At 65.8% G+C, this 226870-nt stretch carries 221 protein-coding genes, 2 tRNA genes, 7 pseudogenes and 2 riboswitches (2 of these 232 running past the window's edge); of the genes and pseudogenes, 104 read left to right on the forward strand and 126 right to left on the reverse strand.

The window, feature by feature from the left end; all coding sequences use genetic code 11:
- The 3 genes from E9229_RS01405 to E9229_RS01415 all read left to right on the forward strand — a co-directional run.
- Positions 1–336, forward strand: the 3' portion of a protein-coding gene (locus tag E9229_RS01405) for an IS1634 family transposase (RefSeq protein WP_183511802.1). It extends 1371 nt beyond the left edge of the window; 336 of the gene's 1707 nt are visible here — the last part of the coding sequence; its start codon lies beyond the left edge, outside the window; the stop codon is at positions 334–336.
- A gap of 112 nt (positions 337–448) precedes the next feature.
- Complete coding sequence (locus tag E9229_RS01410) at positions 449–883, forward strand: hypothetical protein (protein WP_183509467.1); 435 nt, start codon at positions 449–451, stop codon at positions 881–883.
- Positions 884–890: 7 nt separating this feature from the next.
- Entirely contained in the window at positions 891–1370 is a 480-nt protein-coding gene (locus E9229_RS01415) for an HIT family protein (protein WP_183509468.1), read from the forward strand.
- A 47-nt stretch (positions 1371–1417) separates the two neighbouring features.
- On the opposite strand, the gene E9229_RS01420 is transcribed toward E9229_RS01415, so the two are convergent.
- Together E9229_RS01420 and E9229_RS01425 are read right to left on the reverse strand one after the other, a co-directional pair.
- Positions 1418–2515: a polyprenyl synthetase family protein gene (locus tag E9229_RS01420; protein WP_183509469.1), complete on the reverse strand. Its 1098-nt coding sequence runs from the start codon at positions 2513–2515 to the stop codon at positions 1418–1420.
- A gap of 154 nt (positions 2516–2669) precedes the next feature.
- Positions 2670–3365, reverse strand: a complete 696-nt coding sequence (locus E9229_RS01425; protein WP_183509470.1) for a demethylmenaquinone methyltransferase — start codon at positions 3363–3365, stop codon at positions 2670–2672.
- 141 nt (positions 3366–3506) lie between these two features.
- On the opposite strand from E9229_RS01425, the gene E9229_RS01430 reads away from it, so the two are divergent.
- The 4 genes from E9229_RS01430 to E9229_RS01445 all read left to right on the forward strand — a co-directional run bounded on the left by E9229_RS01430 (position 3507) and on the right by E9229_RS01445 (position 7486).
- On the forward strand, positions 3507–4844 hold the full coding sequence (locus E9229_RS01430; protein WP_183509471.1) for an isochorismate synthase: 1338 nt from the start codon (positions 3507–3509) through the stop codon (positions 4842–4844).
- A gap of 153 nt (positions 4845–4997) precedes the next feature.
- Positions 4998–5792 carry an ABC transporter substrate-binding protein gene (locus tag E9229_RS01435; protein ID WP_183509472.1) on the forward strand — a complete coding sequence of 265 codons (795 nt, stop codon included), beginning with the start codon at positions 4998–5000 and terminating at the stop codon, positions 5790–5792.
- Between the two features lie 94 nt (positions 5793–5886).
- Positions 5887–6681 (forward strand): amino acid ABC transporter permease, encoded by a 795-nt coding sequence (locus E9229_RS01440; RefSeq protein WP_183509473.1) that lies wholly within the window; start codon positions 5887–5889, stop codon positions 6679–6681.
- A 13-nt stretch (positions 6682–6694) separates the two neighbouring features.
- Positions 6695–7486 (forward strand): amino acid ABC transporter ATP-binding protein, encoded by a 792-nt coding sequence (locus tag E9229_RS01445; RefSeq protein ID WP_183509474.1) that lies wholly within the window; start codon positions 6695–6697, stop codon positions 7484–7486.
- A 78-nt stretch (positions 7487–7564) separates the two neighbouring features.
- On the opposite strand, the gene menD is transcribed toward E9229_RS01445, so the two are convergent.
- Together menD and E9229_RS01455 are read right to left on the reverse strand one after the other, a co-directional pair.
- Complete coding sequence (gene menD / locus E9229_RS01450) at positions 7565–9307, reverse strand: 2-succinyl-5-enolpyruvyl-6-hydroxy-3-cyclohexene-1-carboxylic-acid synthase (protein ID WP_183509475.1); 1743 nt, start codon at positions 9305–9307, stop codon at positions 7565–7567.
- A gap of 120 nt (positions 9308–9427) precedes the next feature.
- Positions 9428–10420 carry a tetratricopeptide repeat protein gene (locus tag E9229_RS01455; protein WP_183509477.1) on the reverse strand — a complete coding sequence of 331 codons (993 nt, stop codon included), beginning with the start codon at positions 10418–10420 and terminating at the stop codon, positions 9428–9430.
- Positions 10421–10665: 245 nt separating this feature from the next.
- On the opposite strand from E9229_RS01455, the gene E9229_RS01460 reads away from it, so the two are divergent.
- The gene (locus tag E9229_RS01460; protein ID WP_183509478.1) at positions 10666–10821 is read left to right on the forward strand and encodes a hypothetical protein; all 156 of its coding nucleotides are present in this window, start codon (positions 10666–10668) and stop codon (positions 10819–10821) included.
- Positions 10822–11021: 200 nt separating this feature from the next.
- On the opposite strand, the gene E9229_RS01465 is transcribed toward E9229_RS01460, so the two are convergent.
- From E9229_RS01465 to E9229_RS01475, 3 genes are all read right to left on the reverse strand, one after another.
- On the reverse strand, positions 11022–12488 hold the full coding sequence (locus tag E9229_RS01465; protein ID WP_183509479.1) for a putative bifunctional diguanylate cyclase/phosphodiesterase: 1467 nt from the start codon (positions 12486–12488) through the stop codon (positions 11022–11024).
- A gap of 70 nt (positions 12489–12558) precedes the next feature.
- Positions 12559–13029 carry a hypothetical protein gene (locus tag E9229_RS01470; protein ID WP_183509481.1) on the reverse strand — a complete coding sequence of 157 codons (471 nt, stop codon included), beginning with the start codon at positions 13027–13029 and terminating at the stop codon, positions 12559–12561.
- The gene (locus E9229_RS01475) at positions 13019–15049 is read right to left on the reverse strand and encodes a glycosyltransferase family 2 protein (protein ID WP_246380515.1); all 2031 of its coding nucleotides are present in this window, start codon (positions 15047–15049) and stop codon (positions 13019–13021) included. The genes E9229_RS01470 and E9229_RS01475 overlap by 11 nt, the downstream gene beginning before the upstream one ends.
- 577 nt (positions 15050–15626) lie before the next feature.
- Between E9229_RS01475 and E9229_RS01480 the strand changes: the two genes are divergently transcribed.
- Positions 15627–17204 (forward strand): chitinase, encoded by a 1578-nt coding sequence (locus tag E9229_RS01480; RefSeq protein ID WP_183509482.1) that lies wholly within the window; start codon positions 15627–15629, stop codon positions 17202–17204.
- Positions 17205–17526: 322 nt separating this feature from the next.
- On the opposite strand, the gene E9229_RS01485 is transcribed toward E9229_RS01480, so the two are convergent.
- Both E9229_RS01485 and E9229_RS01490 read right to left on the reverse strand, forming a co-directional pair.
- On the reverse strand, positions 17527–17868 hold the full coding sequence (locus E9229_RS01485) for an SdpI family protein (RefSeq protein WP_183509484.1): 342 nt from the start codon (positions 17866–17868) through the stop codon (positions 17527–17529).
- Positions 17869–17909: 41 nt separating this feature from the next.
- Positions 17910–18902, reverse strand: a complete 993-nt coding sequence (locus E9229_RS01490) for an o-succinylbenzoate synthase (RefSeq protein ID WP_407671314.1) — start codon at positions 18900–18902, stop codon at positions 17910–17912.
- 63 nt (positions 18903–18965) lie between these two features.
- Between E9229_RS01490 and E9229_RS01495 the strand changes: the two genes are divergently transcribed.
- Positions 18966–19934 (forward strand): phosphatase PAP2 family protein, encoded by a 969-nt coding sequence (locus E9229_RS01495; RefSeq protein ID WP_183509485.1) that lies wholly within the window; start codon positions 18966–18968, stop codon positions 19932–19934.
- On the opposite strand, the pseudogene E9229_RS01500 reads toward E9229_RS01495, so the two are convergent.
- The 8 genes and pseudogenes from E9229_RS01500 to pdhA all read right to left on the reverse strand — a co-directional run bounded on the left by E9229_RS01500 (position 19904) and on the right by pdhA (position 27287).
- Positions 19904–21090: pseudogene (locus E9229_RS01500) on the reverse strand (MFS transporter). The gene E9229_RS01495 and the pseudogene E9229_RS01500 overlap by 31 nt on opposite strands.
- Positions 21091–21125: 35 nt before the next feature.
- On the reverse strand, positions 21126–21821 hold the full coding sequence (locus tag E9229_RS01505) for an SRPBCC family protein (protein WP_183509486.1): 696 nt from the start codon (positions 21819–21821) through the stop codon (positions 21126–21128).
- Entirely contained in the window at positions 21818–22282 is a 465-nt protein-coding gene (locus tag E9229_RS01510) for a helix-turn-helix transcriptional regulator (RefSeq protein WP_183509488.1), read from the reverse strand. Before E9229_RS01510 ends, E9229_RS01505 begins: the two co-directional genes overlap by 4 nt.
- Before the next feature lie 35 nt (positions 22283–22317).
- Positions 22318–23187 carry an MBL fold metallo-hydrolase gene (locus E9229_RS01515; protein WP_246380304.1) on the reverse strand — a complete coding sequence of 290 codons (870 nt, stop codon included), beginning with the start codon at positions 23185–23187 and terminating at the stop codon, positions 22318–22320.
- 122 nt (positions 23188–23309) lie between these two features.
- Positions 23310–23498: a hypothetical protein gene (locus E9229_RS01520; RefSeq protein WP_183509489.1), complete on the reverse strand. Its 189-nt coding sequence runs from the start codon at positions 23496–23498 to the stop codon at positions 23310–23312.
- A 107-nt stretch (positions 23499–23605) separates the two neighbouring features.
- A complete protein-coding gene (locus E9229_RS01525; RefSeq protein ID WP_183509490.1) occupies positions 23606–25027 on the reverse strand; it encodes a dihydrolipoamide acetyltransferase family protein in 1422 nt (473 codons plus the stop codon).
- Entirely contained in the window at positions 25024–26121 is a 1098-nt protein-coding gene (locus E9229_RS01530; protein WP_183509491.1) for an alpha-ketoacid dehydrogenase subunit beta, read from the reverse strand. Before E9229_RS01530 ends, E9229_RS01525 begins: the two co-directional genes overlap by 4 nt.
- Positions 26118–27287 carry a pyruvate dehydrogenase (acetyl-transferring) E1 component subunit alpha gene (pdhA, locus tag E9229_RS01535; protein WP_312855568.1) on the reverse strand — a complete coding sequence of 390 codons (1170 nt, stop codon included), beginning with the start codon at positions 27285–27287 and terminating at the stop codon, positions 26118–26120. Before pdhA ends, E9229_RS01530 begins: the two co-directional genes overlap by 4 nt.
- A 221-nt stretch (positions 27288–27508) precedes the next feature.
- Between pdhA and E9229_RS01540 the strand changes: the two genes are divergently transcribed.
- The gene (locus E9229_RS01540; RefSeq protein WP_183509493.1) at positions 27509–27958 is read left to right on the forward strand and encodes an Lrp/AsnC family transcriptional regulator; all 450 of its coding nucleotides are present in this window, start codon (positions 27509–27511) and stop codon (positions 27956–27958) included.
- A 476-nt stretch (positions 27959–28434) separates the two neighbouring features.
- Here the strand turns inward: E9229_RS01540 and E9229_RS01545 are convergent, their stop codons facing one another.
- The 6 genes from E9229_RS01545 to paaA form a co-directional block, all read right to left on the reverse strand.
- Entirely contained in the window at positions 28435–29214 is a 780-nt protein-coding gene (locus E9229_RS01545) for an enoyl-CoA hydratase/isomerase family protein (protein ID WP_183509494.1), read from the reverse strand.
- Between the two features lie 76 nt (positions 29215–29290).
- A complete protein-coding gene (gene paaE / locus E9229_RS01550; RefSeq protein WP_183509495.1) occupies positions 29291–30487 on the reverse strand; it encodes a 1,2-phenylacetyl-CoA epoxidase subunit PaaE in 1197 nt (398 codons plus the stop codon).
- Positions 30484–30969 carry a 1,2-phenylacetyl-CoA epoxidase subunit PaaD gene (paaD, locus tag E9229_RS01555; protein ID WP_183509496.1) on the reverse strand — a complete coding sequence of 162 codons (486 nt, stop codon included), beginning with the start codon at positions 30967–30969 and terminating at the stop codon, positions 30484–30486. The genes paaE and paaD overlap by 4 nt, the downstream gene beginning before the upstream one ends.
- A 19-nt stretch (positions 30970–30988) precedes the next feature.
- Positions 30989–31843: a 1,2-phenylacetyl-CoA epoxidase subunit PaaC gene (paaC, locus tag E9229_RS01560; protein ID WP_183509498.1), complete on the reverse strand. Its 855-nt coding sequence runs from the start codon at positions 31841–31843 to the stop codon at positions 30989–30991.
- The gene (gene paaB / locus E9229_RS01565) at positions 31840–32133 is read right to left on the reverse strand and encodes a 1,2-phenylacetyl-CoA epoxidase subunit PaaB (protein ID WP_183509499.1); all 294 of its coding nucleotides are present in this window, start codon (positions 32131–32133) and stop codon (positions 31840–31842) included. The genes paaC and paaB overlap by 4 nt, the downstream gene beginning before the upstream one ends.
- A 3-nt stretch (positions 32134–32136) precedes the next feature.
- The gene (gene paaA, locus E9229_RS01570) at positions 32137–33126 is read right to left on the reverse strand and encodes a 1,2-phenylacetyl-CoA epoxidase subunit PaaA (RefSeq protein ID WP_183509500.1); all 990 of its coding nucleotides are present in this window, start codon (positions 33124–33126) and stop codon (positions 32137–32139) included.
- Between the two features lie 148 nt (positions 33127–33274).
- On the opposite strand from paaA, the gene E9229_RS01575 reads away from it, so the two are divergent.
- From E9229_RS01575 to E9229_RS01585, 3 genes are all read left to right on the forward strand, one after another.
- Complete coding sequence (locus E9229_RS01575) at positions 33275–33640, forward strand: PadR family transcriptional regulator (RefSeq protein ID WP_183509501.1); 366 nt, start codon at positions 33275–33277, stop codon at positions 33638–33640.
- A 2-nt stretch (positions 33641–33642) separates the two neighbouring features.
- Positions 33643–34353, forward strand: coding sequence for a hypothetical protein (locus E9229_RS01580; RefSeq protein WP_183509502.1), 711 nt, complete (start codon positions 33643–33645; stop codon positions 34351–34353).
- A gap of 259 nt (positions 34354–34612) precedes the next feature.
- Entirely contained in the window at positions 34613–36775 is a 2163-nt protein-coding gene (locus E9229_RS01585; RefSeq protein ID WP_183509503.1) for a S9 family peptidase, read from the forward strand.
- A gap of 105 nt (positions 36776–36880) precedes the next feature.
- On the opposite strand, the gene E9229_RS01590 is transcribed toward E9229_RS01585, so the two are convergent.
- Entirely contained in the window at positions 36881–37246 is a 366-nt protein-coding gene (locus E9229_RS01590) for a hypothetical protein (protein WP_183509504.1), read from the reverse strand.
- A gap of 126 nt (positions 37247–37372) precedes the next feature.
- Positions 37373–38359 (reverse strand): hypothetical protein, encoded by a 987-nt coding sequence (locus E9229_RS01595; RefSeq protein ID WP_183509505.1) that lies wholly within the window; start codon positions 38357–38359, stop codon positions 37373–37375.
- Between the two features lie 297 nt (positions 38360–38656).
- Here E9229_RS01595 and E9229_RS01600 point away from each other — a divergent pair, with 297 nt between their 5' ends.
- From E9229_RS01600 to E9229_RS01625, 6 genes are all read left to right on the forward strand, one after another.
- Complete coding sequence (locus E9229_RS01600) at positions 38657–39577, forward strand: ketopantoate reductase family protein (RefSeq protein WP_183509506.1); 921 nt, start codon at positions 38657–38659, stop codon at positions 39575–39577.
- Positions 39578–39730: 153 nt separating this feature from the next.
- Positions 39731–40543, forward strand: a complete 813-nt coding sequence (locus tag E9229_RS01605) for a hypothetical protein (protein WP_183509507.1) — start codon at positions 39731–39733, stop codon at positions 40541–40543.
- A 137-nt stretch (positions 40544–40680) separates the two neighbouring features.
- Positions 40681–41163, forward strand: coding sequence for a hotdog fold thioesterase (locus tag E9229_RS01610; protein ID WP_183509509.1), 483 nt, complete (start codon positions 40681–40683; stop codon positions 41161–41163).
- Between the two features lie 45 nt (positions 41164–41208).
- Complete coding sequence (locus E9229_RS01615) at positions 41209–42528, forward strand: phenylacetate--CoA ligase family protein (protein WP_183509510.1); 1320 nt, start codon at positions 41209–41211, stop codon at positions 42526–42528.
- Between the two features lie 87 nt (positions 42529–42615).
- A complete protein-coding gene (locus E9229_RS01620) occupies positions 42616–43233 on the forward strand; it encodes a TetR/AcrR family transcriptional regulator (RefSeq protein WP_183509511.1) in 618 nt (205 codons plus the stop codon).
- Between the two features lie 82 nt (positions 43234–43315).
- The gene (locus E9229_RS01625) at positions 43316–44011 is read left to right on the forward strand and encodes a nicotinamide mononucleotide transporter (protein ID WP_183509513.1); all 696 of its coding nucleotides are present in this window, start codon (positions 43316–43318) and stop codon (positions 44009–44011) included.
- Between the two features lie 101 nt (positions 44012–44112).
- On the opposite strand, the gene E9229_RS01630 is transcribed toward E9229_RS01625, so the two are convergent.
- From E9229_RS01630 to E9229_RS01645, 4 genes are all read right to left on the reverse strand, one after another.
- A complete protein-coding gene (locus E9229_RS01630; RefSeq protein WP_183509514.1) occupies positions 44113–44565 on the reverse strand; it encodes a DUF6924 domain-containing protein in 453 nt (150 codons plus the stop codon).
- 393 nt (positions 44566–44958) lie between these two features.
- On the reverse strand, positions 44959–45198 hold the full coding sequence (locus E9229_RS01635; protein WP_183509515.1) for a P-loop NTPase family protein: 240 nt from the start codon (positions 45196–45198) through the stop codon (positions 44959–44961).
- 132 nt (positions 45199–45330) lie between these two features.
- Complete coding sequence (locus E9229_RS01640) at positions 45331–46350, reverse strand: succinylglutamate desuccinylase/aspartoacylase family protein (protein WP_183509516.1); 1020 nt, start codon at positions 46348–46350, stop codon at positions 45331–45333.
- Between the two features lie 511 nt (positions 46351–46861).
- Positions 46862–48052 carry an acyl-CoA dehydrogenase family protein gene (locus E9229_RS01645; protein ID WP_183509517.1) on the reverse strand — a complete coding sequence of 397 codons (1191 nt, stop codon included), beginning with the start codon at positions 48050–48052 and terminating at the stop codon, positions 46862–46864.
- A gap of 345 nt (positions 48053–48397) precedes the next feature.
- On the opposite strand from E9229_RS01645, the pseudogene E9229_RS19620 reads away from it, so the two are divergent.
- The 3 genes and pseudogenes from E9229_RS19620 to E9229_RS19180 all read left to right on the forward strand — a co-directional run.
- Positions 48398–48577 (forward strand): annotated as a pseudogene (locus tag E9229_RS19620) (cytosine permease); the annotation flags it as partial.
- A gap of 73 nt (positions 48578–48650) precedes the next feature.
- Positions 48651–48806 (forward strand): annotated as a pseudogene (locus E9229_RS19625) (cytosine permease); the annotation flags it as partial.
- A gap of 106 nt (positions 48807–48912) precedes the next feature.
- Entirely contained in the window at positions 48913–49302 is a 390-nt protein-coding gene (locus E9229_RS19180) for a hypothetical protein (protein ID WP_246380757.1), read from the forward strand.
- On the opposite strand, the gene E9229_RS19185 is transcribed toward E9229_RS19180, so the two are convergent.
- Positions 49299–49814, reverse strand: a complete 516-nt coding sequence (locus E9229_RS19185) for a hypothetical protein (protein ID WP_246380305.1) — start codon at positions 49812–49814, stop codon at positions 49299–49301. The genes E9229_RS19180 and E9229_RS19185 overlap by 4 nt on opposite strands.
- A gap of 313 nt (positions 49815–50127) precedes the next feature.
- Positions 50128–50970: an IclR family transcriptional regulator gene (locus tag E9229_RS01655; RefSeq protein ID WP_183509518.1), complete on the reverse strand. Its 843-nt coding sequence runs from the start codon at positions 50968–50970 to the stop codon at positions 50128–50130.
- Positions 50971–51112: 142 nt separating this feature from the next.
- Between E9229_RS01655 and E9229_RS01660 the strand changes: the two genes are divergently transcribed.
- Positions 51113–52318 (forward strand): CaiB/BaiF CoA transferase family protein, encoded by a 1206-nt coding sequence (locus E9229_RS01660; protein WP_183509519.1) that lies wholly within the window; start codon positions 51113–51115, stop codon positions 52316–52318.
- A 356-nt stretch (positions 52319–52674) separates the two neighbouring features.
- On the forward strand, positions 52675–54354 hold the full coding sequence (locus E9229_RS01665) for a thiamine pyrophosphate-dependent enzyme (RefSeq protein WP_183509520.1): 1680 nt from the start codon (positions 52675–52677) through the stop codon (positions 54352–54354).
- 68 nt (positions 54355–54422) lie between these two features.
- On the opposite strand, the gene E9229_RS01670 is transcribed toward E9229_RS01665, so the two are convergent.
- The 3 genes from E9229_RS01670 to E9229_RS01680 form a co-directional block, all read right to left on the reverse strand.
- Positions 54423–55178 (reverse strand): SGNH/GDSL hydrolase family protein, encoded by a 756-nt coding sequence (locus E9229_RS01670; protein ID WP_183509522.1) that lies wholly within the window; start codon positions 55176–55178, stop codon positions 54423–54425.
- Positions 55179–55286: 108 nt separating this feature from the next.
- Positions 55287–56114: a VOC family protein gene (locus E9229_RS01675; protein WP_183509523.1), complete on the reverse strand. Its 828-nt coding sequence runs from the start codon at positions 56112–56114 to the stop codon at positions 55287–55289.
- 476 nt (positions 56115–56590) lie between these two features.
- On the reverse strand, positions 56591–57808 hold the full coding sequence (locus E9229_RS01680; RefSeq protein WP_221184338.1) for a phosphotransferase: 1218 nt from the start codon (positions 57806–57808) through the stop codon (positions 56591–56593).
- Positions 57809–57906: 98 nt separating this feature from the next.
- On the opposite strand from E9229_RS01680, the gene E9229_RS01685 reads away from it, so the two are divergent.
- A complete protein-coding gene (locus E9229_RS01685; RefSeq protein ID WP_183509526.1) occupies positions 57907–58491 on the forward strand; it encodes a hypothetical protein in 585 nt (194 codons plus the stop codon).
- A gap of 111 nt (positions 58492–58602) precedes the next feature.
- On the opposite strand, the gene paaZ is transcribed toward E9229_RS01685, so the two are convergent.
- Complete coding sequence (gene paaZ / locus E9229_RS01690; RefSeq protein ID WP_183509527.1) at positions 58603–60729, reverse strand: phenylacetic acid degradation bifunctional protein PaaZ; 2127 nt, start codon at positions 60727–60729, stop codon at positions 58603–58605.
- A 112-nt stretch (positions 60730–60841) separates the two neighbouring features.
- Here paaZ and E9229_RS01695 point away from each other — a divergent pair, with 112 nt between their 5' ends.
- From E9229_RS01695 to E9229_RS01705, 3 genes are all read left to right on the forward strand, one after another.
- Positions 60842–61282, forward strand: coding sequence for a PaaI family thioesterase (locus tag E9229_RS01695; RefSeq protein ID WP_183509528.1), 441 nt, complete (start codon positions 60842–60844; stop codon positions 61280–61282).
- Positions 61283–61415: 133 nt separating this feature from the next.
- Positions 61416–61829 carry a hypothetical protein gene (locus tag E9229_RS01700; protein WP_183509530.1) on the forward strand — a complete coding sequence of 138 codons (414 nt, stop codon included), beginning with the start codon at positions 61416–61418 and terminating at the stop codon, positions 61827–61829.
- A 391-nt stretch (positions 61830–62220) separates the two neighbouring features.
- On the forward strand, positions 62221–62565 hold the full coding sequence (locus E9229_RS01705) for a hypothetical protein (RefSeq protein ID WP_183509532.1): 345 nt from the start codon (positions 62221–62223) through the stop codon (positions 62563–62565).
- 18 nt (positions 62566–62583) lie between these two features.
- Here E9229_RS01705 and E9229_RS01710 read toward each other — a convergent pair whose 3' ends face one another.
- The 7 genes from E9229_RS01710 to E9229_RS01740 form a co-directional block, all read right to left on the reverse strand.
- Entirely contained in the window at positions 62584–63096 is a 513-nt protein-coding gene (locus E9229_RS01710) for an ASCH domain-containing protein (protein ID WP_246380306.1), read from the reverse strand.
- 34 nt (positions 63097–63130) lie between these two features.
- Entirely contained in the window at positions 63131–63613 is a 483-nt protein-coding gene (locus E9229_RS01715) for a glutathione peroxidase (RefSeq protein WP_183509533.1), read from the reverse strand.
- A gap of 28 nt (positions 63614–63641) precedes the next feature.
- Positions 63642–64319, reverse strand: coding sequence for a hypothetical protein (locus E9229_RS01720; RefSeq protein ID WP_183509534.1), 678 nt, complete (start codon positions 64317–64319; stop codon positions 63642–63644).
- A 3-nt stretch (positions 64320–64322) separates the two neighbouring features.
- Complete coding sequence (locus tag E9229_RS01725) at positions 64323–64679, reverse strand: VOC family protein (protein ID WP_183509535.1); 357 nt, start codon at positions 64677–64679, stop codon at positions 64323–64325.
- Positions 64680–64692: 13 nt separating this feature from the next.
- Entirely contained in the window at positions 64693–64926 is a 234-nt protein-coding gene (locus tag E9229_RS01730; protein WP_312855692.1) for a helix-turn-helix domain-containing protein, read from the reverse strand.
- Positions 64927–65595: 669 nt separating this feature from the next.
- Positions 65596–66015 carry a hypothetical protein gene (locus E9229_RS01735; RefSeq protein WP_183509537.1) on the reverse strand — a complete coding sequence of 140 codons (420 nt, stop codon included), beginning with the start codon at positions 66013–66015 and terminating at the stop codon, positions 65596–65598.
- A 129-nt stretch (positions 66016–66144) separates the two neighbouring features.
- On the reverse strand, positions 66145–66792 hold the full coding sequence (locus E9229_RS01740; RefSeq protein ID WP_183509538.1) for a class I SAM-dependent DNA methyltransferase: 648 nt from the start codon (positions 66790–66792) through the stop codon (positions 66145–66147).
- A 193-nt stretch (positions 66793–66985) separates the two neighbouring features.
- Here E9229_RS01740 and E9229_RS01745 point away from each other — a divergent pair, with 193 nt between their 5' ends.
- The 3 genes and pseudogenes from E9229_RS01745 to E9229_RS01755 all read left to right on the forward strand — a co-directional run.
- Complete coding sequence (locus E9229_RS01745) at positions 66986–67873, forward strand: serine protein kinase RIO (RefSeq protein WP_246380308.1); 888 nt, start codon at positions 66986–66988, stop codon at positions 67871–67873.
- 87 nt (positions 67874–67960) lie between these two features.
- Positions 67961–68356 (forward strand): hypothetical protein, encoded by a 396-nt coding sequence (locus E9229_RS01750; protein ID WP_183509539.1) that lies wholly within the window; start codon positions 67961–67963, stop codon positions 68354–68356.
- 35 nt (positions 68357–68391) lie between these two features.
- Positions 68392–68577, forward strand: a pseudogene (locus E9229_RS01755) (IS1380 family transposase); the annotation flags it as partial.
- An 88-nt stretch (positions 68578–68665) separates the two neighbouring features.
- Here E9229_RS01755 and E9229_RS01760 read toward each other — a convergent pair.
- Complete coding sequence (locus E9229_RS01760) at positions 68666–69958, reverse strand: IS256 family transposase (protein ID WP_407671347.1); 1293 nt, start codon at positions 69956–69958, stop codon at positions 68666–68668.
- A gap of 141 nt (positions 69959–70099) precedes the next feature.
- Between E9229_RS01760 and E9229_RS01765 the strand changes: the two are divergent.
- The 4 genes and pseudogenes from E9229_RS01765 to E9229_RS01780 all read left to right on the forward strand — a co-directional run.
- Positions 70100–71317: pseudogene (locus E9229_RS01765) on the forward strand (IS1380 family transposase); the annotation flags it as partial.
- Between the two features lie 361 nt (positions 71318–71678).
- Entirely contained in the window at positions 71679–72218 is a 540-nt protein-coding gene (locus E9229_RS01770) for a hypothetical protein (RefSeq protein WP_183509544.1), read from the forward strand.
- Between the two features lie 37 nt (positions 72219–72255).
- Positions 72256–72837: a hypothetical protein gene (locus E9229_RS01775; RefSeq protein WP_183509545.1), complete on the forward strand. Its 582-nt coding sequence runs from the start codon at positions 72256–72258 to the stop codon at positions 72835–72837.
- A complete protein-coding gene (locus E9229_RS01780; protein ID WP_183509546.1) occupies positions 72834–73769 on the forward strand; it encodes a hypothetical protein in 936 nt (311 codons plus the stop codon). The genes E9229_RS01775 and E9229_RS01780 overlap by 4 nt, the downstream gene beginning before the upstream one ends.
- Positions 73770–73776: 7 nt before the next feature.
- On the opposite strand, the gene E9229_RS01785 is transcribed toward E9229_RS01780, so the two are convergent.
- Together E9229_RS01785 and E9229_RS01790 are read right to left on the reverse strand one after the other, a co-directional pair.
- A complete protein-coding gene (locus E9229_RS01785; protein WP_183509547.1) occupies positions 73777–74373 on the reverse strand; it encodes a GNAT family N-acetyltransferase in 597 nt (198 codons plus the stop codon).
- Between the two features lie 81 nt (positions 74374–74454).
- On the reverse strand, positions 74455–75141 hold the full coding sequence (locus E9229_RS01790) for a tyrosine-protein phosphatase (RefSeq protein ID WP_183509548.1): 687 nt from the start codon (positions 75139–75141) through the stop codon (positions 74455–74457).
- Positions 75142–75248: 107 nt separating this feature from the next.
- Between E9229_RS01790 and E9229_RS01795 the strand changes: the two genes are divergently transcribed.
- The 7 genes and pseudogenes from E9229_RS01795 to E9229_RS19960 all read left to right on the forward strand — a co-directional run.
- The gene (locus tag E9229_RS01795) at positions 75249–75953 is read left to right on the forward strand and encodes a FadR/GntR family transcriptional regulator (RefSeq protein ID WP_183509549.1); all 705 of its coding nucleotides are present in this window, start codon (positions 75249–75251) and stop codon (positions 75951–75953) included.
- Between the two features lie 116 nt (positions 75954–76069).
- On the forward strand, positions 76070–77548 hold the full coding sequence (locus tag E9229_RS01800) for a four-carbon acid sugar kinase family protein (protein ID WP_312855569.1): 1479 nt from the start codon (positions 76070–76072) through the stop codon (positions 77546–77548).
- A 52-nt stretch (positions 77549–77600) separates the two neighbouring features.
- Positions 77601–78503 (forward strand): NAD(P)-dependent oxidoreductase, encoded by a 903-nt coding sequence (locus E9229_RS01805; RefSeq protein WP_183509550.1) that lies wholly within the window; start codon positions 77601–77603, stop codon positions 78501–78503.
- A gap of 56 nt (positions 78504–78559) precedes the next feature.
- The gene (locus tag E9229_RS01810) at positions 78560–80002 is read left to right on the forward strand and encodes a GntP family transporter (protein WP_183509551.1); all 1443 of its coding nucleotides are present in this window, start codon (positions 78560–78562) and stop codon (positions 80000–80002) included.
- A gap of 10 nt (positions 80003–80012) precedes the next feature.
- Positions 80013–80870: a class II fructose-bisphosphate aldolase gene (locus E9229_RS01815; protein WP_183509552.1), complete on the forward strand. Its 858-nt coding sequence runs from the start codon at positions 80013–80015 to the stop codon at positions 80868–80870.
- Between the two features lie 193 nt (positions 80871–81063).
- A complete protein-coding gene (locus E9229_RS01820) occupies positions 81064–82839 on the forward strand; it encodes an HNH endonuclease signature motif containing protein (RefSeq protein WP_183509554.1) in 1776 nt (591 codons plus the stop codon).
- Between the two features lie 66 nt (positions 82840–82905).
- Positions 82906–83001: pseudogene (locus E9229_RS19960) on the forward strand (NAD-dependent epimerase/dehydratase family protein); the annotation flags it as partial.
- Positions 83002–83105: 104 nt separating this feature from the next.
- On the opposite strand, the gene E9229_RS01825 reads toward E9229_RS19960, so the two are convergent.
- From E9229_RS01825 to E9229_RS01845, 5 genes are all read right to left on the reverse strand, one after another.
- Positions 83106–83693, reverse strand: a complete 588-nt coding sequence (locus E9229_RS01825; protein WP_183509555.1) for a hypothetical protein — start codon at positions 83691–83693, stop codon at positions 83106–83108.
- Between the two features lie 242 nt (positions 83694–83935).
- A complete protein-coding gene (locus tag E9229_RS01830; RefSeq protein ID WP_183509556.1) occupies positions 83936–84799 on the reverse strand; it encodes a 3-hydroxyacyl-CoA dehydrogenase family protein in 864 nt (287 codons plus the stop codon).
- A gap of 2 nt (positions 84800–84801) precedes the next feature.
- Complete coding sequence (locus E9229_RS01835) at positions 84802–85599, reverse strand: enoyl-CoA hydratase/isomerase family protein (RefSeq protein WP_183509557.1); 798 nt, start codon at positions 85597–85599, stop codon at positions 84802–84804.
- Positions 85600–85602: 3 nt separating this feature from the next.
- A complete protein-coding gene (locus E9229_RS01840; RefSeq protein WP_183509558.1) occupies positions 85603–86823 on the reverse strand; it encodes a thiolase family protein in 1221 nt (406 codons plus the stop codon).
- Positions 86824–87059: 236 nt separating this feature from the next.
- Positions 87060–87506, reverse strand: coding sequence for an SRPBCC family protein (locus tag E9229_RS01845; RefSeq protein WP_183509559.1), 447 nt, complete (start codon positions 87504–87506; stop codon positions 87060–87062).
- Between the two features lie 33 nt (positions 87507–87539).
- Between E9229_RS01845 and E9229_RS01850 the strand changes: the two genes are divergently transcribed.
- The 5 genes from E9229_RS01850 to E9229_RS01870 all read left to right on the forward strand — a co-directional run bounded on the left by E9229_RS01850 (position 87540) and on the right by E9229_RS01870 (position 92046).
- Positions 87540–88037, forward strand: coding sequence for a PaaI family thioesterase (locus E9229_RS01850; protein WP_183509560.1), 498 nt, complete (start codon positions 87540–87542; stop codon positions 88035–88037).
- Between the two features lie 459 nt (positions 88038–88496).
- A complete protein-coding gene (locus E9229_RS01855; protein WP_312855570.1) occupies positions 88497–88838 on the forward strand; it encodes a VOC family protein in 342 nt (113 codons plus the stop codon).
- Positions 88839–88902: 64 nt separating this feature from the next.
- Entirely contained in the window at positions 88903–89856 is a 954-nt protein-coding gene (locus E9229_RS01860; protein ID WP_183511812.1) for a 1,4-dihydroxy-2-naphthoyl-CoA synthase, read from the forward strand.
- Positions 89857–89941: 85 nt separating this feature from the next.
- Entirely contained in the window at positions 89942–91078 is a 1137-nt protein-coding gene (gene menE / locus E9229_RS01865; RefSeq protein ID WP_183509561.1) for an o-succinylbenzoate--CoA ligase, read from the forward strand.
- A gap of 74 nt (positions 91079–91152) precedes the next feature.
- Complete coding sequence (locus tag E9229_RS01870) at positions 91153–92046, forward strand: 1,4-dihydroxy-2-naphthoate polyprenyltransferase (RefSeq protein WP_183509562.1); 894 nt, start codon at positions 91153–91155, stop codon at positions 92044–92046.
- A 30-nt stretch (positions 92047–92076) separates the two neighbouring features.
- Here the strand turns inward: E9229_RS01870 and E9229_RS01875 are convergent, their stop codons facing one another.
- Positions 92077–92319, reverse strand: coding sequence for a DUF4229 domain-containing protein (locus tag E9229_RS01875; protein ID WP_312855571.1), 243 nt, complete (start codon positions 92317–92319; stop codon positions 92077–92079).
- 72 nt (positions 92320–92391) lie between these two features.
- Here E9229_RS01875 and E9229_RS01880 point away from each other — a divergent pair, with 72 nt between their 5' ends.
- Positions 92392–92817 (forward strand): PLD nuclease N-terminal domain-containing protein, encoded by a 426-nt coding sequence (locus tag E9229_RS01880; protein ID WP_183509566.1) that lies wholly within the window; start codon positions 92392–92394, stop codon positions 92815–92817.
- 101 nt (positions 92818–92918) lie between these two features.
- Here E9229_RS01880 and E9229_RS01885 read toward each other — a convergent pair whose 3' ends face one another.
- Entirely contained in the window at positions 92919–94085 is a 1167-nt protein-coding gene (locus E9229_RS01885) for an RtcB family protein (RefSeq protein ID WP_183509567.1), read from the reverse strand.
- 652 nt (positions 94086–94737) lie between these two features.
- Here E9229_RS01885 and E9229_RS01890 point away from each other — a divergent pair.
- On the forward strand, positions 94738–95097 hold the full coding sequence (locus E9229_RS01890) for an FBP domain-containing protein (RefSeq protein ID WP_312855572.1): 360 nt from the start codon (positions 94738–94740) through the stop codon (positions 95095–95097).
- Positions 95098–95321: 224 nt separating this feature from the next.
- On the opposite strand, the gene ccsB is transcribed toward E9229_RS01890, so the two are convergent.
- The 5 genes from ccsB to E9229_RS01915 are packed head-to-tail and all read right to left on the reverse strand — an operon-like array spanning position 95322 to position 100079.
- Positions 95322–96359 (reverse strand): c-type cytochrome biogenesis protein CcsB, encoded by a 1038-nt coding sequence (gene ccsB, locus E9229_RS01895; RefSeq protein ID WP_183509568.1) that lies wholly within the window; start codon positions 96357–96359, stop codon positions 95322–95324.
- A 15-nt stretch (positions 96360–96374) separates the two neighbouring features.
- Complete coding sequence (gene resB, locus E9229_RS01900) at positions 96375–97979, reverse strand: cytochrome c biogenesis protein ResB (protein ID WP_246380309.1); 1605 nt, start codon at positions 97977–97979, stop codon at positions 96375–96377.
- Between the two features lie 15 nt (positions 97980–97994).
- Positions 97995–98789: a cytochrome c biogenesis CcdA family protein gene (locus E9229_RS01905; protein WP_183509570.1), complete on the reverse strand. Its 795-nt coding sequence runs from the start codon at positions 98787–98789 to the stop codon at positions 97995–97997.
- Positions 98786–99412 (reverse strand): TlpA family protein disulfide reductase, encoded by a 627-nt coding sequence (locus tag E9229_RS01910; protein ID WP_183509571.1) that lies wholly within the window; start codon positions 99410–99412, stop codon positions 98786–98788. The genes E9229_RS01905 and E9229_RS01910 overlap by 4 nt, the downstream gene beginning before the upstream one ends.
- Positions 99413–99416: 4 nt before the next feature.
- On the reverse strand, positions 99417–100079 hold the full coding sequence (locus E9229_RS01915; RefSeq protein WP_183509572.1) for a histidine phosphatase family protein: 663 nt from the start codon (positions 100077–100079) through the stop codon (positions 99417–99419).
- A gap of 202 nt (positions 100080–100281) precedes the next feature.
- Here E9229_RS01915 and E9229_RS01920 point away from each other — a divergent pair, with 202 nt between their 5' ends.
- On the forward strand, positions 100282–100998 hold the full coding sequence (locus E9229_RS01920) for a single stranded DNA-binding domain-containing protein (protein ID WP_183509573.1): 717 nt from the start codon (positions 100282–100284) through the stop codon (positions 100996–100998).
- 88 nt (positions 100999–101086) lie between these two features.
- Here the strand turns inward: E9229_RS01920 and E9229_RS01925 are convergent, their stop codons facing one another.
- Both E9229_RS01925 and E9229_RS01930 read right to left on the reverse strand, forming a co-directional pair.
- The gene (locus tag E9229_RS01925; RefSeq protein WP_407671348.1) at positions 101087–101794 is read right to left on the reverse strand and encodes a redox-sensing transcriptional repressor Rex; all 708 of its coding nucleotides are present in this window, start codon (positions 101792–101794) and stop codon (positions 101087–101089) included.
- Between the two features lie 128 nt (positions 101795–101922).
- The gene (locus E9229_RS01930; protein WP_183509574.1) at positions 101923–102177 is read right to left on the reverse strand and encodes a glutaredoxin family protein; all 255 of its coding nucleotides are present in this window, start codon (positions 102175–102177) and stop codon (positions 101923–101925) included.
- A gap of 50 nt (positions 102178–102227) precedes the next feature.
- On the opposite strand from E9229_RS01930, the gene E9229_RS01935 reads away from it, so the two are divergent.
- Positions 102228–103040 carry an HAD family hydrolase gene (locus E9229_RS01935; protein ID WP_183509575.1) on the forward strand — a complete coding sequence of 271 codons (813 nt, stop codon included), beginning with the start codon at positions 102228–102230 and terminating at the stop codon, positions 103038–103040.
- 107 nt (positions 103041–103147) lie between these two features.
- Here E9229_RS01935 and E9229_RS01940 read toward each other — a convergent pair whose 3' ends face one another.
- From E9229_RS01940 to E9229_RS01965, 6 genes are all read right to left on the reverse strand, one after another.
- Complete coding sequence (locus E9229_RS01940) at positions 103148–103246, reverse strand: 30S ribosomal protein bS22 (protein ID WP_003792170.1); 99 nt, start codon at positions 103244–103246, stop codon at positions 103148–103150.
- A 131-nt stretch (positions 103247–103377) separates the two neighbouring features.
- Entirely contained in the window at positions 103378–103590 is a 213-nt protein-coding gene (locus E9229_RS01945) for a helix-turn-helix domain-containing protein (RefSeq protein ID WP_183509577.1), read from the reverse strand.
- A 177-nt stretch (positions 103591–103767) separates the two neighbouring features.
- The gene (locus E9229_RS01950) at positions 103768–104877 is read right to left on the reverse strand and encodes a 3-deoxy-7-phosphoheptulonate synthase (protein ID WP_183509578.1); all 1110 of its coding nucleotides are present in this window, start codon (positions 104875–104877) and stop codon (positions 103768–103770) included.
- Positions 104878–105238: 361 nt separating this feature from the next.
- Positions 105239–106579 (reverse strand): NADP-specific glutamate dehydrogenase, encoded by a 1341-nt coding sequence (gene gdhA / locus E9229_RS01955; RefSeq protein ID WP_183509579.1) that lies wholly within the window; start codon positions 106577–106579, stop codon positions 105239–105241.
- A gap of 169 nt (positions 106580–106748) precedes the next feature.
- On the reverse strand, positions 106749–107285 hold the full coding sequence (locus E9229_RS01960) for an ArsR/SmtB family transcription factor (RefSeq protein WP_183509580.1): 537 nt from the start codon (positions 107283–107285) through the stop codon (positions 106749–106751).
- Positions 107286–107332: 47 nt separating this feature from the next.
- Positions 107333–108481 (reverse strand): acetoin utilization protein AcuC, encoded by a 1149-nt coding sequence (locus tag E9229_RS01965; protein WP_183509581.1) that lies wholly within the window; start codon positions 108479–108481, stop codon positions 107333–107335.
- Positions 108482–108697: 216 nt separating this feature from the next.
- Here E9229_RS01965 and E9229_RS01970 point away from each other — a divergent pair, with 216 nt between their 5' ends.
- Together E9229_RS01970 and E9229_RS01975 are read left to right on the forward strand one after the other, a co-directional pair.
- On the forward strand, positions 108698–110116 hold the full coding sequence (locus E9229_RS01970; RefSeq protein ID WP_183509582.1) for a TrkH family potassium uptake protein: 1419 nt from the start codon (positions 108698–108700) through the stop codon (positions 110114–110116).
- A 25-nt stretch (positions 110117–110141) separates the two neighbouring features.
- Entirely contained in the window at positions 110142–110780 is a 639-nt protein-coding gene (locus E9229_RS01975; protein ID WP_183511814.1) for a potassium channel family protein, read from the forward strand.
- Between the two features lie 69 nt (positions 110781–110849).
- Here the strand turns inward: E9229_RS01975 and proC are convergent, their stop codons facing one another.
- The 6 genes from proC to E9229_RS02005 form a co-directional block, all read right to left on the reverse strand.
- A complete protein-coding gene (proC, locus tag E9229_RS01980; RefSeq protein ID WP_407671315.1) occupies positions 110850–111725 on the reverse strand; it encodes a pyrroline-5-carboxylate reductase in 876 nt (291 codons plus the stop codon).
- Between the two features lie 71 nt (positions 111726–111796).
- Entirely contained in the window at positions 111797–112621 is an 825-nt protein-coding gene (locus tag E9229_RS01985) for a sugar phosphate isomerase/epimerase family protein (protein ID WP_183509584.1), read from the reverse strand.
- A gap of 36 nt (positions 112622–112657) precedes the next feature.
- Positions 112658–113674 carry a Ppx/GppA phosphatase family protein gene (locus E9229_RS01990; protein WP_183509585.1) on the reverse strand — a complete coding sequence of 339 codons (1017 nt, stop codon included), beginning with the start codon at positions 113672–113674 and terminating at the stop codon, positions 112658–112660.
- Between the two features lie 14 nt (positions 113675–113688).
- Positions 113689–116472 carry a type I DNA topoisomerase gene (gene topA / locus E9229_RS01995; RefSeq protein ID WP_183509586.1) on the reverse strand — a complete coding sequence of 928 codons (2784 nt, stop codon included), beginning with the start codon at positions 116470–116472 and terminating at the stop codon, positions 113689–113691.
- A gap of 144 nt (positions 116473–116616) precedes the next feature.
- Positions 116617–117249 (reverse strand): ArsR/SmtB family transcription factor, encoded by a 633-nt coding sequence (locus tag E9229_RS02000; RefSeq protein ID WP_183509587.1) that lies wholly within the window; start codon positions 117247–117249, stop codon positions 116617–116619.
- 11 nt (positions 117250–117260) lie between these two features.
- Positions 117261–118901, reverse strand: a complete 1641-nt coding sequence (locus tag E9229_RS02005; protein ID WP_183509588.1) for a DUF7059 domain-containing protein — start codon at positions 118899–118901, stop codon at positions 117261–117263.
- A 59-nt stretch (positions 118902–118960) separates the two neighbouring features.
- Here E9229_RS02005 and E9229_RS02010 point away from each other — a divergent pair, with 59 nt between their 5' ends.
- Positions 118961–119533 (forward strand): GNAT family N-acetyltransferase, encoded by a 573-nt coding sequence (locus E9229_RS02010; protein WP_183509590.1) that lies wholly within the window; start codon positions 118961–118963, stop codon positions 119531–119533.
- A gap of 65 nt (positions 119534–119598) precedes the next feature.
- On the opposite strand, the gene E9229_RS02015 is transcribed toward E9229_RS02010, so the two are convergent.
- From E9229_RS02015 to E9229_RS02035, 5 genes are all read right to left on the reverse strand, one after another.
- The gene (locus E9229_RS02015) at positions 119599–120360 is read right to left on the reverse strand and encodes an ABC transporter permease (RefSeq protein WP_183509591.1); all 762 of its coding nucleotides are present in this window, start codon (positions 120358–120360) and stop codon (positions 119599–119601) included.
- Positions 120361–120369: 9 nt separating this feature from the next.
- Positions 120370–121200: an ABC transporter ATP-binding protein gene (locus E9229_RS02020; protein ID WP_183509592.1), complete on the reverse strand. Its 831-nt coding sequence runs from the start codon at positions 121198–121200 to the stop codon at positions 120370–120372.
- 18 nt (positions 121201–121218) lie between these two features.
- Positions 121219–121590: a DUF1048 domain-containing protein gene (locus tag E9229_RS02025; protein WP_183509593.1), complete on the reverse strand. Its 372-nt coding sequence runs from the start codon at positions 121588–121590 to the stop codon at positions 121219–121221.
- Positions 121587–121922 carry a PadR family transcriptional regulator gene (locus tag E9229_RS02030; RefSeq protein ID WP_183509594.1) on the reverse strand — a complete coding sequence of 112 codons (336 nt, stop codon included), beginning with the start codon at positions 121920–121922 and terminating at the stop codon, positions 121587–121589. The genes E9229_RS02025 and E9229_RS02030 overlap by 4 nt, the downstream gene beginning before the upstream one ends.
- Positions 121923–122038: 116 nt before the next feature.
- Entirely contained in the window at positions 122039–122401 is a 363-nt protein-coding gene (locus E9229_RS02035; protein ID WP_183509595.1) for a helix-turn-helix transcriptional regulator, read from the reverse strand.
- A 212-nt stretch (positions 122402–122613) separates the two neighbouring features.
- Between E9229_RS02035 and E9229_RS02040 the strand changes: the two genes are divergently transcribed.
- Positions 122614–122853, forward strand: coding sequence for a hypothetical protein (locus tag E9229_RS02040; RefSeq protein WP_183509596.1), 240 nt, complete (start codon positions 122614–122616; stop codon positions 122851–122853).
- Positions 122854–122954: 101 nt separating this feature from the next.
- Positions 122955–123767: a hypothetical protein gene (locus E9229_RS02045; protein ID WP_183509597.1), complete on the forward strand. Its 813-nt coding sequence runs from the start codon at positions 122955–122957 to the stop codon at positions 123765–123767.
- 52 nt (positions 123768–123819) lie between these two features.
- Here E9229_RS02045 and trhO read toward each other — a convergent pair whose 3' ends face one another.
- Positions 123820–124719: an oxygen-dependent tRNA uridine(34) hydroxylase TrhO gene (gene trhO / locus E9229_RS02050; RefSeq protein WP_183509598.1), complete on the reverse strand. Its 900-nt coding sequence runs from the start codon at positions 124717–124719 to the stop codon at positions 123820–123822.
- A 138-nt stretch (positions 124720–124857) separates the two neighbouring features.
- Between trhO and E9229_RS02055 the strand changes: the two genes are divergently transcribed.
- The 4 genes from E9229_RS02055 (at position 124858) to E9229_RS02070 (ending at position 130220) form a co-directional block, all read left to right on the forward strand.
- Positions 124858–125523 (forward strand): GNAT family N-acetyltransferase, encoded by a 666-nt coding sequence (locus tag E9229_RS02055; protein WP_183509600.1) that lies wholly within the window; start codon positions 124858–124860, stop codon positions 125521–125523.
- 112 nt (positions 125524–125635) lie between these two features.
- Positions 125636–127963, forward strand: coding sequence for a DEAD/DEAH box helicase (locus tag E9229_RS02060; RefSeq protein WP_183509602.1), 2328 nt, complete (start codon positions 125636–125638; stop codon positions 127961–127963).
- Between the two features lie 137 nt (positions 127964–128100).
- Complete coding sequence (locus E9229_RS02065) at positions 128101–128979, forward strand: ABC transporter ATP-binding protein (RefSeq protein ID WP_183511815.1); 879 nt, start codon at positions 128101–128103, stop codon at positions 128977–128979.
- Positions 128979–130220: an ABC transporter permease gene (locus E9229_RS02070; RefSeq protein WP_183509603.1), complete on the forward strand. Its 1242-nt coding sequence runs from the start codon at positions 128979–128981 to the stop codon at positions 130218–130220. Before E9229_RS02065 ends, E9229_RS02070 begins: the two co-directional genes overlap by 1 nt.
- A gap of 474 nt (positions 130221–130694) precedes the next feature.
- Here E9229_RS02070 and E9229_RS02075 read toward each other — a convergent pair whose 3' ends face one another.
- From E9229_RS02075 to E9229_RS02100, 6 genes are all read right to left on the reverse strand, one after another.
- Positions 130695–131120 carry an Rv3654c family TadE-like protein gene (locus E9229_RS02075; RefSeq protein ID WP_183509604.1) on the reverse strand — a complete coding sequence of 142 codons (426 nt, stop codon included), beginning with the start codon at positions 131118–131120 and terminating at the stop codon, positions 130695–130697.
- A 3-nt stretch (positions 131121–131123) separates the two neighbouring features.
- Positions 131124–131465, reverse strand: coding sequence for a TadE family type IV pilus minor pilin (locus E9229_RS02080; RefSeq protein WP_183509605.1), 342 nt, complete (start codon positions 131463–131465; stop codon positions 131124–131126).
- A gap of 10 nt (positions 131466–131475) precedes the next feature.
- Positions 131476–131703 carry a DUF4244 domain-containing protein gene (locus E9229_RS02085; RefSeq protein WP_183509606.1) on the reverse strand — a complete coding sequence of 76 codons (228 nt, stop codon included), beginning with the start codon at positions 131701–131703 and terminating at the stop codon, positions 131476–131478.
- A 190-nt stretch (positions 131704–131893) separates the two neighbouring features.
- A complete protein-coding gene (locus tag E9229_RS02090; protein WP_183509607.1) occupies positions 131894–132445 on the reverse strand; it encodes a type II secretion system F family protein in 552 nt (183 codons plus the stop codon).
- Entirely contained in the window at positions 132442–133197 is a 756-nt protein-coding gene (locus E9229_RS02095) for a type II secretion system F family protein (protein WP_183509608.1), read from the reverse strand. The genes E9229_RS02090 and E9229_RS02095 overlap by 4 nt, the downstream gene beginning before the upstream one ends.
- Positions 133185–133367 carry a hypothetical protein gene (locus tag E9229_RS02100; protein ID WP_183509609.1) on the reverse strand — a complete coding sequence of 61 codons (183 nt, stop codon included), beginning with the start codon at positions 133365–133367 and terminating at the stop codon, positions 133185–133187. The genes E9229_RS02095 and E9229_RS02100 overlap by 13 nt, the downstream gene beginning before the upstream one ends.
- Between E9229_RS02100 and E9229_RS02105 the strand changes: the two genes are divergently transcribed.
- Positions 133321–133441, forward strand: a tRNA-OTHER gene (locus tag E9229_RS02105). The genes E9229_RS02100 and E9229_RS02105 overlap by 47 nt on opposite strands.
- On the opposite strand, the pseudogene E9229_RS19965 reads toward E9229_RS02105, so the two are convergent.
- A pseudogene (locus E9229_RS19965) lies at positions 133404–134396 on the reverse strand (CpaF family protein); the annotation flags it as partial. The gene E9229_RS02105 and the pseudogene E9229_RS19965 overlap by 38 nt on opposite strands.
- Positions 134393–135583 (reverse strand): hypothetical protein, encoded by a 1191-nt coding sequence (locus tag E9229_RS02115; protein ID WP_183509611.1) that lies wholly within the window; start codon positions 135581–135583, stop codon positions 134393–134395. The gene E9229_RS02115 and the pseudogene E9229_RS19965, both read right to left, overlap by 4 nt.
- A gap of 207 nt (positions 135584–135790) precedes the next feature.
- On the opposite strand from E9229_RS02115, the gene E9229_RS02120 reads away from it, so the two are divergent.
- Positions 135791–137497 carry a bifunctional 3'-5' exonuclease/DNA polymerase gene (locus E9229_RS02120; RefSeq protein ID WP_183509612.1) on the forward strand — a complete coding sequence of 569 codons (1707 nt, stop codon included), beginning with the start codon at positions 135791–135793 and terminating at the stop codon, positions 137495–137497.
- Positions 137498–137529: 32 nt separating this feature from the next.
- Complete coding sequence (locus tag E9229_RS02125; protein WP_312855573.1) at positions 137530–137763, forward strand: hypothetical protein; 234 nt, start codon at positions 137530–137532, stop codon at positions 137761–137763.
- A gap of 43 nt (positions 137764–137806) precedes the next feature.
- On the opposite strand, the gene E9229_RS02130 is transcribed toward E9229_RS02125, so the two are convergent.
- The 3 genes from E9229_RS02130 to E9229_RS02140 are packed head-to-tail and all read right to left on the reverse strand — an operon-like array spanning position 137807 to position 140740.
- Complete coding sequence (locus tag E9229_RS02130; protein ID WP_183509613.1) at positions 137807–138547, reverse strand: NUDIX hydrolase; 741 nt, start codon at positions 138545–138547, stop codon at positions 137807–137809.
- Entirely contained in the window at positions 138544–139329 is a 786-nt protein-coding gene (nth, locus tag E9229_RS02135) for an endonuclease III (protein WP_407671316.1), read from the reverse strand. Before nth ends, E9229_RS02130 begins: the two co-directional genes overlap by 4 nt.
- Entirely contained in the window at positions 139322–140740 is a 1419-nt protein-coding gene (locus E9229_RS02140) for a hypothetical protein (protein ID WP_183509616.1), read from the reverse strand. Before E9229_RS02140 ends, nth begins: the two co-directional genes overlap by 8 nt.
- A gap of 293 nt (positions 140741–141033) precedes the next feature.
- On the opposite strand from E9229_RS02140, the gene acs reads away from it, so the two are divergent.
- Positions 141034–143019 (forward strand): acetate--CoA ligase, encoded by a 1986-nt coding sequence (gene acs, locus E9229_RS02145; protein ID WP_183509617.1) that lies wholly within the window; start codon positions 141034–141036, stop codon positions 143017–143019.
- A gap of 128 nt (positions 143020–143147) precedes the next feature.
- The gene (gene aroQ / locus E9229_RS02150) at positions 143148–143597 is read left to right on the forward strand and encodes a type II 3-dehydroquinate dehydratase (RefSeq protein ID WP_183509618.1); all 450 of its coding nucleotides are present in this window, start codon (positions 143148–143150) and stop codon (positions 143595–143597) included.
- Between the two features lie 662 nt (positions 143598–144259).
- On the opposite strand, the gene E9229_RS02155 is transcribed toward aroQ, so the two are convergent.
- The 4 genes from E9229_RS02155 to E9229_RS02170 all read right to left on the reverse strand — a co-directional run bounded on the left by E9229_RS02155 (position 144260) and on the right by E9229_RS02170 (position 150325).
- Complete coding sequence (locus tag E9229_RS02155) at positions 144260–144994, reverse strand: phosphatase PAP2 family protein (RefSeq protein WP_183509620.1); 735 nt, start codon at positions 144992–144994, stop codon at positions 144260–144262.
- Positions 144995–145127: 133 nt separating this feature from the next.
- Positions 145128–147677, reverse strand: coding sequence for a DUF2156 domain-containing protein (locus tag E9229_RS02160; RefSeq protein WP_183509621.1), 2550 nt, complete (start codon positions 147675–147677; stop codon positions 145128–145130).
- Positions 147678–147705: 28 nt separating this feature from the next.
- Positions 147706–149016 carry an alpha/beta hydrolase gene (locus tag E9229_RS02165; protein WP_183509623.1) on the reverse strand — a complete coding sequence of 437 codons (1311 nt, stop codon included), beginning with the start codon at positions 149014–149016 and terminating at the stop codon, positions 147706–147708.
- A gap of 121 nt (positions 149017–149137) precedes the next feature.
- Positions 149138–150325: a MarP family serine protease gene (locus E9229_RS02170; RefSeq protein ID WP_183509624.1), complete on the reverse strand. Its 1188-nt coding sequence runs from the start codon at positions 150323–150325 to the stop codon at positions 149138–149140.
- A 250-nt stretch (positions 150326–150575) separates the two neighbouring features.
- On the opposite strand from E9229_RS02170, the gene E9229_RS02175 reads away from it, so the two are divergent.
- The gene (locus tag E9229_RS02175; RefSeq protein WP_183509625.1) at positions 150576–151253 is read left to right on the forward strand and encodes a Crp/Fnr family transcriptional regulator; all 678 of its coding nucleotides are present in this window, start codon (positions 150576–150578) and stop codon (positions 151251–151253) included.
- A gap of 106 nt (positions 151254–151359) precedes the next feature.
- Here E9229_RS02175 and E9229_RS02180 read toward each other — a convergent pair whose 3' ends face one another.
- The 3 genes from E9229_RS02180 to E9229_RS02190 all read right to left on the reverse strand — a co-directional run bounded on the left by E9229_RS02180 (position 151360) and on the right by E9229_RS02190 (position 152986).
- On the reverse strand, positions 151360–152265 hold the full coding sequence (locus E9229_RS02180; protein WP_183511816.1) for an NUDIX hydrolase: 906 nt from the start codon (positions 152263–152265) through the stop codon (positions 151360–151362).
- A gap of 67 nt (positions 152266–152332) precedes the next feature.
- Positions 152333–152809, reverse strand: a complete 477-nt coding sequence (locus E9229_RS02185; protein WP_312855575.1) for a RidA family protein — start codon at positions 152807–152809, stop codon at positions 152333–152335.
- Positions 152810–152830: 21 nt separating this feature from the next.
- Positions 152831–152986, reverse strand: a complete 156-nt coding sequence (locus tag E9229_RS02190) for a hypothetical protein (protein WP_183509628.1) — start codon at positions 152984–152986, stop codon at positions 152831–152833.
- 37 nt (positions 152987–153023) lie between these two features.
- Between E9229_RS02190 and E9229_RS02195 the strand changes: the two genes are divergently transcribed.
- The 5 genes from E9229_RS02195 (at position 153024) to E9229_RS02215 (ending at position 161438) form a co-directional block, all read left to right on the forward strand.
- The gene (locus E9229_RS02195; protein ID WP_246380312.1) at positions 153024–155393 is read left to right on the forward strand and encodes a transglycosylase domain-containing protein; all 2370 of its coding nucleotides are present in this window, start codon (positions 153024–153026) and stop codon (positions 155391–155393) included.
- A gap of 4 nt (positions 155394–155397) precedes the next feature.
- A complete protein-coding gene (locus tag E9229_RS02200; protein WP_183509631.1) occupies positions 155398–156351 on the forward strand; it encodes a metallophosphoesterase in 954 nt (317 codons plus the stop codon).
- 73 nt (positions 156352–156424) lie between these two features.
- Positions 156425–158257, forward strand: coding sequence for an ABC transporter ATP-binding protein (locus tag E9229_RS02205; RefSeq protein WP_183509633.1), 1833 nt, complete (start codon positions 156425–156427; stop codon positions 158255–158257).
- The gene (locus E9229_RS02210; RefSeq protein ID WP_183509634.1) at positions 158254–160062 is read left to right on the forward strand and encodes an ABC transporter ATP-binding protein; all 1809 of its coding nucleotides are present in this window, start codon (positions 158254–158256) and stop codon (positions 160060–160062) included. Before E9229_RS02205 ends, E9229_RS02210 begins: the two co-directional genes overlap by 4 nt.
- Before the next feature lie 137 nt (positions 160063–160199).
- Positions 160200–161438 carry a helix-turn-helix domain-containing protein gene (locus E9229_RS02215; RefSeq protein ID WP_183509635.1) on the forward strand — a complete coding sequence of 413 codons (1239 nt, stop codon included), beginning with the start codon at positions 160200–160202 and terminating at the stop codon, positions 161436–161438.
- A gap of 75 nt (positions 161439–161513) precedes the next feature.
- Here E9229_RS02215 and E9229_RS02220 read toward each other — a convergent pair whose 3' ends face one another.
- Positions 161514–162416: a phosphoribosylaminoimidazolesuccinocarboxamide synthase gene (locus E9229_RS02220; RefSeq protein ID WP_183509636.1), complete on the reverse strand. Its 903-nt coding sequence runs from the start codon at positions 162414–162416 to the stop codon at positions 161514–161516.
- Complete coding sequence (gene purD / locus E9229_RS02225; RefSeq protein ID WP_183509638.1) at positions 162416–163702, reverse strand: phosphoribosylamine--glycine ligase; 1287 nt, start codon at positions 163700–163702, stop codon at positions 162416–162418. Before purD ends, E9229_RS02220 begins: the two co-directional genes overlap by 1 nt.
- 73 nt (positions 163703–163775) lie before the next feature.
- On the opposite strand from purD, the gene E9229_RS02230 reads away from it, so the two are divergent.
- From E9229_RS02230 to purM, 6 genes are all read left to right on the forward strand, one after another.
- Complete coding sequence (locus E9229_RS02230) at positions 163776–164390, forward strand: class I SAM-dependent methyltransferase (protein WP_183509639.1); 615 nt, start codon at positions 163776–163778, stop codon at positions 164388–164390.
- A 5-nt stretch (positions 164391–164395) separates the two neighbouring features.
- Positions 164396–165403, forward strand: coding sequence for an asparaginase (locus E9229_RS02235; RefSeq protein WP_183509640.1), 1008 nt, complete (start codon positions 164396–164398; stop codon positions 165401–165403).
- Positions 165404–165405: 2 nt separating this feature from the next.
- Positions 165406–165795: a sterol carrier family protein gene (locus E9229_RS02240; RefSeq protein WP_183509641.1), complete on the forward strand. Its 390-nt coding sequence runs from the start codon at positions 165406–165408 to the stop codon at positions 165793–165795.
- 3 nt (positions 165796–165798) lie between these two features.
- On the forward strand, positions 165799–166113 hold the full coding sequence (locus tag E9229_RS02245) for a hypothetical protein (protein WP_183509643.1): 315 nt from the start codon (positions 165799–165801) through the stop codon (positions 166111–166113).
- Between the two features lie 62 nt (positions 166114–166175).
- Positions 166176–167717 (forward strand): amidophosphoribosyltransferase, encoded by a 1542-nt coding sequence (purF, locus tag E9229_RS02250; protein ID WP_183509644.1) that lies wholly within the window; start codon positions 166176–166178, stop codon positions 167715–167717.
- A gap of 18 nt (positions 167718–167735) precedes the next feature.
- Positions 167736–168881, forward strand: a complete 1146-nt coding sequence (gene purM / locus E9229_RS02255) for a phosphoribosylformylglycinamidine cyclo-ligase (RefSeq protein WP_183509645.1) — start codon at positions 167736–167738, stop codon at positions 168879–168881.
- Between the two features lie 84 nt (positions 168882–168965).
- Here purM and E9229_RS02260 read toward each other — a convergent pair whose 3' ends face one another.
- Both E9229_RS02260 and E9229_RS02265 read right to left on the reverse strand, forming a co-directional pair.
- Positions 168966–169919: a Sir2 family NAD-dependent protein deacetylase gene (locus tag E9229_RS02260; RefSeq protein ID WP_407671349.1), complete on the reverse strand. Its 954-nt coding sequence runs from the start codon at positions 169917–169919 to the stop codon at positions 168966–168968.
- A gap of 141 nt (positions 169920–170060) precedes the next feature.
- Positions 170061–170285, reverse strand: a complete 225-nt coding sequence (locus E9229_RS02265; protein WP_183509646.1) for a DUF3073 domain-containing protein — start codon at positions 170283–170285, stop codon at positions 170061–170063.
- A 192-nt stretch (positions 170286–170477) separates the two neighbouring features.
- Here E9229_RS02265 and E9229_RS02270 point away from each other — a divergent pair, with 192 nt between their 5' ends.
- A complete protein-coding gene (locus E9229_RS02270; RefSeq protein WP_183509648.1) occupies positions 170478–171077 on the forward strand; it encodes a septum formation family protein in 600 nt (199 codons plus the stop codon).
- Between the two features lie 45 nt (positions 171078–171122).
- On the opposite strand, the gene clpB is transcribed toward E9229_RS02270, so the two are convergent.
- From clpB to E9229_RS02285, 3 genes are all read right to left on the reverse strand, one after another.
- Positions 171123–173717, reverse strand: coding sequence for an ATP-dependent chaperone ClpB (gene clpB, locus E9229_RS02275; RefSeq protein WP_183509649.1), 2595 nt, complete (start codon positions 173715–173717; stop codon positions 171123–171125).
- Positions 173718–173831: 114 nt separating this feature from the next.
- Complete coding sequence (locus tag E9229_RS02280) at positions 173832–174299, reverse strand: VOC family protein (protein ID WP_183509650.1); 468 nt, start codon at positions 174297–174299, stop codon at positions 173832–173834.
- 87 nt (positions 174300–174386) lie between these two features.
- The gene (locus E9229_RS02285) at positions 174387–174785 is read right to left on the reverse strand and encodes a YccF domain-containing protein (protein WP_183511818.1); all 399 of its coding nucleotides are present in this window, start codon (positions 174783–174785) and stop codon (positions 174387–174389) included.
- 159 nt (positions 174786–174944) lie between these two features.
- On the opposite strand from E9229_RS02285, the gene E9229_RS02290 reads away from it, so the two are divergent.
- Positions 174945–176459, forward strand: coding sequence for a polysaccharide deacetylase family protein (locus E9229_RS02290; RefSeq protein WP_183509651.1), 1515 nt, complete (start codon positions 174945–174947; stop codon positions 176457–176459).
- Between the two features lie 9 nt (positions 176460–176468).
- Entirely contained in the window at positions 176469–177323 is an 855-nt protein-coding gene (trmB, locus tag E9229_RS02295) for a tRNA (guanosine(46)-N7)-methyltransferase TrmB (protein WP_183509652.1), read from the forward strand.
- On the opposite strand, the gene E9229_RS02300 is transcribed toward trmB, so the two are convergent.
- From E9229_RS02300 to E9229_RS02330, 7 genes are all read right to left on the reverse strand, one after another.
- Positions 177320–178198, reverse strand: a complete 879-nt coding sequence (locus E9229_RS02300; protein WP_183509653.1) for an alpha/beta hydrolase — start codon at positions 178196–178198, stop codon at positions 177320–177322. The genes trmB and E9229_RS02300 overlap by 4 nt on opposite strands.
- Positions 178199–178203: 5 nt before the next feature.
- The gene (locus E9229_RS02305) at positions 178204–178632 is read right to left on the reverse strand and encodes a heat shock protein transcriptional repressor HspR (RefSeq protein ID WP_183509654.1); all 429 of its coding nucleotides are present in this window, start codon (positions 178630–178632) and stop codon (positions 178204–178206) included.
- A 64-nt stretch (positions 178633–178696) separates the two neighbouring features.
- On the reverse strand, positions 178697–179665 hold the full coding sequence (locus tag E9229_RS02310; RefSeq protein ID WP_183509655.1) for a DnaJ C-terminal domain-containing protein: 969 nt from the start codon (positions 179663–179665) through the stop codon (positions 178697–178699).
- A 154-nt stretch (positions 179666–179819) separates the two neighbouring features.
- A complete protein-coding gene (locus E9229_RS02315) occupies positions 179820–180383 on the reverse strand; it encodes a nucleotide exchange factor GrpE (protein ID WP_183509656.1) in 564 nt (187 codons plus the stop codon).
- An 11-nt stretch (positions 180384–180394) separates the two neighbouring features.
- On the reverse strand, positions 180395–182239 hold the full coding sequence (gene dnaK, locus E9229_RS02320; protein ID WP_183509657.1) for a molecular chaperone DnaK: 1845 nt from the start codon (positions 182237–182239) through the stop codon (positions 180395–180397).
- A gap of 331 nt (positions 182240–182570) precedes the next feature.
- The gene (locus E9229_RS02325) at positions 182571–184319 is read right to left on the reverse strand and encodes a DEAD/DEAH box helicase (protein WP_183509659.1); all 1749 of its coding nucleotides are present in this window, start codon (positions 184317–184319) and stop codon (positions 182571–182573) included.
- Positions 184320–184571: 252 nt separating this feature from the next.
- Positions 184572–186677, reverse strand: coding sequence for an MMPL family transporter (locus E9229_RS02330; protein WP_183509660.1), 2106 nt, complete (start codon positions 186675–186677; stop codon positions 184572–184574).
- A 95-nt stretch (positions 186678–186772) separates the two neighbouring features.
- On the opposite strand from E9229_RS02330, the gene E9229_RS02335 reads away from it, so the two are divergent.
- The 4 genes from E9229_RS02335 (at position 186773) to E9229_RS02350 (ending at position 190526) form a co-directional block, all read left to right on the forward strand.
- Complete coding sequence (locus tag E9229_RS02335) at positions 186773–187240, forward strand: MarR family winged helix-turn-helix transcriptional regulator (protein WP_183509661.1); 468 nt, start codon at positions 186773–186775, stop codon at positions 187238–187240.
- A 41-nt stretch (positions 187241–187281) separates the two neighbouring features.
- Positions 187282–187902, forward strand: a complete 621-nt coding sequence (locus E9229_RS02340; RefSeq protein WP_183509662.1) for a LysE family transporter — start codon at positions 187282–187284, stop codon at positions 187900–187902.
- Between the two features lie 88 nt (positions 187903–187990).
- Positions 187991–188485 (forward strand): low molecular weight protein-tyrosine-phosphatase, encoded by a 495-nt coding sequence (locus E9229_RS02345; protein WP_312855576.1) that lies wholly within the window; start codon positions 187991–187993, stop codon positions 188483–188485.
- Positions 188475–190526, forward strand: a complete 2052-nt coding sequence (locus E9229_RS02350) for a chorismate-binding protein (protein WP_183509664.1) — start codon at positions 188475–188477, stop codon at positions 190524–190526. Before E9229_RS02345 ends, E9229_RS02350 begins: the two co-directional genes overlap by 11 nt.
- An 18-nt stretch (positions 190527–190544) precedes the next feature.
- Here E9229_RS02350 and cls read toward each other — a convergent pair whose 3' ends face one another.
- On the reverse strand, positions 190545–192029 hold the full coding sequence (gene cls, locus E9229_RS02355) for a cardiolipin synthase (protein WP_183511819.1): 1485 nt from the start codon (positions 192027–192029) through the stop codon (positions 190545–190547).
- 221 nt (positions 192030–192250) lie between these two features.
- On the opposite strand from cls, the gene E9229_RS02360 reads away from it, so the two are divergent.
- The 3 genes from E9229_RS02360 (at position 192251) to E9229_RS02370 (ending at position 196188) form a co-directional block, all read left to right on the forward strand.
- Complete coding sequence (locus tag E9229_RS02360; protein WP_183509665.1) at positions 192251–193126, forward strand: aminodeoxychorismate lyase; 876 nt, start codon at positions 192251–192253, stop codon at positions 193124–193126.
- A 733-nt stretch (positions 193127–193859) separates the two neighbouring features.
- A complete protein-coding gene (locus tag E9229_RS02365; protein WP_183509666.1) occupies positions 193860–194816 on the forward strand; it encodes a hypothetical protein in 957 nt (318 codons plus the stop codon).
- 16 nt (positions 194817–194832) lie between these two features.
- Positions 194833–196188 carry an HNH endonuclease gene (locus tag E9229_RS02370; RefSeq protein ID WP_183509667.1) on the forward strand — a complete coding sequence of 452 codons (1356 nt, stop codon included), beginning with the start codon at positions 194833–194835 and terminating at the stop codon, positions 196186–196188.
- Positions 196189–196279: 91 nt separating this feature from the next.
- Here the strand turns inward: E9229_RS02370 and E9229_RS02375 are convergent, their stop codons facing one another.
- Entirely contained in the window at positions 196280–198649 is a 2370-nt protein-coding gene (locus E9229_RS02375; RefSeq protein ID WP_407671317.1) for an ATP-binding cassette domain-containing protein, read from the reverse strand.
- A gap of 9 nt (positions 198650–198658) precedes the next feature.
- Positions 198659–199285 carry an ECF transporter S component gene (locus tag E9229_RS02380; protein WP_183509669.1) on the reverse strand — a complete coding sequence of 209 codons (627 nt, stop codon included), beginning with the start codon at positions 199283–199285 and terminating at the stop codon, positions 198659–198661.
- Between the two features lie 51 nt (positions 199286–199336).
- Positions 199337–199458, reverse strand: a riboswitch (TPP riboswitch).
- Positions 199459–199528: 70 nt separating this feature from the next.
- Here E9229_RS02380 and E9229_RS02385 point away from each other — a divergent pair.
- The gene (locus E9229_RS02385) at positions 199529–199786 is read left to right on the forward strand and encodes a DUF4235 domain-containing protein (protein WP_246380319.1); all 258 of its coding nucleotides are present in this window, start codon (positions 199529–199531) and stop codon (positions 199784–199786) included.
- A gap of 53 nt (positions 199787–199839) precedes the next feature.
- On the opposite strand, the gene mnhG is transcribed toward E9229_RS02385, so the two are convergent.
- From mnhG to E9229_RS02415, 6 genes are read right to left on the reverse strand one after another with little or no spacing between them, the layout of a single operon-like run.
- Positions 199840–200226 carry a monovalent cation/H(+) antiporter subunit G gene (gene mnhG / locus E9229_RS02390; RefSeq protein WP_183509670.1) on the reverse strand — a complete coding sequence of 129 codons (387 nt, stop codon included), beginning with the start codon at positions 200224–200226 and terminating at the stop codon, positions 199840–199842.
- Entirely contained in the window at positions 200226–200492 is a 267-nt protein-coding gene (locus E9229_RS02395; protein WP_183509671.1) for a monovalent cation/H+ antiporter complex subunit F, read from the reverse strand. The genes mnhG and E9229_RS02395 overlap by 1 nt, the downstream gene beginning before the upstream one ends.
- Positions 200489–201076 (reverse strand): Na+/H+ antiporter subunit E, encoded by a 588-nt coding sequence (locus E9229_RS02400; RefSeq protein WP_183509672.1) that lies wholly within the window; start codon positions 201074–201076, stop codon positions 200489–200491. Before E9229_RS02400 ends, E9229_RS02395 begins: the two co-directional genes overlap by 4 nt.
- Complete coding sequence (locus E9229_RS02405; RefSeq protein WP_407671318.1) at positions 201073–202698, reverse strand: Na+/H+ antiporter subunit D; 1626 nt, start codon at positions 202696–202698, stop codon at positions 201073–201075. Before E9229_RS02405 ends, E9229_RS02400 begins: the two co-directional genes overlap by 4 nt.
- Complete coding sequence (locus tag E9229_RS02410; protein WP_183509673.1) at positions 202695–203210, reverse strand: Na(+)/H(+) antiporter subunit C; 516 nt, start codon at positions 203208–203210, stop codon at positions 202695–202697. The genes E9229_RS02405 and E9229_RS02410 overlap by 4 nt, the downstream gene beginning before the upstream one ends.
- Positions 203207–206194: a Na+/H+ antiporter subunit A gene (locus E9229_RS02415; protein ID WP_183509674.1), complete on the reverse strand. Its 2988-nt coding sequence runs from the start codon at positions 206192–206194 to the stop codon at positions 203207–203209. The genes E9229_RS02410 and E9229_RS02415 overlap by 4 nt, the downstream gene beginning before the upstream one ends.
- Before the next feature lie 143 nt (positions 206195–206337).
- Between E9229_RS02415 and E9229_RS02420 the strand changes: the two genes are divergently transcribed.
- Entirely contained in the window at positions 206338–207648 is a 1311-nt protein-coding gene (locus tag E9229_RS02420; protein WP_183509675.1) for an MFS transporter, read from the forward strand.
- Between the two features lie 61 nt (positions 207649–207709).
- The gene (locus E9229_RS02425) at positions 207710–208744 is read left to right on the forward strand and encodes a malate dehydrogenase (RefSeq protein ID WP_183509676.1); all 1035 of its coding nucleotides are present in this window, start codon (positions 207710–207712) and stop codon (positions 208742–208744) included.
- Here the strand turns inward: E9229_RS02425 and dcd are convergent.
- Positions 208741–209322, reverse strand: a complete 582-nt coding sequence (gene dcd / locus E9229_RS02430) for a dCTP deaminase (RefSeq protein WP_183509677.1) — start codon at positions 209320–209322, stop codon at positions 208741–208743. The genes E9229_RS02425 and dcd overlap by 4 nt on opposite strands.
- Before the next feature lie 128 nt (positions 209323–209450).
- Here dcd and E9229_RS02435 point away from each other — a divergent pair, with 128 nt between their 5' ends.
- Together E9229_RS02435 and E9229_RS02440 are read left to right on the forward strand one after the other, a co-directional pair.
- On the forward strand, positions 209451–210311 hold the full coding sequence (locus E9229_RS02435; RefSeq protein ID WP_183509678.1) for a M15 family metallopeptidase: 861 nt from the start codon (positions 209451–209453) through the stop codon (positions 210309–210311).
- Positions 210312–210362: 51 nt separating this feature from the next.
- A complete protein-coding gene (locus tag E9229_RS02440) occupies positions 210363–210986 on the forward strand; it encodes a phosphoribosylanthranilate isomerase (RefSeq protein ID WP_183509679.1) in 624 nt (207 codons plus the stop codon).
- Positions 210987–211115: 129 nt separating this feature from the next.
- On the opposite strand, the gene E9229_RS02445 is transcribed toward E9229_RS02440, so the two are convergent.
- On the reverse strand, positions 211116–212822 hold the full coding sequence (locus E9229_RS02445) for a fumarate hydratase (protein WP_183509680.1): 1707 nt from the start codon (positions 212820–212822) through the stop codon (positions 211116–211118).
- Positions 212823–212932: 110 nt separating this feature from the next.
- Between E9229_RS02445 and E9229_RS02450 the strand changes: the two genes are divergently transcribed.
- From E9229_RS02450 to E9229_RS02490, 9 genes are all read left to right on the forward strand, one after another.
- Positions 212933–213430, forward strand: a complete 498-nt coding sequence (locus tag E9229_RS02450) for an SseB family protein (RefSeq protein WP_183509682.1) — start codon at positions 212933–212935, stop codon at positions 213428–213430.
- A gap of 45 nt (positions 213431–213475) precedes the next feature.
- The gene (locus E9229_RS02455; RefSeq protein WP_183509683.1) at positions 213476–213958 is read left to right on the forward strand and encodes a cation:proton antiporter regulatory subunit; all 483 of its coding nucleotides are present in this window, start codon (positions 213476–213478) and stop codon (positions 213956–213958) included.
- Positions 213959–213974: 16 nt separating this feature from the next.
- A complete protein-coding gene (locus E9229_RS02460; RefSeq protein ID WP_183509684.1) occupies positions 213975–215168 on the forward strand; it encodes a cation:proton antiporter in 1194 nt (397 codons plus the stop codon).
- A gap of 101 nt (positions 215169–215269) precedes the next feature.
- Positions 215270–215343, forward strand: a tRNA-Gly gene (locus E9229_RS02465).
- 144 nt (positions 215344–215487) lie between these two features.
- Positions 215488–216414, forward strand: coding sequence for an AEC family transporter (locus E9229_RS02470; RefSeq protein WP_183509685.1), 927 nt, complete (start codon positions 215488–215490; stop codon positions 216412–216414).
- 57 nt (positions 216415–216471) lie between these two features.
- A riboswitch (SAM riboswitch) is annotated at positions 216472–216579 on the forward strand.
- Positions 216580–216592: 13 nt separating this feature from the next.
- Positions 216593–217822, forward strand: a complete 1230-nt coding sequence (locus tag E9229_RS02475) for a cobalamin-independent methionine synthase II family protein (RefSeq protein ID WP_183509686.1) — start codon at positions 216593–216595, stop codon at positions 217820–217822.
- Positions 217823–217994: 172 nt separating this feature from the next.
- Positions 217995–218813 (forward strand): amino acid ABC transporter substrate-binding protein, encoded by an 819-nt coding sequence (locus E9229_RS02480; protein ID WP_183509687.1) that lies wholly within the window; start codon positions 217995–217997, stop codon positions 218811–218813.
- A 41-nt stretch (positions 218814–218854) separates the two neighbouring features.
- Positions 218855–219514, forward strand: a complete 660-nt coding sequence (locus E9229_RS02485; RefSeq protein WP_183509688.1) for an amino acid ABC transporter permease — start codon at positions 218855–218857, stop codon at positions 219512–219514.
- Positions 219501–220280: an amino acid ABC transporter ATP-binding protein gene (locus tag E9229_RS02490; RefSeq protein ID WP_281369441.1), complete on the forward strand. Its 780-nt coding sequence runs from the start codon at positions 219501–219503 to the stop codon at positions 220278–220280. The genes E9229_RS02485 and E9229_RS02490 overlap by 14 nt, the downstream gene beginning before the upstream one ends.
- Positions 220281–220313: 33 nt before the next feature.
- On the opposite strand, the gene E9229_RS02495 is transcribed toward E9229_RS02490, so the two are convergent.
- From E9229_RS02495 to E9229_RS02510, 4 genes are all read right to left on the reverse strand, one after another.
- A complete protein-coding gene (locus E9229_RS02495) occupies positions 220314–221606 on the reverse strand; it encodes an ABC transporter permease (protein WP_183509689.1) in 1293 nt (430 codons plus the stop codon).
- A 2-nt stretch (positions 221607–221608) separates the two neighbouring features.
- A complete protein-coding gene (locus E9229_RS02500) occupies positions 221609–222304 on the reverse strand; it encodes an ABC transporter ATP-binding protein (RefSeq protein ID WP_183509690.1) in 696 nt (231 codons plus the stop codon).
- Between the two features lie 300 nt (positions 222305–222604).
- Positions 222605–222793, reverse strand: coding sequence for a hypothetical protein (locus tag E9229_RS02505; protein WP_183509692.1), 189 nt, complete (start codon positions 222791–222793; stop codon positions 222605–222607).
- Between the two features lie 52 nt (positions 222794–222845).
- On the reverse strand, positions 222846–223325 hold the full coding sequence (locus E9229_RS02510; protein ID WP_221184346.1) for a TetR/AcrR family transcriptional regulator: 480 nt from the start codon (positions 223323–223325) through the stop codon (positions 222846–222848).
- Between the two features lie 164 nt (positions 223326–223489).
- On the opposite strand from E9229_RS02510, the gene E9229_RS02515 reads away from it, so the two are divergent.
- Entirely contained in the window at positions 223490–225175 is a 1686-nt protein-coding gene (locus tag E9229_RS02515; protein WP_183509694.1) for a helicase HerA-like domain-containing protein, read from the forward strand.
- 82 nt (positions 225176–225257) lie between these two features.
- Complete coding sequence (locus tag E9229_RS02520; RefSeq protein WP_183509695.1) at positions 225258–226253, forward strand: hypothetical protein; 996 nt, start codon at positions 225258–225260, stop codon at positions 226251–226253.
- Here E9229_RS02520 and E9229_RS02525 read toward each other — a convergent pair.
- Positions 226169–226549: a hypothetical protein gene (locus E9229_RS02525; protein WP_221184347.1), complete on the reverse strand. Its 381-nt coding sequence runs from the start codon at positions 226547–226549 to the stop codon at positions 226169–226171. The two genes, E9229_RS02520 and E9229_RS02525, sit on opposite strands and share 85 nt — an antisense overlap.
- Before the next feature lie 33 nt (positions 226550–226582).
- Positions 226583–226870, reverse strand: the end of a protein-coding gene (locus E9229_RS02530) for an MFS transporter (protein ID WP_183509697.1). It continues 990 nt past the right edge of the window; the window shows 288 of its 1278 coding nt (coding positions 991–1278); its start codon lies beyond the right edge, outside the window; the stop codon is at positions 226583–226585.

The raw sequence follows: 226870 nt of genomic DNA on the forward strand, positions 1-226870 counted from the left end.
GCGGAATTCGGGTTCCGGCAGCTCAAGGACCCCCACGTGGTCTCGTTCTCACCCATGAACCACTGGACCGAACACAACATCCGCATCCACACCTTCACCTGCGTCCTGGCCCTGCAGATCGCCCACCTCATGCGCCGCGACGTCGAACAGGCCGGCGAACACCACTCCGTACGAGAACTGCTCGAACGACTGGCCAGCATCGGCGAAACCGTGATGATCTACCCCTCCACCGGAGGCCGCCCCAAGGCCCGGCGCATGCTCACCGAAGAAATCGACACCCACGCCAACCTTGCCGAAATCTTCAACCTCGCCAAGCTGGCCCCGAAGAAAAGTTAGGTCATACATTTCCGGTCACTAAAAACCGACACTGACTAGGTGTGACATGACTATCGGAGTGATTAGCTAGGAAACTCCCGCTAGGCCCCGGACACCGGCTAGGATTTGTTGCATGGCTGATATGTTCCTTGAGAAGTTCCAATCCCTGGTTCCGCGCTATCTCGAGGACGAGTGGCAGCCCGAAGACGGGCTGCCCGCCGACATCCTCACCGAGGAGCTGGACACCGCGGGCGTCGACATCCCGCTGGTACTGCGCGAGTTCTACCTGGCCCTGGGTGGCTGCGAAGACCTCATGGAGGCCTACTACTACTTCTTCGACCCCGACGAGCTGGCCATCGAAGACGGCTACCTCCTGTTCCTCGAGGACGAGGAGGAGGAATACGTCTGGGGCATCCGCGCCGACCAGCTCGACGTCCCGGACCCGATGGTCTTCCGCCGGCTCAACGCCCGCGGCACCTGGAAGAGCGAGGAAGGCACCTTCAGCGAATACGTGCTCGACATGTTCGCATGGGTCTTCGAAGAGCTCGAGCCCGAGCTCGAAAACTAGGACCGCGATGGGGCCAGAATTCACCTCGCACGCCCCGGCCGGATACAGCTGCCCGTTCTGTGAGCTGTTGGCCGGCGGCCCACTTTCCGAGGGAAACCTCTGTGCTCCGACGGATCTGGTCCACAGCGACGAACTGGTCGCCGTCATCATGGCCTGCGACGGCTTCGGCCCCTACGGCGGGCACGCCATGGTGATCCCGCGCGCCCACCACGAGTCGCTCTACGGGCTGCCCGACGATGTCGCCACGGCGATCATGCTGGCCACCCGCGCTACCGCCGTGGCTATGAAACGGGCGTGGAATCCGGAGGGTACCTCCACCCGGCAGCACAACGAGCCCGCCGGGAACCAGCACGTTTGGCACTACCACCAGCATGTGTTCCCGCGCTATGGCGATGACAACCTCTACCGGCACCTGCGCCACCGTGTCCCGGTCGAGGTCCGAGCCGCCAAGGCCAACGAACTACGGGCCGCCCTGCGGGCGGGATGACCGGGCCGCCGGCGGCCCGGAATCCTTGAGTAAAACCTATGCCGGGACTAGACCTCGCGGGTGACCACGGCATCGGCGAACGCCGTGAGCGAGGCCTTGACCGGCCCCTCGGGCAGTGGCTCCAGGGCAGTGGCCGCGTCATCGGCCCACTGCCGGGCCACCGCCCAGGCCGCCGCAGTGGCCGCGTGGCCGGAGACGGCTTTAACCGCCTCAGCCAGTGCATCGTCGCTGGTCAGGTCACCATCGACGAGTTCGAGTACGGCTACCGCATGGGCGTCGCCCGCGGCTGCCGCATCGCGCATGAGCAGGATCGGGAGCGTCGGAACACCCTCGCGCAGGTCGGTGCCCGGGGTCTTGCCCGAACGGATCTGCGCGCCGGTCACGTCAATGACGTCATCAGCGAGCTGGAAGGCCACTCCGACCTTCTCGCCGTAGTCGCGCATGACCTCCTTGAACTGCGGTGCGGCACCGAAGATCGCACCGAAGACACCCGAGGCGGCCAGCAGCGATGCAGTCTTGTCGGCGATGACGCTCAGGTGGTGCTGAACCGGGTCGTCGCCCTCGCGCGGGCCGACCGATTCATGCAGCTGGCCCAGGCACAGGCGCTCGAACGTGCGGGCCTGGAGGGAAACTGCCTCCGGGCCCAGCTCGGCGCCGAGGATCGAGGCACGGGCGAAGATCAGGTCGCCGGTGAGGATGGCCACCGAGTTGCCCCAGACCTCGTGGGCCGTGGGGGCGCCGCGGCGCACCGGGGCCGAGTCCATGACGTCGTCGTGGTAGAGCGTGGCCAAGTGCGTGAGCTCCACGATGGCGGCGGCCTTGATGACCTCGTCGGTGACGCCCTCGCCGAGCAGCGATGCCAGCACCACCAGCAACGGGCGGATGCGCTTGCCCCCGGCCTCGACTAGGTGCCGGCTCGTGGCATCGATCAACGGGTCTGAGTTAGCGATGGCATCGCGCAACAGCTTTTCGACCTTGGCCATGCCGGTGGCGATGGCCGGGCCGAACCCGGGGTCCTGGGCGATGGCTGCGAAGCCCGCCGGCAGGCTCATCGCGGCGGCCAGGGCCGAGGTCTCGGGATTGAGGTCAAGCGATGCGGGGACACCATGCCCGGCGGCGGTCCAGTTGGTCTGGGAATCAGTCACTGTTCTAAGACTTACTATCTGTCGGGGCGGTCGGGTTTCCGGTGCCCGCTCGCGCGTCGCACCGGGGCGCTGGCGGATGGGACCAGCTGTTCAAGCACACTGATCACTCTATCCCCAAACGCGCGGGCGTCCGGCTGGCCGTGATCCGGCGCCGTTAGAGCGGTTTGGTGGCGCGGTGGACGGCCACGATTCCGCCGGTGAGGTTGCGGTACTGGCAGCCTTCCCATCCGGCCTCGGCGATCCAGGCGGCCAGGCCGTCCTGGTTCGGCCAGTCGCGGATCGATTCGGCGAGGTACACGTAGGCACTGGGGTTCGAGGAGACCTTCGAAGCCAGTTCCGGAAGCGCCCGCATCAGGTACTCGGTGTAGATCTTGCGGAACGGCGGGAAGGTCGGGTGCGAGAACTCGGCCACCACGAGCTTGCCGCCGGGCTTGGTCACGCGCAGCATCTCCGCCAGGCCGACCTTGGGCTCGTTGACGTTGCGCAACCCGAAGCTGATGGTTGCGGCATCGAACGTGTTGTCGGCGAACGGCAGGTTCATCGCGTCGCCGGCAACGAAGTCGATATCGGGGCGGCGGCGTTTACCGACCTCCAGCATGCCCTGGGAGAAGTCGCACGCGACAACGGAGATCCCGGCGTCGGCGTAGGGCTCCGAGGAGGTGCCGGTTCCGGCGGCCAGGTCAAGCACGCGCTGCCCGCGTTGGGCACCGACCGCCTCGACCACGGTCCTACGCCAGCGGCGGGTCTGACCCAACGACGCAATGTCGTTTGTCAGGTCGTAGCGCGCAGCTACTCCATCAAACATGGCTTGGACTTCTTCGGGGCGCTTTTCCAGCGATGCACGGCTCACTCTCCCATTGTCGCAAAGTTCCGGGCGCAGGGGAAAAGGGCGCGCTGACCGGGTCCTGGACCGCCCCCGGCGAACCCGCCGGGTGACCCCGCCCACGTGCGCGGATTCCCTTGCCCGCTGCGGCGGTAGGCTTGGAACATCATGACAATTCCTCCCCGGGGCCAGCAGGAAGCCGTTGCTTCCCCGGCCATCCCCCTGTTGCGCAGCCTGACCGTCGAGCGACCGCCGATGAGCGATCACGGATTGCTGGATTACGTGGTGCGCGACGATTCCCTCCTCTGGGGTCGACGCGGCGACGGAATGATCGGCTTCGGCGAAAGCGTCCGCTTCGAATCCACCGGCTCGGAGCGGTTTGCCTTGGCCCGCGACTGGTGGAACTCCGTCATCGCCGCCGCCAAGGTGGAGAACCCGATGGAGCTTCCGGGCACGGGTCCGCTGGCCTTTGCCTCCTTCTCGTTCTCCTACACCAGCACCTACGCCTCGCGGATGATCGTCCCGGAGATCATCGTGGGCCGCACCGGAGACCGCAGCTGGATCACTTACACCCCCGCCGACCCGCTCGCCGAGTTGAGCATCAATGCGGCCGAGGCCCGGCTGGCGGAACTGCTCGAGGAGGTCTCCGAGGAACGCGAATTGTCCCGTGGCGATGACCGGCTGGTTGCCGGCACCGTGTCCGAGGACGGCTACCTTGAGTCCGTTGCCAAGGGCGTAGCAGCCATCGAGGCGGGCCGGCTGACAAAGCTGGTGCTGGCCCGAGATGCGGTGGCAGAGCTGGCTTCCCCGATCGCCGTGGCCCAGGTGCTGCGCCAACTCGCTCTGCGCTATGCCGATTGCTGGACCTACTCGGTGGATGGGCTGATCGGCACTACTCCGGAAATGCTGGTCGAAGTCAAGGGCCAGGTGGCCCGGGCCCGCGTGCTCGCCGGGACCCTGGACCGGGCGACGGCCCCGGCAAACGACCCGGACTACGCACACCGGATGCTCTCCGGGGACGAGAAGCAGCGCCATGAGCACCAACTGGCCATCGACTCTCTGACCGAGGAACTCGGGCCGCTGGTCTCGGGCATGGACTCGCCGGCCGAACCCTTCGTCCTGCAGCTACCCAATGTCTGGCACCTGGCCTCCGACGTCGAGGCCCGACTGCGCGAGCGCGCCGACGGCTCGACGCCCACCGCACTGGACCTCGTCGAGGTCCTGCACCCCACGGCTGCGGTCTGCGGAACCCCCACGAAGATCGCCGGCGAGGTGATTCGCGAGCTCGAGGGCATGGACCGCGGACCGTACGCCGGCCCCGTCGGCTGGGTGGATGCCGCCGGCAATGGCGAATTCGGCATAGCCCTACGCGGCGGGGTCATTGAATCCCCATGCCGGGTCCGACTGTTTGCCGGCTGTGGCATCGTTGCGGCATCGCTTCCGGAGGCCGAATTGGCAGAATCTTGGGCAAAAATGCGACCAATGCGCGAGGCGCTGAATATCTGAAGGGCCAAATAACCGCTCTACGGCGCGAATTGTTGACAATAAGTAATCAGGTGTAGCCTGTGATGCATATCTCATTGCGCTGGAACTCAGGCTAGAATCAGCTTGATCCACCGGTCTGCCTCAGACTCACTATCGCGAAGGACGAATCACCCCATGCGGATTTCTCGTAACATTGCCAAGACGCTGGCCATTGCCGCCATCGGCGCGCTTTCCCTGACCGCCTGCGGCAGCAGCAGCGACACCCCGGCCGCTCCGGCAGACCCGAACGCGGTGAAGCTCATCAATGCCGGAAAGTTCACCGTATGCTCCGACATCCCGTACGAGCCGTTCGAATTCGTCGACAAGGACGGCAAGAACGTCGGATTCGACATGGACATCGCCGGGGAAATCGCCAAGGACCTCGACGTGGAACTGAACGTCATCGTCGCGAGCTTCGACTCCATCCAGTCCGGGCTCTTCAAGACCCAGTGCGATGCGGCCATCTCTTCGGTCTCCATTACGGAGAAGCGTAAGGGGAACATGGACTTCTCCACCCCCTACATGGATGATGACCTGACCCTGGTGGCCAAGGAAGGTTCGGGCATCACCGATATCGAATCCGCCAAGGGCCAGAAGGTCGGCGTGCAGTCTGCCACCACCGGTGCAGATTTCGCCAAGGAGAACGGGCTCGTCCCGGTCGAATACGACACCGGGAACGATCAGGTCATGTCCCTGAAGGCCGGCCAGACCGTGGCTTCACTGGGCAACCAGTCGATCCTGGGCTACGCGATCAAGAACGAACCGACGCTCAAGCGCGTGCAGGACTTCAAGTCCGGAGAGCAGCTGGGCATCGCGGTGGGCAAGGGCAACACTGCGCTCTTGGAAAAGATCAACGGCACGCTCAAGCGCCTTGAAGGCGACGGCTCCATGGCCAAGTTCAAGGACACCTGGTTCGGTTCCATTAACTAACCTTTCCTGATAAACAAGTATTTTTACCCAGGCGAGGCCCAGGCTCCCAAGCGGAACCGGGGCCTCGCCCACTTTCACGGAAGGCTTACACCCCATGGCCATGACTCCTCGTCGACGAGCCCGGATAAGCAAAATAGTTCAAATCGTCATCTTCGTCGGTGCGATCCTGGCATTCCTGATCAGCATCGACTGGAAAGTGCTGGGTGAGACGTTCTTCAACTTCGAGAAGATCGCCCCCATGTTCCCCGGCATCATTACCATCGGCCTGAAGAACACCCTTTACTACACGGTCATTTCCTTCGCCTTCGGCCTGACGCTCGGATTGATCCTGGCCTTGATGAAGACCGCAGCCTTTGCCCCCTACCGCTGGCTCGCCACCGGTTTCATTGAATTCTTCCGCGGGGTCCCGGCAATCCTGGTACTGATCACCCTCGGCTTTGGCATCCCCACGGCGTTCCCCGGGGTCCTCTGGCCACAACCGGTGGTCGTCATGACCGCGCTGGGACTGGTCTCCTCCGCCTATATTGCCGAGACGCTACGTGCAGGGTTGCAGGCTGTGCCCAAGGGACAAATGGAAGCGGCCCGTTCGCTGGGCATGCCCGCCTGGCGCGCGATGGTCACTATCGTGATCCCCCAGGCCTTCAAGATCGTGCTCCCCCCGCTGACCAACGAGGTCATCCTGCTGACCAAGGACTCCTCGCTTGCCTTCATCCTCGGGGCCATGGCTACGCAGTTCGAGTTGACCAAGTTCGGCCGTGACGGGGTGATCAGCCTCGGTGCGGGCATTACCCCGCTGATCGTTGCCGGCGGCATGTACCTGGTGATCACGATCCCCTTGAGCCTGGTAGCACGCAAGTTCGAATCCCGCACCGCACGTGCGAACCGATAGGCAGGGACCTCTCATGAATGAAAAAAACGACCCGCAGCCGGCCTTCAAGGCCGCCGGCGTCTCCATTGTCGGGTTGCACAAGTCCTATGGATCCAACGAGGTACTCAAGGGCATCGACCTTGATGTCAAACCCGGTGAGGTGGTCTGCCTGATTGGGCCCTCCGGCTCGGGCAAATCGACGTTGCTGCGCTGCGTGAACCTGCTGGAACAGCCCAACAAGGGCACCATCCACGTCGGCGGCTTCGAGACGACCGATCCCGATGTCGACCTGGATAAAATGCGCCAGAAGGTCGGCATGGTGTTCCAGCAGTTCAACCTGTTCCCGCACCTGACCGTGCTGCAAAACTGCACCGTCGCCCAGGTCAAAGTCCTCAAACGCTCCAAGGCCACGGCTTCGGCGGCGGCACTTGAGCACCTGACGAAGGTCGGGCTGGGCGAGTTCGGAGCCCGCTACCCGGATGAACTCTCCGGTGGCCAACAGCAGCGCGTGGCCATCGCCCGGGCGCTGTCCATGGATCCCACGTTGATGCTCTTCGACGAGCCGACATCGGCACTGGATCCGGAAACGGTCGGCGAAGTGCTGGCCATCATGCGTAATTTGGCCCAGGACGGCATGACCATGTTGGTGGTGACCCACGAGATGGGCTTCGCCAAGGAGGTCGCAGACCGGGTGATCTTCATGGACGGTGGAGTCGTCGTCGAGCAGGGTCCGGCTCAGGACCTCATCGGCAATCCGCAGCAGCCGCGCACCAAGGATTTCCTCAAGCGCGTGCTCGACCCCACCCATGTTGACTTGCAGGACTGATCGACACCGAGTGCCAACCGAAATGGTTGGAGGCAATGCCCTCGCATTGCCTCCGGCCGTTTCTTTTCTTGTGCGGGGTCAGCGTTGTTGTTCCGATATGGCCTTCTTCACCGCACGGGAGATCGCTGCATGCAACTGCCGCAGATCAGAACTGTCGATGGAGACATCGATGATCCGCCGGCCCCTGGCTTCGACCCGCAGCGCCGCGCGCAGCCCGGCCACATCGCCCACAGCCACATAGCCCAGCTTGTAGGCGACGGCTAGCGAACTCAGGTCAACGTTCTGTGGCGTGCCGAAAAGCCGCTGGACGGTGTGGCCATAGCGTCCGGCGGCGGCGACACCGCCGTGTTCGAGGGTGGAGAAGATCGCCCCGCCGGCGTCGTTGAGCACCACGATATCCAGCTCGGGCTCCGGTTCACCCGCTCCCAGCAGCAACCCGCCCACGTCGTGAAGGAACGTCACGTCACCCACCAGCACCGTGGTGCGCCCGCCCGTGCCAGCCAGCGCCACCCCCGTGGCGGTGGCCAGCGTGCCGTCGATGCCGGCAAGACCCCGGTTGGCATAGACCGGGCCAAAGGGCATGGCGCCCGGCACGGCACAGAGGTCGGCGTCCCGGATCGCATTCGATGAACCAATCACCAGCGGGCCCTTCGCCGCGTCCCACACCTCGCGCGCGAGCTCGGGCCCGGTCAGTCCCTCATGGTCCTCGAGTACCGTCCCGATCGCTCTGGCTGCATTCTGCCCTGCCCGCTGCCATTGATCCAGCCAGCCCCGTGGTCCGCGACGGGCGAACAGCGAAAGTTCGGACGCCTCGGTGATGACGACCTCGGCTCGACGCCCGGGTTCGAACCAGGCGACCGGGGTCGGAATGTACAGCGCGGCGGGAAGTCCGGGACGGTTCAACAGCCGTGCCACCGGCCGGCTCAGGGTCGGGCGTCCGAAAACCACCACGCGTTCGATCCGTTCCGAGAAGAAATCAATCAGCAGCCGGTAGGGGGCAATGGCGGTGGGACCAAAGCGGGCATTGGAGCTGGGTTCGGCCAGCAGCGGCAGTCCATGCTCCCGGGCAAAGCGCTCGGCCGCCAGGCCGGCACCATGGCCGGCAACCACCACTGTGCGGCTTTCCGCCAGCTCGCCCGGATTCGCCGCGACAGCTTCCGGCGTATCACTCGATGCCTCATTGCAGGACACCCTGCAGCCAGCCGTGGCCGTGGCCAGAGAATCACCGGGACCTGGCACCAGTGGGTCCCGGAAGCCGATGTTCAGTTGGACCGGCCCGGGAACGCCGGGCCTGGGGCAGGCAGCGTGCGCGCCGACCGGCACGCCGGCCGCATCGAGTCCCCGGCAAATCAGTACACCGGCCTCTACCTCGCGGCACGGGTCGATGCCCGCCTCGATGTCGGCGCAGTGGCGCACATGGGAGGAAAAGAGCCCGAGCTGTCGGGTCGTTTGATTGGCCCCCGTGCCGTGTAGTTCCTCGGGCCGGTCGGCGGAAAGCACCAGCAGCGGGATCCCCGCGTGGTTGGCCTCCATGACAGCTGGCAAAAGCTCTCCCACCGCAGTGCCCGAGGTGGTGACGATCGCCGCGGGCAGCCCGGTGGCAAGCCCCAAGCCCAGCGCGGTAAAGCCGGCATCCCGCTCGTCGATGCGTACGTGGAGCGTCACCTCGCCGCGGGCCTCGGCCTCCGCAAGCGCATAGGCCAGCGGTGCACTGCGTGACCCGGGGCAGATGATGACATGCTCCACTCCCCCTTCCAGCAGACTCGCCACCGCATGCCGGGCGGCAACCATCGAGGACAGGGAGCGCGGGTGGGGACTCATCCTTCAATCTTAGGTCCGTGCTCGAGCCGAGCGTGACACGGCTGGCCTAGTCATACCGATCAAGTGATAGGGACTCGTTCAGGTGGGCGCCCACAGTGATCAGAACCTCGGAACCCTCGGCTAATTGCGGCCCAATGCGGCTAGTCCTTGAATTCTCTCGGCTTCACTACGCTGATGCCGTGCCTGCTCATGCCGTTCAAGCCCGGTCAAGATCTCGGCCCAGAGCAAATGAACCGATACGTGCTCGGAGTCTTCGCTGCCGGTGCGCACGTCCAGGACCTTCCTCAATGTCTCGGAGGCTTCGAGCAGGTTTCCGGTGGCCATGTTCCAGCGTGCGCGCGTGGCTGCCAGGCCAATACGTTCGGATTCGGTGCCCCCGATGACGTCATAAGCTATCTGGGACCGATCGATGCAATGCAGGGTGTGGGCATCGGTGATCCCGGCCTGGATCCGGACATCGGCCACACCCTTGTTGAAGCGGGCCCAAGCATGGATGTCGTTAACGGCAGCAAGGAGTTCGGCGGCAAGCTCGTGGTGCGCCGTTCCCTGCTCATGTTCACCATAGGCAAACGCCACATTACCTAGGGTCCAATGCCCTTGACTGGCCGCCGCGGTATTGGAGACCCGTTCCAGTACCTTGGTCAGCGGATCGCGCAGGGCCCAGGCATCATCAATCCGATCAGCCTCCACGAGGCACGCAATCAGTCCTTGATAGGCGTCGGAACAGATCTGGGGATTCGCAGAAGGAACGTCCAAGAGAGCCAGCGCCTCACGGGCGCTAGCTATGGCCCGCTCATGCTGGGATTTATTACGCAGTGCCGCCGCGCGGAGTATCAACGAGCGGACCTTCAAGGTGACATCACCCTCAGTCGCCGCGCACTGCATCATGTGCGATACGGTTCGCAGTGCCGCGGAGTATGTCCCCAAAAGAATCTGCGCCTTGGCTACGAGATAGTAGTAGTCCCATTCCTTGGTTGCATCGCCCAGTTGGCTATAGGCGCTGGCACATTTCTCGGCAGCGATGGCCATTTGCTGTGGGTCGCCAACGGCTTCGACCTTTCGATATTGCGCCTCATAGCGCAAGGCATCGACCAACTGTAGAGAAGAGAGCATTGAACAATTATCGTTCATCGGTGCCCAAGAAACGACTAGGGGATGCTTGGGAGGCATCCGTCTTCGGCAAAAGTTTGACAGACAATTTTTCAAATTGTAGACAATGGTTATTTGACCTGCGTCAACACGTCAATTAGGGAGCCGGTAGGGATAGGATTCTATCTCGGGGTGGCCGGTCAAAAACTTGTCCGGCATGGTGGGTACGACCCCGAATATGTCCCACACAGCAAATGAAAAGAGTCATCTTGAAAAAGTTCTTGGGTCTTACCTTGGCAACCATGGTGCTCGCCGGTGGCGTGTTCTTCGGAAGCGCAGCAAACCAGGCACCGGGCAGCAACACGACAGTGACGCCGGGCGGCGGCATCAGCCAGCTTTCCGGAAACAACAACTGGCCGCTCTAAGCGTCTGACAGTCAGCCGCGGACCGGCGCCTTGAGTGTTTGCCCCGGTCTCGGCTGCCTGTTGTTTTTCGACGTTGTTATGCATCGCTCGATTCTTATCCGATCAGCAGCGCCCGGCACTGCGTCACATCGATCAGCCACACTTCGTTGGCAAAGAAAAGAACTACCAGGCGTTCAGCCGCTGGGCATTGGGCAATAGATCTATTCTTCACTCATCGTCTGGGACTGGAAGCCTGCGGTGAAGTCGGCGGCGGACATTGGCTTGCCAAAAAGATAACCTTGCGCATATTTGAATCCGATGTCTTTGAGCATCTGGGCCTGTTCGGGCGTCTCGATTCCCTCGACCACGCAGTCCAGGCCGCAAGCGGAAACCAAGCTGTAAACTGCGCGCACCAAGTCAGCTTGTTGCGGGTCCGTGGCAACGTCGTCCACCAGCTTCTTATCAATTTTTACGCCAGCTACGGCCAGTTCGCGCAAGTACCCGATAGACGAATACCCGGTACCAAAGTCATCGATGTGCACTTCGACCCCCATCGCCCGAAATGCCTTGAGCGTGTATTGGTGCAAGTGGTCGGCGCTCATGAGCTTATCCTCGGTAATTTCCAAGGCCAGCACGCTGGTGGGAAGCCCATAGCGCAATAACGCTGTCCGGACCATGTCCGGGAAGCCCAGCAAGTGCAGCTCACGCGAGTTGACGTTGACATGGACCTTGAACTCGGGGCCGACCAAACCACGCTCCCTCCACTCGGATAGCTCCCGCAGTGCCTCATCCAAGATGTACTCGGTGATCGCACCCATCATGCCGGCTTCCTCTGCGGCAACCAGAAATGCCGCAGGGGATAAGAGCCCATGGCCCGGGCGTTGCCATCTGACCAGAACCTCTGCGCCGACGATTTCCTGATCCTCAAGCCTAAAAAGACCCTGATAGACGGGCATCATTTCGCCCAGGCTCAAAGCCACACGGAGGTCATTGACCAGTGCCGCCTTTTCCTGCCGTTCAAGAAGCATGTAGGGCTCGAACTCGTGGACCTTGCAAGCCGAGGAATGCTTGGCCACGTACATCGCAGTATCGGCCTCAAGCATTAAGCGTTCGGCGTCGTGATCAGCGAGCGCTACGGCGATACCCACACTCGCGCCTGGCATGAGGCTGATCCCATCTACCATCATTTCCTGGTTAATCGACTCGAGAATCCGCAGCCCCAGGGCATGTGCTCCCGTTTCTTGGGATCGCAAGAGAATAGCGAATTCGTCACCGCCCAAGCGCGCAATGAGGTCGCCTTCACGGACATCGATACGCAGCCGCTCGGCGAGCTGGCACAGCACCTTGTCGCCTATGGCATGACCGTGGGTATCGTTGACGATCTTGAAAGCGTCCAAGTCAAGGAAGAGAAGGCTGGGTGCTGCAGCGCCCGCACGGAATTCCTCTAAGCATTCCTCGATGGCCCGCATCAGCGCAGACCGGTTAGACAGCCCGGTCAGGGGATCGCTGTAGGCCAGGGTTTCCATTTGTCGCCGCGCCTGTTCAAGCTGATGCGTGCGTTGGGCAACCCGATCGTCGAGGTCCTGGTAGACCGATTCCAATTCCCCGGCCATGGCATTGATGCCAACGATGATTGCATCAATTTCGTCCCGTTGTGGGCTTGGTCGGAGCAGGAGTTCGAAGTCCATGTCCGCAATCCTCAGGATCGCGGAAACGATCTGATCGATCCGGGGGTCCACCCCCGCGGAGTGAGAACTTTCAGGCATGTGTCAACACATGCTCCCGGGCCGCGGAGAAACGTTCAAAATATGCGCAACTATGATCTCTTAACAGCTTGCGTATGAAGAATCGCGCCAAAACCCGGTCGGCAGGACCTGAACCCAGGATTGCCACGCGGTTTTTCGAAACGACCTTGCTGAAGTATTCGGCCACCCCCACAGCGACACCGTCCAGTCCTGAGATATCGATGATCAGGTGCGCGTCTAATTCGCTGGTCCTGGAGAAATATTGCTCCTGCATGTGCATAAAGGTAGCAACTGTCAGCGTCGTCCCCGGCGAGAAACCGACTTCCAGCACGTTGTCTTCCGAGAACGTCATACGGGAGAAAGGAGCAGTCCAGGTCCAGAGCTGGGCAGCTGCCGTCTCGGGATCAGAAACATGGGTCAAGGATGCTGATTTCTCCTCGTGCCCACTGACCTCGTACTGCCGGGGTGCAACGTCATTTGACACCGATACGCCTCCGTCGATCATCGCCCCCACGCAAGTCCCGGTCCAGCCGCCGATCGCCCTGGTACAACAAGGTGGACCAATCGGTGTTTTCCGGGGTCGCCACTGGGTATGGAACAGGCTTGGGTTTCGCCGTGCGCGGAGACACGTACATCCAATCCATCACGCCTAGCGCCATGTCGACGGCGGAATTCTTGAAGCCGATGTATGCGCGGATAGCGAAGGTAGCCAAGATCGCGTTGAACCCGGCAAAGGCGACGTTGCCCCAATTCGATTCCTGGAAATCCCGCCAGAGCGTGAAGAGCGAGAAGGCCACAATGAGGTACGGAATCGCGACGTACAACCCCGGAGCAGCCGTGCGGTCCCGAACCTTTGGAGTCCTTACGAAGGGAATCTTTTCGCCGGTGAAGGCCTGCTCCACTGATTTGAGGACACCGGCGATATTCACTGGCAACAGCACCAAGTTGAACCCGTAGATCCTGAAAATATCGCTGAACCGATGCCCGCAGGTCCTGAGGTCGTTACCCATGGCCAGGAAATATGGCAGCGCCGCGATGAAGATCAAGGGGCTGAGCAGGCGCCCGTCGTAGGGATAGACGAGCAAGAAAACGAGTCCGGCACTAGCCCACGCGATCGAGGCCATGTAGTTGGTTCGCAAAAGTACTTCACGCAGCCCTACGCGTTCCCGACGTTGGCGGCGTTCGCTTATTTGGCGCCAGAATTTCGGCAGGATCAGCAAACCACCATTGGCCCAGCGACGTCGCTGGACGACCAGCGAGCCAAAGTCGGGAGGAGTGGCGCTGTAGCTCAGCCGTTCCGGATAGTTGGCAAGACCCCACCCATGATTGCCTAGGTCAATGCTGGATTCGGTATCTTCGATCACCGTACGGTCTTGGATATAGGTTTGAATCTCGTATCCGCCCACCATATTGGTCTCGCTGATATCCAATATTGCCCGCTTGAGGATGATCGCGTTAGCCCCCACCCAGAACGTTGCGCCGTAGTGGGTCATGCCCTGATGCAGGATGTGCTGGATATCGGTCGTTGCGCCAGCCACACGTTCAATGCGTGTCGGGGCTCCACGGAATGAGGAATAAGGCGTCTGCGTCACGGCAATATGCGAATTTTCTTCGGCTTCCAGGAAGTAGACCAGACGCAGGCAGTAATCACGCAGCAGCAACGAGTCTGCGTCCAGGGTCAACAGATACTTTGAGTCCGGAACGTCGAGAACCTGCGCCCCCTCACCGAGAACATCGTCTTCGCCCACCTTACGGAGGATGTCGACATCACCTCGCGGATCGGTGACCCAGCGCGAACCCATCAACGAGATATATGAGTTGAGGTTCATGGCCTTGTTCGACTCACGCGAGAGGTTCGCATAACGTTTGCGTTCAAAACTCGAAAGCTGGCAGGCGAAAATTCGGACCAGCCGCAAGTAAAGTTCTTCAAGCCGGTCCAAGTCAGGGGATTCATTCTGGGATTGTGCCGCGTTGAGCGCCAGAAGCGTCAAACGCAGTTCACGTGCCAGGCCCATGATCACCGAATCAACGAAGAACTCATCGACATGGTCGTTTATCGGTTCTGAGGCAGCCATGGATTCAAGCCAACAGGCCGCCTCGGAGTAGGCCTCACAGACCTTGGGCAGCAGCTCTGCGGGAGTCGCTCCCCCGGCACGGCCCTCAACGAAGACCCTGAATGCGGCCTGCGCGGCACCATGTGGTGCCTTGAGTTCCTGCTCGATGTCGATGACCAGTTTCCTCGTCGCGTCAAGCCGTGCAGCGACTACGGGATCGGTGGGGTACGGGTTGTCGTCAATCAGTAAGACCACGCGGAGCGAGGAGAATTCCTGAAGTGCCGCCGACCAAAGGGTCTGGCGGACCACACCCGGCTCTTCGGCATAACTGGGGACCAACGCAGTGATCGACCCGGAATAGGACCGGAAGTGACGGTCGAGTTCCCCACGTGGCGCACGCCGATGAGCAGCAAAGCGATGAAGTGCCGCCTGCCGGGCAGTGAGGTACATGAGTGCGGAGAAAGTCAGGAAACTGACAACCGTCAGGTACATAACCGCTTCGAATTGGAACCTGAACCCGACGTCCGGGTTATTGGCCAGCTGGCGGAAGATTGTCGAAATAACGTATGAAACCCAAGCGAGGATGGTGACCACGATGCCGATACGTCCCCATGCGATCTTCCGCCGCGATGGAGCGGGGTGCACGATCGAGAGCGGCTCTGATCGCTTCTCCGAACCCCATTGGCGCTTGCGAACCGGCTCAGTTGGAGATTGCTCAACTGGAAGCGATGCTGAGTCAGTGGGCTCACGGAGCTCAGGATCCTGACGGTGGTCTTTCAAGAAACTTCTCCCCCACGTGAAATCAAATGCGCCGACAACTGAATAAAGTCAAAATACGGCCGAAGTGGTCTGAGCCTACATCATTGTCCTATGCTTGCTGAGCTGGCCATATCGGACTTTCGGAGCTGTCATTTTCTCGGATTAATTCGAGTTCACTGAATCGGCGCAGGGGCCCGCTACAGCGCTGGAGTTTGTTGTGCATGCAGGGTCCCTGTGATGCAGTCTTTTGTTACGTCAAGGGGAAACAATGTCTCGTCGCATGGATGGCCGACGCCTCTCATGGGTTCGGTTACTGCTAGTTGTCGGCCTTCTGGCTGCCCTGGTCTTGGTCGGAATGTCGTCTTGGACGTCAAACCGCGATGCGGCACGGGCCGCCGAGTCTGGCCAATGGTTCGGCTCATACGTCGATGCCACGTCGACTCCGTTCTATCCACTCGCGGAAAACATCGGCGAAGGCCAGCGAGTCGTGTTGGCCTTCGCCGTAGCGGATCCAAAAGAGCCCTGCCGACCGTCGTGGGGCGGCTACTACACGATGGATCAAGCGAACGAGACCTTCGACCTGGACCGTCAAATAGCACGCTTGAAGGAGCAGGGTGGCTCCGTGGTCGTTTCCACCGGCGGGTTGCTCAACGACGAATTGGCGACCGCGTGTAAGGACGTACCAAAAATCGTCGAAGGCTACGAACAGTTGCTGGAGCGATACGACTCGACCGTCCTTGACCTCGATGTCGAGGGCGACGATTTGGAAGACGTGGACTCCGGAGCTCGCAGGGCTGACGCTGTTGCCTCCGTTCAGGAACATGCGGCCAAGGCAGGGAAACCGGTTCAGGTATGGGTCACTCTCCCGGTGGATACCCGCGGATTGACCGCCAGCGGACTCTCGGAGGTGCAGCGCTTGCTCGATGGCGGCGTGGACCTCACCGGGGTCAACCTGATGACGATGAATTTCGGTGAAACACGGGCAGCTGGCCAAAGCATGGCTGATGCCTCCGAGCAGGCAGCCAACAGCACCCATGCCCAGCTCAAAGAGCTCTACCGACAAATGGGCCTCGACATCGGGGACCAGACCCTCTGGTCGAAAATTGGGCTGACCCCGATGATTGGGCAGAACGATTTGCTCGGAGAGGTCTTCACCCTCGATGATGCCGCTGCATTGAATTCCTTTGCCGTGGCCAACCGCGTTGGTCGGGTTTCCATGTGGTCAGCCAACCGCGATCAGGATTGCGGGCCGAATAACCCGGATCCCCAACGAGTCTCGAACAATTGCAGCGGCACACCTCAACAGGACGGGTCCTTCGCTGTAGCACTTTCAGCAAATCTCGACGCGACTAAAGTGATCGCCCTTCCAGATCCGTCGCCGATGCCTGCACCGGTCGAGACGGCGATCGTGGACGACCCAGCCAAGAGCCCTTACCCGATATGGAATGTCCAAGCCGCCTACCCCAAGGCGGAACGAATTGTGTGGCGCGGCAACGTCTATGAGGCCAAGTGGTGGACCCAGGGAGACGCACCCGACGCACCGGTCGCCGAGGCGGCGTCCACCCCATGGCTACTGATCGGTCCGGTACTTCCCGGCGACAAGCCGGCCGCACTACCGGCCATACCCAAGGGCCTATACCCCGCTTGGTCCCCGACCATCGTCTATCAGAAGGCTGACCGGGTCGTACTTGAGGGACGCATCTTTGAAGCGAAGTGGTGGACTCAGGCCAATAGTCCCCAGGCGGCGCTTCAGGGCGCACCCGATTCGCCTTGGGTGCAGCTAACCGATGCTCAGGTGCGCCTTCTGGTGGATCAGGCCGAGGAGAAGGCCAGCAGCAGTAAATAGGTTCGGTCCGGATGGCGGAACGCTTCCGGACCACCTCGGGCAGTGGAGGGGCAGGCTTCTTTCCCGCTGGCATGCCAGTCGGAGAGGGGCCTGCTACCGTCCCTGCGAAGCTGCGACCGGGCCCATCAGCAGTCGATCAGCCGAGCATGATGCAGTGTGTGCCCGTGTGGTGGTTGGAAGCCCCCTCTGCTCGATACCCCACCCTTGGCTGCACATCGCTCCAGCGTGCTAATAAACGAGGGCCCCAGTGCACGAGAGTTCTCTGCGGCACGTCACTGGATGCTCCTCCTGAAGCACTGATCGGGCCGCCGGCCGAAGTCCCCTATGGGGATAGGACCGCTCGTGCGGCCTTGTCGCCGGCGATAGCACCGTAGATGACCCCTGCCAGCATCGATGCAGTGGACAGTCCCAACGCCACGGCCTGCGGCACTTCCGCAGGGAGTAAAAAGGCCGGAAGTGCACAGGCAATGGCAATATACGCACCGATGACTGTGGGACGTTCGGCAGCTCGATGTGCCGCGGTCCAGGTCGCCGGGCTGGACATGGTCGTTGTGGTGCGGATGCCCACCAGCGAATTAACGCCGATACGTCCGTCAGCGCAGCGACGTGCCACCACCATGAGCACGAGGTAACAGGCCAGCATGAGTATCACGGCAAAGATCATGTAATCCAGCCTAGCTCGGCACCTAGCTGTTGCGGATTGCCCTATCGGGCCTCTAGCCGGGCATAAGCCAGCCGGAGGCGCCGCATCCACCAGTCCACACGTTCGGCAAGCGCAGCATGCCGCTCTAGCAGTTCGGGATCGGCAATGACCTCCCGCAGGTCCAGTTCCCCGTCGACGGCGGTGTAGGGATCCGTGGTGACGTCCGCTGCCAACAGCGAACCGGTGCCCAGCCCGCACGCGAACGGAAGTTCGGGGAGGGCAGCAGCCAGCGCGGCGCCCATGCGCAAACCCACCGAGGAGTCCAATGCCGAGCTGACCACCGCCGGCAATCCGGCACGCGTGACGATATCAAGGGCCCGGCGGACCCCACCGAGCGGCTGAGCCTTGACGACGATCAGGTCTGCCGCATCCTGGCGGGCCACGGCGATCGGATCGGATTCCTTACGCACGGATTCATCGGCCGCTATCAGCACACCCAGCCCACGACGGGCCACCTCGAGCCGCAGCCGGCGCAGGCCCCCGATGCCCGCAACCGGTTGTTCGGCATACTGCAGGCAGTAGGGGGCCAGTGCTTCGAGCGCGGCCAGTGCCTGCTCATGGTTCCAGCCCTCGTTGGCATCGATGCGAATCGCAGCATCGGGCAACAGCCGGCGGACTTCGGCTACGCGGGCCACATCGGCGGCGAGGTCCTGACCACGTTCGGCGACCTTCACCTTAACCGTGTGTGTCGCGTCGTAGTTGGCAAGCACGGAGTGGACCCCGTCCACGGAAACCGCGGGAACCGTCGCGTTAACCGGCACGGCATCGCGCACCGGTTCCGGGAAGCCCTCCCAGCCGGCCTCAATGGCTGCAGCTAGCCAGGCGGACGCCTCGTCCGGGCCGTATTCCAGAAAAGGCGAAAACTCTGAAAACCCGACCGGCCCCTCGAAAATCATGACCTCTCGCTCCAGCACACCACGGAATTTCACTCGCATCGGCAGTGAAACCACGTGGGCCCGGGCGATCATTTCTTCCAGCGGGGGCAGCGTCATCATACCTTCGAGCATATCCTCCGATCCCGGTGGCAGAGGAAGTTCAGAGGAAGTTCAGAGGAGACTATGGCACCCTTAAAGGCAATGGATGACCTGATGGCGAACCGGCACCGCGGTCTACGAAGCACACGTCCCAGCCTCGCCCTGTCCCGCTCCTGGTTCGGATTCTGCGCGGGGCTTGGCATCGTGTTCTGCGGCGTCTACGCACTCTTCGTCTTATCCCGCAAGGGCCAGCGGATCGACGATGCTGCCCTCGTCAGCGCATTGCACTTCATGAATGCCAATGCAATACGACAGCCGGCCATGGACTTCATGAATGCGATGCCAGCTGTCTGTGCCGTTATTGCAGTCCTTGCCCTGATACTGGCTTTTGTTCGCGGACGGCTCGTTGCGCCCCCCGCCATAGCCGCTATGTCATTTGCTGCTGCTGTGCTGAGTACCCAGGTCTTGAAACACGGGATCCTCGTGCGTCCCAACCACGGAATTTCCGAGGCCACCATGAACTCGTTCCCCTCGGGGCACACCACCACCGCCGCGTCTGCCCTGTTCACCGTCCTGCTGCTCACCCCACCGGCTTTCCGCACGTGGGTATCGGTTGTTGGAGGTGGCTTTGCTGCCATTGCCGGCGCCGCGACGCTGCTGCTCGGCTGGCACCGGCCCTCGGACGTGCTGGCCGCCTACCTCGTCGCCGCCTTCTGGGCCGTACTGGGGGCCGCGGGGCTTGCCATCTGGTCGGCCCGCCCCGGCAACTGCCATGCGCTCTCCTTAACAACACACGAAAGGATCGGGTTCGTTCCCCGTCTACTTTTCGCCTTGGGCGTCCTGGGAACCTGCATCGGCTCGACCCTCTGGCTGTTGGTATCTGCCTCCGGTTCCGTGGCCGCAAACCAGTCCCGATACCTGTTGGTGCTGTCGGCTACCTTGTTGTTGATCCTGTCCCTGGCGATGGTGCTGACCGTGGGCATGCAATGGATACTGGCCCACTATCGGGTCGATGCCGCAGGTCACCGCGGTCGCGACCTCGGAATGAAGTAGCCAAAGAGCACTGCGCCGAGCAGCGAGATGCCAGCGACAGCCCAGATGCCGACTGCCAGCGAAAGGGTCGCTGCCAGGGCGGAAAGCAGGACGGGGCCGGCCATGACACCACCATCGGCCATCAGACGCCACAGCCCCAGAAACTGCGGGCGTCCATGCTCGGGCGAGTGGTCGGCACCCAGTGTCATGACAATGCCCGAACCGATGCCGTTGCCCAAGCCCAGCAACATGGCCGCCAGCAAGAGCGTCGTGCCCCCGGAAGCCAACGGCATCAGGCCCAGTGCAACTGCCATGATGAGCATGCACGGCACGGCAACCCAGACCCGTCCGCGCCGGTCCATGACCTTGCCTGCCGGGTAGAAGACCAGCATGTCGATCGCCCCGGACAGCCCGTAGATCAGCGATGCAGTGGTGGCATCCAGGCCCAGATTGTCCGCCCAGAGCGGGATCACCACCTGGCGCGAAGCCCGCACGGCGGCGATGCAGAACACCCCGAGCCCTACTGTGGCTAGCGGGCGCCAGTGGTTTCTCGCGATCCCCGCCATGGTGATCTTCCGCGTGGTGCCGTCGGCTGCTCGAGGGGGCGACCGCACTTCGAGGTCCGGTATGCGCAGGCTGATCACCATGGCGGCGATCAGGGCGCCCAGACCCACCCAGTAGGCCCCGGTGATCCCGATCAGGCTCATCACGCCGGCAGCGGCAAAAGGGCCGATGAATACGCCGATGCGCGCCACCCCGCCGAGTGTGGACATGGCCCGGGCCCGGAATTCGGGTGGGACGGCCTCGGCCAGATAGCTCTGTCGGGCCAGGTTGAAGACCGATCCGGCCATGCCGATCATCAGCACGCCGATGGCGAAGATGCCGAGCTGCGAATCGAAAATGCCCAGCCCCATGCCGAGCGCGGCCCAGGCAGCTGCGGCCGTCATCGCCTTGCGTTCGCCCCACTTGGCGGTCATCAGCGCGGGGGAACGTTGGAGAGCAGCGATCCGACGCCGACCAGCGTGATGACCAGGGCGGCGGCGGCAATGGACGCGCCGCGTTCCCTGGCCGAGAGCGCGATCACCGGCATGACGGCACCGAGGCCGACCGAGTACAGCAGCGAAGGGGCATAGACCTTCAGGGCCGTGGCGCGCAGGCTGAAGGGGGGTTCGCTCATCCCCCCACCCTATGCCCGGGGCGCGGAGCCCCGGCTCAGGCAGTCGGGGCAGCAAAGACGGATTCCAGGTATCCGTTCCAGGCTCCGCTGGTTGCCGCCGCATCGGCTCCCGGAGCGAAGTCGTGCACCGTCAGACCGACCCGGGCGCCGAAGGCATTACGTCCGAAGATCCGCACCATGGCATCATCGGTGCGCAGGCCCAGGAAGTTCTCGTTCCCGAAGTCCACCACGGCATCCACCCGTCCGAGCCCGGGAAGCTGGAGGTTCACGTCCTGCCCGGCCACCACGTCCGCGAGGCCCAAGGCGGCGAGCAAGGTGTCCAGCGCTCCGGGTGCCACAGCCGCCGCGGGTCCCTGAACCTCGCAGAAGACGACCGGTCGGCCATCGAAGTGCAACAGGTACTGGCCCAGGGTGTGCAGGTAGAAGGCGGTGTGCTTCGAGGCGGCATCGTACTGTTGATCCCAGTCGTCGACGAAGATGCCGCTGTGGACATAATGAAGCGCCGTTCCTTGATCGCCCGGGGTGAGCACGTGTTCAAGCTGGTTGTACCAGCCGTCCGGTCCCTCCATCCGTGTGACCAGATGTGTGGGGTGTTCCTCCACCGTGCGCGCGACGGGCCACTGATCGGTCGGGAACATCCAGGCCGGAGTGCCCGCGGTGACGGCTTCCCAGATGCGCTCCGGCGTCGCCGGAAGCACCGAATCGTGAATGATTTCGAATTCCCTGCTCATGACTGCTTCTCCTTGGGTTTCGGGTGCAGCGCCACGAGGACGCGGTGGTTGCGCCCCTTCGGTGCCGTTCCGTCGTGGTATTTTTCGACTAGGCCGGCCATCGTGGTCCCCAGTTCGGCGCTGAATGCGGTGCGCGCCCGGGCATCGGCGAAGATGATCTCGGCGTCAATGGCAAAGACCGGTAGTTGCTGTTTGGAAGCGGTGGCACCGGCGATCAGCCGGCCCAGCTCGCGCACCAGCCGGGCGGCCAGCGCCAGCATCCACCAGGCCGATGCCTGATCGCGTAGTCGTCCCGGGTCCGGCGCCAGTTCGGGCAGGGCCTCGGGTGAAATGACAAGGGCCGTGGCGGTGGCCCGGACGAGCCGCTCGGTCAGGTTCTCCCGGCGCCGCGTTTCAACCAGCTCCACCAGTCCGTGTTCCTCGAGCATCTTCAGGTGGTAGCCGAGCTTCTGCCGAGGCAACCCCTACCTGCCACCAGGGGTCCCTAGCTGTACGCCTAGCGAAGCTGCGCCCGGGTGGCATTGACCCGGTTCAGCAGGTGTCGGGACTGAATCGGTCCGTAGGGAAGCACCGGGATGGCCTTGGTGAAGTCATCCGCCTGCTCCTGAATCGCTCCGGTACAGGTCAGGATCGCCTGACGGAGCTTGTGGAACTCGGTGCGCACGAAGGCCAGGTCCACCGGGTCCCCGTGCCCGGGGACGATCACCGTGTACAGGTCGTCTATCGCTATTAGTTTGCCGAGCACCTTCTGCCATTCCATCGGGAAGGAATCCTCGAAGCTCGGCGGAGCGCCCTGTTCAAGCAAATCACCGGCGAACAGCACGGATCCCGCGGAGACAAGCAGGTCGCCATCGGTGTGGCCGCGGCCAAGGTGGAAGAGCGTCACCACGTGGTTGCCCAGATCGATGTCCACGGGGTGATCGCGCACCAGCGAATCGGGGAGCACGATCTCCGTGTAGTCTCCCCGCCCCGCAGCCATCTCGGGTTCTGTATCGACAACCAATGCGCGCTGGGACTCGCCGTTGAGGGCGATTTCCTCCGCCGCCCGCAGGTGCGCCCAGATCCCGTCAATCCCCTTGGCCCGGAAGTAGTCGTTGCCGAAGAAGTGGTCCCCGTGGGCATGGGTGTTGATCAGCGTCAGTGGCAGGTTGGTCACGGCCCTGACGGCGGCGTAGGTGGGGGCCGCCTCGCGGGGGCCTGCTCCCGGGTCGATGACCAGGGCGCGCTCGTCGCCGACGATCAACCCGGTGTTCATGGTGAACCCCGCATGGACCAGCACCCAGCTGCGTTCACCGATGTACTCCCAACCAGCAGCCTCGGCAGCGGTTTTCAGTTCCTGTGTTGGTTCGGTTTCCTGCATTCCCATGGGTGCGCCCTTCGTGAGTCCGGTTCTCACCCAAAAATACCCCGCACGGGACCGCATAAGCGCGAAAAAGCAGCCGGTGACGCCGAATGCGTCAACCCCGGCCGCTTCGAACAGCCCCACGCTCAGCCGTGGTTGGCTATCCGCACCTCGCCAAAGGGTACGTGCTCATCGACCACGGCCTGTTCCGAGTGCGTACCGAGACCCCGGATCAGGACCCCGTTCTCACCCTCGGCAACGGACTCGCGGAAGATGGGCAGCAGCGTCGCCGCAAGGTGCTCATCCAAACCGGCAAGGAATTCCTGGTAGGCCACTGGTAGATCCTTCATGGCAAAAGGATAGGCGGCTTCGGCCGCAAATGGCAGAGGCCCGCGCGCCCCCTGTTGCCAGGGGCCGCACGGGCCCGAAGATGCCGGTTCGCTTACAAGTCCGCGAGCACGGACATCGGGTTCTCGATGGCGTCCGCGACAAAGCGCAGGAAGCCGCCGGCGGTTCCGCCGTCGCAGACCCGGTGGTCGAAGGTCAGCGTCAGTTCGGTGACCTTGCGGACGGCCAGTTCACCGTCGACGACCCAGGCGCGGTCGATGATGCGACCGACGCCGAGGATCGCCGCCTCGGGGTAGTTGATGATGGCGGCCGAACCGTCAACACCGAAGACCCCGTAGTTGTTCAGCGTGAAGGTGCCGCTGGTCAGCTCCTGCGGGGTGGCCTTGCCCGAACGCGCGACAGCTGTCAGGCGCTTGAGCTCGGCATCGATCCCGCGGGCGCTGAGCTTGTCCGCGTTCTGGATGCTGGGCACCATCAGGCCGCGGTCGGTCTGGGCGGCGAAGCCCAAGTTCACGCCGTTGAACGAGAGGATCTCTTCCCCGCCGTCCGCGGCGGGCTGGATCCGGGTGTTCAGCTCCGGGTACTTGGCCAGGCCGGCCAGGGTGAAGCGGGCAATGAGGGCCAGCAGGCCCGGGGTGGTCTCCGGGTTCGATGCCTTCATCGAGGCGCGCAGCTCGAGCAATGCCGTGGCATCCACGTCGACCCACACCGTGGCCTCGGGGATTTCGCTGCGCGACCGCGACATGGCGGCGGCAATGGTCTTGCGCACGCCCTTCATCGGGGTGCGTGCTGCAATGCCCAGACCCGAGCGGGCGTCCTGGTCGCCGGTGACTGCGATCGGTGCCGCTGCCGCCGGAGCCGCAACGGGAGCCGGAACGGCAACGGGTGCCAGTGGCGCGGCAACCGGCGCCGAGGCGCCACCGGAGATGGCCGCCTCGACGTCGGAACGAACGATCAGTCCGCCGATACCGGATCCACGCAGCGATGCCACGTCGATGCCGTTTTCGCGGGCCATGCGGCGCACGATCGGGGAAATCACCAACGGGGCCGGAACACCCGCCGAGGCCGCCGCCGGAGCGGTCGACACTGCCGTGGCCGCGTTGCGCGGACGACGGGTGCGGGTCTTATTACCCAGGCCGCCCGGGGTACCGTAGCCGATCAGGACGTTGCCGGAACCGGCTTCTTCTTCGGGCTCCACGACACCGGCACGCTCCTCCTCGCGGTAGGTCAGCGCACCCTCGGTGGCCGGGGCTGCAGCAGCCGCGGGAGCGGCAACGCCGTCCTCCACCGAGATCAGCGGCTTGCCGACGTCCATCGTCTCGCCGGCTGCGCCGTGCAGCTGGTGCACGGTCCCGGCGTAGGGGCTGGGCACCTCCACCATCGATTTGGCTGTTTCAACCTCGGCGATCGGCTGGTCGATGACCACCGTGTCGCCGACCTTGACCAGCCAGGTGACCAGGTCGGCCTCGGTCAGGCCCTCTCCCAGGTCCGGGAGCAGGAAAGTCCGGATGCTCATGCGTTTTCCTCCCACTGCAGCTGGTCCACCGTGTCAAGGATCCTATCGACGCTGGGCAGGTAGTACTTCTCAAGTTTCGGTGCCGGGAACGGCACGTCGAAGCCGGTCACGCGCAGCACGGGTGCCGCCAGCGAGTGGAAGCACCTCTCCTGCACGCGGGCAACGATTTCGCTGGCAACCGAGGCAAAGCCCTGAGCCTCGGCGATGACCACTGCACGGCCGGTACGGCGCACCGAGGCGCAGATGGTTTCGTCGTCGAACGGCACGATGGAGCGCACGTCGATGACCTCCAGGCTGCGCCCCTCGGCCGCAGCAGCCTCGGCGGCAGCCATGGCGGTGGAGACAGAGGGGCCGTAGGCGATCAGCGTCGCGTCGGTGCCGGGGCGGGCGATGGCCGCCTTGCCCTCCATCGACGGGGTGGCCTTGTTCTCGTGCTCCAGGCGCAGTGCCTCGAGATCGACAGTGTCCTTGGACCAGTAGAGCTTCTTCGGCTCGAGGAAGACGACCGGATCCGGGGAGTCGATGGCCTCGCGCAGCATCCGGTATGCGTCGGTGACGGTAGCCGGGGTGTAGACCTTCAGGCCGGGCGTGTGCGCGTAGTAGGCCTCGGAAGAGTCGCAGTGGTGCTCCACGCCGCCGATGCCGCCGGCGTACGGGATGCGGATGACCATCGGCAGCGGCAGCTTGCCCTTGGTGCGGTTGTGCATCTTGGCCACGTGCGAGGCGACCTGCTCGAACGCCGGGTAGGCGAACGCGTCGAACTGCATTTCGATGACCGGGCGCATGCCGTTCATGGCCATGCCCAGCGCCATGCCCACAATGCCGGATTCGGCCAGGGGCGTGTCGAAGCAGCGGGACTTGCCGAACTCGGCGGTCAGGCCGTCGGTGATGCGGAAGACGCCACCGAGGACTCCGACGTCCTCGCCGAAGATGGTGACTGCGTTGTCCTGGTTCATGGCGTCGCGCAGGGCGGTGTTCAGCGCCTTGGCGAAGGTCACCGGCTGCGGCGCCGAAGCGGCGGCGCTGGCCGCCGCGCGGGCGGTTGCGGCGCTGACGTTTCCATTGGCTTCGGACGAGGTGGTCACGATGCTCATTTTCCGTCCTCCTCACGGGAGAGTTCGTCGGCCAGCATGGCGGACTGTTCGATCAATTGCGGGGTGGGTGTGGCGTATACCCAGCGGAAGAGGTCCTGCGGATCCGGCGTCTCTTCGCTGTTCATGCCATCGCGCAGGTAGCTTGCCGTTTCCTCGGCGCGGGCGGCAATGCGCTCCTCGTCGGCCTCGGTGAGCAGGCCCTGACCCTTCAGGAAGCCACGCATCCGGTTGACCGGATCCTTGGCCATCCATGCTTTGACCTCGTCGTCTTCGCGGTAGCGGGTCGCGTCATCGGCGTTGGTGTGCGCCTGCATGCGGTAGGTGTGCGCCTCGATCAACAGCGGGCCATTGCCCTCGCGGGCCAGCTTCACCGCGCGGTCGAGCACAGACATCAACGCAACCAGGTCGTTGCCGTCGACGCGTTCGCCGGCCATGCCGTAGCCGACCGCCTTGTGGGCCAACGACGGGGCAACTGTCTGCGAGGACAACGGAACCGAGATCGCGTACTTGTTGTTCTGTACGAAGAAGATCACCGGAAGGTTGAATACGGCGGCGAAGTTCAGCGCCTCGTGGAAATCGCCCTCCGAGGTGGCGCCGTCGCCGCACATGGCCAACACGACGGTGTCCTCACCGCGCAGCTTTGCCGCGTGGGCAACGCCGACCGCGTGCAGCAGCTGCGTGGTCAGCGGGGTGGACTGGATGCCGACCTTGTACTGCGTCGGGTCGTAGCCACCGTGCCAATCACCGCGGAAGATCGTCATGACCTCCATCGGGTCGACGCCCTTGGCCATGACGGCGACGGAGTCGCGGTAGGTGGGGAACATCCAGTCGCCCTCGCCCAGGCACAGGGCGGCTGCCACCTGGCAGGCCTCCTGGCCGTGGCTGGAGGGGTAGACGGCCATGCGACCCTGACGCACGAGGGCCGAGTTCTGGTCGTTGACGCGACGGCCGATGACCAGCTGCTCGTAGCCGCGCTGCAGTTCCTCGGCGCCCGGGATCGGGTACGCGTGGCCCGGCTCGGTGCCCTGTTCGGCGGCCGGGCGCAGCGCGCCGTTGTCGTCGATCATCTGGATCTGGTCGCGGGCCGGAAGCATGTAGTCCTCGACGCTGATGCCGAACTTGCTGCTCACCTCGTCGCTCAGGTGCCGTTGCTCTGATTGGGTCACGGTGTTCCCCTTTCCACTTCGTTGGAATGGCGCTCGAAATCCAGTGCCGCGTAAGGACAACGGATTCCACTTCTTGTCTCTAGTATGAGTATTGCTGACGTTCCGTATCCAGTAGCTCTAAATAATATGGAATAGTGGTATCAGAACAGTTGATTTCGTGGACGAATTGTAGACGTGACACGGACAACATGGTTTCCCGTAGACAAAGAAGGTTAAGGCCCATGGATAGCCCATCCGTACGCTTGGACGACGTCGACCGCCGCATCCTCGACGAGCTCACCCGCGACGGCCGTCAGTCGGTGACGACGGTGGCCCAAAAGGTCCACGTTTCCCGAGCACATGCCTACTCCAGGATCAACCGGCTTCAGGACGAGGGAGTGATTTCCCGCTACTCCGCCGTGGTCGATCCGCTGCGCGCAGGACTGCGCGCCTCGGCCTACGTGACGCTGAAACTGCGCCAGCACTCGTGGCGCGAAATGCGTGACCGCCTCTCGGCGATCCCCGAGGTCCACCACATCGGATTGGTCGGCGGAAACTACGACGTCATCCTGCTGGTGCGCGCCCTGGACAACGTGGACCTGCGCCGGGTGGTCTTCGACGTACTGCAGTCGATCCCGGGCATCCTGGACACCCAGACGACACTGATCTTCGAGGACCTCGACACCAGGTAGTCCCCCGGGCCGGAACGAGGTCGACAGCCAGGGGGACAACGCATTGGCGTTCATGCCGCCATTTTGCCCGGCGATGAACCCGGAGACAAGACCTCGGACATGACCCGGCCGGGCATTCCGCAGCCGGTAGCGTCCGGGCCCTGTCCGTCGGCGATGCCTGGCTGGTGGACCCGAACGAAACGGAGGCCCACCGTGGCCGATGACGACGCCCGGCGCGGGCCGGCCGAGCGGCCGACATGGAACCAGCCGGGGGAAACTGGTCCGGGAAGCCGCCGTGCACGGGCGATCAGCTGATGGCGTTCCCGGGCCGAAACGGTAAGTACCGGAGGAAGAATGCGCCACGGTCTTCGGATAACTGGCGCGACAACCTTTGCCTCCAAGGCGGAGCCTTTCCCTCACCATGAAAAACGGCAGGGGCCTACAGGTCCGATCACAACGATCGGTCCGGCGGGTCCCTGCCGTTTGGAGTGTTGCAATCAGCCCTTGAAGACCGGCTTGCGCTTTTCTTGGAAGGCCTTGAAACCCTCGGCGTAGTCCTCGGTGGCGCAGAGGTCGGCCTGGGCCTGGTTCTCCGAGGCCATCGACTCCCACAGCCCGATGCGCTGGTCGCGGATGGTCGCGACCAGGTCCTTGGAGGCCCGGAACGCGTGGGTGGCGCCGTTGGCGACCTTGGCGACGATGGCGCGGGTGTTATCCAGCAGCTCGTCGGCCGGCATGGCGCGGCTGAACAGGCCCGAGGCAACGGCGTCGGCGCCGCTGATCAGCTCGGCCGTGTAGATCATGTCCAGCGTGCGGTGGGCACCGAGCCGCTCGGTGAAGAGCCAGTGTCCTCCGGAGTCCAGCGTCGCGCCCAAGTTGGCGAACGGGGAACCGATCTTGGCGTTCTCCGCCACGTAGACCACGTCGGTGGCGATGGCCAGGCCGAGTCCGACACCCAGGCAGGCGCCCTGCACGGCGGCGAACGTCGGGGCCGGGAAGGAAGCCATCTTCTGCAGCAGCGGCTGGACCTTCTCGCCCAGGTATCCCAGCACGTCATCATCTGCCGGGGTGACGGCCGAGATGTCACGGCCGGCGCAGAAACCGCGGCCTTCGCCGTGCAGCAGCAGTGCTCGCACCTCTCCGGTGCCGGCCGCCTCGGCTGCCTGGTCGTAGGCCGCCTCGAGCTCGGCCAGTGCAGCCTCGTCCAGCGAGTTCATCTTTTGCGGGGCGTTGAGCACGATTTCGGCAACGCCGTCGGTGATGGTCAATTCGATCATGGTGAGGTCCTTTCGATTGGCAGAAGGCCCGCCCTCCCGAATTCCGGGCGGCGGGCCTTCCATCGTCATGCAATGATCAGGCGTCGTAGTCGACCAGGACGCTGTCACTGGTCGGGCGCGACTGGCAGGTCAGGACGTAGCCCTTCGCCACCTCGTCCGGCTCCAGCGCGTAGTTCTCGTCCATCTTGACGGTCCCGGTGACGACCTTGGCGCGGCAGGTGCCGCAGACGCCGCCAGCACAGGCGAACGGTACGTCCGGACGAACGCGCAATGCGGCGTTCAGGATCGTCTCGTTGGCCTTGACCGGGCTCTTGACCTCGCCCTGCAGGCCGTCGAGCTTGAAGGAGATGTCGAAGGTCTCATCGGTGTCCTCGATGACGACAGGGCGGCCGATGTTTCCCTCGGGACGGTTCGAATCGCCTGTGGTGAACAGCTCGAAGCGGACCTTCTCGGCAGGAACTCCCTGGGCGGCGAGGTTGTCGCGCACCAGCTGGACGAGTTCGAACGGTCCGCAGAGGAACCATTCGTCGACCTGGTCGGTGCGGATGACCGAGCCGAGCAGCGTGCTCAGCTTCTGGGCATCGATGCGGCCCGAGAGCAGCGGCGAAATGCGCTGTTCACGCGAGAGCACGTGGTGCAGGGCGAAGCGCGCCGGGTAACGGTCCTTCAGATCAGCCAATTCCTCGAGGAACATGACGTCCATGGCTGCCTTGTTGGCATACACGAGATCGAAGTTCACGTGTTCGTTGGCTGCCAGCACCGTGCGGGCGATGGCCATCACCGGGGTGATGCCGGATCCGGCAGCCACCGCAACGAAGGTGTCCTCGTTCTCGGTGTCGATGGACTCGGGATGGTTCATCCCGGTCATCTGGTGCTTGGAGATGAAGCCACCGGTTGGACTCATGACGTCCATGGTGTCCCCGGCCTCAAGCGAGCTGTTCGCCCAAGTGGAGAAGATGCCGCCGATGTCGCGCTTGATGGCGACGCGGATCTCGCCCGGGACCGGCTCGGCGCAAATCGAGTAGCTGCGGCGCAGTTCGAACGAGTTGCCTTCGGCATCCTCGAGTTCCTTGCGCAGTGCCACGTACTGGCCCGGCAGGTAGTCGTACTGCTCCTGCAGATCAGCGGGGATCTCGAAGGTCACCTCGATCGCGTCGGCGGTGAGCTTGCGCACCTCGGCCACGGTCAGCGTGTGGAACGTGGTCCGGCGGCGGCCCGGAATTGCGGGGTCGATGCCCTCGGCGTCGGGAAGGGAGGCTGTCGTTTCTGTCATGAGAGCACCTTGAAGTAGTCGAACGGCTCCAGGCAGTCCTTGCATTGGTACATGGACTTGCAGGACGTGGAGCCGAATCGGGAGAGTTCTTGAGTATTCAGCGAATGGCATTGCGGGCACTTCACTGCCATGCCCAGGGTGACACGGCCGCGGTGACCGGTGCCGGTGGGCGGGGCGATGCCGTAGGCCTCGAGCTTGACCTTGCCGGATTCGGTCATCCAGTCGGTGCTCCAGGCCGGGGCGAGGACCAGGTCGACGCGGACGCTGGAGAATCCGGCTTCGGCGAAGACGGTGCCCAGGTCCTCACGGATGGCATCCATCGCCGGGCATCCGGAATACGTGGGGGTGATCGTGATAACCACGGTCTCCCCCTGCATTTCGACGTTCCGCAGGATCCCCAGGTCCTCGATGGTGAGTACGGGGATTTCGGGGTCGGTGACGCGGGACGCGATCTCCCGGAGCTCGGCGATGGAGGCAATCATGTGTTTCGTTTTCCTTCGGTTACCAGGTGGCGCCCGGGTGCTTGCGCGCCAGGACCTGCATCTCGGCCAGGATGAAGCCCAAGTGCTCCGAGTGCTCGCCACGGCGGCCGCGGGCCATGGCGTAGGGAACTGTCGGCACGGAGAGTTCGGCGTCGGCCAGGACGGCACCGAATTCCTCGTCCCAGGCTGCACGCAGCGTCGACGGGGCGACGCCGGCGTCGCCGAGCTCGGCGTGCAGTGCCTCGTCCTCGAAGATCTCGCCGACGTAAGGCCACAGGTTATCCAGGGCGTCGCGCATGCGGCGCGCCGATTCCTCGGTGCCCAGGCCCAGACGCAGGGTCCACATGATGGCGTGGTCGCGGTGGTAGTCGACCTCCTTGACTGCCTTGGCGCTGATCGCTGCGATGGTCTCATCGCTGGATTCGAGCAGTGCCGTGTAGAGCAGGTGCTGGTAGATCGAGATGACCAGCTGGCGCACGATGGTCGCGGCGAAGTCGCCGTTGGGCTGCTCAACCATGTGCAGCGAACGGAATTCCTCTTCCTCGCGGAAGTAGGCCAAATCGTCCTCGGTCTTATCCCACGCCAGGGCGGCGTAGCTGAGGAACGAGCGGGCGTGGCCCAGTTGGTCCAGGGCGATGTTGCCCAGGGCAATGTCCTCCTCGAGCTCCGGTCCGCGCGAGATCCAGTGCGAGAGGCGCTGGGCGAGGATCAGGGCATCGTCACCGAGGCGCACCGCATAGCGGGCTACGGCGTCGTTAGGCTTCTCCTGCTGGATCGCGATATCTTCCGGGCGCAACGCGTTGCCGGGGGTGACCCGGGTCGCCGATGCCGTGGCATCGCCGAAGCTGTCCAATGAGTGATCGACCGCGCTCACAGGTGCTTCACGCCTTCGCTCTTGGTGTAGTACGTCGCGTGGCGGTAGTCCTTGCCCTGCGGGGACTCGAAGAACGCGCCTTTCGCATCGGGATCCGAGGCGATGATGTCCGTGCTCTTGACGATCCACAGCGAGATTCCCTCGTTGCGGCGGGTATAGAGGTCACGGGCGTTGCGCAGTGCCATTTCAGCATCCGGTGCGTGCAACGAACCGGCGTGCACGTGCGAAAGTCCGCGCGATGAACGGACGAATACTTCCCAGAGCGGCCAGGAGCCTTCATGTGCGGTCATAACCTAAGCAACCTCAGTCTTTCGAGCCATCTTTGCCGCGTATGCCGCGGCAGCTTCGCGCACCCAGGCGCCTTCGTTGTGTGCATCACGGCGGCGCTGCAGGCGCTGCGAGTTGCAGGGTCCGCTGCCGGCGATGACTGCCTTGAACTCGGTCCAGTCCAGTTCCTTGTGGAGCCAGGTGCCGGTTTCCTCGTCGAAACGCAGTTCGTCATCCGGAAGAGTCAGGCCAAGGATCTTGACCTGTTCCACGATCATGCCGACGAAGCGCTGGCGCAGTTCGTCGTTCGAGAAGCGCTTGATCTTCCAGGCGGTCGACTGCACCGAGTTCGGTGAATCGCCATCCGGCGGGCCGAACATCATCAGGGACGGGGCGTAGAAGTTGTTGACGGCATCCTGCGCCATCTTCTTCTGCGCCGCGGTGCCGTTGGCCAGCTCAAGCAGGATCTCGAAGCCCTGGCGCTGGTGGAAGGATTCTTCCTTGCAGATGCGCACCATCGCACGGCCATACGGGCCGTAGGAGGCACGGCACAGCGGGACCTGGTTGGCAATGGCTGCGCCGTCGACCAGCCAGCCAATGGCGCCCATGTCTGCCCAGGAGCGTGCCGGGTAGTTGAAGATCGAGGAGTACTTCGCCTTGCCTGACATCAGCTGGTCGTTGAGCACGTCACGCGGCGTACCGAGGGTTTCGGTGCCCGAGTACAGGTACAGGCCATGACCGGCCTCGTCCTGGACCTTGGCCATCAGGATGGCCTTGCGCTTCAGCGACGGGGCGCGGGTAATCCAGTTCGCTTCCGGCTGCATCCCGATGATCTCGGAGTGCGCGTGCTGCGACATCTGGCGCGTCAGCGTCTTGCGGTACGCTTCCGGCATCCAATCGCGGGGCTCGATGCGGGAATCCTCGGCGATGAGCGCGTTGAAGCGCTCCTCGCCTGCCTGCTCCTCAGGCGACAAAACCGCGGACAAATGCCCTCCGGCGTCGTTCTGTGTAGCCATAGTGCTCACCTCACTGTGGACGAATGTTTATTTACTGACCGTTCGTTCAGGATATGCGGGAAATCACGAATCCGTCAATCGACAACACGCTGTTACATGCCGGGAGTCAATGATTGACACGCTTACTAGCTAGAGACACAATCTAGTTATGCAGGCAAAACAAGAACCCGTCGACTGGCCCAGCGACTGGCTGCGCGCGACGTTGGGCATGTGCGCACTCAGGGCACTGGAATCCGGACCGTCGTATGGATACGCGATCATCTCGGCGCTGGCCGGCGCCGGGTTGGGCACCATCAAGGGCGGCACGCTCTATCCCCTGCTGACCCGCTTCGAGGCAGCTGGCTGGGTAGCCACCGAATGGCGTCCGGGCGAGGGTGGCCCGGGTCGGAAATACTTTTCACTTACGGCCGACGGACGCCGGACACTTGCCGAACAACGTGAAGCCTGGCGGAATTTCACGCACACCACGACGGGTTTCCTGAACTCGCCAGAACACGCCGGACAAGGAGCATGAGCATGGGCACGAAGAACAACATGACCGAGCAGTGGATCGATGCGTTCATCCTCGAGCTCAGGCTGAGCGACGTCGGTGGCCGGGCCATCGGGGATGCCGTTGCCCAGGTGCGGGAGTTCCTAGCAGACAGCGGGCAGGAACCGACCGAGGCATTCGGTGAGCCGAGGGACCATGTCTCCCGGCTCGGGCTCCCAGCGGGAGACGGATCTTCGGGGATCATGTCCATCGTCATGGCCGCGGGCTTGAGCACCCTCGCACTGACCGTTTACATCCCGGCCATCGGCGCCTTCATCTCCGGGGAGCTCGTGGAATTCGCTGCAGCACAACTGGCCCTACTGAGCATTCCAGTCCTAGCCATCGTGCTGCTGCCGCTCTACTTCACCACCTTGGTGCGGCACAGGTGGGCACTCATCTCCATCGTCGCCATCACCATCGGCAGCGCCATGACCGCCGGCTTCCTTGGACGGTCGGCAGCGGGCACCGAGTGGCTGGTGCTCGATGCCGGCCCCCTCGCCCTGGCGATGGCCGCCCTGCTGCTGATCGGTGCGGTGTGGAGCTTCGTCGAACTCCGGCGCACGCCGGCGGACCACATCGTCGAACCCCTCTCACGGCAACCCGCCTCCCGGAAGAGCCCCTGGGTCGACCTGCTGCCTTCGGTACTGTTCATTGCCGTGGCCGCCGTGGCCACCCTCGTCGTCTGGTTGGTGAACTAAGCATCCGGGTGACCCCGGAACCACGAGGGACCGCACCTGCTCAGGCACGGTCGCAGTCTGCTGCTGAGCCCGCGGCCGCCGTCCTGGCCGCTGTTCTGAAAAGTCCCATGTCCGTAGCACTTCCTCGGGATCCTCGGCTGTCCCGACAGCTTGGGGTGGGCGAACAGGGAGCAAATATGACGGGCACGCGGAACCCTCCTTTTGTCCGCGCTGGGCGAAGGAACCACACAGCGGGGTCCGGATCGGATTAGATGGTTCCATGAGCCCAACGAATGCCGCCCCGACCCCTCCGGTCACGGCGAAAATACCCACCGAACGCACCCACCACGGGGATACGTTCGTGGATGACTACGAATGGTTGCGCGAGAAGGAGAGCCCGCAGGTCGTCGAGCACCTGAAGGCCGAAAACGCCTACGCCGAGGCGGTCACCGAACACCAGGCGCCGCTGCGCGATGCGATCTTCACCGAGATCAAGGAACGCACCGAGGAAACCGACCTCTCCGTTCCGGCGCGCAAGCGCGGCTGGTGGTACTTCGCACGCACCGCAGAGGGCAGCCAGTACGCCATCCACTGCCGCGTCGCCGCCACCGACTCCGGTGATCCGGTCGCCGATTGGACCCCGCCGGTCATCGAGGCCGGTGTCGCCATCAATGGCGAACAGGTGCTGCTGGACGGCAACGCCGAAGCCGAGGGCAAGCCCTTCTTCGCCCTGGGCGGCCTGTCCGTCAGCGAGGACGGAAATCTGCTGGCTTACGCGCAGGACAACGCCGGTGACGAGCGCTTCACGCTGCGGATCAAGGACCTGCGCACCGGCGAGCTGTTCCCCGACGTGATCGAGAACGTCTTCTATGGTCTGGCCTTCTCCCCCGACGCGACCCGCGTCTACTACACGGTGGTCGACGATTCCTGGCGCCCGCACCAGATCAAGGCGCACGTGCTGGGAACCGATCCAGCCACCGACACGGTGATCATCCAAGAGGACGACCCGGGCATGTGGATGGGCTTCGATCTGTCCCAGGACCGCTGCGAACTGCTGATCGGGATCGGCAATTCCGAATACTCCGAGACCCGCTCGCTGGACCTGACCGACGCCGCGGCCGAGCCGCGCATGTTGCTGTCCCGCGCCGAGCACATCCTGCACTCGATGGACCCGGTGGTGCTTGACGGAGCGCGCGGCTACCTGATCACCCACGACCGCGATGCACCGAACAACATGGTCTCGCTGCTTCCGGCTGCACAGGTAGCGCTGCCCTACGCGCAGCAGCAGTGGATCACCATCGTCGGGCACGACGAGGCGGTGAAGGTCGAGGGCACGGCAGTGACGGCGACGCACCTGATGCTCTCGGTCCGAAAGGACACCACCGAACGCGTGCAGATCATGCCGCTGGCCGGGCTCGGCACGCCCACGCAGGGCGAGGCCGTGGAGCCGGGCTTCGACGAGGAGCTCTACACCTGCGCGCTGGCCAACGCCGAACTCGATTCCCCCCTCATCCGGCTGACCTACACCAGTGACTTCACCCCGCCGCGGGTGTACGACTATGCGCTTGCCGACGGGACGCTGACGCTGCGCAAGCAGACCCCGGTACACGGCGGCTATGACCCGGCGAACTACCTGGCCACCCGCGAATGGGCTGTCGCGGCCGATGGCGCCCGGATCCCGGTCACCGTCATGCGCCGCCGCGAGCTCCAGCCGGATTCGACGAACCCCGTGCTGGTCTACGGCTACGGAAGCTACGAGGCGAGCATGGACCCGGCGTTCTCCATCGCCCGGCTGAGCCTGCTGGACCGCGGCGTCGTCTTTGCCGTCGCGCACGTGCGCGGCGGCGGCGAGGTGGGCCGCTCCTGGTACGAAAACGGGAAGAAGCTGGCCAAGAAGAACACCTTCACCGACTTCGTACGGGTCACCGAGCACCTGATCGAGGCTGGCTGGGCCGACCCGGCACGGATCGCAGCACTCGGCGGGTCCGCCGGTGGCCTGCTCATGGGCGCGGTGGCCAACCTGGCCCCGGCGCTCTATGCGGGCATCGTCGCCCAGGTCCCGTTCGTCGATGCGCTGACCTCGATCCTGGATCCGGAGCTGCCGCTCTCGGCCCTGGAATGGGAGGAGTGGGGCAACCCGATAGAGGACTCCGAGGTCTACGCGTATATGAAGTCATACTCCCCCTATGAGAACATCACCGCCGTCGACTACCCGAAGATCGCCGCCGTTACCTCGCTGAACGACACCCGCGTCCTGTACGTGGAGCCAGCCAAATGGGTGGCTAGGCTGCGCGAGTTCAGCACGGGATCCGAACCGATTGTGATGAAGATCGAGATGGACGGAGGACACGGCGGCGCCTCGGGCCGCTACGAGGGCTGGAAGACCCGGGCCTGGGACTACGCGTTCATCCTCGACACGCTCGGTGCCACGGCGCGCATCTAGCGCCACGGGCAGTGCCCGGATTCGAAAAGGGGCCCCGGCTCGGTACCGCGCCGCCAAGGGCGGCCGAAGTACCGACCCGGGGCCCCTTTCATGGGCCGGGGTCGTTCAGGTCCGGCGCATCTCGAAATAGTGGTCATGCGAGGCGTTGATGCTCGGCCGCATGGCCAGCGCCGTCACCACCAGTGACACTCCGCCGGCAGCCCATGCTGTGATGGCCGGGACGTTAGCGCCAGCGAAGCCGCCGAGCCCCGGAATGATGATCGCCACGACGGAGGCCAGCAGCGCTCCGATCTCGATCCCGTAGAGGTTCGGTCCGCCCAGGTTCACCAGGCCCACTAGCACTAGCAGCGAGCCGGAGGTGATCATCATCGGGACCGAACTGCCCAGGTGCGCCGCCCAAATCGGCGTCAGGGCCATGACCAAGCCCATGGCCACGACCGTCCAGTCTTCCCAACGCTTCCAAGTACGCATGAAAAACACCTCCATACCGGGTTTTCGCCACACAGGGCGGCTCTTAGATCCCAGTCTGGACCGCGGCCAACCGGACCGGTAGGGGCTTTCGTCCCGGCCGGCCCGGAGTGTGCCCGGAGCATCCGGTCAGTAGCCGAATCCCAGCCTTCTCATCACGCCCGACACGCGGTCGCCGACCTCGCGCCCTATCAGCAGACTTCCAACACCCCAGAGAAGGGCCAGCCCGAAGACCAGCATGTGCAGGTGGGCCTCGAACCAGGCGAACAGTCCGATCCTGGCGGCCATGCTCACGGGTATCAGCTGACCCGCGTCATGCGGGTCAACGACGACCTTCACCGCGTCCCCCAGCTCTTGGCCCTCTCCCGAAACCAGGTCGTAGGCCAGCTCCGTGCGGGTGTTCTGGTAGCGAACTATCGGCGGAAAGTCATCGTTTGCGTACTCGAGAAGCGCCACATCGACGGGCTGCCCTGAGCGCACGATGGCCCGGTCCGTACTCATTTCCCGGCTTGTACCCACGGAGGTCGAAACCACGATCCAGAAGACAGCGATGACTACCAAGCTCATCAGCGAACCACGCAGGCGGATATCCGACTCGGCGAAGCGCTCCAGGCGGTGTCCCACAGACGCCTTGAACCCCTCCCATCCGGCCTCGGCATCCACCAGGAAGGACTCGTCCCGATCCGGACCGGCACGGCAGGGTAACCCGTCGGCCAGTGTCCGCGGTTTGACCGGCCCGCCGGCACTGGGCGCATCACGCCGAAGCAGGCCCCGATACCCGCCGGCCAGGGCTGCAAGGCCCAGTCCCAGCCCCAAGGCAACGCCGAGGGCCCGGTCCACGGCATCGGGCTCGAACCACCCCTCCCCGGCAACCACTACGAGGAACCGTGCCGGCTCGGCCGGATCGCGGGCCACCCACACGGTATCACCGGACGCGAAGGAGGACGGCCCGCAGGAGGTCACAGCCTCATGCTCGGACCCGGCGAGCTCGATGAGCGCCCCGCAGCCGGAGGCATCCTCCCTGAGCATCGTGGCCTGTACGACGGGTCGAGTGGAGCTGACCAGTGCATCATGCGCATCGCCATCCAAGACGGCAGTGGAAATGAGGATCACCAAGGCCGCTTCCAAGCGTCATGACTGCTACGGCCGCTTTGCGGCGGTAGCTTTTGATACCGTGGATTTTCCGGTCTATTGCCTCGGCGGAGCATTCCCGCCTTCCCCGGCATGGCGCCCGGACCGATCAGCTCCCACGTACATCCCGTCGATTTCAATACCGTGGTTTTCCCCCTACCAGAAGACCGGAGGGGTGGCGGCGAACCCGGGGTTCCCAGCACGAGTCAGCGCCCCTATCCTCGGGGTATGTCCGCACGATGGCATGTGGGCCACTTTTGAGGGCATGGGACGGAGGGCTTCATGCGTGTTCTGGTTTTCGGGGCTGGAGTCATCGGGAGGATCTATGCCGCACGACTGGCGGCAACCGGTCACCAGGTATCGATCTTGGCCCGCGGAGCAAAAGCCGAACAGCTGCGGGAATCCGGCATCACCCTGCAGCGGGGCCATACGGCAGCCGAGGCGATATACCCGGCAGTCCTCGAAACCCCGCAGGAAGCCGGGGAGTTCGATGTCGCATTCGTGGCGATCCGCCGAGATCAGGTAGGGGACGCACTTGCTGATATCGCCACCGTCCGGGCCCGCATCATCGTCAGCCTCGTCAACCTTCCCCTCGGGCTCGCCGGGTTCGGCGCCGCCGTCGGGTCGGAACGCTTCATCCCGGGGTTCCCGGGCGTCGCCGGCTCCCTGGACCGGAAGGGAACGCTGCATTATCTGGAGCTCGCCCAGCAACCGACCATTCTCGGCAACGTCGGTGGCCCTGCCGGAGGCGTCGAAGAAGTCGGCGGGCTGCTGCGATCAGCCGGGATGAAATTCCGCACCGCAGAAGACATGGCCACCTGGATGCAGTCCCATGCCGTGTTCATTTCGGCCTTCGAATCGGCCATCGTTGCCACGCCCGGCGGGGTGGTGTCCCTTGCCGCCGACCGTAAAGCGACACGCAACGCAGTGGCAGCGGTCCGGGAGGGCCTGCGTGCCCTCGAGGCGCGCGGCACCAGGGCGGCTCCGGCTGCGGTGCGGCTTATTTTCCTGAGCCTGCCGTTGTGGTTCGCAACCGCCTATTGGCGCCGCCAGCTGGCCGGAGATTTGGGGCGCCTGGGCCTCGAGCCACATGCTGTAGCCACGCGCCACACGGAACTGACCCAACTACAGGACGACGTGCTCCAACTGATGGCCGGCACGCCGACGCCGCGGCTCGACGCACTCTTCAATGCCGCACGCTAGGCAATTCGCCGGCACACGACGAGACCGCCGCGTCGGGCATAGGATCAGATGGGAAAACCGTTACCGCAGTGGTGACACCCGTCGACGTCGAACCATCAGGAGTGCTCCATCGCCAACGGATACGGCCAGCCCAGAACGAACCCACTGTGGGCTGTGTTCGCGCTCGTCGCAGGAATCGGCGCGCTGCTGCTCGCGCGTTTCGGCATCCTGGCCAACGCCTTCCGTCCGGGGCAGGGCAAGGACCCCGGCGAGGGCTGCCTCTACACGCCCTGCATTCCAGCGACCACGGCCGAGCAGGCTGCGCAGCTGCCCTGGGTGCGGCAGTTCTTCTCCCCGGACAGATCCACCGGGGGCCTGCTGCGCACTGCTCCCGCCGAGCAGCTCACCGAGATGGAGTGGATCCTCCCCCTTGGTTTGGCTCTGTTCCTCTTGGGCTTTGCCGGGCTTGTCGTCATGGCGCTGCGGCCCGGCGGCCGGGAGACCACTTTCGGTTTTGTCGCTGGCGCGAAGATCGGCCGCCGGCAGGGTGCAGGGTGGGCGGTGGCCCTTGGCGGGCTCTGGTCGCTGACACCCTCGATCGGTGTGTTTGTTGCCATAGGCCGGTGGGAGGCGGCACTTGGCTATTCCGGCTCGTTGCTCCTCGGCACCCTAGGCATTCTCCTTCTCGTTGAATTCCGGCCTCCGGGTTTCGGCACGGCGTGGGCGACGCGGGCCTTTGCACTGAACCTTGCCGCAAGCGCCGTCCTTGCAGCACTGCTCGCCTACCCGGGGCTCGAGCTGGTCCCGATGCTCGGGCTGATGTTTGCTTTCCCGCCGTTCCTTGCCACTGTCCCGGCCTTCGTGCTCGCCGGGCTCCTGGCCTGGAGGTACCGTGCCCGGGTTACAGCACGTCTTCTTGCCGAGCCGATGGAGGGGGCCGGCGGCCCTTCGGACGATGGCCGAGACCCCTCACGGGAGCCCCTGTAGACACAAGCCTTCGAAAAGGCAAGAATCAGGCCGTCACGGCGGCTGGATGACGCTCTTTGGCCCCGTCCCGTCTTGACATATTCGTGGATTCGGGATTACCTAATGAACATTCGGTAAATAACGGTGAGAGGTATCACATGAGCGAAACCAACGTCGACGCGGCCCACGCGGGCACCGGGTCCGAAGCAACCCCGACCCCGGAAAAGGCCTTGGCCCACCCGATTCTGGCCAACGATCCAGCCTCCGAATGGATGGGCATCGAAGTCATCCAAGTCGACGACGGCCACGCCACCATCACCATGAAGCTGCGTCCCGAAATGCTCAACGGTTTCGGCATCGCCCACGGCGGCATGCTCTTCGCCTTCGCCGACACTGCCTTCGCGCTGGCCTGCAACCCGCACACCGGCTCGGAAGACACCATCACCGTCGCCTCCGGTGTCGACATCAACTTCATGCGCCCGGGTATCCCCGGCCGCCTGCTCACCGCCGTGGCCGACCGCCGCGCCCAGACCGGGCGCAGCGGCATCTTCGACATCCAGGTGCTGCAAACCGTTCCCGGCGCCCCGGACGAGGTCCTTGCCGAATTCCGCGGCCGTTCCCGCACCATTCCCAAGCGCTAACGACTCCTCCCCCACCACCTCCCAAACACACAGTAAGGCCCACAAATGAGCGAAAACTCGTCCAACGTCGAGCTTCCGAATCCGTTGGATCCAGAAGAAACCATGAGCCGCGACCAGATCGAATCGATCCAGCTCGCGCGCCTGCAGGAAACGCTGGCCTACGCCTACGACCGAGTTCCGCTCTACAAGGAGAAGTACGATACCGCCGGTGTGCACCCGAGCGACCTGAAAGAACTCCCCGACCTGGCGAAGTTCCCCTTCACGGAGAAGGAGGACCTGCGCAAGACCTACCCGTTCGGCATGTTTGCCGTGCCGCAGCACGAGGTCGCCCGCATCCACGCTTCCTCCGGCACCACCGGCCGCGCCACCGTCGTCGGCTACACCCAGTCCGACCTGGACGACTGGGCCAAGCTCGGCGCCCGCTGCCTACGCCTCTCCGGCGTCAAGCCCGGCTGGAAGGTCCACAACGCCTACGGCTACGGCCTGTTCACTGGCGGACTCGGTGCCCACGCGGCTGCCGAGCGCCTGGGCACCACTGTCATTCCGATGTCCGGCGGCCAGACCGACAAGCAAATCACGCTGATCCAGGACTTCGCGCCCCACGCCATCCTGTGTACCCCGACCTATCTGCTGACCATCGGCGATGCCATGCAGAAGCGCGGCATCGACCCGGCGTCCACCTCCTTGAAGGTCGCCGTGCTGGGTGCCGAGCCGTGGACCGAGGAAATGCGCCACGAACTGGAAACCATGTTCCAGATCGACGCCTGCGACATCTACGGCCTGTCCGAGGTCATGGGCCCGGGAGTCGCCGGCGAATCCAACGTCACCAAGGACGGCAGCCACATCTGGGAGGACCACTTCCGCCCGGAGATCGTCGACGCGTTCGACGAGACCAAGGTACTAGGCGACGGCGAACCGGGCGAACTCGTGTTCACCTCGCTGACCAAGAAGGCCCTGCCCATCATCCGCTACCGCACGCACGACCTGACCCGGCTGCTTCCGGGTACGGCCCGGCCCGGCCACCGCCGCATGGGCAGGATCACCGGACGCAGCGATGACATGATCATCATGCGCGGCGTGAACCTGTTCCCGTCGCAGATCGAGGAAATCGCCCTGCGCGTGCCCGGCCTGTCCCCGCACTTCCGCCTCGAGATCACCCGGCCGGGCCGCATGGACCAGCTGGCGGTGCTCATCGAACGCCGCGAGGATTGCACCTCCGACCGTGCCGATGCAGCGGCCCGCGAACTGCAGCGTGAAATCAAGATCCATGTCGGTTCGTCCTGCGAGATCCGGGTCGTGGATCCGGGCTCGCTTGAGCGTTCCTCCGGCAAGCTCAAGCGCATCTACGACCTGCGCAACAAGTAAGGGCCAACGCCCCGCTGCTGCCCAGTGGCCCCTTCCCGCATCAGGAACGGCCATCGGGCAGCACCGTTTGTGAAAGAATCAAGAACTATGCCCACTAGCACTGCCAAGTCCCCCGCCACCAAGCGCGGACGCCCCGGTTACGACCAGGAATCCGTCTTGAGCATTGCCGTCTCCGTTTTCAACAAGCACGGATACGACGCCACCTCGATGGGGACCCTGGCCGAGAACCTGGGCATCAGCAAATCGGCGATCTACCATCACGTCCCCTCCAAGGGCGACCTGCTGCGCCTGGCCCTGGACGAGGCCCTCATCCCGCTCGAAGCCATCGTCGAAGACGAACGCGCCACCATCGGCACCGCCGAACAACGCCTCGAGTTCTTCCTGCGCTCCACCATCCAGGTCCTGGTCAAACGCCAACAGTACGTCACGCTGCTGCTGCGCCTGCGTGGCAACACCGAGATCGAACGCGATGCACTGGACCGGCGGCGCGCCGTGGACCGCCGCGTCTCCGACCTGGTCGTCGAGGCCCAACAGGAGGGCTCGCTGCGCGCCGACATCGATCCGCGTACGGCGACCCGTCTGCTTTTCGGCACCATCAACTCCCTGGTCGAATGGTTCCGGGAGGGTGGTCCTGTTTCGGCCGAACAGGTCGAGGAACACGCCATCACGATGATGTTCGACGGGTTGCACGGCGGCAAGCGATAGGGCCCTTCGTACCCCCACCGGCTAGGATCGAGATGGCTCTCGCACCGCCATTCCGCCCCACTGTTTGATAGGCACATTTTTCGTGGACGAACTCTTTTTCAATCTCTTCGGCCAGCCGTTGGGCACCGATACCGGCACGCAGGTCTCCCTGTATGCCGTCTCAACGCTACTGACCTGTTTTGCCCTGCTGCTACTGGCACGGCGCAACGACCTGGGCTGGTGGGCCCAGATCCTCGCTGTCTTCGCCGGCCCGCTGGCCATCGCCCTGCAGTACGACTACGCCATGCTGCTGCTGGCAGCCCCCGCCATGGGCACCGCTGCCTTCGGACTCTGGAAGTTCAGCAAGTCCCCCAACGTCGGCCGCTTCGGCCGCGCCGTTCCGGTCCACGGCTTTTCCGTGAAGTCGCTGATCTGGGGTGCTGTGCTGACTCTCGTGTTCACTGCGCTGAAGCTGGGTCCGATGCTCACCACCGGGTTCGCCTTCTCGCAGAACGTGCTGAACATCTGGATTCTTGCGGCGCTCGAGGCAGTCGTACTCGCTGCCCTGATCGGCATCGCGAACGGGCTGCGCTGGGCCTGGCTGGCCATCACCATCTCGGCCGTTGCCTACGTGGCAATCCTGTTCACCAACGCCCCTGCCCTGGCCACACTGGGCCTGCTGGTCTTCCAGTTCCTGGCATCGCTTTACGGCTGGTTCTGTTGGCGCCAGTCCCCTGCCGACGCCGAGCCGGCCGAAGCCGAGTCGAACGAATACCCGCCGAGCCCCTACAACGCGTAGGTCGGTTCGAATTGCTCCCCTGCTACTTCGGCCGGGGAGCAATTTTGCTTCACGGGCGGACTGTGGTCCGCAGGCACTGTGAACCATCGTGAGGTCCAGCCCTAACCCAAGCAGCTGGTTCGCGTACCCGAAAAATCCCTCTTACTCGAACCCACGGAGGACCCCGGCGGCCCCGGCGTTCTCGGAGAAAGCTTCCCAGTCCATGTTTGCGATGTTGAGGTTTTTCCCACCGCCCACAGCTCGGAGACTGCGCAACGGAACGCAGTGGGGTCCTCCCCCAGCGCGATCACGATGACCGGGCTCCCTTCCTCTGTCAGCGTGCGCAGGTCGGCGGCGAAGAGCACCGAAGCCCCATATTCATTGGTGGGAACAGCTGCCCGCAAACGTGGGGCCGCAGCGTCGATGAATGCCGGATCGTCGATCATGTCGAGATGGGCCATGCAACCGTCCTCGTTTTCAGCTTCTGCCTCGACCGCCAGGAGCTGCCAGGCCGCCTGGTCGGAGAAATCGGTGCGAACCAAGAGTGACTGACCGGATTTCGGAAGCATTTTCATGGTCCCCGCATGGCATGGGCTCCGACGGCAGGCCGCTTGACACGCCCCGGGCGAGCATCCCGAGGCTATTTCGGTGGGATCCGCCACCGGTGGGGAAGGCAGGGCGTGTTGGCCGGCAACCGACCGAGCTGTTAGGAGGAGAGTTCACATGCTGGCAGGCCTTGGCCACGGCGATGCCCCCTCCCCAGTCGGGGCCATCGATCCGGCCTGCTAGCAGCCTCGACGCCGGCTTGCTGCGGAAGCCTGCCCCCGCCGTATCGCTGGCGTCCAGGCCGCCTTGGTTGCGCTTGTTGGCCCCCCAGTTCGCCATCCAGAGGCCGCCCCGGCCGAGCTGCCACAACAGCAATCCGGATCCAGGATCAAGTAGGAGCCCAGCACCAGGAACGCTACCGCTCAAGCCAGCGCACAGGGGCCAACCGCTGTTCCCACGACGTCCCGGTCCAGCGTTGTCACTCGGTGGTTGGCCAACGAGGAATTGCCCGAGCCCGACCGGCCCATGGCCGCTGCGAATTCGCCAGCGTCCATGTACAGGCCGACCGCGCGCAGCGCGGCAACGGCCGTTTGGCCGGTGCCAATGACCTTGGAAATCACATTGAGTTTCAGGATCTGGCAACCCGGGAATCCGCCACTCATGCGCGGGCGCCCCGTCCGGCCTTGGCCTCAGGGAACGATACCGTCTGGGCGAGGCAAGGCAAATTTCACCCACAGGATGCCTCGGAGCAAACCCTCGCTATCAGCATCTACCAGAAACCGCGGCCTACGGCGCTAGATGGCCGAAATGTCCAGCATCGGCGCGATATGCATCAGGTGCGCGCCCACGTCCACGAGCGTGGGTCGGCGCATGATCGCCACGACCCCATCAACCCGGGCAGCATATGTGCGAGGTTCGCGGTCCAGCTCGTCAATGAAATGCACTTGGGCCACCGGGTCGCCGGCCGTCACCCAGTCGCCCAGATCAACCAGTGGCTCGAAGAGTCCCACAGCGGTTGAGGTCACCGGGGATTCACCGGTGAGCTCAATCCATACCGGCTCTACTGGTTCCGGATCCGCAGGACCACCGGCCTCCGGCCCGGAGCGAAGCACGCCAAGGCTCCGCAACAACTCATCGACACCACGGCGCATGTTCTTCAGCGTGCGACGGTCCATGGTGCCCGAACCGGCAAGCTCGGTCGAAATCGTCGGAATTCCTGCTCGATCAGCGGCATTGCTAATGGAACCGATCTCCAGCAATGGGGCGGCAACCATGGCGTACGGCAAGCCCAAGGCTCGGACCGCCGCGAGCTTTGCCTTCCACCGCTCCGCATCAGGTCCACGGGAGATGGAGGTGATGGGCAGATAGGTCGAATTCACCCCGCCAGAATGCATGTCAATGACGAAGTCCGCACGCGGTAGAAGCGACCCGGCGATCATATCCGCCACCTGTTCGGTGGGGCCTCCCCGGGCGTCGCCCGGATAGGATCGGTTCAGGTTTCCGCCGTCGATTGGCGAGACCCTCATTCCGGCACGCACTGCCGCCGAGTTCGCCGCGGGCACGATGATCAACGTTCCGGCCAGGTCCTCCGGTTCGATGATGCGGATGAGCTCATGGAGCAGGACCTGCCCCTCGTATTCGTCACCGTGTGTCCCCGCGACGAGCAGGGTGGTGGGGCCCGGCCCCGATGAGATGACGGCAATCGGCACCGGAATCACCGATCCGTCATGCACCTGGTCGGAATGCACCACGTGCCCGTACCCGATCTGCTTACCCGTGGACTCGAAGTCGATGCCGCTGAAGACCGCGCTCATCGAACCGACTCCCGCATGGCGGTGCACCCATGTTCAGGGGAGACTCCATAGGGCCATTCCGCCACGCGCCAGATATTCAATTCCTGCCTCATCTTCAAGTGGACCGCCTTGGATTAGAGCCACCGCATTCAGCGATGAACCGAGGGGCAATGATTCCGCTTGCCCTCAGTCACATTTAACCATTGAACGCCGAGGGCCGCGGGCGCCGGTAAATAGGAGGGCCTGGACAATAAACCCCGCCGCGGGCCTTCGCTGATGCCTGGATCCCAAATCGGCAGCGGCCATTCCCGGAAGACACTTCCACCGGGACAGCCACCGGCACTCACGTGGCGGACCACGCCCATGCTCAGGAGGAGCATCAGCGCCGCCATCTGCCAAATCCTGCCGGTCTACGTAGTGCAACACGCTGACCGGTTCAGACAGGAAGACTCCCACCCTTTGCCAAGGAGCCCCCTGGGCAACGTCTCAGCTGCACGGGCACTTGGCCCGCTTCACTTCGGAAATATCCCGGTTAGACGAAAGCCGCAATGCCCGTAATCGCTCGGCCGGCCACCAATGTGTTGATTTCATAAGTGCCCTCATAGGTGTAGATGGCTTCCGCGTCGCAGAAGATCTTGGCCATCTCGTAGTCCACGTGGACCCCGTTACCGCCGAGGATGCCGCGTCCCATCGCCACCGTCTCACGCATGCATTTGGTGACAAAGGCCTTGGCCAAGGCCGAGTGCTCGTTGCGGCTGGTTCCGGCATCCTCCATCTGGGCCAGGCGGACCATCATGCCCATGGACGCCTGGGCATTGGAAAGCATGGTGACCAGTTGTTCCTGAATGAGCTGGAAGCTGGCGATCGGCTTACCGAACTGATGGCGCTCTACGGCATATTTTCTTGCTACGTCGAAGGCCGCCATCTGCATCCCGACGGCCTGCCAGCCCACCGTGGCACGCGTGGTCTTCAGGACTTTGTTGGTATCGCGGAAGCTGTTCGCCCCGGCCAGCTTGTGCGAATCCGGGACCACCAGGTTGGTCATGACGATGTCGGCATTCTGCACGGCACGCAGTGAGATGCGGTTTTCGATCAGCGTTGCATGGAAGCCCGGGCTGGAGGTCTCCACGAGGAAGCCCTTGACCTGGCTGTCCTCGACGTCCTTGGCCCAGACAAGCACGTAATCGGAGAAGGTGGAGTTTCCGATCCAACGCTTTTCGCCATTGAGGACCCAGTTGTCGCCGTCACGCACCGCCGTGGTGGTCGTGCCGCCGGCAACATCGGATCCGGCCAGCGGCTCGGTGATGGCAAAGACCCCGGTCTTCTTCAGCGCATAGATGTCGGGAAGCCACATCGCCTTCTGCTCCTCGGAGGCGAGCAGTTCAATGGATCCGGTAAACAGGCCGTCATGGCCGCTGAAGAAGGTGCCGAAGGATGCGTCAACTCGGTGAACGGCGGCCGTGACCATGCCCGCAAAGAGGTGCGACCTGCCCTGACGGCGGACCGGGCTGATCATGTCCAGCTCGGCGACTTTCGGAATCAGGTGTTTAGGAAATTCGCTGCGATTCCAGAAATCTCGCGAGATAGGGCGGACCTCGGCTTCCATCCAATCGCGGATGACATTGAGCCGCTCCAGCTCCTCGGCCGGCAACAGGCTTTCAAAATGGAAGAAGTCACCGTCCAGATAGGGCAGGGTGGTCGCGGAAACTGTGTGGTCGCTCATGGAAACCTTCTCTCATGGGGCGCGCATACTGGTGCGCGAGTTCTAAGCTGGGATGTCGAAAACTCCCTGTGGAGTCCCCAGGCCGCGCCTTCCGACTCCTGAGGGGCAGGATCCCCGGGCTATTCCGAACATAGCCCGACATCCACTCAGGAATAGCCCAGATCACTGAAATTTCATCAACATCTGTAATCCCAGACAGCACTAGTGACAAGCGTCATATTTATGACGGTTCAATGGACTCGGATGAATACATTGAAATTTGAACGCCTTGCTCATTCACCAAACGGGTAAGGCGTTCATGTCCCCTTGGGGGAATGCCTGCCAGAAACAGAAGCAGCAAATAACGTGGCACCACTGTTTGAGCGTAGATCCATCGATTTTCTCCCGCACAACGAGCGTCAGGGCAAGCCCTTTGGCCAGTTCACCCTTCGGCTCGGAGAAAACATTCAGGTCACGGCTATCGTGACCGGCTCATTTGCCGTCCTCTTCAAAGCAAACGCGTCCTGGGGAATGTTCGGCTTCTTCCTAGGAGACCTTCTCGCTCACACAGTCATGGCATTACACACCGCTCAGGGTCCCCGATCGGGGCTTTCCGCAAATGATCTCCAGCCGCGCTCAGGTCGGCGTATACGGCGCCGCGCTGTTCCTGGTCATGGCGGTCCAGATGTTTTTGGGCTTCGCCGCAACCGGTGCCGTGCTGGCTGGACAGGCGGTTGACCAGATCATCCCTACCGGTAACCCGACCGAGGGCGTTGTTGTCTTCGGCGCCCTGATGATCCTCGTGGCGGCCATGGGGTACAAGTACATCCATATTCTGGGCCGGGCTTCCACCATTGTGGGCGCTCTAGGATTCTCTTACCTTGGTATCCGACGGCTCCTATCAGGAAGACCTTGCTTCCGCCCTCGGCACGGAGGGGTGTACCCTGCCGACGTTCCTCTTGTCCATCTCGCTGAGCGCCGGGTGGCAGATGCCATATGGTCCGTATGGCGCCGACTATTCCCGCTATCTTCTCGCTGACACACCGGAGCGCAGGACCTTCTTCGCTTGCTTTTGCGGCTCGGTCACCGGTGCACAGTGGGCCATGACCCTTGGAGCCCTTTTTGCCGCCATCGCCATGCCGGCAGGCCAGTCGTTCCTCGAAAACCAGGTCGGGTTCGTCGGAAATCTGGCTGACCGAGGCGCCCTCGCCATCCTGACGTACATCGTGATCATGGTCCGCGAGCTCACCGTAAACACGCTGAATTCCTAAGCTAGCAACATGACGATCCTGACGCCGGTCAGTGGCTTCACCAACCAGGTGTGCGTTGTGCCTACCTCATGGGATTCATTACGGGTCCAGTCATCATCGCCCTTGTCGCAACCGAGAACTTCCTCGCCGACTTCAAGAACTTCGCCTTGCGGCTGCCGATGGTCTCCATCCCGTGGAGCTCCATCAACCTCATGGGCTGCTACCTCATCTCCAAGGAAAAAGTTGATATTCCGGCACTGCACGACCCCAAGAGACGCTATGGCGCCTGGAATGTTCCTACGCTGCCCACCTACCTTGATAGGCGTCTCGTGCAGATCCCCTTCCTCGCCCAAACCATATACACCGGGCCGATGACCGCGCTCCCGGATGGTGCCGACATTTCTTGGATCGTGGGCCCGATTGTCACCGCGTTCGCCTACTACCCAGTGGCGAAGCGGTTCCAGAACCCGCCGTCGGAAATGATCTACCCGGTGGACCTGCAGGCCACCCGCCCGCACAACCTGGGTGCTCACCACAAGCCCCTAAGCCTGGGTACCGCCAACACCCGGGCAAGATGGCGGCGGCCGGCTGGCCGACAATCATGGGATCACGCGCCGCGTGAAGTGCCGTTCCTCCTGGGAACCCTGTTTGGACACGCCCCATGCGCGCCCAAACAGGGTTTCATTTCTTGCCTGGATCGCGGGGATGAAAATCCCACAACCGCCTTCCTCGTGTGCCCGGGCCATCACCGGGCAGGGAGCTGCTGCGTTCACTCCCGAAGCCGGAAAGCCATCCCTTCAACTCAACGTGGATGGAAGCATCCGAAGTTGATGCCCGCCGTAGGGGCTAGTCCGACGGGCTCAGCCGCCGGGAGATCTCGGCCGCACACCGCGTCACATCCGGAAGCCACCGCTCGGCAAGCTCGTCCACACCGATCGCGCGCGCTGGAGCGGACCCCTGCCGGGCATTGCCCATGGCCGCAGCCGGCGTCACCACCTTTCGGTTCGAAACGGTGAGCGTCACGCTTGCCACGGCGTAACCGCTGCGATCCAGCACCGGCACGGCCAGGCTGGAGAACCCCTCGGAGATCTCGTCCTGTTCCCAGGAAAACCCCCTGGCCCGGACCCGTTCCAGCAGTCCGTTCAGCGCCGGGGCCGAATGGACGCCCTGTTCGAACCGGGCAGGAAAAGCCTCGGGGCCCGGATAGAGCGACGCCACCTGGGCGGCGGTCATCGATGCCAGCATGGCCCGCCCGCTGGCAGTCAAATGGGCGGGCAACCGGACCCCTGGTTTCGTGACCAGCTCGGTCTGCCGCTTTGCCTGTTCCTCGATCACGTAGACAACCTCCCTGCCGTGCATGACCGCCAAGTGCGCCGTACGCATGGTCCTGGCGACGAGCCGCGAGATCGGAAACTTGGCGATTCGTTGCAACGGCGCCTGACGTGAATACCCCGTACCGAGCTCGTGAGCAGTGACTCCCAAGGCGTATTTGCGCTCTTCGGCAAGGTGCAGGACGAATCCGTCTTCGACGAGGGCCGTCAGCAGGTGATATGTGGTCGAGCGAGGCAGCCCGACGTCACGGGCAATTGCTGCGGCGCCCACCGGGCCAGCCTGCATGGCCACGTAGCGCAGGACCGACAACACGTTCTTGGCTGCAGGAACCTGAGGAGCAATGCGTGATGCATTCATGCGTACACCCTATCGATCTAATGTCTGCCATCACAGACTGTTACTTCGAAGAAGGCTTCGTTCATCAGCTGTCCGATGGTGTGATGGATTGCATAGCTCCGCATCGACATAGCAAGACCTCCAGCTCGAAGGAAAACCAACCATGTCATCCAAGATCCAGTACGAGAACGATTCATCGGGTACCGGCATTGGCCGCGCCGGCTCCCTCGAAGGTCTGCGCGTCTTGGACCTGTCCCGGGTCTTGGCAGGACCGTTCTGCGCCATGATCCTGGCCGATCTCGGTGCCGAAGTCATCAAGGTCGAAAGCCCGGAGGGTGACGACTCCCGCCAATTCGGCCCGTGGTTCAACGGCGACTCGGCCTACTACCGCTTGTTCAACCGCAGCAAGTACGGCGTCACCATGGACCTGAAGATCGAGGAGGAGCGCGACAACCTGCTCGAGCTGGTCCGCCGCTCCGACGTTGTGATCGAGAACTTCCGCCCGGGCGTCATGGCCCGGTTGGGACTATCCGCCCAGCGCCTCCTGGAAGAGAACCCCCGTCTGATCATCGTCAGCATCTCCGGCTTTGGGCAGGAAGGCCCGCTACAACAAGCCCCTGCCTACGACCTGATCGCCCAGGCCATGAGTGGACTGATGTCAGTGACCGGCTGGCCCGGGGGCCAGCCGACCCGCGTTGGCATCAGCCTCGGAGACCTTGTCCCCGGCCTATACGGTGCCATCGCCGCCCTGGCTGCCCTCAACGAGCGCCACCACACCGGTCTGGGTCAGCATATCGACGTATCGATGCTGGACAGCCTGACCTCGGTCCTGGAGTCCGTGGGGATGCGGGCCCTGCATGGCGAAAACCCAGTCGCGTGTGGAAACGACCATGCAATGTCCACCCCGTTCAGCACCTATCAGACCGGCAACGGTGCCATCGCCATAGCGATCGCCGGAGACCGCCTTTTCCCGAGGCTGACCGATGCCCTCGACCGGCCCGAGTGGCTGGCGGATGAGCGTTTCAACGAGCAGGCCCGCCGAAACGAGTTCCCCGTTGAATTCCGGGCTGCGTTGGAGGAGGCATTGCGGCCCTTCAACGCCGAGCAGGCCATCGAGCTCCTGTCCAAGCACCAGGTCCCCACTTCCAAGGTCTACTCAGTGAACGAGGCGCTGACCAGCGAACACGCAATCCACCGTGGCCTGGTGGCCACGGAGGCCGACGGCTTCAAGACCCTCGCCTCGCCACTGCGGCTCACCGGTTCCGTTGCGCCGGAACCGGCGCCGAAGCTCGGCCAACACAACAGCCTCATGTCCGAGTGGCTCGCCGGACCGGTCCGTTCAGGAGCTGCTCCGGTACACGCCTCATAGGACGGGCGCAGCAATGCCGCGGCGGGCATAGCACCCGTCGCGGCACTCCTGCTGCCCGGGCAATCGGGCATTCCTCCGAGCCGGAAGGATCCTGCCGGGTATCCCTTGTTCACCCCGCTCCATGTATCGATGCGGGAAATGGCCTCGGATTCCGAACCCGCAATGTTCAACATTTCTCCAAAGGCAAGTCAATGTGACCATTGACGCATTCATTACCGAGGCATTTCGCCAGAGACTTCTCGAAAACAGGGAAACTCATGTACGTTTGCTCGAAATACACTGCCGGAATTCATGCAATCGCACCATAGGCCGGCCCCTAGACACTTTCAATGGCGAAAGAGACAAGGAATCACTCCATGACCCTCCTGGACACCACACCACTGGAATCGGCCCCTGCGGCACCAGCGCTGAAGTCGGCCGGACACATCATCGTCGACGCGCTCGTGGCGCACGGCGTCGAGCGCACCTACGTGATCCCGGGCGAAAGCTACCTCGAAGTCCTCGACGGGCTGCACAACTCCCCCATCGAGACGATCGTCTGCCGCCATGAGGGCGGCGCCGCCTACATGGCCGAGGCCGATGGCAAGATGCACCAGCGCCCCGGCATCGCCATGGTCACCCGTGGACCGGGTGCGGCAAACGCCCATGTCGGCCTGCACACCGCTTGGCAGGACTCGACCCCGATGGTGCTCTTCGTCGGGCTGATCCCCTTCGCCCACCGCGACCGCGAGGCCTTCCAGGAATTCGACATCAAGGCCTGGTTCGACACCGGCGCCAAGCGCGTGATGGTCCTGGACCACCCCGAGCGCGCCTCAGAAATCGTCGCCGAGGCCATGTTCGCCGCCATGAGCGGACGGCCGGGCCCGGTCGTGGTCGGCCTGCCCGAAGACATCATCCGCGAGATGGTCGACGCCACCGCGCACCCGATCATCCCGGTCGCCGACGGCGGCATGACTGTCACCGATTGGAAGGCGCTGCAGTCCGCACTGAAGGCCTCCGAGAAGCCGCTGTTCGTCGTGGGCGGCAACGACTGGACTCAAGAAGGCGCCACCGCGCTGACCGTCTGGCTCGAAGAGCACCAGATCCCCGCCGCTGTGGAATGGCGGTGCGAGGGCACCATCCCGTTCAGCTCGCCCTCCTACGTCGGTCCCATCGGCTATGGCCGCCCCAAGCCGACCTACGACCTGCTCGAGGAGACCGATCTGCTGGTCTTCGTCGGCACGGTCCCCGGCGACGTCATCACCGACGGCTTCCTGGTCCGCCAGGACTGGGACAAGAAGAACTTCCTGGTCACCATCGACCCGTCGCTGCGCGGCCGCTCCGGCGCCGTTTCGCACCAGATCGTCTCCAAGCCCGATGTCTTCGTGCGTGACCTGATCATGATGGATCTTGCGGTGCGTCCCGCATGGCAGTCATGGACCGAGCGCATGCGCGGTGAACAGCTGAAGTTCGCTGCCCTTCCCTCTGCCACCCCGTCGGCGGGTCCGGCCCGCATGGACACCATGATGGCCAACCTCTGCGCCGGGCTGCCGCAGGACGCCATGATCACCCTCGGCGCCGGCGAGCACACCAACTGGGCCCACCGCTACTTCCCCACCGAGCGCTATGCCTCGATGGTCAGCGCCCGCAATGGCTCCATGGGCTACTCCGTACCCTCCGCCATCGCCGCCTCGCTGAACTTCCCGGGCCGCCGCGTGGTGACCATCGCCGGCGACGGCGAGTTCCTGATGAACGGCCAGGAACTGGCCACGGCGGCCCAGTACGGTGCGACCCCGCTGGTCATCGTGATGGACAACCAGGAATACGGCACGATCCGCACACACCAGGAGCGTCACTACCCGCAGCGCATCTCCGGCACCCAGCTGAAGAACCCGGACTTCGCCCTGATGGCCCAGGCCTTCGGTGGATTCGGCATTCGCGTCGAAAACGACGCCGATGTCCCCGCTGCACTCGAGGCGGCGCTGGAAGCCATCGACGAGCAGGGCCAGTTCGCCCTGATCCACCTGATCGTCGAACAGCGCGTCAAGGCCTACTAACAGCCACCGACATGCACCGGGCTGGTGCCGGTTCCATTCCAGGGGATGGAACCGGCACCAGCTTGTCGTTAATGCCGATCGCGTTCCAGCTCATCGAGCAGGAAGGACGCCCAGTGACCGTATCCGGCGACCGAGGGATGGAAGTGGTCGGAGGCATAGAAATCATCGCCCAATGGAGGGTCCCCGGCGAATCCCACGAACCCGATGCCCAACTCGGCGCAGATCCGTGCCGAAACCGCATCCAGGCGCCGGGCCCGGCGTTCGAGGAATTCATTCAGCGGCACCGGCAGCGCCGGGAAGTTCCGGAACGGAGGCACGCCGGCGACCACGATTTCCCGGGACCGAACCGGTTCGATGAAGACGTCGATCACCAAGCGCAGGTCCCTGCCCCAGTGTCCCGGCAGCCGGCCGATCATGGCATCGTTTGCACCGGCGGCCAAAAAGACGATATCCGGGTCGTGCTCCTGTATCAGGCCCAGCACTTCGCGCCTGATGCGCTCCATGGTGGCGCCGTTGGAGCCCTCGGCCTCCCAGGCCACGGGGCGGCTCCGGCGGGTCGACAGTCCCATGGCCAATTGCCCGGTCAACGCGACATCGTGGGTCGGGGCCCCGGTCCCCGCAACGGTGGATTCCCCGATCACCAGCAGCCGCAGCGGCACCCCGCCCGTTCCAGCGGCATCGGCCACGCCGCGCTTGGGTCCGGCAGCCTCGCCGAGCAAGGGGACCACCTTCTTGACATGCCGGCCCTGAAAATAAGCGGGTGCTGCCTGCACCGCATCCAGCCAGCCGTTGCGCATCATCTCGGTGGTCGGGAATGTCGTCATCGCCGGGCCTCTCCCCATTATGCTTTCCCTTTGCCGGCCTGCACCTTCGTCACCTATGCGGTTCCGGTGGGGCCCACCCTTTCAGGCTCGACCCATCTGCGGCCACTGTCAACGCATCGATGCAGCCAGCGTCGCGGCAACCTCAAACCGCGGTTCGCCCTCCGCACGAATGAGCAGCGTCGTGGCTGCCGGGTCCGGTACGCCGGGGAAACTGACCTGCAGCACGTCATCCAGTGGCGGGAGGGCCCATTGGGCGACCGGGATGCCGAAGTCGGTGCCCCGACCGTCATCCAGCCGCAATACGGGCTGCCTCCCGCCCCGCCAGAAACCGGCCGCCTCCGGAACCCGGAAGCGCAACGTCGTATGGCCCCGGTCAATGTCGATGAGGTTCAACAAGAGGGGTTGCTCGATGCCGATGTCGATTTCCAGCGACAGCGGGATCATCCGCGCCGCGTCCGGGCCGGGCTTGACGCTGGCGGCCAACCGGGCGATGCCAGCGCTGTTGATGGTCTCCACGGTGAAACCGAGCTCGGGAACGGAGTCGAAGTAGGCGTAGGCCACCCCGGCGCCCACGGCTGAATCCCCCGCCTGCGCCACCGCCATGCCCTGGTCCGCCAGTTCCAGCATGGCGGCGGTCTGGTCTTCGACTTGGAAGCGCAGGTGGTGGATGCCCTCGCCGCGCTGCTGCAGGAAGTCATCCCAGACGTTCTCGCTGCCCAACGGGGCAATGAACTGAAGTTCGATGCCGAAGTGGCTGTAGACCAGCGACTCCATCGCCGTGTCGACGATTTCCCCGCGGTAGCTGACTCCCTCGTAGTTGTTCACGGAGGTCGCCGTGGGCAGGATGCCGAAGATCGCCTCCATGGATTCGCGGACCCTCTCCAGGTGCCGCACGACGATCCCGATCTGGTCCAGGGCCCCGAAATTCCGATTCATGCTCAGCTCCGTCTCCTCCACGGCTCCCATCGTGGATTCCGCCGGTTCAAGCCTACCCACCGGCGCACGACCCGTTGGTTCCAGCCCCCCCCATTCTTAACCCGAAGTGCTCCGTGGGGCCACCCGGGTCCCCGATCGCCGGGTGGCCCCGGGAGAATCTACTTCTCAGCTGCGGCCCGTCTGCGCTGAACATAATGTTCTCCCTGGGCCCGGTCAGGACTCGACGCATCGCAGTGGCGCTGACGGTCCTCCTGGTGCCGGCGGCCGGAGTCACTTGGATGATTCGGCAAGCGGCCACCCCGCCCTCCGTGGATCTGGGCCCGGGTATCGTGCTTGGCAAAGGGCCCCTCACCCCCGTTCCCACACCGCCCGGCGCCGGTGAAGCCACTGCCTCGGCGGGTCCTTTGCTGGTGCCTATCCATACCCAGCAGGGAGGTTCCAGGTGAAACAACGAGGAGAGCCCGACGGGAAGGCTCTCATGCTCGGCGCAGCAGCTCCTCGGCAATGACAATCCGGTCCAAGGCCAGGGTTTCCCAGTCGGGGTCCTCCTCGTCCCGGGCCCCGGCCACGAGCGAGAGCACCACTGCGGCGGACCGCGCGTAGAAGCCGGCCGGATCGGTGTCCCGGCGTTCCAGTTCGGAGGCAAAAGCCCGCGCGTAGTCGTTCAGGTACCCGTCGACATCGACATAGCGGCCGTCGATTCCGGGCAGCACTGCTAGATGCCCGATGAAACAGGCCAGGTCGTCCACCAGGTATCCGGGGCCGGCCGAATCGATGTCCAGCAGCCCGGTGATCTTCCCCCCGGCCACGAAGATGTTCGCCTCATAGAAATCACCGTGGCTGGGAACCAGCGGTCCTCGGCGCGCCGAATCCAGTACGACGTCAATCCTGCTGCCCAGAGCGCGGATCCTTTGCTCGGCGGCGGGCAGGGCGGTGACTGCCGCCAGCACGTACCATTCGAGCCTGTCGCTCCAGGATTCACGCACCGGAACATCCATGAGACCCTGCGGCAGCGAGTCGAGCAGGGCAACGATGCGTTCGGGTGAAAGCGGCAGCACACCGGAATGCATCAGGTCCTCAGCCAGCGGCATTCCCGCAACCCGGCGCAGGGCCAGCACCTCCGCAACGGGGAGACCCGCCGGCACCGGAGCCGGAATGCCCACCGCCAGCAGCATCTCGTGCTTGGCGTGCATGACAGCGGCATCCCTGCGCAACACCTTCAGGAAGAGCTCTTCCCCGTCGTCGAAACGCGCCAGCATCACGGCCCGCCGCAGCGGTCGATAGGTCAGGGTCCGCAGGTCCTCGAGCCGGCGCCCGCCACCCCAGGTTTCGCCGACGGCCTCCGGGGTGGTGGCCAGGCCGAGCCCCGGCAGCATCGGATCCGCCGGATGCAGCCAGACCACAACGCGTCCGTTGGGGCCTTCCAGCGTGACGGTTCCCTCCGGTACCCGGGGCAGCTTCTCCGCCGTGGCCCCAAGATAGATGGTTTCGGCGTCCCCCACGACCTCGAAGACGCCGGAAACCCCCGCGCCTGGACGGTGGTGGACCTCCACGAGGCTCACATCGGGATCGCCCCCGATCACACCCGAGGACACCTCCGACAACAACGCGAGGAGCTCACCGGAGGAGAAGAAGTCCAGTTGTTCACGTTCGGACCAGCCGACGACGCTCTCAGCAGCTGCGGATTCAGGCAAGGGGCTCATGCCGTTCAGTATTACAGCTTCCCCCCCCCATGACCCGTTGCATGTCCCCCATTGGTCGAGTATCGGTGCAGATGGGTTAGCGTTTCCTTATGAACAAGCCCGACCCGCCAACGCCCCACGACCACCAGCCCGATGGTGATTCGTTGGCTGGACGGTATGGAAGCAGGCCGGTTCCCGGGCACTTCCGCGTGACTTTCGGGCTGTTTGCCTTCGCCAAGGGCTGGGCGGTCACCTACATCGCCTGGGCCGCCCTGACCCTGCTGATCAGCATCGCCAGCTCGCTGGCCGCGGGCGACGACTCGGCGGTGGACTTCTGGGGCCTGGTGCTGGCGTTCAGCTTGTTCATTGCCGTCTTCATCGGCACCCCGGTGGCCCTGGTCTTCGGCCTGCTGCTGCGCGTGGTCCGCCGCCAATGGGTACATGTCGCTGCCTTCTTCTTCGGGTTTGCCATCCTGACCTTCGCCGTCATGCAACTGACCATTCCCTGGACCTCGCTGCGCATGCCCTTCCTTTATGCGGTGTCGGTCGGGTTCTGCGCGGCCGTGGGGCGGGCTTCGGTGATCAAGGACGTGAACGTGCATCCGGTTCCGGACCTGCACCTGCCCGGGCCACCGCCGGCAACCGGACAGATCGGCAAGACCCGGCAACCCCGCCAGGGACCGCTCCCCCACTGACTGGGCGATCCCCGCTCCAATCACCCCCGAGAACGACAAGGCGTCGGCCGCTGCACCCTTTCGGGAGCTGCTGCCGACGCCTTCTCTGGGGACGAACCAGAACCTGAAGGACTACTTCCAGTTCTTGTAGGTCACGTCTTCCTTTTCCACCAGGGTCAGCACATCGTAGGTTGCCACGATTTCGCCGTCCTGGTTGTTGATGACAGCATCCCAGGCAACCTCTCCGTATTCGTCCGTCACGCGCGGGGTGATCTTCTTCGCCGTCAGCGTGACGCGGATCGAATCGCCGGCAGGGACCGGGGTGATGAAGCGCAGGTTCTCCAGGCCGTAGTTGGCCAGGACCGGGCCCGGGGCCGGCTGGACGAAGAGTCCGGCGGCCCAGGAGACCAGCAGGTAGCCGTGCGCGACGATGCCCGGGAAGAACGGGTTGGCTTCCGCTGCCGCATTGTCGACGTGCGCGTAGAAGGTATCACCGGTTTCGTGGGCGAAGGCAGTGATTTCCTCCAGCGAGACCCGGCGCAGCGGCGAGGCGAAGGCATCGCCGATGTTCAGCTCGGCCAGCGACTTGCGGAACGGGTGGATCGCACCTTCCACTGCCCCGAATTCGGCAGCACCGGCGATGACGCGGTCCGCGCCGGTGTGCCAGACGCCGGTCACGGCCGTCAGCAGGTTCGGGGAACCCTGGATGGCCGTACGCTGCATGTGGTGCTTCACGGCGCGGATGCCTCCCAGCTCTTCGCCGCCGCCGGCGCGGCCCGGTCCACCGTGGACCAGGTGCGGAACCGGGGAGCCGTGGCCCGTGGAGGAACGCGCGGTTTCGCGGTTGAGCATGTGCACGCGACCGTGGTGGGCTGCGATGCCGGTGGTCAGCACGCGGGCGGTTTCGCCGTCGTTGGTGCAGACAGTGGCCACCAGCGAGCCGGAGCCCATGGCCGCCAGTTCGATGGCCTCATCCAGGTCGGCGTAACCGATCACGGAACTGACCGGGCCGAAGGCCTCGAGCCCGTGTACCGCCTGGTTGCGGACATCGTCCCAGGTGAGTAGCAACGGGGACATGAAGGCACCGGCGTCGACCACGGAATCCTCGCCCGAAGTGCTGCGCACCACCGGTGCATCAAGTGTGCCGTAAGCCAGCTCGCCGCCGGCGGCGATCATCTCTTCCACCGCGCCGCGCACGTCGCGCAGCTGCTCCAGGGAGGCCAGGGCTCCCATGGTGACGCCCTCGGCGCGCGGGTCGCCCACCACGATGCGCGCATCCAGGCGGGCGCCGACTGCTGCGACCACATCCGGGACCATGCCCTGCGGCACGATGGCCCGGCGGATGGCGGTGCACTTCTGGCCGGCCTTGACCGTCATCTCGGTGACCATCGACTTGACGAAGGCGTCGAACTCGGGGGTGCCGGGGACGGCATCCGGGCCGAGGATCGCGGCGTTCAGCGAGTCGGTTTCGCAAGTGAAGCGCACGCCGCCCTCGACGACGTTCACGTGGGCCTTCAGCGAGTTGGCCGTGGAGGCCGAACCGGTGAACGCGAGCACGTCGCGGTAGTCCAGTTCGTCCAGCAGGGTGCGGGCCGAGCCGGAGATCAGCTGCAGCGAGCCCTCGGGCAGCAACCCGGATTCGACCATCAGGCGCACGGCCGCCTCGGCGACGTAGCCGGTCGGGGTGGCGGGCTTGGCGATGGTCGGAACGCCGGCGATGAAGGCCGGGGCGAACTTCTCCAGCATGCCCCACACCGGGAAGTTGAAGGCGTTGATCTGGGCGGCGACGCCCGGGATGCGGGTGTAGATGTGCTCGCCGGCGAACGAACCGTCCTTGGAGAGCACCTCCATCGGCCCGTCGAGGATGACGTTCGAGTTCGGCAGTTCGCGGCGTCCCTTGGAGGAGTATGTGAACAGCACGCCAATGCCGCCGTCGATGTCGACCATCGAGTCGATCTTCGTGGCACCTGTCTGGAAGGACAGCGCGTAGAGCTCCTCGCGGCGGGCGTTGAGGTACTGGGCCAGTTCCTTCAGCACCAGGGCACGCTCGTGCAGGCTCAGCTTGCCAAGCTCACGCTGGCCGACGGTGCGGCCGTAGTTGACCATGCCGGCCAGGTCCAGTCCGTCCGAATTAACGCGGGCGAGCAGTTCGCCGGTGTTGGCATCGAGCACCTGGGTGCCTGCGGGATCGCCCGCAGGGGTCCACCATTGCCCTTGTGCATAGCTGGGAACTAGCTGGGCCATTGGAGAAGTCGTCATCGACGGGTCCTTCCTGAACGATCGGTCAGTATTAGCATCCACAGTACAGTATGGGGCAGTACCAGTCACCGGCCCGGGACCCGTTAGCCCCGGATGACAAGGAGTATGACGCATGAGCGAGCAGCGCCCGACAGCCCCCACGCCCGAGTCGATGACCGACGGGACATGGATGATCGCCCTGGGCGAACTGGACCTCAAGATGGGCATCAAAATCGTCGAAGAATCGGTGCAAAAGGTCGTTGCCACCATGCCGGTCGAGGGGAACCGGCAGTCCTTCGGGCTGTTGCACGGCGGCGCATCGCTGGCGGTCGGTGAGGCCGTCGGCTCCTGGGCGGCAGTCAAGCACGCCTCCACCATGGGCAAGTCCGCCGTCGGAGTCGATGTCTCGGCCACCCACCACAAGGGCGCCCGCGAGGGGACGATCACCATCACTGCCACCCCGATCAGCCTGGGCCGGCGCATGACCAGCCACCAGGTAGTGCTTCAGAACGAGGCCGGCGAGCGCCTATGCACGATGCGGATCACCAACCTGGTCATCGACATCAGGAAGTAGGCCGACCGCGTTGTCCTACAGCGGCCGGGGAGCCCACGTGAAACGCCGCCCGGTGCGCCACGCCTCGACATGCATCGTTTTCGTGGGAGCCTATGAACACCTTGGTACGATGCCGACGCGGAACGGATGACTCATGGCTTGGGGTAAAAGCGAGGAACAGAAGGCAGAAGAACAAGCGGCAAGAAATGCCCGCGAAACGGAGCAGCGAGAAGCCGAAGAGGCCGCCGAATTCGCGGCAAGTCCCCTGGGACTTGCGATTGCCGCCCACACGAACGGCGACGCCTTCTTTCAAGTTCAAATCGAAGTGAGCTCCCTGACGGGAACAGCCTCGTTTTTTGGATCCTCCGAAAACGATGTGCATCACTCGGGGAAATCAACTGACACCTTGGGCCAGATCGAAAAAGTAGGTTGGCGGCTGGAACATGTCGGATACGTTTTCATCGAAACCGGGTCAACCTCAACGAACCGGGTGATGTCCACCGGTCAGGGAGTGGTGACGAGGGGAAACGTCACGGGCATCTACCTGTTCCGCAGAACGTCCGGGTGATTCCCCGACAGCAGGGGCCGTTTTCCTCTGTCGGCAGCGTGACCGCCGGCCCGTCGCCTGGGGGTCTGTCCAGCCGACCGGGGTGCGGTTGGATCATGAGATCCAGGAGATGGCATCAGGGCATCGGCTGACGCATGCCCGATGCGGATCACCAACCTGGTCATCGACATCAGGAAGTAGGCCGCCGCAGCCCCCCGCCCGGCACCGACCAGCAGCTAAGACGCCCTTCCCCCGTCGGGTGTTCCACGATAGCCTCCCGGAAACGGACGATGGCTCCGATAAGGATGCTGGACAAGGGGGAACGATGAAAATTGGACGGGCATCGGCACTGGGCGCGACACTGTTGGCACTGGGCCTGCTGTCCACCGGCTGCAACTAGTCGGCGTCCGGCATGGCCATCATGGACACCGCGGCCTCCGCCATCGCACCGCCGTCGGTACTGACCCAGAACGAGTCCCTGGCCGCCGACTCGATCCGCTCGCTCGGTGAGTTCGATGGCCTGCAGTACTTCGTGGCGAAGTCCGCCGAATCCTCCGGCTATTGCCTTGCCCAATACGAAACAGCCGAGCAGACGTCTTCCATCGGCTGCGGTGCTGGCGCCATCGGCAGCATCGTGGAGCTTTATGTGGCACCAAATCCAGTGGTCGCCCTGACCCAAGACGGCCACACGATGGCACCCGATGAGCAGGGCGAGTGGGTCAAACTGACCGGGAACCTCTGGAAGCACGCCGGCTAGGACCGGCACGCCTCCTGCCTACGCGTCGGCGTACTCCGGCGGCCACACAACGGTGAAGCGCTCGAAGACGATCTCCTCGTCCTGCCTCCATTTGGCACCCCGTGCAGCGCACCCCCGCTGCCAGTACCTGCGGTGCTCGGTCCGCCAGCGTTCCAGGGACCTATCGTCCTCGCCCTCGTCGTAGGCAAAGGCGGCATCGGCCGAGGCGAAGTCGCCGAGCCGTAGTTCGATGCTGCGCAACACCACCGTCGGCACCCCGGCGCCGTCGCAGGCGATCCAGTGCGACCCGACGCGGGGAATCGATTCGCCGGCGGCCAGGTATTCGGCCGCCAGCTCGGAAGTGGCGCGCTTGAGCCCATGGGTGACCGCATGCAGCAGCTGATCGGCGAGCGCAGCTGAATCCCCGAAATGCTCGACAGTGTAGTCGGGGCACAGCCGTACCGCCTCCGGCTGGGCTGCCGCGTAGTCCGACCACATCAGTGCCGCCGCCGCCTTGTCCACAGCCGCGGCCTGAACCCGTTCAAACGTCATCGGCCCATCATGCCACGGCCGTGCCGCGCCGCGCTCAACGTGGCAGATTGGCTTCGATCAGCCCCACGATGGCCGGATCGTCCGGTTCGGTCCGCGGACTGAAGCAGCGGGTCTGCCCGTTGGGCAGGATGAGAAACTTCTCGAAGTTCCAGCGGATCCGCCCGGCCTTGCCGCCATCGTCCTTCGTCTTCTTCAGCTCGCTGTAGAGCGGGTGCGTGTGGCGGCCGTTGACCCGGATCTTGTCGAACACCGGGAAGGTGACCCCGTAGGTCGTCGAGCAGAATTCCTGGATCGCTTCTTTGCTCGATAGTTCCTGAAGGAACTGGTTGCTGGGGAAGCCCAACACGCTGAAGCCGCGGTTGCCGTACTCGCGCTGGAGCTCCTCGAGCTTGGCGTACTGCGGGGCCAGACCGCACCGCGATGCCACGTTCACCACCAGCACCACGTCGCCGGCGTACTCGTTCAACGACGTCTTGGTGCCATCCATCTTGTCGATGGGAATGTTCCTGATCTCCATGCTGCTCACAACCGCCCGCAAGAAGCCGTTATTCCCCCTGCCCTCGCTGTTCCCATCCGCAATTGGCTGCCATGGAGAAAACGGTGCCGATCATTGCGTAGGAACCACCCCCGTGCAGGATCTCCCCGGGCAGCCCCAACGCCGAGACCTTCAGCCGGGGCGCATCATCGACGGTCATTGATCCACCCTCCTCGATGCAGCCGTCCTGCCAGGCCAGCAGCGCCGAGATCCGCAGGTCCTCACCGCCTTCGAGCACCGTGGGGTACCCCCGGGGGAACACGAAACGCGCATCCAAACCGCCATCATCGACCCGGTTCAGCATGAATGAATCAAGCATCATCGCCTGCAGCCCGGTTCCACCGTTCGATCCCATGAAGGGGATGATCAGTTCGTTCAAGACCACCTTTCGTCCGCCGGTGTTCCGGAGCACGAATTCGAACCTGCAAGCCAATCCAGGGGACAGCACTAGGGCGGGAACGTTGAGCGTCGCGCCGTTGCCTGATCCCACCAGCGCTTCCTTGCTGGTCACGTCACCGCTGGACTCACAGCTAAAGGCCTCCGCATCGATCAGGACCTGGACCTTGTGGCGCGCGGTGGCGGCCCACGCATTCCATCCCACGCATCCCGCGGCCACTACCGCGACGACCATGGCTGCCTCAGCCCGGAGCGTGAACGCCAGGGGGCTGCGGCGATGGCTTCCCGACATGGTTTAGGCCAGCCCGGGATGTTCAGCGAGTTCATGGAAGATCCTCATCAGGTTTCCGGCGGGGTCCCGGAATGCGGCACACCGGATCGGCGGCAGGTCGGCCGGGGGCTCTACGCAGGTGACCGGATCCCGGCGGGCGGCGTGGAACGCGTCGACGTCGGCCACCTGGTAGAAACCATTGGGGCCGGCAGCGCTTGAACCGCTCGCGTCGAGCATCAGCTGGACCTCGGTTCCGGGCAAGGAAAAGACGACCGTGTCAGTTCCTTCGCGCCAGTCCGCATCCAAACCGAGCACGTCGTGCTGGAAGGCCACCGCAGCCCCCGGATCGGCCACAGGATGGTACATGAACGTCAGGTTCATGAAGCGATACTAGTCAAGGTCGCTTCAAGGAATCCAGCCCGGCATCGGCTACTTCGTGCCCCCGGGAAGCAGCTCCCCCCTCGCAGCCCAGCGCATCGCAGATCAGGAGCAGTGTCGAATAGCGGATCGCTTGGGCCCGGCTATGCTTCAGCACCGAAAGGTTCACCACGCTGATCCCGGTGAGTTCGCTGAACCTCGACAGTGTCATGCCGCGGGCTTCGGGCAACCCACCGAGCCGGCAGCCGATCCCGGTTTACTCGTCCTCCTTCGAGCGGCACTAGATGAGGCGCGCAGTTCCCCGCTGCAGCTTCTGCCCGTTTTCAACACCAGGGCGGTGGCATGCCCAGTATCTGCGACGGCCCCTGCCAACCGGCGATGTCCTCATTCCACGGCCCACCGTCACGCCCCAGCGCCTGCTGGGAGGCCATCGAACGTCCCCATCCGCCCAGCAACTGCCGGCACAGGCCGCAGATAATGGTTGCCGCACCGGTGATCCGTACCCGGCGCCCGGCGATCGGAGTCAAGGCAAGCTGTCGAATCAGACCGGCGCAGATGGCGGCAGTTCGGGCCAGGGCGCTTGGACGGGCACAGTCACCTGCACCGCCGGCGCCTCCAGCCTCCAGCCTCCAGCCTCCAGCCTCCAGCCTCCAGCCCAGATGACTCTGCTGCCGGAAACCACGGCATCATTGACGGCGACCAGGCGCGTGCCCCGCACGCTCACGGGAACCCAGGCCGAAAAGCAACCACCAGGGTGCACTCAGCGGGCAGCGCTCCCGCGATGAAGCATCTCGTGCCGTCCCCTGGAGCCCACCGCTACCCGATGATTATCGATATGTTTTGGCGGCCATCACAGTCAGACGCCACGGGTTGGCTGGCCTTGGACCCTACCCGCCCCGTTCAGGTAAGGGAGGAGAAGCTATTTCGGATTCTTGCCGAAAAGCCCGACGATCCCCGCCGAACCCATGAACACGGCCGCAGCAAAGCCGGCAACGATCATAAAACCGCGCGAATATCGCTTCGGAAAGGAGGGGTCCGGCTCACCCAAGGCAAAGAGCGCGAGCAGCAGCCCCGCAAGTCCGAAGACCAACCCCGCCACCGCCACGATACGCCGGTAGGCCAGCGGCCCCAGCCGCTTTGGCAACCCGCGCAGCATCACCAGTCCGGTCGCCGTGAAGAGGATGCCCATCAGTATCAGGGCGCCGGACAAGAGCGGGTTCATCGGAGTCGAGGTAAACGGCGAAATCGCACCCACCAACAGCATGATGATATTGCCGGCCGTCACGAACCGCCATTTCCATCTTTCGGCCCGGGAAAGGCTGCTTGGAGGCAGCAGCATCGTCGTCTCCCTCCGGTGTTCGATCGGTGAGGAACCTGGCATGCGGTCATGCCGGACCCTGCAACCCTGTCCAGTGCACCATTCTCGCACCATCCGCGCCGCGGGCCCCGGCAGCCTGGGGGAACCTCCTCAGGCCGCGGCCTTGCTGGCCAGCAGGTAGGCCTGGGGCGTCGATTCCCCATAGCCCGGTTCCCTGACCGTCGTGGATTCAACGGTGAGGCCGGCATCAGCCAACAGCGCGGCGATGTTCCCTGGATCCAGCCGGTAACCGTCGAAGTCGACCTCATGGCCATAGGCGCGTTTGATGTCCACCCGTGCATCTCCGGCCTGGAAGGCCAGCAACAGGCACCCTCCCGGGATCAGGGTCCGGTGGAACTCGGCGAAGATGCCCGGCAGCGCGTGGGGTGGAGCGTGGATGATCGAATACCAGGCGACGATTCCGGAAAGCGTGGCATCGTCCAGATCCAGCGACTCCATCGAACCGACTCCGAAGCGCAGGTCCGGATAGGTGTTCCGGGCAACCTCGACCATCTTCGGGGAGAGGTCCATCCCGAAGACGTCGGCCCCCAAGTTGGATAGGAACCGTGTCACCCGACCGGGCCCACAGCCCAGGTCGGCGATCCGCCCCGGCAGCTGCCCGGCCTGCTCGGCGAATACCGCGAGCAGGGCCCGGTCAAGCGACTTGCCGTCGAGCTCGTGGAGCAGCAACTGGGCATAGTCGATGGCGACGGTGTCGTAGGCCGAACGCGTGGCGGTGATCCAGCGGGTTTCAGTCATGTGCCCAGCATAGGGAGAGCACTGGTCAGCGCGGCATCGCCACGCCATTCGAAAAGTGATTGACAAGTATCAATCGCACGTGTTTTCATGAAAGGACAAGCATCGGTCACCCAGAGCGAGGAGGAACGCACCATGACTGCCATCCAGCAGCCAACAGCAGTCCCCTCCGATCCCCATGGGAGCCGCAACCACCATGAAAAAACATCCCCCAACCCGTCACGGCGAGAACCCCGGCACTGAATCGATCCGCCGCCGGCAGCCCCGTCCGGACCGCGGCGCCGACTGGAACATGCTCGACGTCGGGCTCGCCGTCAACCAGCGCTTCTCCACCTGGCCGGACGCCGGAAAACTGATGCGCGGCCCGCGTCCCTACCCCGAGTTCGTCATCGAGGATGCGGCGGCCATCGACACCGACCTGGGCGTCCTGAAAACGGGCAAGGAGGCCGATGTCATCCTGCTCGAACGCGCCGTCCCCGGCAACCGGGCGCTCCTCGCCTCCAAACGCTACCGTTCCGAGACACTGCGCCTCTTCCACCGCTCGGCCGCCTACACCGAGGGGCGCAGCGTCCGCCGTTCACGCGATGCCCGCGCCCTGGAAAAGGGAAGCGGCTTCGGCCGCTCCGTCGAGGCCGCCGGCTGGGCCGCCTCCGAATGGACCTGCCTGCGCCAATGCTTCGAGGCCGGGGTCCCGGTCCCCTACCCGGTGCAGCTGGACGGGACCGAGGTCCTGATGGAATTCATCGGGGATCCCGAACATCCCGGTATCGCCGCGCCCCGCCTGCAGCAGCTCCATCCCGCACCGGACAGGCTGGAGGGCTACTGGCGGCAACTCCTCCGGGCGATGGAGGCCATGGCCCGACTCGGGTACGCCCACGGGGACCTGTCCCCCTATAACGTGCTCGGCGCCGGGGACCGGCTGGTCATCATCGATCTGCCCCAAATGGTGGATCTTGCCGGAAACAGCGGCGCGATGGAACTGCTGAAGCGCGACTGCGCAAACATGTGCCACTGGTTCACGGCGCACGGCCATGACGCGGATCCCGAAGAACTGTTCTCCACCATGGCAGCCGCGGCCCGGTAGCACCCGGAAACCGGCATCCTTCCATGCTGTTCCGCGGCCCGGACCAGGTCGACGCCCCGTCATCTCCGGGGCTCCGATGGCCCGGAGATGACACGCTGCCCAGACCGGACGGTCGCAGCGGTCATCACCCGACACAGCATTCGTACCGCCGCTGCCAAGGAACACACCATGCGCAAGGCCTGCAAAATTGCCGTCCCTCTCATCGCGGCGAAGGTGGTCCCTCAGGCAGCAACCGCGGCCTGGAGCATGATCGCGGCCATCGCCACCCTCCATCTCCGGCCAGTGCGTTCCCGAACCGCCGGCCGGGCGGCGGCCCACGGCATCACCGCCTTTGCCATCCTCGCCCTCGCAGACACAGCTGCACGCTCCATGGTTCCGGCCGGGGCCGGGGCACTTACCCTCGATCCATCGATGAATTTTCGGTGCCATCGGCGGTTTAAATACGAAATGCCCGTCATTCAGGGGAAAATGGAGCTTATCTAGAGCACATTGACCACCGAAATCGGAGCACTTCGCAGATGCAAGTTTCCCACACTCTCCCCGCGCTGTCAGTTTCCTTCGACGATGTGAATTTGGTCGGCGCCGCAGGCCTGGTCCCGGTGATGGCTCTGGCCCGCGAGGCCAACCTGGTGGAACTGGTCGACGAGGCAGTGAAACTGCCCACCGACAAAGGCGCAAACCCCGGACTGAAGCTCTCGGCCCTGGGGCCTGTCAAGTTGTCTGTGTAAATGAACTAGTCAGATAGTGTTTCTTGCTCTAATCCTTGAGGCCCTTTAAGGCGAAGATTCGATTCTAATCCAGGTAGGCTTCCACGCGTTCGGGATAGGTCAGGCACAGGTACTGCAGGGCCTGGTTCCAACCGGTGGTCTTGGCCCCCTCCAGGAGGCGTCCGCTGGAGGCCCGGGTGCCGGCCCGGACCTTGGCACGTTCGATGGCGCGCTTGTCCTCGATGTTGCAGATCGCCAACCACAGCAGCTTCACCGCGGCCGCGTCGTTAGGGAAGTGACCACGGTTCTTGGTGACTTTTCGAAGTTGGAAATTCAACGACTCGATGGCATTGGTCGTATAAATGACCTTCCTCAAGGCAGGGGGAAACGCGAGGAACGGGGTGAAACGCTCCCAGGCGCTCTGCCACGTCTTCACCGCCGCCGGATACCTGGTGCCCCACTCGCCGTCGCTGAACTCCTTCAGGGCCGCACCGGCGGCTTCCTCGTTCGGGGCCGTGTAGATGAGCCGCAGCTGGGCGGCGACCTTCTGCCGGTCTGCGTAGGAAACGAAACGCATCGAAGAACGGATCAGGTGCACCACGCAGGTCTGCACCGTCGCGTGGGGCCACGTCGCCTCGATGGCCTCGGGGAAACCGGTGAGCCCGTCGCAGCAGACGATCAGCACGTCCTTCACCCCGCGGTTGGCCAGCTCGGAGCAGACCTGCGCCCAGAACTTCGCGCCCTCGGCCGCGGCGATCCAGATCCCCAGCACGTGCTTGATCCCGTCCATGTCCACGCCCACGGCGATGTGCGCGGCCTTGTTCTTCACGTGCGCGCCGTCGCGGACCTTGATCACGATCGCATCCAGGTACATGATCGGGTAGATCGGATCCAAGGGGCGGTTCTGCCAGGCGATGACCTCGTCAAGGATCTCGTCGGTGATCTTCGAGATCGTCTCGCGCGAGAGTTCGGTGCCCAGGGTGGAGGCCAGGTGGTGTTCGATGTCCCGCACCGTCATGCCCCCGGCATAGAGGCTCACGATCATGTCCGCCAGCTGCCCGGTATGCCGGGTGCCCTTGGGAACCAGGCGCGGGACGAAGGTCCCGGCCCGGTCCCGCGGTACTGCCAGGTCGATGTCCCCGGCGCTGGTGGACACCGTCTTGGGGTAGGAACCGTTGCGGGAGTTCGTGACCTCGCGGCCGGCGTACTCGTGCTTCTCGTAGCCCAGGTGCTCGGTCAATTCGGTCTTCAGGCCCCGTTCCAGACCGGCCCGGATCAGGTGCTGGATGAACCCGTCCTTGCCATCGAGTTCGATCTCGCCGCGGTCGATCTGGCCCATCAGCTCATCGAAGGCCCCCGAGGCCTTGAGTTCTTCCATGTTCCCGACGGCGGCCATGCGCTCGGCCGCTGCCGAGGCGTCTACTTTCCCTGCCGGTTTTTTGCGTTCTATCACGGTCATAATTGTCCTCTGAATCAGATGGTGACTAGGTCATTTACACACTCCATCTGACAGGCTCCGGCCCTGGTCGCCGGGATGATCGCCGGGGCCGACAGCATCGATGACATGAGCCTGCTACGCCATGGAGCAATGAACAAGCTCTTCGCTGGCTGCTACGCACCCTCCACCCTCGGCTCCTACCTGCGGACCTTCACCTTCGGGCACGTACGCCAACTGCAATCCGCCGCCCGCGCCTTCTTGGGGAACCTCTCAGCGCAGGTTCCCCTGATCGGCACCCCGGCAGCCGGGGACTTCGTGTATGTCGACGTCGATGACACGATCATCGAGGTCTTCGGGCACCAGAAACAAGGCGCCGGATTCGGCTACTCCGGGGTCCGGGGACTGAACGCCCTGATCGGCATTGCCTCGAGCCCCGGGCACGCACCGGTGATCGTGGCCCAGCGCCTACGCAAGGGCTCGGCGTCCTCGGCTCGCGGGGCAGCGAGCTTCATTGCCGCGTCCCTGGCCACCAGCCGTTCACTGGGCACCCACGGGCGGTTTTTGGTACGTGCCGACTCGGCGTACTACAACCAATCCGCGGTCGCCCGGGCCCTGAAACACGGGGCTGACATGTCGGTGACAGTGCGGATGAACCCCTCCATCAAGAAGGCCATCACCGCGATCCCCGAAGAGAAGTGGGAAACCATCAAATATCCCCAGGCCATCTTCGATGAAGACAGTCGGACCTGGATCTCCAAAGCCGAGGTCGCCGAGGCGGACTACACCGCGTTCTCCTCCAAGAAAAAGACCGAAAGGATCCCCGGCCGGTTGATCGTGCGCCGCATCCCCGAGCTGAACAAGGCCAAGATCATCTCCGGACAGCAGGAAGCCTTCAAGCTCCACCGGTACCACGGGGTATTTAGCACCGTTTCCAAGGACCTGTTGGGCACCGTGGACATGGACAAGACCCACCGCCAACACGCCGTCATCGAGGCCGTGAACGCCGAGCTGAAGGACGGGCCCCTGGCCCATCTACCTTCCGGGAATTTCAGTGCCAACGCGGCATGGCTCCATGCCGCGACCATCGCCTACAACCTCACTCGGGCCGCCGGAATCCTCGCCGCCGGGTCCTTCACCCGGGCCAAGATGGGGACCCTGCGCAGCAAACTCATCTTGGTTCCGGCCCGGATTGCTTCCAGCGCCCGGAAAATCAAATTACATCTTCCGCAAAACTGGCCCTGGGCCGAACCTTGGGACCGGCTCTTCACCAGCGTTCAGGGCCCTCCGCAAGCAGCCTGAACCACCGGTCCAGCCAGCCTTCACGGCGCAATCAGGAATCCACGATGGAACACCCCCGGCAGCGAGGCCGGCACGCTTCGCGTGCCACAAACGAAACCGCCCCCGAATCCGGGATTCATTCCCGGACCCGAAAGCAGATCGGTGGATCGAGGCTTACCCGACGGAGCACTATGCACCCAGCCCTGTAGCGGTCCACCGCTGACCTGGGAGCCGACGTGTTGTCCGGTCGTTGCCGATGTTCCAGGCGACGGCCGGCCGGCTCCATGCCCTGCCCCAGGCGGGCTCCCCCGGCGCCACGAATCCACAGTATCTTTCCGGGCCCCGAAGCACCGATCGGCCCTACACTAAACCCATGTTTCGCATGCGCGGCACATACGCAACGGCCTTGGCCCTCGTATTGGCCCTGACCGGATGCACCAACCTCGTGGACAGCGACCCTCAGCTTCCGGCGGACGCCTCGAAAACGGCAGCGCCAGCGGTCGGAAATTCAGACGTCCTGCTGTTCTACCCGCGAGTCGACCCCGGCCCAAAGAATACGGATACCCGGTCCCCGGCCGAACTGGTTCGAGCCGGCGAGCATCCCCTCCAGGACGCCAAGCCCGGAACGGAGAAGGTGCTCGTCTCCAAGAAGTTCACCGGATCGGGTCATTTCGGCTTTGCCCGGCCCGGCCCCGACACCTACCTGTGGATCCTGATCAGTTGCTCACGTTCCACCCCCACAGATATCCAGACCTTCGACGAACAGGGCTCGATCACGGCGAGGTACGCCTACCCGAGCTGCAGCTCCGTCCCCAGCGGCGGCGCCACGCTCGATTCCTCCGGGGTCCGCGGCACCATCTCCGTCGACTCGGGCGTCGATGTCACCCTGAGCGTCATCTCGGCACGTCGAACCCGACACTGACCTGTGCTTTGAGACACAACTACCCTAGGCTGACAGCATGATCGGTCCATCGCGCTCAGCCGCCCTCGGCGTCGCTGTCCTGCTTTGCCTGACCGGTTGCACGACCCTGGTCGATGCCCATCCGAACCCGGAGCCCACTGCCAGCACCGAGGTACAACCGGTGCCCGAGGCGCCGAAGAACACGTTCACTCCGCTGGTCCCGGATCCGGCCCGAAGCACCCGAAGCACCCGAAGCACCGATGTTGCGCTCGAATCACCGGCCGGCAGGTTCACGAAAGGCGCCGAGCCGCTCGATTCGATCGTCCCGGGAACCGGAAGCATGGTCTTGGAAGAGCGCTTCACCGGCCCCGTCGAATTCGACCTGCCCCGGGCTCCACTCCCCGCTGGCTCCACCCTCATGATCGCCGTCAGTTGCTTCCCCGAGGGGTCCCGGTTCACCGCGGCCACGCGCGATGATGAGCTGAACGTGTACAACGCTTCTTCCGGGTCCTGCGGCAAGGCCATCACGCTGGGCAGCGGCGGGGAGAACGGGAAGGCAACGAGCATCCGGGTCGTCGTCGATGACGACGTCGAGGCCCTCCTCGGCGTGGCCCGCGGCGAAACCGCCGATCGCGAATGAGTAGAATTCTTGCGGGACTGGGTGCCGCGGCACTGCTGACGGCCATGCTGAGCGGTTGTACACAGCTGGTCACGGACTCCGGCGCGTCCACGCCCGAACCGGCGTCCGAGCCCGTTGACGCACTCCCCGCCGTCAAACCCACACCCGTCCCGGCGCCCTTCACCACCTATCCGGCACGGCCCACCAGCAAGGCCAAGATGGAGTCGATCGCAGCCGAGCTGAAGGCTGGCCGGCATCCGGTGGACCGCGCAGTACCCGGCAGCGAACGCGTGGTGCTGAGCAAGCGTTTCGTCGGCCCGCACCAATTCGATCTCCCCGCCCTCAACCCCGGCGAAGCAATCACCTGGTCAGTCAGCTGCCTCGGCGCCGGACAAGTCAGCCTGGAGATCTCCGATGCCGGCCCCTTCACCAGCGGCAGCATCATCTCCTGTTCCCCGAACCGGGCAGGAGGCAGCAGCCCCGCCTCGTCCGGGGCCGGCACGGTCAGAATCCATGTCGAGCCCGATGCCGAGGTCACGTTCGAGCTGATCGCGTTCAAGGAAAAATCCCTGTTCGATGACGAGGAGGAAATGATCGCGTTGCTGGGGCGGATGGACTCAGTCGAGCCCAACAGCGTCCGGGCCATCGCCGACGCCGCGTTCATCGGACCCGACGAACTCGTCCTGCCCCAGGCACGCACCGGCACCCATCTGGCAGCCGTGTTCGGCTGCCCCACAAAGGCACTGGTGCCGCTCCGCCTAGCCGATTCAGGCGGTCCAATCCCCCGTACTGAATACCTCGGCGACTGCATGTCCAGCGAGGCGGCCGGAACGGCGACATGGGAGGACCCGGATCCTTTAGGGGAACTCAAGCTGGTGGCCGACCTCGAGCCGGACAGGGTGATGCGGATGCGGGTCTTCAGCTATCGCATGGAGGCGGGGGCGGGCGGCTGATCCGCACCTAAGCGATGTGCTTGCGCAGCCGGTGCACCAGCCCCGAACGCACTCCCGGCCATTCGCTGGCGATGATCGAGTAGACGACGGTGTCGCGCAGCGAGCCGTCGGCCATGCGCAGGTGCGAACGCAGTATCCCGTCCATTTTTGCGCCCAGCCGTTCGATGGCCGCGCGCGATGGGCCATTGAGCCAGTGCGTGCGGAACTCCACTGCCGGGCAGCCCAGCCCCTCGAACGCGTGGGTGAGCAGCAGCAGCTTCGCATCCACGTTCGTCCCGGTACCCGAGGCCGATGCCCGGTTCCAGGTCGACCCGATCTCCACCCGCGGCAGGGCGGCGTCGATACCCATATAGGTGGTCATGCCCAGCACGAGTCCATCGGCGTTGCGCCGTGCCACGAACGGGAGCATGCTTCCCGCCTCGGCAAGCGCCAACCGCCGGTCGATCTCCGCGGCCATCGTTTCCGGCGAGGGAACGGCGGTGTACCAGAGCTGGTGCACGTCCCCGTCGCGCACAGCATCGACGAGTTCGTCGTGGTGCGCGTGGCCCAGCGGTTCGAGCGTGACCAGGGTGCCGGTGAGCGTGACCGGTGCGATGACTGTCATGGTTTCAGCGTACGAGAATCCAGGCGGCAGATGCTGGCCAAGGGGGCTTTGCCGGTCGATTATGTCGTTGCTCCGCATTTCCTACCCGCGCAGCTTGTCCTTCACGGCCTCCAGCTCGGCGGAGCTCAGCCCGTGTTCCAGCAGGAATTCCTCCACCGCCAGCGCGTCGATGAACCGGCCCAGGGCGCAGAGCCGTTCGGCGATCTGCGGGGCCAGGGCCTCCTCCTCCTGGTAGCTCTCGTAGGGGTGCCGGGTCGGGCTGATCCGGTGCCAGTGGTTGATGCCGCGCACCGAGGCCTCATACTGCGCCGCCACCAGGTCCCGCCGCCCGGCCAGCTCCAACAGCATCGTGACGATCAGCCCGGTCCGGTCCCGCCCGGCCGAGCAATGCAGCACCACGCCGCCCTGCGCGGTTGCCAGCGCGCGGAAGACGGCGACAATACGTTCCGGGAAGAACCGGAGGTTCGCTGGGTACTGGCGCGGATGGTTCATATAGGGGGTGGCCACCGCCTCGAACCCGGCGTGCCCGCCCTCCTCGGTGGGAGCGTTCACTATCTCGATGCCGGCTAGCACCGAGGGGCCCACGGCGGGATCGGTGGGCCGGCGGACGCGCTCATCGGGGTTGCGCAGATCGATCACCGTGCCGATGCCCTGCGCATGCAGCGCCCGCCACCCGGCCTCGGTCAGCCACTCGGAACGCCCCATCCGATAGACCTGTCCCAGCACGGCCCGCGCATTGACGGCGCCCTCCCAATGAACCTCTTCCATGGCACCAAGACTGCCATACCCGGGCCGGCACCACTGCCGGGTTACGATGGCAGCAGGCGGTCCAAGCTCCACCGCCGCTTGATTCATGAACCCGGGAGGGGCCTTCCATGGCTCGAACAACGCTTGGCGATTCCGTCGCGGACCAGCTATTGGAACGCATCATCGAGGGCATTTACGCGGTGGGGACGGCACTTCCGGCCGAGGCCTCGATCGGCGAGGAACTGAACGTCAGCCGACTGACGGTACGCGAGGCGATGAAGTCGCTGCGCGCCAAGAACGTGGTGGAGGCCCGAAGGGGCTCGGGAACGTTCGTGAACCCGCCGAGCATCTGGACCTCGCTGGAGGCGGTGGTGCAGGCGATGAGCGCCGGCGGTGCCGCAGAGACATCGATCCAGCTGCTTGAGGTGCGGCGCATGATCGAGGTCGGTTCGGCCCAGCTGGCGGCCGGCCGGCGCACCGAGGCCGACCTGCTGGCCATGGCCGGGCACCTCAGCACCATGCGCGGGGCTCATGCCGGGGGCGACCTGGACGGATTCGTCGCCGCGGACCTGGCCTTCCACGACGTGATTTTGAAGGCCACCGGCAATATCATGGTTGCCGCGCTCTATGACCCGCTGGACCGGCTGCTGGCCCGCGGCCGGCGCGAGACATCGGCTGTTGCCGACATCCAGGCACACGCCATCGCCATGCACGAGGACATCCTGACGGCGCTGGCCGCGGGAAACCCCGAGGCTTCCCGCGATGCGATGGAGGCCCACATGGTCCAGACCCGTGACGACCTGTTGCATTACGTGCTCGACGGCAACAGCTAGGCATGGCGCCGGGGTCCGCTGAGCCGAGGCCCGGCCGGATTTCCCCGTAGGGGGGTTGCCATGCCCTGTGCCACACCCATAAGATGTCAGACATCTGACTTATTGGAGGATTCAACGTGGCATCTCTCAATTCCCGGGCGCTCCCAGCCCAGGAGCTGCTCTCGACCCTGCCCGCGGCACCGATGCTTGATGCGGCAACGGTCCGCGCGGCACGCGCCCTGGCGCGGCCCCCGGTGCTGATCGTGCTCGACGACGACCCGACCGGCACCCAGTCCGTGTCAAACCTTCCGGTGCTCACCCGCTGGGATGTCGAGGACCTCGAATGGGGCCTGCGCCAAGAAACCGGCGGCGAACCGGTCCCGGCCCTCTACGTACTGACCAACACCCGCAGCCTGGGCGAGGCCGAGGCCGCCACCCGGAACACCGAGATCGCCACCGCTGCCCTGCAGGCAGCCGAAAACCTCGGCGTGCGGGTCGGATTCGTCTCCCGCGGGGACTCCACCCTGCGCGGACACTACCCGCTGGAACCGGACACGCTTGCCGCGGCCATCACCGCCCACGGCGGCGCGCCGATCGACGGCGTGCTGATCGCCCCCGGGTTCCCCGACGCCGGGCGCATCACCGTGAACTCCACCCACTACTGCGTCATCGACGGGATGGCCATCCCGGCCGCTGAAACCGAGTTCGCCGCCGACGCCACGTTCGGCTACGCCAGCTCCCACCTGGCCCAGTACGTCCAGGAGAAGTCCGGCGGACGGATCAGCGCCTCCGACGTACTGGCCGTGACGCTGGATACGATCAGGAACGGCGGCCCCGAGGCCGTCGCGGCCGTGCTGCTCCAGGCCAGCAACGCCACCCCTATCGTCATCGACTTCGTCGTCGAGGAGGACCTGCGCGTCGTGGCGCTGGGGCTGCTGCTCGCCCAGGACCGGGGACGCACGTTCCTGCACCGCGTCGGACCGCCGTTCGTGCGCGCCATCGTCGGCCAGGATCAGGCACCCCCGCTCACCGGGACCGATGTCTACGCCGGACTGACCCCCTCCGCCAACGGCGGGCTCATCGTCGTCGGGTCCCACGTCGGAGTCACCACCCGGCAGCTGGCCCGGCTCAAGGAAGCCAGTCCCGAGACCACCACGGTCGAGCTCGACGTACCCTCCCTGGTTACGCAGGACGGCACCGATCACCCGGACCGCGCCGCCCACCTGGCAAACGCCGTCGCGGCGATCTGCGCTGCGCTGGCCACCGGCAATGTCATCCTGCAGACCTCCCGCGCGCTTCTCACCACAGCCGACGCGCAGTCCTCGCTGGCGCTCTCGCGCTCGGTCTCGGCCGCCGTGGTCACCGCCGTGCAGCAGGTCCTGGCTGCCACCGCACCGCGCTTCGTCATCGCCAAGGGGGGCATCACCTCCTCCGATGTCGCCGCGTTCGGGCTGGGAATCCGCCATGCCATAGTGCGCGGCCCGATGCTGCCCGGCATCGTCTCGCTCTGGGAACCCCAGGACGGTCCGGCCACCGGCATCCCCTACGTGGTCTTCGCCGGCAACGTCGGCACCGACGATTCGCTTGCAGAGGTGGCGGCCAAGCTCTCCGCCTGAGCCAGGTCCGACCACCATCACCTCCCGTTCCACAGCCCCGAAGGAAAACACCATGTCTGAAAACAGCTACACCGTCGCCGTCCTCGGCCTGGGCGCCATGGGCCTGCCGATGGCCACCCGGCTCGCCAGCGGCGTGCGCGTCAACGGCTTCGACATCGCACAGCCCCGCCTGGAGCTCGCCCGCACCGCCGGCATCGAAACCTTCGACTCGGCCGCCGCCGCCGTCACCGGTGCCGACGCCGTGCTGCTGGCCGTGCGCAACGGCGAACAGCTCAACGACGTGCTCTTCGGCCAGCACGGCATCGCCGGGTCCCTGGCCGCCGGCGCCGTGGTGATCATGACCTCCACCGTGGGCATCAATGCCGTCACCGAGGTCGCCGCCAAGCTCGCGCCGCTGGGCGTGGAACTGGTCGACGCACCGCTCTCCGGCGGCCCGGTCCGCGCCGGCGAAGGCGACCTGCTGATCGTCGTCGGCGCCACCCCGGCAGCCCGCGAAGCGGCCGCACCGGTACTGGACCTGCTCGCCTCCACGCTGAGCGTCGTCGGCGACAAGCCTGGCGACGGCCAGGCCCTGAAGACCGTGAACCAGCTGCTCTGCGGCGTGCACATCGCCGCCGCGGCCGAGGCACTCGCGCTGGCACAGGCACTGGGACTCGACGCGGAAAAGACGCTCGACGCGCTGCAGAGCGGCGCCGCGGCATCCTTCATGCTCGGCAACCGCGGACCGCGGACCCTGCAGGCCTACGACGAGGGCGGCGCCGAGGTGCTCAGCCGCCTGGACATCTTCGTCAAGGACCTGGGCATCGTCTCCAAGGCCGCCCGCGAGGTCGGGCTGCCCACCCCGGTGGCCTCGGCGGCCGAACAGCTCTTCGCCCTGGGCGCCGCACAGGGACTGGGCGCCGAGGACGACTCGGCCGTCATCCGGGTCCTGGCACCGGCCAAGCCGCAGCACTAGGGACACCTCCGCTCCACCCCGCAACACTCCATACCGTAGTCAAAGGAGACCCCGACATGAGTGCACTCGCATTACTCGCCATCGCCGTAGCCGGCGTGGCCCTGCTGCTCCTGGCAGTCATCAAGTTCAAGATGCCGGCCTTCCTGGTCCTGCTCGCCGTGAGCGTGCTCGTGGCGCTGGCCGCAGGCATCCCGATCGGCGACATCGTCAAGACGGTCCAGGACGGCATGGGCGGAACGCTCGGCAACGTCGCGATCCTCGTCGGACTCGGCGCCATGCTCGGCAAGATGATCGAAATCTCCGGCGGCGCGCAGTCCTTGGCGGTGCGCTTCACCGGCTGGTTCGGACCCAAGCGGATCACCGCCGCGCTGACGGCCACCGCGTTCCTGCTGGCCATCCCGGTGTTCTTCGACGTCGGCTTCATCATCCTGGTGCCGATCATCTATGGCTTCGCCAAAGCGGCCGGGGTCAACCCGGTCAAGGTCGGCCTGCCCGTGGGTGCCATCATGCTGGCCATCCACGTGGTGGTACCGCCGCACCCCGGCGTAGTCGGCGGAGCCGCCGTCATCGGCGCCGACATCGGCTGGATCACCATCTTCGGCCTGGCCATCTGCGTCCCGGTCGGCGTCGCCGGCTACTTCATCGCCAAGTGGATCAACCGCCGCGACTACGGCATGCTGCCCGACACGGCGGAGCAGTTCCGGCTCTTCGGCACCGGCCGCTCCCAGGTGGAGCGCGACTCCGGCACCGGCGGCACAGCTACGAAGACCAAGACCAAGACCACCCCGACCGGCCTGCTCGTGCCCGAGGACGCACCGAGCTGGGGCATGGTGCTCTCGCTGATCGTGCTGCCGATCGTGATGATCATGTTCGGTACGGTCGGCTCGGTCACGCTGCCCGAGGGAAGCGAACTGCGAGACGTGTTCGGCTTCATCGGTTCCCCGCTGATGGCCCTGATGGTCACCTTGTTCCTTGCCTACTACTTCCTGGGCATCCGCCGCGGTTGGACCTCGGCCCACACCGGCGAGGTCATGGACTCGGCCTTGGCCCCCACGGCCATCGTCATCCTGGTCACGGGCGCCGGCGGCGTCTTCGGCAAGGTCCTCACCGTCTCGGGCATCGGCACCGCACTGGCGGAAACACTCGCCAGTGCCGGCCTGCCGCTGCTGCTCATGGGCTTCGTGCTGGCGGCCGTGCTGCGCGCCTCGCAGGGCTCGGCCACCGTCGCCATCATCACCACCTCGGGCCTGCTGGCCGCCGCCATCGGCGCCGCCGGATACAGCCCGGCCCAGCTGGCCCTGGTCTCCGTCGCCATCGGCTTCGGCGCCTTCGGCCTGTCCCACGTGAACGACTCCGGTTTCTGGATCGTCACCCGCTTCCTGGGCCTCTCGGTCGCCGACGGCCTGCGCACCTGGACGCTGCTGACCACCCTCTTGGGCGTGATCGGCTTCGCGCTGACCGTGCTGGCGTGGGCCATCGTGTCCCCGCTGGGCATCTAGGGGTCCGGCGATGGCCCGGATCATCGACCTCGCCGCGGTTCTCCGCGACCGGCTCGCCGACGGTGCCGCCGTACCGGCGCTGACCTGCTACGACTTCACCACTGCCCAGGCAGTGGTGGGTGCGGCCGAAGCAGCCGGCTCCCCCGTGGTGCTGTTGGTGGCCCCGGCCAGCGCAGCCGGGGTCCCGGGCCTGCGCTTCATCACCGCCCTGCGCACCCTGGCCGACGCGGCAACGGTACCGGTGATCGTGCAGCTGGACCACGCGCGGGACCGGGAGCTGATCCGGGCCGCCGTATCGGCCGGGGCCAGCGCCGTGCTGGCCGACGGATCACACCTGCCCGAGGCCCGGAACGCCGCTTTCGTGGCCGCAGTGGTGGCCGATGTCGGACATCTGGTTGCGGTGGAAGCCGAGCTCGGCGCCCTGCCCGGGGATGAGGACGATGCCACCGCAGCCGAATCCTCCGCCCCCGCGGGCATGACCGATCCGGCCCGGGTCGCCCGTTTCCTTGCCGCCTCCGGCGCGGACCTGCTGGCGGTATCCATCGGCAACGTCCACGGTTTCTACACCGGGGACCCGCAGCTGGACTGGAAGCTGCTGGCCGCGCTGCGCACCGCAGCCGGGGACGTGCCGCTGGTGCTCCACGGGGCATCGGGCATACCGGAAACCGACCTGGCCCGCGCCGGTACCGTCGGGATCGGCAAGGTGAACATCAACACCGAGCTGCGCACCAGGACCCTGGCCGATCTCGCCGACGCGCTGCCGGCCATCCGGGAGGCCGGGCAGAACATGCTCAAGCTCCAGGGCATCTGGACCGGCTCGGTCACGCTCACCACCACCTGGGCACTGAAACTGCTCTCGGGCGGCTGATCCCGCCCGCCTGGCTCGGCGCCCGCGCGCATCTGCACCCGCATGAATCTGCGCCGTCGGCCTCGCTCCCTCACCCGGGATGACGATGCCGGCGGCGCTTTTCCATGCCCGCCCGGCTTATCCACACCCTCCTTATCCACACCCCGACGCGGCCGCCTTCCCGGCCCGTGCGGCACCGGCACACCATGGGGTCATGGAAACAGCCACCCCCGCGACCCGCAGGTCCCTCGACGCACGGCCGCTCGCCGAGCAGCTGGCCGTCGCGCTGGCTTCCGTTTGTGCGGCCTTGGACCGGCTGAGAACAGAGGAACCCTCGGCCTGCGCGGCAGCAGAAATCGCCCATCTGGTCGAGCTCGGGGTCCGGGACCTGGAATACGGGCAGCTGCTGGCCGCCCGGCAGGCCGACCGGGCCAGCGTCGCCGACCTGGGTTCGGCCGATCTGGTCCGCGTCCGCGAGAACGTCGCACGCGCCACAGCTGCCATCCACGGCACCACCGGAAACCCCGCGGAGCAACCCTCCACCAACAAGGCAACCGGCACGTCCGGCACCCCCACGCCCACCGGAGGCCGCGGACTGTTCCGCAACACGGCCGAATTCCTGTGCGAACAGCTGCACATCAACTACTCGGAGGCCGCGGCCCGCATCAACGGCGGGGCACTGCTGCTGCCCGCGAGCCCCGCCGTCTCCCCCACCGCCTCCGCCAACGGAGCGAGATTCGCCGTGCCACCGGCCCCGGGGCCCCGCTTCCCGAAACTCGCCCGGGCCGTCTCCAGCGGCAGGGCCAGTTCCCGCGAGGCCCGCCAGATCGCCCACCGGCTGAAGAAGCTGGAAGCGAAGGCCGAACAGCTGCCCGATGGCGACCGGATCCTCGCCAACGCCGATGCCGAATTGGCCGAACTGCTGACCACCCACGACGCGCGAACCACGCACAAGGCCCTGGACCTGCTCACCGGGGCGTTGCAGCAGACCGCCACCGAGCCCACGGCCAAGCTGCTCGCCGCCCAGCAGGGAGTGTTCTACCAGGGCCGGCAGTTCGGCCTGGAAAGCTACCTGATCCGATGCGCCCCCGAACAAGCCGAGGTGCTGCGCTCCATCTTCGAGCCGGTCCTCAATCCACGCGTCCCGTCCAATGCCACCCGTACGCCGTTCACCCGCACCGAACCCGCATCCCGGCCCGAAGCACAGCCTGAACAGCCCCCGGCCGATTGGATGACCGGTCCCGATGTCCCCATCGAAGAACGCGTGAACGCCCTGCTGGCCTCCGGTGACTTCGTCCAGGCCGAAGAATTCGATGACCGCACCCGTCAGCAGAAGCTGCTCGACGCCCTCATCGATGCGGCCCGCAGCGCGTTGGCCTCCGGCGGTGTCCCGGATTCCGGTGGCAACCGGCCCCAGGTCATCGTCACCATCGACTACCGGCAGCTGCTGGAGGAGCTCGACGGTTCCACCACGGCTCCCGCCACGGCATCGGCATCCAGCCCCGCGCCCACTTCCGCCTTCATGGCCCGCCGGCCCCCGGGCATCGGATTCGGTACCGGCGAGCAGGGCTCGTTGCTCGGCATGGCAACCGTCCGGCGTCTGGCCTGCGACGCGGGAATCATTCCGATGGTGCTCGGCAGCGATTCGGTCCCGTTGGACCTCGGACGCACGCGCCGCTATTTCAGCCGGAAACAACGCCGCGCACTCGCGGCCCGCGACCGCGGCTGCATCGTCCCGGGATGTACCGCCACCCCGGGGCACTGCGAAGCACACCACGTCACCCCATGGAGCACCGGCGGCCGGACCGACCTGGCTGGCGGCTGCCTGCTCTGCGCCCACCACCACACGCTGGTGCACCTTGGCACTTTCAGCCTCGGCGTGATCCACGGACTACCGTTCGTCATTCCCCCGCCCCACAAGGATCCGGAACAACGACCCGTGCGCAACGCCTACTTCCACCCCGAGGCGGGTCCTCCTGCGCTCTTCTGAGTGTCGCCCCCCTATGCCGGCAGAGAACACCGTTACACGGTCCACAGGAAACTGTTGGCTTCTTGAATGAGACAAATCCTGATCCTGGGTGGTACCGGGTGGCTCGGCCGCACCCTAGCCACCCACCTGATCGCCGACGGGGCGGACGTCACGGGTGTGGCCCGCGGCATCTCCGGACAGATCCCAGACGGTCACGGGCGTCGTCCCGGCGGACAGGACGACGCCCGTGACCTACGCCCCAGTCTCGGGCTGGGACTGGAACGAGGTCATCGAACTTTCCTACGCAATGCGCGGATCGCCCGGTCCCTCAGCGTCCGGGAACGGACCCCGTTCACGTATTCAAGTCCGTGGCCCGTGGGCGGCACGGCGAAGGAAATCATCACGTCATCCCAGCGGCTGGGATACTCGCTACGCCCGGCGCCCTCGAGCGTCTGCTGCCGAATCCGATCCTGACCCCGGCCCCGGGGCAGCCCCAGCCGCAGCCCCTTCCGCGGCAGTCCGGATAGGGCCAAGACGACGTTTCCGCTCGTGAAGTATTGCAAGGCCCAGCAGGCCACCATCTGCGGCGTGTTCCGCTCGAGGTAAGTCGAGTCGACGGCTGACTGCCCCAGCCACACCGACCCGAAGCAAGCATCGAGCATCTCGACGAGCGACGGCGGGACGACGCCGGTGGCTTCGGCCCGCAGGACCCTGACCTCGTTCTCGATTTCCGCGTTGCCCACCCTGCCGGCGGCGATATCCGAGATGGCCCGGCCGATCCCGGACAGCGCCGCCACCATCTGGTCGTTGTTGCCCTCCAAGGTCAGCCCGGTGTAGAAGAGCCCCACTGTGCCGTTGTGCTCGTGGTGCAGCACCGGCATCCTGGATGTAAATCAAATGCGCGATCAGGTGGGTGATGCCCACCCGAAACGTCAAGGGGGGGCCTTCAGCGGCCCCGGGCATGCGCCCAGAACGTTCCGCTGCCGTCGACGGTTGCCTGTTGTGGTTCCATGCCCCCTGAACGCGCGGAAATATCCGATTCACCGCTGGTCAAACAGGAATGCCGCATCCCTTCCGGTTCGGGAAGGGATGCGGCACCAATGCTCAAGCCGGAGGCTTAGGACCAGTCGTAGAAGCCCTTGCCGGTCTTGCGACCCAGCTCGCCACGCGCAACCATGTCGCGCATGATCTGTGGCGGGGCAAAGCGCTCACCCAGCGTGGATTCCAGGTACTCGGCAATGCCCAGGCGCACGTCCAACCCGACGATGTCGGTGGTCTTCAACGGGCCGGTCGGGTGCTTGTAGCCCAGGACCATCGCGTTGTCGATATCCTCGGCGCTGGCCACGCCCTCTTCGACCATGCGCATGGCCTCAAGCGCAATGGCAACACCCAGACGAGACGAGGCGAAACCGGGGGCGTCGTTGACCACGACGGCCGTCTTGCCCAGGCCGGCCACCCAATCGCGGGCGGTGGCGACCAGCTCGGGGGCGGTCTCCTTGGCGATGACCACCTCGATCAGCGTGGAGGCCGGAACCGGGTTGAAGAAGTGAAGACCCAGGAAGTCGGCAGGGCGTTCCAGATTCTCCGCGAGCCCGCTCATGGACAGCGAGGAGGTGTTGGAGGCCAGGATGGCACCCGGCGTCAGCGCCGCCTCGACTGCCTTGAGCGAGGAGACCTTCAGGTCCCAGATTTCCGGAACCGCCTCGATGACCAGTTCGCGGTCGCCGAAGTCGGCGTAGTTGGTGCTGACGCTCAGCTTGGCCGAGTAGTCGGCCAGGGTTCCCTCGAGCCCGCGGGCCAGCGACTTCTCCACGGCCGATTCCACGCGTTCGCGGGCGCCCTGTGCGCTAGTCTCGTCGCGCTCGACAACAAGCACGTCGACGCCCTTGATCAGGAACGCGTGGGCGATGCCCGCGCCCATGCGGCCGCCGCCGAGCACGCCCATGCGTGCGGGAAGTGCTACCTGGTTGGTTTCGGTCATCTCTACTTCTTCTTCCGGTCGAGGAACTCGGCCATGCGGTCGAACTTCGCCTGCGATTCGAACAGCATGCCCTGCGCCAGGGTGTCGATCATCGGGTGCGCCTCGCGCGGGGCGTGGAACACCGCCTTGGAAATGCGCACCGCCAGCGGATCCTGGGCACCGATGCGGTCCGCCAGCGCGTGGGCGGCGGGCATCAGTTCGGCCGGCTCCACCAGTTCGGTGATGAGCCCGACGCGTAGGCAGTCGTCGCCGCGCAGGACCTTGCCGGCCAGCAGGATCTCCTTGGCGAGGGGTTCGCCGACGAGTTCCTTCAGGCGCCAGGTGGCACCGGCGGCGGCCATGATGCCGAGGTTGGTTTCCGGGTTGCCCATGCGCAGGTCGGCCGTGCCGATCCTGAAGTCGGCGGCGTAGGCCAGTTCGGCCCCGCCACCGAGCGCGTACCCGTCGAGGGCCGCGATGACCGGCATCGGCAGCTTCGCGATGCGGTTGAAGATGCCCGAGTTGATCCCGGCCAGCGCGTCGTCGCGCCGGCGCATCCGCAGCTGGGCGATGTCGGCGCCGGAGGCGAAGATGCCCTTGGCGCGGTTCTCCGGATCCCCGGGGGTCCCCGAGAGGATGAGGATCTTCGGCGTGGATTCCAGGTACGTGCAGACGGCGTGCAGTTCATCGACCATCTGCTGGTCGATGGCGTTCTTCACCTCGGGGCGGTGCAGCTGCACCGAGAGCCGGTCAGCGGACTCGGTGACCTTCAGCGTGAGGAATCCGGTGGTGTCCAGGTGTGCCAGGTTCTCGCCCGCCATGCCCTAAATGCCTTCCAGAAGCAGGGCCGAGCCCTGGCCGACGCCGACGCACATGGTGGCCAGGCCGAGCTTGCGCCCGGATCCGGCTTCACGCTCGAGCCGGCCCAGCAGGGTGATGGCGATGCGGGAGCCGGAGGAGCCCAGCGGGTGGCCCAGGGCGATGGCGCCGCCGTCGTTGTTCACGATGTCGGGGTTGATGCCCAGTTCGCGCATGGAGGCCAGCGACTGCGATGCGAAGGCCTCATTCAGTTCGACGGCCGCCAGTTCGGACACGTCGATACCGGAGCGTTCCAGGATCTTGCGGCTGGAGGGGACCGGGCCCATGCCCATGATCTCCTGGGCCAGGCCGGCGGAGGCTCCGTCGATGATGCGCGCACGCGGGATCAGCCCGTATTTCTTGATGGCCCGTTCGGAGGCGACGATGATCGCCGAGGCGCCGTCGTTCAGGGTGGAGGCGTTGCCTGCGGTGACCACGGAACCGCCCTTGACCACGGGACGCAGCCCGGCAAGGACCTCCAGCGTGGTGCCGGCGCGCGGTCCTTCGTCGGTGTCGACGATGGTTTCGCCCTTGCGGTGCTTGACGGTCACCGGGACGATTTCATCGGCGAAGCGGCCGGCGGCGATGGCTGCCAGGGCGCGTTCGTGGGAGCGCACGGCAAACGCATCGCAGTCTTCGCGGGAGGTGCCGTAGACACGGGCGACTTCCTCGGCGGTTTCCGGCATCGAGTAGGTGGCCTTGCCGTCGCGGGAGAGCTCCCCGGAGAGGAATGCCGGGTTCGGGAAACGCCAGCCGATGGAGGTGTCATGGGTTTCCCCGGGCTTGGCGAAGGCCTTGTCCGGCTTGGCCATGACCCACGGGGCACGCGACATGGATTCCACGCCGCCGGCGACCACGATGTCCGCGGCACCGGCCTTGATCATGTGGCTGGCCATGGTGATGGCGCTCATGCCAGAGGCGCAGAGGCGGTTCACGGTGATACCCGGGACGGTGTCCGGGAAACCGGCCAGCAGCCAGGCCATGCGGGCCACGTTGCGGTTTTCCTCGCCGGCGCCGTTGGCGTTGCCGAAGATGACTTCTTCCACCAACGACGGGTCGATGCCTGCGCGTTCCACGGCGGCCTTGATGGCCAGTGCCGCCAAGTCATCGGGACGCACCGAACTCAGTGCCCCTCCGTAGCGTCCTACCGGGGTGCGGGCCCCGCCTACGAGGAAAGCCTCGGTCATAACAACTCCTCAATCATCGGTGCAGCGGATGTGGCCGGCGGGTTGCTGCCACGGCAGGCGGTCTTTGCGCCGCGCCGTCCCTCGGGCGCGGCACAGCCACGCATTTACCGACCAATCGTTCACTTATAGATTCGCACCCCGACCCGTGCATGGTCAACTAAGTCGCTCCCGGGCATCGTTCGCGAACACGTCCCGGTGGCCTCCCGAGGCCCCATCCGGCGGAGCGGAGGGGAATGTCAGGGGCTGGCTGCGGGCAACCCGGCCCGGCGCTCCACCGCCGCCTTCAGCCCGGCGGCCGTCCTCTCCAGCCACCCGCGCTGCTCATCGGGCCCGTCGCCGAGCAGGCGCTCCAGTGATCCGCCGATGCCGCGTTCGATCTCCACCACGCATCCGTACCGGGCCTCCGGTTCAGTGAGAATGAAGGTGCAGCGCTCGCTGAGCATGCCCAGCGGCGCACCGGACTCCCAGCGCAGCAAACGCCGGTCGGCAGAGGCGGTGACGTGCAGCATGAGGTCGCGGTCGGTCCCGGGCCGGTGCAGGGTGATCCATTGTCCGTGGGAGACCTCCCCGTCGACGCCGGTCACCTCCGGCACCCACTCGCGATAGCCATCGGCATCGGTCATCACGTCCCAGGCCTGCGCCGCGGTGGCCCGGGGTTCGATCCGCACGCTCAACGGTTCCATGCCCGGAGCCTATCCCCGGTTAGGATGCAGTGCATGGAACCACGCTGCGAACCGCCGTCCCTCGACGCCACGTCCCGACTGCTGCGCGAGGAGGTACAGGGCCGCGACGGCCTGGATTTCCTGCGCGCCATGCTGGCCGGGGAGCTGCCGATCTCACCACTGCTCGATGCCCTGGGCATCGCCCTGGTATCGGCCGAACGCGGCGGGGCAGGAGTCGCCGCCACACCGCTTCCGATCCATTTCAATGCCAAGGGCACCGGCCACGGCGGGTTCATCTCGACGCTGCTCGACGCGGCACTGGGGTTCGCCGTCGAGTCGATGAGCGATGCCGGAACCATGTGGACCACCACCGACCTGCAGGTGCGCTTCCTTCGGCCGATGACGGCGTCCTCGGGACTGGTCACGGCAACCGGCACCGTCGGACACTACGGCCGGGCCACCGCCACGGCCAGCGGCGAGGTCAGGGATGCCGGCGGCAGGATTCTGGCCACGGCCACGGCCGGCCTGTTCGCCCTGCGCAACGGCGCCTGAACCGCTGAAAATCGGGTGACGGCCGCGGCCCGGAACAGCTCGCCCACAGCGGGGACCCAAAGAAATAGGTGAAGTACAGCCAGATCGCCATGACTACGGCGATCCCGGTCATGGCCCAGTTCAGCACGTACATCCAGCCCGAAAGGAAAGCGCCCTTCGAACCGAACAGCTCACCGGAGCAGGAGGCGAACGAGCCGGTCCGGTGGAGGCCAATCGCCCGCCGGCTCCCATGAACAGCCCCACGCCGATGGCCCCTCGGTGGAAGAGGTGGCGGGCCTTGCCGTTTCGGGTCTGCGGGGTGGCTGCGGCCGACGATATATTCCAGACCTCCCGGGGCTCCGGCGGCTGCCCTCCCGCCGTCCCACTGTCCCTAGCCGCGGCCTGCGGGCACCTTGTCTGCATGGCACTGGATGTTCAATTCACCATCGACAGCATCAACCCGCACACACAAGTGCACTGGTGGGCACAGACATTGGAGTGGGGGTGGAGCCCTCCGACGAGGATTTCATCCGGCGGATGCTCGTGCAGGGGTTCGCCGTGCAGGAAGAAACGATGATTTTCGACGGAGTCCTGGTGCGGAGGCAGGGAGCTGCCATCAGCCCGGGCGGGGAACCAATCCACCCCGGACGCCAACGCATCCTCTTCCAGCTGGTTCCGGAGCCGAAGACGGTGAAGAACCGCGCGCACCTGGATGTGCGCCTTGCGGTCGACGGCGCAATCTACCTGCACACCGGGAGCCAGGGACCGCATTCCTGGTTCACGATGGCCGATCCCGAGGGCAATGAGTTCTGCATCGGCTGACCGGGCGCCCGGAAGCGGCCCGCCGCCGCAAAGGCGATAGCATCGTGACGTGAGCACAGATGAGATGCGGCCGAACCTGCCCGCAAAGGTTTCAGATATTTTCGACCCCCGCCGGTGGCGCCTGGTCACCGGCTTCGAGGACCTCGAGGACATGACCTACCACCGCCAGGTGGAACGCGACGCGCAGGGCGCGATAGTGCGCGACCTGCCCTGCGTGCGCATTGCCTTCAATCGGCCCGAGATCCGCAACGCCTTCCGCCCGGGCACAGTCGACGAGCTCTACCGCGCCATGGATCACGCCCGGATGAGTTCGGACGTCGCCACGGTGCTGCTCACCGGCAACGGCCCCTCCGCCAAGGACGGTGGACACTCGTTCTGCTCCGGCGGGGACCAGCGCATCCGCGGCCGCGACGGCTACCGCTATGCCGAGGGCGAGACGGCGGATTCCATCGACCCGGCCCGCGCCGGCCGGCTGCATATCCTCGAGGTCCAGCGCCTGATGCGCACCATGCCCAAGGTCGTCATAGCCGTGGTCAACGGCTGGGCCGCCGGCGGCGGACACTCGCTGCACGTGGTCTCGGACCTGACCATCGCCTCGCGCGAACACGGGCGGTTCAAGCAGACCGATGCCACCGTCGGTTCCTTCGACGCCGGCTACGGTTCGGCGCTGCTGGCCCGCCAGGTCGGCCAGAAGAACGCCCGGGGCATCTTCTTCCTCGCACGCGAGCACTCGGCGGAGGACATGGTGGCCATGGGCGCCGTCAACGAGGCGGTGGACCATGCCCGGCTCGAGGAGGTGGCGCTGGAATACGCGGCCGACATCGCCCGTCAGTCCCCGCAGGCCATCCGGATGCTGAAGTTCGCCTTCAATCTGGCGGACGACGGGCTGGCTGGCCAGCAGGTCTTCGCCGGGGAGGCCACCCGCATGGCCTACATGACCGATGAGGCGGTGGAGGGCCGCGACGCGTTCTTGCAGAAGCGCGATCCCGACTGGTCGGGCCACCCGTACTACTTCTAGCCCTGCCACCGGTCCGGATCCCGCCGCGGATCCGGACCGGAACCCATCACCACACCGCCCCCGCGCACCCAAGGACCACATACCGATGAATCCCGATCCGGCACTCACCGCCCTCGCCGCAGTATTGAACGGGCAGGGCCCGGCCATCGAGGTGCTCCCCGGTTCCACGCCGGAGGACTACGTGGTCAATCAGGTCGATGCCGCCGAGTTCGCCGGGCTCCCCGTGGACGATGACATCGCCGCCGTGGTGCGGACCTCCGGATCCACCGGCACCCCCAAGCGCACGGCGCTGCCCGTGGACGCGCTGGCGGCCAGTTCCATGGCCACCGCCGAGGCGCTGGGATTCGAGGGCCAGTGGCTGCTGGCATTGCCGCTGCACTTCGTCGCCGGGCTTTCCGTGCTCAGCCGCAGCCTCTACGCGGGGACCCGCCCCTGGGCGATGGAGATGTCCGCCCCGTTCGGTGCTGCGGGGTTCGTCGAGGCGGCCGGCGCGCTGACGGACCGGATCCGGATCACCTCGCTGGTCCCCACCCAGCTCCAGCGCCTGCTCACCGATCCGGCCCCCGAAACGCTGGCGGCACTGAAGCGCTTCGATGCGATCCTGCTTGGCGGCGGCCGGGCCCCGGCCCCGGTCCTCGCCGCCGCCCGCGCCCACGGGCTGAGGATCCGGCTGACCTACGGCATGAGCGAAACCTGCGGCGGCTGCGTCTACGACGGGACACCGCTGCCCGGGACACTGGCCCGCGAGCGGGACGGCCGGCTCTGGCTCGGCGGCCCAACCCTGGCCGCCGGCTACATCGGGAACCCCGGACTCACCACCGAGCATTTCAGCACCGACGCGAACGGCCTGCGTTGGTTCGCCACCGATGACCATGGCACCGTGCACAACGGCCGGGTCGAGGTGCACGGCCGCGCAGACGACGTGATCAACACCGGTGGAGTAAAGGTCTCGGCCGGTGCGGTGCAGCGGCTGCTTGAATCGGTGCCGGGCGTCACCGCGGCGCTGGTCGTGGGCGTACCCGACGCGCAGTGGGGCCAGCGCGTCGCCGCCGCCATCGTCGGTGACATCGATCAGGCAGTGGTGGACGGGCTCGTCCGCGCGCAGCTGGGCCGCGCGGCGGTCCCCCGCCGGGTACTGCAGCTGGAGGCGCTGCCTCTGCTGCCCAATGGCAAACCGGACCGCCTGGCCATCACGGCACTGCTGTCCGCCCACGCCGGATAGCACCCCGATTTCCCCTTCGCGCGCGTCGGCGGGAGAATAGGGGGTTGCTTCCACCGCCCACCGAAAGGAACCCCGTGGCCACGACCGCCCAATGGGTTGCAGGCGCCCGCCTGCGCACGCTGCCGATTGCCATTGCCCCGGTGCTGATCGGCACCGCCGCGGCCCTCGACGTGTCGACGGAATTCCACCCGGCCCGGGCCCTGCTGGCGCTGGCCGTCGCGCTGCTGTTGCAGATCGGCGTGAACTATTCAAACGACTATTCCGATGGCATCCGCGGCACGGACGACGTGCGCGTGGGCCCGCTGCGCCTGACCGGTTCCAAGCTGGCCAAGGCCGAGCATGTGCGCAACGCCGCGTTCGCCTGCTTCGGCGCGGCAGCACTGGCGGGTGTCACGCTGCTCTGGCTCTCGGGCACCTGGTGGCTGTTGCTGGTCGGCGTCGCGGCGGTCTTCGCCGCCTGGGGCTACACCGGCGGCAAGAAACCGTACGGATACCGCGGGCTGGGCGAGGTGTTCGTGTTCCTGTTCTTCGGTCCGGTCGCTACCTTGGGCACGACTTACACCCAGGTGCTCCAGATTTCCTGGCCGGCCCTGCTCGGTGCATTGGGCACCGGACTGATCGCCACGGCACTGCTCATGGCCAACAATGTCCGCGACATCCCCACCGACAAGGAAGTCGGCAAGCTGACGCTGGCGGTGCGCCTCGGCGATGCCCGGGCACGGGCCAGCTACCCGGTGATGCTCGGTGTGGCCGTGCTGCTGCCGCTGTTGCTGCTGCCCACGCGCCCCTGGGCGCTGCTCGTGCTGCTCTGCTTGCCACTGTGTATCGCACCGTGCCGCACCATGCTGCGCAACCACGAACCCGCGGGGCTGATCCCGGTGCTCAAGGCGACAGGAATCATCAACCTGGTCTACGCCGCGCTGTTCGCGGCCGCCCTGGTCATCGGGGCTCTGGCCCGGCAGGCTTAAGCCGCATTGCCCGACGCGCCGGACGCCGGCTCAGTCTTCCTGCTGGAAGCGGTCTTCCGCCGCCTCGTCCTCGAGCTCGTGCTTTGACTTCTTGCGGTCGGCATCGGAAAACAGCCGCTGCACATCGGCATTGGCGCCCAGCCGGAACTTGTTCAGGAACAGGTAGCTCACACCGAAGGCGACGACCAGCGCGACCGCACCGGCCAGATAGGCCCCCCATCCCAGCCATGCCAGGGGGAGGAAAACGATGAAAAACAGGACTAACCGGATCACGGTGTACTTAAGAAACTGCACACTTCAAGGGTAGGCCACGGCGCGGGCCGAAAAATTCACTAGACTGGTGGCATGGTCCGGAATTTCATCTTTCTCGCATTGATCGCGCTGGCTATCACCATTTACGCGCTGATCGAGTGTGTGCGCACACGCCCGAACGATGTGCGCTCCCTACCCAAGGCCGGCTGGGTCTTGGCCATCATCTTGTTGCCGCTGATCGGCGCCGCATTGTGGTTCTGGCTGGGCCGCCCCAACTACGGCGCCCAAGGCCCGCAGTCGCGCTCCTCCCGTCCCAGCGGCGGCCAAAAGGCGCCCGATGACGACGAGGCCTTCCTGCGCAAACTCGAAACCCAGCGCCGCCAGGCGGCCCGGGCCGAGGAACTACGCCGCAAGGAGGCTGAGCTGGCCGATCGCGAGCGTAAGCTGCTCGGCGATCCTGACAAGAAGAACGACGAGGGCGGCAGCGCACCGGACGAAAGCCCGAAACATACCCCGTAACCTCCTTCCAACACCACCACCACGCTTGCACCATCCACCGGGTGCCCCTACCATCTCGGGGACACCCGGTTTTCATTGCGTTCCGGGAAGCTAGCTACGACTCAGTCACCCTTGACGTTGATGATCTGGTGCAGTTTGTGGCGCACCCGCACCAGCGTCGCCGCATCCTCCATCACCTGGTCGATGGGCTTGTAGGCCGCGGGGATCTCATCGATGAACGCCTCTGAGTCCCGGTACTCGATCCCGCTCATGGCCTCGCGCAGCTGCCCGATGGAGAACGCCTTGCGCGCCGCCGTCCGCGAGTATTCGCGCCCGGCGCCGTGTGGTGAGGAATTCAGCGACACAGGATTCCCCAGGCCCTCCACCACGTACGAGGCCGTGCCCATCGACCCCGGAATCAGCCCGGGATCCCCCGGCCGGGCACGGATGGCGCCCTTGCGCGAGACCCACACCGACTTGCCGAAGTGGGTTTCCTTAGCCGAGAAGTTGTGGTGGCAGTTAATTCGTTCCAGCTCCCGCACGCCGCCCCCGACCCAGTCGGCGAACTGCCGAATGACCCGGTCCATCATTTCCTCGCGGTTCAGCAGCGCGAAGTGCTGGGCCCAGCGCAGCTCGCGCAGGTAGTGCTCGAATTCAGCAGTTCCCTCCACCAGGTAGGCCAGATCGGGGTCCGGAAGATCAATCCAGTACTTCTTCGCCACCGACTGCGCCACCTTGATGTGCCGCTGTGCTATCTTGTTTCCGATGCCGCGGGACCCGGAATGCAGAAACAGCCAAACGGCATCGGTTTCGTCCAGGCAGACCTCGATGAAATGGTTGCCCGAGCCCAGCGTGCCCAGCTGCAGCTCCCAGTTCCCGACGTATGCTGCCGGATCGAAACCGGCCTCCCCCGCCATCTCCGACAGCTCGGCGACCCGCGGGACGGCCGTCTCCACGACCTTCTTGTTGTAGCGTCCGGCCGAGAGCGGGATCGCCCGTTCGATGGCCTCACGCAATTCCCTGCGGTTCCGGGGCAGTTCACCGACGGTGAAATTCGTCTTCACCGCGATCATGCCGCAACCGATGTCGACGCCGACAGCGGCAGGGATGATCGCCCCGAGCGTCGGAATCACCGACCCCACGGTGGCACCCATGCCCAGATGGGCATCGGGCATCAGGGCAAGGTGCGGGAAAATGAACGGCAGCTTCGCCGTTGTCACCGCCTGTTCACGGGTCTTCGCATCCAGGATGGAGGCGAAGTTGATGAGCCGGCTGTTGATGGTCTCCACGATGCGCTTTCTTGTTCGATGTGATCGCCCACCGTCATGCGGCGGGTGCTGTGGTTCGCGGGCGATCAAGCGGATCCAACAAGAAAGCCCCGAAACTTGGTGGTTGCGGGGCGGTGGAAAACCTACTGGTGTGAAGGAATTCCGGGCGGGCGCAGCCGGTTCGATGAATAAGCGAATTGTTCGCGCTTCACGGCGCGACCTAGGGAAGCCTGACGCTGATCATTGGATGGCAGTGTCATTTTCTTCCCCTTTCACTTCACCGTGGATGCCCGTCGAGGGGCTTCCAGAATGGGTCGATTCCCTGGTAGGAGCGACGGTTGACAACCATAACAGCAGTCCTCACGTCCAGACAAGAGCCGGTTTGCGCGGCTCCTACCGACGGGGTCCAATTGCCCGCCCCGGTAGAATGAGTCAAATGGCCCTTTACACCTTGCCGCCGCAGCCCTGTGGGCGTCCGGAGGTTACCGGCGTATTCCCAGCCGGTACTAGATAGCACCGTGCCATCCCCGGCTTTATCCGACGCTTTTATGCGCCCCGAGCCCCGTGGCCGCTGCCCGTTCGAGGCAGCCTCCCGGCCGGCTCCCACCCCCACAGGCAACTTCCGTTTCGCTGCCCCGGCAGCTGGATGACGACAGTTAGGCATCAAGCAACCATGCTTCCGCTGAACGAAAAACAAATCCGTTCCTCCTTCCTTAACGCCTCCCTGCGCGAGCGCAAGGCCATCACCCTTCCGACCGGCTTCGACGAGCTCGAGTGGGACGCCTTGGACTTTCTCGGCTGGCGCGATGAGAAGATCCCCGCCTTCGGTTATGTCGTTGGCGAGGTCGATGGCGCCCCGGTCGGGGTACTAATGCGCCAAATCGACGGCAAGACGCGCAATCGCCCCCAATGCTCCTGGTGTGAAGACGTCAATCTGCCCAACGACGTTGTGTTCTTCAACGCCAAGCGCGGCGGCCAGGCCGGACGTAACGGGGACACCCTCGGCATGCTTGTCTGCGCCAAGTTCGAATGACCGGCCAATGTCCGCACCATGCACTCGCTGCCCTATCTTGGCTTCGATCGCGAGGCCGAACGACAGCGGCGCATCGGGGTCCTGCGGGGGCACATCGGCAGCTTCCTGCTGCGTCTGCGCAACGAGAGCTGTTAGCGCCTGCTGGCCCACCTCCGGTTAACGCAGCAGGGGTGCCGCTCCCGCCAAGCGGCTGGTACGGCACCCCTGCTGCGTCTGCTTCGGACCTAGACTCCGGCGTAGGAGTGCAGGCCGTTGAAGTACAGGTTGACGACGGTGAAGTTGAAGATCACGCAGAGGTAGCCGATGATGCTCAACCAGGCCGAGCGGGCTCCGGTCCAGCCACCGGTGGCCCGGGCGTGCAGGTAGCCCGCGTAGACCACCCAGATCACGAAGGTCCAGACTTCCTTGGTGTCCCAGCCCCAGTAGCGTCCCCAGGCGGCTTCGGCCCAGACGGCGCCAGCCATCAGGGTGAAGGTCCACATGACGAACGCCACGGCGTTGATCCGGTAGGCGAAGTTCTCCAGCGCCGCGGCGCTGGGAACCAGTCGCAGGAACGGGGCCAGGTCGCCCTTGCCGGCAACAATGCGGGTCTGGCGTTCGTTCTGGATGAGCTGGAGCACATTCATGGCGAAGGTCAGCGTAAAGAGCGACGAGGCCAGCACTGCGATGGAGACGTGGATGATCAGCCACGGACTCTGCAGTGCCGGTACCAGGTGTGCCACCGGGGTCGGGAAGCCCATCGTCGCACCACACAGCATCAGCGTGACCATGCCGATCACGAATGTGCCCATGAAGCGCAGATCCTTTTTCAGCAGCACGATGACGAAGACGAAGGCCACGACGAAGGAGCCGGTGCTCAGGAATTCGTACATGTTGCCCCACGGGACGCGGCCCGCAGCAATACCGCGGCTCACCACAGCGAAGCCGTGCATGGCAACGCCCAGCCAGGTCAGCGCCACGGCGGCCTTGGCTGCTCCCCGGTTCGTGGTCTGAGCGATGTAGTTCATCTTCTCGTCCACGTGCGGGTTGATTTTGTCATCGCCCTTCCCGCGTGCCGAACCGGCACCGTCGGCCGAGCCGGCACTGACAAGTGCCAACTCCTTGGCTTCCGCCGTCAGCGCAGCGGAGTCGATCGCTTGGATGAGCTTACTGGATTTGACCAGGTCCCATGCATAGGCGATGAATGCCACGGCGTAGACGGCTGCGGAAAGCAGCATGAACAGGTCGCTGTATTGCCCTAGGACCACATTGATTGTCGGCATGTCTTCCATTGTCTCCTAGACTTCGGCCCGTGCCATGACGGGCCATTCCTGCTCGAAGAGCCGTTGCAGCTCTTTCGCTTCGGATTCGAGGCGGGGGTCTTCACCGCGGGCCAACAATCCGTATTCAATGATGCGCTTCTTCGTTCCGGAATCATCGGTGACTTCGGAAACTTTTACCCAGGCACGGCGTCGCGGGGTGAACAACGAGATCCCCAGACCCAGCAGGGCAAGTGCGGCGAAGATGCCCACGGGAGCCTTGCCAGGGTCGTGGTTGACGTCCAGTGCAACATAGCGCTTGAGCCCGTCGAAGGAAATCGAACCCTTGCCGTCAGGCAGTTGGACCGTCTGTCCTTGGTTGAGCACGATGCCACCGGCATCGAGGTTACGGTTGTTCAGCTCGGTCATCTTCGACGGGTCGAGCAGGTAGACGTTCTGCGGTTCGCCGGTGTCCAGGCCGAGGTCCCCGTAATAGGAATTCAGGCTGATCTGCGGCAGCACGGCACTTGGGTCGGCGGAGAAGGCCACGCCGTTCTCCCCGATCACGGCCGTGGGCAGCAGGAAGCCCTGGAAGCCCAGCTGGTCGGGCTTCGCGTCGGGGGCCTTGATCACCATCAACGACGTGTAGACCGGGTCCTGCGGCACCGAGACAACTGGTCCGCTGAAGACCAGCTTCCCGTCACCATCACGCACGCTCATCATCGGGGCATACCCGTTGCCGACCAGGTAGATGGCCGCACCGCCGAGGCGCAGCGGGTGATTGACCTTCAGTGTTTGGGCCTCTGCCTGGGCATCCGGCGAATCCTTGGTTGTCACACTGGCGGTGAAGTCGATCGGCTGGCCGAAGTGGGTCTTGGATTCGCGGTCGAAGACTACCTCGAACTTATCCAGCCGCACCGAGTAGGGGCTCATCGTCTTCTCGTTGAAGTAGGTCCCCGGCGTGAAGGAGTCGTACGAGATCAGCGAATTCACGTAGGTTTCACCCTCGATGAGGATCCGCTGGCCGTGATAGCCGAAGGCGCCGCCGATGGCCACGGAGGCCAGCACACCGATCAGCGAGGTGTGGAAGACCAGGTTGCCGATCTCGCGCACGTAGCCGCGTTCGGCTCCAACCGAGGGGTTCTTCTCCTCGAGGCGCGTCTGGACGCGGTAGCCGCGCTTCTTCAGCAGCTTCGCGGCACCCTTGACAACCTCCTCGGAGCTGGGCTCGTCTGCGGATCCGCCGGCCAGCTCCAGGCTGCCGTAGTGGGGCAGCCTGCTCAGCCGGGAGGGGGTCCGCGGCGGCGGAGTGCGCAGGGCCTTTGCATGCTTCTTCGCCCGCGGGATGATGCACCCGATCAGGGAAATGAACAGCAGCAGGTAGATCGCGGAGAACCAGACGGAGGAGTACACGTCGAAGAGCTGGAACCGGTCCAGCCATTCACCGCCCACCGGGTTGTTTGTCAGGTACTGGGTCACTTGCTCGGGGTTGACCGAGCGCTGTGGGAAGAGTGATCCGGGGACCGCCGCGACGGCCAGCAGCAACAGCAGGAACAGTGCGGTGCGCATGCTGGTGAGCTGGGTCCAGGCCCAACGCACCATGCCCAGGAAGCCCAGGGCCGGGACGCCAGTGTCTTTTTTCATGTCTTGATTAGCCATTTAGATGGGCAACTTCACTTCGGTTGAGAACCAATCCTGCAATTGAGTGACCCAGCCGCCCCACAGGCCGGTGGCCATCAGGAGTCCGAGCAGGATCAGCATACCGCCGCCGAATCGCATGGTCGCGAGTTGGTGGCGGCGGAAGAAAGCGACGGCGCCCATGCCGCGGCGCAAGCCCATGGCAATGAACACGAAGGGCAGCCCCAGGCCCAGACAGTAGACGAAGGTCAGCAGGGCACCCTTGGTCGGATCGGCATAGGGGCCGGTGTTCATGGCCAGCACCGTGGCCAGGGTGGGCCCCATGCACGGGGCCCAGCCGAGCCCGAAAGTCAGTCCGAGTACCGGTGCGCCCCACAGCCCGGCCGGGGGCTTGCGATGGATCTTCACATCGCGCTGGAGGAAGGAGAAACCGCCCATGAACACGATGCCCATGATGACCACCACGATGCCCAATACCTGGGTCAGCACGGCCCCGTTCTGGTACATCCACTTGGCCGCCTGTCCGAAGAGCGCACCCATGGCAACGAAGACGACGGAGAAGCCCAAGATGAACAAGCCGACTCCGGCAACCATGCGCCCGCGCTTGCGGTCCACCAGATCGGCGCCGCTCAGTCCGGTGACGTATCCGAGGTAGCCGGGCACCAGCGGCAGCACGCAGGGGGAAAGGAAGGAGACCAGGCCGGCGAGCATGGCCACGGGAATGGCCAACAGCAGGGAACCGTCCATCACGGTCTCCGCAAAGGGATTGTTCTGGCTGGCGACCGCTACCACTGCCGGGAGCAGGGCGGGGGTCATGCCTGTTCTGCGATGCGGCTGACGATCAGTGCCTTGAGCGTCGGCTTTTCTGCCACTCCCAGGATCCGGGCTGCGACGCGGCCCTGCTTATCGATGACCAGGGTGGTCGGCACGGCCTGCAGCGGCACGTATTTGGTCATGGCCAACTGGATTTCTCCGTCGTTGTCCTTGATCGAGGGGTACGGGATCTTGAAGGTCGATTCGAAGGCCTCGGCTGCTGCCTTCTCATCGCGGACGTTCACGCCCAGGAAGTCGACATTGTCGGCAAATTCCCTGCTCAGCGCAGCCATGTCGGGCGCTTCTATGCGGCAGGGAGGGCAGGCGGCGTACCAGAAGTTCATCACCACGACGCGGCCGGTCCAGGCGGCCGTATCCACTTTTTCGCCATCGAAGGTGGTGGAGCTCAATTCGATGCGTTCCCCGCGCTTATCCAGCGGGTATTCCTGCACCGAGCTATCGCCGGAAATGTAGTTTTTCCCGTTGCCCTCTCGGGCCTGTTTGGCCAGGTCGTCCTCCGGTGCGACGCAAGCCGCCAGCGGGGTAACGGCGGCAAGCAGAAGGGCGGCGCGCAAAAGGGAACGCCGCCCCGGCCCATGGGGGCGCAACGATGACGGTTCGGTCATGATCTCAAGCTCCAGGAATGTTTGCGGCATTGGCCAGAAGGTCAATGCTCGGTTCTGCATATCGGACGGCAACCAGGCTTTCACCATCAAAGTCCAGGCTTGTCACGGAGGTGAGAGTGCATTCGCGATTGCGCGGGTCATGCCAAAGGCGTTTGCCTTCGGCCGCGCGGCGGGTCACCCAGATGGGCAGCTGATGGCTGACCAAAACGGCTTCGGACCCGGGCCCACCGATTTCCAACGCGCGGTCGCGGTGGTCTCGGATTGCGGCCATCATTCGTTCCACCTGGTCCCGGTAGGGCTCCCCCCAGGATGGACGAAAGGGATTGAGGAGGTATGGCCAGTGTTCCGGCTTGCGCAGGTGGCTCTTGACGTTAGAAAGGCCCTCGAAATGGTTCTTCGCTTCAAGGATCCGCTCGTCGGTGACGATTTCCAACCCGAGGGCGGAAGCCGTCGGCTCGGCGGTTTCCTGTGCCCTGACTAGAGGCGATGCCGCCAGGTGCACAATCCGCGCTCCATTATTCCGCTGGCCGAGGAAGTACTCCGCGGCCCGGTCTGCCATTTCACGGCCGAGCTCGGAAAGGTGGAATTCGGGGAGTCGCCCGTAGAGCACCTTGTCCGGATTATGGACTTCTCCATGGCGAAGCAGGTGGACGGTGGCAGTGGACATGGTCTTAGTCTCTCAAATCTTTGGTGCGGAGCCTAAATCGCCCAGGTGATAACCATCACCCGGTCCGGTCGCGGGATACTCCTCCAAGGGCACTTTCCCCTGGTCTCTGCGCGATAAACCATCCTTTTGGACGGCGATTTTCCGGTGTCCGACCACTATCGTTGAGAGCAGGAAAACCATCACGACGAATGAGGAGCAGGCCGTGAGCACCCCCGCCAACGAACCCCATGATCCGCAGAACCCGCCGCCCGAACAGCCCCGATACGGGCAGAATCCCCCGCAAGCCGGGCAAAACGCTCCGCAGTACGGGCAGAACGTGCCTCCCTACGGCCAGCCCACACCGCAGTATGGGCAGAACGCGGCCCAGGCGCCTGCCCCCTACGGCCAGGCGCCCCAGCAGTACCCCGGGAGCTTCCCGGTTCCGCAGCAGTTCCCGATGGGCGTCAAGCCCGTGGTTGCTAACCGACCCGGTCTGCTCACCGCGGCCTTCTGGCTGCTGCTAGTCGCTGGTGCATACAGCCTGCTCATATCCGTGGTCTTCATCATCCTTCCGCGGGGTGCCATGCTCACCCAGGTTGAAACCATGATTGCGGCCGATCCCGCGCTCCAGTCGCAGTTGGCGACGGCGGGGCTCAAAATATCGGACCTGGCAGCGGTGTTCGACATGGCCATCAACTTCGTGGTCGTACTCGGCATCATTTCCGCCGGGCTTTTTGCCCTGATCGCCTTCATGCTGCGTGCCGGCAGCAACGGAGCCCGCATCACCGGAACGGTGCTCGCCGTACTTTCGCTGCTGACCCTCACCAGCGGCGTCACCATACTGCCGGCACTTCTGGGCGTCGTGGCGATCGTCCTGTCCTGGCTGCGCCCCTCCAGCGACTACATCGCCTACAAGAAGGCTTCCAGGGCCGTTGTCTAAGAAGTGCCGGAAACGGTCGAAGCCGCCCGCGGGAAGTTCTCCGCCGGGCGGCTTTCGCATTGGCCTCGCGGGCCGATGTCCTGCCTTGTTAGTCGACGTCCTGCGCGTGGTAGGCCAGGATCTGCAGTTCGGTGGCCAGGTCCACCTTGCGCAGGTGCACTCCCGCAGGGACTTGGAGCGGGACGGGCGCGAAGCTGAGGATGCTGCTGATGCCGCATTTCACCAACTCGTCGCACAACGGCTGGGCCGCCGCCGCGGGAACGGCCAGCACCACCATGTTTGCCTGATCCCGGGCAATGACGGCGGCCAGGTCCGTTCCGTCGGAGATCACGAGCTCGCCGATGCGCTGGCCCACGAGTTGCGGGTCGGCGTCGATGAGGGCCACCACGTCGAAACCGCGGTTCCTGAACCCTCCATATCCGGCCAGCGCGCGTCCCAGATTGCCGGCACCGATGATGGCAACGCGCCATTCCTGGGTCAGCCCCAGGGCCTTGGAGATGTGTTGGCTCAGTTCCGATACGACATAGCCGACGCCCCGGGTTCCGTAGGAACCGAGCAACGAAAGGTCCTTGCGCACTATCGCGGGATTCACCCCGGCAGCCTCGGCGAGGACGCCGGAGGAGGCGCTATGTTGCCCGTCGGCCTGCAGCGAGGTCAGCACTCGCAGGTAGCCCGTGAGCCGGGACAATGTAGCCTCTGGCAATTGCCGGTCGGCCACCTGCGACGGCCGCACCGCAGCCACGGGCTCCTGCCTGGGTAATCCGTCGGGCATTTCCGTCGCATCCAGGGAATCGATGGGGAGAGCACGTTCTTCGTTCATCGTTGAATCTCCCTCCGCTTCGTCCAAGTAACCCACTCTATGGCCGTTTGGGAGCACCGGACAAAAGAGTGTGTCAGGATGCTTCACAAGTGCGCCGCCCGAACCTAGCCAACGAGCAGCGCACGTAGCCGGAGCGGATCAATGACCCAGAAGTCCCGCTGCACGCCGTCGATCAGCAGGACCGGGATCTCCTCGGAGTACCGCGCTAACAGGGCGGGGTCGGCGTCGACATCGAGCTCGGTCCATCCCAGTCCCAGGGACCCCGTCACCTTCTCCACTGTCTGGCGGGCAGCTTCACACAGGTGGCATCCGGCACGAACCAGGAGCTCCACCCTCGGGGTTGGGTCAATGGCAGTCATGCCATTAACGCTAGCGCGTCCGTGCGACGGCTAGCGTCTAGACTGGTGGGATGCCCTCGTCGAGCTCCGGATACCCGGATTTCCCCCTTCCCGGACTCCCCGATTCAGTCGAGGCCGCCTTCTTCGACGTCGACAACACCATGATGCGCGGGGCCAGCCTTTTTGCCGTGGCCCGGAAGATGTACCAGCGCAAGGCCTTTACGCTGCGGCAGGTCGCCGGATTCGCCCTGCTCCAGATGCGCTTCCTCACCCGTGGCGAGGACATGAAGGACATCCATCAGGTGCGCGACCGCGCGCTGGCCCTTATTGCCGGGTTCTTCGTCGATGACATGGAAGCACTCGGGGATGAGATCTACGACGAGTTCATCGTTTCCAAGATTTGGCCGGGAACCCGCGCCATCGCCAACCAACACCTGAATGCCCGACGCCAGGTCTGGCTCGTCACGGCGACGCCGTTGGAGGTCGCCTCCGTGATGGCCCGGCGGCTCGGCCTCTCGGGGGCCCTGGGCACCGTGGTGGAACAGCATGATGGCGCCTACACCGGACGCCTAGTCGGTGAGATCCTTCATGGACCGGCCAAGGCGGCGGCCGTCCGGCAACTGGCCGAGGCCACGAACCTGAACCTCGCCCGTTGCTGGGCCTATAGCGATTCACACAACGACATTCCGCTGCTTGAGGCGGTCGGCCACCCCGTGGCCATCAATCCCGACGGCGGACTGCGCCGTCATGCCAAGGCCCGCAACTGGCCCGTCTACGATTTCAGAACGGGCAGGCGCGCCGCGACGCTGGGGCTGAAGGCCGCCGGCATCTCCGGTGCCTTGTGGGGTCTGTGGCGAAGCCTCGGAAGCATTCGAAGGCGCTAGAACGGCTCCCGGCACCGTCGAAGCGGGAAAAGAAATAAGGCAGGGCCGCCACCTCGAAAGGTTGCGGCCCTGCCTTCATGCAGTCCGGGCGTTGCCCGGAACGGCATTTACTTCTTATTACGACGCTGGTGACGGGTCTTCCGAAGCAATTTGCGGTGCTTCTTCTTGGCCATACGCTTGCGGCGCTTCTTGATAACAGAGCCCATAATGGTTCCTCGCAGACTTATTGATGTGCTGACCACGCAGCGGCACCAAAAAGCAACCGACCGCAGTCAACTGGACGTTAAACGTTCCTTAACAGATTACCTGCTCCGGAGGGCGGTCCAGACCATTTGGGTCAGCCCGTGGCCGATCCCCCATGCAGTCCCGCCGCACGCAGGTATGCTTCCACCGCGTTTTCGGGGACGCGATAGGACCTCCCGAAGCGCACGGCGGGCAATTCGCCCGAATGCACCAACCGGTAAACGGTCATCTTCGACACACGCATGACGTCGGCGACCTCCGCCACCGTCATGAATCTCGCATTTGCGAAGTTCTGCGGCTCTACCATCCCCAACACACTCCTGATACGGGCCATAACATAAACGATTGACGTTAATCCCTATGTTGCAACCCAAGGTTCAGTGCAGCAGATTGAAGTCGTCTAAGGACCAATCCTAGGGGCCAATGTGACGAAAGTGAAACAAATTAAGCAATTTTCGGGTAAGGGGGTTCCCGCCCGGGGGGCCTAACGACGGGCTTTGACCGCCGTAGCCAGCTGCTCCAACGCGCGTTCCGTAGCCTCCCAGCCCATGCAGGCATCGGTCACCGACTGGCCGTAGGAAAGTGTTTCCAACACCGAGAACCCCGGCTGGACAGACTGGGCCGGATCCAGTTTCTGGGCGCCGGGCATCAGGAAGCTCTCGGCCATGATGCCGGCGATGGTGGTATCGCCGGCCGCGATCCGGTCGGCAAGTTCCCGAAGGACATCGACCTGTCGCAGGTGTGACTTGCCGGAGTTGGCGTGGCTGGCATCGACTATCACCCGCGGGTTCAGCTTTGCCTCGGCCATCTGGGCCGAGGCGGATTCCACGGCGACGGCATCGTAATTCGGCCCGTCGGAGCCTCCGCGCAGGATCAGGTGGACGTCCGGATTGCCGGCGGTGGCCACCACGGCCGTGCGCCCGTCCTCGTCGATGCCCATGAAGCCCTGGGCAGCCGAAGCGGCTCCACAGGCGTCCACGGCCACGCGGATGCCGCCGTCGGTACCGTTCTTGAAACCCACCGGCATCGAGAGTCCCGAGACCAGCTGGCGGTGCGTCTGGCTCTCCGTGGTGCGGGCCCCGATGGCACCCCACGAGACCAGGTCGGCCAGGTATTGTGCGCTGAGCGGCTCAAGGAATTCAGTGGCCGTCGGCAAGCCCAGCTCGGCGACGGCCAGCAGGAAGCGGCGGGCGGCCCGCAGCCCGGCATTCATGTCGTGCGAGCCGTCGAGGTGCGGGTCGTTGACCAGCCCCTTCCAGCCGATCGTGGTCCGCGGCTTCTCGAAGTAGCTGCGCATCACGATCAGCAGCTCGCCCTCGTGGCGGTGGGCGGCCTCGGCAAGGCGGCGGGCGTACTCGAGCCCGGCGACCGTGTCATGGATGGAGCAGGGCCCGACGATGAGAAGCAGACGGGAGTCCAGCCCGTCGAGCACCGCACGGACGTCCTGGCGGGCCCTGGAGACCAGAAGGCCGGTCTTCTCGGCCGCCGGGAGGTCCGCCATCAGTTCGGCGGGGCTGGGCAAGGGGCTGAAGGAGATCACGCGCTCGTTGGAGTTGGCCGGTGCCTTGGCGATCAATGCTGCGACGGAATTCATGGTTGGGCCTTTCGATGCGGCCACGGGGCCGGTTCGGTTGCGGCCCGATCATGAGTCGAGATGCCTTCAGGGCCGCCGTGGATATGGCAAAGGGCCGGGAGCAATAAGCTCCGGCCCTTGTCGGCTCTGAAGGTGGGTATGCGTAATTACTTCGTCGCAGGCCCCTCCAGAGCCGACACAAAATACGCATACCAACGATTAGTCATGTTCCTAGCATACACATTTTCTTCCCCGCCCTGCACCGGCCGTCCCGGACCCCGCTGGGGGCCCGCCGCCCGGAACGGGGGAAACGGGGCGGCGCACCCGCTGCGCCACGGCATCAGGGGCTCCGCCCCGCTTTGCGGGGTATTCGTCTTCGGAACTAGATCAGGCCCTGGGCCATCATCGCGTCGGCGACCTTCACGAAGCCGGCGATGTTGGCACCGGCTACGTAGTTCCCGGGCATCCCGTATTCGTCCGCCGTGGCGGCGCAACGGTCGTGGATGCCGACCATGATCTCGCTCAGGCGTCGTTCGGTGTGCTCGAAGCTCCACGAGTCACGGGAAGCGTTCTGCTGCATTTCCAGGGCGGAAGTAGCCACACCGCCGGCGTTTGCCGCCTTCCCCGGACCGAACAGCACGCCGGCTTCTTGGAAGAGCGCCGTGGCTTCCGTGGTGCAGGGCATGTTGGCGCCCTCCGCCACGGCGAGGACGCCGGCCTCGATCAGGCGTTTGGCCGCTACGTCGTCGAGCTCGTTCTGGGTGGCGCACGGAAGCGCGACGGTGGCATCCACGTCCCAGACGTTGCCGCCCGCGACATAGGAAACCTTGCTGCCGCGGCGCTCGGCGTAGTCGCTGATGCGTCCGCGCTCGACCTCCTTGATCTGGCGCAGCAGGTCGACGTCTATCCCGGCCTCATCGACGATGTAGCCGGTCGAGTCGGAGGCCGCCACGACGCGGGCGCCGAAGGTCTGGGCCTTGTGGATCGCGTTGATGGCCACGTTTCCGGAGCCGGAAACCACGACGCGCTGACCGTCGAACGAAGCGCCGCGGGTCTTGAGCATTTCCTGGGTGAACAGGACGGCGCCGTAGCCGGTGGCCTCGGGGCGCACCAGGGAACCGCCCCAGCCCATGCCCTTGCCGGTGAGTACGCCGGATTCGTAGCGGTTGGTGATGCGCTTGTACTGCCCGAAGAGGTAGCCGATTTCACGCCCGCCCACGCCGATATCGCCGGCCGGAACGTCGGTGTATTCACCGATGTGGCGGTAGAGCTCGGTCATGAAGGACTGGCAGAAGCGCATGACCTCCGCGTCGGACTTGCCGCGCGGGTCGAAATCGGAACCACCCTTGCCACCGCCGATGGGCATGCCGGTCAAGGAGTTCTTGAAGATCTGTTCAAAGCCCAGGAACTTGATGATGCCCAGGTATACCGAGGGGTGAAAGCGCAGGCCGCCCTTGTAGGGGCCCAGCGCCGAGTTGAATTCAACGCGGAAACCGCGGTTGATCTGCACGCGTCCGGCGTCGTCCATCCACGGGACGCGGAAGATGATCTGGCGTTCCGGTTCGCACATGCGCTGAAGGATGGCCGCTTCGGCGTACTCGGGACGCTTGCGCGAGACTGCTTCGAGGCTTTCGAAAACCTCGGTGACTGCTTGGTGGAATTCTGCTTCTCCGGGATTCCGGCGGAAAACCTCGTCCCTGATTGACGCTAGGTGCTGGTCCAAGTTGTATCTCCTCATCACTTGGGGCAGGCACGAGGGCAAGCTGCCGCCCATACCGGCGACGCTGCCCCGCAAAGAGAATCCCATGATCCTGGTGTCGGCGAGGAATTTCCGGGAAATAAACTTCCGGTCAGCCGTAACGTTGCGCCGTGGCTCCCCGTGGCGCCGGAGCCTACCGGCGACGCCCGAATTTGGGCATGGGCAGCCGTTCGAGCAGGTCAGCTGCTCGTCCGGTCACCTGCTCGACGGTGCGTCCCACGGTGCGTCCGAGCTGTTGCGCGGCGGCGCTGGCTTGGGCCCCGGCACTTGCCGGTTCGAGCTCGGTGATGGGGATGCGAACCGGGACGATGGCCGAGGTGGAGCCTGCGGCGGACGCGCCGGGAGCTTGTACCCGGGCAGGGGAACCTTGGGCGGGAGCCCGGACCGGCGCGGGGGTTGGCGGTGCCGCTGCGGGCAGGAAGGAACCGGCCCAGTCGGCTGCGAGGGCCAGGGCGGGGAGCGCCAGCGCGTAGTAGCGGCGCTGTCCATCCGCGCGCATGGCCACCAACGAGGCCTCACGCAGGACCTTCAAGTGCTTGGAGACCGTCGGCTGGGACACACCGAGCTGATCGACCAGGGAGCCGACGCTGCGTTCCCCCGGCTTCAGTGCCTCGAGCAGGAGGCGTCGGGTCGGATCGGCCAGTGCCGTAAAAATATCATCATGTACCACCCCATAACCCTAGCCGCATCGGGCGGACCCGGCTGGCCTGGGAGTGATCAGTCGAACCAGGGGTCGAGCCCGTAGTACGGGAAGACCTCCTTGCGGGTAGCCATGATGGTGCGGTCCACCGGGTCGGCCGGGTCGTAGCCCACCTCCCAGGAGCGCCACCACAGCTCGGCACCATCGCCCATCAGCGCGGGGGCGCTGATCCCGTAGCGCTGCGCCACGTACTCGCGCCAGGGCTCCGGAACGGCGGTGCGCAGCGGCACCGGCGTGCCCGATGCGATGGCCACCAGGTGGCTCCAGGTTCGCGGGACGACCCCGGTGATGTTGTAGCCGCCGCCACCGGTGGCGATCCAGCGCCCGCCGCAGAGCCGATCGGCCAGGTCCGAGATGTCAAGGGCGTTCTGACGCTGGGCATCGACGCTCAGGCACAGGTTGCTCAGTTCGTCGTCGACGTGCCCATCGCAGCCGTGCTGGCTGACGATGGCCTCCGGGGCGAACGCCGTGGCGAGCTGCGGGACCACGGCATGGAAGGCGCGCAGCCAGGCGGCGTCCGGGGTGCGTGCCGGGACGGCGAGGTTCACTGCCGTGCCCAGCGCGTCGGGGCCGCCGACCTCGTTGGCGTACCCGGTCCCGGGGAAGAGCGACATGCCCGATTCGTGCATGGAGATGGTCATCACGCGCGGTTCGTTCCAGAAGATGTTTTGGGTACCGTCGCCGTGGTGCGCGTCGACATCGATATACAGCACCCGCTCCACCCCGCCGTCCAGCAGGCGCTGGATGGCCAGGGCGGCATCGTTGTAGATGCAGAAGCCGCTGGCCTTGCCGCGGGCTGCGTGGTGCATGCCGCCGCCGAAGTTCACCACATGCAGGGCCTTCTCCGCGACGATGGCATCGGCGGCGATCAGCGAGCCGCCCGCAAGACGGGCGCTTGCCTCGTGGATGCCCGCATAGACCGGGTTGTCCTCGGTGCCCAGCCCACGCTTGAGGTTGGATGCCGAGGGATCGGCGCTGACGGCGTGCACCGCGGCAATGTAGTCCGGGTCGTGGACCAGTGCCAGTTCGGCGTCGGTGGCCACGGGCGGGGCGACGAGGGCCAGGTTCTCCCGTGCGAAGAGCCCGAGCTCGGTGCACAGCCGGGCCGTCAGCTCGAGCCGGGCCGGATGCATCGGATGGCTCTCGCTGAAGCGGTACGCCATCATCGCCTCACTCCAGATGACCTGTGTGGATGGCCGGGGCATCGTATGTTCAAACATCACCATCAGGCTACTGGAAACCCCCGGCCAATGTGTGCAAGGGCACTCCGGGCGGGGCGGGGAGGGCAATTCGGAGCCCGCGGGCCGATGGGATGGTTTACTTTGAGTTGTCGCGGGGATGTCCCGCGTGCCCGAGCACCGCCATGGAGTCGAAACACCGCTATGGGGAACAGTCCCGATTTTGAGGCCGCAGTACGACGCGGTTCCCTGCGCCGTACCGTGGTGCGGGGACGCGCGAAGCTGGACGAGTTCGCCACCTCCTCCCCCGCCCGGCTGGCGCTTTTCACCTTCGTCCTGGTCATCACCGTCTTCACCTCGCTGCTGTCGCTGCCGGTGGCCTCGCGCGACGGAACGCCCACCCCGTTCCACGACGCCCTGTTCACCGCGGTCTCGGCGGTCTGCGTGACCGGCCTGACGGTGGTCTCCACCGCCACGCACTGGTCCTTCTTCGGCCAGCTGGTGATGATCATCGGCGTGTTCGTCGGCGGCTTGGGCATCCTGACCTTGGCCTCGGTGCTCTCGCTGGCCGTCAGCAAGCGCCTGGGCGTGCGCGGGAAGCTGATGGCGCAGAACTCCATGAACACCTCGGCCACCAGCGCGCTGGGCGAGGTCGGCTCGCTGCTGCGCATCGTCATCACCACCTCGGTGGCCATCGAGGTGGCGCTGATGCTGATGCTCACACCGCGCTTCCTGGTCCTGGGCGAGTCTTTCCCCACGGCCCTGTGGCACGGGATCTTCTACTCGATCTCCTCCTTCAACAACGCCGGCTTCACCCCGCATTCCGACGGCCTGGTGCCCTACGAGACCGACCTGTGGATCCTGGTTCCGCTGATGCTCGGCGTGGCGCTGGGATCGCTGGGCTTCCCGGTGCTGATGATCCTGATTGCGCACCGCTTCAACACCAGGCGCTGGCCCCTGCACACCAAGCTGACGCTGCTGGTCACCGGGATCCTGCTGAGCGCCGGCACCCTGTTCTGGGGCGCGTTGGAATGGAACAACCCCGAGACCATCGGGGAGATGGACGTGGGAGACAAGGTCATCCACGCGGCGTTCGCCTCGGTGATGACCCGTTCCGGCGGATTCAACCTGGTCGACCAGATCGACATGCATCCGGCCACCATGCTGCTGTCCGACGCGCTGATGTTCGCCGGCGGCGGCTCCGCCTCGACGGCCGGCGGCATCAAGGTCACCACCATCGCCGTGATGTTCCTGGCGATCTTTGCCGAGGCCCGCGGCGACACCGACGTGCGCGCGTTCGGCCGGCGCATCCCCGAAGGCACGATGCGCGTGGCGATCTCCGTGATCGTGCTCGGTGCGACGCTCGTCTCGGTCGCCACCGGCACCCTGCTGGTGCTCTCCGGCACCACGCTGGACCGGGCGCTTTTCGAATCCATCTCCGCGTTCGCTACGGTGGGATTGAGCACCAACCTGAGCGCCGAGCTGCCGCCAGCGGGCAAGTATGTGCTCTCCGCGCTCATGTTCGCCGGCCGCATCGGCACCATCACCCTGGCCGCGGCCTTGACGCTGCGCCAGCGCAACCAGCTGTACCACTACCCGGAAGAGAGGCCGATCATTGGCTGATAAGAAGTCCGAGCACAACGCACCGGTGCTGGTGATCGGCCTGGGCCGTTTCGGCGCCGCCGTGGCAGAGCAGCTGGTGAAGCAGGGCCGCGAGGTCCTGGCCATCGAACGCAATGCGGACCTGGTCCAGAAGTGGGCCGCGTCGCTGACCCACGTGGTCGAGGCCGATGCCACCAACATCGACGCGCTGCGCCAACTCGGCGCGCAGGAGTTCTCCTCAGCCGTGGTCGGCGTGGGCACCTCGATCGAGTCCTCCGTGCTGATCACGGTGAACCTGGTGGACCTGGGCATCGAGCACCTCTGGGTGAAGGCGATCACGCCCTCGCACGGCAAGATCCTGACCCGGATCGGGGCGAACCACGTCATCTATCCGGAGGCCGATGCCGGCGTGCGTGCGGCGCACCTGGTGGGCGGGCGGATGCTGGACTTCATCGAGTTCGATGACGGGTTCGCCATCGTGAAGATGTACCCGCCGAAGGAAACCCAGGGGTTCACGCTGGCCGAGTCGCAGGTGCGCTCCAAATACGGGGTGACGATCGTGGGGGTGAAGTCCCCCGGCGAGGACTTCACCTACGCCCAACCGCACACCAAGGTCACCCGGCGCGACGTGCTGATCGTCTCCGGTCATGTGGACCTGCTCGAGCGCTTCGCGTCCCGACCCTGACCGATCCGGGCCTGACCGATCCGGTTGGGGCCTCCGGGCCTCGGCTGGATCGGTCAGCCCGCCAGCCAGTCAGCCAGCCAGTTCGGTGCTGATCTGCGCCGCGCGGTCCGCTGCGGCGCGCGCGCCACGGGCGATGATCCCGGGGATGCCGCCGGCCTCGAACTCGGCGATGGCCCGCTCGGTGGTGCCGTTGGGGCTGGTGACGGACCGGCGCATGGCCACCGGGTCGGCGCCCGGTGCGGCGAGCATCTTGCCGGCACCGGCCACGGTGGCCCGGGCCAGGTCCATGGAAAGCTCCGGGGCCAAGCCCAGCTCGACGCCGGCGGCGGCCATGGCGTCGACCAGGTAGAAAACGTAGGCGGGGCCTGAGCCGGAGACGGCGGAGACGGCATCGAGCTGGGCTTCGGGAACCACATGCACCAGCCCGGAGCCGGCGAACAGCGCCACGACCTCGGCCAGTGCCGCATCGGTGACGTGGTCTCCGGCGCTGAGGCCTACGGCACCCATGCCGACCATCAGCGGGGTGTTCGGCATGGTGCGGATGACCGGCTGACCGGGGTTCAAGCAGGCGGAGATCGCCTCGATGGTCACGGCCGCGGCCACCGAGACCACCACGGTGTCCGGCCTCAACGAGCCGGCAATTTCCCGGCACAGCGCTTGGACGCCGATGGGCTTCACACCGAGGAAGACCACGTCGGCGCCGGCTGCAGCGCGCCGGTTGGCATCAGGCTCCTGCTCGCCCACGAACACCGTGATGCCCGTTTCATCGCGCAATGCGGCTGCCTTGGCATTGGTGCGCAGTGTGGCGGTGACGGCGCCCGGGGCATGCCCGGCGGCCAGGATCCCGCGCAGGATGGCCCCATTCATCGAGCCGGCCCCCAGGAAGGCCAGCTGCCGGTCGGCGGACAGCATAAGCGGATTCGAAGCTGAAGTCATGGCGCCCATTCTTCCACGTTCCGGCCTTCCGCGGAGCAGGCATTCCATCGTGCCGGTTCACGCCCGGCACCGCATGCCGCTCAGATCGCGTAGGCGGTGGAGTCGTCCCGGTTCACGGGGTCCCGGTGAAGGTGCCGGCGGGCGAAGTCCAGCGTCTCGGCCAGCCATTCCTCCCGCTCGCCCGCGCCCTTGGCTTTGCGGGTGGACACCTCGACGGCGACGGCCCCGTCCCAGTCGGTGTCGCGCAGGAACTGCAGGCCCTCGGCGACCGGCTGGGTGCCGCGGCCCGGGACCAGGTGCTCGTCCTTGCCGTTGTCGGCGCCGTCGCACAGGTGCACGTGGCGCAGCCGGGTACCGAGTTCCCGGAATGCCGCTGCCGAATCCATGTCGGCAATGGCGGAGTGTGAGAAGTCCCAGGTCACATGCTCATAGGGTTCCGGGATCGGGTTCCAATGCGGCAGGTACATCTTTGCCTCGCGACCGCGGGCCCGCCACGGATACATGTTCTCCACGCAGATCTGCACGCCGTAGTCGTCCATGATCCGCTCGATGCCCTGGGCAAAGGCCGTGGCGTAGGTGCCCTGCCAGCGGAACGGCGGGTGCGCCACCACCGTGGTGCAGCCGACCTCCGCCGCCATCGCGGCCGACATCTCAATCTTGTTCCACGCGCTGCCCCACACCTGCTGGGTGAGCAGCAGCGTCGGGGCGTGGATGGCCATGATCGGCTGGGAGTAGCGCTCGGCGAGGTCCATCAGCTGGTTCGGATCCTGCGAGATCTGGTTGCCGGTGACCAGCACCTCGACCCCGTCGTAGCCCAGATCGTGGGCGACGGAGAAGGCATCATGGACGTTCAACGGGTAGACCGATGCGCTGGAGAGCGCGACCTGGATCGATGACCCGCTCATGAAATTACCTGACCCACGATGACGCCCTGCTTTCGGTTACCGGAGTGGAACGCCGGGGACCACGAGTCCCTGGCCCAATTCCACCTGTCCTACACCCACGCTACTACTCAGGGGCTGGGGGGAGTCAAAGAGCAGGTGGTCGAATCGGCGCAGCATCAGGCCCTCACGCAGCGCCCAGGGGCAGATCCGCAGCGTCTTGACCTTCAGCGCCTTCATCGCCTCCAGTGCCACGATGGCACCGGCCAGCAGCTGCGGGGCCCGCACGGCCGACACGCCGGGCAGTTCGGCCCGTTCTTCCCAACTCATCGCCGTGAGCCGGTTGGTCCAGACCTCGAGTGAATCGCGGCGCAACAACCGCTTAACATATGGGCCCTCGGCGCTCGGGGCAGCGCCGGTGACCCGGGCCAGGGACCTGAACGTCTTGGAGGTGGCCGTGGCAAGCGTGGGCTTGCCGAAGGCGAGCATCTCAGCCGTGGGCTCGGCGAGCACCTCGCGCACGTGGTTCCGCAACGCCTTGACCGCCTTGGGCGAGGGCGGATCCCCCGCGAGCATGTCGCGGGTCAGCCGGCCGGCACCCAGCGGCACCGAGTGCGCGGCCGTCGGGAACTCGTCCATGCCCAGGGCGAGTTCGAAGGACCCGCCACCCATGTCCAGGTTCAGAATGGTTTCCGAGCCCCAGCCGAACCAGCGCCGCACCGCGTAGTAGGTCATCCCGGCCTCCTGCTCGCCGGAGAGCTCGGTGAGCCGGACCCCGGTCTCGGCAACCACGCGTTCGAGCACTTCCTCGCCGTTGGAGGACTCCCTGATCGCGGAGGTGCAGAAGGCCAGCAGGTCCTCGGCCTGGTGATTGACGGCAAAGCGCGCCGCCTCGTGCACGAAGTCGAGCAGTTCCTCCTGCCCGGCGGCGTTGATCGCCCCGGTCTCATCGAGGAAGGAGACCAGCGACAGCGGCCGCTTGTGCGAGGCGAACGGCACCGGCCGGGCGCCGGGATACGCGTCGACCAACAACAAATGCACCGTGTTGGAACCGATATCCAGAACGCCCAGCCGCATGAGGTTCCCCGGTCCTAGTCCGCTTGCTTCTTGGGCGCGGCCTTCTTGGCCGGCGCCTTCTTCGCGGGGGCTTTCTTGGCCGGTGCCTTCTTGGCGGCGGCGGTGCGCTTGACCGGGCCCTTGGCACGCTTCTCGGCCAGCAGCTCGATGGCCTTCTCGCGGGTCAGCTCCTGCAGGGGCGTGTCGCGGGGAACGGTGATGTTGGTGATGCCGTCGGTGATGTACTCGCCGAACCGGCCCTCCTTGACCACGATGTTCTTCTCCGAGACCGGGTCCAGCCCGAATTCGGCCAGCGGCGGCACTGCGGCACGGGCACCACGGACCTTGGGCGTCGAGTAGATCTCCAGCGCCTGCTCGAGCGTGATCGTGAAGATCTCAGCCTCGGAGCCGATGGAGCGCGAGTCGCTGCCCTTCTTCAGGTACGGCCCGAAGCGGCCGTTCTGCACGGTGATTTCCTCGCCGTCGGCATCGGTGCCCAGCACGCGGGGCAGCGAAATCAGCTGCAGCGCCTCCTCGAGGGTGACGCTCTCCACGCTCATGTCCTTGAACAGTGAACCAGTGCGCGGCTTGGCCTTGGTGGGCTTCTTCGGCGGCTTCGGCTTGCCGTTCTTGTAGTACTCGAGCGGTTGCGCCGCAAGTTCCTCGGCGGTGGGTTCCACGATGACCTCGGTGACGTAGGCGCCGTAGCGCCCGTCCTTGGCCACGATGGTGCGCCCGGTTTCCGGATCGGTTCCCAGCACGCGCTCCGAGGGGCCGGAGCTCTCCATGAGCTCGATGGCCTTCTCCGCCGTCAGCTCGTCGGGGGCCAGATCCTCAGGAACGTTGGCGCGCTGCGGTTCGGTGCCCTCAGGGGCATCGGCCGGCAGCGGCTTTTCCAGGTAGGGGCCGAATTTGCCCACGCGCAGCACGATGCCCGGGGCGATGTCGATGGAGTTGATGGCGCGGGCGTCGATGTCGCCCAGGTTCTCCACCACGGACTGCAGGCCGTCGTTGGCGCCCTCGTGGCCGAAGTAGAAGTCCTTCAGCCACTGGGTGCGGGCGCGGTTGCCATGGGCGATCTCGTCCAGGTCGTCCTCGAGGCGCGCGGTGAAGTCGTAGTCGACGTACTTGCCGAAGTGCTCCTCCAGCAGCCGGATCACGGAGAACGCGATCCAGCTCGGCACCAGGGCGCCGCCGCGCTTGGTCACGTAGCCGCGGTCCATGATCGTGGAGATCGTCGGCGCGAACGTGGACGGACGACCGATCTCCCGCGATTCCAGTTCGGCGACGATCGATGCCTCGGTGTAGCGGGCCGGCGGCGTGGTGGTGTGCCCTGCCGCTTCGATGTCGCTGCCGCGCAGCGGGTCGGCGACGCTGAGCTGGGGCAGGCGTGCCTCGCCGTCGGTCTGCGCGTCCTGGTCCCGCGGTGCGTCGGTCCCCTCCTCGTAGGCTGCCATGAAGCCGCGGAAGGTGATGACCGTGCCCGAGGCGGCGAATTCGGCGCGCTGGGCCGTGGTGGACATGCCGGCCAACCGGATGGTCGCGGTGGAGCCCTTGGCATCGGCCATCTGCGAGGCGACGGTGCGCTTCCAGATCAGCTCATAGAGCTTGAACTCGTCCGGGGACAACGCGGCGCGCACGGAGGCCGGGCGGCGGAAGGAGTCCCCGGCGGGGCGGATGGCCTCGTGGGCCTCCTGCGCCGAATCGGACTTCGACTTGTACACACGCTTTGCAGCCGGCACCGAATCCGCGCCATAGAGCTCGGCGGCCTGCTTGCGCGCCGCGTTCACCGCCTCGTTGGAGAGGAAGACCGAGTCGGTACGCATATAGGTGATGTAGCCGTTTTCATACAGGCGCTGGGCAACCTGCATAGTCGACTTGGAACTCCAACGCAGCTTGCGCGAGGCTTCCTGCTGCAGCGTGGAGGTGGTGAACGGAGCCGTCGGACGGCGGGTGTAGGGCTTTTCCTCGACGCTGGTGACGGCGAAGGAGGCCTCGGCCAGTCCGGAGGACAGCGCCTGCGCCGCCGATTCGTCGAGGTGGATGATCCCGGTGCCGGACTTCGGGGTCTTGAGCACGCCGCGGTCATCGAAGTCGCGGCCCGAGGCGACGCGTGCGCCATCGACGGTGCTCAACTTGGCCCGGAAGGACTCGCCGGAGGTCGTCGCGAAGGTGCCGGCGAGGTCCCAGTATGAGGCGCTGCGGAACGCCATGCGCTCGCGCTCGCGCTCGACGACCAGTCGGGTCGCCACCGACTGCACGCGGCCGGCGGACAGGCCGCGGGCCACCTTGCGCCAGAGCACCGGTGAGATCTCGTAGCCGTAGAGGCGGTCCAGCACGCGGCGGGTTTCCTGGGCGTTGACCAGATCGGTGTCCAGCTCGCGGATGTTCTCCATCGCGCGGGAAATGCCCTCCTGGGTGATTTCCGTAAACGCCATGCGGTAGACCGGGACCTTGGGCTTGAGCACCTGGAGCAGGTGCCATGCGATGGCTTCGCCTTCGCGGTCCGCATCGGTTGCGAGGTAGAGGGCGTCGGCATCCTTGAGCTTGGCCTTCAGCTCTGCGACGCGCTTCTTCTTGTCCGGGTAGACGACGTAGTAGGGGTCGAAGTCGTTCTCGACATCGACGGCGAACTTGCCGTACGGCCCCTTCTTCATCTCCGCCGGGAGTTCGGCGGGCTGCGCCAAATCGCGGATGTGCCCCACCGAGGCATCCACTTCGAAGCCCTCGCCCAAATACTTGGCGATGGACTTGCTCTTTGCCGGAGACTCGACGATCACGAGTTTCTTGCCGGTCTTTTCCTTGGCCTTGGCGGGCACAGCACTCCTATTGCAGCCGGTGGCATGACTTGACCGTCACACCGCACATTCCTGCTCTAGGTTAGCCGCATTAATGCGGCGCGAGGCAAGCGGCGGCGATTGCTGTGGCCAATGACGCATCGCGCGACGGGCCCGGGGCCGCCCTCAGTCGGTGATTTCGGGCAGGAAGGAAAGCATGTAGTAAAGCCGCTCGCCGTCGATGCCGCGTTCCTCGGGAAGCGCCATCGCCTCGTATTCGTCGACCACCGCATAGACCCGCTTGATGAATTCGTCCCGCTGGGACCTGTTCAGGAAGACCATGCCGGAGGTCAGCACCGGGGCCAGGCCCTCCACCGGTTCGATCCCCGCGGCACGATCGGCGTCGCGGCGCTGGATTTCCGAGCTCAGCCGTTCCCTGAACGCATTCAGCTGCACGTTCAGATAGGCGCTCTTCGCCGATGCCGAATCGTTGAGCGATCCGAGCACCAGCGAATCGCCCGCTGCCTTCCAGCGCCGCTCGCGCCCGTCGCTGCCCGATGCCGCCCGCTCCACGTAGCCGTATTTCTCCAACGCCCGCAGGTGGTAGCTCATGGCGCTGGGCGTCAATTGGCAGCGCGAGGCGAGCTCGGTGGCCGTGCGGGTGGACTGCGAGGCGAACAGTTCCTCCAGCACGGCAAGGCGCGCCTCGTGCGCCAGCGCGCGGATCGCCTGCGGATCGCTGATCACCACGGGGTTCCGGGCGGCATGGATGGCCGGCAGGTCCGCGGGGACTCCTGCCGGCACTGTGTTCTGGCTCATGTGGAAAAACTTTAGCGCTTGTTTCGCATCTGCAACAGGAAGCCCCGCGTAACAAGTCGGGACACTCCGTCATGCAACCGATCGACGAAATCAGGATCGCCGTCCCCGAGCAGCGAATCAAGCGCACCGACCAGCTGATCTACGCTCAAATCTCCGTCGCAGGCCGAGACGAAACCGGCGAGTTCGGTGCTGAGCAATTCGGTCCGGCGCAGACCGGCGCCCTGGCGCAACAGGATCACACCCGGGTGCTCGGCACCGGGACGCTGGTGCCGTTCCTCGGTGACATCCTCGGCGACCAGCAGGTGCTCGGAGCCCAGGTCGCTCGCTGCCAGCAGGTCCGCCGCGGCGACGGCGGCCGCCAAGTACTGGCCCACCGGCTGCTCGATCGGGTAGCCGATTTCCTCGAAGCGCCAGCTCAGCGGTCGGATCTCCGAGTTTTCCGGGCGACGCAGCCAGACCATGCCGAAGCCCACGGCCGCCACGGACCGGGAAGCGAAGTCGTCCAGATACTGCTCGTAGTGCTCGGCATAGGCCTCCGGGTCACGGGACTCCGAGGAATCCCGCAGCCACGTTTCCGCATATTCGCTGGGCGTAGCCGTTTCGCGCTGGATGAACCAGGCCTCCGTCGCCGGGTCCAGCCAAGAGCGCGGGCCGAGCTGCCACGCCGGGATTTCCTGCTCGTCGGTGTCCTGTGCGTCGATGTCCGGTTTGGCTCCGATTTCCCAGTTCGCCAGCATCTGGGCCACACCGCCGGGGCGCAGCACCGAGGGGATTCCGGCGATGAGCTCGGCAACCAGGCGGTCCCCGGGCAGCCCGCCATCGCGGTAGGTGTACTGGTCCGCAGTCGATTCGCCACTGCGGCGCGGGGTGATCACGAATGGCGGGTTGGATACGACAAGGTCGAATTCCTCCCCGGCAACCGGTTCGAGCAGGCTACCCAGGCGCAGCTGCACGCGTGCGCCCAGGTCCGCCGGGTCCAGGCCCAGGGCCGCGTGGTTCAGCAGCAGGTTGAAGCGGGTGAACGCCAGCGCGCGTTCGGAAATGTCGGTGGCGACGGCCGTGCGGGCATGGGCGAGCAGGTGGAAAAGCTGGATCCCGCAGCCGGTGCCCAGGTCCAGCGCGCGCTCGACCTGCGGACGCACGGTGATTTGGGCCAGCGTCAGCGATGCCTGCCCGATGCCCAGCACATGGTCGTGGCGAAGCACACCGGTACGCTGGTGGGCGCCAGGATCGCTGGCCACCCAGAGTTCGGCATCGGCATCGGAGGCGTGCGGGCGCAGGTCGACCGAGGCGCGCCAGTTTCCGGAATCGGACTGCTCGATCAGCCCGAGTTCCACCAGCCCGGCAATCCGCAGCACCGGGAAGGCGGCGTCCAACGCGTCGGCGTCGAACTCGCGTCCCAGCATCCACAGGCCCAATTGCACGGCGAGCGCCGCGGGTCGCGGGGCGGCATAGGCCCCGCGCAGCACCAGCAGCGCGGGAACCAGCTGGTCCCGGTGCAGTGCGGCGTTGGCCTCGGGGCCCAGGAGCGCCGAAATGGCGTCGTGGCCGAATTCCGCGGCACGCAGGTCGGCGGCCAGCGCATCGAGCAGACTCTGGTCGGTACTGCGCGGGGCATCGCTGATGGCGGAGAATTCTGGTGTTTGAATCACCCCACGAGTCTATCGAGCCGACGGCGTCGGGCCATCCCCGTTTGAGTAGGATGTATCCCATGCCCCACGTCACCACCACACACCTGCAGCTGCTTTCCCGCGACGAATTCGTCCCGTGCGAACGTCCGCTTCCCGCCGCGGCCGAGATCGCGCGCGTGGAGGCCATCACCCCCGAATTCAGTAAGTTCCTCTACCGGTCGGTGGGCAGCAGCTGGCAGTGGGCCGACCGCCTGACACTGACCCGCTCCGCTTGGGATGCGGCGCTACGGGCCCCAGGAAGCGAAACCCACGTGCTCTATGCCGGTGGTGCCCCGGCCGGATACATCGAGCTGGGCGCCGTGGCGACGCCGGCCGGGACCGAGGTCGAGATCGTGTACTTCGGCCTGTTCCCGGAGGCGGCCGGCCACGGCTTAGGTGGACCCCTGCTAAGCGAGGGCATCGCCCGGGCCTGGGACATCGATGCGCGTCACGCGGGCTTCGGTCCGGTTACCCGGGTCTGGCTGCACACCTGCTCGCTGGATTCCCCCTCCGCCATCGGCGTCTACGAAAAGCGCGGCCTGACCGTGTTCCACACCGAATCCGAGGACATCGAACCCGGCGATGCACTCGCCGGGTTGTGGCCCCGGGCCTGAGCACCACAACCTCAAGACCCGGTCCTTGAGGTGCAGGCTGTCCCCCGTGCGGAGGTTCAGTGGAACTACGCGATCCTGCGGCGGTAGGCGAGCATGGCAACGGCGTATGCGGCGAGCAGCAGGCCCAGGCACCAGCCGAGCGCTACCCAGATGCCCGTGCCGAGGGGCTGCGCCGTGAGCAGGTCCCTGATCGTGTTCACGATCGAGGTGACCGGCTGGTTCTCGGCGAAGGCCCGGACCGGGCCCGGCATGGTGTCGGTGGGGACAAACGCGGAGCTGATGAACGGCAGGAAGATCAGCGGGTAGGAGAACGCGCTGGCACCGTCCACCGTCTTCGCCGTGAGCCCGGCGATGACCGCCAGCCAGGTCAGCGCCAACGTGAACAGGGCCAGGATCCCGGCCACGGCGAACCATGCCGATACCCCGGCCGCCGAGCGGAATCCCATGAGCAGTGCCACGAGCACCACGACGATCAGCGAGACCAGGTTGGCTACCAGCGATGTCATCACGTGCGCCCACAGCACTGAGGAGCGCGCTATGGGCATCGACGCGAACCGTTCGAAGATGCCGCTTTTCAGGTCCAGGAAGAGCCGGTAGGCGGTGTAGGAGATGCCCGAGGCGATGGTGATCAGCAGGATGCCGGGCAGCAGGTAGTCCACGTAGTTGCCGGACCCCGCGGTGATGGCCCCGCCGAAGACGTAGACGAACAGCAGCATGAAGCAGATCGGCATGACGGTGGTGGTGATGATGGTGTCCATGCTGCGCATGATGTGGCGCAGGGAGCGTCCCAGCAGGACGGCCGTGTCGCCGAAGAAGTGCTTGTTCATGATGCTGCCCTACCCTCGTCTTCCGGCGCTGCCCGGGGAACCCCCGGTGCCGTCGCCGTTGTCGCCGTCGTCACCGTTGTCACCGACCAAGGCGAAGAAGACGTCCTCGAGGGTGGGCTGCTTCTCGATATACTCGACCGTGGCCGGCGGAAGCAGCGCCTTGAGTTCGGCCAGGGTGCCGTTCACGATGATCCGGCCCTCGTTCAGGATGCCGATCCGGTCGGCGAGTTGTTCGGCCTCGTCCAGGTACTGCGTGGTGAGCAGCACCGTGGTGCCCCGGCCCGCGAGGTCCCGCACCGCCTGCCAGACCTCGATGCGCGCCTGCGGGTCGAGCCCCGTCGTCGGCTCGTCCAGGAAGATCACCGGCGGGTTCCCGATCAGGCTCATCGCCAGATCCAGGCGGCGGCGCATGCCGCCGGAATACTCCGACACCTTGCGCCCTGCGGCATCGGCCAGGGAAAAGCGCTCCAGCAGGTCCCCGGCGATGCTGCCCGGGTTGCCCAGGTGCCGCAGCCGGGCCATCAGGACCAGGTTTTCCCGGCCGGTGAGGACCTCGTCGACGGCGGCGAACTGCCCGGTGAGGCTGATGGATTCGCGCACCTTCTCCGGCCGGGTGTAGACGTCGAAGCCGTTGACGCCCGCGGTGCCGGCATCGGCCTTCTGGAGGGTGGCCAGGATGTTCACCACAGTGGTCTTGCCTGCCCCGTTCGGGCCGAGTAGGGCGAAGATGCTGCCCCGTGCCACGTCGAAGTCGACGCCGCGCAGCACTTCGAGTTTCTTGTATGACTTGCCCAGGCCCCGCACTTCGATGGCGGGCCCCCGGTTCTGGTCGGTTCCCATCTTGCTGTGCCGCCTTCGCTAGGGCTGCTGCCCGTTGCCGGCGACCGCGTCGATGCTCTTGGCCAGACGTTCGCGTTCCTTGTTGATCCACTGGCCCTCGGCGTAGTTCGCGAGGAACTCCTCGGCGAACCCGACCGGGTCGGTCCCGACGATCGCGCGGATCGGGGTTCCGGCGGCGGCGCCCTGCTCGAAGAGGTCGGCGAGGTCTTCGAGCATGTTCACCATGACGTCGCCCTTCGTGATCGCCCCGAAGTACATCAGGTACCGCTCAAGCGCATCGGTCGCCGTGCGGTAGTGCGCGGGCAGCTGCTTCTTGCGCTCCTTGTAGGCCCGGTACTGCTTCTTCTGTTCGAGTGATCCGGTGATCTGCTCGACCCATGCCATGCTCATGACTGCTTCCTTCCCTGGTGGAGCCGCTCCAGCCGTTCGGACAGGAAGCCCCATGTTTTCCAGAATTCATCGAGGCATTCCCGGCCCCGGGTGTTGAGGGAGTACACCTTGCGCGGTGGACCCTTCTCCGAGGGGACCTTGGCCACCTCGACGAGGCCGTTCTTTTCGACCCTGACCAGGAGCGCGTAGACGGTGCCCTCGGCGATGTCGACGAAGCCCTGCTCGCGCAGCCGGGCGGTGATGTCGTATCCGTACGCCGGTTCCCCGGCCAGGATCTCCAGCACGATGCCCTCCAGCGTGCCCTTGAGCATCTCGGTCATTTGCTTGCCCATGAAGCACCCCCTTCGGCTACTCAGCGTCATTGACTACCACTACATAGTAGCACCGAGTAGCTGCCGCGCAAGGGGTGGTTCCCGTGCCTCCGGACCCAGCGCGACCCCTGGATGAGTCAGCGCACGGAACGCGCCGACGCCGGGGGCTCGCCGATGTCGGCTATGTCATGCCCGGCGCACGGATTCCGGGTGGCAGTTGCCCGATGGATGCGGGAGAACCGGAACCAGCGGATTGCACCACGCAGCCGGCACCAGGCCACCAGCAGCCAGCGTCCGCCGCTGAAGGCGAAGATCATCGGCTCCACCTCCCGCCGCGTGGGCGTACCACCGGCGTCCAGGTAGTTGATGTTGATGCTGACCTGCTCGATGAGCGCGTGCTCGAGCACCGACATGACATGTCGCGGGGCTCCCGGCTCGACGTCGACCCACACCCGGTGCGACATTTGCTCGGCACGGCGCCGGGCCACCGGTATCGGCACTGCTGGACTCCAGCCCCGCGGCCGTCCGCCGGGCCATCTACGTCGACAGCGGGCCCACCGGCGACGACACAGCAATCGACGAGCGGTTCCCGGCCGATGCGGTTGAAGCAGTCCTGCCGCCGTTCGACCAGCTGAGCGCCAGCCTGGACGGGCTCACGCCCGATGACCTCGCCCGGTTCCGGGATGGGGCGGTGCCCGTGTCGGGGCCCGTCATGCGCGAACGGATCCGGCTGTGCAACGATGCCCGACGCGATGTCCCGACGACCATCATCGCCTGCTCGTACCCCGCAGATGTGCTGATGTCCATGGCCCGCGAGGGAGTGCCGATGATGGCCGAGGTCGCCCGGCTGCGCCGGCTCAGGCTGATCGACCTGCCCACCGGACACTGGCCGATGTGGAGCCGCCCGGAAGACCTCGCGGCGGCCATCTCGACGGAAGCCGGGCTCGACTAGGGGTTTTCGCCGGGCTGGCGTCGGCGGGTCGATAGGCTGGTGACATAACCGTTTACACCACCACAGCACAGCGCTCAAACCGATCCCGACTAGGTCTTTCATTGGCCGCTGGGCTGGCCGGCGGAGCCCTGGCGCTGATCGACCCGGTGAAGCTACGCCCGGGAGTTCGTACCGGGCTGTGCTTGGGGACCGGGGCAGCCAGCGGCTTTGTACTGTGGACCGGAACGGCACCGGCGGCGGAGTTCGGCCTGGGCCGGGGGACCCGCGGTGCCCTGGCCGTGGGCATGGCTGCCACCGGCACGGCTGCCATGCGGCTCGGATTCGTGGTTGACGCGCGGATCCATCGGGCGCTGGTGCGCCGCGGCGTCGCACATCCCCGGGCTGTGATCGCCGTGGGGTCCGGCATCCTCACCATGCTGACCTTCCTGCTCGAACCGAGGGCCGAGCAGGAAGGCAGGGGATGGTTTGGCGGCGCCCTGGATGAAGAAAGGACCGAGATCGCGCTGACTGATCCGGTACGTGAACTCGTCGCCGGAATGCTGGCCGCCACGGCGGACTTCGGCTCCGCAGTGATTCGTGAACAGCTTCGGAGCGCCACGGAACGGCACTGGGGCGATCCGCAGGAGCCCGGCTTCCGGTTCCAGCCCGATTTCGCGGTGGCCGAAGCGGCCCCGCTGACGGTACCGCGCGACTTCACGTTCCCGGTGCACGCGTACTTCACGACCGGGGACGGAAGGCAGCTGCGTATGAGCCTGCTGGTCAGGGACGGGCAGCTGGCATCACTGATGCTGGAGGTAGACCCCGCCGCGGCAGCAGCAGCCGAAGAACGGGGACAGTCGATCGACGATGACCCGTTCCCGGCGATGGACAGCTGGCCGGTGCCCGCCGACGTGCGCTACGTGCTCGATGGCTAGCAGCGCCTGCCCGGACGGCGGCGGGTCAGGCGGGGGCGGGTCAAGGGGCGGGTCAGGCCGAAACGCCCACGCAGTCCGGGCACTGGCGCAGCTGCTCGTCGGCGGCGCAGTCGGCGCAGAACAGGCGCAGGTTGCGGCAGGAGAGGTTCGAGCAGTTCTCGAACTTGTTGCTGGGGGCCGCACAGGCAACGCAGCGCCCAATGGTCACGGCGTCTGGGCTGAATTCCATGTGCATGCGCTTGTCGAAGACGTAGAGCGATCCTTCCCAGAGGCCCTTGTCGCCGTAGGTTTCCCCATAGCGCACGATGCCGCCCTGCATCTGGTAGACCTCGTTGAAGCCGCGCTCGACCATCAGCGCCGAGAGCACCTCACAGCGGATCCCGCCGGTGCAGTAGGTGACGACCGGCTTGTCCTTCAGCTCGTCGTACTTCCCGGAGTCCAGCTCCTTGATGAAGTCGTGGGTGGTGGCAACGTCGGGCACCACGGCATTTTTGAACTTGCCGATCTGCGCCTCGAACGCGTTGCGCCCGTCGAAGAAGACCACTTCCTCCCCGGCCTGGCGCTTGGCCTCGACCAGGTCGTGCAGGGCCTCGGGCTTCAGGTGGGTGCCGCCGCCCAGGACGCCGGAGCCATCGACCTTCAGCTCGCCCGGAGCACCGAAGGAGACGATCTCGTCGCGCACCTTCACCGAGATCCGCGGGAAATCCTCGGCGGCGCCATCGGACCATTTCACGTCCATCTTCTTGAACGCGGGGTACTCCCGGGTGGCCTTGACATATTGCTTGACGGCGCCGATCTCACCGCCGACGGTGCCGTTGATGCCGTCCTTGGAGATGATGATGCGCCCGCGCAGGGACCAGCGCTCGAGCAGGGCCCGTTGCCACAGGCGCACCGCTTCGGGGTCGGGCAGCGGGGCAAAGGCGTAGTACAAGACAATTCGATTCATCGACACGCCATTAAGCGTAGGCGGTAAATCGTCGCCGGGGCCCGCGGGGTGGGCACCATCACCTGGTTGACTCAAGGTTTCAAGCACGCAACAGTTCATCGTCCGGGCTCCCGACCCCGCACTGATCAGGGTAGGGTCGAGGACATGGGATCTTCTGCAAGCGATGAATTGATTGGCACCTGGGTCAGCGGGTGGGCCGGCGCCCGCGGCTATGAAAGCCGCCACGAGGGCCGCGTCCACGCAGCGCTGCGCCATGATACCTCGGGCGACTGGGAATACGTGATCTACGAGCCGTCCTCCGAAGAGCTCGTGGCCGTTGCCGACACGCTGCTCAAGCACCCGGCACGCCGCCTGACGGCGTTCGCCGATGACACGGCGTCGCTGATCGAGGCGGCCCGCACCGCCGGACTGTCCGTGGTCGATGCCAACGAGGTGCTCATGGTCACCGACATGGCAGGACACGATGTCGAGGAACCGCGTCCGGCCGAAGGGTTCGCCTTCCAGATCGAACGCGACGGCACCCACTCCTACATCTCCATCCACCCGGAGGAGGACCCGGAGACCGTTGCCGCCAGCGGCCATGTTTCAGCCGTCGACGGGTACGCGATCTTCGACCGCATCATCACCGCCCCGGACTTCCGCCGCCGCGGGCTGGGTTCGTTGATCATGCGCGCGCTGGCCTCGCTGGCGCTGGAGCACGAAGTGGAGCAGGGCCTGCTGATCGCCTCCATCGAGGGCCAGGCGCTGTACAACTACCTGGGCTGGACCACGCTGGGCAACGTCGTGCTGCTCGAGGGCAAGCGCGACTAATACCGGCGTCCACCGGCCCCCGCGCCGGGACCACGCAGGCCGGGCACCCCAGGGCGCCCGGCCTGCGTCATCTCAGGGCGGCTGCGCCATCGGGCGGGCGGAAGGTGCCACAATGAGGGACGTGAGAGAATCTTCGGCCCCCCTGGCCGCACTGGGATACGGCGAGCACCCCGAGGCGCTGCGCCATGCCCGCACGCTGCCGGCCCGCGAGGCGCTGCACGGGCCCTGGCCGGACTGGGTGCATCCCGAGGTGGTCGCGGCCTACGGGGCCTTGGGCGTTTCGACGCCGTGGCTGCACCAGGTGCAGGCGGCCGATCTGATCCATTCCGGGAAGCACACGATCATCGCCACCGGTACGGCATCGGGCAAGTCGCTGGCCTACCAGCTGCCGGCACTGAATGCAGTGCATTCCTCGGTGCTCGAGGGCAAGGTTTCGCTGGTGCCCACCGACGCGACGGTCCTCTACCTCTCCCCCACCAAAGCGCTGGCGGCGGACCAGCGCTCGTCCATCGAGGCACTGGGGCTGGAGACGCTGCGCATCGCCGGGTACGACGGGGACACCGACGCCTCGGCGCGGCGCTGGATCCGGGACCACGCGAACGTCGTGCTAAGCAACCCGGACATGCTGAACTTCGGCATCCTGCCCAACCACCAGTGGTGGGCCCGTTTCTTCAGGCGGCTATCCTTCGTGGTGATCGACGAGGCGCACGGCTACCGCGGCGTCTTCGGCTCGCACGTCGCGAACCTGCTGCGCCGGTTGCGGCGGATCTGCGCGCACTACGGGGCCGACCCGGTATTCATCGGGGCCTCGGCGACCAGTGCCGAACCCGCAGCGTCGTTCGGGAAGCTGATCGGCGCTCCGGCCGTGGCAGTCACCGAGGACTTCTCCCCGCACGGTGCGGTGACCATCGCCCTGTGGGAACCCCCGCTGACCGGGCTCCGCGGCGAGAACGGGGCCCCGCAGCGGCGCACGGCGATCGCCGAGACCTCCACGCTGCTGGCCAACCTGGTCTGTTCGCACACCCGCACCATAGCGTTCATCAAGTCCCGCCGCGGTGCAGAAACCATTGCCGCTTCGGCCAGGCGGCTGGTGGATGAGGTACACCCCTCGCTACCGGCGCGCATCGCCGCGTACCGCTCCGGTTACCTGCCCGCCGAACGGCGCGAGCTGGAGCGCGGGCTGCGTTCCGGAGAGCTGTTGGGCGTGGCCTCGACCTCGGCGCTGGAGCTCGGCATCGATGTGGCCGGGCTGGACGCCGTACTGGTTGCAGGATGGCCGGGCACCCGGGCCTCGTTCTTCCAACAGATCGGCCGGGCCGGACGTGCCGGCCAGGAGGCCCTGGCCGTGCTGGTGGCCAGCGACGACCCGCTGGACACCTATCTGGTGAACAACCCCGCGGCCATCTTCGAACTCGGTGTCGAGGCCACCGTCTTCGACCCTCACAACCCCCACGTGCTGGCCCCGCACCTGTGCGCCGCCGCGGCCGAACTGCCGCTGCGCACCGAGGACGCGGAGCTCTTCGGGCCCGGCACCCAGGACCTGCTCGATGACCTGGTCATCCGCGGCTACCTGCGCCGGCGCCCGGCGGGCTGGTTCTGGACGCACCCGCAATCGGCTGCCGCGATGGTGAACCTGCGCGCGGACGGCGGCGGTCCGGTGAGCATCATCGAGTCGGAAACCGGGGCCCTGCTGGGCACCATGGACTCCCCGCAGACCCATTATCAGGCCCATACCGGGGCGGTGTACATCCACCAGGGCGCGAGCTACCTGGTCGATGAGCTCGACGAGGCCGGGCACTGCGTGCTGGTGACCCGGGCCAACCCCGATTTCTATACCCAGGCCCGGGACATCACCACCGTCGAGGTACTTCAGACCGAGCGCTCCAAGGACTGGGGCGAGGCAAAGGTGTACTTCGGCGACGTGCTCGTGACTACGCAGGTCGTCTCATTCCAGCGCAAGGCCCTGGTCAGCAACGAGGTGCTTGGCGAGGAGCCGCTGGAGCTGGGCGCCCGCGACCTGCACACCAAGGCGATCTGGTTCACGCTGCCGGATTCCGCGATGGCAGCGGCCGGCATCCACGCCGCCGACGTGCCCGGGGCCCTTCATGCGGCCGAACACGCGGCCATCGGGCTGCTGCCACTGGTGGCATCGAGCGACCGCTGGGACATTGGCGGAGTCTCCACGGCCCTGCACATGGACACCGGGCTGCCGACGATCTTCGTGTACGACGGGCATCCCGGCGGTGCCGGCTTCGTCGAGCGCGGCTACGAGCGCACCATCACCTGGCTGCGCGCGACCCGCGACGCGATCATCGCCTGCGAATGCGAGACCGGCTGCCCCTCCTGCGTACAGTCTCCCAAATGCGGAAACAAGAACAACCCGCTGCACAAGGACGGCGCGATCCGGCTGCTCGGCGCGTTGCTGCGCGACGCTTCGTAAACACGTTTTCCGGCCCCGGGGCTGCAACCTGCTACAGGAATGTGGTGTCTCCGCCCTGTTGCTTGCACCGTTTCCGGGTCTAGCCTTGTTTCGTGAGCATACTGACCGATGTCCTCGTGGATGTGGATCGCTTCCGCATGGATTTCGGGAAAACCACGGTGATCCGGGACCTCTCTTTTCAGATCCGCCGGGGTGAGACGTTCGGGTTCCTGGGCAGCAACGGCTCGGGCAAGACCACCACGATCCGGGCGCTGCTGGGCATCTACCAGCCCACCTCAGGGACCCTGCTGATCAACGGCCGGCCGTTCAGCCCCGAAAACGGCGAACGGCTCGGTTATCTTCCCGAGGAACGCGGCCTGTACAAAAAGGAACCGGTCATCGACATCATGGTCTATTTCGGGCGGCTCAAGGGCCTGGGACGGCAGGCCGCCCGGAAATGGTCGCTGGACTACCTCGGACGGGTCGGGCTCGCCGACAAGGAAAAAACTCGACTGGACAAGCTCTCCGGCGGGCAGCAGCAGAAGATCCAACTCGGGGTGACCATCATGAACGATCCGGAGCTGCTGATCCTGGACGAACCGACCAAGGGCTTCGACCCGATCAACCGGCGCCTGGTCATGGACGTCATCGACCAGAGCAAGGCTGCGGGGGCCACTGTACTGATGGTCACCCACCAGATGGAGGAGGTGGAACGGCTCTGCGACCGGGTCATACTGCTCAAGGACGGAACGGCCCGGGCCTATGGAACGGTGGAGGAGGTCCAGGACCAATTCGGCGGCGCCACCATCCGTGTCGAACACACCGGGGCCATCCCCCCGTCCCCGCTGTACCAAGTCTCCCGCGGCGGGATGGGAGAGGCGAAACTCGCCGTGGCCAACGGCACTGATTCGGCTGCCATCCTGCGCGAGCTGATCGAGGCTGGAGTCGAAGTCCGCGGCTTCACCCCCTCCCGGAGATCACTGGATGACATCTTCATTGAAATCTACGGCTCGGAAGACCAGCCGGAGGCACCCTGATGGCCCGACACAACCTCCGCACGGTGATCGGGTTCGAGGTCACACGCACGCTCAACAAGCGCCGGTTCTGGGTGACCACGCTCTTCGTCCCGGTGGCCCTGATAGTCGTCTTCCTGCTGATCTTCCTGTCAAACAGCTCCACCAGCACCACCGCAGCCGAACAGGGGAACGCCCGTTTCCCGTTCCAATACACCGATGCCTCGGGGCTCATCAACCCGGGGATCGTCAAGAACCTCGGCGGCACCCTAGCATCCGATGAACAGGCCGGGATCGCGGCGGTCAAGGCCGGGAGCATAGCGGCTTTCTTCGCCTACCCTGCCGATCCGACGCAGCAGGCCATCCAGGTCTACGGCGCTGACCAGGGTGTCTTCAACAACGGCAAATACGAATCCGTCGCGCAATCCATCCTGCAGGCCAGCGTTGAGCAGAAGATCGACTCGCCGCAGGACAGCGCGATCATCCGGGGCGACATCATGGCCGACACGACCACGTTCCGGAACGGCTCTGTGTCAGGGGGCATCAACGCACTGGTGCCCGCACTGCTTTTCCTGGCTCTCTTCTACGTCACCATCCTGCTGCTGGGTAACCAGATGCTCAGCTCCACCTTGGAGGAGAAGGAAAACCGTGTCACCGAGATGATCCTGACCACCATCAATCCCACCAGCCTGCTGCTGGGCAAGGTCGTGTCCCTGTTCCTGGTGGGAATCATCCAGATGTTCGTCTTCGCCATACCGGTGGTCCTGGGTTACATCTTTTTCAAGAACCAGCTGAATTTCCCCTCCCTGGACCTGAACGCCTTGGTCTTCGAACCACAACAGATGATCGTCGGCGCATTGATTCTCATCGGCGGCTTCTCCCTGTTCACCGGGACGCTCGTAGCCCTAGGTGCGGTGATGCCCACGGCCAAGGACGCCGGCCCCATCTACGGTGCGCTCATGGTCCTGATCTTCATCCCCTTCTACACCGTTTCCCTCGTGGTCAGCGATCCCAATGCCTTCATCGTGCAGCTGTTTTCCTTCTTCCCCTATTCGGCCCCCGTCACCGCACTGCTGCGCAATGCCTTCGAGACCCTGCCGCTGTGGCAGGCGGCCATCATCATCCTCATGCTCTTCGTGCTCTCGGCCATCGTGTTGCGCATCGCCGTGCAGCTGTTCAAACACGGGTCGATCGAATATTCACGCAAGGTCCCACTCAAGTCGGTCTTGCGGGGCACCAAGAACACCACTGCCGGTCGCCACTGAAGCCCCGTCCGGCAGGCCTACCCAGTTCATCCCGGACCCGACCGGGTTGTTGTGCCAGGACCCGTGCTGCGGGCCGGCTGACAAGGTATCCACCTGCGTGACAACACGATTTCGGCATGAAGCCGGCGCATCGGAGCATGCCGGTTTCCGGCAAAGTAATCTCGAGGATCCGTTTGGTTCCGTCCGTTGTTCCCCGCCGAAGCGTTGAATCCGGTAGGCCCGCTCCAGAACCGGTGACGGGACTTCATTGACATCAATCCGGCAGCACACCGCATGGCGCTGGACCGGGACCGGGACCGGGCGACCAGTGAATCCACCACCCTCCCCTGTGCCGGATCTGGACATGTTCGCCAAGGGTGGGCATGCCGCCGCTGCGACACTCCAAGTAGGCAAGGGCGGCGTTGGCATTCCTCGCAGGGGCATCAGCCCACTATCCTTGCGAAGCAGACCAGTGGCAGAATACTGGAATCCCGGTCAGGGCAATGAAGCAGGATGCCCGGGCAACGTCCAGGGGCTGGCTGGCGGGCCGGCGCGGGCCCGGGAGGTGCCATGCAGCTCGCCCAACCCGGAGAAGGCGCCACCCCAGGACACCAGAACGCTTACCTCGACGATGCTGCCTCCGGCGCCACTGCGTCGGCAACCGGCAATCCTGGCACCGTTACGCACCGCGGTGGCAGCTGCCACGGAGCAGGGCTCGCCGGCGGTGATGCCCCGGGCAGCATCGGCCCCGGCCAGGGCCGCCAGATCGGCAGCTGTCCCGGCCCGTGCGCCGGCTTCCGCCGCGGCACCCACCGCCAGGACCGCCACGATGCCCATGAGGATGAGTGCCACGAGTCCGGCTACCAGTGCTGTCCCCGCACCGTGTTCGGCGCCCAGGTAACCCGTCCGACCCCGCCGCATGGATCACTCATCCTCCGACCGGGCGGAAGCCGAAGCCCACAGCTCAATAGCCCCGATCACCGGCAGCCCGATGCTGGTCCGGACATCGACCGAGCGGTAGCCGTCGGATGATCCGAAACTCAGCACGATCCGGTCCCCCGCTACTCGCCGGGCAGTGGATGCAGCCTCGATATGGCTTTCACCCCGGCCCAGTTCCCGAGCCGCGGCGCGGGCCGCCTCCTGGATGCGCACCTGGCCGACACCCACTGCACCGACTCCGGCTCCCAGTGCGAGCAGGACGGCGATGGCCGGCAACAAGACAGCGACCTCGGCCGTGCTGCTCCCCTCCTGCCCGTCCCGACGCATCTTCCAGCCCCTAGTAGTTCAGGGCCTGGCGGACCAGGCCCATGAGCAGGGCGCGGACCGTGCCGCTGGAGAGGATGCCGACCAGAAGCCCGGCGAAGCCGACTGCAGCGAGTGTCACGATGGCGAATTCTGCCGTCGCTATTCCCGACTGGGCACGCAGACCCGCCCGGACACCGGTTTCGGCGATTCCAGAATCTGCGGTGGTGCCGCCCGCATCCGTTCCGTTCATTTCTTCCATGGTGCTGTTCCTTGTCGCTCGTTGATGGTTGCCTGCCGGTTTTTACCGCGTACAGGCCGGGAAACGGGGTTCCGTTCCACGGGTTCAACTGTGCGGTCCCGGCATCTTGGCCGGGACCGGGGAAGTCAGCACTGCGGAAAACCATCCCGTGCCTACCCGGTTGTGCGGGGGAAGTTGACTGCGGTTCGATTCAGGCCCTGGGTAGCAACGAAATAACCAGCGGCACCACGCCGAGGCAGATGAATGCCGGGAGCGCACACAATCCCAGCGGCAACACCAGCCGCACACCGAAGGCCGCCGCACGTTCCTCGGCGGCCCGGGACATCTCCCGGTTCGCTGCCGCGGCACCGGCGCGCAGCATCGCCGCCGCCGGGGCACCGGTGAGTTCGGTGAAGTAGAGTGACTCCCCCAGGCCCCGTAGCCGGGCCGGGACCTGTTCCCAGGCAACGGCCCACGGCACCTGGCAATCCAACGCCACGGCCACGGTGGACAGCTCCGAGCAGCCGGGAAGCTCGGATCCGAGCACGTTCAGCACGTTGCGCAGCGGCAGTCCGCTATCCAGCAGCGTCGCGCACACCTCGAACACGAGCGCGCCGCTTTCCTCGGCGCCTCCCGGCAGCCGGGGGACCCCGGTCGGAGGCGCAGCGGGCCGGGTTGACGATGCCGGTCGGACCCACAGCACCCACAGTGCCGAGTACAGCAGTGCGGCTGCAGCGAGCACTGACAGCGTGGTGGTGCTCATGGGTACTCGATCCGTCCACGGGCCGCCGCCAGGAGCCTCGCTGCCCAGAAGGCGTTGACCGACCACAGCACTGCGCCGGCCACCAGTGCCAGGCGTCCTGCTGGGTCGGTAACCAGCACGCCGACCGGGTTGGCGCCGGCCAGCTGGGCCATGCCCAGTCCGGCAACAGGCAGCCAGCCCAGCAGCTTCCGGGTAGAACGGGGGCCGGCCAGCGCCACGTCCAGCGCGCGTTCCCTGTCGGCGGCCGCCTCCAGCTGATCTGCCACGTGTTCGAGCAGCGTGGCGAGTGCGGCACCGCTGCTTTCGGAGAGTGAAACGCACCAGGTAAGCCGCCACCAGTATCCGGCGTAGGCTCCGGCGGCCCGGGCATGGGCGCTCAGGCCAGTCCCCGGGGAACGGCCCAGCGTGCGTGAGGTCCGGGCCAGCCGGCAGGCTGCGGCTATGTCAGCCGACGTGTGATCCTGCGGAACGGTACCGGTCCACACCGTTTCAAGCGTGGCGAAGGACCCGTCCAGGCTGCTGCCCGAGCGCAGCAGGGCAGCTAGCTGGCGGGTGAAGCGCACGTGGGCGTCGGGTGTCGCTGCGTTCCTGGTGGCCGGGCGCCACCGCCGCGGTATCGGCATTGAGCCGTGTCGGTCCACCGGATTCCGGTGCCGATCCGGGCTACGGGGCAGTGCCCGAGGGTTCCGGCCAAGCACCGTCAGCGATACTCCGGCCAGGGCCCCGGCCAGCAGCGCCATCACCACGGACATGGCAGGTCCTTCGCCTCCAGCCTGTCGGTAAACCAGGACAGGCCGGGACCGGGCTGTGTCATCCCGGAGTCATCGAGCGTTGCTATCGTTTCGACGAGCATCGCACCGGAGCCATCGGGCAGCAGCCGGCCCAGCTGGACCGGGGCACGGTGCTGGCCCCGGCGTTCCATATGGATGAGCACGTCAAGGGCGCTGGTTGCCTGCAGCGCCGTGGCTGCTGGTTCGAGTCCGGCGAGCGCTCCCATGGCAGTCAGCCGGGCCGGGAGCGCGTGGATGGAGTTTGCGTGCACTGTCCCGCCGGCACCGTCGTGCCCGGTGTTCATGGCACCGAGGAACCCGCGCACCTCCGGACCCCGGCACTCACCGACCACCAGCCGGTCCGGCCGCATGCGCAGCGCCTGGCGCAAGAGCATGTCCAAGGTGACCACGCCGGCACCCTCGACGTTGCCCAGCCGGGTCTGCAGCCCGATCAGGTGCCGGTGCGGCGGGGTGAGTTCACAGGCGTCCTCCACCACGATGATGCGTTCGGTCCCGGGGACGGCCAGCAGCATCGCGGAGAGCAGCGTGGTCTTGCCGCTGCCGGTGCCGCCACAGATGAGGAAGTTCATCCGGGCACCGATGATCGCCTCCATGGCCTTCCTCCAGCGCGCATCGGCCAAGAGCTGGTGCAGGGTGCGGGTCTCGGGGTCTTGGATGCGGATGGAGAGCAACGGGCCTCCGGTGGACAACGGCGGCAGCAGGGCATGGATACGGTAGCGATCCAGCACCACGTCGGCGAAAGGTGCGGCGTCATCGAGCCGGCGCCCCCCGGCAGCCATCAGCCGCACTGCCAGTTCGCGGACGGCCGCCGGGGTCTCGAAACGGGTCCCGCTGCTGCGCAGCCCCGCGGGGCCATCGCACCATACCTCCCCGTGGGCATCGACCAGCACGTCGGTGGTGCCGGGGACATCGGCCAGGGACTGCAGCGGACCCAACCCGAGCATCGAATCCGAAAGGTCCCTGACCATGCGCACGGCACTGGAGGAACCAACCACCTGCCCCGATGCGTGGACGGCTGAGGCAAGGTCGGCGCCGGAGAGGCTTCCGGCCGATGCCAGTGCGCGGGTGCGCACCTCGGCGAGGACCCGCTCGTTGATGGCTTCCGGTGTGCCGGCGTTCGGTTCCTGCCAGCGCCGCCGTCCCGGTGGCCCGCCGCTCATCTGCCAGCCGATCCATGGACGGCCAGGGGGCGCAGGCTTGCAGCCAGCCGGCGGTGGGCCAACACGCTCATCAGCCGCCCCTCCGCTGCCGCGCGTTCGATGTCCCGGCGCCGCCGCAGGTAGGCGAGCAGCGGCAGCCCGCAGGCCGTTGCCAGTTTGCGCGGATCGCTCCCGGGCTGCAGCGACCCGAGCACCACGGCGTTCCAGTGCGGAGTCCCGGTCCCGGGCAGGAGCGCCGGTACCGCTCCCTGGCGGGCCCCGATCACCGCGATGCCCACATCGCACAGGGCCAGGGTCCCGGGATCCAGGTCCGCCGTGCGCCCGCCATCGAGCACCACTACGTCGAAGATCCGGCGGGCGGCTGCGAGGACCTCGGGCAGTAGTGCCAGGTCGTTGCGGCCGAGGCCCGCGGCAGTGCGGGTCAGCACGGCCGTGCCCTGGGAAAGCGGGAGGATCTGGGCGAGCTGGGCCGGAGCGAGCCGCCCGCTGCTGCCCCGCACCTCCTCCCAGCCGATGCCATCGGGCACCGCTGGTTTGAGCCGTGGCCACAGCCCGGCACCCAATGCGTCCCCGTCCACCAGCAGTACCCGGTCTCCGGCCAGCGTCCGGGCAGCGGCGGCGAGCACAGCCAGGGTGGTTGTTCCCACCCCGCCGCTGGTACCGGCGAACACCACAACATGCCCGGTCCCGGCGCGTACACCGAGCTCGCCTAGGTATTCACCGAGCCAGGGCCCGGCAGCGGGAAGTACTGCAACCCGTGCCCCGGGCTGTGCTGCTGCTGCGCGCCACATGACATCCGTTGCCCCGGGGTGCCCCACCAGCACCACCGTTCCAGGCCCTCGGCCTGCTGTGCGCAGGGCCCCGGCCTGATCCGCCCCCAGCAACAGGATCGTGCCGGGCTCCTCGCGCTCGCCGGGTGGTGAGCCCGAGACCAGCAATTCGATGCCTGCGGCGGCGGCAATCAGCGCCACCGCATCGATCAACACCGCATCGGTGCTCACCAGCACCGCCCGGCACCCGAAAGCCCGGACGGCATCGGACTCCCCGGGCCCAGCGGACTCCGGCCCGACAGCGGGAACCGCGTCCACCGGCGGGGCTTCGGCCAACCTCGCCGTTGCTGCCGCCAGCGCCGGAAAGCGAGTGCGGTCCGGCCGGCGCTCCGGTTCCTGACGGGCATGTTCCTGCACGTTGTGGTCCTGGTGCCTGCTCTCCGCCCGCCGGAGCCGGGTCAGGGAGCCCGGACTGGCTACGAATCGTCGGGTTTCACTCATGCGCACCAGTGTGGCCCGCGCAGTGGCGGGCCGAACCGTCGGTGGGCAGCCCTGTGGATATCGTTTGCCGTGGCGCGTTCCCGGTGAGCGTCCGCCAGCGTCCGGGACTGCGAGAATGGTCAGGTGCCCCGCTACGCCGTCCTGGCCACCCATTCCACCTCCCAGCCCGAGTCCGAGGCCGGTGCGGCCTCTGCCGTGCTCCAGCTCTTTAACGACGATGAACCGGCCGGCCCACCGCTGCTGGTCTTCGAGGGCCAGCTGCCCGCCGTGGTCGCCGATCTGGAGGCCCATTCCCCACGCTGGGTCATGGACTCCACCGCGCATTGGTACCCGAAGCTGCTCGCCGCCGGGAGCGTGATCGAACGCGTCTGGGACCTCTCACTGTGCCGGATGATCCTGCGCAACAGCGCCTCCGCGCTGGCCACGCCCTACGTCAATGCGCTGCGCTCCACTCCCCCGGAACCGGCCGGGGCGCCGGCCCATGCGCTGCCCCCGCCCCGGGTCAGCGAGCACCAGGGACAGTTGTTTGCCGAACCCAAGGACGCTGCCGGCTCGCTCGAATCGGTGCTCGCGGAATTCGCCGACCAGCGCGCCGCCGTCCCGGACACGCTTCCCGGGCGCCGGCTGCGGCTGCTGCTCGCGGCCGAATCGGCAGGTGCTTTGATAGCGGCGGAGATGGGCGCGAACGGTGTGCCCTGGGATGCCGATGTACACCATGCCCAGCTGGAGTCCGAGCTCGGTCCACGTACCCCCGAGGGCACCCGCCCGCCGAAAATGGAGGAGCTCGCCGCCGAACTGCGCACGCTGCTCAACTCCCCGGCGCTGAACCCCGATTCGCAGCAGGAACTGCTGCGCGCGCTGCACCGGGCCGGGATCGAGGCGACCAGCACCCGGCAATGGGAGCTGGAGGAGCTCAAACACCCGGTCATCACCCCGCTGCTGCGCTACAAGAAGCTCTCGCGGCTGGCCAGCACCAACGGCTATGCCTGGGTGGATGCGTGGATCACCGGTGGGCGCTTCCGCCCCGAATACGTGGTCGGCGGCGTGGTCACCGGTCGCTGGGCCTCGCGCGGCGGCGGCGCGCTGCAGATCCCGCACACCATCAGGGACGCCGCCCGCGCCGAGGACGGCCATGTGCTGGTCGTCGCGGATGCCGCCCAGCTTGAGCCCCGGATCCTTGCGGTGCTGGCCCGCGACGCGAAGCTTGCTGATGCCGCCCGCGGCCGTGACCTCTATCAGGGCATCGCCGACCTGGGCTTCGGCGGGGACCGGGCACATGCGAAGATTGCGATGCTCGGTGCGATGTATGGGGCGACCACCGGCGAATCCGGCCGGCTGCTGCCACAGCTGGCTCGCACCTTCCCCGACGCTGTGGCCCTGGTGGAGGCCGCGGCGCGGACCGGGGAGGCGGGAGGATCCGTGTCGTCGTTCCTGGGTCGCGGATCACCGGAGCCATCGGCCGACTGGAAGCGCTCGCAGCGCGCCGATTCTGCCGAGGCCCAGCGTGCTGCAGATGCGGCAGCGCGTTCACGCGGGCGCTTTACCCGGAACTTCGTGGTCCAGTCCACAGCGGCCGAATGGGCGCTGTGCTGGCTCGGCGAACTGCGCCGGGCTCTGAACGCTGCGAAGGCCGAGGGCACCGACCTGGGTCAGATGGTGATGTTCCTGCACGACGAGGTCATGCTGCACGTACCCGAACAGCATGCGCAGCGGGCGGCCGAACTCATCGAGGCGAGCGCGCGGGCAGCGGCCGAGCTGCTGTTCGGCTCGGTCCCGGTGGACTTCCCGGTCGGCATCGCCATCGTGAAATCCTATGCCGACGCCAAATAGCCCCGGCCGGGGCCGGTAACTCGCCGGCCGAGGTGCTCCCCGCCGCCTTCGACCGGTTGGACATCGAGACGGGCGTCGATGTGCAGTGCCATGCCGGGGTCTACTCGTCATTCCTGATCCATGCCGAACGCGCAGTCGACCGCTACGGCGTACCCGCCTGGAAGATCCTCGAGGAAATCGGCAAGGCCGGATACGTAGGGGGCCAGGAGGACATGATCGTGGATGTCGCTGTGCAGCTCGCCGCGGAACCGGGCAGCAGAGTCTGAGCGGTCGAAACGTATGACGGCCCGCGGGGCGGGAACGCACGCTTCAGGGCCGCGTGAAGCCGATCTTGCGCTCGATGGTGGCATCCCAGGGCAGCGTCCAGCCCAGGTCGTTGAATAGCCGGTCCAGCACTATGGCGGTGAAGCCCCAGATGAAACCGCCGGCAACGGCGAACGCCGGGGAGGAAAAACGCTGCCCGTCGCGTTCCACGACGGCGGAAACCCGGTTGGCCGGATCCAACAGGTCGGCTACCGGCGTGCGGAAAACGGTGGAAGATTCGCCCGGGTCCACGGCGAAGACCTCCGACTCTCGGGCCCACCAGCCGATCACCGGGGTGACCAAGAAGTTCGTGACCGGCAGTTCGGCGTCGGGCAGCACGCCCAGCAGCTGCACGCCGTCGGGATCCAGCCCGGTCTCCTCGACCGCCTCGCGCAAGGCGGCGGCGGAGGGGCTGGCATCGGTGTCATCGATCTTGCCGCCCGGGAAGGCGATCTGCCCCGGGTGCTTGCGCAGCGTGTCGGCGCGTTGGACGAACAAAACGTCCAGATCGCTGGGCACGGTGGGTGCCGGATTTGCAGCGGGCACCTCATCGAGCCGACCGAAGAGGATCAGCACTGCGGCGGGCCGGGCCAGGGCATGGTCCATCGAGTTGAAAACCCAGGTTTCGGGCATCTTCGTCACCACGGCCGTGGTGGCCGAGCTGATGCTGACCGCTGCCGCGTCGCCCGCTGCCTTCCCGACGCCGTGGCGGGCGATGACCGCCAACAGCTGATCGCGCGCACTCATGCCTCGAGTCCGTATCCGCGCATCCGGAGCTGGGCCCGGGTCTCCCCGGCCAGCATCAGCGCATGCAGTTCCTCGCGGCCGGGCGCCATCTCGTACTTGAGCAGCTTGGCTGCCTTCAGCGGATCGGTTTCACCCTCGCCGTAGGAGGGGCAGAGCGTGGCGATCGGGCAGGCCCCGCAAGCGGGGTTGCGCGCGTGGCAGACCCGCCGACCATGGAAGACCACGTGGTGCGAGAGCATGGTCCAGTCGCGCTTCTCGAAAAGTTCACCGACCGCATGTTCGACCTTCACCGGGTCCGTTTCGCCTGTCCAGCCCAAGCGCCGCGACAAGCGCAGGAAGTGCGTGTCCACGGTGATGCCCGGGACGCCGAAGGCGTTGCCCAGGACCACGTTTGCCGTCTTGCGTCCGACACCTGCCAACGTCACCAGGTCCTCGAGCCGTCCCGGAACCTCGCCATCGTATTCGTCGGCCAGGCGCCGGGAGAGGGCGATCAGGTTATCGGCCTTGGCCCGGTAGAAACCGGTGGGCCTGATGATCTCCTGCAGTTCCAGGGCCGAGGCCTCGCTCATCGCCCGGGCATCCGGGTAGGCGGCGAAGAGCGCAGGGGTGATCGAGTTGACCCGCACGTCGGTGGTCTGCGCCGAGAGTACGGTGGCGACGACCAGCTCGAAGGGGTTGTTGAAGTCCAGCTCCGGCACTGCGTACGGGTAGGCCTGCCCCAACGCCCGGTTGATCTTCCGGGCCCGGCGTTTGAGCCCGAGCTCGGTTTCGCCGTTAGCCACGTTCGATGTCATTCAGCTCGCGCAGCACGCCGAGCTTCCCGTCTGCATCCTGGACGACGAATTCATGTCCGCGGTCCTCGAGCGCCAGCACCCAGCCACCGGGGTGGATCTCGAACGCCGGTGCGCCCGTGGCCTCGTTGTATACGGTCCGGGTCTCCAGCACGGCGAACCAGAACGCCTGCGGACGGGCATCCCCGGGGTGCGTGGCACCGAACGCCTCGGGCTCCTGCGCCACCACCGGGGCCTGCTCCAGCTTCTCTTCCAGTTCGATGCGGGAGAACGCGGCCGTGGGTGCCGGAGCGGAGGCGATCGGGTGGGCGGATGTCGCGGGGGCCTCATCGCCCGGCGCCTGTACGGGGGCCTCGATGACCTCGTCAACGGGCGCTGCCGCGGTCTCGGCGGGTTCCTCGATGGGTTCCTCCATGGGTTCCCCGACGAGCGACCCGGGCTCGGGTTCAGTGACCGTTTCCGGCTCCGCCGGGGCGGCGGCCTCGGGTGCCGCCTCGGCATCGACCTCGGTTTCGACCGGCTTCGCCGCGCTGGCAGTCGCCGACGGCCATTCGTACCGGGCCACCGGCTTCGGGTCCTCCGCAGCAGCGACCGATGCAGCGGCAGCGGCCGCAGCTGCTCGGGCGATGGCCGGGTTCGGCGCCATGATGTTGCCCGGTTCCGGCGCGTCGACGATGTCCGCCAGTTCCGCGTCGTCCTCGACGTGCAGGCCGGTCGGAACCACTTCTCCCACCATGACATCGGCCACCGGGAGCACTGCCACCACGGCAGCCACCTCGGGCGCCGGCTCGGGCGCGAACCCAACCACCTCGGCCTCGGCCACCGGTGCCACCGGAGTCGCTTCTTCCTGCGGGGACGGTGCTGCCTCGGCAGCAGGCACAGTGGCAGCGGCGGTTTCGGTTGCTGCGGCAGCCGTCCGGAGGACATCGCGGGTGAGCAGGTGTCCCTGCCCCGGGGCGAAGTCGGCGGCGAACGGCTTGATGAACGGTGCAAGCGTCGTGGCGGTCAGCAGTGCCAGCGAGCCGATCAGCGCCACCAGGAAGGCCGGGGTAAACGTGGCGACCACGGCGAAGAAGAAGTAGCCGGTACCCAGCATCCCGATGACCGAGCCGATCTGGTCCAGTGTCTGGGAGCCGACGCGCAGCGACGTGCGTCCGGCGAAGCGGCGCCAGGCGAAGGCCCCGCCCAGCACGATCGGCAGCACCAGGGTGATGAGCGGGTAGAAGAACCCGCCCGGCAGCATCCACAGGTTGGAGAAGTAGCCGCCGACCATCAGGATCGGGATCAGCGACCCGATCAGGATGAGCAGCGCCCCTGCGGCCGCGAGCGTGTCACGCAGGGTCAGCGGGCCCAGTATCGCCTTGGCGACGCCCTCGGTTGATTCGACGCTGCTGTTGTTCATGATCCGCCCTGTTCCTTTCCGCGTCCCCGGAGGGTTCCGGGGCCAGACAGTTAACTACGCCTTCAGCCTATCTGTGCCCCGCCACCGGTGGATATGCACCACCCCGGTGACGTGCCCCTCAACGTCGTTGGCCCCGTCAACGCGATGCCCGCACCAAGCGCCCAACGCCCAACCGTTCACCGCATTTCTGCCACCCCCGGACCCCGCGTCCCGTGATCATCGACACGAGGCGTCCCCAATTCGATGTAATCTGACTCACAGGAAAACATTGCCGTTGGAAGGGAAACACCCCCGTGTCGGAAAGCCACACCCCCACACTCGATAACCTCTCGCACGAGTCACGCAAGTTCGCGCCCAGCGCCGAATTCGCCGCCCATGCCATAGCGAAGCAGGACCGCTACGATGCCGCGGCCGCCGACCGCCTGGGCTACTGGGCCGGCCAGGCCCGTTCCGTGTTGACCTGGGACACCGATTTCACGCAAACGCTCGACTGGTCCGCCGCGCCGGTGGCGAACTGGTTTGTCGGCGGCAAGCTCAACGCCGCGTACAACGCCCTGGACCGCCACGTCGAAAACGGACTCGGCGAGCGCGTGGCCATCCATTTCGAGGGCGAGCCGGGCGACACCCGCAGCTATACCTACGCCCAGCTCACCACCGCGGTGAAGCAGGCGGCCAACGCGTTCGAGTCCCTCGGCGTGGCCAAGGGCGACCGCGTCGCCGTCTACCTGCCGATGATCCCCGAAGCCGTCATCACCATGCTGGCCTGCGCCCGCATCGGCGCCATCCATTCGGTGGTCTTCGGCGGCTTCTCCGCGGACGCGCTGCGCTCGCGCATCGACGACGCACAGGCCAAGCTCGTGGTCACGGCGGACGGCACCTACCGCCGCAACAAGCCCTCGGCACTGAAGCCGGCGGTCGACGCGGCGCTGGCGGCACCGGGCCACAGCGTTCAGAACGTGCTCGTGGTCAAGCGCAACGGCCAGGACGTTCAATGGACCGAGGGCCTGGACAAGTGGTGGTCCGATGTCGTCGAGACAGCTGACACCGAGCACACGGCGGTCGCCCACGATTCCGAGCACCCGCTGTTCGTGCTCTACACCTCCGGTACCACCGGCAAGCCCAAGGGGATCGTGCACACCACGGGCGGCTACCTGGTCCAGGGCGCTGTCACCCACCGCGACACCTTCGACCTGCACCCGGAAACCGACGTGTTCTGGTGCACCGCCGACATCGGCTGGGTCACCGGCCACTCGTACGTCACCTATGCCCCGCTGATCAACGGCGCCACCCAGGTGATGTACGAGGGAACCCCGGACACTCCCCATCAGGGCCGCTGGTGGGAGATCGTTCAGAAGTACGGGGTCACCATCCTGTACACGGCGCCCACGGCGATCCGCACGTTCATGAAGTGGGGACGCTCCATCCCGGATTCCTTCGACCTCTCCTCGCTGCGCGTGCTCGGTTCCGTCGGCGAATCCATCAACCCCGAGGCGTGGATGTGGTACCGCGACGTGATCGGGACCAACGCCGGCAAAAACGGCGAGCGCAAGGAGCACCCGGCCCCGATCGTGGACACCTGGTGGCAGACCGAGACCGGCGCGCACATGATCGCCCCGCTGCCCGGCTTGACAGTGACCAAGCCGGGTTCGGCCCAGGTTCCGGTCCCCGGCATCGTCGTGGACGTGGTCGACGAGGCCGGCGTCTCGGTTGCCAATGGCGAGGGCGGCTACCTGGTCGTCCGCGAGCCGTGGCCGGGTATGCTGCGCGGCATTTGGGGTGACATGGACCGCTACCGGGAGACCTACTGGTCACGTTTCGAGGGCATGTACTTCGCCGGCGACGGCGCCAAGCGCGACGAGGAAGGGGACATCTGGCTGCTGGGCCGCGTCGATGACGTGATGAACGTATCCGGGCACCGCCTGTCCACCACCGAGATCGAATCCTCGCTGGTTGCCCACCCGCTGGTTGCCGAGGCGGCAGTGGTCGGCGCGAAGGACGAGACCACCGGCGAGGCCGTTGTCGCGTTCGTGATCCTGCAGATTGAACCCGAAGCAGGCGTGGACCCGGTTGAGGTGCTGCGCGCCCACGTCGGCAAGGAGATCGGCCCGATTGCCAAGCCGCGCACCATCCTGGTGGTCCAGGAGCTGCCCAAGACCCGTTCGGGCAAGATCATGCGCCGTCTGCTCAAGGACGTGGCCGAGGGCCGCGAGGTCGGCGACGCCACGACGCTGGCCGACAACACGGTGATGGCCCAGATCGTCGAGTCGATGCGCAAGTAGCCCTGCCTGCGGCGACTCCGCGTGCCTCACGGCCGGCCCGGTCCCGGAACCCCTTGATCGGAAAGGGGCTCCCGGACCGGGCCGTTACATTCGGGCACCGAGGGGCGCCGTTGTGTTTTAGTTGAACCATGACTGTTGATCCCCCCCGCATCCTGCTGGTCCTGAACGGACCGAACCTGAACCTGCTCGGGACCCGCGAGCCGGAGATCTACGGCCACGACACGTTGGCCGATGTAGAAGCGCTCTGCCGCGATGCGGCAGCCGCGGCCGGCTACGGGCTGGAATTCCTGCAATCCAACCACGAGGGCGTGCTGATCGATGCAATCCATGCCGCTCGCGGCACCATCGCCGGGATCGTGATCAATCCCGGCGCGCTGACCCATACCTCGATCGCCATCGCCGATGCCCTGTCCGGGGTGGAGCTGCCCGTCATCGAGGTCCACATCTCCAACGTGCACCGGCGCGAGGAATTCCGCCACCACTCCTTCGTCTCGGCCGTCGCCACCTCGGTCGTGATCGGTGCAGGGGTCAACGGGTACCGCTTGGCCATCGAGCAGCTGGCGTACCTGGGCGTCTAGGCGAGCGCCGTTTGCGCGAGCGTACGAAGCGATGCGGGATCGGTGCGGGCCCCAAGTCCCCGCCATCACCGTGCAGAGCGCAGCCCGCTGCCCGGCGGCCCGGGATCGAACCGCCGGGCACGGCACGGTGGAGCAGTCATGGGTGCGCGGTGCCTCGGGCGTTCGGGCGCGGCGTGACCTCGTCTCCTCGATGCAGGGCTCCGGCTCCTGACGGAAACTGGTTTTCGCCGCCGTTCGGCAGCCGGGGGTTTCCTGCATGCTGCGGCGGTTTCGTGGATTTCCGGCTCTGGCACGGGGACGAGGCCTGCACCGCGCCAGACAGCACCCGCTGCCCTGTTCCATACCGCGGCCCTGGCGTCCTTGGCTCCGGCAGAGAAGGTACGCCTCGCCGCTACCACGGCCAGGCTGCAGGCCGATGGGTCTCCAACGAGTCCTTCTTCGGGGAAGGGGGCCCAGACACCAGCGCCTCGGCTCAATACGATCCGTTCACGCTGGCGCTCAACGGGGGACCGCTGGCCCACGGCTCCGAATTAGACTGGTTCCCGACCTACCTCCGGCCGCTACCCGGTTCATGGTCCGCACCAGGCGAGTAGGCTACACCCGTTTCCGGACAATGGTCCGGGAGCAGGCCGCATCCGGTGCGATGGCGTCGAGCGGTCGTTTCAGACCCCGGCGGGTTCCTTGCCCGTCGGGCCCGACAGCTTTCGGATCAGGCCCAGTTCGGCCAGCCGGGGCTCGAGCAATCGGCCCCAGATCGGCATCCAGAGCAGCACTCCGGCGGAAGACACGAGGATCGCACCGATGACGTCGGAGGGGTAGTGCACGCCCAGGTAGAGCCGGGAGCATCCGACCACCGCCACGAAGACCGACCCTAACCCGAGCAGGATCCAGCGGCGACGGCCCGCAGTGGCCGACACCGCCACGATCGCCCAGACAATGGCAACGGCAAAGGCGGTGTGCCCGCTGGGAAAACTGTCAGCACCGGATTCGAGGATCAGTGCCCGGGTGGCGTCGCCCGGGGGACGTATCCGCGACACCCCGAATTTGCCGATTTCGGCACTGAGCCAGCCGATGCTGGCAGTGGAACCGAAGGCCAGCGCCTGGAGCGGACGACGCAGGAGGAAGGCCACCGCACAACACAGCACGGCCAGGATCAGCGCCCCGCCCACCGGGCTCAAGGCCGCGTTGATGCACAGGGCCAGGGCATTCAGCAGTGGATTGCGTTCGTGGCTCAGGGCGATATCCACGCCGAGTTCCGGGGCCAGCGGACCCGCTCCCTTGGCCACGATGCCGAGCAGCAGTGCGGCGGCGAACAGCACGATCCCGATGGGGGCCAGCCACCAGGCGGCGAAGCCCCGATGCAGGCCCGGGCGCGGACGGGTCATTAAAGTGGTCATGGACGCTCCCAAGCGCTGGATCGAAAAACGAGGACATCATACTTTGACATCGTCAGATGGGATTCAACTGGAAGAATCCTGGGTGTCAGTCGGGACGGTTGGCAAGGCCCCGCAGCGTGCGGAGGAGGTGGCATCAGGCGCCGGAATCGGCGCGCTCCCGGCGGCGCATCAGCTTACGCAGGACGCCCATTGACTGCCCGACCGAGACCTCGCCCAGATAAGCCCGGGTCACGGCGCTGCCGATAGCCGGCAGGGACGCCGAATCCGGGTACAACATGTACATCGGCACATACTGCGGTGCGAATTTCGCTTTGAATGCCAGCAGCGAGCGGAACCCGTATACGGGTTCCAAGGTATCTCCCAACCATTCCAGCAGCCGCTCCAGCACGACATCGCGGCCCGGGGCCCCCTGGCTGACTTCCCCGACCGGCACGGCCGATGCCAGCGGAGCCCCGGACAGGCTGGCGAACGCATAACCTTGGGACTGGAACCCCAGGGCGGCGGAGGCGATCAGGAACTCCATGGTGGGTCTGAAACCGTCGCGGCGCCGACGCATGAAATCCAGCGTCCATCCCGTAACCTCCCCCTGCGCATACACCGGCATCCAGGAAGTCAGGCCGTGTAACGTCCCGTCCCGGTCCAAGGCGATCAGTAGCCTGACTTCGGGATCGGCCAATTCCGCCAGCCCTCCGAGGGTGAATCCCATCTCGGGCATTTCCTGCTCGGCTACCCACTCCTCGGAGATCTCGTGGATCTGCTCACGGACTGCCAAGGGCTGATGCATGTAGCTTCCCCACTGCGCTTGGATCCCGGCCTTCTCGGCCTTGTTCAGGGCGGTGCGGATGTCCTGGAACTTCTTCCCGGCAAAGACCAGCGAACCCAGCGGCAACACGGTCTCCTCGGCCACCTTGACATGGCTCCAGCCGTAGTCGGAAGCTGCCTCCAGCACTCGTGCGGTCACCGAGTAGAAGCACGGGGTCCAGCCATTGACCCCGCAATGGGCGATGAAACCGTCTACGGTGGAACGCATTTCGGCCGCGGGTGCCACCGGATCCGCACTGGTCAGCGCCACACCCGCAATGACCCGGTAGGCAACGAACCCGGTGCCCTCGGGACTGAACCAATAGGAGTTCCCGTCCCAGGTGCTCATCCAGGACAGGTGTCCCCCGCTGCCGGAGATCAGCATTCCGCGCGCCCGGTCGCGGTCCCCGCCGTGCCCGGCATGGCCCGGGCGCAGGAACGTGGACAGGAGCCAGATGCTGGTCATCGTCCAGAACACTATGCCGACGCCCTCGTAGAGGATGACCGCCGGCACCGACTGCGGAACATAGTCGGGACCGATATCCAGGGCATAGACCACGGGCAGGAAGCGGTCGGGCAGGGAAGCGAATAATTGCGCGATGCCGGGAACCGGGCTGAATCCTTCGCGCAGCACCCAGCCGGCGCCCAGGTAAACCACGGAGATCCCAGCGCCGGACAACACGACCTTGCGGGCCAGGAGCAGGTAGGTGTGCGGAGGCGCCTGGACGGTGAACAGCCTCCGGGTGGCCAGCAGCATAATGAAGACCCCTGCCGGAACCAGCAGTGGCATGACCACGGCCTTGGCCTGCCGGTAGCTGGTGAAATCGTAGTCTCCCAGACCCTCGAGCAGGCCGGTGTGCGGCACCCAGGCCGGCACCACGACACCCAGGATGTAGATGACGGTGAGCGCGGTGATTCCGCCCTGCACCACCAGCGCTCCCCACCACGCGAAGCGTCGTCCACGGCGCAGCCCGTCGGAGAGCACCACCAGCAGGATCGAAGGTAGGATCGCGGTGAAGACGGCGCTGAGACCGGCGCGCTGCTGCAATTGCGCGGCGGCACACTCATTGACGTCGGCGGGATGCGAGCACAGGTAGGACAGGGTGGCCGGATCGACATCGAGGATATTGGTGCTCAGATAACGAAGCACTCCCAACGGGCCGACCGCGTCAGGAGACATCGCGGCAAAGACCGGGCCGATGGCCGTGGCCATCAGTACCACTGCGACCAGGACCCGGCCCTCGCGGCGGGAGATCATGAGGCGGAACCGTCGCGGTGCCCGGCCCAGCAGCAGCACGCCGATCAGCAGACCGGCCAACACCGCGCCCAGCCGCATCACCGCGCCGAGCGATCCGCCATAGAACACCGTGACCAGCACGAAGGCCAGCAGCCCGAGGCGTATCCGGCGCCGCCATAGCACCTGCATACCTGCGGTTCCGGCCATCGCGACCCCGCACACCAGCACCGAAATGCCCACCCGGGCATCGGCCGCAAGCACCCGGGACCAGTCGGGCATCGAACCGCGGATCAGCAGGACGAATCCAACGGCGCTGAACGCCCCGACCAGTTGGGTCACCAGCACTGCCACCAAGTAGCGCAGCGATCCCATCCGCCGTTCCACGGCGTAACCCACGAGCGCCAACAGGACCGTACCCACCACATAGCCGGCGAAACTGCCGGCCCAGAACAAGTGTTGGAGCAGAGCAAGCCAGTTTCCGCCAGGTTGTGCGGAAGAAAACATGAGGTGGTGGCGCAAGGCCACGGCCGACCTGCCCTCAACGGCATGGGTCAGGATACCGGTCGCCCAGTAGACGGCCAGCAGGATCGCTGTGACGGGGGCCCGGCGCCAATGCACTGCTCCGGAGCGTGAGCCGGCGAGCATCTGCCATAGCCCTTTCACTGCCGCCACGCTATGGGACCAGACCCAGGCGCTTGGCCAGGAAGTCCAGTCCGCCCCTCAGACCGATCCTTGCCGAAGACCAGGAATGCGCCTTACCCGGCACCTGAACGTCTTTGACGTGCATCCCGGAGGCCTTCGCCGCCGCTGCCATCACGGCCATGTCCGGCCCGTAGTGGCTGTCGTTGACACCGACGGAAAAATAAGCGGCACTGTGCGGGTAGGTCTTTTCCTGCAGCAGCGTCATCGGCAACACCGCTTCGAATCCGGCCGTGTCCGACCCGAAGGATGCGTTGATCGTCGTGGACTTGTTGGCCGAGATTTCCGGTTCCAGCTGCCCGGAGAGATCAATGATGTTCGGGTAGGTCCGCGGGTACATCGTGCCCATCTGGATGGCGCAGGTGCCTCCGAAGGAGAACCCGCCGAAGGCCCAGCGGCTATTATCTGGTTGCACATTCAAGTTCGCCTTGATCCAGGCAGGGACGTCCTTGGAGAGGTACGTTCCGGCCTGGGCGATCTTACTATCCATGCACATGGTGTTCGCCGAAGTGCTTCCGGTGGCATCGACGACCACGGTCACCGGGGCCAGCCCGTCGTGGTCCTTGGCAAATGCGTTCATGATCGGCGCCAGGTCCCCGGCATCCACCCAACGTTGCGGGCCGCCGGGCTGGCCTGCCACCAGCACGAGGACCGGAAGCAGCGGACGGTGTGCGGCTTCGTAGGCCGGCGGTAGGTAGACGATGGCCGCGCGGGCATGGAATCCCGAGCTGGTTCCCGGTATCTGGGCCTGGAAGAGCTTGCCTCGGGAGGGCAGACCGGCAGGGGCTCTCCACCGAGTCACTGCCGGTTGCCCGGCGGGAGCCGCGGAACTCTGCATCCCCTTGGCGTACTGGGAAGGAAGCGTCGGCAGGTTGACGTCGCTGGCGCCCAGCAGCGTGCCGAGGTTTACGTATTGTCCGAAATACGCGTTGATCTGGAGTCCGCAGAGCAGCAGTGCGCAGACCACTGCTATCGGGGTCAACGCCCGGCGCAGGGTCTTGGAGCCCTTCATGGCCCATCCACCGATCAGCACCGCAAAGATCCCCAGCCCGGCCCAGGCAATGACCGAGTTGGGCATCGGTTCGCCCAGCAGGCTGAACGCGTAAACCAGCAACCAGTGGATGCCGAAGACCAGGACGGCCGAGAGGACCGCGCTGATCAGGACCCGCAGTGCCCATCCGCGCCGAAGGCGCAGGATCAGAAAGATCAGCGAGGCAAGGCCCAGGACCCATACGGTTGTGGGCAGCCAGCCGCCCACGAGACTGATCTTGATGAGCGGATTCATGAGATTTCTTTCTATTTCGGCATCAGTAGGCGGCCATGCTACACGCCGATCACCGGAATTTGCCGTAGGGTGCGCCTACGGCTCGTTTCCGGTCAATACACAGCCATCTCACCGGATGGGCTCAGTGCGCGGAACATGCGCCGGTGTCCACTCCGCTGACCCGGCTGCCCGCCTGAACCACGACCGGTGCGATCTCCTGCAGCGACAGCGCATAGCCGACCTTGGCCTCGCCCTTGGCCTTGGCGAAAACCATGCCGACCACCTTGCCTTGAGCATCCAGCAGGGGCCCCCCGGAGTTGCCCTGGTGGACTGCGGCAGCCAACTGGTAGATCTTCAACAGCGAGGGGTGTTGCCCGTGGATGTCCTGCACCATGACGCTGCGCAGCGACTCCACCACCGCTCCCTGCGCCTTGAACGGACCGCCCGCGGGGAATCCCATGAAGGTTGCGTCGTCGCCCGGGGCCAGATCCCTGCCCAGGTCCAGCGGCGCCAGCGATAGCCCGGGAACGGTCAGGACCGCGGTGTCGGCCACTTCGTCGAAATACACCACGGTGGCGGGAAGCGCCCTCCCGTCCTGGGTGTTGACCACCGGGTCGTCGATCCCGGAGACCACGTGCGCGTTGGTCAATACCCGGTCATTGGCCGCCACGAAACCTGATCCGGACTGATTCACGCCACAGGCTAACGCGGTGCCGGTGATTTTCACGACCGAGGCCGCGGCCCGTTCAATCGCGCCTCCGAGGAGGACCTCGCCGGGCGCCGGCGCGTTAGACGTGGGCGCGAAGGGTTCAAAAAGCTCGGGGATGGTGTCGCCCATGACGATGGAGCGGGCCTGGGCGATGAAGGATTCGACGGGTTCGGGAGTGAGTTTCTTGATTGTCCCCAGGACCTGGGAGGAGGCAATCTGTTGGGAGATGAAGGGCATTCCCATGGTCGAGACGGAGTAGGCGATAGCCGAGATGACCAGCGATGCCACCACGGTATTCGCCACGCCACCTAGAATCCGATCGAAGGTGCGCAGCGCCGGAAGATTAAGCCACAGGCGGATGCGCCGTCCGATGGCGGCCCCGATGCCCTGTCCGATGAGGATCAGCACGATGGCGGAGGCAATGACCCAGAACAGCCGCCACCCGGGCGAAGCGACCCAGGTGGACACCAGCGGGATGGCGAAGAAGGCGGCGGTGCCGCCGGCAACGAAGCCGGCGATGGCCCCCAGCGTCACGAAAAAACCCTTGCGCAGGCCGGAAACCAGGAACCCCGCCAGCGAGATCAGCAGCAACAGGTCCAACCAGGTGAATCCAAAGAGCACGCCTCGACTCCCCACTGCGACCGGTGTTGCACCAACGCACGCGGGGGATAAATCGACCCGGTGCCCTTACCCTAATAGATTCTAGTTCAGGGCGGCACTGGTCCGCTGCAGTGTGGCATACGTCGGCTTCGGCAGCTCGATGTCCGCGATGCTAACCACATTTAGCGCCAAACGGGGTGTGGAAGGTGTCACATCGCCACCGACTACGGCACAATAAGATGAGCGCCAACGAAACTTGACAGGAGAATTCATGGACATCGAGGTATTGCGTCGAGCACCCCTCTTCGCATCACTGGGCGACGAGGTATTCGCCGCACTCACCGAGGAACTCACCGAGGTCGACCTCTCCCGCGGTGCTTCGGTCTTCCGCGAAGGCGATCAGGGCGACCAGCTCTACTTCATCGTTTCCGGCAAGATCAAGCTCGGCCGCACCTCGGCCGACGGCCGTGAAAACCTGATCGCAGTGCTGGGCCCGGGCGAACTGTTCGGCGAGATGGCCCTGTTCGACCCGAGCCCGCGCAACGCGACGGCAACAGCCGTTTCGGAAACGCGTCTGGCTGGCCTGCGCCACGAAAACCTCCGCAAGGTCATCATGACCAGCCCCGAGGTTTCCGTGCAGCTGCTCCAGGCTCTGGCCTCCCGCCTGCGTAGGACCAACGAGTCGCTGGCCGACCTGGTGTTCTCCGATGTACCGGGCCGTGTTGCCAAGGCCCTGCTGGACCTGGCAGACCGCTTCGGTCGGCCGGCGACCGACGGCATCCTGGTAGCCCACGAGCTGACCCAGGAAGAGCTGGCCCAACTGGTCGGCGCTTCCCGCGAGACCGTGAACAAGGCCCTGGCCGAGTTCGTGCAGCGCGGCTGGTTGCGTCTCGAGGCCCGTGCCGTGGTCATTCTGGACATCCAGCGCTTGCGCCAGCGCTCGCGCTAGCCACTGGATCCACGAACGACGATGGCGCCGTTGCTCCCCCTGTGCGGGGAAGCAACGGCGCCATCGTCGTCTGTACGGAGGGCGGGGCCGACCGGGGTCCGAACGGCTAGCGCCCGCGGGCCCTGCCGCCACCTTCGGTGGCCGTGCTGGTGGTGATGTCCAGGAAGTAGTGCCCACCTTGGGCCACCAGTTCCGGGTGGTAGCTCTTGAGCTCGCGCTTGACCGACAGGTAGGCCACCGTGCCGCGCGTGGAGGCGATCTTCTCCAGGATGACCTCCACTGCCGGGGTGGTCACCAGGCTCAAAGGAAGTCCGATGGTGTCTTGTGCACCCGCCTCGTCGCCCAGCGCGGTGGCGCCACGTTCGGCAATGACCTGCGCAGCCGGCATCCAGCCTGCCCAGATTCCCTTGCCGCGCAGCAGGCTGGGCGTCTGGCGCAGCGGCATCGCCGCTGCGAAATACCAGGTATCGAAACGCCGATGGGCAAAGCCCGGCGAGACCCAGTGCGAGAGCGGGCGCAGCAGGTCGGTGCGCAGCCCGAGCCCGCGCTTGGAGAGCACCGATTCGAAGGCCTTGTCCTGGCCGGCGACGGCCTCGCGGGCTGCCATCCAATCCTCGGACGAACAGTTCTCCACGACGGAGAGCACATCGTGTCCGGCGAGCAACACGCCGGTCTCTTCGAAAAGTTCGCGGATGGCGCAAACGATGTGCGCCCGCACCAGCCGGTGGTCGAGGATTCCGAGCCGTGCAGCCCATTCCGAAAGGCTGGGACCGAACCAGGGGACCTCGTCCTCGTCCGTCGCCTCGATGCTTCCGCCGGGGAAGGCGATGCTGCCCAGCGGGGAACCTCCGGGCCGATAGCCGAGATAGGTTTCCACGCCCGCGGCGCTGTCGCGGATCAGCACCACCGAGGAGGCACGGCGCGCGGCCCGTGGCGTGCGTGCCCCGAAGGCAACCCATGATTCCGCCGCATCGTATTGGGTCGGCGGAAGCGGGAAAAGCCGGCGTAGCAGGCCGGTGGATGGACGGTCGGGAACGGCGCCGGCTGCTGGGTCGACGCCGTTCCCGGGGAGCCCGGGGTTACTTGAACTCGGCAATCAGTTCAACCTCGACCGGGGCGTCAAGCGGCAGCACGGCGACGCCGACGGCGGAGCGGGCGTGGACGCCGGCATCGCCCAGGACCTTGACCAGCAGCTCGGAGGCGCCGTTGATGACGCCGGGCTGGCCGGAGAAGGTCGGATCGGAGGCCACGAAGCCCACGACCTTCACGATGCGGGTAATGCGGTCGAGGTCGCCGATGACCGCCTTGACGGCGGCCAGGGCATTGACGATGCAGACCTGCGCCAGCTCCTTGGCGGCGTCGGCATCGACCTGCGCGCCGACCTTTCCCGTTGCTGGGAGTTCGCCCTTAATAAAGGGGAGCTGGCCCGAGGTGTAAACGTGGTTGCCGCTCACGACGGCCGGGACGTAGGCGGCGACCGGGGCCGCGACGGCCGGCAGCTCGATGCCGAGCTCGGCGAGGCGTGCTTCTACTGCCGAGGTTCCTTGTGTTGACACGGTATTCTCCATTTTCCGGCGCTAGGCCTTGGGACGCTTGAGGTAGGCAACGGGTGCGTTGCCATTCGGACCGGGAACGACGGCGACCAGCTCCCAGCCGTCGTCACCCCACTGGTCCAGAATCGCCTTCGTTGCGTGAATGATGAGCGGTAAAGTCGCGTACTCCCATTTGGTCATAACCGATACGTTAGCCGTTCCAAGTAAACTGTTAGGCATGGCAGCTAGAAAGTCCCCCTTTTTTAATACGGCTACCACCCTGGGCAAGGTAATTGCCTTCTTCGGGGTGAGCGCTCTCTGTGGCGTGCTTACGGCGGGGCTGATGGTTCCCATCGCCTCCTTGGCCGGAAGCACGGCGTCGGTCGGAGTCGAGGTCTTTGATGCCCTTCCGTCGGATCTGAAGGGCGAACGGATCTCCGAGCCCTCCAAGATCCTGGCGAAGGACGGTTCGACGATCGCCACCTTCTACGCGGAGAACCGCACCCCGGTCCCGCTGAAACAGATCTCTCCCGCGATGCGCAAGGCGATCGTCTCCATCGAGGACGAGCGCTTCTACGAGCACAACGGCGTCGACCTGCGCGGCATTACCCGCGCCACGGTCAACAACATCACCTCATCCTCGCGCCAGGGCGCCTCGACGCTGACCCAGCAGTACGTGAACAACCTGCTGCTGAACGCCGATGAAATCAACGGTGTCAACAAGGCAGACCGGACGATCTCCGGCACCGACGGCAAAGACTACGCGGCAAAGCTGCGCGAGGTGAAGTACGCCCTCTCCATCGAGAAGGAAATGACCAAGGACCAGATCCTGGCCGGCTACCTGAACCTGGTGCTCTTCTCCGGGCGCAACTACGGCATCCAGGCCGCTGCCCAGCGCTTCTACTCGGTTGACGCCAAGGACCTGAACATCCAGCAGTCGGCGATGCTCGCCGGCATGGTTCAGCTGCCCAACGTCTACAACCCGATCACCAATCCCAAGACGAGCCTCAAGCGTCGCAACACCGTCCTGGCTGCCATGCTCAAGACAAACGCGATTACCCAGAAGCAATACGACAAGGCCGTCAAGACCCAGCTCGGGCTCAAGCCAAGCGAAACGAAGTCCGGCTGCATCGCCGCCGATTCGGCGGGCTACTTCTGCGACTACGTCACCAAGCTGGTCCTCTCCGACGCGACCTACGGCAAGACCGTCAAGGACCGCGAGAACCTGCTCTACCGCGGTGGCCTGAAGATCACCACCACGCTGGATCCGCGCCTGCAGAAGCAGGCTGAGCGCGAAACCCGCAACATGATTCCAGCCAACGACTCCTCCAACATCGGTGCGGCGATCGTCACCGTTGAACCGGGCAGCGGCAACATCCTGGCGATGGGCCAGAACAAGGACTACTCGCTGGATCCGGGCCGGCGCAACACGACTTACAACTTCGCCGTCGACCGGTCCATGGGCGGTGCCGGCGGATTCCAGGGCGGCTCGACCATGAAGCCGTACACGACCTTGGCCTGGCTCGAGGCCGGCCACCACATGTGGGACAAGATCCAGACCCCGGTGCGCACCTGGTCCACCTCCTACCAGTGGAAGGCCAGCTGCCTTCCGGGCGGCTCGACCAAAGTGGGCTCGCCCTGGAGGCCTGCAAACGCCGTGAAGTACCCGGGTTCAATGACCGTCGACTACGGCCTGCTCAACTCCGTGAACACCGCAACCATCGCCGAGGCTTCCCAGCTCGACCTCTGCGACATCACTAATGCCACTACCCGCCTGGGTGTGATGGACAACGGCAACAACATCGATCCGAAGACCGGCGAGGTCTCGAACTACGGCCAGCCGATCTCCGCGAAAAACCCCTCGTTCCTGATCGGTTCGGCACTCATCACCCCGTTGGCGCAGGCCACCGCGTTTGCTGCCTTCGCCAACGACGGGGAGTTCTGCGAGAACCGGGCCATCGAGTCGGTCGTCGACTCGGAGGGTAATTCCTTCAAGGTCAAGCCGGTCACCTGCCGGCAGGAAGTCGACCCGCGCGTCGTTGCCAACATGAACGGCACGATGACGAAGATCGCCAAGGAGAAGATCGTCCGCGGCGCCATCAACGCACCGATCGCCGGCAAGACCGGTACCAACAACGGCGCAAACTCGACCTGGTTCGTGGGTTACACCACGGGCATGGCTACCGCCGCCTGGGTTGGGCGTTGGGACAAGGACCAGCAGAAGAACACCTTCAACACCCCGATCAACGGCGTCTCCAGGGCATGGGTCGACTCCCACACCTTCGCCGGTCCACTGTGGGTCAACTACATGCGTCCCATCGTGAACCTGTACCCCTCAAAAAAGTTCGCTTCCCCAGATGCGGCACCGCGGCAGGCCCCGAAACCGGACCCTGCCAAGGCCAAGGCCAAGGCCGACAGCACATCGAACGACAACAGCCAGGCGAAGGACAACAGCCAGGCGAAGGACCGGGCCCAGGCGAAGCCCTCGGACAAGACCCGCGGAAACCGCCCGCCATCCCCCCCGGTCAAGAACACCGGTCAGTCGCAGGACAACGGCAAGGGCTCGAACTCCAAGCCCGGTACCGGCGCACCCTCGAAGGGTAACTAGCACGATGGGCGCCGGTTCGGCGTTATTGCATGGCCTGGGTCGCACGGCCCGCGCCGCTCTCCTGACCGCCGCTGCCGGCACCGCCGGTGCCGCGGCGGTGGTCGGTTACGGACTGGCCGAACGCAACAAGTTCGAGCTTCGCACCGAAACCCTGGCACTGCTGCCGCCGGGCTCCCCCGACCTGCGGATCCTGCACCTCTCGGACATCCATATGCTGCCCCAACAGGAGCTCAAGCGCCGCTGGCTGCATTCGCTGGCCGAGCTCGAACCGGACCTGGTCATCAACACCGGGGACAACCTCAGCCATGCCAGCGGGCTCGCCCCGCTGCTCGACGCTCTGGGTCCGCTGATGGCTTTCCCGGGCGCCTTCGTGCCGGGCTCCAACTGCTATTTCGCAGCCCGTCCGAAGAACCCGTTCAGCTACCTGAGAAAACGCCGCCATCCGTCGCGGCATTCGCCCGCCGATGCTCTGCCCTGGCCCCAGATGCACGAGGCCTTCGGCGCGGCCGGGTGGATCAACCTCACCAACCGCAGCCAGTCGCTTCCGGTCAAAGGAATCCGCCTTGACTTCAGCGGCGTGGACGACCCGCACCTGAACCTCGACCGCTTTTCCGGCTGGCCCGGCGGTTCCGCTTCCTCGGCCAATGCACCGCACCTGCGCATCGCTCTCGCCCATGCCCCCTATCAGCGGACCCTGGACTACTTCGCCGGCAACGGGGCGCAGGTCATCTTTGCCGGGCACACCCACGGCGGCCAGGTCTGCATCCCGGGATACGGTGCGCTGGTCACGAACTGCGACCTGCCGACCTGGCGGGCCCGCGGGCTGAGCTGGTGGGAGTACCGCGGCATCTCCGTGCCGCTGAACGTCTCCGCCGGCATCGGCACCTCCCGCTTCGCCCCGATCCGCATCGCCTGCAAACCCGAGGCCATTCTGGTCACACTCACGGCAGGCGATTGAACATTCCCAACCCCTTGCCGTAGATTAAGCCTGATTGCCCAAGGCAATCAGAACTGATCGGGGTTTGCCACGCATGAAGCAGTACCAGGCCGGGACGCGAGACACCGGACGCTCGAGCACCTCCAGCTGGCGCCGGCTGGGAGGGTTCGTCAAGCCCATCCTGCCCCGCCTCCTCATGGGCTTCATCTGCGCCATGGGCGCCGGCGTGGTGGCCCTGGCCATCCCACAGGTGCTCAGCTCCCTGGTCAATACCGTGCTCTATCCCGGCGGCGACGCAGCGGCACTGCGCAGCACCGTCCTGCTCATCACCCTGCTCGGCATCGCCGAGGCGCTGCTGGTCTTCATGCGCCGGGTCTTCGTGATCACCCCCGCCGCCCGGTTGGAAACGCAGCTGCGGGTCGGCTTCTTCAGGCACCTGCAACAGCTCCCCGTCTCCTTCCACGACAAGTGGGGCTCCGGACAACTGCTTTCGCGCTCGATGTCAGACCTCAGCCTGCTGCGGCGCTGGCTGGCCTTCGGCGCCGTCATGCTCGTGGTCGCCACGGTGACGGTGGTACTCGGCCTGGCCCTGATGTTCTCCAGCAACTGGGTCCTGGGCGCCATCTACCTGGCCGGGGCGGTGCCGATCACCGTGCGCGCCTATCGTTTCCGCAATGTCTTCCGCACAGCCAGCCGGCTCTCGCAGGACCAGGCCGGCGACCTCGCCACCGCGGTGGAGGAATCGGTCCACGGCATCCGCGTCATCAAGGCCTTCGGCCGCTCCCGGCATATGCTCGACGGATTTGCGCGCCAGGCCCACGAGCTGCGCAGCACCGAGATCGGCAAGGCCCGCTCGCTCTCGAACTTCCTGGCCTTCGTGGTGTCGGTTCCCCAGATCACCCTCGCGCTGGGCCTGCTGGCTGGCATCTGGCTCACCGTCCAGGGCCAGCTGACCGTCGGCGGCCTGGTTGCCTACTTCGCCACGGCAGCCGTCCTTGCGGGACCGGTGGAAGGCATCGGCATGTTGCTGGGCATGACGCTGACCACCAAGACCGCCCTAGACCGGCACTTCGAGGTACTCGACGCCCCCAACACCATTGCCTCCCCCGCCGCCCCGATGGCCCCGGTGCGCCAGCTCGGGGCCCTGGAGTTCCACGACGTCACCTACTCCTACCCCGAGGCTCCGGCTGGCGGCATCCCGGTACTGCGCGGGCTGAATCTGCGGCTTGAGCCCGGCGAGACCATGGCGCTGGTCGGCGCCACCGGCTCGGGCAAGTCGACGCTGCTGCAGCTGGTGCCCCGGCTCTACGAGGCAACCTCGGGCGCCGTGCGTATCGACGGGGTCGACGTGCGCGACTACGATCTCCGCGTGCTGCGCTCCGTCGTGTCCGTCGCCTTCGAGGACACCACGCTGTTCTCCGCCTCGATCAGGGAGAACGTGATGCTCGGAGCCCAGCCCGAACCCGGCCGCGACCCCGAGCAGGTGCTCGCCGAGGCCCTCGAAACGGCGCAGGGCGGCTTTGTCCATTCCCTGCCCGAAGGCCTGGACACGGTCATCGGCGAGGAGGGCCTCTCGCTCTCCGGCGGCCAGCGTCAGCGCCTGGCACTGGCCCGGGCCATCGCCGCGCGGCCGCGGATACTGGTGCTCGACGACCCGCTCTCTGCGCTCGATGTGAACACCGAGGAACTGGTCACTGCCGCGCTGCGCAGGGTGCTGGCCGGAACCACCACGCTGATCGTTGCCCACCGCCCCTCCACCGTCGCGCTGGCCGACCGCGTGGCCCTGCTGCGCGACGGGGGCATCGAAGACGTGGGAACCCACGCCGAACTGCTCCACCGCAGCGAGCACTACCGACACATCATTTCCAGCCCGGCACCCTCGCCCTCCCTCGAGGACCTGCTCGAAGAAACGGATTCGAAGGCATGAGCACGGGATACGGCGTTTCCAACGAAGACGACATCGACTTGGGCAAGACCGAGCGCCTGCGCGTGCGCCGACGCTCCATGGCCCTGCTGGCCTCGCTGGCCTCCCCGCTGCATCGGATGCTCTGGCTGACGGTGGTGCTCGTGGTCATCTCCAACGCAGCCCAAGCCGCCTTCCCGCTGGTCATCGCGTGGGCCATCGACTGGGCGCTGCCCGCCCTGATCTCCAACAACCCGGTCCCGCTGGGCATCGCCTCCGGCGCGTACCTGGTCTCTGCCGTCATCGCCGGGGTGCTGCTGGGCTGGTACAACCTCTGCACCGCCAAGGTCAGCCAGGCCATGCTGCTTGACCTGCGCCTGCGCGTGTTCCGGCACACGCAGCGGCTCAGCCTGGAGTTCCACGAGAAATACACCTCAGGACGGATCATCTCCCGGCAGACCTCGGACCTCGAGACGCTGCGCGAGCTGTTGGACCAAGGAGTCTCCCAGCTGGTCTCGGGCATCTTCTTCATCCTTTTCACACTGATCAGCATCTTCGTGCTCGACTGGCGCAGCGGGCTGATAGCTACGGCTGCGGGCATCCCGATCACCGTGCTGTTCATCTGGTACCAGAAGCGTTCCGAACTGGTCTACCGCGAGTCCCGGGTCGTTTCTGCCCGGCTGATCGGCTCGTTCGTGGAGACCATGACCGGGATCCGGGCCGTCAAGGCCTTCCGCCGCGAGAGCGCGAACGACGAGTCCTACGCCCGGCTGGCCGGCGAGTACCGGGAGAACTCGATCCGCTCGATCAACCTGTTCGGCGTGCTGCAGCCGGGCTTGGTACTCATCGGCAACCTGACTGTCGCTGCCGTCCTGCTCACCGGCGGCTTCCGCGTGCTGGACGGCTCACTGGCCGTGGGCACGCTGGTGGCGCTGCTGCTTGCCTCCAAACGGGTCTTCCAGCCGGTGGAGAACATCGCCATGTTCTATTCGTCGCTGCAGGCGGCCACCGCTGCGCTGGAGAAGGTCTCGGGGCTGCTCGAGGAAGATCCGGGCGTCGTTGAGCCTGAGCACCCGGGGCGGCTCGAGGTGGCGCACGGTGCCATCGATTTCACCGGCGCTGTCTTCGGCTACGGCGACGGGCCGGTGGTGATGGAGCGCTTCGACCTGAGCATCCCCGCCGGGCAGACGGTTGCCGTGGTCGGCCCGACGGGGGCCGGCAAATCGACCCTCGCCAAGCTGATCGCCCGCTTCTACGACCTGCGTTCGGGATCGCTGACGCTGGACTCGGTGCCGATCAGCCAGTTGGCCAACGCCGACCTGCGACGCCACGTGGTCATGGTGACCCAGGAGGCGTTCCTCTTCTCCGGCTCGGTGGGCGAGAATATCGCCCTCGGCCGTCCCGGGGCCTCGGACGAGGAGATCGTCCTGGCCGCCCGGGCCGTCGGCGCCCACGAATTCATCTCATCGCTGCCCGAGGGCTACGACACCGACGTGAACAAGCGCGGCGGCCGGGTCTCGGCCGGACAGCGCCAGCTGATCTCCTTCGCCCGCGCCTTCTTGGCAGATCCGGCGGTGCTCATCCTGGACGAGGCCACGTCCTCGCTCGACCTGCCCAGCGAGCGGGCGGTCCAGCGCGGGCTGGAAACGCTGCTGGGCAACCGCACGGCGCTGATCATCGCGCACCGGCTCTCCACGGTGGAAACGGCGGACCGCGTGCTGGTGGTCGATGGCGGGAGAATCGTCGAGGATGGAAGCCCGGCCGAACTGGTGGCCGCCGGAGGGCGTTTCGCCCGGCTGCATGGTGCTTGGAAGGACTCGTTGAGTTGAGCTCAGGAAGCCGGCCAAACCCCTAGCTAAATACTTAACACATGAAGTAAATTCAGTGTGTACCCGTTAGTCAAACGCGGCTGAGGTGCGGCTAAGCAATTCAGATAGCCGTCCCGGTCCACAATCCAGGAGTGTCAGTGGGCATCAAGTTCGGTGAGAAACTACGCAAGGCGCGCATCGATAGCCAACTTACGCAATCGCAATTGGGTGCCGGAAAGTACTCAACGAGCTACATTTCACTGCTGGAAACGGGAAGTCGCGAACCCACCCAGGAGATCATCGACGAGCTGTCGGCACGGCTGGGCATGGACCGCGAAACCATGGACTCATGGAATACCCCGGTCTCCCGGGACGAGGCCGAGTACGTGTTGCTCGAGCACCGGGCACGGCAGTCCTTCACCGCACGCGAATACGCCGACGCCGAGGCGACAGCCACCGAGGCCGCCCACATAGCGCTGCGGCTGAAGAACTCCAGCGCCTGGTGGAACATGATGTTCCTGCGCGCCGAATCCCTGCGCGACCAGGGCAAGCTGCAGGACTGCCGGGATACGGCCCTGGAAATCACCACCCACCCGCTGACCGGCGAGTCGGTGGCGCTGACGGTGCGTGCCGAAACGCTGCTGGGCAACGCCTACCTTGGCCAGGGCAAGCTGCACCTAGCGGTCGAACACGCGCTCAATGCCGTGGAGAACGGGCGTGCGCTGCCGCCGGACTCGATGATCTACATCTCCGCGCTCTTCGTGCTCATCGCCTCGCTGGCCGAATCGGGCCAGCTCGAAGCGGCCTGGGAACACTGCGCCGCGCTCGGCGCCGCAGTGGCGGACGGGGCTCCGCGGCAGACGGCGGGCAACGCCTATTGGGCCATCGGAAACGTCGCCTTCAAGCGCCAGGACATCGCCGCCGGACTCGAATACCACCAGCTGGCCAGCGAGCGGCTCCTTCCCGCCAGCGACCTGGAGCTGTGGGCCAGGTTCAACAAGGCCTCGGCCTCGATGCGGCTCAGCGCCGGCGTGATCGACCCGGGCACGTTGGCCTGCATCGAGAAGGCCGAGCTGGCCATGAGCATCATCGACGAGGACCGCGGCAACGACCTCGACCTGGTCCTGATCCGCGCGCGCTGGCTGCACCTGAACGGCAAGCCGGACCAGTCGCTGGAGCGCATTGAATCGGTCTCCGGGCGCAGCGCCGAGATGTCCAGCCTGCAACTGGGCGAGATCCAGCTGCTCACGGCCCGCTGCCTGGTATCGCTCGGGCGCGGCGACGAGGCCATGGGCCATCTGACCCGGGCCCAACAGACCTTCGCCACCGCAGGCGCCCCGAACCGGGCCTCGCTGGCCATCGAGCTCGCCACCGAGCTGCGCGCCTCGATCAGGTAGCCAGCGGACAAAAGGCCCCTGCCCACCCAACCGCCGGGGTTGGGTGGGCAGGGGCCCCGGGTGGGCGCCAGCGACTCAGGCGCTGAAGGTGCGCCCGGTCAGCCGCTCGTAGGCTTCCACGTAGCGGGCGCGGGTGCGCTCGATGACATCGGCCGGAAGCGCCGGCGGCTGCAGCCCCGATGCCTTGTCCCACCCGGAGGCGTCGGAGGTCAGCCAGTCGCGCACGTACTGCTTGTCGAACGACGGCTGCGCCTGGCCCGGCGCGTAGGTGGTGGCGTCCCAGAAGCGCGAGGAGTCCGGGGTCAGCACCTCATCGCCCAGGGTGATGGTGCCGTGTGCATCGACACCGAATTCGACCTTGGTGTCGGCCAGGATGATGCCGCGTGTCCGGGCGATCTCCTCGGCACGCGAGTACAGGCTCAGGGTCAGCCCGGCCAGGGCGTCGGCATTCGCCGCACCGATGCGCTCGATGGTCTGCGCGAAGCTGATGTTCTCATCGTGCTCGCCGACCTCGGCCTTGGCAGAGGGCGTGAAGATCGCCGGGTCGAGGCGTGAACCGTCAACCAGGCCGCCGGGCAGCGGCAGCGAACAAACGGTCTGCGATGCCTTGTACTCGAGCAGGCCGGAGCCCGTGAGGTAGCCGCGGGCGATGCACTCGATCGGGAACATGTCCAGCTTCTTGCAGACCATGGCGCGGCCAGCCACGGCATCCGGGACGTCGGTGGAGATCACGTGGTTGGGGATGAAGTCCAGCTGCTCGAACCACCACTGGCTCAGCTGCGTGAGCACCTTGCCCTTATCCGGGATCTCGGATTCGAGCACGTAGTCGTACGCGCTGATCCGGTCGCTCGCCACGACCAGGACGCGGTCCGAGGCATCCATGCTCTCCCCGGCCGGCACGTAAAGGTCACGGACCTTGCCCGAGTAGACGTGGTCCCATCCGGGCAGGACCAGGGTCTCGGTCTGGAAACCGGCCATTAGTAGTTTCCTCCGGTCAGCACGATCTGGCCGTTGGCGGCCTTCAGTGCGATGTCGGTGCGGTGCTGGGCACCCTTGAAGCTGATGGCCTCCACCCCGGTGTAGGCGGTGGTGCGAGCCGAGTGCAGGTCAGTGCCGAGTCCGACGACTGCCAGCACGCGCCCGCCGGCGGTGACGACGTTGCCCTCGGCGTCCGATGAGGTGCCCGCATGGAGTACCGAGACGTGCTCGAGCGCCTCGGCCGCGTCGATGCCGGTGATGACATCGCCCTTGGCCGGGTTCTCCGGGTAGTTCGCCGCGGCCATGACCACGCCGACCGCCGTCTCGTTGCGCCAGTGCAGCTGTTCGGCGTCATCGAGCGTGCCCTGGGCCGCCGCCAGCAGCAGCGGGCCCAGCGGGGTGCGCAGCCGGGCCAGCACCGCCTGGGTCTCCGGGTCGCCGAAGCGCGCGTTGAATTCGATGACGCGGATGCCGCGGCTGGTCAGGGCCAGGCCGCAGTACAGCACGCCGACGAACGGCGTGCCGCGGTTTTCCATGTCTCGGATGGTCGGGTAGGCGACGCGCTCCATGACCTCGTCGACGAAGCCGGCGGGCAGCCACGGCAGCGGGCTGTATGCGCCCATGCCACCGGTGTTCGGTCCCTCGTCGTTGTCGAAGATGCGCTTGAAGTCCTGGGCCGGGGCCAGCGGGACCGCATGCTTGCCATCGGAAATCACGAACAGCGAGACCTCGGGTCCGTCGAGGAACTCCTCGATGACCACCGTGCCGCCTGCTTCGAAGCAGACATTCGCGTGGGCCAGGGCCTCGGCGCGGTCGGAGGTGACCACCACTCCCTTGCCGGCGGCCAAGCCGTCGTCCTTCACCACGTACGGGGCACCGAACGCGTCGAGCGCGTCTGCTGCCTCGGCCTCGGTGGTCGCGACGCGGGCCATCGCAGTGGGAACCCCGGCCTCGGCCATCACCGACTTGGCGAAGGCCTTCGAGGCCTCCAGCTGGGCCGCCGCCTTCGACGGGCCGAAGACCGCGAAGCCGGCCGCCGTGAGCACGTCCGAAACGCCCGCTGCGAGCGGGGCTTCGGGTCCGATGATCACCAGCTCCGGGGACAATTCCCGGGCCAGGGCCAGCACGGCCTCCGGGTCCTGGGCGTCCACAGCATGGACGGGAACGTCACGGGCGATGCCGGCGTTGCCGGGCGCGCAGTGCAATTCGCTAACGTAGGGGTCCGCCATCAAAGCGCGGATCAGGGCGTGTTCGCGGCCGCCGGGGCCAATAACGAGTACCTTCACGAGACTTAAGCCTACCGGAGGCGCGCCGACCGATCCCGTTTGCTACAACGGCCCCCGCACGTAGGCTGGAGGCATGCGTAAAGAAACCCTGTGGGAGGCGCAAGTACGCGCCAATCCCGGCCATTCCCAGTGGTACATCGACCGCTTCGCCGCACTGCGCGCCGAGGGTGCCGACCTGCACGGGGAGGCCCGGCTGATCGATGCGATGGTCCCCCGCGGCGCTTCCATCCTGGATGCCGGCTGCGGCCCGGGCCGCGTCGGCGGGGAACTCGCCGCCCGCGGGCACCGGGTCACCGGCGTGGACGTCGACCCGGTCCTGGTCAACCAGGCCCGCACCGACTTCCCGAACGCACGCTGGGAGGTCGGGGACCTGAGCGAGTTGGACCTGCCCGACGAGCGCGATCCCGGCTTCGAGCTGATCGTCTGCGCCGGCAACGTGCTCACTTTCCTGGCCGAGGGCACTTCCGGCACGGTATTGGAGCGCTTCGCCGCGCACCTGGCCCCCACCGGACGCCTGGTTACCGCCTTTGGCACGTCGCGCGGATATGCCCCGGAAACCTTCCTTGCCGATGCGCGGGCGGCGAACCTGGTCGTCGATTCGCTGCATTCGACCTGGGATCTACGGCCCTACAAGGAAGACTCGGACTTCCTGGTGGCCATCCTCGCTCCCTCCGGCATCGTAGGCTGAGTCCCATGCCAGAAACCTTCAGCTCGGCGGCTGCCGAGGAACTCATCGTCGTGGACCGCAACGGGTTCGTCGAGTCGCGCCATTCGGGCTCCGCCGTCGTGGTGAACGCCGCCGGGGAAACCGTCATCGTCCTGGGCGACGGACTCACCCCGATCTTCCCGCGCTCCTCGCTCAAGCCCTTCCAGGCCATCGCCTCGATGCAGCTCGGCGTGCCACTGCGCGGCGCCGAGGTGGCGCTGGCCTGCGCCAGCCACGTCGGCAGCGGTGAACACATGGATCTCGCCGCAACGATCCTGCACAAGGCGGGGCTCTCCCAGGACGACCTCCGCTGCCCCGCCGCCTGGCCCCGCGACGAGGCCACCCGCAACGAGCTGGTCCGCTCCGGGGCCCCCGCCTCGAAGCTCGCCTTCAACTGCTCCGGCAAGCACGCCGCCTTCCTGTGGGCCTGCACCGAGAACGGCTGGGATACCGCAAGCTACCTCGATCCATCCCACCCCGTGCAGCAGCGGGTGGTGGAGGTCATCGAAGAATACTCCGGCGAGGAGCTCGCGTTCCTGGCAGTCGACGGCTGCGGCGCACCCGCCCCCGCATTGTCACTGGCCGGGTTGGCCCGGGCGTTCTCGAAGCTCGCCCTGGCACCCGGGAACAAGGGTGCCGACGCGCGCGCGGCCACCGTCGCCACAGCCATGCTCGACTACCCCTGGGCCGTCCACGGCCACGGGCAGGAGAACACGGTGGTCATGGAGGATCTGGGCGTGCTGGCCAAACTCGGCGCCGAGGGCGTCATCGGCATGGCCGCCCCGGACGGAACCGCTGTGGCCGTGAAGATGCTCGATGGCAACACCCGCGGAACCACGCTGCTGGGCCTGACCCTGCTGGCGCAGACCGGCGCCATCCCCGTCGAGGCCCTGGCTTCCGTGCTGGCTAAGGTGCTGCCCCCGGTCATGGGCGGGTCGGTCAAGGTCGGGTCGGTGCGCCTCGCCGCACCGGTGCTGGCGCTGCTGGACCGCTAACCATGGGCATCAGGCGTCGCATCGACGCTGCGGACGGGGCGGCGGCCCTGGTGCGGTGGGCTCTCTGGGCGGATGCCGACCCGGTGCCGGAACCACTGCCGCGTCCGGTGCTCGCCATGGCGGTGCGCTTCACGCTGGAGGAACTGGCGGAGCGGGCCGAAGGCAATTCGGTGGAGGTGCGGGTTCCCCCGTTCGGTGTCACCCAATGCATCCCCGGGCCGCGGCATACCCGCGGCACCCCGCCCAACGTGGTGGAGCTCGCACCAGCCGTCTGGCTTGCGCTGGCCACCGGCCGCGCCGACTGGGCGGCAGAATCGGCAGCGGGAAGGGTTTCGGCCTCGGGGCTGCGCGCCGACCTGTCCGCGCTGCTGCCGCTCTTCGGTACCCTTTAACATATGGATTCCACCCCGAACACCCCAGCGTCCGCCGCCCAGCCGGGTCCCATCGAGGTCACGGTGCACGCTTCGCCGCGCTTCTGGCCATTCATCTGCACCGGGGCGGCGATCGGACTGATCCTGGCCATCATCTCCGCCTATGCCAGTGCCGAATCGGCGGATTTCACCCGCGGCACCATCGCGGCATTCCTCGGCACCGGGTTTGCTGCCGGAGGCGCATTTCTCGCCGGTATCGCGTATTTGATTGTGGATCGCGTCACACGTTCGCGCTCCCGCCGTGCCACAGCCCTGCCGTTGGGCGACTCCGAGGCCTAGATCGCCGGGTTTTTCGACCGCCGGGAGCAAAGAGCACCGCCGGGCCGTGAGATAATCAGTACATGGCACGTGGTGACGGAATGCTGACTCATGATCTTCTCCCCGACGAAAAGGGACCGCAGGACGAATGCGGTGTCTTCGGCGTGTGGGCGCCCGGCGAGGAGGTGGCGAAACTGACCTATTACGGCCTGTACGCCCTCCAGCACCGCGGACAGGAATCGGCGGGCATGGCGACCTCCGACGGGGTTCGCATCAATGTCTATAAGGACATGGGTCTGGTCTCACAGGTGTTCGACGAGAACACCCTCAACTCCATGAGCGGACACTTGGCCATCGGCCACTGCCGCTACTCGACCACCGGTGCCAGCCATTGGGCCAACGCCCAGCCGACCCTCGGCCCCACGGCCGAGGGCACTGTCGCCCTGGCCCACAACGGCAACCTGACCAACTCGGCGGACCTGCTGGAAATGGTCAAGGCCAAGCATGGCGACAAGGCACGCGGCGAAATGGCCCAGGGCAATACCACCGACACCGCCTTGGTGACGGCGCTGCTCGCCGGTTCCGACGGCCAGAGCCTCGAAGAGTCGGCCCTGGAACTGCTGCCCAAACTGCATGGTGCCTTCTGCTTCGTCTTCATGAACGAAAACACCCTCTACGCAGCCCGCGACACCTACGGCGTGCGCCCGCTGGTGCTCGGCCGCCTGGAACGCGGCTGGGTCGTCGCCTCCGAGCAGGCCGCCCTGGCCACCGTCGGTGCCAGCTTCATCCGCGAGATCGAGCCGGGCGAATTCATCGCCATCGACGAGGACGGCGTGCGTTCGCAGCGCTTCGGCGAGGCCACTCCAGCCGGCTGCGTCTTCGAGTACGTCTACCTGGCCCGCCCCGATGCCTCGATCAACGGCCGCTCGGTGTACGAATCCCGCGTCGAAATGGGCCGCCAGCTGGCCCGCGAGAACTCGGCCGACGCCGACATCGTGATCCCGGTCCCCGAATCCGGCACCCCGGCCGCCATCGGCTACGCCGAACAGTCCGGCATCCCGTTCGCGCACGGCTTCGTGAAGAACGCCTACGTGGGCCGCACCTTCATCCAGCCGTCCCAGACGCTGCGCCAGCTGGGCATCAAGCTCAAGCTCAACGCGTTGGAGCCGGTGATCAAGGGCAAGCGCGTCGTGGTGGTCGATGACTCGATCGTGCGCGGCAACACCCAGCGCGCCGTGGTGCGGATGCTGCGCGAGGCCGGCGCCGCCGAGGTCCACGTGAAGATCTCCTCCCCGCCGGTGAAATGGCCCTGCTTCTATGGCATCGACTTCGCCACCCGTGCCGAGCTGATCGCCAACGGTGCTGCCATCGACGAGATCGGCAAGTCCATCGGCGCCGATTCGCTGGCCTACATCTCCGAGGACGGCATGATCGGTGCCACCCTGCAGCCGCGCGAGCGCCTGTGTACCGCCTGCTTCACCGGCGACTACCCGATCGCGCTTCCCGGAGCCGACCGCCAGGGCAAGAACCTGCTCGAGCGCCCGGCATCGACCGGTTGCGAGCCGGGCCCCGATGCCGAGCTCGAAGCAACACTTTCAGCCGCCGACAAGACCCCCAGTAACTAGTTAAGGACGTTCCCAGAGATGACTGCGCCCACCCCTGAGACCCCCGCCGGGATCACCTATGCCTCAGCAGGCGTCGATGTCGAGGCCGGTGACCGCGCCGTAGAGCTGATGAAGGCGTCGATCAAGGCCACCCACAACGACTCGGTGCTGGGCGGAGTCGGCGGCTTCGCCGGCCTGTTCGACGCCTCGGCGCTGCTGGGCTACACCAAGCCGCTGCTGGCCACCTCCACCGACGGCGTCGGCACCAAGGTCGCCATCGCCCAGGCCATGGACATCCACCACACCATCGGCCACGACCTGGTCGGCATGGTCGTCGATGACATCGTCGTGGTCGGGGCCAAGCCGCTGTTCATGACCGATTACATCGCCTGCGGCAAGGTCGTCCCGGAGCGTATCGCGGACATCGTCCGCGGCATCGCCGAGGGCTGCCAGATCGCCGGCACCGCGCTGGTCGGCGGCGAAACCGCCGAGCATCCGGGCCTGTTGGGCGAGCACGAGTACGATGTCGCCGGCGCTGCCACCGGCGTCGTGGAGGCGGACCGCCTGCTCGGCCCGGAGCGCGTGCGCTCCGGCGACGTGATCATCGGCATGGCTGCCTCGGGGATCCACTCCAACGGCTACTCGCTGGTTCGCTCGGTCATCAACCACGCTGGTTGGGCCCTGGACCGCGAGGTTTCCGAGTTCGGCCGCACCCTCGGCGAGGAACTGCTCGAGCCGACCCGCATCTACACGGCCGACTGCCTGGACCTGATCGATACGCTGAACACCGGTTCGGCCATGCCCGTGCACGGTTTCTCGCACGTCACCGGCGGCGGCCTCGCCGCCAACCTGGCCCGCGTGCTCCCGCAGGGCCTGATGGCCACGGTGGACCGCTCCACCTGGGAACTGCCGGCCATCTTCAAGCTGGTCTCCGAGCTCGGCTCGGTGCCGCAGCCGGACCTCGAGCGCACGCTGAACCTCGGCGTGGGCATGGTCGCCATCGTCGATGCTGCCTCGGCCGACGCCGCAATCTCCCGCCTGAATGCCCGCGGCCTGGTCTCCTGGGCCATGGGCACCGTCGGTTCGATCACCGATGCGGCTGCAGCCTCCGGCCTGGACTTCGTCCAGGGCGCCAAGGGCGTCGACGGCGGCGCCGTGCTGATGCAGGGCAACTTCGCCCGCTAGCAGCCACGCGCTGAGCGGCTGAGGGGCGGCACCACCGGGTGCCGCCCCTCAGGCGTTTAACCAGTCAAACGGGCTCCGCCAGTGCTATGGCGGCCGATGCCCGATCCGGCCCGACGGGGCATCGAGCGACTGAAGCGCCTGCACGATGTTGGTGCGCCACCTGAAATCGGCCTTGGCGTCACCCCGGGTGGGTCCTCCGTTGATCAACCCCACGCCTTTTCCCGCGGCCCTGGCGTCGAGCAGCAGCTTGTAGCCGCTCATCACGGCCAGCGAGGAACCAATCACCAGCAGCGCGCTGGAACGCGCCTCGAGCTCGCGGATCAGTGCCTTGCGTTCGGGTGGCACGTTCTCACCGAAGTAGACGACGTTGGGTTTGAGCGCTTCGGAGCCGCAGGCCGCGCAGCCCACCATCATGAATTCGTCGACGTGCGCCTGGTCCTGGCTCACGTCCCCGTCCGGGTTCACCAGCGACGGGTCAAGGTCGATGCGTTCGAGGTACCCGGGATTTGCCCTATGCAGGCGCAGGTCAAGGGACCGCCGCTCCTCCATCGCCCCACAGTCCAGGCAGCGGATGTGTTCCATGTCGCCATGCAGGGCGATCACCGTGTGCGAGCCCGCGGCCACATGCAGCCCGTCGACGTTTTGCGTCACAATGCCGCTGATTTTCCCCGATGTTTCCCAGTGTGCCAGATGGTGATGGATCGGGTTCGGCACGGCCTGATCCATGTGCCGCCAGCCCACGAAGCTGCGGGCCCAGTAGCGGTGCCGGGCCGCCGGTTCATGCAGGAATTCCTGGTAAGTCATGGGCCGGTGACGGCGAAGGGAGCCGCGGGGTCCGCGGTAGTCGGGGATCCCGGAGTCGGTGGATACCCCAGCGCCGGTGAGCACCAGCACCGAACCGCGTTCCAGCATCTTCCGGATGCCGCGGCTGGCCACGAGCGGGTCCTGCAGCGGGGCGGTCTCCCCCACCACGCGTTCGATGGACCGCAGGGCCGCCCGGTGTGCCATCTCTACGCCGAGTTTCCCCTCGTGAAGCATGCTCATCCACTTCCTGGGAGTACGCCAAATGCCACCATCACCCGCACCGGTCGGTGCGGGTGATGGTGGTTGGTCATAAACACAACTACGAGAACCGGACCCGGCGACGGGCCGTGTGGTTCATATCAGGGAGTCGGCGCATCAGCCGATGCGCCGTTGGTCGTCCTCGTCATCGTCGTCGCCGTACGTATCGTCATAACCCGAATAGTCCGGTTCGACGGGTACATCGACATGATGCGGAGTGGCGGCACGACCATGCGTACCACCGAGCTCGCGTTCCAAGGCGGACAAATCAGTGGCCGGGGAGAAATACTTAATATCCCTGGCCTGTCGTGTCGCTTTTGCCTTCTGACGGCCGCGCCCCATGGCGTGACCCCCTTTTTTCAGTAGATCCGGAGGTGGTCCCCCACGTAGGAGGAGGCCCCGGAATATGTGACTAATTCTTTCGTATTCCTAGGTTAACATGTTTCGGCCGCGGGTGTCCCCTCGGCCATGCGTTTATGCCGCTAGAGTAGAAAATAATTCGCACCGGAGACGGCGTCAAAGAGGAGGTTGATCATGCTGGCTAACGATCGCCCCGAGCCCTCGCCCTACCAGCCGCCGCTGTCGGCCACCGCGCCGACCCGACGCCCGTTCGGAGTGTTCAGGTTCTGGCGAATCCTCGGCATCCTCTGCGTGGCGGCGCTGGTCTTCTACGGCGCAGGTAAGCTGATCGGCACCCGGCAATCCACAGTGGTCCCCGAAACAGCCGTCCCCCGCGATGCCAACCCCGGCTTGGACGGTGTCATCGCGTCCGATATGCCGGCGGCCCAGTTCAGGGTCGGAGATTGCCTACAGGGCTTCACCGACCCGCTGCAACCAGCGACGGTCGTCACCTGTGAGAACGCCCACAACGCCCAGTACATCGGATCGTTCCTTGCCGAGGGGGATGCATTTCCGGGTTCCTCGGAACTGCTCAGCCTCTCCGAGAAGGGCTGCAAGGCCATTCGGCTGGATCCGGGAAGCGCCTTGGACTCGAGCTGGCTCTACCGGTTCAGCCACCCCTCAAAGGCCACCTGGGCCGAGGGCGACCGGGCGGTTGACTGCTTCCTCAGCCTGACCGACGGAACGGTCCGCAGCTCATTGCTTCCGCAGACGCCGGTCAGCATGCACAGCTAACCCGGCCGGCCCCTTTCGGGCCGGCCGGGTACGCCGGTCATTCGGTTAGCTGGTGCTGGCGGATTCCACCGTGAGAGCATCCCCCGCCTCATTGACCCCGACGTGGACGGTGTCCCCGTCTTGGATCGTCCCGGTCAGCAGGGCCCGTGCCAGCCGGTCACCGATTTCGCGCTGAACCAGCCGGCGCAGCGGCCGGGCGCCGTAGGCCGGGTCGAAGCCGGTGAAGGCCAGCCAGTCCCGGGCCGCGTCATCGACCTCGAGGCGCAACCGCTTACCGGCGAGGCGTGCGGCCATTGAGTCGACCTGAAGCGAGACGATCCGGCCCAGGTCCTCCAGCGACAGCGGGTCGAACATGATCACGTCGTCGAGCCGATTCAGGAACTCCGGCTTGAACGAGGAGTTCACGACGGCCATGACGGCGTCCTTCTTTTCTCCCGCTTCCATCGTTTGATCCACCATGAACTGTGAACCGAGGTTCGAGGTCAGCACCATGATGACGTTGCGGAAGTCGACGGTCCGCCCCTGGCCGTCGGTCAACCGACCATCGTCCAGTACCTGGAGCAGGATGTCGAAGACCTCCGGGTGGGCTTTTTCAACCTCGTCCAACAGCACCACGGAGTACGGGCGGCGGCGTACGGCCTCGGTCAGCTGCCCACCTTCCTCGTAGCCGATGTATCCCGGAGGGGCGCCGACCAGACGGGCGACCGACTGCTTTTCCGAGTACTCGCTCATGTCGATGCGGACCATGGCACGCTCGTCGTCGAACAGGAACCCGGCCAGGGCCTTGGCCAACTCGGTCTTACCCACGCCGGTCGGTCCCAGGAACAGGAACGAGCCGGTGGGACGATCAGGATCGGAGATCCCGGTCCTGGCACGACGGACGGCGTCGGAGACCGAGGCAACCGCGGCCTTCTGTCCGATCAGCCGTTCGCCGAGGTGCTCCTCCATGGTCAGCAGCTTCTGGCTTTCACCCTGGAGCATGCGCCCGGCGGGAATGCCGGTCCAGGCGGAGATGACCTCGGCAATATCGTCGGCGGTGACGTCTTCGGCAACCATCAAATCCCGTTCACCGGCCTGCTCCTCCGCCGCCTGAGCCGCCTGGAGCTCCTCCTGCAGCGTCGGGATTTCGCCATAGAGCAGGCGCGAGGCATTTTCCAGGTCGCCCTCGCGTTGGAACTTGTCGGCCTGCGACCGGAGCTCGTCAAGCCTGACCTTCAGGTCGCCCACGCGGTTCAGCCCGGCTTTTTCGGCTTCCCAGCGGGCATTGAGCGCAGCCAGTTCTTCCTTCTTGTCCGCGGCGTCGGCACGCAGGGCTTCGAGCCGTTCGATCGACGCGGCATCCGTCTCGCCTTCCAGCGCCAGCTCCTCCATGGTCAGCCGGTCCACCGCACGGCGTAGCTGGTCGATTTCCTCGGGTGCAGAGTCGATTTCCATGCGCAGTCGCGAGGCGGCCTCGTCGACCAGGTCGATGGCCTTGTCCGGCAGCTGGCGTCCGGTGATGTAGCGCTTGGACAGCGTGGCCGCAGCGACCAGCGCAGAGTCCGCAATGGCCACCTTATGGTGTGCCTCGTAGCGTTCCTTGAGCCCGCGCAGGATGCCGATGGTGTCCTCGACGCTTGGCTCGCCCACGTAGACCTGCTGGAAGCGGCGTTCCAGGGCCGGGTCCTTTTCGACGTTCTCACGGTATTCGTCAAGCGTGGTGGCGCCGATCAGACGCAGTTCGCCGCGGGCCAGCATGGGTTTGAGCATGTTCCCGGCGTCCATGGCGCCCTCCGACGCACCGGCGCCGACCACCGTATGGATTTCGTCGATAAACGTGACGACCTGTCCGTCCGAAGCCTTGATCTCCTCGAGCACCGCCTTGAAGCGCTCTTCGAATTCACCGCGGTATTTGGCCCCAGCGACCATCGCTGCCAGGTCCAGGGAGATCAGTGTCTTTCCGCGCAGGGATTCGGGGACGTCGCCAGCGACCATGCGCTGGGCCAGGCCCTCGACCACTGCCGTCTTACCAACGCCGGGTTCGCCGATGAGCACCGGGTTGTTCTTGGTGCGGCGGGAGAGGACTTGGACGACGCGCCGGATTTCGGAGTCTCTTCCGATGACCGGATCGAGTTTTCCGGTCCGGGCGATCGCCGTCATGTCGGTGCCGTACTTTTCCAGGGCCTGGAAGGTGTTTTCGGGGTCCGGGCTGTTCACCCGGTGGTCCCCGCGGATTCCGGGCAACGCCGTGTCCAGTACCGCACGCCCGGCGCCGGCGCCGCGCAGGATGTTGCCGGCTTCACCGGTATCCTCGCTAAGCCCCAGAGTCAGGTGCTCGGTCGAGACATAGGTGTCCCCCATGTCCTGCGCCGCCGACTGGGCGGTGGAGATGGCCTGCAGGATGCCACGGGAGTACTGCACCTGCGAAACGGTGGATCCGCTGGCCGAGGGAAGTGCCTTGATGGCGGCGCTCACCTGCGCAGAGAGGGAATCGGGATCGATCCCGACCGCCTTGAGCAGGGCGACCGCCACCGATTCGCGCTGGTCCAGCAATGCCTTAAGCAAGTGGACTGTTTCCACCTGCGGGTTCCCTGCCGTCGAAGCATTCATTCCGGATGCCGAGAGCGCTTCCTGACTCTTGGTCGTAAATTTAGTATCCACGTAGTTCCCTCCTGACCTTGATAAATGACTCAAACATGAGTCTATTACGCTCAACTTGCTTATATTGCAGTTTATTCCATCGCCGAGGCGTTCCGTGCTGGCCCGACCTAGCCGCTACCCCGCCGCCGCCGCCTCGATCACCGCAATGTCCAGTTTCCGCATCGCCATGAATGCCTCCACGACCCGGTTGACCACCTCGGGATCGGAATCGGAGAGCAATTCGCCGAGCCGGACCGGGACCACCTGCCAAGAAACCCCGAAGCGGTCCTTGAGCCAGCCGCACTGGCCCTCTTCTCCGCCATCGGTCAGCCCAGACCAATAGTGGTCGACCTCCGACTGGTCCTCGCACAAGACCTGGAACGAGGCGGCCTCGCTGAACGAGTACTGGGGGCCGCCATTCAGCGCGATGAACCTGCGTCCCTTGAGCACGAATTCGACGATGGCAGGCTCTCGCTCCAAGGCCGCCGGGGCCTCGAGCGAGACGTCACCCAGCAGCCCGGATTCGGGGAAGATCCCCGTATAGAAGATGGCGGCCTGGCGGCCCTGCCCGTCGAACCACAAGCAGTTGACGATGTCCCGCATTGCATTTCCTTCCGTGGGAGCTCCGCGACGTGGACGCAGTCCCACGATATGCGCGCCGCGGCAACCGGACAAGGCCATGAGAACGGTTCAGAAGCGTTTCGGGTATCCGGAGGAGACCGGTACGATGACCTTGCCCAGCGGGGCCAGCGAAACGGGAATCATCTTGAGGTTTGCGATACCCAGGGGGATGCCGACAATGCTCAGGAACATGGGAATGGCAGTCAATGCATGTCCGATGGCAATCCAGATCCCAGCAACCAGAATCCAGATGACATTCCCGATAGTAGATAAAGCTCCTACTTTGTCATGACGGTCCACGATGGTGCGCCCGAAGGGCCATAGGGCGTAAAGCGCGATCCTGAAGGAAGCGATGCCGAACGGGATCGTCACAATCAGCAGGCAACAGACGATGCCCGCCAGTAGATATCCCAGCGCCAACCAGATACCGCCAAAAACCAACCAAATGACATTGAGGAGTGTCGACACCGTGTTTTTCATGTCACAAGCATCCCCCGCCCTCCTGGGGAAAGCCATCGGGGATCACTCTGGTTTCCCGGGGGAAAAGCGGAATAACGTTTGCTAACGATTCCGCTCTACCGCCCCGGATGGTCATTTGCCCCCCGTGGATGAGGGCATGCTTAAGGGATGCGATTGTCCTCTGGTCGGCTTTTCCCTGTCCTTTTAGTTTCCGCCCTCGGCCTCACCCTGCTTGCGGGATGCGCCCAGGTCCCCGCCACAGCACAGTTGCCCGACCCGGCAGTCACCGCCCCCGCCTCCATCGCAGACCAGGTCCTTACCACCGAGGGGCTCCCGGTATCTCTGGTTCCTGGACTGGAAACGGTGATCCGCTCCAAGGAAGACCAGCACTTGTTCTTCAGCTGGTTTTCGCTTCCCGGCGAATCAGCCCTGGGCGCGACCCAGGAGGCCTTGGTTGGCAAGATCGTCGATCCGTTCATTGCCGCGGAGGCGCCGGTTCCCGCAGGTGCCGCACCAGAGCTGAACGTGCGGCCGGCACTCACTGCAGTTTCGGAAAGGATGCTGGGAACCCGCATCAGTTCCTACGTGTTCACGGGATCCTCCGGTGGTACCAGCTACCACACGCAATGGTTCGATCTGGAGCAGGGCACGGCACTGGAAAGCCGCGGCTTGTTCACGGGGCCCGCCGAATGGGCGACCTTCAAGTCGCTGGTCAGCGAGTTGCTGGCGCAGAACCCGTGGGCGTTGGCCGACGGCTTGGACACGCTGGACGATGTCCTGCTGGACTCGCTGAACTTCGATTCCGCAGGCAACATGCTGGTCGAATTCGACGAATCAAGCGTCGCCCCCGCCCCCGCGGGAACCATAGTCATCAAGGTGCCTTCCGGCACTGTGCTGCCGATGCTCTCGGAGGACGGCCTGGCCGCCCGCTCCGCCGGCATGAACCCGGTGGGGATCCCCTCCCCGACCTCGCACCTCCCCGAATTGCCCCCGGGCTCGGCACCTGGAACTCCGCCGGTCGAAGCCCGCTCCGTCCAGAAGGCCAACTGCACCAAGGTCAAGTGCGTCGCGCTGACCTTCGACGACGGTCCGGGCCCCAAGACAACCAAGGTGCTTGATGCGCTGAAGGCAGCCGATGCGCGGGCGACGTTCTTCGTCGTCGGCCCCAACGCGGTCGCCCGCCCCCGGGTGCTCAAGCGCATGGCGGCCGAGGGCCACGAGATCGGCAACCACACGTGGAACCACCGGCTGCTGACGTCGCTGGACGAAAAAGCGATCCAGAACGAACTGGACAGCACCGACACCGCCATTTCCAAGGCCGTCGGACGGGGTCCCACCGTCACCCGGCCGCCCTACGGGGCGAAGAACCCCACCACCAACCGACTGACCCGCACCCCGGTCGTGTTGTGGAACGTGGACACCCTTGACTGGAAGCACCGCAGCACCTCCAAGACGGTGGCCTCCGCGCTCAATGACACCCGGCCCGGATCCATCGTGCTGATGCACGACATCCACCCCAGCACCGTGGCAGCCGTCCCGGCGATCTTGGCCGGACTCAAGAAAAAGGGATACCATTTCGTCACGGTTTCGGAGCTGCTGGAATCAAATCACCCCAAGGCCGGGGTCGCCTATAGCAACGGCCCAGCGCCGAAACAGAAGAAACCAACGAAAAACAAGGGCTAACGTTTAATCATGAGCAATCCTGAAGAGCACAAGGCCCCGGTCAGCGGGCGGGCCGCCGAAGACCTATCGTTCTACCGCGAGGAACCGGTTTCCTTCGTCAGGCGCGGAACCCGGCTGCACGGCCGCAGGGCCGAGGCCTGGGACCGGCTGGCCGACGAACTGATCATCGACGTCCCACGCGATCGTGCCGATACGTCGGTGGCCGAGCACGCCACCTTCGACATCGAGCAAATCTACGGCCGCAACGCACCGCTGATCGTCGAGATCGGCTCGGGGCTGGGCGAGGCGATGGCACACGCCGCCGCCGAGCACCCCGAAAAGAACTTCCTGGCCGTCGAGGTCTACCGCCCGGGACTGGCGGCACTGATCGCTCGCGCCGAGGAGCGTGGATTAGGCAACGTCCGCGCCGTACAGGCCAACGCCCCAGAGGTGCTGGACGTCATGTTGGAACCCGGTTCGGTCAACGAGCTATGGATCTTCTTCTCCGATCCGTGGCACAAGACCCGCCACCACAAACGGCGCCTGATCAAGCCCTCGTTCATCGATAAGGCGGCACGCGTGCTGGCCCCCGGCGGAACGCTCCGGCTGGCTACCGACTGGTCCAACTACGCCGAGCAGATGCGCGAGGTGCTCGACGCCTCGACGGACTTCGATTCGTTGCACGCCGGCGAACGCTCCGGCGAGGACAGCGCCCTGACCCGCGTCCGCCGTTTCGGGCTGGAGGGTCACGATCCGGAGCCGGAGTTCACCGACGAGCTCGGAGGTTGGGCCCCTCGCTTCGAGGGCCGCACCTTGACCAACTTCGAAGGCAAGGCCGGCAAGGCAGGACGGCTGATTTTCGACCTGGCCTACCGCCGCCGCTAGGCCAGAGGCTGCAATCCGCTGGCGATCAGTGCCAGATTGCGCAGGCAGAGAGTGTCCCCGTCACGGTACCCGTGGCGGGGATTCCTGCTATCGGGCAGATATTGGGAGGTGTTGTGCCCGGAGACGGCCAGCAGGCCGAGCCCGGGCCGAGCTCCGATGGCGAACCTCCTCCCGGCGAGCCTGCGCCCCGAAAGCAGCCGGCCCCAGAACGAAGTCAGGTCCCGTGGTGCGACGGCGTCGAATTGCGGTATCCGAGGCGGCAGGGAACGCGGGCTGCCCGCCGAGCCGGTGGTGGCCAGCACGTCGACCACCACCACACCGTGCAAGTGCTCCAGCGCCAGGGCGGCAACCGTGGCCCCGTAGGAGTGGGCTTCGATGGCCAGATGGGCGCGGCACGGACGCAGCCTGTTGAACATGGCCAGGTCCTCCGCGAGCCGCATGGCGCCCTGTCGGGCCGCCGCGTTGGATAGCGCGGGGACCAGGCCCGGCGCCCGGTACCCGAGCCAGCTGATGACGCATGGTCCTTCAATACCCACTGCCTGCTGGGCCAGGTAGAGGCCTCCGGCCTCACGCACGCTGCCCCAGAGCGCCTTGGAGGCACGGATCCCGGACCCGGACACCTGGAAGGTCACGTGAGTTGCCGTATCCGGATCGCCCACCGCCACGGCCGCCAGCGGTTCGGATGCGTCCAGGTCCAGGTACAACAGCCGCCGCGGAGGGATGGCGGAGTTCATCGAATCCCCGCGCAGCGCATGGGCCATGCCATCGAGCGCCGAACGCGCCGACGGCGCCAGGTGCGCGCGGCGCACCTTGTCCCGCTCGAACTGCGCGGTCGCATGCAGCGTCAGTTCGGCGTAGGACGCCGGGAAGCGCATCGGGGCTACCGCTGCGGGGACCAGACCACGATGGCCTGGCTGCGCCCGCGGGGCCGCTGTCCGCGGGCCAGGGAGACCACGTCTCCCGCCGCGCCGGCAGCGAAGACGCGTCCGGCCTCCAGCGCCTGCCGATAGGCCCGCGCGTCGGAGAGCTCCTCGTTCAGCTCCCTGACGTGGGAACGCAACGCGGCGACCTGATGTTCGAGGGCCATGATCCGCTTAATGCCCTCGAGGGAGACTCCCTCCTTGGACAGGAGCTGGATCTCACGCAGCAGATCAACGTCGTGCAGGCTGTACCGTCGCTGCTTGCCGCCCTGCCGGGAGGGCATGACGAGACCCATTCGATCGTATTGGCGCAGCGTCTGCGGGTGCATGTCGGCCAGCTGCGCGGCCACGGAAATCACGAAGACCGGGATGAAGCGATCGTTGTCCATACCTTGGTTCTGGTTCCTTCCGTTGCCGTCCGAGGCTAGCGCCCGCCGTTGATCCCCGGGTTGGCTAAAGCGCTGCCTTGGCCTTGAGCTGCGCCCGTGGATTCGCGTCGGCGGTGGCCTCGGCAAACGCCTTTACCGCGGCCTCGGCCTCGGCCGAGAGGTTTTGCGGGACGACGACGTCGAGCACGACCAGCAGGTCGCCATCGCCCTTGGCGCTCTTGACCCCGCGGCCCTTCAGACGCAGGGTCCGTCCCGATGCCGAACCGGCGGGAACCTTCACTTTTACCGTATCGCCGGTGAGCGTGGGGACCTCGATCTGGCCGCCGAGGGCTGCCTCGGCGAAAGTCACCGGGACATGGATCCTGATGTCGTTTCCCTCGCGGGCGAAGAAGGAATGCGGCTTGACCGAGACCTTGACGATCAAATCGCCGTTGCCCGCCGACCCTGCCGAGCCCTTGCCGCGCACGCGGACGGACTGGCCGTCCTTGATGCCGGGCGGGATCCTCACGTCGATGACCTCGCCGCTGGGTTCGCGCAGGCCGATCGTGGTTCCCTTGATGGAACCGGCAAAGGAGATGGTCGTGGTCGCGTTGCGGTCGGCACCCTTGCGCGGGGCCTGCTGGAAGCCACCACCGCCACCGAACATATCGGCGAATTCCGGAGGTAGCCCGCCACCGCTGAACCCTCCGCCACCGCGGCGCTGTCCACCGCCACCGCCAAAGAGGTTGCTGAAGACGTCCTCGAAGCCGCCGCCGGCCCCGGGGTGTCCCTGGCCACCGGCGCTGAAGCGGGCGCCCGAGCCCATGGCACGGATCCCGTCGTACTGCTGGCGTTCCTCGGGGTCCGAGAGCACCGAGTGCGCCTCGGTGATGTCCTTGAACCGCTTCTCCGCCGCCGGATCACCGTCGTTGGTGTCCGGGTGGTACTTGCGCGCCATCTTGCGGTACGCCTTCTTGATGTCTGCGTCGCTGGCGTCCTTCGAGACGCCGAGAATCGCGTAAAAGTCCTTCTCGACCCAATCCTGACTGGCCATCAGGCGCCTCCTTCGGATGGTACTTCAACTTCATGTGGTCCCGGGGCGATTGCCCGCGCGGGGTAAAAACGGTGGAGCCGGGCCATCGTCCTCCAGCGGGGCACCGGTTTCCCGGTTCCCCGCTGGAGGACGGCGCCTGGCCGTGGATGATGCCTTATTCTCCGGTGGAGACGATCACCTGGGCGGCACGCATGACGCGCTCGCCCTTCTTGAAGCCGGTGCGGAGAACCATGGATACGTGATCCGCGGGGATCTCCGGGTTCGGCTGCTGCATCAGTGCCTCGTGGATGGTCGGGTCGAAGACGACGCCGGCCTCGGCAATGCGCTCCAGGCCAAGGCCCTCGAGCACAGCGTCGAGCTTGTTCGCGATCGAAGCGAACGGGCCATCGGTCAAATCACCGTGGGCACGTGCCGCGTCGATGTCGTCGAGCACCGTCAGCATGTTATTCAGCACCGACTGGACGGCAAGTTCGCGGACTGCCTCCCGGTCACGCTCGACGCGCTTGCGGTAGTTCACGTACTCGGCCTGCAAGCGCTGCAGGTCCTCACGGAGCTCCGCCTCACGGGCATTGGCCTCCGCGTCGGCGGAATCCTCCACCGTTGCGGCCTCGTTGAGGATGGCCTCGGCCTGCGAGAGCGCGTCCCCCGAATCGTGCGCCTCGTCCACCGGGGTCACTTCCTCGTGGTTCTGCTCTTCTTCATTACCGTTGTCAGCCATGGAAGTCGCGCCTACTTCTTTTCGTCTTCGTCGATGACCTCTGCGTCGACAATGTCCTCTTCGGGAGCCGTGGCGTCGGCTTCCGGAGCCTGGGCAGCCTCGGACTGGGACTGGGCGTACAGTGCCTCGCCCAGCTTCGACTGCGAGGCCTGGAGCTTGTCGAAGGCGGCCTTGATCGCCGCGTCGTTGTCCTGGACCTCAAGTGCCGCCTTGAGCTCGTCGACGTCGGCCTGGACCTCGGTCTTGACCTCTTCGGGCAGCTTGTCGGCGTTGTCCTTGATCAACTTGTCCACGGAGTACGCGGTCTGCTCGGCCGAGTTGCGGATTTCGGCTGCCTCGCGGCGTGTCTTGTCCTCCGCCGCGTGCTCTTCGGCTTCGCGGACCATGCGATCGATGTCTTCCTTGGACAGCGAGGAACCGCCGGTGATGGTCATCGACTGCTCGACGCCGGTGCCCTTGTCCTTGGCCGAAACGTGCACGATGCCGTTGGCGTCGATGTCGAAGGTGACCTCGACCTGCGGGATGCCGCGCGGAGCCGGCGCGATGCCGGTCAGCTCGAACGTGCCCAGCGGCTTGTTGTCGCGGGTGAACTCGCGCTCGCCCTGGAAGACCTGGATCGATACCGACGGCTGGTTGTCATCGGCCGTCGTGAAGGTCTCGGAACGCTTGGTCGGGATGGCCGTGTTGCGCTCGATCAGCTTGGTCATGACACCGCCCTTGGTTTCGATGCCCAGGGACAGCGGGGTGACGTCGATGAGCAGGACGTCCTTGCGCTCGCCCTTCAGCACGCCGGCCTGCAATGCGGCGCCAACGGCGACGACCTCATCCGGGTTGACGCCCTTGTTGGCTTCCTTGCCGGCCATTTCCTTGACCAGTTCGGCAACTGCCGGCATGCGGGTGGAGCCGCCGACGAGGATCACGTGGGCGATCTCGGAGACCTTCACGCCTGCTTCGGCGATGACGTCCTTGAACGGCTTCTTGGTGCGCGCGAGCAGGTCGGCCGTCAGTTCCTGGAACTTGGCGCGGGAGAGGTGCTCGTCCAGGTGGACCGGGCCGTCGGCGGTGACCGAAAGGTACTGCAGGGAGATGTTGGTCGAGGTGGCCGAGGAGAGTTCCTTCTTGGCCTGCTCCGCTGCTTCCTTCAGGCGCTGCAAGGCGATCTTGTCCTTGGACAGGTCGGCACCCTTGCTCTTGGCCTGGGCCAGCAGCCAGTCCACGACGCGCTGGTCCCAGTCGTCTCCGCCGAGGCGGTTGTCACCGGAGGTGGAGCGCACCTGAATCGTGGAGAAGCCGTCGTCGTCCTTGCCGACTTCGAGCAGGGAGACGTCAAAGGTTCCGCCGCCGAGGTCGAAGACCAGGATGAGCTCGTCTTCCTTGCCCTTGTCCAAGCCGTAGGCCAGGGCAGCGGCGGTCGGCTCGTTGACGATACGCAGCACGTTGAGGCCCGCGATCTCGCCGGCTTCCTTCGTGGCCTGGCGCTCGGCATCGTTGAAGTAGGCCGGGACGGTCACGACTGCGTCGGTGACCTTTTCACCCAGGTACGCCTCGGCGTCGGCCTTGAGCTTCATCAGGATACGGGCGGAGATTTCCTGCGCCGTGTAGTTCTTGTCATCGATGGCAACAGACCAGTCGGTACCCATGTGGCGCTTGACCGAGGCGATGGTGCGGTCAATGTTGTTGACGGCCTGGCGCTTGGCGATTTCGCCGACCAGGACCTCGCCGGACTTGGCGAACGCAACGATGGACGGCGTGGTGCGGCCACCCTCGGCGTTGGCGATGACTGTCGGCTCGCCGCCTTCCAGAACGGAAACGACGGAGTTGGTGGTTCCAAGGTCAATACCTACGGCACGGGACATAATGGTTCCTACTTTCTTTCCTGTGGAATTCTTCTTCAACGCCCGACCACCGGGTGATTGAGCGTTCTGGACTCAAGTTTACCGAACGTGGATTCCGTGTCAATTCAAAGTTGAGTGACATTGACTCAACTTTTGGAATTCCAGCATTGCTGACGTCCTCTCCCCGAGGATAAACCGCGGATTTCCGGGGAACAAGACTCACAGGAAACACACTGTTCGCTGATAGAGATCTGCCGCCGAACCTTTGCGGGACATGCGAAAGGTCCCGCCTTCCAATGGAGGGCGGGACCTTTCATGTCATTTCTGGGCCATCAGTGCGATGACCTGTGGATCAGTAGTTCTTCTGGTTCGACTGCGGTGCCGTGGCACGGCGCGGTCCGCGGCCGCGGGCACCGCGCGATGCGCCGGCCGCGGCTTCTGCCTTCGCCGATCCCAGTGCATCGGCAATGGTGTGGCCGCCGGTGCGCGGACGGCTGCTGGACGAGGTGCCCTGGCGCTGGTCTCCGCCACGGGAGTCAGCTCCGCGCTGGCCGCCGGAATTGCGTGCCGGGGCCGCACCGCGGCCGGAACCGTTGCCACGGCGGGCCACGTCGCGGTTTTCGCCACGGCTCTCTCCACGGTTGTCGTTGCGACGCTCGCCACGGTTGTCCCCGCGGCTGTCGTTGCGGCGCTCGCCACGGTTTTCCGTGCGGCCCTCGCCACGGCCGTCTTTGCGGCGCTCTCCACGCGGAGCGCCGGAGCGCTCGGAGCGGTTCTCGTCACGGCGCTCTCCACCACGTGCCGGCTCGGCACCTGCACGGGCTGCTCCGCGTCCGCCACGACGGCGGCCACGGCCACCGGCGGCATCGGAATCGCTCAGCGTCTTGGTGCGCACGGCACTCTGCGAGCGCTCCTGCGGGGCGACATAGGCAACCAATTCGGCGCGTTCGCCGACGACGTCGAGCACCTTGGCGCCGTTCGGGGAGACCTTTTCGAACGGGACCTTGATCCCGGCGGCCTTCATCATCGATTTGACATCGCTCTGCTGGTCGGGAGTGACCAGGGTGACGACGGTGCCGTCCGAACCGGCGCGGGCGGTACGGCCCGAGCGGTGCAGGTAGGCCTTGTGCTCTGCCGGCGGGTCGATGTGCACGACCAGCTCGACGCCGTCCACGTGCACGCCGCGTGCGGCGACGTCGGTGGCGACCAGCACCCGGGCCTCGCCCGAGGAGAAGGCGGCCAGGTTGCGGTCACGGGCGTTCTGGCTCAGGTTGCCGTGGAGGTCGACGGCCGGGATGCCCGACTTCGACAGCCAGACGGTCATCTTCTTGGCGTGGTGCTTGGTGCGCATGAACATGATCCGGCGACCGGAGCCCGAGGCGAGGGTGCGCACGAGATCCTTCTTGTCGTCGGCCGAGGTCAGGAACACGTGGTGCTCCATGGTGTTCACGGCTGCGGTGGGCGCATCGACCGAGTGGATGGTCGGGTTGGACAGGTAGCGCTGGACCAGCTTGTCCACGCCGTTGTCCAGCGTGGCGGAGAAGAGCAGGTGCTGGATGCCGCGCGGGGCCTGGTCCAGGATGCGCTTGACGACCGGAAGGAAGCCGAGGTCGGCCATGTGGTCGGCCTCGTCGAGCACGGAGACCTCGACGCGGGACAGGTCGACGATGCGCTGCTTGAGCAGGTCCTCGAGGCGGCCCGGGCAGGCGATGAGGATGTCAACGCCGGCGTTGAGGTCCTTTTCCTGGCGGACCTGGGAGACGCCGCCGAAGACAACGGAGGTGCGCAGGTTGGCCGCTTGGGCCAGTGGCTCGACGACCTTGGAGATCTGGGTAGCCAGTTCGCGGGTCGGGGCCATGATCAAGGCGCGCGGAGTGCGGGCCTTGCGGGACTTCGGGTCGGCGGCCAGGCGGGCCACGACGGGAAGCGAGAAGGCGATGGTCTTGCCCGAGCCGGTCTGGCCGCGGCCGAGGACGTCGCCGCCGGCCAGGGTCGAGGGAAGCGTGGCTTCCTGGATCGGGAACGCCGAGTCGATCCCCTGTGCGGAGAGGACGTCGGAAAGGAAAGAGGGCACACCAAGGGAGGTGAAGGAAAGGCTCACGGGCTGCTTTCGGTCAAGGCTGCGCACACCGGGTCCGGCGCGCGTTGTCGCCGAAGAAAAAGAGTGCCTGGGCCCGCTTGGGGCGCCGCCGTTCCACAACAAGGGTGGACGGCCTTCCACCGCTGTGCGGCGGGAAAGGAATCAGATCTGTCGACGCATAGGCCAGATGGCGGCGCTGATGACAGCGGGCCGAGTGAGCCTATAAATACCAATCCTAGCAGTCCCATGCCCTTCCCGCCGACGAGATCTGGCTTACTCCCGCTTCGACAGCCTGCTGGGCCACCAGACTTTTTGCCCAATGTCGTGCACCAATGCGGGCACCAGCAACGTGCGGACCACCAACGTATCCAGCAAGACGCCGAAGGCCACGATGAAGCCCAGTTGCACCAGGAACATGATCGGGATGACGCCCAATGCGGCGAAAGTAGCAGCAAGTACGACGCCGGCGGAGGTGATCACCCCGCCGGTGACCGAGAGCCCGCGCAGGACCCCGTTGCGGGTTCCATGCTTCAGTGATTCCTCGCGGACCCTCGTCATGAGGAAGATGTTGTAGTCCACGCCCAGTGCAACCAGGAAGACGAAGCCGAAGAGCGGAACCGAGGGATCTGCACCGGGGAATTTAAAGATCCCATTGAAGACCCACGCGGATATTCCCATCGCCGTCCCATAGGACAACAGCGTCGTCGCCACGAGCAGGACCGGAGCCAGTATCGAGCGTAAGAGCAACATCAGGATCACGAGGATGGCGGCCAGGATCAGCGGGATGATCTTGAGCAGGTCAGCCTCTGCCGTGGTGGCCGTGTCACTGAGCGTCGCAGTGGTTCCACCGACCAGGACCTCGGGGTCCGCTTCGTGCAACGTGTCGCGCAACTGCACCAGGGTGGCCTTCGCCGCGTTTGAATCCGCCGCGTCGTCCAGGGTGATGGTCAGCAGTGAGCGTCCGTCCACGACCTGGGCCTCACGGCCGGGCATTACCGGCCCTCCCCCGGAAGCCTGGATGTACACCGAGGCGACACCCGGAACATCCTTGGCGACAGTGAGCAGCGCGCTGGCGCGGTCGGCCGGAACCACCCCGTAGGCGGGACTTCCGGTGCCACCGGGGAAATGATCGCCCAGGGCCTGTTGCCCGTCCCGTGAATCGGTCTGGCCCAGGACCAGATCGCTTTGCGGGACACCGGTTGCCTTGAGCTGCGTGATGCCCAATGCGCCCGCGGCCAGAACGATGATCGTGAGGATCCAGATGGGTCGAGGATGGCGTCCGACGAAGCGGGCGATGCGTCCCCACAAGCCATCGGGAAGTTCTTCGGCTTCCAGTTCACGGGCCGGGCGCGGGTGGAAAGGCCAGTAGGCCGCCTTGCCCAGCAGCGCGAGCACCGCCGGCAGGAAAGTCAACGCCGAGAGCACGGAGAACAGTATGCCGAAGGCGCCAATGGGCCCCAGTGCCTTGTTGGAGTTCAGGTCCGAGAAAAGCAGGCACAGCAGGCCGACGGCAACGGTTCCGCCCGAAGCCAGGATCGGTTCAAACGATCTGCGCCAGGCCAGGACCGCGGCTTCCCAGCGCCCTGCCCCGGAGGCCACGGCTTCCTTGTGCCGGGCAACTAAAAGCAGCGAATAGTCGGTGGCAGCACCGATGACCAGGATGGAGAGGATGCCTTGGCTTTGCCCATCGAGCCTGATCAAACCCTCTTTGGCCATGAAGTAGACGGCTAGGATCGCCCCGCACAATGCCACCATGGCGGTCAGCAAGACGGTGATCGGCAGCAGCAGCGAGCGATAGACCAGCAAGAGGATCACCAATACGGCCGTCAGTGCCACGCCCAGGAGGACGCCATCGATGCCGGAGAATGCCTCGGACAGGTCGGCGGTGAATCCGGCCGGCCCCGTGACATAGGTACTTGTCCCCTCCGGTGCCAGCTTAACCAAGTCGGACCGCAGCTGGTCCACTGTGCCCTTGGTATCCCCGTCGGCCGACAGCGGCACCAGCAACTGGGCCGCGAGCCCGTCCTCGGAGAAGAAGGGGCCCGCAATTGCGCCATCCAAGTCCGGGAGCTTTGCCAGCGAATCGGCCACGGACTTGATCGCCTGCTGGTCGAGGGCGGATGATCCGACCACCACCACCACGGCGGGGATCGCATCGCCTTGCCTGAATTTCTCTTGCCAGGCAAGAGCCCGGGTGGCCTCGGCCGAGGCCGGTAGGAATGCCGCCTGGTCGTTGGTCTGCACGCTGCTGAGCTTGCCGAAGGTCGGCCCACCGACCCCGGCCACCCCAAGCCAAACCACTATCAGCGCTACCGACACTAAGGCGCGCCACACGGCAAATTTGGTGTGTTTCGAAGCGGAATGCCGCTGTCTTTCCATGTCCGGACCCATTTTCGTTAGCGCAGGCAATAATACTTTCCATCACAGAGTATTTCGACTATGGAAATACTTCAACACCGCATTAGAATGGAACCATGGATCCGATCGCCGCCCGAGAACTCGTGCTCTTGCTGCAACGCTTCACCCAAGCATCGGATCGCTACGTGGAATCAACCGGACAACTGCATTCCACACACCGTACCGACATGAACGCGCTGGGAGCAATCATGCGCTTCGAAGCCGCCGGCACTCCTCCCACACCCGGTGACTTGGCGCGGGAGCTCTCGCTCAGCTCCCCCGCGACCACCGCCCTGCTGGACCGGCTCGAACGCCACGGACACATCGAACGGCTGCGCATGGACGCGGACCGCCGACTGGTCCGCATCCGGTTGACCGACAAGGCTAAAACCGACGGCCGGACAATGTTCGGTCCGCTGGCCACACACATGATGGCAGTGATTGCCCAACACGAACCCGCCGACCTGGCAGTAGTCTCCCGGTTCCTCAAAGAGGCCATCGAGGGAGTCGACCGCGCCACCGCGGCAACCCGGGCCGACCTGTAACGCATACGTCCGGGCAGGGTCACTCCCCCTAGGATTATCCGGTGACTCTTTCCCTATGGCTTTCCCTGTTGGGCGCCAGCATGCTGATCAGCCTGACCCCGGGCGCCGGTGCCATCAACACGATGACCAACTCGATCAACTCAGGTTTCACCCGGTCGATCTGGGGAATCCTGGGTCAGCAGGCTGCACTGCTGGTGCACGTGGTGGTCGTGGCGGCGGGCGTCGGACTACTGGTGTCCCAATCCCCGGTCATCTTCTCGGTGGTCCGCTATGCCGGCGCCGCCTACCTGGTCTATCTGGGCATCCGGCTGATCACCGCCAAGGCCGAGGCCGAGACCGAGCTGGAGAAACGGGGCGCCGAATCAGCGTTCTCGATGTTCAGGCGCGGGTTGTGGGTCAACCTGCTGAATCCGAAGGCCATCATCTTCTTCCTGGCCTTCACCCCCCAGTTCATCCGCCCTGACGAGCCGCTGCTGATCCAGTACTTGATCTTCATCGGCACCATCGTCGTCGTCGACGTCATCGTGATGTGGTTCTTCTTCGCCGCGGCGGCCAAGGGCTTCCGCCGCTTCACCTCGACGGCACGCGGTCAGCGCATCCTGAACCTGGTCTTCGGAACCCTGTTCATCTTCGTCGCAGCCCTCCTGGCCCTGGTGCATTAGCCATTGGCCACGATCCCGGATTGGACACGGTTCTGCGCGTGTGGCCACACAGGGGTGCCGGAGACCTAGAATAAGTGCCATGTACCGGATGACTACAGTTTGCACGGGGAACATCTGCCGCTCACCCATGGCCGAATACATGCTCCGGACCGCACTTGTCGATGCGGGCATCGAGGGCGTGCTGGTCGACTCGGCCGGCACCACCGACTGGGAGGTCGGCCGCCCGATCGACCCGCGGGCCGGCGCCCTGTTGCGCTCCCACGGCATCAATGCCGACGGACACCTGGCCCGCCAGTTCGAACCCGTTTGGTTCCGCGGCACCGACCTGGTGCTGGCCCTTGACCACGAGCACTACCTGGACCTGCTGAAGCTGCAACCCGAATCCACCACCCCGGGAACGGTGCGCATGCTGCGCTCCTTCGACCCCGCCGTCGCCGGAGCAGCCCCGGCCATGCAGGGGATCTACGACCCCTGGTACGGCGACGAGGCCGACTTCCGTGCCAGCTGGCAGATGATTTCCGCGGCGATCCCCGGCGTCCTGAACTTCGTGCGTTCCGAGCTGCTGCACTCGCGTGGACACTAACCGACCCTCGGTCATCGCCATCGATGGCCGCTCCGGGGCGGGCAAGAGCACGCTGGCCCTCGAACTTGCCACGCTGTTGCGCGTCCACCGTCCTGTTGCACTCTTCCACCTCGAGGACCTGTACCCGGGCTGGGACGGCCTGACGGCTGGCATCGAGGCCTACGTCACCGATGTGCTGGCACCGCTGCGCTCCGGACGCCGGGCACGGTGGCACCCCTGGGACTGGGAGGCCGACGCCCCCGGCGCCGAACGCACCACGGCACCGGCACCCCTGGTCATCATCGAGGGCGTGGGAGCCGGTGCCTCCGCGGCCCGGACGCATCTGGACGCGCTGCTCTGGGTCCAGGTCGAGGGCACCGACCGCAAGGCCCGCGCGCTGGCCCGCGACGGGGAGGCCTATGCCCCGCATTGGGACCGGTGGGCCGCCCAGGAAGAGGCGTGGCTTGCGACGGACGACGTGCGGGGGGCCGCCGACGTCACCGTCTTCAACCGGGCCGACGGCGCAGCCCCGCCCGACGCGCTGGCGGCACTGCTGGCGCTTCCGCAACTGGCCGGACTGCTGCGCCCCGAGGCCGAAGCGGCGGCGGGACAGCGCATCCACTCGCGAAGGATCGACTGCACCCACCCGGACCCCGTCCCCGGTCTCGTCGAGGCTCTGTATGCCGGCTCCGAACACCTGGTGGTGCTCGATTCGTCGAACCACCCGGCGCCCGGCACCGCAGACCCCTTCCGCAACGGGCACTCCATGCTGGCCGATGCCTCGGGCCGCGGCAGCACGGTGTTCGAGCACGGCGCCGGCCGCTCGACGATCAGCCGCGGATGCGCCACCGCCAGCGTGCCCGGGGCGTTCTTCGACTGGCTCGACCGCACTTGGGGCGGAACCACGGAAGCTTCGGACCCCGACACCGGAAGCGGATTCGACCTGGGCTGGATGGGCTGGCTCGGCTATGAGCTCAAACGCGAAACCGGTGGCTCCGATGTTCCGGCGGCTGCCATCCCCGGCGCCGACGCCGCGCTGATCAGCCCCGCGCGCGGCGTGCTGGTGGACCATTCGCGCGGCTGCGTGTGGGCGCTCTCCCGCGGTACCGCGGGCTCCGCGGCGTGGTTCGCCCGGGTCACCGATGCCGTCGCGGCGCTCCGCACATCCCCCGCCACCCGGCCCGCGTTCGTGCCTCCGGGCCCGGTCTTCGACTCCGCCGACCCCCGCGACCGGTACCTGGCCAAGGTGGTTTCCGCCCAGCAGGCGATCCACGCCGGCGACAGCTACGAGGTCTGCCTGACTACCCGGCTCGGCGCCACGGTTCCCCGCGCGGCGCTGGACCCCTGGCTGCTCTACCGCCGGATGCGCACCTCGAGCCCGGCCCCGTTCGCCCATTTCATCCGCTTCGGATCCACCGTGGTGGCCAGCACCTCCCCCGAACGCTTCGTGTCGCTGGATGACCGGGGCTGGATGCGGGCCGAACCGATCAAGGGCACCCGCCCGCGCGGGGCGGACCCGGTCGCCGATGCCGCGCTGGCTGCCGAGCTTGCCGCCTCGCCCAAGGACCGCGCCGAGAACATCATGATCGTCGACCTGCTGCGCAACGACCTGGTCCGTTCGTCGGATCCGGCAACGCTGTCGGTTCCGCGGCTCTGCGCCATCGAAACCTATGCCACCGTGCACCAGATGGTTTCCACCATCGTCGCGCGGCTGCGCCCCGGCGCCTCGCGGGCCGAGGCCATCGCGCTGGCCTTCCCCCCTGGTTCGATGACGGGTGCCCCGAAGATCTCCACCATGTCCATCCTCGATCGGCTGGAGGACGGGCGTGCGCGCGGCATCTACGCGGGAGCCGTCGGATACTTCTCGCACACCGGTGCTGCGGACCTGGCCGTGGTGATCAGAACGCTGGTGCTGCGCGACGACGGGGCCGGGAACTGGGACCTGGGCCTGAGCGTCGGCGGGGCGATCACCGCCGATTCGGACCCGGCCGAGGAATGGGACGAGGTGCGGACCAAGGCCCGCGGCGTGCTTGACGCGCTGGGATCGGTCTTCCCGGACTGAGCCGCCACGGCGTCGGACCTACTGCAGCGTCGAGGTCAACCTGCAGACGTTGTCGATCCAGCGCGCGAAGCGCGGGCGCCGCGTCCATTGCCCGAGCAGGAGCTCGCTGGACACGGCCCGGTAAGCGTCGTGCACGCGCGAGAGCTCACCGGTTATTTCTGGCCCGAGCAGCATCACAGTGATCTCCATGTTCAGCGAGAACGAGCGCATGTCCATGTTCGACGAGCCGAATACAGCCACCTCGTCATCGACCGTGAAGCACTTCGAATGCAGCACCATCGGCGCCGGATATTGGTAGATCCGCACCCCGGCACGCAGCAGTGCCAGGTAATAGGACTGCTGGGCGCGCTGGACCACAAACTGGTCCCCTTGCTCCGAGACAAACAGTTCCACGTCGACCCCGCGCTGCGCCGCCGTGGTCAGCGCATAGAGCAGCGAATCGTCGGGCACGAAATACGGTGAGGTGAGCGAGAGCCGCTCCGTCGCCGAATAAATCAACGTGTTGAACAGGCGCAGGTTGTTCTCCGCCTCAAACCCGGGCCCGCTGGGCACCACCTGACCGATCTCCTCACCGGCATCAGGCGGCTCGAGCTCGGCTTCCTCGATGTGGGCGAGGTCTGCCAGCAGGTCCTCGTCGGTCTCCTGCGACCAGTCGGTGGCGAAGACGACGTCCAGGCTGGTGACCAGCGGACCGCGAATCTGCGCCGTCAGCTCCACCCATTCGCGGCCCACCCGCTTGGCCGAACGCCGCTTGTAGCTCGGCTCAATCAGGTTCTGGCTGCCGGTGAACGCCGTCTCCCCGTCAACCACGACGATCTTGCGGTGGTTGCGCAGATCCGGCCGGCGCCACTGCCGGCGGAACGGGGAGAGCGGCAGCATCCAGCGCCACTGGATCCCCGACGCGTTCAGCCGCCGCACCAGCGCGCGGTAGCCCCGGACCCGCAGCGTGCCTAGGTGGTCCAGCAGGAAGCGCACCTTCACCCCGCGCAGCGCAGCGGCCTCCAGCGCGTCGAGGAACGGTCCGGCATAATCGGGATCCTGTCCCACGATGTAGAACTGCACGTGCACGTAGCGCCGCGCCCGATGCACCTCGAGGGTCATCCGCTCCAACGATTGCGCGTAGTCGGTGATGAATTCCACCGCGTTGCCTCCCTGCAGCGGCAGCGCCCCCAGGTTCCGGTTCAGTTCGGCGGCCGAGCGCACCCAGTCGGGGGCGTCTAAGACGATGTCATCGGCCTCCAGATGCCGGGTGGCTTCCAAGACCCGCGCGTTGATTTCCTTCTGCCGCTTGATCCGCCGGTTCGAGAGCTTGAAGTTGCCGAACATCAAAAAGAGCAGCAGCCCGAACACCGGCAGGATGAAGATGGACAAAAGCCAGGCCATCGCCGTGGTAGGACGCCTGTTGCCGGGAACGATGCCGATCATCGTGACCCTGATGACGACGTCTGCGCTCACGCTCAGCACCCAGACCAGGGCACTGAAAGACAGCCAGCCGCCCTGCATGTCCGGTATCACCGCTCCCGCCCGCCTCCCCCGCCTAGTCAAAGCTCCGGATCCCAGCCTACCGGCCGGGCCCGGCTACCGGCGGGGTTCGGGTCAGGCTGGGTTCGGGTCAGGCGGGGGACCAGATCAGCCGGCGCCGCCGGCATCTCGAGCTGTTGCGGAACCGGCCCCGGCGGTGTCGTGCCCGGTCGTCGACGGCTTGCCCGCTGTAACCTTTTCCCATGACTGTTTTGGTGTTCCTTGATCCGCAATTTCCCGCCGGCCGGCTGGCCGACGCCACGGTGCCGCAGCTTTCGGTGCTCGACCAGGGGGTGACCCGCGGTGACGGGATCTTCGAGTCGGCGCTCTATAAGGGTGCCGTGGTGCGCAAGCTCGAGGCGCATCTGGCCCGCCTGGCCGTTTCCGCTGACACCTGCGACCTGACCCTGCCGGAGACGGCTGCTTGGCGCGCCGCCATCGCCACGGCGGTCTCCGCCTACGATGCCGCAGCCCCGTCCGAGGAGGCCGTGGTGAAGCTGGTGGCCACCCGCGGCGCGGAGGGCGCCCAGGCTGGCACCTGCTGGGTCACCGTCTCCCCGGGCCCTGCCCTGGGCCGGGCCCAGCGCGAGGCCGGCTTGTCGGTGCTGTTGTTGGACCGCGGCTATGACTCCGCGGTGGCGGAACGCGCACCGTGGCTGCTCATGGGTGCCAAGACGCTCTCCTACGCGGTGAACATGGCGGCCCTGCGCCACGCACACGCCAACGGCGCCGACGATGTCATCTTCATTTCCTCCGACGACATCGTCTTGGAGGGCCCGACCTCCACCGTGCTGCTGGCGATCCGCGAGGGCGAGACCAAGCGCCTGCTGACCCCGACGTTGGAAACCGGAATCCTGCCCGGAACAACGCAGGGCGCGATCTTCGCCGCCGCCAAGGCAGCCGGTTGGGAACTGGGATACGGCCCGCTGGCCCCCATCGATCTGATGGATGCCGACTCGGTGTGGCTGGTATCCAGCATCCGCCTCCTGGCGCCGATCAATTCCATCGATGGAACCCCGATAGCCCGTGACCCCGAGCTGCACGCGGAACTGACGGCCATGGTCGACGCGATCGCCTGACCAGGACACCTGTCCGATGATTGCCACTCCAGCCACCCTCGGGGTGGCGATCATCGTTGGGCCGGGATTTGATGCTGATGCACCATGGGTCCATTCCCTGCGGCAGCCCAGGAATACGAATGAGGGCCTTCCGGGTCAGCGTTCGGGTAGGCATGCCTCAAACAACCAGTCAACCCCTCGCAACAACCCTGTGAACAACCCGAAAAAGCCCCACTGAACTGGCACTGAGCAACAATCACCGCACGCGTCAAGGCATTCCAGAACCCTTCCAAACATCGGTCCACAGGCGTATATTTGTCGGCCTTACGATTCCAGTGAGATGGTTTCGGCGTAAAATCAAGCCATGGCTGGAGAAATCCCGGCTTGTCCCCGTGGGCATCTCGATGGCCGGGTCGTGCGTGACGGTCTGCAAAAAGACGGAGGCCGGCCCCGGCAACGCTGGCGGTGTAACCTCCCGGGAGGTTCCTACCACCGCTTCCTCGGCGTGGTCAGCCGGACGCGTGCAGACCACGAAACGTGCGTCGAATGTGAGAGCCATCTGGCACCCCATGAAGGACCCGCAGCTCCCGCACAGTTTGAATACCTGATCCGTGAAATCGCTGCGGCCCTTGTTGATATCGGCCGCGGAAGCACCTATATCGATGCCGCACGGCGCGTACGGATGCAGGCCTCCGGCAATACTCCCGCCCAGGGGCAAAAGCTTCTGCATAACGGCCAAACCGTGGCTGATTGGGTGGCTGATTTTGTCCCCGTGGTGGCCGCGGCCCAGGCCCCCGTGCGGTGGCCGGCAATCCTCGTTCTGGACTCGAAGACGTTCTGGTGGCATGCCGCCGGGGAATTCACGGACCGGACCGCCCTCTATACGGTCCTGGCGGCCTACGGCTATGACCGGAACGGCAAAAACGGGCAGCTGTGGCGGTTGGAGGCCCACCCCGCGCGCACGACCGCCGCCTGGGGTGAGTTCCTCGATCGCTTTCCGGGGACCCCGCTGTCCATCGTTGCCGACGAGGATCCCGGTATTCGGGCCGCGATCATCAAGCGCTGGGGCGCCTTGTTCTGGCTGGAGCGCTACCACGCGTGCGAACACCACCTGTATGCCAGCGGGAGGGCAACGTTGGAACAGACCGTCGGGTCCGGTGTTTTACGGGACCTGTTCCACGGTGCACTGAACGATATCCATCGGTGGGATGCGTTCGAAACCGCGGTTCAGGAGTCGGGCCTGCTGGCCATCCAGACCTGGGTCGGTGGCCACGGCCAGCAGATCCGCCGACAAGCCGGACGCCGGGAGGCGATCGCGCCGATCTATACCAACGGTGCGTTGGAAAGCGTTTTCGTCCGGGTGAAGAAATGCATCGGAGACCGGGCCTTGTCCTTGCGCAATCGTGCCCGGTTGAACCTGTTGCTGGAGTTGATGAGGTTGCGGGAGCTGCGGGCCGACAACGCCGGTGATTACGCCATGGCGATCCGTGCGCACTTGCTAGCCAACCAGGGACACCCGCAGCGCAGGTATCGCGACATCTGCGATCGGCGGGTCACCCCGGACGGAAGGAAAGCCGAAAACAGTCTGTGGTCCGCGGCGGCCCAGCTGAGATTGCAGGCCCGGGCCGAGGTGAAAGCGGCAGCCCGGCGGCGCATCGCCGACGGTCCATCCGCAACCGAAATCGACGGGTCCATCTCACTGGAATCGTAAGGCCGATATTTGTTCTATGTTTGAAGCGCGGAACACCACCGACTCGAACCCGACGGACCCGCCAGCACCAGCCCCCGGGACACACCTCCCCGCCACCGCCCTGCTCGGCCACATCACCACGCTCACCCATACGGCCCGCACCCTGATCCCCGTCCTGCAACACACCACCGCCACCGAGACCGACCTCGTGGACATCATCACCGGCATCGAAGAAACCAAGGCAGCCCTCGCCGCCCTGGAAACCCACGCCACCCTCGCCCTGGACACCGCCACCCGCGCCACCCAAGCCCGACACGGCGCCACACCCGAAACCCTGGGCCGCGGCGTCGGCACCCAAATCGCCCTCGCCCGCCACGAAGCCCCCACCGAAGGCCTACGCCACCTACGCTGCTCCCGCATCCTCATCGAAGACCTCCCCCTGACCCTGGCCCACCTCACCCGCGGAGGCTTCACCGAAGACCAGGCCCTGACCCTCGCCCACGAGGTCCGCCACCTGAACCCCGACCTGCGCACCGAAATCGACACCCGCCTCCACGCCCACCCCGAGGACTTCACCGGACAGGGAGCCAAGGCCCTGTCCAACTGCGTGCGCACCCTTGCCCAGGAACTGGACCCCCGCGACCTGCTAGCCCAGGCCGAAACCGCGCGCCAAAAACGCTACGTCACCCTCTACCCCGCACCCCACGCCATGATGCACCTCACCGGCATGCTCCCGGTGGACCAAGGCCTCCTCATCCAGGCCGTCCTGAACGACCTCACCGACTCCACCCTGGCCACCGGCCAAGGCGCCGGGCGCAACCGCGAACAGATCCGCACCGACGAATTCTTCGAACTACTCACCGGCACCCACACCCGCGCACCGGCAGTAGAAATCGGACTGATCATCACCGACCGCTCCCTCTTCGAAGGAGACACCGAACCGGCCTACCTCCAAGGCTACGGGTCTGTCCCCTCCCCCTGGGCCCGGGACCTGATCCGCGGCGATGACCACGACGCCAAAGCCATCCGCTGGATCCGCCGCCTCTACACCGCACCGGGCACCGGAGACCTCCTGAACATGGACTCCACCCGCCGCACATACCCCCGCGGACTCGCCAAATTCATCAGAGTCCGCGACCAGATCTGCGCCACCCCCGGATGCAACCACCCCATCGGCCACTACGACCACATCCACCAAGCAGCCCTCGGCGGCAAGACCACCGCCGCCAACGGCGCCGGCCGCTGCGCCTGGTGCAACCAGACCAAGGAAACCCTCGGCTTCACCGAACGCGTGATCCCCGGCATCCGCCATGGCTTCGAGATCACCACCCCGGCCGGGAAGACCTACCGCTCCATCGCCCCGCCCCTGCCCGGCACCCACACCCGCAACTGAAACCCCGTCTGAACCCACGTACGGAAAAACCCCGATTTCCCAAGGAATCGGGGATCTGACCACGCCCGCAGGGAACGCCCAGCGCCAGGTTCTAACCCCAGACTAGATTCCAGGTTCCAAACCCCATCGCCGCAGCGGTTGCAGCAGCACCGATAGCCAGTCCGCCCATCAGAACCCCGGCATCCTTGGGAGCAAAACGCGACGTTTTGGACCATGTGCGTGTGGAGGTTCCAAATCCCTTGGCTTCCATCGTGACGGCCAATCTGGCAGCACGACGAATGGCCTGGACAAGAAGCCCCAGGCCCTGCCAGAGATTGGCTCGCAACCTCTGGGCCACCGTGCCATGCGCTCCGACGCCACGAGCCCGTCGGGCCATGCCGAGGGTCCGCCATTCTTCGGTCAGCAGCCCCAACAAACGCATTCCGGCCAAAGCACCGAGCACGAATCGATGTGGAAGCCGGGCCTTCTGCGCCAAGGCATTGGCCAGGTCTGTGGGATCGGTACTCGAGAAAACCAAGACCGACGGGATCGCCACGGCAAAAGCCCGCAGTCCGGTTGCCACGCCAGCCGAAACCGAGCCCTCGGTGATGGTAAAAATCCCGAGGTTCAACAGCAGGGCACCGGAGTCGTTGCCCACCAGGGCAGTTCCCCAGGCCGCCAGCATTCCCGCCACCAAGAGCGGCCATGCCCTGAACATGAAACGCACTGGCGACAGTCCGCTCAATGGCAGCAGGAACAGGCTCGCCAGCACGACGACGGCCCCGGAGACCCAGTCCAGGCTGGCCACCAACGGAGCGGTGGCCAGGATAACCGCGGCTAGTTTGGCCAACGGGTTGGCCCTACCCAGGAAACTGCCACTGCTCGAGGCTTCTGGCTCCAGCAATCCGCCGGTTCCGGTAAGGTTCTTCGACGGCATCCCCTCGGAGAGTTCAAGGCGTTCGGCGCCCAGGGCAGCGGCAAAGTGCTCGTCATGCGTCACCGCCAGAACGGAACCGCCGGTATCAAGATGCTCGTTGAGCAATCCAGCGAGTTCGGCCCAGGTGTTTGCATCCTGCCCGAAGGTCGGTTCATCGAGGATCAGCACTGCCGGTCCGGCCGCCAATACAGTGGCCACCGAGAGCCGACGCTTTTCACCTCCGGAGAGCGTAAACGGATTGACCGCTGCCAAGTGTTCGAGCCGCAACCGTTCCAGCAGCGTCCCGACCCGCTCATGAATCTGCTCCTCGGTGAATAATGCAGACCGCCCATCGGGGGTACGGGCCATGCGCGGACCGAACGCGAGCTCTTCACGCACCGAGTTGGCGACGAATTGGTGTTCCGGTTCCTGGAAGACGGTACCGATGCGGCTCACCAGGTGGGAAGCCCGCCATGAGTATGGGCGGTGGCTCAATGATGAACCGGAACCGCGCAGAGAATCGAGGGCTGCTACGCTTCCCTCGCGCTCGGGCAGCAGACCGGCCAGTGTGAGGGCCAGCGTCGATTTGCCCGCACCATTGGGGCCGGTCACGCACAGCGCCTGCCCGCCCGAGAGTTGCAGGCCGATATCGCGTTGCAGGACCTGTCCCTTGGCCGTGCGCGCCACCGCCAGGTCTGTGGTTTCCAGCAGGGCGCGGGTCGAGGTGCCGGCCCGGATCCCCCGGGTTCGCGCCGTGGCCGGCATATGACCGGGAACCCAGATGCCGTCGGCAATCAGTTCCTCGCGCTGAGGTCCGGGGCCGAAGAGCTCGTCGGGGGTGCCGTCGATGGCGATGCCTCCCCCGGGCCGAAGCACGATAACCCGATCCATATGGGGAGCCCAGGCATCCAACCGATGTTCGACGATCAGCAGGGTTGCACCGCTTGCCGCGACCGCCGCGATGACTGCGTCGCGGACCTCCAATACGCCTTCGGGGTCCAGGTTGGCTGTCGGCTCATCCAAGAGCACCAGACCCGGTCCCATGGCCAGGATCCCGGCCAGTGCCAGCCGCTGCTTCTGCCCACCCGAGAGTGCGGCGGTGGGGTGGTCCAGCGACAACCGCAGGCCCACTGCCTCAAGGGCCGCTTTGACGCGAATCCTGATCTCGGCCGGATCAACCGCGAGGTTCTCCGCTCCGAAGGCCACATCGTCTCCGATGCGGGCCTGGATGACCTGGGTCTCCGGGTCTTGTTGCATCAGCCCGGCACGCCCGTGCACCATGTGGGCGGGAACCTCATCCAGCAGCAGCTCGCCGTGGGCTTCGGTCTCCTCGTCCGCGTGCAACACGCCGGCCAGCGCATGGAGCAGCGTGGATTTCCCGGCCCCGGAGGCTCCGGCCAGCAGTACCCGCTGACCGGGAGGGATGTCCAGGTCGAGCCCGGAAATCGCGGGCAGGTCACGGCCGGCATGCTTCCAACCCCAGCCGGCGGCACGTACGGCCACTCCCCTGGCCCGCACGGGACGCTGCCCGGCGGCAGTCGTCAGCAGCTCAGTGTCCTCGGACACGGAAACTCCCTACTTCCGCACGGTGCCCAGCACCGTTTCCTGTGCGGCCTTGCGGCTGGCCAAGGAAGACAGGGCCCCGGTACGGGCCAGTGCGCGCGTAGCCAGCCAAGACAGGAGCCCGCCGATGACCAGCCCGGAAAGGGTCATGGCCGCGACGTAGAACAGCTTCATGGACTGTGTGTATTCCGCGAACCAAGCAAAGATGAAGGCGTCGTTGATGCCTCCGAACAGGCCGGTGACGGCTCCGGCCAGCAGTGCCGTGGGGAGGCCCCAGGACTTGTACAGGAAGATCGCGAACACCAATTCAGCGCCCAGGCCCTGAATGAGTCCGGAGGCGAGAACCGTCCATCCATATTCGGAGCCCATGAACGAGGAGACCACGGCCGCCACCGTTTCACAGAACAGTGCCGCACCCGGCTTTCTGATGATCAGGGCACCGAGGACTGCAGGGAAAAGCCACATTCCGCCCAGCAGCGCCGAGGCGGGAGGGAAGGCCACGAAGAGGAAGTCCAACGAGTGGTGGACGGTGTTCCAGGCGAAGAAGACGACGCCCGAGGCGACAGCCAGGACGGCCGCAACAACGATGTCGACGACGCGCCAGGTACTGCGCGTCGGTGCGATTTGAAGACTGGTCATGATGGATCCTCCTTGGATTCAAGGAGGGGAGGGATGCACGCGCAAACGAGAATCCCTGAGATCTCGACTCCCTTCGCCGGTACTAACCGGAGCAGGTTCGAGGGTCTGCGGCTTGCCCGCACTCTCAGCGCCCTGCGTAACCATGGTTACGCCGCGCTCCCCTGTCGTGTGTGATTCAGTATCGCCAGTGTACCCCCACGCTATGCTGGAACCGTATTTGCTACAACGAGGGAAACAGGGAACATGCAAGCCATCATGAAGATCGCCGGACCACTGATTTCCATTGCGGCCGGATTCGTCGGCGGCAAGATCGTGGACAAGCTCTGGCTCGGGTTCACCGGCCAGGAACCGCCCAAGCACGGGAACAAGGAAGCGCTGGCCGAGGCATCGCTGCGTCAGGCGCTGAGCTTCGCCCTGCTTTCGGCCATCACAGCCGCTGTGATCCAGGTGCTCACAGATCGTGGAACGCAAAAGGCGCTCGCCCGCTTCGCCAAGGACTGATTGCCGGATTACGGCGATTCGGCCGCGGCACCCCGGGTGCTGCGGCCGTTTTGTCAGCAGACCGGGTCGTCCCCGCCCTGCCCCTCGGCCCGGGCCACCACCGCGTCGAGCTCATCGACCAGCAGGGTCTCCTTTTTCATGTGCTTGGTACGGTAGCCGGCCCGGCCGACCATATGCGCGGAGACGGGCGCCGTGAGCAGCTGCAGCAGCCAGGCCAGGATCAGCACCGGCACCACATTCCAGCTGCGCAACTCCAGCGCCAGCGCACTCAAAAGCAGGAACAGCCCGAACACCTGCGGCTTCGTTGCCGCGTGCATCCGGGACATGAGGTCCGGGAAGCGCATCATGCCGATGCCGGCTGCCAGTGACATCAGCGCGCCGACGATCATGAACACGGCGGCGACCGAGTCGATGATCGTATCCAAAAGCGTCGGCTCCATCAGGCGTTCCTCCGATCGGTGACGTAGCGCGCGACGGTGACCGAACCGATGAAGCCGATCATGCAGCACAACACGACGAAGATCAGGTTGTCCGTGTGTTTGTTCACCGCCATCTCGATGGTCAGCCCGGCGGCAATGATCACCAGCAGCACGTCGGTGGCCAGTACCCGTTCCAGGATCGATGGACCGCGGGCGATGCGCACGATGGCCAGCGCGGCGGCCGCGACCAGGATGCTTCCGGTAATCCACAGCACGATCGTCATCATGGGTTTTTCCCCTCCTCGGGCTTTGCCGTTTCGGCGTTCAGGGCGGCCAGCTCCGCCGGTGTGCCCATGACCCGGATCAGCCGGGCCTCGATGTCCAGAATCCCGGCGCGGGCCTTCTCGAGCTCCGCCGGTGTGTTGACGTTCAGGAAGTGCAGGTACAGCGTGGAACTGCGCCGATCGACCTCGACGACGAAGGACCCGGGTATCAGCGTGAGCACATGGCCCACCGCCGTGACCATCAGATCCTGCTCGGTGCGCAGCGGGACGGCCAAGATCGCCGAGCGCGTCTTTGGTCCGCGGAACACCGCCAGGAACAACACGCTGAAGCTCGCCGCCGCGACGTCGACGATGAAGCGCAGCAGGAACAGGAACGCCCGCCAGATGTTGAACCGTGGGCTGAGGATCACCGGCGGGAGCCGGAACAGGTTGACCAGGGCCCAGGAGATCAAGAACCCGAAGACCAGGTTGCCCGGGGCGAAGTCCTGCCACAGCGCACCCCAGAACAGCGTCATGCCGATCAACAGCGGCAGTTCGATGCGGAAGGGTGTGCGCCCGGGCTTCTTTCCGGTGTTTTCGGTGCTCATGGCTTCACTCCCTGCTCGCCCAGGACCGCTTCGATGTACGGCGTGCGCTCCAGCATCTGGTCCGCCGCCCGCTGGCTCAGGGCGAACAGCGGTCCGGCGAAGATCGTCAGGGCGATGCCGAGCAGGACCAGGCCCGAGGTCGCCGCAACCATGGTGCGCGGCAACAGCGCCGTATCACCGCGGTCCGAGTAGATCGATCCCGGTTCGTCGGCTACCACGTTGTAGGTGGTGATGCGCTCACCCTTGGCCGCACCGACCAGCAGCAGCGGATCGGGGTCCGTGGCGTCCTCTGCCTTGCGCCAGAACGCGCGGTTCCAGACCCTCGCGACGGCCAGCAGGGTCAGCAGGCTCGTAGCCACGGCGCCGCCCACCACGATCCAGGTCAACCAGGTGCCGTGCTCGATGCCGCCGGCGATCAGTCCCAGCTTGCCCAGGAAGCCGGAGAACGGCGGAATGCCGGCCAGGTTCATGGCGGGGATGAAGAAGAGCAGTGCGAGCACCGGGGAGAGCCGGGCCAGCGATCCCAGCCGTTCGACGTTCGAAGTCCCGGCGCGGCGTTCGATCAGTCCGGTGACCATGAACAGCGAGGTCTGCACGACGATGTGGTGAATCACGTAGTAGACGGCCGCAGCCAGGGCTAGCGCGTTCCCCACGGCCAGGCCGAAGATCATGTAACCGATGTGGCTGGTCAGCGTGAAGGAGAGCATGCGCTTGATGTCGATCTGGGCGAGCGCACCCAGGATGCCGACCAGCATGGTCAGCAGCGAGACCACCAGCAGCACCTCGCTGAGTTGGTTCCCGGGAAAGAGCAGCGTCTCGGTGCGCACTATCGCATACACGCCGACCTTGGTCAGCAGGCCGGCGAACACCGCTGTGACCGGTGCCGGGGCCGTCGGATAGGAGTCGGGGAGCCAGAAGGACAGCGGGAAGACGGCGGCCTTGATCCCGAACGCGACGAGCAGCATCAGGTGCAGCACCGTCGAGGTGCCCGGGTGCACATCGGGCAGCTTCAGCGCCAGGTCGGCCATGTTCACCGTTCCGGTGGCGGCGTAGATCATCGCGATGGCGATCAGGAACAGCACGGAGGAGACCACCGAGACCACCACGTAGGTGACCCCGGCCCGGATCCGTGCTGTAGTCCCGCCCAGCGTCAGCAACACGTAGGAGGCGGTAAGCAGGATTTCGAAGCCGACGTAGAGGTTGAACAGGTCACCGGCGAGGAACGCGTTCGACACGCCGGCGACCAGGATCAGGTAGGTCGGGTGGAAGATCGAGACCGGTCCGTCCTCGTCACCATCGGCCATGCCCTGGCTGGTCGCGTAGACGAGCACCGAGAGCGAAACACAGGTGGAGATCACCAGCATCAGCGCGGAGAACTCGTCCACCACCAGCGAGATCCCAAACGGCGGGGCCCAACCGGCCAGGGTGACCGCCTGCACGCCGCTACCCCAGACGGTGACAAGCATCCAGACCTCGAGCGCCAGCGTGAGCGCCAGCGCCGAGAGCGTGATGGCCCGCTGGGTGCGCAGGTGCCGGCGCACGACGAACGCCATGGCGGCGCCGAACATCGGCAGCGCGACGGCCAGCGGGGCGAAGGAGACGGCGCTCAGCATCTGGCTCATGGCTGCTGCTCCCGGTTCCGTGTCGCTGGGTTCTGTGTCGTGCGCTCGATGTGCGCTTTCCGCGGCCTCGGCTCGCTCGGTGCCGCATCCGGGTCGTCCGGTGCGAACTCGGTGGTGTCGGCGTCGATGATCGCGTCGTCCTCCGGGTCGAAGTTCGACTGGCCGGCCACGCGCTGATCCTCGTCGTCGTCCATGACCTCGTCGGCCCGGGAAATGATCCAGGACCGGTAGATCATCGCGAGCATGAATGCCGTGACGGCGAACGTGATCACGATGGCCGTGAGGATCAGTGCCTGCGGCAGCGGGTCCGAATACCGATCCGGGGCGACGTCCTTGGCGTAGAGCGGGGCCAGGCCGGCTGCGCCGCCGGTGGCGAGGAGCAACAGGTTCACCGCGTTTCCCAGTAGCACGATGCCCAACAGCACCTTGGTCAGCGAGCGTTCGAGCAGCAGATAGATGCCGGCGGCAAAGAGCACGCCCATGACCAGCAAGAGGGTGAGGTTCGTGCTCATCGGCCGGTTCCCGTCGGGTTGGTGTCGGGCAGGTCATGCATGTCTGTGGGGCTGCGGCCCTCGGAGCGCTCGTCGATTTCCGAGCCGAGCGAGCGCAGCACGTCGATCACCAGCCCGACGACGATGAGGTAGACCCCGATGTCGAAGAAGGTGGAGCTGACGAACTTGTGTTCACCGAAGAGCGGCAGGGCGAATTCGAAGACGGCAGACTGGAACACCTGCCCGCCGAAGAATAGCGGCACCGCCCCGGTCAGCGCAGCCAGGGCCAGCCCGGCGCCCATCAGCGTGCCCGGGCTCACAGGTGTCGCCTCGGCCAGTTCCACCCGGCCGCCGGCCAGGTACCTGATGGTCAGGGCGAGCCCGGCCAGCAGGCCGCCGGCGAATCCGCCACCGGGTGTATTGTGCCCGGCCAGCAGCAGGTACACGGAGAAGAGCAGTACCGAGTGGAAGATCAGCCGGGTGACCACCTCGAAGGTGATCGAGCGGCGTTCCGGGGCCAGCGTCCGCCCGGCCACCAGCCAGGCGGTGGACGCGGAGGCGGCGAAGTCGCGCGCCGTGGACAGCGCAGCGGCGCCGTGCCGGGTCGTGTCGATGGCCTCGGAGCCGTGGTCGACGCTGCCCGATTCCACGTCGGCGGCGCGCAGTGCCCTGTCCCCGCGGCCGCGCACGAAGATCAGCGATGCGACGCCGGTCGCCGCGGCAGCCAGCACGGTGAGCTCGCCAAAGGTGTCCCAGGCGCGGATGTCCACCAGCGTCACGTTGACGATGTTCTTCCCCGCACCGCCGATGTAGGCGAGGTCGGGGAAGGCGAGCGAGACCGGCTCCGCTACCCGAGATGCCATTGCCGTGGCGGCGATGTACATCATCGCGGCGCCGAAGCCGATGCCGATCAGCGCCCGCAGCACCCGGCGCCCAGAGGGGTTACCGGTCCACAGCCGCACCGGCAGCGCGCGTAGTGCCAGCACGAACGCGACCAGGACGATGGTTTCGACCAGCAGCTGGGTCAGCGCCACATCCGGTGCGCCCTGCAGGGCGAAGATCATCGCCATGCCGTATCCGACGACCGAGACCATCAGCACGGCAAGGAAGCGTCGATCGGCCCGCACCGCGCCGATGGCACCGATGATCATGGCCAGCCCGACGGCCAGCTGTGCGGGGGTGTCGAAGAGGATGAAGTTGCCAGGAGCCGGGGTGACCAGCAAGATGGCCGTCAGCGTGGGTCCGAGCAGCGCAACGACCAGGATCACGCTGAGGTAGAAGCCCAGTGAACCACGCTGGGTGCGCCCGGTGAGCCAGATCGCCAGGTCGTCGATGGCGGCGACCAGCTTCTTGTAGCCGCGCTCGGCATCGACGAGCGCGGGCACCGCATGCTGGAAGCGGGAGACTGCCCGGTTGCCGGCGAAGAGCGCCACGCCGACGGCGATGCCGATCGCGCTCAGGCCCAGCGCCGGGGTGAAGCCATGCCACAAGCCCAGGTGGATGGGGTGCCCGGCCGGCGGGTAGAGCCCGGCGTAGGGCGCAAAGGCCGCTTCCAGCACACCCGGGAAGAAGGCAAAGAACACGGTGGCGCCGGTCAGCACCAACGGCGGCGCCACCAACAGGAACGGGATCTTCCGGAACGCGGTGTCCAGCATGTTCTTCTTGGTGGCGAAGCCTCCCCAGAGCCAGCGTGCGCTGTAGGCGAAGGTCATCGCCGCACCCAGCACCACACCGGACAGCAGGACCACGCCCCACACACCCCGGGTTGAAGCCTCCTGAACCAGCACCTCGTACACCGATTCCTTGGCGACGAACCCGAAGAGCGGGGGCAGCCCGGCCATCGACGCGGCGGCGATCGCCGCGATGGTAAAGAGCAGCGGGGCCCTGCGGCGCAGCCCGGAGAGCACCCGCAGATCGCGGGTCCCGGCCTTGTGGTCGATGATGCCCACGACCAGGAACAGCGTCGCCTTGAAGAAGCCGTGCGCCATCATCATCGCCAGCCCGGCCAGCGCGGCATTCGCGTTGCCCAGCCCGATCACCAGGATCAGGAAGCCCAGCTGTGAAATGGTGCCGTAGGCCAGCACCAGTTTCAGGTCGGTTTGGCGCAGCGCCTGCCAGCCGCCCACCAGCATCGTGGCCAGGCCCAGGCCCAGCACCATCGCGTCCCAGTAGGCGGTAGTCGAGAACCCGGGGGCCAGCCGCGCTACCAGGTAGACGCCGGCCTTCACCATCGCCGCGGCGTGCAGGTAGGCGGAAACCGGGGTTGGCGCCGCCATCGCACCGGGAAGCCAGAAGTGGAAGGGGATCAGCGCCGACTTGCTCATGGCGCCGATCAGGATCAGCCCGATGGCCACGTCGATGAACGTGCCCGAGGCGGCCAATGCCCCGGCCGATTCCATGATCTCGGAGATCCGGTAGGTCCCGGCCGCGTGGCCGAGCATGACCAGTCCCACGAGCATCACCAGTCCGCCGAAGGTGGTGACCATCAGCGCGTTCAGCGCCGAACGGCGGGCGAAGATCCGGGTGCGCGAGAACCCGATCAGGAGGTAGGACAACACGGTGGTCAGTTCCCAGAAGATGAACATCAGGATCAGGTCGTCCGCCGTCACCAGGCCGAACATCGCGCCGGCGAAGGCCAGCAGCTGCGCGCCGAAGGTGCCGATGTGCGCGTCCTGGTTCTTGAAATAGCGCGCGCAGTAGAAGAGCACCAGCGCACCGACGCCGAGCACCAGCAGGCACAGCACCGCGGAGAGCGCATCGATCCGGAAGGCCAGTTCGACCTGCAGGCTCGGGATCCAGGGGATCGTCAGCGACGGCGGCGCGTGGGGCATTCCGGAGGCCGCGTCCTGCCGCGCGTTGATGAAGGAGCCGAAATTGAGCAGCAGCCACGCGAATCCCAGCGCCGGTGCAGCACCCAGGATGTAGAAGGTGCCGCGTCCGAGCAGGCGGAAAAGCAGCGGCGAAACGGCTGCCACCGCGAAGAGCGCTATCAGGACGATCAGCACGGATGGGTCTCCAGGTGGCATGGGCCGCCGGACGGCGCGGCGGTGGTCAGGACCGGACTCCAGCTTAACAGCTCGCGCACCGGGTCGGCGTTTCCACGTCGTGTTGACCCGCGCTGTGATCCGGCACCGGTTACGATGCATCAATGAGCGAACACCAGGCTGTGGCCCAGCCCACCCGCATCCTCACCAAACAGGTTCTGGCCTGGGCCTCTTGGGATTGGGGTTCGGCGGCAATCAACGCGGTGATGACCACTTTCGTGTTCACCGTGTACCTCACCAGCTCCTACTTCGGCTCCCCGGCCGAGACCTCGGCGGCACTCGGTGCCGCACTGGCCGTCGCCGGCGTCGCGGTGGCTCTGCTGGCCCCGATCACCGGGCTGCGCTCGGATGCCGGAGGGCGCCGCCGCTTCTGGCTCGGCGTGAACACCGTGCTGGTGGCACTGACCACGGCGGCCTGCTTCTTCGTCTTCCCGGAACCGCGCTTCCTGCTGCTGGGCGTCTGCCTGATCGCGCTGGCCAGCGTCTTCGCTGAATTCGCCACGGTGAACTACAACGCGATGCTGCCGCAGATCTCCACTCCCGCGACCATCGGCAAGGTCTCCGGGTTCGGCTGGGGCATGGGCTACCTCGGCGGCATCGTTGCCCTGTCCATCGTGCTGTTCACGCTGGTCACACCGCTCTTCGACTGGGCCGGCGCAAACGAGCACAACGCGCTGAACCTGCGTCTGGTGGCCGTGTTCTCCGCGCTCTGGTTCATGGGCTTCGGGCTGCCGGTGCTCTTCACCGTCCCGGAGCTGGCGGCGACCGCGAAGTCGGCACGGATCGGCTTCGTCGCCGCCTACAGGGTGCTGGGCCGGCGCGTTGCGGCGCTCTACCGCACCGACCGGCACACCGTGTACTTCCTGCTCTCCAGCGCCGTGTTCCGCGACGGGCTGGCGGCCGTGTTCACCTTCGGCGGCGTCATTGCCGCCGGCACGTTCGGGTTCACGCTGCAGCAGGTCATCATCTTCGCCATCGTCGGCAACGTGGTGGCTGCCATCGGCGCCATGGTCGGCGGCGTACTCGACGACCGGACCGGACCCAAATCGGTCATCGTCGGTTCGCTGATCGGCTTGCTGGTGGCCGGGACCGGCGTGTTCCTGTCCCCCGGCACCACCGGGTTCTGGATCTTCGGACTGATGCTGTGCCTGTTCGTCGGCCCGGCGCAGTCCTCGTCCCGCGCCTACCTGGCCCGGCTGGCGCCCGAGTCGCAGGAGGGCGAGCTGTTCGGGCTCTACGCCACCACGGGGCGGGCCGTCAGCTTCCTGGCCCCGGCCATGTTCGCCTGGGCCATCGTGCTGGCCACCCCGATGGCGGGCGACGGTGCCCAGCGCTACGGCATCCTGGGCATCCTGGTGGTGCTGGCCGGCGGGTTGCTGCTGCTGCTCCCGGTCCGCCCGCCGCGCCACGGCTGATCCCGGCACGGGTTCCCCGCAGGTAGTGACACCGCTGCCTTCCGGTGGTGGGATGGGGTGCATGATCGAATCGGGCGAACCCCAGACCATCACGGTGACCGGTGCCGGTGGACAGATCGGCTATGCGATGCTGTTCCGGATCGCCTCCGGCGCGCTGCTTGGCCCCGATGTCCCGGTGCGGCTGCGGCTGCTCGAGATCCCGCAGGGGCTGCGGTCCGCCCAGGGCGCAGCCCTGGAACTGGGCGACTGCGCATTCGGGCTGCTCGACTCCATCGAGGTCACCGACGACCCGGCACGAGCGTTCGACGGGGCAAACATCGCCCTGCTTGTCGGATCGCGGCCGCGTGGGCCGGGCATGGAGCGCGGGGACCTGCTCGCCGCCAACGGGGCGATTTTCGGGCCCCAGGGCGCGGCGCTGAATGCCGGTGCGGCCGATGACATCCGGGTGGCCGTGGTCGGCAACCCGGCAAACACCAACGCGCTGATAGCGGCCGCGCATGCCCCGGACATCCCCGGCGAGCGGTTCACCGCGCTGACCCGGCTGGATCACAACCGTGCGGTGGGGCAGCTGGCGCTGCGGCTCGGGGTTCCGGTCTCCCGGATTTCGGGCGTGAGCATCTGGGGCAACCATTCGGCCACGCAGGTCCCGGACATCAACCATGCGACGGTGGCCGACGAGCACGGCGTCTGGCACCCTGTCCCGGAGCGCCTCGCCGAGGTCTTCGGGTCCGCGCCGGCCGCCGAGCAGTGGCTCGCCGGGGAGTTCATCCCGAGGGTGGCCAAGCGCGGGGCCGAAATCATTGAGGTCCGCGGTTCGTCATCGGTGGGTTCGGCGGCCGCTGCCGCCATCGACCACGTCCGCGACTGGGTCGCCGGGACCGGCGCCGACCACACGTCGGTGGCGCTTGCCTCCGACGGATCCTACGCGGTGCCCCAGGGCCTGGTCTCGTCGTTCCCGGCACGCTCGGTCGGCGGGCAATGGCATATCGTCCAGGGCCTCTCGATCACCCCCGCCGTGCAACTGCGCATCGATGCATCCGTCGCCGAACTGGTGGCCGAGCGCGACGCCGTGGCGGCACTCGGCCTGCTGGGCTAGGTGCCCAGCGTGGTGCGGTGGAAATTCAGGTGGCTGCGCGATGCCGTCGGGCCGCGCTGGCCCTGGTAGCGGTTGCCGTATTCGCCCGAACCGTAGGGGTGCTCGGACGGGGAGCTGAGCCGGAAGAAGCACAGCTGGCCGATCTTGGACCCGGGCCACAGCTTGATCGGCAGCGTCGCCATGTTCGAGAGTTCCAGCGTCACGTGGCCGGAGAAGCCCGGGTCGATGAAGCCGGCGGTGGAGTGGGTGAGCAGGCCCAGCCGGCCGAGCGACGACTTGCCCTCGAGCCGCGCCGCCACGTCGTTGGGCAGCGTGACCGCCTCGTAGGTGGAGCCGAGCACGAATTCGCCCGGGTGCAGGATGAAGGCCTCGTCCGGGTCGACTTCGACCAGCCGGGTCAGCTCCGGCTGGTCCGCCGCCGGGTCGATGTGGGCGTACTTGTGGTTGTCGAACAACCTAAAGAAGCGGTCAAGGCGCACGTCCACGCTCGCCGGCTGCACCATCGAGGGGTCGTACGGGTCCAGCTTGACGCGGCCGGAGTCGAGTTCTTTTCGGATATCACCATCAGAGATCAGCACCTTCCCAAAATAACGCATCCCGGGCCCCAGGCCGCCATCGGCTCCGGCGCCGGGCGTCCCTGCCTATTCCCAGCGAGCCGGGCTATCCTTGTTGCACGTCCCTGCCCGCATTCGCTGGCGGGGAACTTTTGACACCATGTCCGCGACCCGAGACCAAGGATTCCGTTCTGAAGCCGCTAGCCGTTGCCACAGCCCTCTGCGTTTCGCTGACGCTGCTGGTCCCCGCGCTGCCCGCCGCGGCCCAGGGCCCCGCCGCCCCGGCACACGCACCCCTGGCCAAGGCGACCGACGGCAAGCCGGCCAGCTCACCGGGCTCGATCCTGTACCTGGCCAGCAAGGCCTCGCCGATCGATCCGGTCGGCTACGCGCCGCGGGACCTGCGCCGGGCCGCCGGCACCTCGGTGAGCCTGCGCAAGGATGCTGCGACCGCCATCGAGGACCTGTTCGAGGGCGCGGCCCGGGCCGGCCACCGGCTGCGCCTGGAGAGCGGCTACCGCTCCTACGACCGGCAGGCCTCGCTCTACGCGCGGTATACCCGGCAGTACGGCGAGGGCTTCGCCTCGCGCATCTCGGCCAAGGCCGGAACTTCAGAACACCAGCTGGGCCTGGCCGCCGATATCGGTCCGGCCAACGGACAGTGCACGCTCAAGGCCTGTTTCGGCGACACCGCATCCGGCAAGTGGGTTGCCGCCCACGCGTACGAGTTCGGTTTGATCGTGCGGTACCCCTCGGACGGGGAAAAGACCACCGGCTACAAGTACGAGCCGTGGCACCTGCGCTACATCGGGATCCCCGATGCCACGGCCATGAAGAAGGCCTCCATCGGCACGTTCGAGCAGTATCTGGCGGCGAAGGAACCCGCCATGAAGCCGGTCGCCAAAAAGCCCGCGGCGAAGAAGCCCGCCACCGAGGCGGCAGTGCCCTCGCTGGCCGTACTGCGCCTGCTGGCCCCGTTCCGCGACTGGTCCGCCGGCTTCGATTTCAACTAGACCCACGACCTTCCCGGCCTGCCGGACCGGTTCACCCGAAAGCGACGGACGATGCCCCAGCTGTACATCAAGATCTGCGGGCTGAGCACAGCCGAAACGGTTGCCGCTGCAGTGGCAGCAGGCGCCGACGCCATCGGTTTCGTCTTTGCCCCCGGCAGCCCGCGCACCGTCGCCCCGGACCTGGTCGCCACGCTGCTGGCCGGGATACCGGAACACGTGGAAACCGTCGGCGTCTTCCGCGACCAGCCGCTGGCCGGGGTACTGGAGACGGCCCGGCGGTCCGGGGTCTCCACGGTTCAACTGCACGGGGACGAGCCGCTGGGCGACATCACCGCGGCGCAGGCCGCAGGATTCCGGACGCTGCGCGCCTTCTCCGCCGGCGCCTACGCGCGGCTGGACGATGCAGCGCGCGCGCTCTGGGATAACGAGCGGATCCTGCTCGATGCCATCGAGCCCGGTGCGGGCGTCGCGTTCGATCCGGCCGACGTGCTTGCCGCTCCCCCGGCCGGCCAGTGGCTGCTGGCCGGCGGGCTCAATCCGGACAACGTGGCGCACCTGGCAATGGTGCTGCGCCCGGACGGCGTCGATGTCTCCTCCGGCGTCGAATCCCGCCGCGGAGTCAAGGACCCGGAGCTGGTCAAAGCCTTCATCGCTGCGGCGCGCTCGGTACGCTAGGCACCCGGCAAGCCGGCCCGGGATCGGGCGCACTCCCGGTGGTGGAAACTGCCGCTTCCCGCAACGGCCCGGGGGTCCTGCCCGGGGAATTTCCCCGGGCAAGACCCCCTTTTTTCGTATCGTCGGCCGCTACTTGGCGCGGACCGGGATGCCGGTGAACGTCGGCTTCAGCGTCTCGGCGAAGAAGTCGTTCCCCTTGTCGTCGACCACGATGAACGCGGGGAAGTCCTCGACCTCGATCTTCCAGATGGCCTCCATGCCGAGCTCTTCGTATTCGAGCACCTCGACCTTCTTGATGCAGTCAAGCGCCAAGCGGGCCGCCGGGCCGCCGATGGAACCCAGGTAGAAGCCGCCGTGCTCGTTGCAGGCATCGGTGACGACCTTCGAGCGGTTGCCCTTGGCCAGCATGACCATTGAGCCGCCGGCGGCCTGGAACTGGTCCACGTAGGAGTCCATCCGCCCGGCGGTGGTCGGACCGAAGGATCCCGACGCCATGCCCTCGGGGGTCTTGGCCGGTCCGGCGTAGTACACCGGGTGGTCCTTGAGGTACTGCGGCATGTCTTCGCCGGCGTCCAACAGGTCCTTGATCTTGGCGTGGGCGATGTCACGGGCCACGACCAGCGGGCCGGACAGGGACAGGCGCGACTTGACCGGGTGCTTGGTCAGTTCGGCCAGAATCTGCTCCATCGGCTGGTTCAGGTCGATCTTCACCACGGAGGAGCCGCCGGTGCCGCTGATGCCCTCGGTCTCGGCGTCGTGTGCGTCGAGCGCGGGGTGGTCGGCCTCGGGCATGAAGCGTGCCGGATCGGTTTCCAGCTGCTCCACGAACACTCCCTCGGGCGTGATCTTGGCCAGCATCTGGCGGTCGGCGGAGCAGGACACGGCGATGGCCACCGGCAGCGAGGCACCGTGGCGCGGCAGGCGCACCACGCGCACGTCGTGGCAGAAGTACTTGCCACCGAACTGGGCCCCGATGCCGAAGTGGCGGGTCAGTTCCAGGACCTTGTCCTCCAGCTCGATGTCGCGGAAGCCGCGGCCGGTCATGGCACCGGTGGTCGGCAGCTCATCGAGGTACTTCGCCGAACCGTACTTGGCGGTCTTCAGCGCGAATTCGGCGCTGGTGCCGCCGATGACGATCGACAGGTGGTACGGCGGGCACGCCGCCGTACCCAGCGAGCGCAGCTTCTCGTCGAGGAACTTCAACATGGCGTTCTCGTTGAGGATCGCCTTGGTCTCCTGGTACAGGAAGGACTTGTTGGCCGAGCCGCCGCCCTTGGCCATGAACAGGAACTTGTACTGGCTCTCGTGGCCCGCCGTCGTATCGGCATAGAGCTCGATCTGTGCCGGCAGGTTGTTGCCGGTGGACTTCTCTTCCCACGTGGTCAGCGGGGCCAGCTGCGAGTAGCGCAGGTTCAGCGTGGTGTACGCGTCGTAGATGCCCTTGGACAGGGCTTCCTCGTCCTGGCTGGAGGAGAGCACGTGCTGGCCGCGCTTGCCCATGACGATGGCAGTGCCGGTGTCCTGGCACATCGGCAGGATGCCGCCTGCGGCGATGTTGGCGTTCTTCAGCAGGTCGAGCGCGACGAACTTGTCGTTCGGGCTGGCGTCCTCGTCGTCGAGGATGTTGCGCAGCTGCTGCAGGTGCGCCGGGCGCAGGTAGTGCGAGATGTCGTGCAGGGCCGTGGCGGCCAGCGTCTCGAGCGCTTCGGGATCGACTTCCAGGAAGGTACGGCCGCCCGGCCCCTCGAGCGTGCGGACGCCATCGGTGGAAATCCTGCGGTAGGGGGTCTTATCGGCCCCGATGGGCAGCAGGTCTTCGTACTTGAATTCGGGCATGGTGCTTCCTCACGACATTATGGGACTATGCCCCTCCACTGTAGGTCGTTTCGGCGCCCGGACGGGCATCGGGTTGCGTACACCACGTCCTCCTCGTCATGCTGGAGAGCATGAATGAGAACGCACAGCTTCCGGCAACGGGCCCCGGCCCGGCAGACATCCCCGACTTCGGCGCCAAGGCATCGGGCACCGATTGGGACAAGCCACAGACCCATCTGGAGGTCGTGCTCCAGGCCGGCCAGGACGATCCGCAGCTCACCGGCGCGGTCATCTCCACGTTCCTGGGCTCCGAGGTGCTTTTCCTCAGCCGCGAACAGGTCGCTGAGGACTCCACCAACGTGCAGCCGCTGCTGTTGCAGAACGCCGCCGGGGATCCGGTCATCGCACTGTTCACCCACGCCGCCCGCATCCCCGCCACCTATCTGGAGGAGGCCGCGTATGCCGTGCGCGTTCCGGGTGCAGCCGTCATCGACACGCTGGAGGGTGCCGGGCTGGTCATCAACCCGGGTCACGAGCTGGGTTTCGAGATCGGGGCCGAGGGAGTGGCGGCGATCCGCCGCGATTTCAACGCCGACGGGACACTGCGCGACGCTGCGCCGCAGGCGTAATTCCCGGGTCCCCGGTGGTCCCCGCGCGGGGCTAGAGTGGGTTGCATGAATTTTGAAGATACCCCCCTGCCGGGGATCGGTGTGCGGCGGGAAATCACGTTGGCCACGGGACGCCGTGTGGGCGTGGTGATGCTGCGTGATGGCGACATGGAACTGATCATCTCCCGGCGGGAGGATCCCGACGCGTGTGCGGCGGCGATCCCGCTGAACTCCGAGGAAGCGGCGGCGCTGGGTGCCATGCTCGGTGCCCCGCAGCTGGTTGCCCACCTCACCGATCAGCACAGCGAACTGCCCGGGGTCAACACCCAGCAGTTCGTGATCAGCGCGGACAGCCCGTATGTCGAGCAGACGCTGGGCGACACCAAGTTGCGCACGCGCACCGGTGTCTCGGTGGTCGCCATCGCCCGCGGCGGACGTGTCGTTCCCTCCCCCAAGCCGGACTTCGAGCTGGGCCTCGGGGACGTGCTGATCATCGTCGGCACCACCTCGGGGCTGGAAAACGCCGCCCATATCATCCACGACGGATAGCGGGGCCGGGCTGCGCATGGATGGCATGTCACTCGTCCTGATCGAACTCGGCGTCATTTTCCTGGGCTTGGGACTGCTTGGGCGCCTCGCGGCTCGCTTCGGGATGTCCCCGGTGCCGCTCTACCTGCTCGGTGGGTTGCTCTTCGGGAACGGGGGTGCCATCCCGCTGGTCGGCATCGAGGAGTTCGGGGTGATCACCAGCGAGATCGGCGTGATCCTGCTGCTGCTCATGCTCGGCCTGGAATATTCGGCCCGCGAGCTGGTCACCGGGCTCAAGCGCTCCTGGTTGGCCGGGCTGATGGACCTGGTCCTGAACTTCACCCCGGGCGCCGCGCTGGCGATCATCCTGGGCTGGGGCTTCACCGGCGCCTTGGTCATGGGCGGCGTCACCTACATATCCTCCTCCGGGATCGTCGCCAAGGTGCTCTCGGACCTGGGCCGGCTGGGTAACCGCGAGACACCGGTGGTGCTTTCGGTGCTGGTCCTCGAGGATCTGGTCATGGCCGTGTACCTGCCGATCCTGACGGCGACGCTGGCCGGCCTGAGTTTCTTCGGCGGACTGCGCGCCGTGGGCATCGCGCTGCTGGTCATCACCTTGGTGCTGCTGGTCGCCCTGCGTTTCGGTCCGCAGATTTCGCGCCTGATCCACTCAAACGACCGCGAGAACTTCCTGCTCAAGCTCATCGGCGCCGCGCTGTTCGTGGCCGGAGTAGCCTCCGCGTTGCAGGTTTCAGCCGCCGTGGGTGCGTTCCTGTTGGGCATCGCCATCTCCGGGTCGACGGCACATTCGGCGGCCAAGGTGCTCGAACCGCTGCGCGACCTGTTCGCGGCGATGTTCTTCGTGCTCTTCGGTCTCAACACCGATCCGAGGACCATTCCCCCGGTGCTCCTGCTCGCCGTGCTGCTGGCCATCGTCACGTCATTGACCAAGGTCGCCACCGGAGTCTGGGCGGCCAAGCGGGTGGGCATCGGGCTTCCGGGCCAGCTGCGTGCAGGTGCCGCGCTGATAGCCCGGGGCGAGTTCTCCATCGTGATAGCCGGCCTGGCTGTCGCCTCGGGGGCCGTCAACGAGAAGCTTGCCGCCCTGGCGACCGCCTACGTGCTGCTATTGGCCGTCTTCGGCCCGATCGCCACCCGCTTCGTTGAACCACTGACCAGGCCGTGGGTGGCGCGGCAGCAGCGCAAACCTGCTCCACCGGTCATGCCCTAGCTGTCGGCGCCACGCCGGTAGGCCGCCGATTAGGCACCGGCCCCGGGGTGTGCGCTATGCTGGTGAACGCCCGGCCGCCAATGGCGGACGGGGCAGGCATTGCGGGTGTAGTTCATTGGTAGAATGCGACCTTCCCAAGGTTGAGAGGCGAGTTCGATTCTCGTCACCCGCTCCAACCGATCCGGTCCCCCACAGCGTGGGAGGCCGGATTCTTGTTTGCCTCCGGACACCCGCGTCGCCGGATTACATCGTCGGATCCGGCCGCGGCTAGTGTCGATTCGGCAACCATGGTTCGGTGAAACGATCGGAAGGCGAAAACGTGGGCGGAGTGCTGTCGGGATTCGCCGTGGTCTGGACAGTCATCGTCGTCGGCTACTTCGTGGGCCGCACCGGTGTACTGGGACCCGATGCCAGGCTCATTCTGAACAGGCTGACCTTCTTCGTCGCCAGCCCGGCGCTGCTCTTCACCACGCTGTCCACGTCGAACCCCACGGCAGTGCTGGGACCACAGCTCGGCGTGGCGACCATCTCGGCGTTCCTCACCGGAACCCTGTTCGTGCTGATCACCCGTTGGTGGCTGCGACGCGACCTGACCGAAACAGTCATCGGGGCGATGAGTGCCTCCACGGTGAATTCGGCCAACCTCGGCCTACCCATCGCCCTGTACGTTCTCGGGGACCTGTCCCATGCCGCCCCGATCATCCTCTTCCAGCTGGCCGTCTACTCACCCATCTGCCTGGCCATCCTCGACGCGAGCACTTCCCGGCACCGGACCACCCCGCTGACGATGCTCATACAGACGGCCCGGAACCCGATGATCGTCGGATCCCTGGCCGGCCTGCTCGTCGCCGTGTTCGGCTGGAAGCTTCCACCGCAGGTCGCCGATCCGGTCGAACTGATCGCCGGTGCCGCGATCCCGGCCATGCTGATCGCCTTCGGCATCTCGCTGGTTGGGTCCAAGCCGCTGGAACGGGCCGCCGGACGGCGGGCCGACACCCTGGTGGCGACCGGGCTCAAGCTCGTGGTGCACCCCGTGCTGGCCTGGCTGATTGCCGCGTTCGTCTTCCGCCTGACCGGGCTCGACCTGTTCATCGCCGTGATCATGGCGGCACTGCCCACCGCCCAGAACATCTTCGTCACGGCCTCACGTTACGATCGCGGCGTCACGCTGGCCAAGGACACCGTCCTGCTGACCACCGTTATTGCGCTTCCGGCGATGCTGCTGGTGCCGCTGCTGCTCGGCTGAGGTCACACGACGGCGTCAAATAGTGACACGCATCGCTTCCGTGATAGGAATTATTCGTACCCATCCGGAGCGGCCGAGAGACCTGGATCGATGAAGCCGCAGCAACCTACCCCGCCGATGAGGCATCTGAAACGGTAACGGTGCTACTGCCAGGTTCGATGGAAAGAGGCAATTGCCCATGTCCTTTAACGACAGTCGTATCCGCACCACCCACGCCGGCTCGTTGCCGCGCACCGAAGCACTCCTGACGGCCAACGCGGCCAAGGAGCGCGACGGAATCACGCCCGAGTTCCATGAACTGCTCGAGGCCTCCGTCACCGGAATCGTCGCCAAGCAGCGGGAGCTGGGCATCGACATTCCCAACGACGGTGAATTCGGACACACCATGTCCTCCGCCGTCGACTTCGGCGCCTGGTGGAACTACTCCTTCGCCCGCCTAGGCGGCCTGGAGGAAACCACCGTCGACCGCTGGGCCGATGCCCAGGTCAACCGCTCCACCCCCGGCAACGTCGTACTGACGTCCTTCCCGGACCGGCGCGACCGCCAGGCGTTCGCCGAGGCCTACGCGGATCCGACATCGGGCATCCTGGCACACCGCAAGGCCACCACGCAGCCGAAGGTCGTCGCACCGCTGACCTACACCGGGCACGACCTGGTGGCATCGGACATCAGGAACCTGAAGACCGCCATGGCGGCAACCGGCACCGAAGAGGGCTTCCTCGCGGCACTGTCCCCCGCCTCCTGCGCGCGCCTGGCCAACGACTTCTACACCAGCGACGAGGAGTACCTCTTCGCCGCGGCGGATGCCATGCGTGAGGAATACAAGGCGATCATTGATGCCGGGCTGACCCTGCAGATCGACGACCCGTCACTGGCCGAATCCTGGGACCAGGTCAACCCGGAGCCGAGCCTCGAGGACTACCTGAAGTTCCTCGAGCTGCGCGTCGAGGCGACCAACTACGCGCTGCGCGGGCTGCCGGCAGAGCGGATCCGCCTGCACGTGTGCTGGGGTTCCTGGCACGGGCCGCACACCACCGACATCCCGTTTGCCGACATCCTCGATCCGGTGCTGCGCATCAACGCCGGCCAGTACTCGTTCGAGGCCGGCAACGTGCGCCACGAGCACGAATGGCGCCTCTGGGAGGACCATGTACTGCCCGAGGGCAAGATCCTGGTCCCCGGCGTCGTCTCGCATGCCACGAACGTGGTCGAGCACCCGGAGCTGGTCGCCGACCGCATCGAGCGCTTCGCCAACCTGGTCGGCCGCGAGAACGTGATTGCCTCCACCGACTGCGGACTCGGCGGCCGCGTCCACCCGCAGATCGCCATGGCCAAGCTCGAGGCACTGGGCGCCGGCGCCGCACTGGCCACCAAGCGCCTCTGGAAGGGCACCGAGATCATCGTCTGATCTCGGTTTCAGCAGCACCCGCCGAGGCCGCCGCACGCATCTGTGTGCGGCGGCCTCGGCGTCGTCCGGTCGTGGCATTTCGTAGCACTTCGGAACATAGCTCTTATCCTGCACCAGCGGGGGTGTTAGCGTCGTGTCCAACCCGTTTGACCAACGAAAGGCCCCCCTCCCCATGAAACGCCGTCTCCTCACCTTCGCCGCAGCGGCCGCCCTGGTAGCGCTCACAGCCACCGGCTGCGGCTCATCGAAGCCCGCCACGCCCGGGGCTTCGGGCGAGGCCGCCGGCCTGACCCTGCAGCAGGTCAAGGACGCCGGCGTGCTGACTATCGGCACCGAGGGCACCTACAAGCCCTTCTCGTTCCACGAGGGTGGAACCGGCCCGCTGACCGGTTACGACGTCGAAGTCGCCACGGCCGTGGCGGACAAGCTGGGCGTGAAGCCGGAGTTCAAGGAAACGCAGTGGGATGCGATCTTCGCCGGACTGGACGCGGGACGCTTCGACATGATCGCGAACCAGGTGACCATGACGCCTGAGCGCGAGGCCAAGTACCTGTTCTCCACCCCGTATACGATCAGCACCGGTGTCATCGTGACCAAGGCTTCCAACACCGACATCACCTCCTTCGCCGACCTCAAGGGCAAGACCACGGCGCAGTCGCTGACCAGCAACTGGAATCAGCTGGCCAAGGATAGCGGCGCCAAGGTCGAGGCGGTCGAGGGCTGGGCCCAGGCCATCACGCTGTTGAAGCAGGGCCGGGTCGATGCGACGATCAACGACAAGCTGACCTACCTGGACTCGCAGAAGACCAAGAACGACCCGGACATCAAGATCGCCGCCGAGACCACCGAGACATCCAAGAGCGCACTGACCTTCAGCAAGGGCAGCGACGACCTGGTCAAGGCCGTGGACCAGGCCCTGGCGGACCTGACCGCCGACGGGACGCTGAAGACCATCTCCGAGAAGTACTTCGGCGAGGATGTCAGCAAGTAGCCACCGGCTCGAAACCGGCAACCACAACGTAAGGGGCGGGAATGGACTGGACGCTGTTCTGGAGCTCGCTGGGTCCGTTGGTGTTGGGCGGGCTCAAGGGCACCATCCCGCTGTCGCTGGCCAGCTTCGCCATCGGCCTGGTGATCGCCCTGCTGATGGCGTTGATGCGGCTCAGCGCCAACAAGCTGGTTTCCTTCATCGCCCGGGCATACATCTCGGTGATCCGTGGAACCCCGCTGCTGGTGCAGCTCTTCGTCATCTTCTTCGGACTGCCCTCCATCGGGGTGACGCTTAGCCCATGGCCCAGCGCCATTATCGCCTTTTCGCTGAACGTGGGCGGTTACGCCGCCGAGGTCATCCGCGCCGCAATCCTCTCGGTGCCCCGGGGCCAGTGGGAAGCCGGATACACCATCGGAATGTCCAGCACCCGGACCCTGATCCGGGTCATCCTGCCCCAGGCGGCCCGGGTCTCGGTGCCTCCGCTCTCCAACACGTTCATCTCCCTGGTCAAGGACACTTCGCTGGCATCGTTGATCCTGTTCTCCGAAATGTTCCGCAAGGCGCAGGAAATCGCGGCGTTCAGCCAGGAGTTCATGCTGGTGTACCTGGAGGCAGCACTGATCTACTGGGTGTTCTGCCTGGTGCTTTCCACCGGCCAGTCGAAACTGGAAGAAAGGCTGGACCGCCATGTCGCCCGCTGAGAGCTCCGGCGCCCCGGCCCTGCTGCGGGTTGCCGGACTGAAGAAGGCCTTCGGATCCAACGAGGTGCTCAAGTCCATCGACCTGGAGGTGAGGCCCGGCGAGGTGCTCGCACTCATCGGCCCCTCGGGGTCGGGAAAAACCACTGTGCTGCGCTGCCTGAACGGGCTCGAACGCCCCGATGCCGGCACGGTGGCCTTCGCCGACGGCCCGGCCGTCGGCTTCACCCCGGGGACCACGAAGAAGGAATACGAGGCGCTGCGCACCCGCAGTGCCATGGTTTTCCAGAACTACAACCTCTTCCCGCACATGAGCGTGCTGCAGAACATCATCGAGGGCCCAATCCAGGTCCAGAAGCGCAAGAAGGCCGAGGTCATCGCCGAAGCCGAGGCGCTGCTCGAACGGGTAGGCCTGGCCGAGAAGCGCGATGAGCATCCATACCAGCTCTCGGGCGGCCAGCAACAGCGGGTGGGAATCGTGCGCGCACTGGCGCTGAAGCCCTCGCTACTGCTCTTCGACGAACCGACCTCCGCACTGGATCCGGAGCTGGTCGGTGACGTGCTCAAGGTCATTAAGGAACTGGCGCAGGAGGGCTGGACGATGGTCATGGTCACCCACGAGCTCGCGTTCGCCCGCGAGGTCGCCCACGAGGTCGTATTCATGGACGGCGGCGTCGTGGTGGAACGCGGACATCCGGACACCGTGCTGCGTGCCCCGCAGCAAGAGCGCACCCGCCAGTTTGTGCACCGGCTGCTGAACCCGTTCTAACGGGCGGTTCAGCTGCCGGTGCGTTCCCGCCCCCTATTCGTAGCGCAGGGCGTCAATCGGGTTCTGCCGAGCAGCGCGGCGCGCAGGCAGCGTTCCGGCCAGGAAGGCTATCAGCATGACCACGCCGATGATGGTTGCCACCGAGGCCGGTGCGAACTGCATGACCTGCAGCCCCGGCAATCCGGACAGGACGGTGTCCGCCAGGATGTTGCTGATCAACGAGCCGAGGCCGATCGCCGCCACGGCGCCGATGGCGCTGCCCAGGAAACCGATGAAGATCGCTTCGAGGCTGAAGAGCGTGTAGACCCTGCCTCCGCCCATGCCCATGGCCTTCATCAGGCCGATTTCCCGGGTCCGCTCCTGAACGCTCATCAGCAGCGTATTGATGATGCCGAATCCGGCAGCGATCAGGGCGATCACCGCGAAGGCGTTCAGGACGCCGACGATCCCGTTGATCACGCTTTGGAAGGCACCCAATTGATCCTGGACCGTCTGGGCAGTGTACCCCTGGGCGGCCAATGCGTCCTTCAGGCCCTGGGTATGGTCGCTGCCCAGGTTCGGGTCGAAGTGGGCCGTGGCCATGACATAGCCCTGGACCAGGCTGGCCGGCCTTCCGGTGTTCTGGATGGCGACAAGCTCATTGATCAGGTGCTGGTTGATGCCGGCGGTAGTGCCAAGCAGCGTCTCGTTTTGCACGCCGACCACCGTTGCGTTCACTGTGCTCTGTTTGCCGGCGTAGTCGGTGATGCCGATTCGCACCGTTTTGCCCACTGCTTCCTCGGCCGTTCCCAGGCCCATCGAATCGAGGTAGGAGGTGGGCAGCAGGATCTGCGATTCCGTTCCCGACTCGTCCAGCTGGGAGCCGGAGGCCAGGTCGGCCCGGGTAATGCCCGCGACGGGATTCAGGGAAAGCTGGAATTTTCCGTGGTTCCCGTATTGGATGTAGTCGGGCGAGACAAGGACCACCGGTTCGACGGATTCGATGCCGCTCGTACCGGCAATGACCTTCAGGTCCTTCGCGCTCAGGACGGAGGTGGGCCTGCCCGGGACCTGCGCCCCGCTGGCCTTGGCCTGCTCGGGATCGTACTTGGCCGGACCGGAGTCGGGGTTCGCCGTGGTTTCGGAGGTCTTGGTGATACTCAGGACGTCGGTGGCACCGATCGAAGCGACCTGGGTATCGATGTAGTTGGAAATGCCGGTGCCGATGGCGCTGGTGATGGTCAGGGTGAAGGCACCGATGAAGATGGCCACGACGGTGAGGCCGGTGCGCAATTTGCTGCGGAAGGTATTCGAGATGGCAGAGGCGAGGGTATCGATGAATTTCATGGTTAGGCCGTCATCTCTTCAGCAGTGATTTCGAGTCCGTCGCGGACGTAGAACTGCCTGCCGCATCGCGCGGCCAGGTCCCGGTCGTGGGTGACGATGATCAGGGTGATGCCGCGTTCCTTGTTCAGGGAAAAGAGGATGTCTTCGACCACGGTGCCGGTGGCCGTGTCCAGGTTGCCGGTGGGCTCGTCGGCGAAGATCACCTTGGGTGTGTTCACCAGGGCCCGGGCAATGACGGCCCGCTGCTTCTGGCCGCCCGAAAGATCGGTCGCCTTGTTCTTGGCCTTGTCGGCAAGTTCCAGCAGTTCCAGGGCGGCCATGCCCCGTTTCCGCCGCTCACTCGCCGGAACTCCAGCAATCTTCAGCGGGAGGACCACGTTGTCCAGGACAGTGGCGTTCGGCGTCAGGAAGAACTGCTGGAAGACGAAGCCAAAGTCCTGGTTCCGCAACCGGTTCAGGTCCTTGGGCTTCAGCCCGGAGGCGTCCTTCCCCTCCACCAGAAGGGTTCCACTGTCCGGTTCGTCCAGCAGGGCCAACAAGTGCATGAGGGTCGACTTTCCCGATCCGCTCTTACCGACGATGGCGAGGGATTCACCCTCGCTGATGGCCAGGGAAACCCCCTTGAGCGCCTCGAAGCGCGAGGCACCGTGCCCGTAGGACTTTTGGATCCCATCGGCCTGGAGAATTCGTGTCGTCATGTCCGGTTCCTTCTAGATCAGGCGGGAAAGCCCAGGTCGTGGTCCGCCTCCACCGCGAGGCAGCGCTTCCTGTCCGCAAAAAAGATAAAACTTGCAGACTCTGCATAATTACCAGTTTCCACAAAATATAGGCGCGTTCCTGGCCGCCAAACACCCCAGCCAATCCGCATTCCCCTGCGGGCACTGCCCGAGCAGGCGCCACGCGCCGGACCATGCCCCGGAAACCAGCATCCATCATCGCGGGCAAACGCAAAAGGCCGGCGCAGCTATGCGGCCGACCTTTTCGGGAATACCACCCTGCTATTGGGGCGGGATTCCCGCAACGACGCGTCGAATCAGTTCCGAGGTCCGCTCAAGCAGCTCGGTTCGGTCCAACGCGAAGTTCGATCCCACCCACTTCTGCATGAGCCAGTGCATGGCGCCCAGGGCCAGCAGGACGAGCATTCCGGCCTCGTCGTCCAGCCCCTGGGCAAGCAACCGGGAAGCCACGAGCTCTCGAAGCCTCCCCTCGGCCTCCCCCATTCGGGCCTTTCCCGGGTCATCAACTCGGGGTTGGCTGAATGAGCTTCCTGCGCACCTGGAAAAGGGAAGTATCCGGTTCCCGCGAAGAGACGGCCGTAGCAATTATTCGCACTAGGTCGCCCAGGACATCGCTCCCACGTTCAGCGATGAATTCGGCGGCCAGCTCCTCGCTGGGGAAGGCAGGCGACTTGCCGAGGATGACGCCTTCCGTGGAGCCGAAATAGTTGAAGAACGTGCGCTGGGAAACCATGCTCGTTTCGCAGATCATGTCCACGGTGACCTTCTCGTAACCGCGTTCGAGAGCCATCTCGAGAGCCACCGTGGCAATGGACCGCTCGGTGGCAGCCCTTTTGCGGGCACGCAGTCCCTGGTCGAAACCCACCGTGAGCGCGCTCCCTCTTTCACACGAAGCGATAACCATCAACCCGCCGCCCATGGCGCTGCCCCTGAGGCAACCGGCTGCATCCGAATTCCATCTGTAAATATGCACCGTATGCATTTATGCAGTTCCTTTTGTCGAACCCGTCTGCCCTCAACCGCTGCCCCGCGCACCGCTGTTCTCTCCCGCCAAGCTCCGACCAGTATCGACATGCAGCGGTCGGCATCCGCATTCCGCTCCCGGGCCCACTGACACATCGGTCCAGCTGCCCGTATGCTGACCCCATGGCGAAGAAGACACCAGGTGAGCATGCGGCAACCATTGCTTCCGGATACGCATTCGAGGGCGAGGTGATCCATCTGGGCGCCGCCCTGGTGGATGGCGAAATACATGCCGAGGCGCAGGTCCGGCTCCCCCTGTCCATGATGAACCGGCACGGCCTGGTCGCCGGGGCCACCGGCACGGGCAAAACCATCACGCTGCAAGTCATGGCCGAACAATTGAGCAGCCTGGGGGTTCCGGTCTTCCTCTCCGACATCAAGGGCGACCTGACCGGCCTGTCTTCCCCGGGGACGGCCTCGGAGAAGCTGCTGGCACGCACAGCATCGGTGGGAATGGACTGGAGCGCCACGGGATTCCCCGTCGAATATCTGGCCCTGGGCGGCGATGGAACCGGGGTCCCGATCCGGGCCACCATCGCATCGTTCGGTCCGCTGCTGCTCTCGAGGGTCATGGACCTGAACGAAACGCAGGAATCGTGCCTCCAGCTGATCTTCCACTACGCGGACACGAAGGAACTGGAGCTGTACGACCTCAAGGATCTGCGCGCGGTCATCACATTCCTGTCCAGCGCCGAAGGCAGGGTCGAACTCGAGGGTCTGGGCGGGGTCTCCAAGGCCACCGCCGGGGTTATCCTGCGCGGTCTGGTCACCCTGGAGGCCCAAGGCATGGACAGGTTCTTTGGAGAGCCGGAGTTCGAGACTGCTGAACTGCTGCGGATGGCTCCCGACGGCCGCGGTGTCATCTCCTGCCTCGAGCTCCCCACGATGATGCAGAAGCCCGCGCTGTTCTCCACGTTCATGATCTGGCTTCTGGCCGATCTTTTCGCCGAGCTCCCCGAGGTCGGAGACTCGGACAAGCCCACACTGGTCTTCTTCCTAGACGAGGCACACCTGCTCTTCAACGGCGCCTCCAAGGCGTTCCTGACCTCCATCACCACCACGGTCCGGCTGATCCGTTCCAAGGGCGTGGGGATTTTCTTCGTCACCCAGACCCCGAAAGACATCCCGTCCGACGTGCTCGGACAGCTGGCCAACCGGATCCAGCATGCGCTGCGGGCTTTTACCCCCGATGACGCGAAGGCGCTCAAGGCCACCATCTCCACGTTTCCGACCAGCGACTACGACCTGGAGGAGGCCCTCACACAGGCGGGAACCGGCGAGGCCGTGGTGACAGTCATGAACGAGAAGGGCGCTCCGACACCCGTCGCCTGGACCCGGATGCGCAGTCCGCAATCGACGATGGGCCCCTCCGCTCCGGACACCATCGCACAGGTGCTTGCCGCCTCGGCCCTGATGGGCGTCTACGGCACGGCTGTGGACCGTGTTTCCGCCTTTGAACGGCTCAACGCAGCACCTCCCGTCACGGTTCCGACGGCGCAAGCACCGGCGTCCACCGGGGGTTCGGTAGGCGGCGGGGTTCCGGCAGCCGGACAGAGCCAGGGCGACATCGATGCAGAAGCCCGGCGGATCGAGGAGTCGATCCTCGGCCGCCCCTCCTCGCTTTCAACCTCCGCATCATCCCCCGGCACCAGCGGCCATGCGCGGCCCGAGACCCCCACCAGGGCTCCCACGCCAGCCACGGAAACAGCGGGGAACCCACTGATGGACATGGCCCTGCAGGCGGCGAACGCACTCGGCGGGGAACTGCTCCGCGGCATGTTCGGGACCAAGCGTCGACGCCGGCGCTAGGGCGTCGACGCGGACGAGCCTCGATACACCGCGATGACCCGTCGATTCTGTGGGCTCCGGACTGACGGGTACGCTTGGGCTAATGACTGCACAGAAGCGCTTGGCACGGGTCGTCACCATTTGGGTGGCGGCTTTCTTCCTGTTGTCCGTTGCCGCGGTGGCCGGAATCATGTTCGTGAACACCAAGTTCTTCGGTCCACAGAACCTGGTCACCGAGCTGCACCAGAGCCTGGCTGCCGGCGAAGGCGGCAAGGCGCTGGGACTGCTGGGCGCCAAGGTGCCAGCGGGAAACGCGTTGCTGCTGGACGGGGAGGGCCTGAGGAACTCGGTCGAACCGATCAAGGACTTCGGCATCGTATCGGTGGCCAAGGTCCCCGGCGAGAAGGACAGCGCCGATGTCACTGCCGGGTACGAGGTCTTCGGCTCCAAGAAGACCATCACTTACCGGCTGCACCGGACCCATACCGAGTGGCTGTTTTTCGACCGCTGGGCCTTCGCTCCCACCATCCTGCCCGTGGCGAAGGTGTCCGCCGACACCACCACCGAGGTCAGGGTCAATGGGCTCGATTCGCCGCTGAAAAAGGGAAATCAGACACTGCCGGTGTTCGCGCCGTCGGTGGTCGACGCCTCGTTCGCCACCAAGAACTTCCAGGCGCGACCCAAGTCGATACTCGTCGGGGCCCCCCATGCCAAGCCGGTAGAGATCGACTTGATCACCGAGCCATCGGAGGAGTTCATCTCCGCCATCGACACCCAGCTGCGCTCGTATCTTGATGGATGCGCCAGCCAGCAGGTCCTCATGCCCTCCGGATGCCCGATGAGCTATGAAACCCATGCCCGGGTTAATGCCGATTCCATCAAATGGGAAATCACCAGCTACCCGAAGCCCGAGGTCAACTCCTACGACGGCAACTGGATCCTGCGCCCGCTGGAAGTCGGCACCCGGCTGCGGCTCACCGAACAGGACCTCGTGAGCGGTGAATTCAAAGATCGTCAGATCGACGCCACCTTCGGCTTCACCCAGCGGCTCGAGGCCAACACCACCACGTTTTCGCTGACCCCGGTCACCGGCGGCTGATACGGCAGGCTTCTGAGCGCCCCGCGCAGCCGGTCCCAGGAACCGGCGATCATGGCGTAGTCCGCCGGCCCCTTGCCCACGAAGAAATCGGTCAGCGAGCCCATTCCCCCGCGCAGGGCATCCAGCCCCGCCCTCGCTCCTTCGCGGAGCCCAGTGGCGTCCGCAGCACCTCTGATCCGCTTCCTGGCCCAGTCCACCGCACCGGGAGCACCGGGTGCGTCATGGCGGGAGAAATGCCACTCAAGACGCATGGTGACCTCGACGATCTCGCCCATGGACTGCTGTCTGCGATCCACGCGTGCCCGGTTGAAAAGTCCCTTCTCCGGATCCTACCCGTCCGAGCCGCGGCGCAGCGGGTTGATTTGGCGGCGCAGGTTCGCTGCCCGGCGCCGCAGCGATCCGCCCAGTCCGCGGTTCCTGATCACCAGAATCGTCGCGATGCTGCCGGCTATCAAGGCGATGATGGAGCCGCCGGCCACGCCCCAGCGCGGACCGAACTCGGTGCCGAGCCAGCCCACCAGGGGCGCACCGATCGGCGTTCCTCCCTGCACCACCGACATGTACAGGGCCAGCACCCGGCCGCGGTACTGCGGTTCCACCGAAAGCTGGACGGTGGT

Origin of the sequence: Paeniglutamicibacter cryotolerans (genome assembly GCF_014190875.1) — a bacterium.
GTDB classification, from domain to species: domain Bacteria; phylum Actinomycetota; class Actinomycetes; order Actinomycetales; family Micrococcaceae; genus Paeniglutamicibacter; species Paeniglutamicibacter cryotolerans.

Coding starts and splice junctions, on each gene's coding strand:
- E9229_RS01410 (WP_183509467.1), top strand. CDS start 449: ATGGCTGATATGTTCCTTGAGAAGTTCCAATCCCTGGTTCCGCGCTAT.
- E9229_RS01415 (WP_183509468.1), top strand. CDS start 891: ATGGGGCCAGAATTCACCTCGCACGCCCCGGCCGGATACAGCTGCCCG.
- E9229_RS01430 (WP_183509471.1), top strand. CDS start 3,507: ATGACAATTCCTCCCCGGGGCCAGCAGGAAGCCGTTGCTTCCCCGGCC.
- E9229_RS01435 (WP_183509472.1), top strand. CDS start 4,998: ATGCGGATTTCTCGTAACATTGCCAAGACGCTGGCCATTGCCGCCATC.
- E9229_RS01440 (WP_183509473.1), top strand. CDS start 5,887: ATGGCCATGACTCCTCGTCGACGAGCCCGGATAAGCAAAATAGTTCAA.
- E9229_RS01445 (WP_183509474.1), top strand. CDS start 6,695: ATGAATGAAAAAAACGACCCGCAGCCGGCCTTCAAGGCCGCCGGCGTC.
- menD (WP_183509475.1), bottom strand. CDS start 9,307: ATGAGTCCCCACCCGCGCTCCCTGTCCTCGATGGTTGCCGCCCGGCAT.
- E9229_RS01455 (WP_183509477.1), bottom strand. CDS start 10,420: ATGCTCTCTTCTCTACAGTTGGTCGATGCCTTGCGCTATGAGGCGCAA.
- E9229_RS01465 (WP_183509479.1), bottom strand. CDS start 12,488: ATGGACTTCGAACTCCTGCTCCGACCAAGCCCACAACGGGACGAAATT.
- E9229_RS01475 (WP_246380515.1), bottom strand. CDS start 15,049: ATGTACCTCACTGCCCGGCAGGCGGCACTTCATCGCTTTGCTGCTCAT.
- E9229_RS01480 (WP_183509482.1), top strand. CDS start 15,627: ATGTCTCGTCGCATGGATGGCCGACGCCTCTCATGGGTTCGGTTACTG.
- E9229_RS01485 (WP_183509484.1), bottom strand. CDS start 17,868: ATGATCTTTGCCGTGATACTCATGCTGGCCTGTTACCTCGTGCTCATG.
- E9229_RS01490 (WP_407671314.1), bottom strand. CDS start 18,902: ATGATGACGCTGCCCCCGCTGGAAGAAATGATCGCCCGGGCCCACGTG.
- E9229_RS01495 (WP_183509485.1), top strand. CDS start 18,966: ATGGCACCCTTAAAGGCAATGGATGACCTGATGGCGAACCGGCACCGC.
- E9229_RS01505 (WP_183509486.1), bottom strand. CDS start 21,821: ATGAGCAGGGAATTCGAAATCATTCACGATTCGGTGCTTCCGGCGACG.
- E9229_RS01515 (WP_246380304.1), bottom strand. CDS start 23,187: ATGGGAATGCAGGAAACCGAACCAACACAGGAACTGAAAACCGCTGCC.
- E9229_RS01525 (WP_183509490.1), bottom strand. CDS start 25,027: ATGAGCATCCGGACTTTCCTGCTCCCGGACCTGGGAGAGGGCCTGACC.
- E9229_RS01530 (WP_183509491.1), bottom strand. CDS start 26,121: ATGAGCATCGTGACCACCTCGTCCGAAGCCAATGGAAACGTCAGCGCC.
- E9229_RS01540 (WP_183509493.1), top strand. CDS start 27,509: ATGGATAGCCCATCCGTACGCTTGGACGACGTCGACCGCCGCATCCTC.
- E9229_RS01545 (WP_183509494.1), bottom strand. CDS start 29,214: ATGATCGAATTGACCATCACCGACGGCGTTGCCGAAATCGTGCTCAAC.
- paaE (WP_183509495.1), bottom strand. CDS start 30,487: ATGACAGAAACGACAGCCTCCCTTCCCGACGCCGAGGGCATCGACCCC.
- paaD (WP_183509496.1), bottom strand. CDS start 30,969: ATGATTGCCTCCATCGCCGAGCTCCGGGAGATCGCGTCCCGCGTCACC.
- paaB (WP_183509499.1), bottom strand. CDS start 32,133: ATGACCGCACATGAAGGCTCCTGGCCGCTCTGGGAAGTATTCGTCCGT.
- paaA (WP_183509500.1), bottom strand. CDS start 33,126: ATGGCTACACAGAACGACGCCGGAGGGCATTTGTCCGCGGTTTTGTCG.
- E9229_RS01575 (WP_183509501.1), top strand. CDS start 33,275: ATGCAGGCAAAACAAGAACCCGTCGACTGGCCCAGCGACTGGCTGCGC.
- E9229_RS01580 (WP_183509502.1), top strand. CDS start 33,643: ATGGGCACGAAGAACAACATGACCGAGCAGTGGATCGATGCGTTCATC.
- E9229_RS01585 (WP_183509503.1), top strand. CDS start 34,613: ATGAGCCCAACGAATGCCGCCCCGACCCCTCCGGTCACGGCGAAAATA.
- E9229_RS01590 (WP_183509504.1), bottom strand. CDS start 37,246: ATGCGTACTTGGAAGCGTTGGGAAGACTGGACGGTCGTGGCCATGGGC.
- E9229_RS01600 (WP_183509506.1), top strand. CDS start 38,657: ATGCGTGTTCTGGTTTTCGGGGCTGGAGTCATCGGGAGGATCTATGCC.
- E9229_RS01610 (WP_183509509.1), top strand. CDS start 40,681: ATGAGCGAAACCAACGTCGACGCGGCCCACGCGGGCACCGGGTCCGAA.
- E9229_RS01615 (WP_183509510.1), top strand. CDS start 41,209: ATGAGCGAAAACTCGTCCAACGTCGAGCTTCCGAATCCGTTGGATCCA.
- E9229_RS01620 (WP_183509511.1), top strand. CDS start 42,616: ATGCCCACTAGCACTGCCAAGTCCCCCGCCACCAAGCGCGGACGCCCC.
- E9229_RS01630 (WP_183509514.1), bottom strand. CDS start 44,565: ATGAAAATGCTTCCGAAATCCGGTCAGTCACTCTTGGTTCGCACCGAT.
- E9229_RS01635 (WP_183509515.1), bottom strand. CDS start 45,198: ATGAGTGGCGGATTCCCGGGTTGCCAGATCCTGAAACTCAATGTGATT.
- E9229_RS01640 (WP_183509516.1), bottom strand. CDS start 46,350: ATGAGCGCGGTCTTCAGCGGCATCGACTTCGAGTCCACGGGTAAGCAG.
- E9229_RS01645 (WP_183509517.1), bottom strand. CDS start 48,052: ATGAGCGACCACACAGTTTCCGCGACCACCCTGCCCTATCTGGACGGT.
- E9229_RS01655 (WP_183509518.1), bottom strand. CDS start 50,970: ATGAATGCATCACGCATTGCTCCTCAGGTTCCTGCAGCCAAGAACGTG.
- E9229_RS01660 (WP_183509519.1), top strand. CDS start 51,113: ATGTCATCCAAGATCCAGTACGAGAACGATTCATCGGGTACCGGCATT.
- E9229_RS01665 (WP_183509520.1), top strand. CDS start 52,675: ATGACCCTCCTGGACACCACACCACTGGAATCGGCCCCTGCGGCACCA.
- E9229_RS01670 (WP_183509522.1), bottom strand. CDS start 55,178: ATGACGACATTCCCGACCACCGAGATGATGCGCAACGGCTGGCTGGAT.
- E9229_RS01675 (WP_183509523.1), bottom strand. CDS start 56,114: ATGAATCGGAATTTCGGGGCCCTGGACCAGATCGGGATCGTCGTGCGG.
- E9229_RS01685 (WP_183509526.1), top strand. CDS start 57,907: ATGAACAAGCCCGACCCGCCAACGCCCCACGACCACCAGCCCGATGGT.
- paaZ (WP_183509527.1), bottom strand. CDS start 60,729: ATGACGACTTCTCCAATGGCCCAGCTAGTTCCCAGCTATGCACAAGGG.
- E9229_RS01695 (WP_183509528.1), top strand. CDS start 60,842: ATGAGCGAGCAGCGCCCGACAGCCCCCACGCCCGAGTCGATGACCGAC.
- E9229_RS01700 (WP_183509530.1), top strand. CDS start 61,416: ATGGCTTGGGGTAAAAGCGAGGAACAGAAGGCAGAAGAACAAGCGGCA.
- E9229_RS01705 (WP_183509532.1), top strand. CDS start 62,221: ATGGCCATCATGGACACCGCGGCCTCCGCCATCGCACCGCCGTCGGTA.
- E9229_RS01710 (WP_246380306.1), bottom strand. CDS start 63,096: ATGACGTTTGAACGGGTTCAGGCCGCGGCTGTGGACAAGGCGGCGGCG.
- E9229_RS01715 (WP_183509533.1), bottom strand. CDS start 63,613: ATGGAGATCAGGAACATTCCCATCGACAAGATGGATGGCACCAAGACG.
- E9229_RS01720 (WP_183509534.1), bottom strand. CDS start 64,319: ATGTCGGGAAGCCATCGCCGCAGCCCCCTGGCGTTCACGCTCCGGGCT.
- E9229_RS01725 (WP_183509535.1), bottom strand. CDS start 64,679: ATGAACCTGACGTTCATGTACCATCCTGTGGCCGATCCGGGGGCTGCG.
- E9229_RS01735 (WP_183509537.1), bottom strand. CDS start 66,015: ATGCTGCTGCCTCCAAGCAGCCTTTCCCGGGCCGAAAGATGGAAATGG.
- E9229_RS01740 (WP_183509538.1), bottom strand. CDS start 66,792: ATGACTGAAACCCGCTGGATCACCGCCACGCGTTCGGCCTACGACACC.
- E9229_RS01745 (WP_246380308.1), top strand. CDS start 66,986: ATGAAAAAACATCCCCCAACCCGTCACGGCGAGAACCCCGGCACTGAA.
- E9229_RS01750 (WP_183509539.1), top strand. CDS start 67,961: ATGACACGCTGCCCAGACCGGACGGTCGCAGCGGTCATCACCCGACAC.
- E9229_RS01760 (WP_407671347.1), bottom strand. CDS start 69,958: ATGGAAGAACTCAAGGCCTCGGGGGCCTTCGATGAGCTGATGGGCCAG.
- E9229_RS01770 (WP_183509544.1), top strand. CDS start 71,679: ATGCGCGGCACATACGCAACGGCCTTGGCCCTCGTATTGGCCCTGACC.
- E9229_RS01775 (WP_183509545.1), top strand. CDS start 72,256: ATGATCGGTCCATCGCGCTCAGCCGCCCTCGGCGTCGCTGTCCTGCTT.
- E9229_RS01780 (WP_183509546.1), top strand. CDS start 72,834: ATGAGTAGAATTCTTGCGGGACTGGGTGCCGCGGCACTGCTGACGGCC.
- E9229_RS01785 (WP_183509547.1), bottom strand. CDS start 74,373: ATGACAGTCATCGCACCGGTCACGCTCACCGGCACCCTGGTCACGCTC.
- E9229_RS01790 (WP_183509548.1), bottom strand. CDS start 75,141: ATGGAAGAGGTTCATTGGGAGGGCGCCGTCAATGCGCGGGCCGTGCTG.
- E9229_RS01795 (WP_183509549.1), top strand. CDS start 75,249: ATGGCTCGAACAACGCTTGGCGATTCCGTCGCGGACCAGCTATTGGAA.
- E9229_RS01805 (WP_183509550.1), top strand. CDS start 77,601: ATGTCTGAAAACAGCTACACCGTCGCCGTCCTCGGCCTGGGCGCCATG.
- E9229_RS01810 (WP_183509551.1), top strand. CDS start 78,560: ATGAGTGCACTCGCATTACTCGCCATCGCCGTAGCCGGCGTGGCCCTG.
- E9229_RS01815 (WP_183509552.1), top strand. CDS start 80,013: ATGGCCCGGATCATCGACCTCGCCGCGGTTCTCCGCGACCGGCTCGCC.
- E9229_RS01820 (WP_183509554.1), top strand. CDS start 81,064: ATGGAAACAGCCACCCCCGCGACCCGCAGGTCCCTCGACGCACGGCCG.
- E9229_RS01830 (WP_183509556.1), bottom strand. CDS start 84,799: ATGACCGAAACCAACCAGGTAGCACTTCCCGCACGCATGGGCGTGCTC.
- E9229_RS01835 (WP_183509557.1), bottom strand. CDS start 85,599: ATGGCGGGCGAGAACCTGGCACACCTGGACACCACCGGATTCCTCACG.
- E9229_RS01840 (WP_183509558.1), bottom strand. CDS start 86,823: ATGACCGAGGCTTTCCTCGTAGGCGGGGCCCGCACCCCGGTAGGACGC.
- E9229_RS01845 (WP_183509559.1), bottom strand. CDS start 87,506: ATGGAACCGTTGAGCGTGCGGATCGAACCCCGGGCCACCGCGGCGCAG.
- E9229_RS01850 (WP_183509560.1), top strand. CDS start 87,540: ATGGAACCACGCTGCGAACCGCCGTCCCTCGACGCCACGTCCCGACTG.
- E9229_RS01860 (WP_183511812.1), top strand. CDS start 88,903: ATGCGGCCGAACCTGCCCGCAAAGGTTTCAGATATTTTCGACCCCCGC.
- menE (WP_183509561.1), top strand. CDS start 89,942: ATGAATCCCGATCCGGCACTCACCGCCCTCGCCGCAGTATTGAACGGG.
- E9229_RS01880 (WP_183509566.1), top strand. CDS start 92,392: ATGGTCCGGAATTTCATCTTTCTCGCATTGATCGCGCTGGCTATCACC.
- E9229_RS01890 (WP_312855572.1), top strand. CDS start 94,738: ATGCTTCCGCTGAACGAAAAACAAATCCGTTCCTCCTTCCTTAACGCC.
- ccsB (WP_183509568.1), bottom strand. CDS start 96,359: ATGCCGACAATCAATGTGGTCCTAGGGCAATACAGCGACCTGTTCATG.
- resB (WP_246380309.1), bottom strand. CDS start 97,979: ATGAAAAAAGACACTGGCGTCCCGGCCCTGGGCTTCCTGGGCATGGTG.
- E9229_RS01905 (WP_183509570.1), bottom strand. CDS start 98,789: ATGACCCCCGCCCTGCTCCCGGCAGTGGTAGCGGTCGCCAGCCAGAAC.
- E9229_RS01910 (WP_183509571.1), bottom strand. CDS start 99,412: ATGACCGAACCGTCATCGTTGCGCCCCCATGGGCCGGGGCGGCGTTCC.
- E9229_RS01915 (WP_183509572.1), bottom strand. CDS start 100,079: ATGTCCACTGCCACCGTCCACCTGCTTCGCCATGGAGAAGTCCATAAT.
- E9229_RS01930 (WP_183509574.1), bottom strand. CDS start 102,177: ATGACTGCCATTGACCCAACCCCGAGGGTGGAGCTCCTGGTTCGTGCC.
- E9229_RS01935 (WP_183509575.1), top strand. CDS start 102,228: ATGCCCTCGTCGAGCTCCGGATACCCGGATTTCCCCCTTCCCGGACTC.
- E9229_RS01940 (WP_003792170.1), bottom strand. CDS start 103,246: ATGGGCTCTGTTATCAAGAAGCGCCGCAAGCGTATGGCCAAGAAGAAG.
- E9229_RS01945 (WP_183509577.1), bottom strand. CDS start 103,590: ATGGTAGAGCCGCAGAACTTCGCAAATGCGAGATTCATGACGGTGGCG.
- E9229_RS01950 (WP_183509578.1), bottom strand. CDS start 104,877: ATGAATTCCGTCGCAGCATTGATCGCCAAGGCACCGGCCAACTCCAAC.
- E9229_RS01965 (WP_183509581.1), bottom strand. CDS start 108,481: ATGATGGCGTACCGCTTCAGCGAGAGCCATCCGATGCATCCGGCCCGG.
- E9229_RS01970 (WP_183509582.1), top strand. CDS start 108,698: ATGGGGAACAGTCCCGATTTTGAGGCCGCAGTACGACGCGGTTCCCTG.
- proC (WP_407671315.1), bottom strand. CDS start 111,725: ATGGGCGCCATGACTTCAGCTTCGAATCCGCTTATGCTGTCCGCCGAC.
- E9229_RS01985 (WP_183509584.1), bottom strand. CDS start 112,621: ATGAGCGGGTCATCGATCCAGGTCGCGCTCTCCAGCGCATCGGTCTAC.
- E9229_RS01990 (WP_183509585.1), bottom strand. CDS start 113,674: ATGCGGCTGGGCGTTCTGGATATCGGTTCCAACACGGTGCATTTGTTG.
- E9229_RS02000 (WP_183509587.1), bottom strand. CDS start 117,249: ATGAGCCAGAACACAGTGCCGGCAGGAGTCCCCGCGGACCTGCCGGCC.
- E9229_RS02010 (WP_183509590.1), top strand. CDS start 118,961: ATGCCCCACGTCACCACCACACACCTGCAGCTGCTTTCCCGCGACGAA.
- E9229_RS02015 (WP_183509591.1), bottom strand. CDS start 120,360: ATGAACAAGCACTTCTTCGGCGACACGGCCGTCCTGCTGGGACGCTCC.
- E9229_RS02020 (WP_183509592.1), bottom strand. CDS start 121,200: ATGGGAACCGACCAGAACCGGGGGCCCGCCATCGAAGTGCGGGGCCTG.
- E9229_RS02025 (WP_183509593.1), bottom strand. CDS start 121,590: ATGAGCATGGCATGGGTCGAGCAGATCACCGGATCACTCGAACAGAAG.
- E9229_RS02030 (WP_183509594.1), bottom strand. CDS start 121,922: ATGGGCAAGCAAATGACCGAGATGCTCAAGGGCACGCTGGAGGGCATC.
- E9229_RS02040 (WP_183509596.1), top strand. CDS start 122,614: ATGCGCGAACGGATCCGGCTGTGCAACGATGCCCGACGCGATGTCCCG.
- E9229_RS02055 (WP_183509600.1), top strand. CDS start 124,858: ATGGGATCTTCTGCAAGCGATGAATTGATTGGCACCTGGGTCAGCGGG.
- E9229_RS02060 (WP_183509602.1), top strand. CDS start 125,636: ATGAGGGACGTGAGAGAATCTTCGGCCCCCCTGGCCGCACTGGGATAC.
- E9229_RS02065 (WP_183511815.1), top strand. CDS start 128,101: ATGGATTTCGGGAAAACCACGGTGATCCGGGACCTCTCTTTTCAGATC.
- E9229_RS02070 (WP_183509603.1), top strand. CDS start 128,979: ATGGCCCGACACAACCTCCGCACGGTGATCGGGTTCGAGGTCACACGC.
- E9229_RS02075 (WP_183509604.1), bottom strand. CDS start 131,120: ATGCGGCGGGGTCGGACGGGTTACCTGGGCGCCGAACACGGTGCGGGG.
- E9229_RS02080 (WP_183509605.1), bottom strand. CDS start 131,465: ATGCGTCGGGACGGGCAGGAGGGGAGCAGCACGGCCGAGGTCGCTGTC.
- E9229_RS02085 (WP_183509606.1), bottom strand. CDS start 131,703: ATGGAAGAAATGAACGGAACGGATGCGGGCGGCACCACCGCAGATTCT.
- E9229_RS02090 (WP_183509607.1), bottom strand. CDS start 132,445: ATGAGCACCACCACGCTGTCAGTGCTCGCTGCAGCCGCACTGCTGTAC.
- E9229_RS02095 (WP_183509608.1), bottom strand. CDS start 133,197: ATGTCCGTGGTGATGGCGCTGCTGGCCGGGGCCCTGGCCGGAGTATCG.
- E9229_RS02100 (WP_183509609.1), bottom strand. CDS start 133,367: ATGGAACGCCGGGGCCAGCACCGTGCCCCGGTCCAGCTGGGCCGGCTG.
- E9229_RS02130 (WP_183509613.1), bottom strand. CDS start 138,547: ATGAGTGCGCGCGATCAGCTGTTGGCGGTCATCGCCCGCCACGGCGTC.
- E9229_RS02140 (WP_183509616.1), bottom strand. CDS start 140,740: ATGAACAACAGCAGCGTCGAATCAACCGAGGGCGTCGCCAAGGCGATA.
- aroQ (WP_183509618.1), top strand. CDS start 143,148: ATGACTGTTGATCCCCCCCGCATCCTGCTGGTCCTGAACGGACCGAAC.
- E9229_RS02155 (WP_183509620.1), bottom strand. CDS start 144,994: ATGACCACTTTAATGACCCGTCCGCGCCCGGGCCTGCATCGGGGCTTC.
- E9229_RS02160 (WP_183509621.1), bottom strand. CDS start 147,677: ATGCTCGCCGGCTCACGCTCCGGAGCAGTGCATTGGCGCCGGGCCCCC.
- E9229_RS02165 (WP_183509623.1), bottom strand. CDS start 149,016: ATGAATCCGCTCATCAAGATCAGTCTCGTGGGCGGCTGGCTGCCCACA.
- E9229_RS02175 (WP_183509625.1), top strand. CDS start 150,576: ATGGACATCGAGGTATTGCGTCGAGCACCCCTCTTCGCATCACTGGGC.
- E9229_RS02190 (WP_183509628.1), bottom strand. CDS start 152,986: ATGACCAAATGGGAGTACGCGACTTTACCGCTCATCATTCACGCAACG.
- E9229_RS02195 (WP_246380312.1), top strand. CDS start 153,024: ATGGCAGCTAGAAAGTCCCCCTTTTTTAATACGGCTACCACCCTGGGC.
- E9229_RS02200 (WP_183509631.1), top strand. CDS start 155,398: ATGGGCGCCGGTTCGGCGTTATTGCATGGCCTGGGTCGCACGGCCCGC.
- E9229_RS02205 (WP_183509633.1), top strand. CDS start 156,425: ATGAAGCAGTACCAGGCCGGGACGCGAGACACCGGACGCTCGAGCACC.
- E9229_RS02210 (WP_183509634.1), top strand. CDS start 158,254: ATGAGCACGGGATACGGCGTTTCCAACGAAGACGACATCGACTTGGGC.
- E9229_RS02220 (WP_183509636.1), bottom strand. CDS start 162,416: ATGGCCGGTTTCCAGACCGAGACCCTGGTCCTGCCCGGATGGGACCAC.
- E9229_RS02230 (WP_183509639.1), top strand. CDS start 163,776: ATGCGTAAAGAAACCCTGTGGGAGGCGCAAGTACGCGCCAATCCCGGC.
- E9229_RS02235 (WP_183509640.1), top strand. CDS start 164,396: ATGCCAGAAACCTTCAGCTCGGCGGCTGCCGAGGAACTCATCGTCGTG.
- E9229_RS02240 (WP_183509641.1), top strand. CDS start 165,406: ATGGGCATCAGGCGTCGCATCGACGCTGCGGACGGGGCGGCGGCCCTG.
- E9229_RS02245 (WP_183509643.1), top strand. CDS start 165,799: ATGGATTCCACCCCGAACACCCCAGCGTCCGCCGCCCAGCCGGGTCCC.
- purF (WP_183509644.1), top strand. CDS start 166,176: ATGGCACGTGGTGACGGAATGCTGACTCATGATCTTCTCCCCGACGAA.
- purM (WP_183509645.1), top strand. CDS start 167,736: ATGACTGCGCCCACCCCTGAGACCCCCGCCGGGATCACCTATGCCTCA.
- E9229_RS02260 (WP_407671349.1), bottom strand. CDS start 169,919: ATGCTTCACGAGGGGAAACTCGGCGTAGAGATGGCACACCGGGCGGCC.
- E9229_RS02265 (WP_183509646.1), bottom strand. CDS start 170,285: ATGGGGCGCGGCCGTCAGAAGGCAAAAGCGACACGACAGGCCAGGGAT.
- E9229_RS02270 (WP_183509648.1), top strand. CDS start 170,478: ATGCTGGCTAACGATCGCCCCGAGCCCTCGCCCTACCAGCCGCCGCTG.
- E9229_RS02280 (WP_183509650.1), bottom strand. CDS start 174,299: ATGCGGGACATCGTCAACTGCTTGTGGTTCGACGGGCAGGGCCGCCAG.
- E9229_RS02290 (WP_183509651.1), top strand. CDS start 174,945: ATGCGATTGTCCTCTGGTCGGCTTTTCCCTGTCCTTTTAGTTTCCGCC.
- trmB (WP_183509652.1), top strand. CDS start 176,469: ATGAGCAATCCTGAAGAGCACAAGGCCCCGGTCAGCGGGCGGGCCGCC.
- E9229_RS02300 (WP_183509653.1), bottom strand. CDS start 178,198: ATGCGCTTCCCGGCGTCCTACGCCGAACTGACGCTGCATGCGACCGCG.
- E9229_RS02305 (WP_183509654.1), bottom strand. CDS start 178,632: ATGGACAACGATCGCTTCATCCCGGTCTTCGTGATTTCCGTGGCCGCG.
- E9229_RS02310 (WP_183509655.1), bottom strand. CDS start 179,665: ATGGCCAGTCAGGATTGGGTCGAGAAGGACTTTTACGCGATTCTCGGC.
- E9229_RS02315 (WP_183509656.1), bottom strand. CDS start 180,383: ATGGCTGACAACGGTAATGAAGAAGAGCAGAACCACGAGGAAGTGACC.
- dnaK (WP_183509657.1), bottom strand. CDS start 182,239: ATGTCCCGTGCCGTAGGTATTGACCTTGGAACCACCAACTCCGTCGTT.
- E9229_RS02330 (WP_183509660.1), bottom strand. CDS start 186,677: ATGGAAAGACAGCGGCATTCCGCTTCGAAACACACCAAATTTGCCGTG.
- E9229_RS02335 (WP_183509661.1), top strand. CDS start 186,773: ATGGATCCGATCGCCGCCCGAGAACTCGTGCTCTTGCTGCAACGCTTC.
- E9229_RS02345 (WP_312855576.1), top strand. CDS start 187,991: ATGACTACAGTTTGCACGGGGAACATCTGCCGCTCACCCATGGCCGAA.
- cls (WP_183511819.1), bottom strand. CDS start 192,029: ATGCAGGGCGGCTGGCTGTCTTTCAGTGCCCTGGTCTGGGTGCTGAGC.
- E9229_RS02360 (WP_183509665.1), top strand. CDS start 192,251: ATGACTGTTTTGGTGTTCCTTGATCCGCAATTTCCCGCCGGCCGGCTG.
- E9229_RS02370 (WP_183509667.1), top strand. CDS start 194,833: ATGTTTGAAGCGCGGAACACCACCGACTCGAACCCGACGGACCCGCCA.
- E9229_RS02380 (WP_183509669.1), bottom strand. CDS start 199,285: ATGACCAGTCTTCAAATCGCACCGACGCGCAGTACCTGGCGCGTCGTC.
- E9229_RS02385 (WP_246380319.1), top strand. CDS start 199,529: ATGCAAGCCATCATGAAGATCGCCGGACCACTGATTTCCATTGCGGCC.
- mnhG (WP_183509670.1), bottom strand. CDS start 200,226: ATGGAGCCGACGCTTTTGGATACGATCATCGACTCGGTCGCCGCCGTG.
- E9229_RS02395 (WP_183509671.1), bottom strand. CDS start 200,492: ATGATGACGATCGTGCTGTGGATTACCGGAAGCATCCTGGTCGCGGCC.
- E9229_RS02400 (WP_183509672.1), bottom strand. CDS start 201,076: ATGAGCACCGAAAACACCGGAAAGAAGCCCGGGCGCACACCCTTCCGC.
- E9229_RS02405 (WP_407671318.1), bottom strand. CDS start 202,698: ATGAGCCAGATGCTGAGCGCCGTCTCCTTCGCCCCGCTGGCCGTCGCG.
- E9229_RS02410 (WP_183509673.1), bottom strand. CDS start 203,210: ATGAGCACGAACCTCACCCTCTTGCTGGTCATGGGCGTGCTCTTTGCC.
- E9229_RS02420 (WP_183509675.1), top strand. CDS start 206,338: ATGAGCGAACACCAGGCTGTGGCCCAGCCCACCCGCATCCTCACCAAA.
- E9229_RS02425 (WP_183509676.1), top strand. CDS start 207,710: ATGATCGAATCGGGCGAACCCCAGACCATCACGGTGACCGGTGCCGGT.
- E9229_RS02440 (WP_183509679.1), top strand. CDS start 210,363: ATGCCCCAGCTGTACATCAAGATCTGCGGGCTGAGCACAGCCGAAACG.
- E9229_RS02445 (WP_183509680.1), bottom strand. CDS start 212,822: ATGCCCGAATTCAAGTACGAAGACCTGCTGCCCATCGGGGCCGATAAG.
- E9229_RS02450 (WP_183509682.1), top strand. CDS start 212,933: ATGAATGAGAACGCACAGCTTCCGGCAACGGGCCCCGGCCCGGCAGAC.
- E9229_RS02455 (WP_183509683.1), top strand. CDS start 213,476: ATGAATTTTGAAGATACCCCCCTGCCGGGGATCGGTGTGCGGCGGGAA.
- E9229_RS02460 (WP_183509684.1), top strand. CDS start 213,975: ATGGATGGCATGTCACTCGTCCTGATCGAACTCGGCGTCATTTTCCTG.
- E9229_RS02475 (WP_183509686.1), top strand. CDS start 216,593: ATGTCCTTTAACGACAGTCGTATCCGCACCACCCACGCCGGCTCGTTG.
- E9229_RS02480 (WP_183509687.1), top strand. CDS start 217,995: ATGAAACGCCGTCTCCTCACCTTCGCCGCAGCGGCCGCCCTGGTAGCG.
- E9229_RS02485 (WP_183509688.1), top strand. CDS start 218,855: ATGGACTGGACGCTGTTCTGGAGCTCGCTGGGTCCGTTGGTGTTGGGC.
- E9229_RS02490 (WP_281369441.1), top strand. CDS start 219,501: ATGTCGCCCGCTGAGAGCTCCGGCGCCCCGGCCCTGCTGCGGGTTGCC.
- E9229_RS02495 (WP_183509689.1), bottom strand. CDS start 221,606: ATGAAATTCATCGATACCCTCGCCTCTGCCATCTCGAATACCTTCCGC.
- E9229_RS02500 (WP_183509690.1), bottom strand. CDS start 222,304: ATGACGACACGAATTCTCCAGGCCGATGGGATCCAAAAGTCCTACGGG.
- E9229_RS02510 (WP_221184346.1), bottom strand. CDS start 223,325: ATGCATACGGTGCATATTTACAGATGGAATTCGGATGCAGCCGGTTGC.
- E9229_RS02515 (WP_183509694.1), top strand. CDS start 223,490: ATGGCGAAGAAGACACCAGGTGAGCATGCGGCAACCATTGCTTCCGGA.
- E9229_RS02520 (WP_183509695.1), top strand. CDS start 225,258: ATGACTGCACAGAAGCGCTTGGCACGGGTCGTCACCATTTGGGTGGCG.